Annotated in this window: 189 protein-coding genes and 4 tRNA genes; 109 read left to right on the top strand and 84 right to left on the bottom strand. The window is 31.6% G+C overall.

The annotated features are described in order from the left end of the window. Positions 1-247: 247 nt before the first annotated feature. Entirely contained in the window at positions 248-2,272 is a 2,025-nt protein-coding gene (locus tag EV195_RS13710) for a ComEC/Rec2 family competence protein (protein ID WP_132795532.1), read from the top strand. Between the two features lie 4 nt (positions 2,273-2,276). Here the strand turns inward: EV195_RS13710 and EV195_RS13705 are convergent, their stop codons facing one another. The 4 genes from EV195_RS13705 to EV195_RS13690 all read right to left on the bottom strand — a co-directional run bounded on the left by EV195_RS13705 (position 2,277) and on the right by EV195_RS13690 (position 8,457). Beyond that, complete coding sequence (locus EV195_RS13705) at positions 2,277-2,792, bottom strand: thioredoxin family protein (protein ID WP_132795531.1); 516 nt, start codon at positions 2,790-2,792, stop codon at positions 2,277-2,279. Positions 2,793-2,885: 93 nt separating this feature from the next. Further along, positions 2,886-4,658, bottom strand: a complete 1,773-nt coding sequence (locus EV195_RS13700) for a peptide MFS transporter (RefSeq protein ID WP_132795530.1) — start codon at positions 4,656-4,658, stop codon at positions 2,886-2,888. A 25-nt stretch (positions 4,659-4,683) separates the two neighbouring features. Then, entirely contained in the window at positions 4,684-6,252 is a 1,569-nt protein-coding gene (locus EV195_RS13695; protein ID WP_132795529.1) for a peptide MFS transporter, read from the bottom strand. A 27-nt stretch (positions 6,253-6,279) separates the two neighbouring features. Beyond that, complete coding sequence (locus EV195_RS13690) at positions 6,280-8,457, bottom strand: S9 family peptidase (protein ID WP_132795528.1); 2,178 nt, start codon at positions 8,455-8,457, stop codon at positions 6,280-6,282. A gap of 148 nt (positions 8,458-8,605) precedes the next feature. Between EV195_RS13690 and EV195_RS13685 the strand changes: the two genes are divergently transcribed. From EV195_RS13685 to EV195_RS13670, 4 genes are all read left to right on the top strand, one after another. Beyond that, positions 8,606-10,339, top strand: coding sequence for a hydroxymethylglutaryl-CoA reductase, degradative (locus tag EV195_RS13685; RefSeq protein WP_132795527.1), 1,734 nt, complete (start codon positions 8,606-8,608; stop codon positions 10,337-10,339). A 94-nt stretch (positions 10,340-10,433) separates the two neighbouring features. Continuing rightward, complete coding sequence (locus EV195_RS13680; protein WP_317128229.1) at positions 10,434-10,670, top strand: GIY-YIG nuclease family protein; 237 nt, start codon at positions 10,434-10,436, stop codon at positions 10,668-10,670. Positions 10,671-10,816: 146 nt separating this feature from the next. Further along, complete coding sequence (locus EV195_RS13675) at positions 10,817-11,746, top strand: GYDIA family GHMP kinase (RefSeq protein WP_132795526.1); 930 nt, start codon at positions 10,817-10,819, stop codon at positions 11,744-11,746. Next, a complete protein-coding gene (locus tag EV195_RS13670) occupies positions 11,743-12,957 on the top strand; it encodes a BaiN/RdsA family NAD(P)/FAD-dependent oxidoreductase (protein ID WP_132795525.1) in 1,215 nt (404 codons plus the stop codon). The genes EV195_RS13675 and EV195_RS13670 overlap by 4 nt, the downstream gene beginning before the upstream one ends. Positions 12,958-13,121: 164 nt before the next feature. Here the strand turns inward: EV195_RS13670 and EV195_RS13665 are convergent, their stop codons facing one another. The 4 genes from EV195_RS13665 to EV195_RS13650 form a co-directional block, all read right to left on the bottom strand. After that, positions 13,122-13,415, bottom strand: a complete 294-nt coding sequence (locus EV195_RS13665; RefSeq protein ID WP_132795524.1) for a hypothetical protein — start codon at positions 13,413-13,415, stop codon at positions 13,122-13,124. 19 nt (positions 13,416-13,434) lie between these two features. Next, positions 13,435-14,052, bottom strand: a complete 618-nt coding sequence (locus tag EV195_RS13660) for a hypothetical protein (RefSeq protein ID WP_132795523.1) — start codon at positions 14,050-14,052, stop codon at positions 13,435-13,437. Between the two features lie 77 nt (positions 14,053-14,129). Further along, entirely contained in the window at positions 14,130-14,366 is a 237-nt protein-coding gene (locus tag EV195_RS13655; RefSeq protein ID WP_132795522.1) for a hypothetical protein, read from the bottom strand. A gap of 60 nt (positions 14,367-14,426) precedes the next feature. Next, positions 14,427-14,798: a MotA/TolQ/ExbB proton channel family protein gene (locus EV195_RS13650; RefSeq protein WP_132795521.1), complete on the bottom strand. Its 372-nt coding sequence runs from the start codon at positions 14,796-14,798 to the stop codon at positions 14,427-14,429. Positions 14,799-15,146: 348 nt separating this feature from the next. Between EV195_RS13650 and EV195_RS13645 the strand changes: the two genes are divergently transcribed. The 6 genes from EV195_RS13645 to EV195_RS13620 are packed head-to-tail and all read left to right on the top strand — an operon-like array spanning position 15,147 to position 20,288. After that, on the top strand, positions 15,147-16,067 hold the full coding sequence (locus EV195_RS13645) for a sensor histidine kinase (RefSeq protein ID WP_243693127.1): 921 nt from the start codon (positions 15,147-15,149) through the stop codon (positions 16,065-16,067). Beyond that, entirely contained in the window at positions 16,048-16,758 is a 711-nt protein-coding gene (locus EV195_RS13640; protein WP_132795519.1) for a LytR/AlgR family response regulator transcription factor, read from the top strand. The genes EV195_RS13645 and EV195_RS13640 overlap by 20 nt, the downstream gene beginning before the upstream one ends. A 33-nt stretch (positions 16,759-16,791) precedes the next feature. Further along, positions 16,792-17,871, top strand: coding sequence for a diphosphomevalonate/mevalonate 3,5-bisphosphate decarboxylase family protein (locus tag EV195_RS13635; protein ID WP_132795518.1), 1,080 nt, complete (start codon positions 16,792-16,794; stop codon positions 17,869-17,871). Between the two features lie 19 nt (positions 17,872-17,890). Next, on the top strand, positions 17,891-18,388 hold the full coding sequence (locus EV195_RS13630) for a toxin-antitoxin system YwqK family antitoxin (protein WP_132795517.1): 498 nt from the start codon (positions 17,891-17,893) through the stop codon (positions 18,386-18,388). 49 nt (positions 18,389-18,437) lie between these two features. Continuing rightward, complete coding sequence (locus EV195_RS13625) at positions 18,438-19,364, top strand: mevalonate kinase family protein (RefSeq protein WP_132795516.1); 927 nt, start codon at positions 18,438-18,440, stop codon at positions 19,362-19,364. A 3-nt stretch (positions 19,365-19,367) separates the two neighbouring features. Next, positions 19,368-20,288, top strand: a complete 921-nt coding sequence (locus tag EV195_RS13620) for a geranylgeranylglycerol-phosphate geranylgeranyltransferase (RefSeq protein WP_132795515.1) — start codon at positions 19,368-19,370, stop codon at positions 20,286-20,288. Between the two features lie 56 nt (positions 20,289-20,344). Here EV195_RS13620 and EV195_RS16750 read toward each other — a convergent pair whose 3' ends face one another. From EV195_RS16750 to EV195_RS13605, 4 genes are read right to left on the bottom strand one after another with little or no spacing between them, the layout of a single operon-like run. Next, on the bottom strand, positions 20,345-20,509 hold the full coding sequence (locus EV195_RS16750) for a hypothetical protein (RefSeq protein ID WP_165915742.1): 165 nt from the start codon (positions 20,507-20,509) through the stop codon (positions 20,345-20,347). Between the two features lie 14 nt (positions 20,510-20,523). Further along, on the bottom strand, positions 20,524-22,779 hold the full coding sequence (locus EV195_RS13615; RefSeq protein WP_132795514.1) for a T9SS type A sorting domain-containing protein: 2,256 nt from the start codon (positions 22,777-22,779) through the stop codon (positions 20,524-20,526). A 37-nt stretch (positions 22,780-22,816) separates the two neighbouring features. Continuing rightward, positions 22,817-24,121: a hypothetical protein gene (locus tag EV195_RS13610; RefSeq protein WP_132795513.1), complete on the bottom strand. Its 1,305-nt coding sequence runs from the start codon at positions 24,119-24,121 to the stop codon at positions 22,817-22,819. A gap of 38 nt (positions 24,122-24,159) precedes the next feature. Further along, on the bottom strand, positions 24,160-24,414 hold the full coding sequence (locus EV195_RS13605; protein WP_132795512.1) for a hypothetical protein: 255 nt from the start codon (positions 24,412-24,414) through the stop codon (positions 24,160-24,162). Between the two features lie 231 nt (positions 24,415-24,645). Between EV195_RS13605 and EV195_RS13600 the strand changes: the two genes are divergently transcribed. The 8 genes from EV195_RS13600 (at position 24,646) to rodA (ending at position 33,420) form a co-directional block, all read left to right on the top strand. Continuing rightward, positions 24,646-25,479: a pseudouridine synthase gene (locus EV195_RS13600; RefSeq protein WP_132795511.1), complete on the top strand. Its 834-nt coding sequence runs from the start codon at positions 24,646-24,648 to the stop codon at positions 25,477-25,479. A 2-nt stretch (positions 25,480-25,481) separates the two neighbouring features. Then, the gene (locus EV195_RS13595) at positions 25,482-25,934 is read left to right on the top strand and encodes a GAF domain-containing protein (RefSeq protein ID WP_132795510.1); all 453 of its coding nucleotides are present in this window, start codon (positions 25,482-25,484) and stop codon (positions 25,932-25,934) included. Positions 25,935-26,289: 355 nt separating this feature from the next. Then, positions 26,290-27,816, top strand: a complete 1,527-nt coding sequence (purH, locus tag EV195_RS13590) for a bifunctional phosphoribosylaminoimidazolecarboxamide formyltransferase/IMP cyclohydrolase (protein ID WP_132795509.1) — start codon at positions 26,290-26,292, stop codon at positions 27,814-27,816. A 79-nt stretch (positions 27,817-27,895) separates the two neighbouring features. Next, a complete protein-coding gene (locus EV195_RS13585; RefSeq protein WP_132795508.1) occupies positions 27,896-28,924 on the top strand; it encodes a rod shape-determining protein in 1,029 nt (342 codons plus the stop codon). Positions 28,925-28,937: 13 nt separating this feature from the next. Beyond that, positions 28,938-29,780: a rod shape-determining protein MreC gene (gene mreC / locus EV195_RS13580; RefSeq protein ID WP_132795507.1), complete on the top strand. Its 843-nt coding sequence runs from the start codon at positions 28,938-28,940 to the stop codon at positions 29,778-29,780. Beyond that, positions 29,773-30,276 (top strand): hypothetical protein, encoded by a 504-nt coding sequence (locus tag EV195_RS13575; RefSeq protein ID WP_132795506.1) that lies wholly within the window; start codon positions 29,773-29,775, stop codon positions 30,274-30,276. Before mreC ends, EV195_RS13575 begins: the two co-directional genes overlap by 8 nt. A gap of 5 nt (positions 30,277-30,281) precedes the next feature. Then, on the top strand, positions 30,282-32,162 hold the full coding sequence (gene mrdA, locus EV195_RS13570; protein WP_132795505.1) for a penicillin-binding protein 2: 1,881 nt from the start codon (positions 30,282-30,284) through the stop codon (positions 32,160-32,162). Then, on the top strand, positions 32,143-33,420 hold the full coding sequence (gene rodA, locus EV195_RS13565; RefSeq protein WP_132795504.1) for a rod shape-determining protein RodA: 1,278 nt from the start codon (positions 32,143-32,145) through the stop codon (positions 33,418-33,420). The genes mrdA and rodA overlap by 20 nt, the downstream gene beginning before the upstream one ends. A 212-nt stretch (positions 33,421-33,632) precedes the next feature. Here the strand turns inward: rodA and rpsT are convergent, their stop codons facing one another. From rpsT to proS, 4 genes are all read right to left on the bottom strand, one after another. Next, a complete protein-coding gene (rpsT, locus tag EV195_RS13560) occupies positions 33,633-33,884 on the bottom strand; it encodes a 30S ribosomal protein S20 (RefSeq protein WP_132795503.1) in 252 nt (83 codons plus the stop codon). Between the two features lie 34 nt (positions 33,885-33,918). Continuing rightward, positions 33,919-33,990 (bottom strand) — tRNA-Glu (locus EV195_RS13555). A 116-nt stretch (positions 33,991-34,106) separates the two neighbouring features. After that, positions 34,107-34,178 (bottom strand) — tRNA-Glu (locus tag EV195_RS13550). A gap of 72 nt (positions 34,179-34,250) precedes the next feature. Then, positions 34,251-35,729, bottom strand: coding sequence for a proline--tRNA ligase (gene proS, locus EV195_RS13545; RefSeq protein ID WP_132795502.1), 1,479 nt, complete (start codon positions 35,727-35,729; stop codon positions 34,251-34,253). Between the two features lie 139 nt (positions 35,730-35,868). On the opposite strand from proS, the gene EV195_RS13540 reads away from it, so the two are divergent. The 5 genes from EV195_RS13540 (at position 35,869) to porT (ending at position 40,826) form a co-directional block, all read left to right on the top strand. Then, the gene (locus tag EV195_RS13540) at positions 35,869-36,987 is read left to right on the top strand and encodes a hypothetical protein (protein ID WP_132795501.1); all 1,119 of its coding nucleotides are present in this window, start codon (positions 35,869-35,871) and stop codon (positions 36,985-36,987) included. A gap of 45 nt (positions 36,988-37,032) precedes the next feature. Continuing rightward, positions 37,033-38,394: an OmpP1/FadL family transporter gene (locus EV195_RS13535; protein WP_132795500.1), complete on the top strand. Its 1,362-nt coding sequence runs from the start codon at positions 37,033-37,035 to the stop codon at positions 38,392-38,394. Positions 38,395-38,511: 117 nt separating this feature from the next. Beyond that, positions 38,512-39,405 (top strand): NifU family protein, encoded by an 894-nt coding sequence (locus EV195_RS13530; protein WP_132795499.1) that lies wholly within the window; start codon positions 38,512-38,514, stop codon positions 39,403-39,405. Beyond that, positions 39,398-40,126 carry a bifunctional demethylmenaquinone methyltransferase/2-methoxy-6-polyprenyl-1,4-benzoquinol methylase UbiE gene (ubiE, locus tag EV195_RS13525; RefSeq protein ID WP_132795498.1) on the top strand — a complete coding sequence of 243 codons (729 nt, stop codon included), beginning with the start codon at positions 39,398-39,400 and terminating at the stop codon, positions 40,124-40,126. The genes EV195_RS13530 and ubiE overlap by 8 nt, the downstream gene beginning before the upstream one ends. 1 nt (position 40,127) lies before the next feature. Next, positions 40,128-40,826 carry a type IX secretion/gliding motility protein PorT/SprT gene (gene porT / locus EV195_RS13520; protein ID WP_132795497.1) on the top strand — a complete coding sequence of 233 codons (699 nt, stop codon included), beginning with the start codon at positions 40,128-40,130 and terminating at the stop codon, positions 40,824-40,826. A gap of 478 nt (positions 40,827-41,304) precedes the next feature. Here porT and EV195_RS13515 read toward each other — a convergent pair whose 3' ends face one another. The 3 genes from EV195_RS13515 to EV195_RS13505 are packed head-to-tail and all read right to left on the bottom strand — an operon-like array spanning position 41,305 to position 42,954. Next, entirely contained in the window at positions 41,305-42,123 is an 819-nt protein-coding gene (locus EV195_RS13515) for a mechanosensitive ion channel family protein (RefSeq protein WP_132795496.1), read from the bottom strand. 38 nt (positions 42,124-42,161) lie between these two features. Further along, the gene (locus EV195_RS13510) at positions 42,162-42,380 is read right to left on the bottom strand and encodes a hypothetical protein (RefSeq protein WP_132795495.1); all 219 of its coding nucleotides are present in this window, start codon (positions 42,378-42,380) and stop codon (positions 42,162-42,164) included. 1 nt (position 42,381) lies between these two features. After that, entirely contained in the window at positions 42,382-42,954 is a 573-nt protein-coding gene (locus EV195_RS13505) for an RNA polymerase sigma factor (protein ID WP_132795494.1), read from the bottom strand. Positions 42,955-43,165: 211 nt separating this feature from the next. Here EV195_RS13505 and EV195_RS13500 point away from each other — a divergent pair, with 211 nt between their 5' ends. Both EV195_RS13500 and rpe read left to right on the top strand, forming a co-directional pair. Next, a complete protein-coding gene (locus EV195_RS13500) occupies positions 43,166-44,029 on the top strand; it encodes a sigma-70 family RNA polymerase sigma factor (protein WP_132795493.1) in 864 nt (287 codons plus the stop codon). Between the two features lie 92 nt (positions 44,030-44,121). Beyond that, positions 44,122-44,781, top strand: a complete 660-nt coding sequence (gene rpe / locus EV195_RS13495) for a ribulose-phosphate 3-epimerase (RefSeq protein WP_132795492.1) — start codon at positions 44,122-44,124, stop codon at positions 44,779-44,781. On the opposite strand, the gene EV195_RS13490 is transcribed toward rpe, so the two are convergent. From EV195_RS13490 to mraZ, 17 genes are all read right to left on the bottom strand, one after another. Then, positions 44,744-45,562, bottom strand: coding sequence for a zinc-dependent peptidase (locus tag EV195_RS13490; RefSeq protein ID WP_132795491.1), 819 nt, complete (start codon positions 45,560-45,562; stop codon positions 44,744-44,746). The two genes, rpe and EV195_RS13490, sit on opposite strands and share 38 nt — an antisense overlap. Positions 45,563-45,576: 14 nt before the next feature. After that, positions 45,577-48,048 carry an O-antigen ligase family protein gene (locus EV195_RS13485; RefSeq protein ID WP_132795490.1) on the bottom strand — a complete coding sequence of 824 codons (2,472 nt, stop codon included), beginning with the start codon at positions 48,046-48,048 and terminating at the stop codon, positions 45,577-45,579. A gap of 13 nt (positions 48,049-48,061) precedes the next feature. After that, positions 48,062-48,135: transfer RNA gene (locus tag EV195_RS13480), tRNA-Arg, on the bottom strand. 9 nt (positions 48,136-48,144) lie between these two features. Continuing rightward, a complete protein-coding gene (locus EV195_RS13475) occupies positions 48,145-48,591 on the bottom strand; it encodes a GatB/YqeY domain-containing protein (protein WP_132795489.1) in 447 nt (148 codons plus the stop codon). An 82-nt stretch (positions 48,592-48,673) separates the two neighbouring features. After that, positions 48,674-50,581, bottom strand: a complete 1,908-nt coding sequence (gene ftsZ, locus EV195_RS13470) for a cell division protein FtsZ (protein ID WP_132795488.1) — start codon at positions 50,579-50,581, stop codon at positions 48,674-48,676. A 46-nt stretch (positions 50,582-50,627) separates the two neighbouring features. Then, positions 50,628-51,974, bottom strand: a complete 1,347-nt coding sequence (gene ftsA / locus EV195_RS13465; protein ID WP_132795487.1) for a cell division protein FtsA — start codon at positions 51,972-51,974, stop codon at positions 50,628-50,630. Then, positions 51,961-52,704: a cell division protein FtsQ/DivIB gene (locus tag EV195_RS13460; protein WP_243693126.1), complete on the bottom strand. Its 744-nt coding sequence runs from the start codon at positions 52,702-52,704 to the stop codon at positions 51,961-51,963. Before EV195_RS13460 ends, ftsA begins: the two co-directional genes overlap by 14 nt. Further along, positions 52,697-54,049 (bottom strand): UDP-N-acetylmuramate--L-alanine ligase, encoded by a 1,353-nt coding sequence (murC, locus tag EV195_RS13455; RefSeq protein ID WP_132795485.1) that lies wholly within the window; start codon positions 54,047-54,049, stop codon positions 52,697-52,699. The genes EV195_RS13460 and murC overlap by 8 nt, the downstream gene beginning before the upstream one ends. Next, positions 54,046-55,140 (bottom strand): undecaprenyldiphospho-muramoylpentapeptide beta-N-acetylglucosaminyltransferase, encoded by a 1,095-nt coding sequence (gene murG / locus EV195_RS13450; RefSeq protein WP_132795484.1) that lies wholly within the window; start codon positions 55,138-55,140, stop codon positions 54,046-54,048. The genes murC and murG overlap by 4 nt, the downstream gene beginning before the upstream one ends. 10 nt (positions 55,141-55,150) lie before the next feature. Beyond that, positions 55,151-56,338, bottom strand: a complete 1,188-nt coding sequence (locus tag EV195_RS13445) for an FtsW/RodA/SpoVE family cell cycle protein (protein ID WP_132795483.1) — start codon at positions 56,336-56,338, stop codon at positions 55,151-55,153. A gap of 8 nt (positions 56,339-56,346) precedes the next feature. Further along, on the bottom strand, positions 56,347-57,681 hold the full coding sequence (murD, locus tag EV195_RS13440) for a UDP-N-acetylmuramoyl-L-alanine--D-glutamate ligase (protein ID WP_132795482.1): 1,335 nt from the start codon (positions 57,679-57,681) through the stop codon (positions 56,347-56,349). Then, positions 57,681-58,907, bottom strand: a complete 1,227-nt coding sequence (gene mraY, locus EV195_RS13435) for a phospho-N-acetylmuramoyl-pentapeptide-transferase (protein ID WP_132795481.1) — start codon at positions 58,905-58,907, stop codon at positions 57,681-57,683. Before mraY ends, murD begins: the two co-directional genes overlap by 1 nt. A 13-nt stretch (positions 58,908-58,920) precedes the next feature. Next, positions 58,921-60,372, bottom strand: a complete 1,452-nt coding sequence (locus EV195_RS13430; protein WP_132795480.1) for a UDP-N-acetylmuramoyl-L-alanyl-D-glutamate--2,6-diaminopimelate ligase — start codon at positions 60,370-60,372, stop codon at positions 58,921-58,923. Beyond that, on the bottom strand, positions 60,373-62,334 hold the full coding sequence (locus EV195_RS13425; protein ID WP_132795479.1) for a penicillin-binding protein: 1,962 nt from the start codon (positions 62,332-62,334) through the stop codon (positions 60,373-60,375). A 57-nt stretch (positions 62,335-62,391) separates the two neighbouring features. After that, on the bottom strand, positions 62,392-62,718 hold the full coding sequence (locus EV195_RS13420; protein WP_132795478.1) for an FtsL-like putative cell division protein: 327 nt from the start codon (positions 62,716-62,718) through the stop codon (positions 62,392-62,394). A gap of 1 nt (position 62,719) precedes the next feature. Further along, positions 62,720-63,619 carry a 16S rRNA (cytosine(1402)-N(4))-methyltransferase RsmH gene (gene rsmH / locus EV195_RS13415; RefSeq protein WP_132795477.1) on the bottom strand — a complete coding sequence of 300 codons (900 nt, stop codon included), beginning with the start codon at positions 63,617-63,619 and terminating at the stop codon, positions 62,720-62,722. Further along, entirely contained in the window at positions 63,612-64,073 is a 462-nt protein-coding gene (mraZ, locus tag EV195_RS13410) for a division/cell wall cluster transcriptional repressor MraZ (protein WP_132795476.1), read from the bottom strand. Before mraZ ends, rsmH begins: the two co-directional genes overlap by 8 nt. Before the next feature lie 197 nt (positions 64,074-64,270). Here mraZ and EV195_RS13405 point away from each other — a divergent pair, with 197 nt between their 5' ends. The 15 genes from EV195_RS13405 (at position 64,271) to EV195_RS13335 (ending at position 75,358) form a co-directional block, all read left to right on the top strand. Beyond that, positions 64,271-65,035, top strand: a complete 765-nt coding sequence (locus tag EV195_RS13405; RefSeq protein WP_132795475.1) for an alpha/beta fold hydrolase — start codon at positions 64,271-64,273, stop codon at positions 65,033-65,035. Between the two features lie 33 nt (positions 65,036-65,068). Next, on the top strand, positions 65,069-65,680 hold the full coding sequence (yihA, locus tag EV195_RS13400; protein ID WP_132795474.1) for a ribosome biogenesis GTP-binding protein YihA/YsxC: 612 nt from the start codon (positions 65,069-65,071) through the stop codon (positions 65,678-65,680). 6 nt (positions 65,681-65,686) lie between these two features. Next, complete coding sequence (locus EV195_RS13395) at positions 65,687-66,376, top strand: RluA family pseudouridine synthase (protein ID WP_132795473.1); 690 nt, start codon at positions 65,687-65,689, stop codon at positions 66,374-66,376. Between the two features lie 33 nt (positions 66,377-66,409). Further along, a complete protein-coding gene (locus tag EV195_RS13390; RefSeq protein ID WP_132795472.1) occupies positions 66,410-67,438 on the top strand; it encodes an alkane 1-monooxygenase in 1,029 nt (342 codons plus the stop codon). A 3-nt stretch (positions 67,439-67,441) separates the two neighbouring features. Continuing rightward, positions 67,442-68,815, top strand: a complete 1,374-nt coding sequence (locus tag EV195_RS13385; RefSeq protein ID WP_132795471.1) for an aldehyde dehydrogenase — start codon at positions 67,442-67,444, stop codon at positions 68,813-68,815. Between the two features lie 3 nt (positions 68,816-68,818). Then, complete coding sequence (locus tag EV195_RS13380) at positions 68,819-69,550, top strand: nitroreductase family protein (protein ID WP_132795470.1); 732 nt, start codon at positions 68,819-68,821, stop codon at positions 69,548-69,550. Positions 69,551-70,244: 694 nt separating this feature from the next. Continuing rightward, positions 70,245-70,652 carry an AlbA family DNA-binding domain-containing protein gene (locus EV195_RS13375; RefSeq protein ID WP_132795469.1) on the top strand — a complete coding sequence of 136 codons (408 nt, stop codon included), beginning with the start codon at positions 70,245-70,247 and terminating at the stop codon, positions 70,650-70,652. 180 nt (positions 70,653-70,832) lie between these two features. Continuing rightward, positions 70,833-71,216 carry a hypothetical protein gene (locus EV195_RS13370; RefSeq protein ID WP_132795468.1) on the top strand — a complete coding sequence of 128 codons (384 nt, stop codon included), beginning with the start codon at positions 70,833-70,835 and terminating at the stop codon, positions 71,214-71,216. A gap of 323 nt (positions 71,217-71,539) precedes the next feature. After that, complete coding sequence (locus EV195_RS13365; protein WP_132795467.1) at positions 71,540-71,860, top strand: hypothetical protein; 321 nt, start codon at positions 71,540-71,542, stop codon at positions 71,858-71,860. A 142-nt stretch (positions 71,861-72,002) separates the two neighbouring features. Then, positions 72,003-72,524: a hypothetical protein gene (locus EV195_RS13360; RefSeq protein WP_224740713.1), complete on the top strand. Its 522-nt coding sequence runs from the start codon at positions 72,003-72,005 to the stop codon at positions 72,522-72,524. Between the two features lie 160 nt (positions 72,525-72,684). Continuing rightward, entirely contained in the window at positions 72,685-73,308 is a 624-nt protein-coding gene (locus EV195_RS13355; protein WP_132795466.1) for a hypothetical protein, read from the top strand. After that, positions 73,305-74,027, top strand: coding sequence for an SMI1/KNR4 family protein (locus tag EV195_RS13350; protein ID WP_132795465.1), 723 nt, complete (start codon positions 73,305-73,307; stop codon positions 74,025-74,027). The genes EV195_RS13355 and EV195_RS13350 overlap by 4 nt, the downstream gene beginning before the upstream one ends. Positions 74,028-74,033: 6 nt before the next feature. Continuing rightward, positions 74,034-74,450: a lysozyme inhibitor LprI family protein gene (locus EV195_RS13345; RefSeq protein ID WP_132795464.1), complete on the top strand. Its 417-nt coding sequence runs from the start codon at positions 74,034-74,036 to the stop codon at positions 74,448-74,450. Then, complete coding sequence (locus EV195_RS13340) at positions 74,440-74,991, top strand: leucine-rich repeat domain-containing protein (RefSeq protein ID WP_132795463.1); 552 nt, start codon at positions 74,440-74,442, stop codon at positions 74,989-74,991. The genes EV195_RS13345 and EV195_RS13340 overlap by 11 nt, the downstream gene beginning before the upstream one ends. 55 nt (positions 74,992-75,046) lie before the next feature. After that, positions 75,047-75,358 carry a hypothetical protein gene (locus tag EV195_RS13335; protein WP_132795462.1) on the top strand — a complete coding sequence of 104 codons (312 nt, stop codon included), beginning with the start codon at positions 75,047-75,049 and terminating at the stop codon, positions 75,356-75,358. A gap of 34 nt (positions 75,359-75,392) precedes the next feature. On the opposite strand, the gene EV195_RS13330 is transcribed toward EV195_RS13335, so the two are convergent. Continuing rightward, positions 75,393-76,022 carry a 2OG-Fe(II) oxygenase gene (locus EV195_RS13330; RefSeq protein WP_243693125.1) on the bottom strand — a complete coding sequence of 210 codons (630 nt, stop codon included), beginning with the start codon at positions 76,020-76,022 and terminating at the stop codon, positions 75,393-75,395. Between the two features lie 283 nt (positions 76,023-76,305). On the opposite strand from EV195_RS13330, the gene EV195_RS13325 reads away from it, so the two are divergent. The 5 genes from EV195_RS13325 to EV195_RS13305 all read left to right on the top strand — a co-directional run bounded on the left by EV195_RS13325 (position 76,306) and on the right by EV195_RS13305 (position 79,313). Next, a complete protein-coding gene (locus EV195_RS13325; RefSeq protein ID WP_165915741.1) occupies positions 76,306-76,890 on the top strand; it encodes a DUF4303 domain-containing protein in 585 nt (194 codons plus the stop codon). 182 nt (positions 76,891-77,072) lie between these two features. Further along, on the top strand, positions 77,073-77,828 hold the full coding sequence (locus EV195_RS13320) for a proteophosphoglycan 5 (protein WP_132795460.1): 756 nt from the start codon (positions 77,073-77,075) through the stop codon (positions 77,826-77,828). A gap of 30 nt (positions 77,829-77,858) precedes the next feature. Then, positions 77,859-78,569 (top strand): class I SAM-dependent methyltransferase, encoded by a 711-nt coding sequence (locus EV195_RS13315; protein ID WP_132795459.1) that lies wholly within the window; start codon positions 77,859-77,861, stop codon positions 78,567-78,569. A 115-nt stretch (positions 78,570-78,684) separates the two neighbouring features. Beyond that, complete coding sequence (locus EV195_RS13310) at positions 78,685-78,894, top strand: YgaP family membrane protein (RefSeq protein WP_132795458.1); 210 nt, start codon at positions 78,685-78,687, stop codon at positions 78,892-78,894. Beyond that, positions 78,894-79,313 (top strand): hypothetical protein, encoded by a 420-nt coding sequence (locus EV195_RS13305; protein ID WP_132795457.1) that lies wholly within the window; start codon positions 78,894-78,896, stop codon positions 79,311-79,313. Before EV195_RS13310 ends, EV195_RS13305 begins: the two co-directional genes overlap by 1 nt. Positions 79,314-79,316: 3 nt before the next feature. Here EV195_RS13305 and EV195_RS13300 read toward each other — a convergent pair whose 3' ends face one another. Then, the gene (locus EV195_RS13300) at positions 79,317-81,698 is read right to left on the bottom strand and encodes a penicillin acylase family protein (protein WP_132795456.1); all 2,382 of its coding nucleotides are present in this window, start codon (positions 81,696-81,698) and stop codon (positions 79,317-79,319) included. 67 nt (positions 81,699-81,765) lie between these two features. Between EV195_RS13300 and EV195_RS13295 the strand changes: the two genes are divergently transcribed. From EV195_RS13295 to EV195_RS13280, 4 genes are all read left to right on the top strand, one after another. Then, positions 81,766-82,914: a DegT/DnrJ/EryC1/StrS family aminotransferase gene (locus EV195_RS13295; protein ID WP_132795455.1), complete on the top strand. Its 1,149-nt coding sequence runs from the start codon at positions 81,766-81,768 to the stop codon at positions 82,912-82,914. A gap of 1 nt (position 82,915) precedes the next feature. Beyond that, positions 82,916-83,332: a hypothetical protein gene (locus EV195_RS13290; protein ID WP_132795454.1), complete on the top strand. Its 417-nt coding sequence runs from the start codon at positions 82,916-82,918 to the stop codon at positions 83,330-83,332. 2 nt (positions 83,333-83,334) lie between these two features. After that, positions 83,335-84,342, top strand: a complete 1,008-nt coding sequence (galE, locus tag EV195_RS13285; protein ID WP_132795453.1) for a UDP-glucose 4-epimerase GalE — start codon at positions 83,335-83,337, stop codon at positions 84,340-84,342. Between the two features lie 120 nt (positions 84,343-84,462). Then, positions 84,463-87,300 carry a M16 family metallopeptidase gene (locus EV195_RS13280; RefSeq protein ID WP_132795452.1) on the top strand — a complete coding sequence of 946 codons (2,838 nt, stop codon included), beginning with the start codon at positions 84,463-84,465 and terminating at the stop codon, positions 87,298-87,300. Positions 87,301-87,362: 62 nt separating this feature from the next. On the opposite strand, the gene fabD is transcribed toward EV195_RS13280, so the two are convergent. After that, complete coding sequence (gene fabD, locus EV195_RS13275) at positions 87,363-88,247, bottom strand: ACP S-malonyltransferase (protein WP_132795451.1); 885 nt, start codon at positions 88,245-88,247, stop codon at positions 87,363-87,365. Between the two features lie 66 nt (positions 88,248-88,313). Here fabD and EV195_RS13270 point away from each other — a divergent pair, with 66 nt between their 5' ends. The 5 genes from EV195_RS13270 to EV195_RS13250 are packed head-to-tail and all read left to right on the top strand — an operon-like array spanning position 88,314 to position 92,654. After that, entirely contained in the window at positions 88,314-89,021 is a 708-nt protein-coding gene (locus EV195_RS13270; RefSeq protein WP_132795450.1) for a queuosine precursor transporter, read from the top strand. A gap of 2 nt (positions 89,022-89,023) precedes the next feature. Then, a complete protein-coding gene (locus tag EV195_RS13265; RefSeq protein WP_132795449.1) occupies positions 89,024-90,283 on the top strand; it encodes a mechanosensitive ion channel family protein in 1,260 nt (419 codons plus the stop codon). A 2-nt stretch (positions 90,284-90,285) separates the two neighbouring features. Next, complete coding sequence (locus EV195_RS13260; protein ID WP_132795448.1) at positions 90,286-91,359, top strand: ABC transporter permease; 1,074 nt, start codon at positions 90,286-90,288, stop codon at positions 91,357-91,359. A gap of 34 nt (positions 91,360-91,393) precedes the next feature. Beyond that, positions 91,394-91,840: an acyl-CoA thioesterase gene (locus EV195_RS13255; protein ID WP_132795447.1), complete on the top strand. Its 447-nt coding sequence runs from the start codon at positions 91,394-91,396 to the stop codon at positions 91,838-91,840. Continuing rightward, a complete protein-coding gene (locus EV195_RS13250; protein ID WP_132795446.1) occupies positions 91,833-92,654 on the top strand; it encodes a DNA/RNA non-specific endonuclease in 822 nt (273 codons plus the stop codon). Before EV195_RS13255 ends, EV195_RS13250 begins: the two co-directional genes overlap by 8 nt. Before the next feature lie 69 nt (positions 92,655-92,723). Here EV195_RS13250 and EV195_RS13245 read toward each other — a convergent pair whose 3' ends face one another. Genes EV195_RS13245 through pabB form a run of 4 tightly spaced genes read right to left on the bottom strand, consistent with a single transcriptional unit; the run spans position 92,724 to position 98,173 of the window. After that, entirely contained in the window at positions 92,724-94,691 is a 1,968-nt protein-coding gene (locus EV195_RS13245; RefSeq protein ID WP_132795445.1) for a protein-disulfide reductase DsbD family protein, read from the bottom strand. A gap of 24 nt (positions 94,692-94,715) precedes the next feature. After that, positions 94,716-96,026: a tRNA lysidine(34) synthetase TilS gene (tilS, locus tag EV195_RS13240; protein WP_132795444.1), complete on the bottom strand. Its 1,311-nt coding sequence runs from the start codon at positions 96,024-96,026 to the stop codon at positions 94,716-94,718. A gap of 2 nt (positions 96,027-96,028) precedes the next feature. Next, positions 96,029-96,856, bottom strand: coding sequence for an alpha/beta hydrolase (locus EV195_RS13235; RefSeq protein ID WP_132795443.1), 828 nt, complete (start codon positions 96,854-96,856; stop codon positions 96,029-96,031). Between the two features lie 12 nt (positions 96,857-96,868). Continuing rightward, positions 96,869-98,173 carry an aminodeoxychorismate synthase component I gene (gene pabB / locus EV195_RS13230; protein WP_132795442.1) on the bottom strand — a complete coding sequence of 435 codons (1,305 nt, stop codon included), beginning with the start codon at positions 98,171-98,173 and terminating at the stop codon, positions 96,869-96,871. 299 nt (positions 98,174-98,472) lie between these two features. On the opposite strand from pabB, the gene EV195_RS13225 reads away from it, so the two are divergent. From EV195_RS13225 to EV195_RS13190, 8 genes are read left to right on the top strand one after another with little or no spacing between them, the layout of a single operon-like run. After that, complete coding sequence (locus tag EV195_RS13225; RefSeq protein WP_132795441.1) at positions 98,473-100,281, top strand: hypothetical protein; 1,809 nt, start codon at positions 98,473-98,475, stop codon at positions 100,279-100,281. A 23-nt stretch (positions 100,282-100,304) separates the two neighbouring features. Then, positions 100,305-102,038, top strand: a complete 1,734-nt coding sequence (locus EV195_RS13220; RefSeq protein ID WP_132795440.1) for a hypothetical protein — start codon at positions 100,305-100,307, stop codon at positions 102,036-102,038. 11 nt (positions 102,039-102,049) lie between these two features. Next, on the top strand, positions 102,050-102,742 hold the full coding sequence (locus EV195_RS13215) for a hypothetical protein (protein WP_132795439.1): 693 nt from the start codon (positions 102,050-102,052) through the stop codon (positions 102,740-102,742). 4 nt (positions 102,743-102,746) lie between these two features. After that, entirely contained in the window at positions 102,747-104,720 is a 1,974-nt protein-coding gene (locus EV195_RS13210; RefSeq protein WP_132795438.1) for a hypothetical protein, read from the top strand. 34 nt (positions 104,721-104,754) lie between these two features. After that, on the top strand, positions 104,755-106,680 hold the full coding sequence (locus EV195_RS13205; protein WP_132795437.1) for a hypothetical protein: 1,926 nt from the start codon (positions 104,755-104,757) through the stop codon (positions 106,678-106,680). A gap of 19 nt (positions 106,681-106,699) precedes the next feature. After that, entirely contained in the window at positions 106,700-108,154 is a 1,455-nt protein-coding gene (locus EV195_RS13200; RefSeq protein WP_132795436.1) for a M12 family metallopeptidase, read from the top strand. 22 nt (positions 108,155-108,176) lie between these two features. Continuing rightward, positions 108,177-110,528, top strand: a complete 2,352-nt coding sequence (locus tag EV195_RS13195; protein WP_132795435.1) for a DUF7452 domain-containing protein — start codon at positions 108,177-108,179, stop codon at positions 110,526-110,528. Between the two features lie 34 nt (positions 110,529-110,562). Beyond that, positions 110,563-111,978 (top strand): hypothetical protein, encoded by a 1,416-nt coding sequence (locus EV195_RS13190; protein WP_132795434.1) that lies wholly within the window; start codon positions 110,563-110,565, stop codon positions 111,976-111,978. On the opposite strand, the gene EV195_RS13185 is transcribed toward EV195_RS13190, so the two are convergent. Further along, positions 111,975-113,510: a YifB family Mg chelatase-like AAA ATPase gene (locus EV195_RS13185; RefSeq protein ID WP_132795433.1), complete on the bottom strand. Its 1,536-nt coding sequence runs from the start codon at positions 113,508-113,510 to the stop codon at positions 111,975-111,977. The two genes, EV195_RS13190 and EV195_RS13185, sit on opposite strands and share 4 nt — an antisense overlap. Before the next feature lie 391 nt (positions 113,511-113,901). Here EV195_RS13185 and EV195_RS13180 point away from each other — a divergent pair, with 391 nt between their 5' ends. The 5 genes from EV195_RS13180 (at position 113,902) to EV195_RS13160 (ending at position 116,953) form a co-directional block, all read left to right on the top strand. Next, on the top strand, positions 113,902-114,462 hold the full coding sequence (locus EV195_RS13180) for a helix-turn-helix domain-containing protein (protein WP_207899791.1): 561 nt from the start codon (positions 113,902-113,904) through the stop codon (positions 114,460-114,462). Positions 114,463-114,564: 102 nt separating this feature from the next. Further along, positions 114,565-114,789 carry a hypothetical protein gene (locus EV195_RS13175; protein ID WP_132795431.1) on the top strand — a complete coding sequence of 75 codons (225 nt, stop codon included), beginning with the start codon at positions 114,565-114,567 and terminating at the stop codon, positions 114,787-114,789. A gap of 82 nt (positions 114,790-114,871) precedes the next feature. Beyond that, positions 114,872-115,762: an SPFH domain-containing protein gene (locus tag EV195_RS13170; protein WP_207899790.1), complete on the top strand. Its 891-nt coding sequence runs from the start codon at positions 114,872-114,874 to the stop codon at positions 115,760-115,762. 43 nt (positions 115,763-115,805) lie between these two features. Further along, positions 115,806-116,018 (top strand): hypothetical protein, encoded by a 213-nt coding sequence (locus tag EV195_RS13165; protein WP_132795430.1) that lies wholly within the window; start codon positions 115,806-115,808, stop codon positions 116,016-116,018. Positions 116,019-116,059: 41 nt separating this feature from the next. Then, positions 116,060-116,953: a universal stress protein gene (locus EV195_RS13160; RefSeq protein WP_132795429.1), complete on the top strand. Its 894-nt coding sequence runs from the start codon at positions 116,060-116,062 to the stop codon at positions 116,951-116,953. Positions 116,954-117,063: 110 nt separating this feature from the next. Here EV195_RS13160 and EV195_RS13155 read toward each other — a convergent pair. Then, positions 117,064-117,145: transfer RNA gene (locus EV195_RS13155), tRNA-Leu, on the bottom strand. 151 nt (positions 117,146-117,296) lie between these two features. Here EV195_RS13155 and EV195_RS13150 point away from each other — a divergent pair. Continuing rightward, a complete protein-coding gene (locus tag EV195_RS13150; RefSeq protein ID WP_132795428.1) occupies positions 117,297-118,685 on the top strand; it encodes a dipeptidase in 1,389 nt (462 codons plus the stop codon). A gap of 35 nt (positions 118,686-118,720) precedes the next feature. On the opposite strand, the gene EV195_RS13145 is transcribed toward EV195_RS13150, so the two are convergent. Both EV195_RS13145 and EV195_RS13140 read right to left on the bottom strand, forming a co-directional pair. Continuing rightward, entirely contained in the window at positions 118,721-119,377 is a 657-nt protein-coding gene (locus EV195_RS13145) for a DUF2490 domain-containing protein (protein ID WP_132795427.1), read from the bottom strand. A gap of 3 nt (positions 119,378-119,380) precedes the next feature. Beyond that, positions 119,381-119,950, bottom strand: a complete 570-nt coding sequence (locus tag EV195_RS13140; RefSeq protein ID WP_132795426.1) for a hypothetical protein — start codon at positions 119,948-119,950, stop codon at positions 119,381-119,383. A 99-nt stretch (positions 119,951-120,049) separates the two neighbouring features. Between EV195_RS13140 and EV195_RS13135 the strand changes: the two genes are divergently transcribed. The 10 genes from EV195_RS13135 (at position 120,050) to rimM (ending at position 133,395) form a co-directional block, all read left to right on the top strand. Further along, the gene (locus EV195_RS13135; RefSeq protein ID WP_132795425.1) at positions 120,050-121,969 is read left to right on the top strand and encodes a DUF3857 domain-containing protein; all 1,920 of its coding nucleotides are present in this window, start codon (positions 120,050-120,052) and stop codon (positions 121,967-121,969) included. 10 nt (positions 121,970-121,979) lie between these two features. Continuing rightward, complete coding sequence (locus EV195_RS13130; RefSeq protein WP_132795424.1) at positions 121,980-123,920, top strand: DUF3857 domain-containing protein; 1,941 nt, start codon at positions 121,980-121,982, stop codon at positions 123,918-123,920. 9 nt (positions 123,921-123,929) lie between these two features. After that, a complete protein-coding gene (locus EV195_RS13125; RefSeq protein WP_132795423.1) occupies positions 123,930-125,876 on the top strand; it encodes a DUF3857 domain-containing protein in 1,947 nt (648 codons plus the stop codon). A 14-nt stretch (positions 125,877-125,890) separates the two neighbouring features. Beyond that, a complete protein-coding gene (locus EV195_RS13120; RefSeq protein WP_132795422.1) occupies positions 125,891-127,819 on the top strand; it encodes a DUF3857 domain-containing protein in 1,929 nt (642 codons plus the stop codon). 121 nt (positions 127,820-127,940) lie between these two features. Next, positions 127,941-128,312: a BlaI/MecI/CopY family transcriptional regulator gene (locus EV195_RS13115; RefSeq protein WP_132795421.1), complete on the top strand. Its 372-nt coding sequence runs from the start codon at positions 127,941-127,943 to the stop codon at positions 128,310-128,312. Beyond that, positions 128,309-130,696 (top strand): M56 family metallopeptidase, encoded by a 2,388-nt coding sequence (locus EV195_RS13110; RefSeq protein ID WP_132795420.1) that lies wholly within the window; start codon positions 128,309-128,311, stop codon positions 130,694-130,696. Before EV195_RS13115 ends, EV195_RS13110 begins: the two co-directional genes overlap by 4 nt. A 94-nt stretch (positions 130,697-130,790) precedes the next feature. Further along, positions 130,791-131,891: a DUF4407 domain-containing protein gene (locus tag EV195_RS13105; RefSeq protein WP_132795419.1), complete on the top strand. Its 1,101-nt coding sequence runs from the start codon at positions 130,791-130,793 to the stop codon at positions 131,889-131,891. An 81-nt stretch (positions 131,892-131,972) separates the two neighbouring features. Continuing rightward, the gene (locus EV195_RS13100; protein ID WP_132795418.1) at positions 131,973-132,164 is read left to right on the top strand and encodes a cold-shock protein; all 192 of its coding nucleotides are present in this window, start codon (positions 131,973-131,975) and stop codon (positions 132,162-132,164) included. A 188-nt stretch (positions 132,165-132,352) separates the two neighbouring features. Continuing rightward, complete coding sequence (locus EV195_RS13095; RefSeq protein WP_132795417.1) at positions 132,353-132,853, top strand: 30S ribosomal protein S16; 501 nt, start codon at positions 132,353-132,355, stop codon at positions 132,851-132,853. 14 nt (positions 132,854-132,867) lie between these two features. Further along, complete coding sequence (gene rimM, locus EV195_RS13090) at positions 132,868-133,395, top strand: ribosome maturation factor RimM (protein ID WP_132795416.1); 528 nt, start codon at positions 132,868-132,870, stop codon at positions 133,393-133,395. On the opposite strand, the gene EV195_RS13085 is transcribed toward rimM, so the two are convergent. Genes EV195_RS13085 through EV195_RS13070 form a run of 4 tightly spaced genes read right to left on the bottom strand, consistent with a single transcriptional unit; the run spans position 133,392 to position 135,160 of the window. Beyond that, positions 133,392-133,829: a c-type cytochrome gene (locus tag EV195_RS13085; RefSeq protein ID WP_132795415.1), complete on the bottom strand. Its 438-nt coding sequence runs from the start codon at positions 133,827-133,829 to the stop codon at positions 133,392-133,394. The two genes, rimM and EV195_RS13085, sit on opposite strands and share 4 nt — an antisense overlap. Then, positions 133,830-134,252: a c-type cytochrome gene (locus tag EV195_RS13080; RefSeq protein WP_132795414.1), complete on the bottom strand. Its 423-nt coding sequence runs from the start codon at positions 134,250-134,252 to the stop codon at positions 133,830-133,832. It lies immediately after the preceding gene. Between the two features lie 14 nt (positions 134,253-134,266). Then, positions 134,267-134,653 (bottom strand): SMU1112c/YaeR family gloxylase I-like metalloprotein, encoded by a 387-nt coding sequence (gloA2, locus tag EV195_RS13075; protein ID WP_132795413.1) that lies wholly within the window; start codon positions 134,651-134,653, stop codon positions 134,267-134,269. A 3-nt stretch (positions 134,654-134,656) separates the two neighbouring features. Then, positions 134,657-135,160 carry a GNAT family N-acetyltransferase gene (locus EV195_RS13070; RefSeq protein WP_132795412.1) on the bottom strand — a complete coding sequence of 168 codons (504 nt, stop codon included), beginning with the start codon at positions 135,158-135,160 and terminating at the stop codon, positions 134,657-134,659. Positions 135,161-135,384: 224 nt separating this feature from the next. On the opposite strand from EV195_RS13070, the gene EV195_RS13065 reads away from it, so the two are divergent. The 3 genes from EV195_RS13065 to EV195_RS13055 all read left to right on the top strand — a co-directional run bounded on the left by EV195_RS13065 (position 135,385) and on the right by EV195_RS13055 (position 137,714). After that, the gene (locus tag EV195_RS13065) at positions 135,385-135,810 is read left to right on the top strand and encodes a nuclear transport factor 2 family protein (RefSeq protein WP_132795411.1); all 426 of its coding nucleotides are present in this window, start codon (positions 135,385-135,387) and stop codon (positions 135,808-135,810) included. Between the two features lie 87 nt (positions 135,811-135,897). After that, complete coding sequence (locus tag EV195_RS13060) at positions 135,898-136,476, top strand: PhnA domain-containing protein (protein WP_132795410.1); 579 nt, start codon at positions 135,898-135,900, stop codon at positions 136,474-136,476. A gap of 65 nt (positions 136,477-136,541) precedes the next feature. Further along, positions 136,542-137,714, top strand: coding sequence for a hypothetical protein (locus EV195_RS13055; RefSeq protein ID WP_132795409.1), 1,173 nt, complete (start codon positions 136,542-136,544; stop codon positions 137,712-137,714). Positions 137,715-137,888: 174 nt separating this feature from the next. Here the strand turns inward: EV195_RS13055 and EV195_RS13050 are convergent, their stop codons facing one another. Next, a complete protein-coding gene (locus EV195_RS13050; RefSeq protein WP_132795408.1) occupies positions 137,889-138,938 on the bottom strand; it encodes a nucleoid-associated protein in 1,050 nt (349 codons plus the stop codon). 59 nt (positions 138,939-138,997) lie between these two features. Here EV195_RS13050 and EV195_RS13045 point away from each other — a divergent pair, with 59 nt between their 5' ends. Beyond that, positions 138,998-139,525: a hypothetical protein gene (locus tag EV195_RS13045; protein WP_132795407.1), complete on the top strand. Its 528-nt coding sequence runs from the start codon at positions 138,998-139,000 to the stop codon at positions 139,523-139,525. Positions 139,526-139,666: 141 nt separating this feature from the next. On the opposite strand, the gene EV195_RS13040 is transcribed toward EV195_RS13045, so the two are convergent. Further along, a complete protein-coding gene (locus EV195_RS13040) occupies positions 139,667-140,272 on the bottom strand; it encodes a ribonuclease HII (protein ID WP_132795406.1) in 606 nt (201 codons plus the stop codon). A 70-nt stretch (positions 140,273-140,342) separates the two neighbouring features. On the opposite strand from EV195_RS13040, the gene EV195_RS13035 reads away from it, so the two are divergent. After that, positions 140,343-142,304: a putative porin gene (locus EV195_RS13035; RefSeq protein WP_132795405.1), complete on the top strand. Its 1,962-nt coding sequence runs from the start codon at positions 140,343-140,345 to the stop codon at positions 142,302-142,304. Between the two features lies 1 nt (position 142,305). Beyond that, entirely contained in the window at positions 142,306-142,551 is a 246-nt protein-coding gene (locus tag EV195_RS13030) for a hypothetical protein (protein ID WP_132795404.1), read from the top strand. Here the strand turns inward: EV195_RS13030 and nhaC are convergent, their stop codons facing one another. Then, on the bottom strand, positions 142,552-144,036 hold the full coding sequence (gene nhaC, locus EV195_RS13025; RefSeq protein ID WP_132795403.1) for a Na+/H+ antiporter NhaC: 1,485 nt from the start codon (positions 144,034-144,036) through the stop codon (positions 142,552-142,554). A 23-nt stretch (positions 144,037-144,059) separates the two neighbouring features. Between nhaC and EV195_RS13020 the strand changes: the two genes are divergently transcribed. After that, positions 144,060-145,148 (top strand): metal-dependent hydrolase, encoded by a 1,089-nt coding sequence (locus EV195_RS13020; protein ID WP_243693124.1) that lies wholly within the window; start codon positions 144,060-144,062, stop codon positions 145,146-145,148. A 150-nt stretch (positions 145,149-145,298) separates the two neighbouring features. Here EV195_RS13020 and EV195_RS13015 read toward each other — a convergent pair whose 3' ends face one another. After that, the gene (locus tag EV195_RS13015; protein WP_132795402.1) at positions 145,299-146,516 is read right to left on the bottom strand and encodes an aminotransferase class I/II-fold pyridoxal phosphate-dependent enzyme; all 1,218 of its coding nucleotides are present in this window, start codon (positions 146,514-146,516) and stop codon (positions 145,299-145,301) included. A gap of 158 nt (positions 146,517-146,674) precedes the next feature. Here EV195_RS13015 and EV195_RS13010 point away from each other — a divergent pair, with 158 nt between their 5' ends. After that, positions 146,675-147,133: an Lrp/AsnC family transcriptional regulator gene (locus tag EV195_RS13010; protein WP_132795401.1), complete on the top strand. Its 459-nt coding sequence runs from the start codon at positions 146,675-146,677 to the stop codon at positions 147,131-147,133. A 53-nt stretch (positions 147,134-147,186) separates the two neighbouring features. Here the strand turns inward: EV195_RS13010 and EV195_RS13005 are convergent, their stop codons facing one another. The 4 genes from EV195_RS13005 to EV195_RS12990 form a co-directional block, all read right to left on the bottom strand. Continuing rightward, entirely contained in the window at positions 147,187-149,514 is a 2,328-nt protein-coding gene (locus EV195_RS13005; protein WP_132795400.1) for a sodium-translocating pyrophosphatase, read from the bottom strand. A gap of 111 nt (positions 149,515-149,625) precedes the next feature. Beyond that, positions 149,626-150,153: an inorganic diphosphatase gene (locus EV195_RS13000; RefSeq protein WP_132795399.1), complete on the bottom strand. Its 528-nt coding sequence runs from the start codon at positions 150,151-150,153 to the stop codon at positions 149,626-149,628. A gap of 95 nt (positions 150,154-150,248) precedes the next feature. Next, positions 150,249-152,786, bottom strand: coding sequence for a DUF5686 family protein (locus tag EV195_RS12995; protein WP_132795398.1), 2,538 nt, complete (start codon positions 152,784-152,786; stop codon positions 150,249-150,251). An 81-nt stretch (positions 152,787-152,867) separates the two neighbouring features. Next, entirely contained in the window at positions 152,868-153,848 is a 981-nt protein-coding gene (locus tag EV195_RS12990; RefSeq protein ID WP_132795397.1) for a pyruvate dehydrogenase complex E1 component subunit beta, read from the bottom strand. Positions 153,849-154,040: 192 nt separating this feature from the next. Between EV195_RS12990 and EV195_RS12985 the strand changes: the two genes are divergently transcribed. The 10 genes from EV195_RS12985 to gldA all read left to right on the top strand — a co-directional run bounded on the left by EV195_RS12985 (position 154,041) and on the right by gldA (position 162,078). Continuing rightward, entirely contained in the window at positions 154,041-154,781 is a 741-nt protein-coding gene (locus tag EV195_RS12985) for an electron transfer flavoprotein subunit beta/FixA family protein (RefSeq protein ID WP_132795396.1), read from the top strand. A 70-nt stretch (positions 154,782-154,851) separates the two neighbouring features. Next, complete coding sequence (locus EV195_RS12980; RefSeq protein ID WP_132795395.1) at positions 154,852-155,805, top strand: electron transfer flavoprotein subunit alpha/FixB family protein; 954 nt, start codon at positions 154,852-154,854, stop codon at positions 155,803-155,805. A gap of 146 nt (positions 155,806-155,951) precedes the next feature. Next, positions 155,952-156,557: a bifunctional nuclease family protein gene (locus EV195_RS12975; RefSeq protein WP_132795394.1), complete on the top strand. Its 606-nt coding sequence runs from the start codon at positions 155,952-155,954 to the stop codon at positions 156,555-156,557. Between the two features lie 14 nt (positions 156,558-156,571). Next, positions 156,572-158,314, top strand: coding sequence for a nucleoside transporter C-terminal domain-containing protein (locus tag EV195_RS12970; RefSeq protein WP_132795393.1), 1,743 nt, complete (start codon positions 156,572-156,574; stop codon positions 158,312-158,314). 32 nt (positions 158,315-158,346) lie between these two features. Further along, positions 158,347-158,706: a hypothetical protein gene (locus EV195_RS12965; protein WP_132795392.1), complete on the top strand. Its 360-nt coding sequence runs from the start codon at positions 158,347-158,349 to the stop codon at positions 158,704-158,706. A 320-nt stretch (positions 158,707-159,026) separates the two neighbouring features. Continuing rightward, positions 159,027-159,218, top strand: coding sequence for a hypothetical protein (locus tag EV195_RS12960; protein ID WP_132795391.1), 192 nt, complete (start codon positions 159,027-159,029; stop codon positions 159,216-159,218). A 312-nt stretch (positions 159,219-159,530) separates the two neighbouring features. Beyond that, on the top strand, positions 159,531-160,355 hold the full coding sequence (locus EV195_RS12955) for a thymidylate synthase (RefSeq protein WP_132795390.1): 825 nt from the start codon (positions 159,531-159,533) through the stop codon (positions 160,353-160,355). 83 nt (positions 160,356-160,438) lie between these two features. Continuing rightward, positions 160,439-160,621, top strand: coding sequence for a hypothetical protein (locus tag EV195_RS12950; protein ID WP_132795389.1), 183 nt, complete (start codon positions 160,439-160,441; stop codon positions 160,619-160,621). A 16-nt stretch (positions 160,622-160,637) separates the two neighbouring features. After that, a complete protein-coding gene (locus tag EV195_RS12945; protein WP_132795388.1) occupies positions 160,638-161,126 on the top strand; it encodes a dihydrofolate reductase in 489 nt (162 codons plus the stop codon). A gap of 52 nt (positions 161,127-161,178) precedes the next feature. Then, entirely contained in the window at positions 161,179-162,078 is a 900-nt protein-coding gene (gene gldA / locus EV195_RS12940) for a gliding motility-associated ABC transporter ATP-binding subunit GldA (protein ID WP_132795387.1), read from the top strand. A 392-nt stretch (positions 162,079-162,470) separates the two neighbouring features. On the opposite strand, the gene dnaE is transcribed toward gldA, so the two are convergent. Next, positions 162,471-166,805 carry a DNA polymerase III subunit alpha gene (gene dnaE, locus EV195_RS12935; RefSeq protein WP_132795386.1) on the bottom strand — a complete coding sequence of 1,445 codons (4,335 nt, stop codon included), beginning with the start codon at positions 166,803-166,805 and terminating at the stop codon, positions 162,471-162,473. 128 nt (positions 166,806-166,933) lie between these two features. On the opposite strand from dnaE, the gene EV195_RS12930 reads away from it, so the two are divergent. After that, a complete protein-coding gene (locus EV195_RS12930) occupies positions 166,934-167,938 on the top strand; it encodes a TlpA family protein disulfide reductase (RefSeq protein WP_132795385.1) in 1,005 nt (334 codons plus the stop codon). Positions 167,939-167,991: 53 nt separating this feature from the next. Here the strand turns inward: EV195_RS12930 and EV195_RS12925 are convergent, their stop codons facing one another. The 6 genes from EV195_RS12925 to EV195_RS12900 form a co-directional block, all read right to left on the bottom strand. Beyond that, on the bottom strand, positions 167,992-168,840 hold the full coding sequence (locus EV195_RS12925) for a 5-oxoprolinase subunit C family protein (protein WP_132795384.1): 849 nt from the start codon (positions 168,838-168,840) through the stop codon (positions 167,992-167,994). Continuing rightward, complete coding sequence (gene pxpB, locus EV195_RS12920; protein ID WP_132795383.1) at positions 168,833-169,561, bottom strand: 5-oxoprolinase subunit PxpB; 729 nt, start codon at positions 169,559-169,561, stop codon at positions 168,833-168,835. The genes EV195_RS12925 and pxpB overlap by 8 nt, the downstream gene beginning before the upstream one ends. Continuing rightward, positions 169,554-170,282: a 5-oxoprolinase subunit PxpA gene (pxpA, locus tag EV195_RS12915; protein ID WP_132795382.1), complete on the bottom strand. Its 729-nt coding sequence runs from the start codon at positions 170,280-170,282 to the stop codon at positions 169,554-169,556. The genes pxpB and pxpA overlap by 8 nt, the downstream gene beginning before the upstream one ends. Continuing rightward, positions 170,272-171,504 carry an Nramp family divalent metal transporter gene (locus EV195_RS12910; RefSeq protein ID WP_132795381.1) on the bottom strand — a complete coding sequence of 411 codons (1,233 nt, stop codon included), beginning with the start codon at positions 171,502-171,504 and terminating at the stop codon, positions 170,272-170,274. The genes pxpA and EV195_RS12910 overlap by 11 nt, the downstream gene beginning before the upstream one ends. 113 nt (positions 171,505-171,617) lie before the next feature. After that, positions 171,618-172,745 (bottom strand): DUF2891 domain-containing protein, encoded by a 1,128-nt coding sequence (locus tag EV195_RS12905; protein ID WP_132795380.1) that lies wholly within the window; start codon positions 172,743-172,745, stop codon positions 171,618-171,620. A gap of 204 nt (positions 172,746-172,949) precedes the next feature. Next, a complete protein-coding gene (locus EV195_RS12900) occupies positions 172,950-174,317 on the bottom strand; it encodes a hypothetical protein (RefSeq protein ID WP_132795379.1) in 1,368 nt (455 codons plus the stop codon). A 323-nt stretch (positions 174,318-174,640) separates the two neighbouring features. On the opposite strand from EV195_RS12900, the gene EV195_RS12895 reads away from it, so the two are divergent. Then, positions 174,641-177,043 (top strand): T9SS type B sorting domain-containing protein, encoded by a 2,403-nt coding sequence (locus EV195_RS12895; RefSeq protein WP_132795378.1) that lies wholly within the window; start codon positions 174,641-174,643, stop codon positions 177,041-177,043. Positions 177,044-177,095: 52 nt separating this feature from the next. Here EV195_RS12895 and ahcY read toward each other — a convergent pair whose 3' ends face one another. Further along, positions 177,096-178,412 (bottom strand): adenosylhomocysteinase, encoded by a 1,317-nt coding sequence (ahcY, locus tag EV195_RS12890; RefSeq protein ID WP_132795377.1) that lies wholly within the window; start codon positions 178,410-178,412, stop codon positions 177,096-177,098. A gap of 62 nt (positions 178,413-178,474) precedes the next feature. Here ahcY and EV195_RS12885 point away from each other — a divergent pair, with 62 nt between their 5' ends. Beyond that, positions 178,475-179,101: a 4'-phosphopantetheinyl transferase family protein gene (locus EV195_RS12885; RefSeq protein ID WP_132795376.1), complete on the top strand. Its 627-nt coding sequence runs from the start codon at positions 178,475-178,477 to the stop codon at positions 179,099-179,101. A 105-nt stretch (positions 179,102-179,206) separates the two neighbouring features. Further along, on the top strand, positions 179,207-180,196 hold the full coding sequence (locus EV195_RS12880; RefSeq protein ID WP_132795375.1) for a hypothetical protein: 990 nt from the start codon (positions 179,207-179,209) through the stop codon (positions 180,194-180,196). Positions 180,197-180,434: 238 nt separating this feature from the next. Here EV195_RS12880 and EV195_RS12875 read toward each other — a convergent pair whose 3' ends face one another. Both EV195_RS12875 and EV195_RS12870 read right to left on the bottom strand, forming a co-directional pair. Continuing rightward, a complete protein-coding gene (locus EV195_RS12875; RefSeq protein ID WP_132795374.1) occupies positions 180,435-183,134 on the bottom strand; it encodes a porin family protein in 2,700 nt (899 codons plus the stop codon). 95 nt (positions 183,135-183,229) lie between these two features. Continuing rightward, the gene (locus EV195_RS12870; protein WP_132795373.1) at positions 183,230-184,015 is read right to left on the bottom strand and encodes a GLPGLI family protein; all 786 of its coding nucleotides are present in this window, start codon (positions 184,013-184,015) and stop codon (positions 183,230-183,232) included. Positions 184,016-184,861: 846 nt separating this feature from the next. Here EV195_RS12870 and EV195_RS12865 point away from each other — a divergent pair. The 5 genes from EV195_RS12865 (at position 184,862) to EV195_RS12845 (ending at position 189,448) form a co-directional block, all read left to right on the top strand. Further along, positions 184,862-185,122: a thiamine-binding protein gene (locus EV195_RS12865; RefSeq protein WP_132795372.1), complete on the top strand. Its 261-nt coding sequence runs from the start codon at positions 184,862-184,864 to the stop codon at positions 185,120-185,122. After that, positions 185,106-185,735 carry a nicotinamide riboside transporter PnuC gene (gene pnuC / locus EV195_RS12860; RefSeq protein WP_132795371.1) on the top strand — a complete coding sequence of 210 codons (630 nt, stop codon included), beginning with the start codon at positions 185,106-185,108 and terminating at the stop codon, positions 185,733-185,735. The genes EV195_RS12865 and pnuC overlap by 17 nt, the downstream gene beginning before the upstream one ends. After that, a complete protein-coding gene (locus tag EV195_RS12855) occupies positions 185,699-186,352 on the top strand; it encodes an AAA family ATPase (protein WP_132795370.1) in 654 nt (217 codons plus the stop codon). The genes pnuC and EV195_RS12855 overlap by 37 nt, the downstream gene beginning before the upstream one ends. A gap of 3 nt (positions 186,353-186,355) precedes the next feature. Then, complete coding sequence (gene arfB / locus EV195_RS12850; protein WP_132795369.1) at positions 186,356-186,760, top strand: alternative ribosome rescue aminoacyl-tRNA hydrolase ArfB; 405 nt, start codon at positions 186,356-186,358, stop codon at positions 186,758-186,760. Positions 186,761-187,078: 318 nt separating this feature from the next. Then, on the top strand, positions 187,079-189,448 hold the full coding sequence (locus tag EV195_RS12845) for a TonB-dependent receptor (protein WP_394851313.1): 2,370 nt from the start codon (positions 187,079-187,081) through the stop codon (positions 189,446-189,448). A 381-nt stretch (positions 189,449-189,829) separates the two neighbouring features. On the opposite strand, the gene EV195_RS12840 is transcribed toward EV195_RS12845, so the two are convergent. Genes EV195_RS12840 through ruvB form a run of 3 tightly spaced genes read right to left on the bottom strand, consistent with a single transcriptional unit; the run spans position 189,830 to position 193,989 of the window. Continuing rightward, complete coding sequence (locus EV195_RS12840) at positions 189,830-191,227, bottom strand: MBL fold metallo-hydrolase (protein ID WP_132795368.1); 1,398 nt, start codon at positions 191,225-191,227, stop codon at positions 189,830-189,832. A gap of 11 nt (positions 191,228-191,238) precedes the next feature. After that, positions 191,239-192,966: a SulP family inorganic anion transporter gene (locus EV195_RS12835; protein ID WP_132795367.1), complete on the bottom strand. Its 1,728-nt coding sequence runs from the start codon at positions 192,964-192,966 to the stop codon at positions 191,239-191,241. Next, positions 192,967-193,989 carry a Holliday junction branch migration DNA helicase RuvB gene (gene ruvB / locus EV195_RS12830; protein WP_132795366.1) on the bottom strand — a complete coding sequence of 341 codons (1,023 nt, stop codon included), beginning with the start codon at positions 193,987-193,989 and terminating at the stop codon, positions 192,967-192,969. Positions 193,990-194,137: 148 nt separating this feature from the next. On the opposite strand from ruvB, the gene EV195_RS12825 reads away from it, so the two are divergent. Next, positions 194,138-196,831 carry a GEVED domain-containing protein gene (locus EV195_RS12825; protein ID WP_132795365.1) on the top strand — a complete coding sequence of 898 codons (2,694 nt, stop codon included), beginning with the start codon at positions 194,138-194,140 and terminating at the stop codon, positions 196,829-196,831. Positions 196,832-196,872: 41 nt separating this feature from the next. On the opposite strand, the gene EV195_RS12820 is transcribed toward EV195_RS12825, so the two are convergent. The 9 genes from EV195_RS12820 to EV195_RS12780 form a co-directional block, all read right to left on the bottom strand. After that, positions 196,873-197,226, bottom strand: a complete 354-nt coding sequence (locus EV195_RS12820) for a hypothetical protein (protein WP_132795364.1) — start codon at positions 197,224-197,226, stop codon at positions 196,873-196,875. A gap of 84 nt (positions 197,227-197,310) precedes the next feature. Continuing rightward, positions 197,311-199,089, bottom strand: a complete 1,779-nt coding sequence (locus EV195_RS12815) for a cytochrome c oxidase subunit I (protein WP_132795363.1) — start codon at positions 199,087-199,089, stop codon at positions 197,311-197,313. Positions 199,090-199,128: 39 nt separating this feature from the next. After that, a complete protein-coding gene (locus EV195_RS12810; protein ID WP_132795362.1) occupies positions 199,129-200,142 on the bottom strand; it encodes a cytochrome c oxidase subunit II in 1,014 nt (337 codons plus the stop codon). A gap of 30 nt (positions 200,143-200,172) precedes the next feature. Next, a complete protein-coding gene (locus EV195_RS12805; protein ID WP_243693123.1) occupies positions 200,173-201,831 on the bottom strand; it encodes a quinol:cytochrome C oxidoreductase in 1,659 nt (552 codons plus the stop codon). 52 nt (positions 201,832-201,883) lie between these two features. Next, a complete protein-coding gene (locus EV195_RS12800) occupies positions 201,884-202,429 on the bottom strand; it encodes a c-type cytochrome (RefSeq protein ID WP_207899789.1) in 546 nt (181 codons plus the stop codon). A 9-nt stretch (positions 202,430-202,438) separates the two neighbouring features. Further along, on the bottom strand, positions 202,439-202,966 hold the full coding sequence (locus EV195_RS12795) for a DUF3341 domain-containing protein (protein ID WP_132795360.1): 528 nt from the start codon (positions 202,964-202,966) through the stop codon (positions 202,439-202,441). Continuing rightward, positions 202,956-204,356: an NrfD/PsrC family molybdoenzyme membrane anchor subunit gene (gene nrfD, locus EV195_RS12790; RefSeq protein ID WP_132795359.1), complete on the bottom strand. Its 1,401-nt coding sequence runs from the start codon at positions 204,354-204,356 to the stop codon at positions 202,956-202,958. Before nrfD ends, EV195_RS12795 begins: the two co-directional genes overlap by 11 nt. Before the next feature lie 23 nt (positions 204,357-204,379). Further along, positions 204,380-207,541 carry a TAT-variant-translocated molybdopterin oxidoreductase gene (locus EV195_RS12785; RefSeq protein WP_132795358.1) on the bottom strand — a complete coding sequence of 1,054 codons (3,162 nt, stop codon included), beginning with the start codon at positions 207,539-207,541 and terminating at the stop codon, positions 204,380-204,382. Positions 207,542-207,573: 32 nt separating this feature from the next. Then, the gene (locus tag EV195_RS12780; protein ID WP_132795357.1) at positions 207,574-208,872 is read right to left on the bottom strand and encodes a c-type cytochrome; all 1,299 of its coding nucleotides are present in this window, start codon (positions 208,870-208,872) and stop codon (positions 207,574-207,576) included. A 215-nt stretch (positions 208,873-209,087) separates the two neighbouring features. On the opposite strand from EV195_RS12780, the gene EV195_RS12775 reads away from it, so the two are divergent. Together EV195_RS12775 and EV195_RS12770 are read left to right on the top strand one after the other, a co-directional pair. Then, positions 209,088-209,453 carry an SPOR domain-containing protein gene (locus EV195_RS12775; RefSeq protein WP_132795356.1) on the top strand — a complete coding sequence of 122 codons (366 nt, stop codon included), beginning with the start codon at positions 209,088-209,090 and terminating at the stop codon, positions 209,451-209,453. 117 nt (positions 209,454-209,570) lie between these two features. Then, the gene (locus EV195_RS12770; protein ID WP_132795355.1) at positions 209,571-209,963 is read left to right on the top strand and encodes a hypothetical protein; all 393 of its coding nucleotides are present in this window, start codon (positions 209,571-209,573) and stop codon (positions 209,961-209,963) included. Between the two features lie 35 nt (positions 209,964-209,998). Here the strand turns inward: EV195_RS12770 and infB are convergent, their stop codons facing one another. The 3 genes from infB to rimP all read right to left on the bottom strand — a co-directional run bounded on the left by infB (position 209,999) and on the right by rimP (position 214,651). Further along, positions 209,999-212,833, bottom strand: coding sequence for a translation initiation factor IF-2 (infB, locus tag EV195_RS12765; protein ID WP_132795354.1), 2,835 nt, complete (start codon positions 212,831-212,833; stop codon positions 209,999-210,001). Between the two features lie 89 nt (positions 212,834-212,922). Further along, positions 212,923-214,179 (bottom strand): transcription termination factor NusA, encoded by a 1,257-nt coding sequence (gene nusA, locus EV195_RS12760; protein ID WP_132795353.1) that lies wholly within the window; start codon positions 214,177-214,179, stop codon positions 212,923-212,925. A 10-nt stretch (positions 214,180-214,189) separates the two neighbouring features. Beyond that, on the bottom strand, positions 214,190-214,651 hold the full coding sequence (gene rimP / locus EV195_RS12755) for a ribosome assembly cofactor RimP (protein WP_132795352.1): 462 nt from the start codon (positions 214,649-214,651) through the stop codon (positions 214,190-214,192). Positions 214,652-215,077 lie beyond the last annotated feature (426 nt).

Below are 215,077 nucleotides of genomic sequence, written 5' to 3'. Positions count from 1 at the left end.
GATCTTTCCATATCTGAAAGGTATTAATTTTTCATATAACTGAAAGTGCTGCAATAAAATTGCAGGGTTTTGAACCCTAAATTGAGACCAATAATATAAAAAAGAACGATTGATTAGTCTAATCGTTCTTTTTTGTTTTAACTACTTAACCTAATAAAAATTACTAATACTTCATCTTCCCTTTGGGTAACAAATAACTCACTTCAGAACACTTCTATGTAATAATTGCTAAAAAATTGAAGTGGAAATGGTAAAAGAATTAAGCTATTTGCCTTCTCATATATTAATTTGTGTAATCATTGGTATAGGTTTACAGTTTAATTTTAAAATATGGGATTATGGCTTTTATCAACTTTACATTCCAATAACTATTCTTTTATTAGTAATCATCATAATTCATCTACTAAAAAGGAAAAAACTCTTTATTTTCTTTACTTCTCTACTCTATATACTTCTAGGCATATCAACCACATATATATCATCAAAACAAAACTATAACAATTACTATAAGAGCCATATAAAATCAACATCAAGTTTGGTATTGAAAATAGACGAAAAATTAAAGCCTAACAATTACAACCATCGCTTTATTGGAAAAGTTATAACCGTTGATGATAAAAAAGTAAAAGGTAATTTGATAATTAATATCAGTAAAGATTCAAAAAGTAAAGAGCCAAATATTGGTGATTTGATTTATACTAAATCCATACCAACAGAGATAAGTAAACCCAAAAACCCTTACAGTTTTAACTATAAAAATTATCTGAAAACTAAAAGTATTGAAGAGCAATTATATTTAAACTCCGTTGACTATTATATCATAAAAAACGAGCATCCTAGTTTTATAAATGGTCTAGCAATATTTAAAAACACGTTACAAAAGAAATTAAAAAATAAGTTTTCTAAAGATGTATATGGAATTATTAGCTCATTACTTTTAGGAGAACGAAAGGAAGTTTCAAAAGAGCTTATAAAAAATTATGCAGATGCTGGTGCAATACATATCCTTGCCATATCTGGGCTTCATATTGGGATATTAGTTTTTATCCTAAGTACACTTTTATCTCCCTTATTATATTTTAAACATGGAAAGTTTATAAAGTTATTTATTCTCATCTCCTTGTTGTGGTTATTTGCTGTATTTACAGGATTATCTGCTTCAGTTGTTCGAGCAGCAACAATGTTTTCTTTTATGGTAATAGGAGACTCAATCAAACAAAAGCAACCTATTGAACATTCGCTTATTAGTTCTATGCTGGTGTTATTATTGGTTAATCCTTTATTTCTATTTGATGTCGGATTTCAATTAAGTTATATTGCAGTATATAGCATCGTAAAACTTCAACCTCTAATAGTAAATGTTTGGAAACCAAAGTATCTAATTCTTAAAAAAATATGGCAACTCACAACGGTATCATTTGCCGCACAAATTGGTGTTTTACCGCTAAGCTTATATTATTTCAATCAATTTCCTAGTTTATTCATTATTTCAAATCTTATTATAATTCCATGTTTGGGATTCATACTTCTATCTGGAATTATAATCATAATCTTAATATTAATTGAATGTACACCAGAGCTTATAATTCAGAGTTACGAATACGGTATACAACTCATGAATTTTGTAATTAAATGGTTAGCAGTACAAGAAGATTTTATCTTTAAAAATATTAGTCTGTCTTTAATTGAAATGTTGTGTTGGTATGTCCTCATGGTTCTATTCTTTGGATTTATAATCAACAAATCAACCAAAAAATTTATTGCTTTCCTAACACTAGTTATAACACTCCAAGCTTTATTAATAACATCTAAATATGAAAGAAACACTAAAAAAGAACTTATTGTGTTTCACAAAAACAAAACATCTATACTTGGCATAAGAAAATCAAATACACTTAAAATTTATTCTAACTTATCTTTAAATGAACTTGAAAAAGAACAATCTATCTCTAACTACATTTTATACGAAAAAGTATCCCTAAAGGTAGCTTCAAAAAAAGCTAGAATTTTATCATTTACTGATGAAACTATTTTAAGTATTGATAGTTTGGGCGTATACCCAAAAGATTTTCAAAAAAAGGCGATAGTACATCTTAAACACTCTCCTAAAGTTAATTTGAATCGACTAATAGACAGCTTACAACCTAAACTGATTATCGCTGATGGATCTAATTACAAAAGCTATATAAATCGTTGGCAAAAAACCTGTGAGAAACAAAAAACGCCATTTCACTCAACTCAGCAAAATGGCGCTTATATTTTAAAATATTAAGTTCTTATAATGAACTTTTAAAATTCTTTTCAAAATCTTTCCAAGGTGTATTTTTATAAGCTTCACCACTAAAATAAGCCAATATTTTTTCGAATTTTTCTTTTACTAAATAGCCAGGAACTGTTTGAATTAATTGTTCCTCAGCAGTAAAAAAAGCAGTTGAAGGGTAACTTAATTTTCCATTCAAAATTGCTACTGCTAATTCGTGATATTTACTTCTACCTTTTTGTACAAACTTAAAAGTTCTCCCTTTAAAAGTAATATCTTCTTTTCCTTCTCCGTCCATCTTAACTGCATAATAATTATCATTAATATACTTAACGATTACTTCATTTTTATAAGTGGTAGCATCCATCCTTTTACACCATCCACACCAGTCTGTATATAAATCAATCATAATAGGCTTCGGATTCTTTTTATTTAATTCTAAAGCCTCCTCAAATGATAACCAATTAACTTCTTGTGCTTGCACTGAAATTGTAGAAAGAACAACAACAGCTAATAATACTAATTTTCTCATAATACATCTGTCTCAATAAGTATTCCAAATTTACAAAAAAACCTATCAAATTTTACTTTGATAGGTTGTAATATATTCTTAAAGTTGAAGTTGTTACTTTACTCCGTGCATTAATTTCTTAATAACTGGATACAACACTGCTGATAAAACAGCAAGCCCTAATGAAATAAATGTCAACAACCAGAAAAAACTACTTAAACCTTTTTCTTGCGCTATTGCCTCTGAAGACTCTGCAAATACACCTGCTAACTTCATTCCTATAGCAACCGCTAAATAATATACTCCAAACATAAATGCAATCATTCTTCCTGGAACCAATTTAGACACATAAGATAACGCTACTGGAGAAATACAAAGTTCACCCATAGTATGGAAAAGATATACTAAAACCAACCAAATCATACTCACAGAAGCTGTTTTTGCACCAACTGGTATTGTTGAAGAACCTATAGCAACACAAGCCATTCCTAATCCTAATAACCCCATTCCTATCGCCCATTTCATATTGGCATTAGGGTTATATTTACTCTCCCACCATTTAGAAAATAAGGGTGCCAAGGTAATAATGAATAATGAATTTAATATTCCAAACCAAGAAGCATCAACTTCTGCAACATCTTGACTAAACTTATCTACTAATCTATACATAGCAATAAACCATACAATTACAAAACTGAGTGCTAATACTATATTAGACCAAGAATATCTTTTAAAAGTCTTTTTAAATAATAAATATAATACCCAGGTAATAATTACTAGAGGTATAATAGTAATTAAAGCATCAATAATTTTAAATATCATAGCAGAATTTCCTTCTAGTATTCTATTAGTATAATCTTTAGCAAAGATTGTTAATGAACTTGGCGATTGTTCAAATACAGCCCAAAAGAAAATTGTCACAAAACAGAAAAACGTAACCGCTAACATTCTATCCCTAGTAATTCTCTCATATCTCGGTATTCTCATAACTAAGAGAGCTATAAAAATAATAAACGCTAAAATTATTGCGCATGTAGCACCAGATAAACCAAATACTTCAAATGGAAAAATATCATACTTCCCCTCAGAAATTTTTGAAATAGGATCATTAAATATCCATAAAAGACCTAGTAAAGAAGATAATCCAATTAATGCTTTTTCTAAACCAGTAAATGGATTTCTCTTATCTTTATCTTCGTTATTCTTTTTTGCTGTATCTAAAACTTCATCTAAAACGTCAACGTTTTTATTTTTAGCCTCAACTCCTATATTTCCAAAAATATCTTGAATTAACCAGAACTGTAACAATCCGAATAGCATAAATATTCCAGCTACTCCAAATCCCCAAGACCATCCTATTTTTTCTCCCAAGTATCCACATAATAAAATACCTAAAAAAGCTCCTGCATTTACCCCCATATAAAATATAGTATAAGCACCATCTTTCTTCTCAGGTTTTCCATTATACATTTCAGATATTATTGAGGTCATGTTAGGTTTAAAAAAACCACTACCAAATACTAATAAAGCTAAACCTGCATATATAAAAAAAGGAGTCTCAACAGCCATACAACCATGTCCTAGCGTCATTAATAGTGCTCCGACAACTACTGCTTTTCTAATTCCTATGACATTATCAGCAAAATAACCTCCTAAAAGAGTAGATAAATAAACTAAAGAAGTGTAAGTTCCAAAAATTGCATAAGCCCATTCTCTTGGCCATCCCCAACCTTCGTCCATTATGGAAGCTGTGAAAAACATCACAAGTAATGCTCTCATACCATAATATGAAAAACGCTCCCACATTTCTGTAAAGAAAAGAACAAACAACCCAGCAGGATGTCCTATAACTTTATCTTTGAATAAATTCTCTATATCTGTATTCATTTAATAAATTATTTGATGATTATTCTTAATGTATTCCTTTCATAAGTTTTTTTAACAAAGGCACTAAGCCCAACAAGACAACAGCACAACCAAGTACTACATATACTCCCCATTGAAGATAAACATCTACATAAGGACTTATTTGTTCTGCCATTGATGCGTTCTCTTTTAACTCTCCAACACTTATTAACTTACCTATTTCTGTAGCCATTTTATTACCTACTGAATAGGATAAAAACCAAGCCCCCATTGTAAAACCAACTATATGTGAAGGTGATAATTTAGTAATCATAGACAAGCCTACTGGAGATAAGCAAAGCTCTCCTAATGTATGGAATAAATACATGAAGATAATCGCCCATATTATAATTTTTTCTCCAGATGCCATTGCTGATTTTGCTCCTAAAACGATTATTAGAAATCCTAAAGCCAAAAGAACAAGAGAATAAACAAACTTTAAAGGTGTACTAGGCTCTGCTTTAAGTTTATTTAACTTCATCCATAACCAAGCAAAAACAGGAGCGAATATTATAATGAATAGAGCGTTTAAAGCCTGAAATTGCGAAGCAGGTATTTCTGATCCTCCTATTGTCCTATCAACAAACCTATCAGTAATTAATGTAAGTGTACCTCCTGCTTGCTCAAACAATGCCCAAAACATTGCGTGAAATATAAAAAGGATAAGTACAACCAGTAATCTTGAGCCATTTTCGTACTTTGAACTTAAATAAATCAAATAACCTAAAACCGCAACAGTAATTCCAGTTAAACCAACTTTAAAAACATTATCATAACTAAATAAGATAGCCCAAAGCGGAACTGCAATAAAACTAAGTGTAATTATTACTTTATTTAAGCTTAGTCCAGCAAATACACTCTGAGTATCATATTTTACATCAGGAACTAATCCTTTTTCTCCAAAATACTTTAAGTTTCTCCAAAAAACATATAGCCCTAAAAACATTCCGATTCCTGCTAATCCAAATCCCCAGTGCCAACCCACCGATTCACCTAAGTATCCACACGTCAAAGCTGAAAGAAATGCTCCTACATTTATTCCCATATAAAAAATATTGTATGCTGGATCTTTTCTTGGGTCATCTTGTTCATAAAATTTACCTAAAAAACTAGAAATATTTGGTTTAAAATAACCCGTTCCCACAACAATAAAAGAAAGGGCTACAAAAAAGAAAAATTCATTAGTCTCTGCTATTAATCCTTGAGCAGCTAATACAATGTGCCCTAAACTAATTAATACTCCTCCTAACAAAATTGATTTTCTAAAACCTAAAAATTTATCCGCCATCATACCTCCAATAATTGGACCTAAATATATAGACGCGGTATAAGTACCATAAATTGCTAAAGACTTTACATCTGCTTCTCCACTTGTTATCTGTTGAAACACAACTTTTACCATATATAAAGTTAGTAAAGCTCTCATTCCATAGTAGGAAAAACGCTCCCACATTTCGGCAAAAAAGCATACAAAAAGTGCTCTTGGGTGCATCTTGCTATTTGCTTTAATAACTAGTGGTATCCATATTAAACAGAAAACCCATCCAAAAATTATCAGTCCTAAAGAAAAATCCATTCGAAGTATTTTAGTAGTTGTTTGTTATTAGTTTTTAAGATTCTCTAGCACGAAGTTGGTTAGCTTCGTAAATAAATGCAATCTTGTATTCTTTCCTTTGTATATTCCGTGTGCTCTATCAGGATAAATGAACAAATCGAACTGCTTGTTGTTTTCAACTAAAGCATTTACCATTCTCATAGTATTTTGCACATGAACATTATCATCTCCCGAACCATGAACTAAAAGATACTTTCCTTTTAATTTATCCGCATGTGTAATTGGAGAATTTTCATCATATCCAGATGCATTTTCTTGTGGTGTTGTCATATAACGTTCAGTATATACTGTATCGTAAAAACGCCATGAAGTTACAGGTGCCACAGCAATTGCCATAGAGAATACATCATTCCCTTTTAAAATACAATTAGTACTCATAAAACCTCCGTAAGACCAACCCCAAATTCCAATTTTATTAGCATCAATATAAGGCTCTGTAGAGAAAAATTTAGCAGCAGCTATTTGATCCTCTACCTCATATTTACCCAATTCTTTTTGTGTAACTTTCTTAAAATCTCTTCCTTTTAAACCAGTACCTCTTCCATCAACACATGCAACGACAATTCCTTTCTGTGCTAACATTTGATGCCAATAATCATTGCTCGAATTCCAACGATTTGCTACTTGCTGAGAACCCGGACCTGAGTATTGGAACATCAATAATGGATATTTTTTGTTTGGATCAAAATCAGCAGGCTTTATAACCCACATGTTTAAATCATTACCATTAATTTTATACGTAAAGAATTCCTTCTTACTCATTTTATAACCTCCAACTTTTACTTGAAGTTCAAGATTATCTTTTAACGTCTTAATTTTAGTTCCTTGTCCGTCATATAAGGTATATGTTGGAACTTGTGTAGCAGAAGAATGTGTATTGATAAAATACTTCATGTTTTTACTAAATGAAGCATTACTATGTCCAGTTTTTGGTGTTAATAATTTCTTGTTAGAACCATCAATTCCAATAGTATAAACTCCTCTATTAATAGAACCATTTTCAACAGACTGATAAAACACCTTATTCGTAGTCTTATCTAATCCATAATATTTTGTTACTTCCCAGTTACCTTTTGTTATTTGGCTTTTTAAAGCTCCTGTTTTATCGTAATGATAAATATGATTGAAACCATCTTTTTCACTAGTCCAAATAAAACTATTATCATCTAAAAATGTTAAGTTATCCTGAACATCTACATAAGCAGAATCTTTTTCATTCAAAACTACTTTAGCGGCATTCGTCTTAGCGTCATAGAAATATAAATTCAAATCGTTTTGATGACGATTTAACGTAGTAACTGATAAAACCGTTGGCTCTTTCGTCCATTGAATTCTTGGAATGTATTCATAGTTTGAAAGATCAATTTTTTTCACGCTCTTATCTGATACTGTAAAAAGATTCAACGTAACTTTTGCATTCTTTTCTCCTGCTTTAGGGTATTTGAATGTATTCATTGAAGGATATAATTCATTTCCAGTTACATTCATTGAAAACTGAGCTACTTCACTTTCATTAAAACGTAAGAACGCAACATAATTACTATCTGCACTCCAATCAAAAGCTTTTACAAAAGCAAATTCCTCTTCATAAACCCAATCTGTAGTACCATTGATAATTGAGTTAAACTTACCGTCAGTAGTTACTTTAACTTCTCTATTTTCTTCTAAATTTCTTACATAAAGGTTATTTTCTTTAGCATATGCTACCTTCTTGCTATCTGGTGAAAAAGTAGGCTCCTGAATATCTTTACCTAATAAGGTTAATTCTTTGGTTTTAACATCATATACATAAAAAGTTCCTTTTGAAGAATGACGGTATACTTTTTTAAAGTCTGTTCCTAACAATAATTTTGTTTCATCATTGTTAAAAGAGTATGACGTAAAATAATCTAAGTTATATAGGTCTTTACTATCTACAATAGTTGCTACTTTTGACTGCGTTGCATAACTGTATTTATCAACAGAAGTACTTCTTGAAACTTGATCAAAATTTAAAACCGAATAGAAATCTCCATTCATCGGGTTTAAAGCATTCATACGATCGGCAGAGAATGTGCCTGTCCAAATTTCCTCTAAAGTTATTTCCTTTTTTACTTGTGAAGTGACTGTAATACAATTTCCTATAAACAGTACTGTTAAAATTGCTAATAAGCGTAATTTTCCCATCAAAAAAATGATTTATTTGATAATTTGATAAAACGACTGCCAAGTTTACGAAAAAATAATAAACTTTACAGTAATTTAACAGAAAAGTACGATATCTGGACCTCTTTTATTTGAAAGATTTATCTTTGTTTTCTCTAAAACAAGATGAATGTCGAAGATTATTTCTGGTTTTTCAAAACTAAGTAAAGAAGAGAAAATTGATTGGTTAGCTGAAAACTATTTTAACAGTCAACCTGAAATCATTCAAACTATAAAACAATATTGGAATGTAGATGAAAAATTACAACAACTTCATGATGATTTTATAGAAAATACTATCTCTAATTTTTACATGCCTTATGGTATTGCTCCGAACTTTCTTATCAATGGAAGAGAATATGTGGTTCCTATGGTAGTTGAAGAAAGCTCTGTTGTGGCAGCCGCTTCAAAAGTTGCTAAATATTGGAGTACTAGAGGTGGATTTAAAACCGAAGTAATTTCTACCACAAAAATTGGTCAAGTTCATTTTATCTATGCTGGGGCTAAAGCTGACCTTGAAGATTACTTTCAAAAAAACATAACTGAATTGCATGCTGCTACTGCATCCATAACTAAAAACATGGAAAAACGAGGCGGTGGAATTTTAGATATTCAACTAGTTGACAAAACTGAGAAATTAGCAGACTACTATCAACTTCATGTTACGTTTGAAACTAAAGATAGCATGGGGGCAAACTTTATCAATTCATGTTTAGAAGCAATCGCTAAGAAGTTTCAGAATGATGAGATTGAAATAATCATGAGTATACTTTCTAATTATGTTCCTGAATGTTTGGTTCGTGCTGAAGTAAGTTGTCCTATTGAAAAATTAGGAGGAGAAAATCCAGAAAAGTTTGCTTACAAGTTTGAGCAAGCTGTAAAAATTGCTGAGATAGAACCCTACAGAGCTGTAACACACAACAAAGGAATTATGAATGGAATTGATGCTGTTGTGTTAGCTACTGGAAATGATTTTAGAGCTATTGAATCTGGTGCACACGCCTATGCAGCCAGAAATGGAGAGTATACAAGTTTAACGCATTGTGAAGTAAAAGATGGCATTTTCAAATTCTGGATTGAAATTCCTTTAGCCTTAGGAACTGTTGGTGGTTTAACTGCTTTACATCCTATGGCAAAGCTTTCTTTAGACATGATGCAAAAACCTTCTGCCAGAACTTTAATGCAAATTATCGCCGCAGCTGGTTTAGCTCAAAATTTTGCTGCTTTACGTGCATTAACCACAAAAGGTATTCAGCATGGACATATGAAGATGCATTTAATGAACATTTTAAATCAGCATCATGCTACTCCAACAGAAAAAGATGAAGTAATCGCCTATTTTGAAAACAGAACTGTTTCGCATAGTGCTGTTGTAGAAAAATTGAATTCATTAAGAAAACCAACTGTGAATTGGGTTGATTATTCAAACGAAGAGGAAGTTAGAAATAAGCTACAATTGTTAACTAACGATTCTAAGCCTTCTTTTGGAAACATGAATGCTCAACAAATGATTGAACATTTAAGTGAAATCACTAAAATTCCGAACGGAAATTGGAAAATTGATGTTTTTGTAGATGAGGAAAAAGCAGCGAGAAGAAAACCTTTTTTAAAAACGGATAATGAAATACAAATTGGCTTTAAAGCTTCTTTCTTATCTGAAAATCCTGTTCCGTTACAATTTAGTTCAATACATGAAGCTATTGAAGATTTAATTAAACAAATCAGGTTATTTAAGGAAGTTTTTGAAAAGAACCCATCGAGAATAGTAACTCATCCTTTCTTTGGCGATTTAGATTATAACCTTTGGAAAAAATTCCAAGTAAAACATTTTACACATCATTTTAAACAGTTTGGATTGGCATAGGAGTATTGTGCTACAGGTGGCTGAGCGAAGTCGAAGCCCATTGTTAAATATCAAAAACAAAATGACTTAAACTTTGCCTATCTTACCATAAAAAATGAAAAAGATGAAAAGTGGATTTGTTTATATTTTGGAGTGCTGTGATGGAAGCTATTATACTGGTAGTACGATTAACATCGATAAAAGATTAATCGAACACCAACAGGGTAAAGGGGCTATTTATACTAAAAAAAGATTACCCGTTGAATTAGTATATCTTGAAAGCTTTGATTGCATTGAAAAAGCTTTTATAAAGAAAAACAAATTCAGGGTTGGAGTAGAAAGAAGAAATTAGCTCTAATTGAGAAAAATTACAATCTTCTATCTAAATTAGCTGAATGTAAAAATAAGTCTCATTATAAAAACAAATGATTTAATTTTACTTTAACTGGCTTCGACTTCGCTCAGCCTCCATAAAAAGAAATTTAACTAATTATAAAATTGAACAAATTCTACTCAAACGGAAAATTATTACTTACTGGTGAATATGTTGTTTTAGATGGGGCAACTTCTTTAGCTGTTCCTACAAAATACGGGCAAGATTTAGTTATCCAACCTATTGAAGAACCTGTTTTAGTTTGGGGAAGCTTTACCAATGAAGGGAATTGTTGGTTTGAAGCTCAATTCGGCTTACCGAAACTTCGCTTGACCTCAGCTTCTTTTAATTCTGATAATGAAGGAAGTTCAGAAACTATTGCGGAAACATTACAAACAATTTTACAAGAAGCCAGAAAACTAAATCCGAATTTCTTACAAATCGAAAAAGGCTTTATAGTAAAAACAAATTTGACATTTCCACAAGACTGGGGACTAGGAAGTTCTTCTACATTAATTAACAACATTGCTACATGGGCAAATGTAAATCCGTTTGACTTATTGTGGAATGCTTTTTCAGGGAGTGGTTATGATATTGCTTGTGCTAAATATAATTCTCCTATTTTCTATACATTAAAAGATAGTAAACCTATTATTTCAGAAGTTAACTTCTCTCCTACTTTTATAGACAATTTGTTTTTTGTGTATTTAAATCAGAAACAAAATAGTAGAGAAGGCATTAAGCGATACAGAGAAAAGAAACAACATATTGAAAAAGAGATTCAAAGAATTTCAGATCTTTCTAAAGAAATGGTTTTGGCAACTTCTTTATCTGACTTCGAGAATATTGTAGAGGAACACGAAAATATTATTGCTTCTATTGTTGAGTTGCCGAAAGTAAAAGAGCAATTATTTTCCGATTATTTTGGACAAGTTAAGAGTTTAGGAGCTTGGGGTGGTGATTTTGTATTAGCAACTGGAAATCAAGATTCACTTACCTATTTTAAACAAAAAGGATACACAACTGTCATTCCTTATAAAAACATGATTTTATGAGTAAAGTTGTAATTATTGGAGGTGGTGCCGCAGGTTTTTTCACAGCGATTAATGCGAAGGAATTAAATCCTGAATTGGACATTACAATTCTTGAAAAAGGAAAAGATGTTTTACAAAAAGTAAAAATATCTGGAGGTGGGCGTTGTAACGTTACTCATGCTTGCTTTGAACCTAAAGAATTGACAAAGTTTTATCCTAGAGGCCAAAAAGAATTACTAGGACCGTTTCATCAATTTATGACGGGTGATACTTTTGAATGGTTTGAAAACAAGGGTGTTCCTTTAAAAATCGAAGCAGATAATAGAGTTTTTCCAGAGGCAAATACATCACAAGCCATTATTGATTGTTTCCAAAAAGAAATTAAGCGTCTTAGCATTAAAGTACTTACAGGAAAAGGTGTTACTACTTTTTATTCTGAAAATGAAAAATGGGTTATCAAAACTAAAGACGAGGAGTTTATTGCTGATAAATTAGTAATTGCGGCTGGAAGCAGTAAAAAGATTTGGGATATTTCAAAAGAATTGAATCATACTATTATTCCAACAGTTCCTTCTTTATTCACATTTAATATAAAAGATGATCGAATTAAAGATTTAGGTGGTGTTTCTGTACCCAATGCAACAGTAAAAATTAACGGCACAAAATTAGAAAATAATGGTCCATTATTAATTACACACTGGGGAATGAGTGGGCCTGCTGTTTTAAAGCTTTCAGCCTTTGGAGCACGGATTTTAGCTGATAAAAACTACAAATACTCAGTTAGTGTTAATTGGTTATCTAAATCAGAAGAAGAAATTACCGAGACTCTTTTAGACTTAAAGAAAGTAAATGCTCGTAAGCAAATTGGATTAAAATCTCCTTTCGCCGAAATACCTCGTCGTTTGTGGGAACGTCTAATTATTGGTAGTTCAATTAGTTTACAACAAAACTGGGCAGATATTAGTAAAAATCAGCTTATAGCTTTAGCGCAACAACTTACTGGTGCTACTTTTAATGCAGATGGAAAATCGACTTTTAAGGAAGAGTTTGTTACTGCAGGAGGTATAGATTTAAAAGAAATTAATTTTAAACGTTTTGAAAGTAAGCTTCATAAGAATTTATTTTATGTTGGTGAAATCCTAAATATTGATGCCGTAACGGGTGGGTTTAACTTTCAGAACGCTTGGACAGGTGGCTGGATTTGCGCTAACGCAATTGCAGAGAAAGAGTAAAGAGTAAAGAGTAAAGAGTAAAGAGTAAAGAGTAAAGAGTAAAGAGTAAAGAGTAAAGAGTAAAGAGTAAAGAGTAAAGAAAATTACTAATTTTTATAATCTTCTTTACTCTTTTTAAATAACGTCTAATTGTAGACTTTAGATTGAATACTGAATACTAAAAATTACTCCTCTTCGTCAGATTCGTAACCGTTAAAAACCATAGTATAGCCGTATTCTTTAGCTTCATCATAGAACTCACGGTTTTCTTTGTCTAAATCTTTCTCATCGTCGATTTCAAAAAATTCATCATCTACGGCTTCTACTTTCCATCCTTCTTCTTCAGTGTAATATTTTGCTAACTGAATGGCTCCTTCAGCGTCTGCATAATCGATATAAACACTTACAAAAGCTCCAACAACTTTATTGTAATATTCTGACCCTTTCTTTGGTTTTGCTTGTAAATTAATTAAATACATAATAATTAAGTTTTATTCATTAATAACTCATTACTGTTCCATAATACAGTAATTGATAAGTTTTGACATCTAACAACAAATAGTTCATAGACATCATTATTCCGTAATTTGATTTATCATAAAACAACTGCTCGAAATACGAAATTTTATTTCCATCATGATCATAATATTCTCCATTGGTTTTAAAATGATCTTCATAAAAATTTTCTAACTGTGATAATCTATGCACATTTACCTGTGCTGATATGGTGTACAAACTATCAATTTTTACTTTTAACTGATTGCCTCTTTTAGTTAAGTTTCCGTTATTTTTAAACAGTATTTTTTTATAGAAATCTTCATCTAGCAAATTGTATAAGACACGTTCAGAATTCACTTCTTCTTGTGTATTCACTATAAACTTTGATAAATTATTAGACAATCTATTCAGCTCTGCGATTCGTACTCTTGTTTTCTGAAACATTAAAGGTTTTTCATCTGCCTGCCTTTCAAAAAAAGCTGTTCTTCCCTCTATAATATCATCACTAACACGAATTGATCTTTCTAATGATTTATGAGCATAGTAGGTAGAAAAATTATGCTGTGCGAAACTATTTAAACAAATAAAGACAGCAAATAAAATTGATTTTTTAAACATTCATTTTATAATTATTTTACAAAATACAATAATTTAACGATTTAAAAATTAGAGCAAATTTAAAACCCTATGAAAAATTAATCTGCCAATTCTCCTCTATGAGGTTTTAAGGCATCTCTAAATATTTTCATTTTTGATTCATCAACAATAATAAATGCAATTGTAAACATTTCATTTAATTGATTATGGGCTACTTCATGATAATTTAAACTTTGTATTTGAGCAAACTCTTTTAAATGTATGCAATGATGTTTAGCTGTCTCTAAAGCATCCGGACCTTTGAAATCCCAAATCAATTTAATCTTACGTTCCATAACGCAAAAATACCCAATTCATTTCTGAACTGGGTAGTGTTTTTATTGTTTTGATTGACTTTATTTTTTCTTTACTGCTAAACCTATTATAAACAATCTACCTACTAAAAAAACGAACATCCCAAATGATGGAGATAAGAGTCCTATTTTTAAGCCTCCGGCCAACATAGGTGTTGCTATGTTTTTACTTGTATCGGTCATCGCATCGAAAGCATTAATTAAACCTAGCATCATTCCTAAAAAACCCCAAACTAAGGCAAATAAACTTACATGGCTTAATAGTTCTTTTAACTTTCCTGATTCATCTCCTTTTTTCAAAGCAATTACACCAATACCAATACAAGTTAATAACATCAAAAATATTGGATACATAAATGTAGGACCTCCTTCGTTCATTATTCTGAAAATCCCAGCTAAAAATAAAAAGTTCATAGTATTATGTTTTTAAAATTAATATGCTTCAAAAGTAGGATTGACATTTGCTGCTTTTATTTCATTTCGATGGATAACAAATCTAACAATAAACTTTACATGATTAATGAGACTTTTGACAAATACGTTGAAAACCCTCCTATTCCTGAATTTCATCGCAAGTATTGTTTTTATTAACTCAAAAAATCTAATATTGCAATGATGGAGCACTTGAAAATATATGGCAAACTGTTAATGCAACTCATAATACATTTAGTATTTTGGATTGGCATTTACTTTTTCTTTACCTATTATCTAGGTTATGGAAGCTCGAACACAACTTATATAAATAATTTTACATTCTACTTAATGCCCGTAACCATTTCTTTAGGTTACTTTTTCTTTTATCTACTGATTCCAAAATATTTATTTGTCAAAAAGCATTTTCTTTTTGCTTTATATTCTATTTATACTTTTATTATTTCTTTCTTTTTTATAGTGTTATCTATATTTTACGGAATGGTTTTTTCAGATCATTTGGCTATTGAAGATAAAACACCGCTAACCAAAACGGTTCCTTATATTATTTTCGGAGTCTATTTTGTTGTCCTCATTGTTATTGTTTTAGGTTTTTTAATCAATAATTATAAAGCTACACTTAAGAGTGAGGATTTGAGGAATAAATTTCTTGAGGCACAACTTCAACTAAAAGAACAAGAACTGAAGTATTTAAAGATGCAAATCCATCCACATTTTTTATTTAATACGCTCAATACTTTATATGGATTTGCTTTGAAAAAATCTGAGAAAACACCTGATGTAATCTTAAAACTTTCTGGTTTGTTGGATTATATTTTATATCAAGTTAATAAGCCTACCGTTTTATTAGACGATGAAATTGAACATATAAAAAATTATATTTCTTTAGAAAAAATTCGTTTCCAAGAGAACTTGAATATTCAGTTCAATCAAAATAATAGTAATAAAAGTATTTTAGTTCCTCCGATGCTATTGTTACCATTTGTTGAAAACGCCTTTAAACATGGCGCAAGAGTAAATGGAATTTTATCTATTGCAATTACTATTCAAACGAAAGATAATTACTTGTTATTTAGTTGTGAAAATTCAAGAAAACCTAATGAATCTAAAAAAAGTGGTATTGGGCTAACGAATATTCATGAACGATTAAAAATGCTTTTTGAACATAATTTTACCTTAAAAATATCTGAAGAGAAAGAACATTTTAAAACATTTCTAAAAATCCCTATCAATGATGAACAACCTGTATAATTGCGTTATTGTTGACGATGAACCTATTGCTAGGGAAATCATTGAAAGCTTTGTACATAAAACTCCAAACTTAGTGTTATTAGGTAGTTTTCAAAATGCTGTTGAAGCACTGAATTTTTCGAAAAAAGAAGATGTAGATCTATATTTTTTAGACATTAACATGCCTGAAATAAATGGGTTAAGTTTGGCTAAAATCATTGATAAAAATACGCATATAATTTTTACTACTGCTTACAGAGATTATGCCATAGACGGTTTTAATTTAAATGTGGTAGATTATCTTTTAAAACCCATAGCTTTTGATCGATTTTTACAAGCAATAGAAAAAATACCAAAGAAAACTCAACATAAAATCGTTGTTGAAAATTCAGAATTTAAAAACGATTTTCTCTTTGTTCGATCTGAAAGAAAAATGATAAAAATTTCTTTCAATGATATTCTTTATATCGAAAGTTTAAGTGATTATATCAAAATTCATCTTGATGATCAAATCATTGTAACACGCGAAACAATTAGTAACATCAATACAAAATTACCTCAGCATCTTTTTTTAAGAATCCATAGATCCTATATTGTTTCTATTCTTAAGATTCATTCATATACAAATGAATTTATTGAAGTTTCTAATACTGCTTTACCTATCAGTAGAAGTTATAAAGAAACAGTATTACAAAAATTAGCGGAAATGTAACCTAAGCTATATCTTTACAAAAAATTTGGAATCTTGAACACTACAGACTTTACTTTTAAAGGCACTACAGAAACTATTGAAAAAGCTTCTTTTACTTGGCAAACACCTAGTAACATTGCCTTAGTAAAATATTGGGGTAAAAGCGAACCTCAACTACCTAAAAATGCATCAATTAGTTTTACACTAAATAATTGTCATACTACCACCAAAATAGAGTTTAGCAGAATTAAAAAAAGCAACGAACCTAAATTCGAATTGTATTTTGAAGGTAAAAAGAAGGACGATTTTAAACCAAAAATTGCAAAGTTTTTTGATAGAATAAAAGAGTACTGCTCGTACATTTTCGAATTTGAAATGATCATAAGCTCTGAAAATTCTTTTCCTCATAGTAGTGGAATAGCTTCTTCAGCAAGTGGTATGAGTGCAATAGCAATGTGTTTATTAAGCTTAGAAAAAGCATTAAACCCAAACATGACAGATGAATACCTTAATCAGAAAGCTTCTTTTTTAGCTAGACTTGGTTCTGGTAGTGCTAGTAGAAGTATAGAAGGCCCCTTAGTGGTTTGGGGAGCTCATCCAGAAATAGAAGGAAGTTCAGATTTATTTGGTGTTAAGTTTCCTTATCATGTGCATAAAATATTTCAAAACTATCAAGACACTATTTTATTAGTTGATAAAGGAGAAAAACAAGTTTCTAGTACAGTTGGGCATAACCTTATGCATAATCATCCGTATGCTGAGAACAGATTTAAACAAGCTAATGAAAACCTTAGTAAACTCTCAAAAATCTTACAAACTGGAGACATTAAAGAGTTTATTAATTTAGTTGAAAGCGAAGCATTAACACTACATGCAATGATGCTAACTAGTAACCCATATTTCATTTTAATGAAACCTAATACATTAAATATTATCAATGAAATTTGGAAGTACCGAAGAGACAACAACAGTAATGTTTGTTTTACTCTTGACGCTGGAGCTAACGTACACATGTTGTATCCTGAACATGAGAAAGAAGAGATTAAAAAACTAATAGACAGCACGTTAAAAAACTATTGTCAAAAAAATCATTATATTTGTGATAGTACCAGTTTAGGTGCAAAAAATATATAACCTAATACTCCCCTACATTATGAAAAAAGTTACACAAATTTTAGCCTTTTTCTTTATAATGTTTGTTGCTACTTCAGGTTTTGCTCAAAAAACTATTTGGTTTGATGAAAACTGGCAAGAAACTACCAAAGAAAAAAGCTCGTATTACAGACCTCAACCAAAAAAGGTTAAAAGTGGGTATTGGATAGTTGATTATTTTAAAAATGGTCAAGTTCAAATGGAAGGTTACAGCACTGTTAACGAACCTAATAAAGAACAATTTGATGGTTTAGTTACGTATTATCATCAAAACGGAAAGCCATCACACAAAGCAAACTACAAAAACGGTAAGCTTGAAGGAGTTCGAAAAGTTTTTTATGAAACTGGTGAATTGAAAGAGCAAGGACGTTATAAAGATGGTAAACGCCAAGGAATTTGGAAAATCTTTTACAAAAACGGAAAAATTAAAACCAAAGGAAAATACAAAGAAAATGAAAAGGTTGGTGTTTGGAAAACCTTTTATAAAAATGAGTATTAAGAAATTAAGTAAAATATACTTATCTTTGTATTACAAACTTGAAAAATAGATGAGAGGACCTCTTTTTTATGCTAAAATTCTACTTTTTGGCGAGTATGGAATCATTAAAGATTCTAAAGGTTTAGCTATTCCTTTTAATTCTTACAAAGGAGCTTTAAAAACAGCTCAAAATTTAACAGGAGAAGCTAAAAAGTCTAACGAAAATCTAAAATCATTTTACAACTATCTTACAAATTTAGATTCTAGTTTAGTTTCATTTAATTTAGAAAGTTTTCAAGAAGATATTTCTTCTGGAATGTATTTTGATTCTTCTATTCCGCAAGGTTATGGTGTAGGAAGTTCTGGTGCTTTAGTAGCTTCTATCTATGATAAATATGCTAACGATAAAATCACCGTGCTAGAAAACCTAACTAGAGATAAGCTTGTTAAGTTAAAAGAAATTTTTTCCGTAATGGAATCTTTCTTTCATGGTAAAAGTTCAGGTTTAGATCCACTCAATTCATATTTAAGCATTCCTATTTTAATAAACTCTAAAGAAAATATAGAGGCGACAGGAATACCTTCTCAAAAAGAAGGAAAAGGTGCTGTTTTCTTATTAGATTCTGAACAAGTTGGTGAAACTGAACCGATGGTTTCCATTTTCATGAACAAAATGAAGAATGAAGGTTTCCGCAAAATGCTAAGCGAAGAGTTTGTTACCTATACAGATGCTTGTATCGAAGATTTCCTTAAAGGAAATGTTACTTCTTTATTTGGAAACGTTAAAAAACTTTCAAAAGTAGTTTTAGCTAATTTTAAACCTATGATTCCTAATGCTTTTCATAAAGTTTGGGAAAAAGGAATTCAAACCAACGATTACTACTTAAAACTTTGTGGTTCTGGCGGTGGAGGATACATTTTAGGATTTACAGAAGATTTTGAAAAAGCAAAACAAAGCTTAAAGAACTACAAATTAGAAATTGTGTACCGATTTTAATCTATGAGTTTTTTTTCCTCAAACAACAAACTAGCTTTAAAATTTCTTAGCTTATTTTCTGTAGTTAGAGGTTACAATATATTAGTTTTAATAGCTGCTCAATATTTGGCAGCTATATTTGTTTTCTCAGATCAAAGAACACTTTTCCCAATACTTTTTGATTGGCATTTAATGTATTTAGTACTTGCAACTGTTAGTGTTGTTGCTGCTGGATATATTATCAATAATTTTTACGATGTAAAGGCTGACAGAATTAACAGACCTTTAAAAACGGGGTTAGATGCTCAAATTAAACAAGAAACTAAACTTTCTCTTTATTTTTTATTAAATTTTATCGGGTTTGCATTTGGCTGGTTAGTGTCGTGGAGGGCCGCTTTTTTCTTTGCTTTGTATATTTTTAGTATTTGGTTTTATTCTCATAAACTAAAAAAATATCCCCTAATAGGTTTAATTTCCGCAACCACTTTAACAATTCTACCTTTTTTTGTGGTGTTTGTACATTTCAAAAATTTCTCAACCATTATTTTTATACATGCCATTTTTTTATTCTTAGTGATAATGGTACGAGAATTAATTAAGGATTTGGAGAATATTAAAGGCGCCTTAGTAAATAACTACAAAACATTTCCTGTTGCTTATGGCGAAAAAAGAACTAAGCAACTTATCGCTTTACTAATTTCACTTGCTTTTATACCTACCGTCATACTTTTTAGCTATCCAGATATAGCACACATGAAATATTACTTTTATTTCGCCTCTGCTATTCTTGTTTTTATGGCTTTTTTTATTTTCAAAGCTGTTGGTAAAAAACAATATCAATTATTACACAACGTGCTCAAAATACTATTATTAATAGGCGTATTTAGTTTATTATTGATTGACAAATCAATACTTCTAGATAAAATAGTAGATGTGTTGGATTAAAAAATCCCGAGTTATGCAACTCAGGATTTTACTATCAAAAAACTTTAAAAATAACATTAAAAACCATCACCTGGAGCTTCAGGAGAAGCAGCTTGCGCTCTCTTAGGATTCAATAACATATAAGTTCCTAAAGCAGTTAATGCGCTATATTTACCATAATTGCCTAACCTTTTTAAAGCTTCTTTTCGAGTGATATTTGTTTCTTTCTTTTGATTATTCATTTCTTTGTAAATTGTTATAGAACTATCTTTTTTGTAACTCTTTTATTATTCATCACCAAATTAACTATATAAACACCATGAGTCTTATTTGAAAAACTTACTGTGTTATTTACAGGGTTAATTTTTTCATGACTTACTAGCTTTCCTTCAATATTATAAATAAAAACTTCTCCTTTTTCATCCAATCCATTTATTAATAAGTGATTTGAATCTGTTTTGATGATTTTTACTCCTTCTTCATTTAGATTATTATCATCAGATAAAGTTTTTGATACCGTATGTAAGAAAAAACGATTACTTCCCTCCTCTTCCGACACTAACATTGTTTTATAAACTGACTCAGGTTTTGACACATCAACAAATACATTTTTCAATGTGTCTTCCAATAACAATACTGTTCCTTCTGTTAAATTAGCACTTAGAGCACTAATTGTAATTTCTTCTCCTACCTGTACTTTTAAACCAATAGCAATTTTCCCTCCGTATAGTTCACTTTCTGGTAAACATTGAATGGTTAAAGGTGTTCTCATAGTATCACTTTCGATAGATGAATAAACAGAGAATGATTCTTCCTTAGCATTGAAAAGACCAGCATCATAACCTACATCCAATCCTTTAGTTGAATTTTCTAAATACTTAATGATTGTCTTTTTTCTTTTCTCTCCACCTTCTACAATTAAAGAAATTTCAACTGCAGTATTTTGTGTTCTACTAGAAATAGCTTCAGGAAGATGTACTAAGGAACTACTTTTAAATGCTACTTGTTCAACAGGATTAGCAACTTTCACAAAGAAGCCTTCAATTGGTTCAATATAATTATCTCTTGTAGCCTTATTTACTACATCATAAGAATTTGTATTTGGATTCCAGAAATACAACGCAGCATAAGCAGGATCTAACTTAGACTCATTCATTTCTAAAAAACTACTTCCATCTGAACTATTATTCGCTGGTATAGGAGCGAGATAAGGATTACCGATTAAGTTCCAGCCATTTTCCGAACCATTCATAACAGTTATATTATAATCTTTCACCAAAAACTCTGAATCAATATTACTTTGGAATTTTCTTAAATACATGCTTGAATTAGAGGTCATTTTTGTTGCAAAACCAACTCCAGGTTGTAATATATCTTGAGATGTTGAACTTAAGTAACGCCAACCACCGTTTATGGAACTTGAATTATCATAAACTGCTAAACCTTTATTGGTTCCTGTACCTGTCGCCAAGGTAGAATTAGAAATCACACTTTGAGCAACAATATCATCACCAGGCAATGCTACTAAGTACCAGTTATCAGGATGTAAATCATATCCTTTATAGGTATTTTTATTCAAAATATACGTTCCTGTCCCAGTTGCTTTTGTCGTAATTAATGAGCCAGAAGAATTAAAATTGATAGCACCTGTATTTACGTACTTATCTGTTATGGTTAATTTCCCGTTTAAGGTTATATATCCACTACTGATAATTTTTTCTACCTCTACAACATCATCTTTATTAATTGTGATATTAGAAGCACTAGGAATTTCTACTACTTCTCCTGATGAGGGAACATGACCCAAACTCCAGTTTGCTGCATCGTTCCAATTTCCAGTTACATTGTCGTCAAAACGATTTAAAGTATCGTCAAAATTTGTACAACTCTCACGGAAAGTAACTATATCATCAATATTGATCCAATTAGCTTTACTGTAAATTACATCATCAACCTCAACACAATATAAATTTGGGTTATTTGTAATATAAAAACTGCTAACATTTATATTGTTTCCGTTCTTAATAGTAAGGCTCTCTAGATTATTATTCACAGCACCTAAGCTTGTTAACATAGTGTTTTGGGATAAATCTAAATTAGAAATATTATTATTACTAATCTGTAAAAGTTTCAATGTAACATTATTAGAGACATCAATAGAATTCAGATTATTATTGTTAATATGCACATACTCTAAACTTGTGTTATTAGTTAGATTTATTCCTGAAAGACTATTTTCTATCGCATAGAGATACTTCAAAAGAGTATTATTACTAATATCTACAGAAGTTAAATTATTACCCTCAAAATTAAGGTTTTCTAATTTTGTGTTTTTTGTTACATCAATACTTGTTAACTGATTATACCAAACACCTAAGCTCTTTAATTCCAAACAATTTGTTACATCAATACTAGTCAACTCATTAGAAAAAGCGTCAACGACTTTTAATTTTATATTACTAGACAAATCCAAACCTGTTAACTCATTATGATAAATGTGTAATTCTAACAATTCAGTGTTGCTACTTAAATCAATACTAGAAATATTATTATAATTTAAGAAATTTCAAAGAAGTATTATTACTTAAATCAACTGACGCTAATTTGTTTTGAGTAGCATCCAATATCTCTAATGACGAAAATGCTTCTATCCCAGTTAAATCAGTTATATTTTTCCCTGAAACATTTAATGAATATAGCGTAGCAATTTGTTCTGTTTCCACTTTACCGTCTAACAAAGAATCTAGACCTAAATTTATTAAAGCCTGTTCAAAATTAGAGTCTGGTATTTGAGTGTATACTATTGTACAATCCTCTTTAAACTGCGCTGTATTATCTTTAAAATTTGTCCATTTCAACAAACTATAATTAGCATCATCAACCTGTATACAGGTTAAATCAGGATTCTTTTTTACCGAAAAAGTTATAAAATTAGTATTGTTTCCATTCTTTAAATTTAAACTAGTTAATGCATTTTCGTCTGCAACAAAATATTTTAATGAAGTTGCCATACTTAAATCAATAACCTCTAATTTATTACTATTAGCATAAAAAGATTCAAGCGCTACACTACTACTTAAATCTAAAGCAGAAATATTATTTGCTGAAATTGACAAATATATTAAAGCTGAATTATTACTAAGATTAACATTCGTTAATTCATTATTGTATGCAACAAGATTAATCAAATTAGTATTATTACTTAAATCTAAACTTGTAATTTTATTATTAAAAATTGATAAATACTCAATACTTGTAAAATCCTCAATACCAGATAAATCAATTATATTTTTACCAACAACATTAAGTGATTTTAAAGAGGTGATGTTAGAAGTAACCACATAATTATCAAGTACATCATCATACCCTAAATCAATTAAAGCTTGTTCAAAATTATCATCAGGCACATACGTCTTAGGAGAACAATCAGTATTATAAGTTGCCGTATTATCTTTAACCCATGTATATGGTCTATTATTAGTAATATAATCCACTTTAATACAAGTTAAATCAGGATTATTAGTTACTGCAAAATGTGTAATTATTCCATTATTTCCATTCTTAATATTTACCTCCGTAAACTGATTGTTTTCTATCCAAACTGCAATCAATTTATTGTTTAATGACAAGTCCATTGATTTTAACTGATTCCATTGCGCATAAAAATATTGTAGTTGTATATTCTTTGAAAGATCAAGACTTGTAAGTTGATTATGCCCCAATTTTAAACTGTAAATTTTTGTATTCTTAGACAAGTCAATATCTGTTATTTGATTATTATCTAAGAAAAGCACCTCCAAATTCACATTGCTTGTAACATCCACGTTAGTAAACTGATTTTCGTAAGCATCCAATCGCTTTAAAGCTGTATTCGACGATAAATTAATCGTAGTTAATACATTATTATGTAAAAAAGTTGCTGTAAAGAAGTAAAACTTTCTATACCTGTTAAATCTTGTATTCCTTTATTTGATATTTGTAAACTAGTAACGTTAGTTATATTACTTGTCAACACATAATCATCAAGCACATTGTCGTACCCTAGGTCAATTAAGGCTTGTTCAAAATTATCATCTGGCACATACGTGTTTTGCGCCCAAAAACTAATGCTTAAAAAGCAACTAAGAATAAGTAATTTGTTTCTCATTATTAAAAATTTTGGCAAAAGTATTCTTCGATTACCACAACCATTTCACCCATTTTGGGTGATTTTATACTTTTTAAAAAAATATTTTACTTATTGAAATATTTAAAACACAAATAAATAGCTCATTTCTCAAAACGAGAAAAAATATTTTGAAAACCATAAAAATTAAACACTTTAACTAATTGCGTAAGAAATAATTAATGTAATTTTGCAAATTCAAAATTTTATAAAATGAATAAAAATAACTCGTCGAGAGGACGACAAGCTGGCGGTAACAGCAATCCTCGCAATAAAAAATCGTTTCAACCTAGAAAGAGCAAACCTTCTAACACTTCTAATAATACAAAAAAAGAAGAATCAGGAACTAGATTAAACAAATTTATAGCTAACGCTGGTATTTGTTCTCGAAGAGAAGCAGACACTTACATCGAACACGGAAGTGTAACTGTAAACGGAAAACTTGTTACTGAAATGGGATATAAGGTTCAGTCTGATGATGAAGTTCGTTTTGATGGTTCTTTAATCTCTTTAGAACAAAAAAAGTACATTCTTCTTAACAAGCCTAAGAATTACATTACTACAATGGAAGATGATAGAGGAAGAAAAACTGTAATGGAGTTAATAGGTAATGCGACCAAAGAACGTATCTATCCGGTTGGAAGATTAGACAGAAACACTACTGGGTTATTGCTTTTCACTAATGATGGTGAAATGGCTAAGAAACTAACTCACCCTAAACATAATGTTAGAAAATTGTACCACGCTTCTTTAGACAAAAAATTATCATTAACAGATTTAGAAAAACTAAGAGGAGATGTTGTAATTGAAGGAAAAAGAGTATTCATCGATGCTGTTTCTTATGTTGAAGGTGAAAAGAAAACTGAAGTAGGTATTGAAATTCATTCTGGTAGAAATAGAATTGTTAGAAAAATATTTGATCATTTCGGTTACCATGTAACTAAATTAGACCGTGTGGTATTTGCCGGCTTAACAAAAAAGAATTTACCGAGAGGAAGATATAGAGAATTAACTCAACTAGAAATTAATAATTTAAAAATGCTTTAAAATTGGTTATAGAAAATTTAACATCTAAAATTGATTTAATCATAGCTTCTCAAAATTCTAGAGAAGAAAAATTACAAGAGATTTGTAATTATTTAAAATCAGAGGTACCTTATTATGATTGGGTAGGTTTTTATTTTAAAAATGGTGATAAAGAGGAATTAAAATTAGCTCAATATGCCGGAGAAGAAACCGAACACACAATTATTCCTTTTGGAAAAGGTATTTGTGGTCAAGTAGCTGTTAGTAATGAGAACTTTGTTGTTCAAGATGTTTCTGAACAGGATAATTATATTTCATGTGGTTGGAAAGTAAAATCTGAAATTGTAATCCCTATTTTTATGAATGGCGAAAACATAGGTCAGATAGATATTGATTCTCATACGTTGAACCCTTTTTCAGAGGAGGATGAACGACTTTTAGAATACATATGTAAAGAAATAACAGTTTTTTTGTAAAAATTTTCGTAAATACTTGTATATTAAGTTTTTTTCCATATTTTCGTAAAAGTTATTAACAATTTTTACTAATCATTAAATCCCCTAACGATGAGTAAGCACATCCCTAATTATGAAGGTTTGGGCTCGAATGGCCAGACTGAAAAGTTGACTTTACTGGAAAAATTAGCTCTATGGGTTCGTGATTTCCTAGAAAACGCAGAATAAAAAGTCAATAAAAAAATTTAAAATCGGAAAAACTTAAAGTTATCAACAAGTTTTTCCGATTTTTTTTGTCATTAAAACCTCCTGTAAACGTCGAATAAATTCATACTTTTAGTATTTTTGCACGCTCAATAACAACACAACACACACAATGAGCAACACTAAAAAAATTCAATCTGCACTTATTTCAGTTTTTCATAAAGATGGTTTAGAGCCAATTGTAAGAAAATTAAACGACTTAAATGTTACTATTTATTCTACAGGAGGAACTGAAAAATTCATTCAAGATTTAGGAATTAACGTAATACCTGTTGAATCAGTTACAGATTATCCATCTATTTTAGGTGGACGTGTAAAAACATTACACCCTAAAGTGTTTGGAGGAATTTTAAATCGTCAAGATAACGAAGGAGATATTGCTCAATTAGAAGAATTTAATATTCCTCAAATCGACTTAGTTATAGTTGATTTATATCCTTTTGAAAAAACAGTAGCTTCAGGTGCTTCTGAACAAGATATCATCGAGAAAATTGACATCGGAGGAATTTCATTAATAAGAGCTGCAGCTAAAAACTTTAAAGACACCTGTATTGTTTCTTCTATGGAACAATATGAAGGATTCTTAGAGTTGATTTCAGAATATAATGGTGAAACAACTATTGCTGACAGAAAAAAATTAGCTGCTATGGCTTTCAATATTTCATCACATTACGACACAGCAATTTTCAACTACTTCAACGAAGAAGAGATAGTTTATAAAGCTAGTGAAACCACTTCTAAAACACTTAGATATGGAGAAAATCCTCATCAAAAAGGATATTTCTTTGGTGATTTAGATGCTATGTTTGATAAACTTCATGGAAAAGAATTAAGTTACAACAATCTTTTGGATGTTGACGCCGCGGTTAATTTAATTAATGAATTCAAAGGAGAAGCTCCAACATTTGCTATTTTAAAACACAACAACGCATGTGGTTTTGCTCAAAGAGATACAGTTTATCAAGCTTATGTAGATGCTTTAGCTGGTGACCCAGTTTCTGCGTTCGGAGGAATTTTAATTACTAACACCACAATTGACAAAGCTACAGCTGAAGAAATTCATAAATTATTCTGTGAAGTTGTTATTGCTCCGTCTTATAATGATGATGCTTTAGAAATCCTTAAAGGAAAAAAGAACAGAATTTTATTGGTTCAAAAAGAAGTAAACTTACCTGAACAAACTGTTAGAACTGCTTTAAACGGTGTTTTAGTTCAAGACAAAGACAATAAAACTGATAGTATTTCAGATTTATCATATCCAACAACAACTAAACCAACCGAAGAACAAATAGAAGATTTACTTTTTGCTTCTAAAATTTGTAAGCATACAAAATCAAATACAATTGTTTTAGCTAAAAATAAGCAGTTATGTGCTAGTGGAACAGGACAAACAAGTCGTGTTGATGCTTTAAGACAAGCTATTGAAAAAGCTAAAAATTTTAATTTTGATTTAAACGGAGCTGTAATGGCAAGTGATGCATTTTTTCCTTTTCCTGATTGTGTTGAAATAGCTGACAATGCTGGAATTAAAAGCGTTATACAACCAGGAGGTTCTATAAAAGACGAATTAAGTATTGATTATTGTAACAATAATAATATTTCAATGGCGTTTACTGGAACAAGACACTTTAAACATTAATGTTTAAGGGAGGCTTTCTTTAATTTTTTTTGTTAGATTTGTGAGAATACATTGTTGAATCACACTTTAAATATTTTTTATGGGTTTTTTTGATTTCTTGACGGAGGAAATCGCAATCGATTTAGGAACTGCGAACACTTTGATTATACATGATGGTAAAGTTGTAATCGATAGCCCTTCCATAGTAGCCAGAGATAGAACTACTGGAAAAATAATTGCTACGGGGAAGGAAGCTCGCAAAATGCAAGGTAAAACTCACGAAAATATTAAAACTATACGTCCATTAAAAGACGGTGTAATTGCTGATTTCCAAGCATCAGAAGAAATGATAAAAGAATTTGTAAAGCAAATTCCTTCTATCAGAAAAAAAATCTTCCCTCCTTCTTTAAGAATGGTAATTTGTATTCCTTCTGGAATTACTGAAGTAGAAAAACGTGCCGTAATTGATTCTGCTCGCCATATGAATGCCAAAGACATCTATCTTATTTATGAACCAATGGCTGCTGCTATTGGTGTGGGTGTTGACATTATGGAACCAAAAGGAAATATGATTATTGATATAGGTGGTGGTACAACAGAAATTGCAGTTATTGCGTTGGCTGGTATTGTATGTGATCAATCTGTAAAAGTTGCTGGAGATTTATTCACTAGTGACATTATGTATTACATGAGAACTCAGCACAACCTTTATGTTGGTGAAACTACTGCTGAAAAAATGAAAATTCAAATTGGTGCAGCTACAGAAGATTTAGAAGATGCTCCAGAAGATATGATGGTTCAAGGTAGAGACTTGTTAAGTGGAAAACCTAAGCAAGTTCAAGTTTCTTATCGTGAAATGGCTAAAGCGTTAGACAAATCTATCTTAAGAATTGAAGATGCTGTAATGGAAACATTATCTAAAACTCCACCTGAATTAGCTGCTGATATCTACAATACTGGAATTTATTTAGCAGGTGGTGGTTCTATGCTTAGAGGTTTAGATAAAAGACTTTCTCGTAAAACTGATTTACCAGTTTATGTAGCTGAAGATCCTTTAAGAGCTGTAGTTAGAGGAACTGGTATTGCTTTAAAAAACTTGGACAGATTCAAGAGTGTTTTGGTTAAATAATTAATTCTACTTTATGCAGCAGTTAATTTATTTTATTCAGAGGTATAGGTACGTCTTGTATTTTTTATTGCTGCAATTACTTTCGTTACTACTCATAATTAACAATCATAGTTATCATAAAAGTAAGTTTATAAGCTCTGCTAACAGTATTTCTGGTGGTGTTTTTGAAAAAAGAAAATCAATAACAGATTACTTAAACTTAAAAACTGAAAACAAACTACTTATTCAAGAAAACTTACTATTAAAAAATAAAATTACTTTTCTTCAGTCTAAGATAGACACTGCCAAGACCTATACACAAATAGATTCTATTGAATATCAACAGCAATATAAATATATAGATGGTATTATTACTAAAAATGAATACCACAAAGCTTATAACTACTTAACAATTAATAGAGGTAAAAAAAACGGTATTACATCAGAAATGGCTGTTATAAATCACCTGGGTGTGATTGGAGTTACAGATGCTGTTAGTAACTCTTATGCCAGAGTACGATCTATTTTAAATAGGAGTAATGAATTAAGTGTTCGATTAAAAAATAAAGATATTAACGGAAATTATTACTACGGATCTTTAAGTTGGGATACCAAAGATTATCAAATAGTTCAACTTAATGATATTCCTAGACAAGCAACAATTTCAATTGGAGACACCATAGTAACCAGTGGACGATCTGCTATTTTTCCTGAAGGCATTTTAGTCGGCTCAGTAAAAAGCACAGAACTTCGTCAAAAATCAAATACTATAGAGGTTCAGTTATTTAATGACATGACTAGTTTAAGGAATATTTATGTGATTAATAATTTTCACAAACAAGAAATTAAAGAATTAGAACAGTTAACAAATGAGTAGAAATTCCTTTTATTTACTATTTGTGTTTATTGGACTAATACTTCTACAAGCATTAGTGCTAAATAACATTTTACTGTTTGATAGAATAAACCCATACATCTACATTGCTTTTATTTTCATATATCCTTTTAAAAAAAATAGATTCTCCATTCTAAGCATTGCCTTTTTACTTGGATTATGTATTGATATGTTTTCCGATTCAGGAGGAGTCCATGCTTTTGCTACAACGTTTATAGCGTATTCAAGACCTTATTTTTTTAGAACCATTTTTCAAAAGACTGAATTAGATTACGAGTTTTTCAGTTTAAAACAAGAATCTTTTGGTAAGGTTTTTAACTTTATTGTCATTTTAACTTTCTTACATCATTTTTTATTGTTTAGTTTACTTAACTTTAGTTTTCATAACTTTTTTTATGTGATATCTAACACAATTCTATCTGGAATATTTACGTTGTTTATTTATTTCTTAGGTAGTTTTATTTTAAGTAGAAAGTAATAAACGTGAAAAGAAGCTCGCTTTTAATTATATTAATCTTATTGATAGGAATTATTTACATTGGTAGATTATTCCATTTACAAGTTATTGAAGGAAAAACTGTAAACCCAATTAATAGTGCAACTGTAAAAATAGAATATGATTATCCACAACGAGGATATATATATGATAGAAACGGTAAACTATTAGTCGCTAATCAGCTTTCTTATGATGTGATGGTTATTCCTAAAGAAGCAAAGAATATTGACACACTTCATTTATGTGAATTATTAAAAATATCTAAAGAAGAATATATCCGTAGATTTGAAAAAGCTGAAAATTATGCTAGATGGCTTCCGTCAGTATTTTTAAAGCAAGTTGCTAAAGAAGATTTCGCTTACTTACAGGAACAACTTCATAAGTTTAAAGGATTTTACATTCAAAGACGTATCATTAGAGACTACCCTATCAATTCAGCTGCAAACATTTTAGGTTTTCTTGGTGAAGTAAATGAATTACAAGCCAAAGAAAGTGATTATTATGAAAACGGAGAATTAATTGGTAAATGGGGAGTAGAAAAGTATTATGAAGATGAGCTTAGAGGTGTAAAAGGGAAAAAATACTTTAACAGAGATAATCTCAATAGAATTACAGGATCTTATAAAAATGGAGAAAATGATACTTTGGCTGTATCAGGAAAAGATTTAACACTAACAATTGACAGTGAATTGCAACAATACGGAGAACTGTTAATGTCTGGTAAGAGAGGAGGAATTGTAGTTATTGAACCATCTACTGGTGAAATTTTAACGCTTGTTACGGCACCTTCTTACAATCCAAACATGATGGTAGGAAGAAAAAGATCTGCCTTTTCACAAAAATTATTTTCAGACACAATAAATAATCCAACTTTCGATAGAGGTTTACAAGGGGTTTATTCTCCTGGTTCTCCTTTTAAAATATTGAACGGACTTGTAGGTTTACAAGAAAATGTAATAGATGAAAGAACGGCAGTTTATTGTTATGGAGGATATCGTTATGGGAAAAGGAAAAATGAATTTATGCGTTGTCACTGCGGAATTTATGGAAGACCTATACGGTTAAAGAAAGCCATTGCAAAATCTTGTAACAGTTATTTTGCTGAAGTATACAGAAAAATCATTAATAAATCTGGTGATACAAAATCGGGATTTGATAACTGGAGTAGTCAAATTAAGAGTTTCGGATTGGGCAACTATTTAGGGTATGACTTACCAGTAGGTAATAAAGGACTTGTTCCCGATGCTCAATTTTACGACAATAGATACTCTTTTGGGTGGAGAGCCACCACTAACATTTCAAATGCAATTGGTCAAGGTGAAATTGAAACAACCCCAATACAATTAGCTAACGCTACAGCTGCAATTGCCAATAAAGGTTTTTATTACACTCCTCATATTGTTAAAGGAATAGACAATAAACCTATTGACAATTCTAAATTTGTTACTAAAAGATTAACTTCAATAAATACTGAACATTTCCCTACTGTTATTGAGGCTATGCATGAAGTTTTTAAAACTGGAACAGGAAGGTTTAGTCAAGTTAAAGGAATAGAAATCTGTGGAAAAACAGGAACCGTTGAAAATTTCACTAGGATAAACGGAGAGAAGGTACAACTTCCCGATCATTCAATTTTAATAGCCTTTGCTCCTAAAGATAATCCTAAAATTGCGATGGCTGTATTTGTTGAAAATGGTGGATTTGGTTCCACTATCGCTGCACCGATAACCAGTTTAATGATTGAAAAATATTTAAATGGTGAGGTAAAAAGAAAGAATATTGAAGAGAGAATGATTAATTTAAGTTTAAAAGAAACGTACGATAAACAATTAGTAAAACTAGACTCACTTGAGACAATTAAAGAATAACATATTTGAAAACCTAGATTGGATTACAATTTTACTATACATCTTATTAGTAAGTTTTGGATGGATGAATATTTATGCTGCATCTTCTACCGATACTGATAAAGAAATTTTAAATTTCTCCACTCGATATGGTAAACAAATGATATTTATCTGTTTGACTATCCCATTAATAATTTTCACACTTTTTTTAAACTCAAAATTCTACGAACAGTTTTCTAGTTTGTTATATATTTTTTCTTTGGTACTCTTAGCTGGTGTATTAGTTTTTGGTAAAAAAATAAACGGTGCAACTTCATGGTATAATTTCGGAGGTATCGGACTTCAACCTTCCGAATTTTCAAAAGCTTTTACAGCACTCGCTTTAGCAAAATTAATGAGTGATCGTCAATACAATTTAAAACTGATTAAGAATCAGATAAAAGCATTTATTGTAATATTTCTACCTGCCTTTTTTATTGCTTTACAACCTGACATGGGTTCTGTTTTAATCTATTTTTCTTTCTTTTTTGTTTTGAATAGGGAGGGTTTAACACTTAAGTATTTTATTCTTGGTGTTTCTACAATAGTGCTATTCTTACTTACAATAAATTATGGCACTAGAATAATTTTAATTTCAACAATCTCAATACTAACAATAGTACTTTTCTATATTTCTTATAAGAATAAACAGTTTATACGTTTTAACTGGCCTGTAATTGTAATAGGTTATATAATAACTTCTCTTTTTATAACTGCTGTTGGATATACCTATACAAATATCTTAGAGCAGCATCAAAAAGATCGATTTGACATACTTTTAGGTAAAATTGACGATAATAGTGGAATTGGTTATAATTCCTATCAAGCAGAGTTAACTATAAAGTCAGGTGGTTTTTGGGGAAAAGGTTTTCTTAATGGAGATAGAACACAAGGAAATTTTGTACCTGAACAGGATACGGATTATATTTTTAGTACTGTAGGAGAAGAATGGGGCTTTTTCGGAAGCTCTCTTGTAATCCTTTTGTTTATGATACTATTGTTTAGAATTATCTTTTTAGCAGAACAACAAACGAATAAATTTTCCAGAATATACGGATATGGAGTAGTCTCCATATTATTCTTTCATGTAATAGTAAATGTTGGTATGGTTATAGGACTTTTACCAACCATAGGTATACCATTACCTTTCTTTAGCTACGGAGGTTCTTCTTTATGGGGCTTTACGTTGCTATTATTTATTTTCATACGATTAGATGCTCATAAGAAGTATGATTATTAAATAAAAAACAATAAATTTCTCTGAGACTGGCTATCTGAACATTTTATTGAAACACATATTCAAACTTTTTACTATTTGTATACGAAGCAAGCCTAGGGATATTTACTCTCTAAAGAATAAACAATACTGAATATATTAAACAAAAAAGCACTTCGATTTAACATCGAAGCGCTTTATTAACTAACCTTAAAACTCTTTTGTATCTTACTTTATTATAAAGCAGCTACATGCTTAGCTAACTTAGATTTTAAATTAGCAGCTTTATTTTTATGAATGATATTGTTCTTTGCTAACTTATCTAACATAGAAACAACTTTAGGTAACATACCTACAGCTTCATTCTTATCTGAAGTATCTCTTAATTTTCTAACAGCATTACGAGTAGTTTTATGCTGATATTTATTTCTTAAGCGTTTTGCTTCGTTACTTCTTATTCTTTTAATTGCTGACTTATGATTTGCCATTTTACTAAATTCTTAAATGTTTATAAAAACTTTGTACTCCGTACGGGAATCGAACCCGTGTTACCAGGATGAAAACCTGGCGTCCTAACCCCTAGACGAACGGAGCATTAACCAACCTTTTTCTGATTGCGGGTGCAAATATAAAATTATTTTTTAATATTCGCAATATTTTTTATCTTTTAAATTGAGATAAAAAAGCTTCGAATTAAATTCGAAGCTTTGTACTCCGTACGGGAATCGAACCCGTGTTACCAGGATGAAAACCTGGCGTCCTAACCCCTAGACGAACGGAGCATAACAATCTTTTAGTTTGCGGGTGCAAATATATAATAGTTTTTAAAAACTTTAAAATTTTTTTTCACTTTTTTAATATGCTTTTGCAAAAAGTACTCTTTTACTCGATTTTGCACCTGTAAGAACACAGATTCCTTCCTCCTCTATCGCATCATTTGGAATACATCTAATGGTAGCTTTTGTCAATTCCTTAATCTTCTCTTCAGTCTCTTCTGTACCATCCCAGTGAGCCGATACAAATCCTCCTTTATTCTCTATCACTTCTTTAAACTCCTCAAAAGAATTCACTTCTGTAACATGATTATCTCGATATGAAAGTGCTTTAGAATAAAGGTTTTCTTGAATTTTATTTAAAAGATCAATAATATATGTTACCACATCAGCTTGAGAAACTGTTTCTTTTTCAAATGTATCTCTCCTAGCTACCTCTACTGTTCCGTTCTCTAAATCTCTATTACCTAAAGCAACTCTTACAGGAACACCTTTCAATTCGTATTCAGCAAACTTTGCTCCTGGACGCATTGTATCTCTATCATCAAATTTAACTGAAACCCCTCTGCTCTTTAAATCTTGAATAATAGGTGATAATCTATCAGAAATTGCATTCAACTGCTCTTCTCCTTTATATATAGGTACAATTACAACTTGTATTGGTGCTAATTTAGGCGGCAATACTAATCCAGCATCATCAGAATGTGTCATTATTAAACCTCCTATCAATCGTGTAGACACTCCCCAGGAAGTTGCCCATACAAACTCTTGCTTTCCTTCTTTAGACGTATACTTAACATCAAAAGCTTTAGCAAAGTTTTGACCTAAAAAATGAGATGTTCCAGCTTGTAACGCTTTTCCATCTTGCATAAGAGCTTCAATAGTATAGGTGTCGTCCGCTCCTGCAAAACGTTCACTTTCAGACTTAGCTCCTCTAACAACTGGCATAGCCATAAACTGCTCAGCAAATGTAGCATACACTTCTTGCATTTGTTTTGCTTCTGCTACAGCTTCTTCTTTAGTAGCATGAGCTGTATGGCCTTCTTGCCATAAAAACTCCGCTGTTCTCAAAAACAAACGTGTTCTCATCTCCCATCTAACAACATTTGCCCACTGATTTATTAATAAAGGTAAATCTCTATGTGATTGTATCCATCCTCTATACGTATTCCAAATAATAGCTTCTGAAGTAGGACGAACCACTAATTCTTCTTCAAGCTTTGCAGTAGGATCAACTCTTAACTTTCCTTCATTCTCTGGATCATTTTGCAACCTGTAATGCGTAACAACTGCACATTCTTTTGCAAATCCTTCTGCATTTTTCTCCTCTGCTTCAAACAAACTTTTAGGCACGAAAAGCGGAAAATAAGCATTTTGATGCCCTGTCTCCTTAAACATTCTATCTAATTCAGCTTGAATTTTCTCCCATATAGCAAAACCATAGGGCTTTATTACCATACAACCTCTTACAGCAGAATTTTCAGCTAAATCAGCTTTAACAACCAATTCGTTGTACCATTTTGAATAATCTTCAGATCTTTTAGTTAAATGTTTACTCATATCCATCAGTTTGGCATAAAAATTGCAGTTTATTATGCGTAAATTATGTGTGCAAAACTACAATAAAGTTACGTATTTTTACAATAGTTTTTTGTACATTAATTTGACTACTATTTAACTAATTAAAATAAGATAAGATATGAAACCACATTACACCAAAACCAAACTTCCACTTTACTTCTTATCATTACTAGTGGTAACTACTTTAGTTTCTTGTGCAACTACTCAATCTGTTGCTGGTAGTGATGATGGTATATATGTAAACGAAACGGAAACTCCTCAAAAAAGAGTTGTTGTTCAAAACACGGATAGAGACTACAAAAACTACAATGAGAATTATTTCACTAAAGAACTAGAACGATTAGATGGATTAAACGGTACAGATATTCTAACAGACATAGAAAGCTATCAGTCTGAAGATTATGAATTTGAAGATGAAGTTGAAGAAGAAGATCCAGATTTACAAATTAATTATAACAGCGAAAACGCTCCTTGGGGATATGACTCTGATTCAGATGTTGTAATAAATGTGAATACGTTTCCTCGCTATAGATTAGGATGGAATTGGAATACCTATTGGGGAGATCCTTATTGGGATGGACCTTTCGGATGGAATAGATGGGGCTGGAACTGGGGTTATAGTCCTTACTGGCATCCATATCACAACGCTGGTTGGGGTTGGGGCTGGAATAACTGGGGTTGGAATAATGGATTTTATTGTCCTCCAAATGGTTATTACGGATTAGCGTATAGAAATCGTAATGGATTCTACAATAATAGATACCTTAGAAATGGCATATATAGTAGAAATACGCTAGCATCTAATAGAAGAACTCACTACAGAAATTCTTCAAGATCAATCTCTAGAAGATCAGATAATGTTTACAGAAGAACTAATAGTCAAATTTCTAGAAACAGCAGATATAACAACGTCAGAAATTCTAACGGAACAAGAATTAATAGAAAAACAAAAATTAGAAGATATCGAACTGGAGGAGTAAGACCATCAAGAGGAAATACTGGAGGTTATAAACCAAATAGATCGGGAAGTTCTAATACTAGAACTGGTGGTTACAAGCCTTCAAGAACTCGAAGAAATAACTCTGCAAGCACTGGCGGATATAAGTCAAGTAGAGTTGGAAGTAGCTCTAGCAGCTATAGCTCTTCAAGAAATTATTCTTCAGGAAGTAGCAGAAGTAGTTCTAGAAGTAACTCTTCAGGTAGAAGCTCATCAAGAGGCGGTTCAAGAAGAAGATAAAACCCTACTTTTAAACTTAGTATACAAAAGAAATTAGCATAAAACATGAAACGATTTTTATTATTCGTAGCGTTAGCTACTACGATACTTACGTCCTATTCTCAAGCATTAGATTATAATGACTTAGGAGTTCTTTTTTCAAAAGATAACACTATAGGTACCGCTAGATTTAATGCAATGTCTGGTGCGTTTGGAGCCTTAGGTAGCGATATATCTTCAACAGATATAAACCCTGCAGGTGCTGCTGTTGCAGTAAAAAGCAAATTCTCTATAACATTAGCAAATAAAAATGCTAATCTAGATGTTAACTATTACGGTAACACAAATAGCTTACAAGATGAGTATTTCAATATCTCTCAAGCTGGTGGTATATTTGTTTTTGATATAGATCATAGTAATTCTAACTGGAACAGGTTTGCTATTTCTTTTAATTATAAGATGAAAGCAGACTTTGATAATCTTTACACCGGAAGTGGAAATAGTAATTTTTTATTCTATGACGAGCATATAAATGACACTTCTGACCCTGTAAATGTCTTTGATCGTTCATTAGAACAACGTTTTTCTAACGAGACTAGAGGTTTAAACAGTTCTTTTAATATAGGTTTATCTGCTGTACACGATAATAAACTATACGTTGGTGCCTCTTTAAAGTTTCATAATATTGAATTCAGAGAAAGATCATTTCTTTCTGAAATGAATGACGATATCAATGGAAATATTTTAGAAGTAGAAGATTTTAACGAACGTTTTATTGAAGGAAATGGTTTTTCTTTCAACCTAGGTTTTATTTATAAAGTAAATCAATTTATTCGATTGGGAGCTTCTTATGAATCGCCTACTTGGTATCAAGAAACAATTGAAGAAAGAGCTGGAAGCTTAACCATGTTTGAAATTCCAAACTTAAGCATTGATGGTGTAGAGGAACGTTTTTTTGAAGGACCTTATTCGTTGCGTTTTACAACTCCTAGTAGATTAACTGCTAGTGGAGCTCTTATATTTGGAAAACAAGGTTTGATTAGTTTAGATTATACCTACAAAGATTTTCAGAACTTCAATTACAGAGAAGTAGATCAAGTTTTACAAGATGCTAATCAATTCTTTAGCACTGACTTTAGAGCTGTACAAAAATTAAGTATCGGTACTGAATGGAGATTTGACAGAGTAAGTTTACGCGGTGGTTATTCTTATGAAAAAGATCCTAATTTGGTAGTTGGAGGGAATACTAATAAAGACAATATAAAAGCTTTTTCTGCTGGTTTAGGTTACAACTTTGGAAATACTCAAATAGACTTATCTTACCAACACTCTGAAAATAAACAATTTTATACTCTATACAATACAGGAGATATTGATATTGATAATAATATCTCAAGAATTGCTGCAACGATAACTTTTAGTTTGTAAAAATTAATTGGGGATTTTTTTACAAAACCTCTTAGGTGTAATGATAACTTACAATACCTAAGAGGTCTTTTTTATTTAATCACTTTTTTACTGTAATTTTGCTATTCATTTTTACTTATGGAAAATATAAAAATTCAAATACAAGAAACTAACAATAACTCAATTATAAAATTTGTTAGTAATACAATATTAATCAATGGTGGTAGTTTTGAATTCAATAATATAGACGAAGCAAAATTATCTCCTCTAGCACAACAATTATTCTATTTACCTTTTGTTAAAAAGGTATTTGTTACTGCTAATTTTATTGCCGTGCAACGTTTCGATATTGTAGAATGGGAAGATGTTCAAGAAGAAGTAAGAGGACAAATAGAAGCCTATTTAAATAGTGGTAATAAGGTTATCAAAGAGCAAGAAGAGAAAAAGAGTGCTATTGAAGTGTATGCCGAAGTTACTCCTAATCCTGCCGTGATGAAGTTTGGAACTAACAAAGCTTTAACACAAACAGATGTAGAATTAAAAAATATAGAGGAAGCAAGTAAATCTTCTCCATTAGCACAAGCCTTATTTAGCTTTCCTTTTGTTAAAGAAGTATTTATTTCTGAGAACTATATTTCTATTTCAAAATATGATATTGTTGAATGGAGTGAAATATATCAAGAAATCAGAACATTCATAAGACAATATTTACAAGAAGGAAAAACTATCATTTCTAATTTACCAGAAGAAAAAAAGAAAGAAGAAATTAAGGTAAACACCGAAAACTTAGATGAAACTTCTACTAAAATAATAGAAATTTTAGACGAGTACATAAAACCAGCTGTGGCTTCTGATGGTGGAAACATTGCTTTTCGTTCTTATGATTCTGACACAAAAAGAGTAAGTGTTATTTTACAAGGAGCCTGTAGCGGTTGTCCTTCTTCTACAATCACCTTAAAAAACGGTATCGAAACGATGCTAAAAGAAATGTTACCTAATCAAATTAATGAAGTAATCGCTATAAATGGATAAACAAATAAAACCGTACAAAGATTCTGAATTAGGAAAGAAAGAGCAAGTTGCTCAGATGTTTGATAACATTTCTGAAAATTATGATGGTTTAAATCGAGTAATATCGTTAGGTATTGATGTAAGCTGGAGAAAAAAAGTAGTTAAGTTAGTTTCCGAAGTAAATCCTAAGAAAATTTTAGATATTGCTACAGGGACTGGAGATTTAGCTTTAATGATGGCTCAATTAAATCCTGACAAAATTGTTGGATTAGATATTTCACCTGGAATGTTAGAAGTAGGAAAGCAGAAAGTAAACAAAGCTAACTTATCTGATAAAATAGAAATGGTTGTTGGCGATAGTGAAAATATTCCTTTTGAAGACAATACTTTTGATGCTATTACTGTTTCTTTTGGTGTTCGTAATTTTGAAAATTTAGATAAAGGCTTAACAGAAATATACAGAGTATTAAGACCTGGAGGAAAGTTTGTTGTTTTAGAAACTTCAAATCCTACAAAGTTTCCCTTTAAACAAGGTTACAAATTTTATACTAATTTCATTCTTCCTGTAATTGGTAAGTTATTTTCTAAAGATAAAGTTGCATATTCTTATTTATCTGAAAGTGCAAATTCTTTTCCTTTTGGTGAAGCTTTCAACAATATTTTAACAAAAAATGGGTTTAAGAATGCAAATAGCTTACCCGTAACTTTCGGAGTAGCGTCAATTTATACATCAACAAAGTAGTATGCAAAAAAAGTTTTTTATTTCTGTTTGTTTAATGTTTATATCATGGAACGTACTTTCTCAACGTGAGAGAGTTGAAAACCTTCCAAGCTTTGATAAACGTAGAATACATTATGGTTTTTATTTAGGTCTTAATACAAATGGATTTAAAGTAGCTTATAAACCTAGCGCATTTAACAACCCACAAATAGAAGTAACCTCTGAAGTTGGTTTTAATGTTGGTTTAATAGCTGACTTAAAGTTACACAACAATATTAATCTTCGATTTGAGCCAGGTCTTATATCTAATACTAAAGTTTTACGTTTTACTCATATAACAACTCCTGGACAAGATACTAGAGAAGTAGGAAATACTTATTTACACTTACCTTTTATCTTTAAATTTAGTACAAATAGATTAAATAACGTTAGACCTTATGTTTTAGGAGGTGCTTCATTCGATTATAATTTTTCTAGTAACGAGAGAAATCAAAATGATAATTTTGGAGGCCAGTTTAGACAAACTGCTAGTAATTTAATGTATGAAGTAGGTATTGGTATCGATTTGTACTTACCTTACTTTAAATTCTCCCCATCTATAAGAGGAATATTTGCAATAACTAATGAGGTAAAATATGATGAAAGATCTCCTAGTCAATGGACAGATCCAATTGATTTTATGGGAACTCGAGGAATTTTCCTTCATTTATCTTTCGAATAATATAATAATTAACATACACACAATTAAAGAGCCGCAATATTGCGGCTCTTCTTGTTATTAACGTGTATAGTATTATTGATATCACCCAAATCAAAAAACCCCATACATTATATGTAAGACACAATAGTTTATAACTTGGTGACACTAAAATTCTTTTTAACAAAAAAGCCGCAATAAATAGCGGCTTTTAAGTTAATGATATGTGTGGAAATTGTCGTCCCCCCAGAATACAATATCACACACTATACTCTTAAGACACAATATTTTTTTTGAGGTCACAAAAAATTAATTTTTTTTCTAAAAAAAAAAAGAGCTAGTAAAACTAGCCCTTTATGAGTTGCCCACTACGCAACCCTGTAGATAGAAGTCCCCCGAAATCTACCAAATAAATTATTATCGTAAATACCTTATTAAGGTATTTTTACTGAATACGTTATAATATAAACTTCACAAATATATATATTTTTTATTACAAAAATTACTTTTTAATAATTATTGTACTGTCCACCACTTCTTTAATTGGTAACACAACTTCCCCTTCCAAAGTTTTAATAGTAAAACATATATTATCGATAGCTATTACCTCTCCTTCTATATCTCCAATTTTCACAATAGAACCAATAGCTACATTTCTCCTAGAATAATAACCGAATAATAGTCTTGATACAGCATCTCTTGCTCCTAAACCAAACGCAATAGTAAAAGCTAAAAGAATAGATCCAATTAATAATGTAAGATTACTCTTAATAACAGAAGTATCAACACCTGCTTGATCCAAAGCTGTTATAGATAAGAAAACTACAATCAGATAAAAAGCAATATTACCAACTAAATTGCCTCCATTAATCTCAAGTGATTTAAACATTCCTTGAATCGCTTTCTTTACCATAGTACCTAAATAAGCTCCAGCAACAAAAATTCCTAAAGCAGTAATTAGCTTTGGTAAATAAGCAAAGAAACTCCTCAATCCGTCAGAAACAACTGTAAGTCCAAAAATACCTGCGCCAGCCATTACAAATACTAAAATTAAGAACCATTTAAGAACATTTAATATAACTTCAGTTAGTACTATATTGATTGTAGCATCTCCAAATATCTTAGTTTCACTCAATTTATCTGACCATTGATCTAAGTTTGTTTTTGATAAGACTTTTCGTAGAACATATAAAAATACCTTCATAAAAATCCAAACAAAAATTACGTAACCAACAAAACCAGCTACTTTAGGTAAAGACTGCACTACATCCTCAAAAATATCTTGAAAAGGTTTTAGTATATCGATCTGTAAAAAATTCATAATTAGTATATTTAGTTAGCTTTATATGTTAATATATATTATTTATCGTTTTTATTATCCTTCTTTTTATTCGAAACTTTATCATCATCAGCACCTCCCCCACCTAATAAATCTCCTATTGCACTAGGGTACTTAACTACAAATAAATCTGCCATGTCTATGGATAACTTAATCATAGCAACATCATCAAGTACTTTCTTCTTAAGTACCTTAGGAAGTTCCTCGTTATGTAATATTTTCTTAAACGGATTATCCATATTATAAACTATTATAAGCTTTAACCACTTTTTCTTTCGCTCTCTTTACACGCATTTTTACTGCGCTCTCACCAATCTCAAGGACTTCTTGAATTTCCTTAATACTCATATCATCCTGATACTTCATTAGGAGAATCATTTTCTCTTCAGGGTCGATAATCTCTAAAGCCTTAGCCAATTTATCTGATTTTAACTCAAATAAAGACGCATCATTAATTTCATCTGAATCAACATCTTCATCTTTGATAACATCAGTTACCACTGTAACTTTCTCATTCTTTTTAGCCGTATTTCTTTGTACATAATTCACACAAAAATTGTAGGTAAAAGAATATAACCAAGTAGAAAACTTAGACTTTCCTTTAAAAGTTCTAAGTTTTACGAACAACCTCACGAAAACATCATGTGCTAAATCTTGTGCTTCCTCTTTGTTTTTAGAGAAACCATAACACTTATTGTATACAACTACTGCATACCTATCGTATAAAATAGCAAATAAATGAGTATCATTCTTCTCCACTATTTTCCGAACGAGTTCTTCATCGGTAATATAATCTACTTTATTAGTATCCAAAAGTGCTCTTTCTTATATCAAAGTTTAGTTCTATTGTATTGAGACACAAAATGTAAGTGTAAGTCACAGTTCTATTTGATGCTTTTTATAAAATTAACACTTTTTAACATTTACCAAAGTTTTTTTCAAAAAAATAAAATGTTTTGTAACATTTACTTTAAATATACCGTATAAGGTAATGTAGAGTATGTAATTAAATAATTAAAAGTATATGAGACAACTTAAAATTACGAAACAGGTAACCAACAGAGAAACTGCCTCACTTGATAAATATTTACAAGAAATTGGAAAAGTAGATTTGATTACTGCCGATGAAGAAGTAGAGTTAGCGCAGCGTATTAAAGCTGGTGACCAAAGAGCTTTGGAAAAATTAACTAAGGCTAACTTACGTTTCGTAGTATCGGTTGCTAAGCAATACCAAAATCAAGGATTAACTTTACCTGACTTAATTAATGAAGGTAACCTTGGACTTATTAAAGCTGCTAAACGTTTTGATGAAACACGTGGATTTAAATTTATTTCTTATGCAGTATGGTGGATTCGTCAATCTATTTTACAAGCTTTAGCTGAACAGTCTCGTATTGTACGTTTACCGTTAAATAAAATTGGTTCTATTAACAAAATCAATAAAATGTATGCCTTTTTAGAGCAAGAAAATGAGCGCCCTCCAAGCGCTGAAGAAATTGCTAAAAAGTTAGACATGACTGTAAGTGATGTTAAAGAATCAATGAAAAATTCTGGTCGCCATGTATCTATGGATGCACCATTAATTGAAGGAGAAGATTCTAATTTATATGATGTATTAAATTCTGGGGAATCTCCAAATCCAGATAGAACTTTATTACACGAATCTTTAAGAATTGAAATTAACAGAGCTTTAGAAACATTAACTCCTCGTGAAGCTGATGTTGTAAGATTGTATTTCGGTTTAGGAGAGCATCAACCAATGACATTAGAAGAAATTGGTGAAACTTTTGATTTAACAAGAGAAAGAGTTCGTCAGATTAAAGAAAAAGCGATTCGTAGATTAAAACACACTTCTAGAAGTAAAATTTTAATGACTTATTTAGGTTAATAAGCTTTTAATAATATCATTAAAAACTCTCAATACTTTTTATTGAGAGTTTTTTTTATGTTGTATTTTTACCGCATAAACACAACACACATATAATGAATAAACTTATTGCTCCTTCAGTTTTAGCAGCTGATTTTGGAAACCTACAGCGAGATGTAGAAATGGTAAACAATAGTGATGCTGACTGGTTTCATATTGATATTATGGACGGAGTTTTTGTTCCTAACATTTCTTTTGGAATGCCAGTTTTAAAAGCTATTTCATCTCATGCTAAAAAAACTATAGATGTTCACTTAATGATTGTTGATCCGGACAGATACATAAAAACGTTTGCAGATTTAGGTGCTGACATTCTTACTGTACACTATGAAGCGTGTACTCATTTACACAGAACTGTTCAAGCTATAAAAGCTGTAGGCATGAAAGCTGGAGTTGCATTAAATCCACATACACCTATTTCCGTTTTAGAGGACATTATAAGCGACTTGGATTTAGTATGTATAATGAGTGTAAATCCAGGGTTTGGCGGACAATCATTTATTGAAAATACCTATAAAAAAGTTACCCAACTTAAACACTTAATTAACGACACTAATTCAAAAACTTTAATTGAAATCGACGGAGGTGTTACTAGCAAAAATGCTAAACAACTAACCGAGGCTGGAGCAGATGTTTTAGTTGCAGGTAGTTTTGTTTTTAAGAGCGAAAATCCAACTAAGACAATTGCTGATTTAAAATCGCTTTGTAATTAAGCATTCTTTCTATTTTAAAGTATAACTCAGGAAATTTTTGTTTTAGCTCTACTGGTGTTTCAAAAAAATGCTCCATAATAACTGAAAGAAATTCTAAGGCATTTGTATTAGCGTAGTCTCTGAAGTAATTAGATTCTATAATTGCAGATGAATTTACAGGGTTTTTCATAAATTTAATTATCTCAAGAAAAACCCTGTAAAATATTTTAGCACTTTTATCTTTAGACTTTTTTCCATGAAAGGTTAACGCGTGAGTAAACTCATGTATTCCTAAATTTAGATTGTCATTGGTTATTATTTCTCCTAAGAGAAAATCTTCCCATGAAAACACTACTAGCTTTAATCCAGGATTAAACTCCCCTTTATGATATTGTTGTGTGATTGCCGAATAATAAGAAGATGGATAAACAATTATTTTATTAAATGTTGAAGAAGTAAACTTCCTCATACCAAAAGTGAGCTTAACATATGAAGAAGCGATTAGCACTTTTGCTTCTGGTGTAAGTTTAAACCCATCTCTTTCAATAAAATCATAATTCCTTATAAATTTCACTAAACGATGCTCGAAATAACTCTGATACTTAGGCGTGAGCTTTCTGTAAAATGAAACATCTTGTAAAAAATCTTTCTTGTGCTTTGGTAATTTCTTTTTAATAAAGTACAGATGTACAAAAATGGGCTTGTTAAAAACAGAAACATACAAAGACTCTAGAGTATTAATAACAAAAGTAAGTCCGCTAACACTATAAACAACTAACTTAAAATAGAAATAAGACTTCATTTTATAACTTAGTCTTAGTACTTTAAAATTGTAGGGCTCAACTCTTTTGCCATGGGAAAACCTTTATCATAGCTAGCTCTAAAATCAACACCAGCAGCTTTTTTATTATTCAATCTTAAATAACATAACCCTCTATTATACTCTGGTTTACCATTAGTAATTTTACCTGAGCTAATAATTATGTTTAGTTTTTCAATAGCCTCTTTATATCTTTTTAATTTAATATCAGTTAAAGCTAAACTCAGACGAATCTCTTCATTATCGGTATCTAACTCTAAACCTATATTATAAAGATTGTAAGCTTCTGGATATTTTTTGTTGTTAAATAAATTACTTGCTTTATTCAATATATTTTGTAATCTTATACGTTCTTGTATGAGACTATCCGAGCTGGCTAGGACTTCTTTTCCTGAATTATTATTTATTATTTTTAATTCTTTAATTCTTTTACTTTCAGGTAGTGCTAATTTTGCCGAATCAATTAATTCATTAGCTCTTTTTAAATCTTTTGGGTATTTTAAATAGAAATTAATTTTATCAATCCAAGCATTTTCATTTTCTGGCAAATAACTTTGATGACGAGAAATTACATCAAATAAAGCTACTGTGTCATTTTGCGATTTGTAATAATTTTTTAAAATCCTATATTGGTTTATTAAACCTGGCCTTTTATCAAAAACCTTTTTAGCATAATAAATTGAACTATCTTGGTTTTTAAATAATTCATTAGATCTAAATATTAACGATTTAAAAGCATAATGTTCAAGTGAATAAGGCGACTCTTTTATTGCTAAATCTAAATGACCCATGGTTTGCACATATTTCCCTTCGCTGTACGCCAAAACAGCTTTAGCATAATCAATAGGTTGCCCCATAAAATTAAGCTTAGGAAATGATGGATATAGCGCATTCATTTGGTCATAACTCACTTTATATTTATCCTTTAAGATATTCTTCCCTCTGATATTATTTCGAACTATCGCTTGATATTTACCCGAAGTAAAAATTAAATAATTTCCGTATACTAAAACTAGAGTTAATCCTGCTAAACCTATTTTTATATAATGATGTAATTTTACTGTTTTGGATGTTCTTTTAGGAATCGAAATACTTAGCGCTATTAACAAAAAACCCATTATTTGAACTGGGGTTCGCTCAGAAGGGAAATTCATTAGTGAATCAAGACTATAAGCCAAAAATGCAGCAATACAAACCAAAGCTATAATTCTATTATCATAATTCTCATCAGTAAAGAAACTAGACAACAAAACATAATATACAACACCAAAAAGCCCGATGAAAATTAAAAAACCAAAAATTCCAAACTCAGATAATACCTGTAAGAAATCATTATGTGCTCTCCTTGGATAAAATTGATTTTCTCCTTTTCTTGCCCATACTAGCTTCTCTTTATCAATTACTTTCCAATTTCCAATTCCTACTCCAACTATTGGACTTGTCATAAAACCATCTAAAGCAGCCTCCCAAAACTTATCTCTACCACTATCACTAGCTAACGATCTTATGTTTATATCTTCTTTGTATAAATCTTTTTTAAATTTGGTAAAAACCAGATTTTCAAAGCTATTAAGTTTTCCTTTATGAATTTTATTTATTGATAGTGAGCTTATAAAAGCCAATACGAAAATTATAAGTAAAGGAGTTAAAAAAGTCTTAGACATTTGTAAAAGACTTTCTTTTTTGCTTAAAAATAATTTACCAAATATTAATATTGAAAATAGTATTGGAAGACTATAAATAGCTGTTCTAGCACCAATAATAAGAATACTAAATACTGAAAAATAAATTACCACTAAACTAAAAATAGTATGTATGTTTTTTTTAGATGTAAATAAAATATAAAAAGTAAATGTCGTTTTAATTATTAAACTTGCTGCTAAAATATTCCTGTTTCCGTAAGTGGGATTTAAACCAATAAATAAATCTTCACTTCTTGGTTCGTTGCCGTTTAAAATTGCAAAATGATAAATAACTTGTAGCGATTCTATTGCTAAAAAAAACATTAACGTATATACGATGAATGGAAATAACTCTATTAATTTATCTTTTAGGATAAAATAAAAATTATAAAAGGCTATTAAAGTATTTATTAGAATACAGGTAAATACTATACTTTCTGAAACAGAAATTGATTTAATAAATGATAAAAGAGCGAAGAAAATAAACACTAAAGCCCCTATAAAAAAGCATTTAGCTATTGTGTTGTTAAAACTTATATCTATTGAATTCTCATACAAAAACAAATAACAAATAACAACAAAATTTAGTATTGATATATAATACCATTGAGTAATTGCTACATCTAATGTATTCATATGAGGCACAAAGCCAACAGCTAAGTAAAGTAAAAGCAATATTTTATCTAATAGTAAAAACCGTTCATTTTTTACACCTTTTTTTAAATTTGGTTTAGGTGTTTTAGGTATTGGTTTTTTTGAATTTTTATGAAATGTCTTTTTTCCCATGTTGCATTTATTGTGACCCAGAGAGGACTCGAACCTCTAACCGTCAGAGCCGAAATCTGATATTCTATCCAATTGAACTACTGGGCCAGTACTGTTTTATACTAATTCTTGTTTGACAATAGTCGAAATAGTTTTTCCATCTGCTTGCCCTGCCAGTTTCTTAGATACAATTCCCATAACTTTTCCCATATCCTTCATTCCTTCTGCGTTAATATCTTTAATGACATCTCTAACTACACTGATAATTTCATCTTCGCTTAATGCTGCAGGTAAAAATTGTTCTAAAACTTTAGCCTCAGCTAATTCTGGATCAGCTAAATCTTGTCTGTTTTGCTCTAAATATACTTGAGCGCTGTCTTTTCTTTGCTTTACTTGCTTTTGAATTATTTTTAATTCTTGTTCTGGAGTTAACTCTCCAGCGCCCACTTCTGTTTTAGCTAGTAAAAAAGCAGATTTCAATGCTCTTAATGCAGCTAACCCAATAGTATCTTTAGCTTTCATAGCTTCTTTCATCTTCTCTGTAATATCTTTCTGTACACTCATTTCTTATTTCTTTATGTTTCAAATATAATACATATAAAAAAATCCTGATTTCTCAGGATTTAGATTTTTAATTCTTAGAATACTAATCTACATTATCATGTAAAAAAGAATTATTAGACTTTAGAGGAAACTCATCAGAATTTGTTTCTAAAGGAGTCTTTGATTCGCTTATTTTAGTATTTACATCTAGATCAACACCTAAACGCTTATACGCAGGTTGGCGCTCAATATCATCTATATTTTTATTTACTTGATCTGAAAACTTATAATTAAAGCCTTTCATTTTTTCTCTTCGTTCTTTCGCTCTCTTTTGTAACTCAGTAATCGTTAAGCTTAAAGGAGAAGCTTCTTCTCCATTGAAGTTTTCATCTCCATCATCATTAGGAACTTTTGTTCTCACTTCGAACTTAAGAGCCTCTTCTTCCTCTTGCTTACTTTCTACAGATGGCGTTGAACTCTTACCAATGGTTGGCTGAATATCAAAATCTTCCAAAACATATCTTTTTTCATATGCTGGCTTTACTTCTTCAGCAAATACCTGAATATTCTTGATTGCTTCTGTAGTTTTGATTAATTGATTTTCATTAACCTCTGTAGGTTTAATTTCTTCATAAGAATTCAACGGAAGATCAAACAAAAGATTCTGTTGAATAGCAGGAATCTCCTCTACCTCTTCTTTTAATTCTTGCTTCTTAGTTACATTCGTAATTACAAATTCCGTCTCTGGTACAGCTACAAAATGGTTATAAGTAACTTCTTCATAAGTCACTTCAATATTTTTAATAGCTTCAGTCGTTTTAATTAAATCAGATTTAGGCAGCACCACATCTTTCTCTTCAGTTACATCTAATACATGTACAACTTTTTCTTCTGGTCTATTGATTGAAATAGACTCTTCTAATGTTGGAGATTTAACTACAGTCTTTTTATCAAACTCATACGTTGCCTTTTGATCATCTTCTAATGTGTGAACAATTTTCTTTGTTTCAACATTATTTATAGTTTGTTGTTGATCTTGCGCAAATCCTGTTGCAACAACAGTAACAGATATTCCTTCTTCTAGAGCCTCGTCTTCACCAATACCCATAATGATATTTGCATCATAGCCAGCTTCAGTTTGAATGTAATCGTTAATCTCTCCGATTTCATCAAGAGTTACCTCATTTGATCCAGAAACAATTAGCAATAATACATTCTTAGCTCCTGTAATTTTATTATCATTTAACAACGGAGAGTCTAATGCTTTGATAATTGCATTTTTAGCACGATTATCCCCAGATTCTCTTGCAGAACCCATAATAGCAGTTCCACTATTAGCTAATACTGTTTTAGCATCGTGTAAGTCGATATTTTGTTTATAGTGATGCGTTATTACTTCTGCAATACCTTTGGCCGCTGTTGCTAATACCTCATCAGCTTTAGAAAATCCAGACTTAAATCCTAAATTCCCATATACTTCACGCAGTTTATTATTATTGATAACAATTAAAGAGTCTACATTTTTACGCAGTTCATCAATTCCTTGTTGCGCTTGTTTTGAACGCATTCTTCCTTCAAACTGAAATGGCATTGTAACAATTCCCACAGTTAGAATGTCCATATCTTTAGCAATTTTTGCAATAATAGGCGCAGCTCCAGTTCCTGTTCCACCTCCCATTCCGGCAGTAATAAATACCATTTTTGTATGTGCATTTAACATTTGCTGTATTTCTTGAATACTTTCAGCAGCTGCTTGTGCACCTACATCTGGATTAGCTCCAGCTCCTAAACCAGAAGTTAAGTGTGCTCCTAATTGAATTTTATTAGGAATTGGACTGTTTTCTAATGCTTGTGAATCGGTGTTACAAATTACGAAATCAACTCCGTGAATTTGTTTGCTATACATGTAATTTACTGCATTGCTACCTCCACCTCCAACACCAATTACTTTAATTGTATTTGATTGTGTTTTTGGCATATCAAACGAAATGTTATCAAATTCTGCGCTCATAATAACTCTTCTTTTTGTTTAAACTCTTTATCTCTTAATTAATTTTTTATTCTGCGTTATCAAGAAATTCTTTAAATCGTTCTGTAAACTTGTCTAAAAACGACTTTCCTCTCTTAATAGTTTGTTGCTTTTGTTTTTCTTCAACTACTTCATCAACTTCTTCATTAGAAAATTGATTAGCATTAACTTCTGGTTCTTGAACGGTTATAGGTTCCTCTTCTTCCAACGGAGATTGTTTTTCTAAACCTTCCATTAGTAATCCAACTGCAGTAGCATAGGAAGGACTAGATAACACTTCGTCACTATCACCTGCAAGGTGTTCATTAGGATATCCAATACGAGTATCCATTCCTGTTATATACTCAACTAACTGTCGTAAATGTTTTAACTGAGAACCACCACCAGTCAAAACAATTCCAGCTATTAACTTTCCTTTTTGTGTTTCGTGACCGTAATTTTTTATTTCTAAATACACATGCTCTATAATCTCTTGTACTCTTGCATGAATTATTTTAGAAAGATTTTTTAAGGTTATTTCTTTTGGTTCTCTTCCTCGTAATCCTGGAATAGAAACAATTTCAGTTTCTTTATTTTCACCAGGCCAAGCAGAACCAAATTTTATTTTTAGAAGCTCAGCTTGCTTTTCAATAATTGAACAACCTTCTTTAATATCTTCAGTAATTACATTTCCTCCAAAAGGAATTACCGCAGTATGACGTATGATTCCATCTTTAAAAATTGCTAAATCAGTTGTTCCACCTCCTATATCTATTAGCGCTACTCCAGCTTCTTTTTCTTCCTGACTTAAAACAGCAGAAGAAGATGCCAAAGGTTCTAAAGTAATATCTGCTAAATTTAAACCTGCACTCTTCACACATCTACCAATATTTCGAATAGAAGAAACCTGACCAACTACCACATGGAAATTAGCTTCTAACCTTCCTCCATACATTCCAATTGGCTCCTTTATATCTGGTTGGCTATCTACTTTAAATTCTTGTGGTAACACATGAATAATTTCTTCACCAGGCAACATTACCAATTTGTGTACTTGATTTACCAAGTTTTCGATATCTGTATGCTCAATAACCTCATCTGCATTCACTCTTGTGATATAATCACTATGATGTAAACTTCTAATATGCTGACCAGCAATACCTACTACAACTTCATTAATTCTTTGTCCAGAAACACTTTCGGCTTCATCTACAGCTTGCTGAATGGATTGAATTGTTTGTGTAATGTTATTAACAACACCACGTTTTACTCCCAAGCTTTTAGCTTTTCCAATACCAAGTACTTCAATCTTACCATATTCATTCTTGCGACCAATCATGGCAACAATCTTGGTAGTTCCAATATCTAAACCAACTGCAATTTTATTGTTTTCCATCTTGATTTTGTTTTGTACACACCACTTGGTTGTGATATTTTACATTTATTATTTTATACTGGTTAATCGATTTATCTTTTAACGATTTATTGTAAAAAGCTTTTAACTTTTTAAATTTTAAATTAACATCTTCATACTTTCCAAAGTGAATTTTATAATCTCCACTTCGAACATCTAAAACATACTCGTTCACCTTCGATTTTCTTATACCAGTTATTTCTTTTTTAAGAAAATCGTCTTGAGAAATAAAAACAATTAACCCTGTTATTTCGTTAATAGCTGAGGATATATTTTCTCCTAATACCAATGGTACTCTAGCAGAAAAGTTTTCAGACAAAGGAATTTTAAATCCTTCATCGTCTATATAATACATTTCCTCACCAGAAATGATTCTGGCAATAGGTTCTTTTTGTGAAATATGAGTTTTTATTAATCCCCCTGGTGTTATAAATACCTTAGCCTCATCAACATAAGGATTTGCCAACACTTGTTCCTCTAGATGGTGTAAATCTATGATTCTTTTTGGTTGGTTTTTAACCGTAACCTGACTTTGTATTAACAATTTATTAACCGCCTCATGCGTTAAAAACGAATTGTCTCCTTCTTCAAATTTAATTTCTATAGAATGTACTTTCCTATTTAAATTTCTTTTCTTGGTAAACCCGTATAAAAACGACAAAACCAGCAATAAGCAAACAAATGTTGGATATATAACTATTTTTCTATTCATCACTTTTCACACGATTTAATAGTTCTTCCTTAACCTCTTCTAATAACAAACCTATATCACCTGCTCCTAGCATTAACACAATTGTTGCATCTGAATTTGCAACAAAATCTTTCATTTCTTGTTTCGACAATACATATTTATATTGATTATCTATTTTTTCCAACAACCACTTTGACGTTACACCTTCAATTGGCAATTCTCTTGCAGGATAAACATCTAATAAAACAACCTCATCAAACTTTGACAACTCAGCTGCAAATTCATCTATAAAATCTCTTGTTCTTGAAAATAAATGTGGTTGAAATACTGCCAATACTTTTTGATTAGGATACATTTCTCTAACTGCTGAATGCACCACCTTAATTTCTGTTGGATGATGTGCATAATCATCAATAAGCACTAAACCTTCTTGTTTTAACTTATATGAAAAACGTCTTTGTACTCCTGCAAAAGTCTTAAGCTGTTTTTTAATAATCCCTAATGAAACTCCATACAAATGAGCCATTGCTAGCGCTGCTAAAGCATTCATTATATTATGTCTTCCTGGTAAACCAAACTCAATATCATTAATTTGGCCATTAGGAGTTACAACATCAAAAAGGTACGTTCCGTCTCCAACTCGTAAGTTACAAGCCATGTAATCAGCTTCCTCATCAATCGCATAAGTGATTCCTTCTAGATTAAGACCTTTAGCAACCACCAATTTATCTGTCACTTTATTTGAAAACTCTTGAAAAGAAGCTACTAAAGAATCATGCGCTCCATAGATATCTAGATGATCAGCATCCATAGAAGTAACACAAGCTATATTAGGAGATAATTGCAAAAACGAACGATCATATTCATCAGCCTCAACAACCGAAATTTCATCTTTCCCTAGGATTAGATTAGAATTATAATTTTCTGAAATTCCACCTAAAAAAGCAGTAGCATTTACTGGCTGCATTATATGTCCTAAAATTGAGGAAGTAGTTGTTTTTCCATGTGTTCCAGCTACCGCTAAGCAAAAAGTATTTTCGGTAATTTTACCTAACACTTCTGCTCTTTTATAAACATGAAACTCATTATCTAAAAAGTATTGTAACTCGCTATGTCCTTTTGGTATCGCTGGAGTATAAACTACTAATGTTGACTCTTTTTCAAAAAAGTCCTTAGAAATTAACGCTAAATTATCTTCAAAATGAATACTCATCCCCATCCTTACCAGCTCATCAGTAATAGGCGAAGGAGTTTTATCATAACCTGCTACATTTTTCTTATTACTAGAAAAATATCTGGCTAAGGCACTCATACCAATACCTCCTATACCAATAAAATACACGTTATGTATGTTGTTTAAATTCACTTTTTGATTAATTTCTCTATTTCGTTTACAATATCAGATGTTGCATTTGGCAATGCTAACTCTTTAATATTTTCACTTAAACTTTCTTGTTTTCCTTTATCTTTCAATAACGTTTCAAAAACTACAGGAAACGTATTTAATTCGTTTTCTTTTAACATCAACGCTCCATGCTTATCAACAATTGCTTTTGCATTTTTGGTTTGATGATCTTCCGCAACATTTGGCGACGGAATAAATATTGTTGGCTTACCTACTATGCATAATTCAGAAACTGAACTAGCTCCTGATCTTGAAATAACAAAATCAGCAGCAGCATACGCCAAATCCATTCGGTTTAAGAACTGGAAAACCTGTATATTATTTTCTTTATCGTACTCTTTAAATTCTTCATAATACAACTTACCACATTGCCATATAAGTTGAACATCTTGTTTTTTAAAGAATCCTAATTCCAATTCAATTAATTGATTTATTCTTCTAGCACCTAAACTCCCTCCAATAACCAATACAGTTTTTTTCTTCTTGTCTAACTTAAAAAAAGCTTGTGCTTCTTCTCTTTTAGAGTGAACTAATAATAAATCTTGACGAACCGGATTCCCTGTTTTTATAATTTTATCCTTCGGAAAAAACCTTTCTAAATTATCATAAGCCACACAAATCTTAGTTGCTTTTTTACTTAGTAATTTATTGGTTATTCCTGGAAAGGAATTTTGTTCTTGTACTAAGGTTGGTATTCTTTTTCTATTCGCTATCATTAACGTTGGACCACTAGCAAATCCACCTGTTCCTATTACTACATCAGGCTTAAACTTATTAATGATTCCAATAGCTTTCCACAAACTACTGATGAGTTTTAAAGGAAATAATAAATTTTTAAGCGTCAGTTTTCTTTGAATACCCGAAATCCATAATCCCTTTATTTCATAACCAGCCTGTGGTACTTTTTCCATCTCCATTTTATCTTTAGCACCAACAAACAAAATTCTAGCTTCAGGATATCGAAGTTTAATCTCATTAGCAATAGCTATTGCAGGATAAATATGACCTCCTGTTCCACCACCACTTATAACAACACTTAACGATTTTTCCATTTGATTGTATTTATATGGTTTCATGTAAAATATCCAACGGATTATCATCTAAAATAGATTCTTCAGTTTCATTCTTAGATGCACTAACACTTAATATCATACCCAAAGCAAAACATGTCATCCAAATAGAAGTACCTCCACTACTAATTAATGGTAATGTTTGTCCAGTTACAGGGAATAAATTAACAGCAACAGCCATGTTAATAATAGCCTGAAAAACAATTGGCAATCCTACTCCAATAACCAACAAAGTCGCAAAAATAGTTGTCGCCTTTTTAGCTGAAATTACTATTCTGAACAACAATAAAAAATAAATAAACAACACAAATAAAGCTCCAACTAAACCATACTCTTCAACTATAATTGCATAAATAAAATCCGAAGAAGATTGTGGTAAAAAGTTTTTCTGAACACTTTTCCCCGGACCTTTTCCAGTTACACCTCCAGTTGCTATTGCTATTTTTGCTTTCTCTACTTGATAGTTTTCAGCACTTTCTCCAGAGAAAAAGCCCGAAATTCTACTTTCCCAAGTTTGAATTCTGTTAGGCATTAAATCTGGAAAAGCTTTTGCTACTAGAATAAACAATCCTAAAGCTACGATACCTATACCTAAAATATTTGCTATATACTTCATTGGGTATCCTCCAATAAATGACAACAATACAATCATGAAAAATATGATTGCAGTGGTTGAAAAGTTAGCAGGAAGAATAAGCATTAGTATAATTCCAACAGGCAACCATAACTGAATTAAACTCTCTCTAAAAACTATTTGCTTTTCTTTATTCTTCGCTAAGTATCTTGCTACATAAACCAACAACACTAAACCTGCCAATGTTGATGTTTGAAAACCTACTCCCACAAAAGGAATACGAATCCATCTACTTGCATTAGCTCCTCCAATAGTATTTCCTTGCGCTATAGTTACGATTAATAACAATATTACTATTGGCAACATTAACACGGAACCTCCACTGAAATATCGATAAGGAATTTTATGAACACCATATAAAATTCCGAATCCCATAATTAATAACGCTATATGCTTTACTAAATGACCTGTTGTTGAACCATTTCCAACAACATATACCAAATTAGTACTTGCGCTATAAACTGGCATGAAAGACAATATTGCCAACATGGCTACAATTGCCCATATTGCCCTATCTCCTTTTATATGTTTAAAAATTGTTTTCAATCTTAAGCCTATAAACCTCTTACTGCTTCTTTAAATTGACGACCTCTATCTTCGTAATTTTCAAATAAATCGAAACTTGCACATGCTGGCGAAAGCAACACTACATCGTTCTTAACAGCTAATTTGTGAGATACTTTTACAGCTTCTTCAGCACCAGCTGTTTCTACAATAATATCTACAACGTTTTGAAAAGTATCGATGATTTTTTGATTGTCTAATCCTAAACAAACAATCGCTTTTACCTTCTCTCTTACCAATGGTAACAAATCATTATAATCGTTTCCTTTATCTACACCACCAACAATCCACACTGTTGGGTTATCCATACATTCTAAAGCATAAAATGTTGCATTTACATTAGTTGCTTTACTATCGTTGATATAAGACACTCCTTCTACCTTCAACACCTTTTCTAAACGATGCTCCGCTCCTTCAAAGCTTGACATACTTTCGGTAATAGCTGAATTTCTTACTTGCAATAATTTAGAAGCAAGCATTGAAGCCATTGCATTCTTTGTATTGTGCTTTCCTTTAATTGTTAAATAGGATGTGTTCATTATATACTCTTCTTCGTTTAATCTAATTATTATGTTATTGTCTTTTAAAAAAGCTCCATATTCTAATTCTTTATTCATTGAAAATGGAACCAACGTTGACGCAACAGGATGATTTTGTAACCAATCTGTGATTACTTTATCATCTGCATCGTATATTAAAAAATCATCTTTTGTTTGATTTTTTGCTATTCTAAATTTTGAAGCGATGTACTTACTAAAATCGTAATCATATCTATCAAGATGATCAGGAGTTATGTTCGTAATCATTGCTATGTGAGAATTAAAATCCTCGACACCATCGAGCTGAAAACTACTTAGCTCTAAAACATAATTTTCAAAACTTTTTTCAGCTACTTGTTTAGCAAAGCTATCTCCAATATTTCCTCCTATTCCAACATCTAAACCTCCATTTTTCAATAAATGATAGGTTAATAATGTGGTAGTTGTTTTACCATTCGAACCTGTAATTCCAACAATAGTTGCATCGGTATATTTTCCTGCAAACTCAATTTCAGATATTACTGGAATATCCTTGTGTTTTAAATCTTGAATCAACTTAACTTTATCAGGTATACCTGGACTTTTCATTACCAAATCTGCCTCAAAAATTTTATCCTGAGAATGTTGTTTCTCTTCAAAATCTATAGCATGATGTAAAAGAACTTTTTTATACTTTTCACTAATTTCACTTAGATCAGAAACAAATACATGATACCCTTGTTTCTTCCCTAAAACAGCAGTTCCAACACCGCTTTCTCCTCCACCTAGTACTACTAACTTTTTCATTATCTCAACTTCAGCGTAACAATTGTAAATACCGCAAGTAAAATTCCAACAATCCAAAAACGAGTTACTATTTTACTTTCGTGATAGTTTAATTTTTGATAATGGTGATGTAAAGGAGCCATTTTAAAAATCCTTCTTCCTTCACCAAATTTCTTCTTGGTATACTTAAAATATCCTACCTGTAAAATCACAGATAAATTTTCAATCACAAATATTCCAGCTAGCAAAGGCAGTAGTAATTCCTTTCTTGTTGCAATTGCTATTACAGCGATAATTCCTCCAATAGTTAAACTACCCGTATCTCCCATAAAAACTTGAGCTGGATAGGTATTATACCATAAGAAACCTATTAAAGCTCCTGCAAATGCAAGTACAAACACTGTCATTTCTCCAGAATTTGGGATATACATTACATCTAGATAATCTGCAAATACAATATTTCCAGAAACCCATGCAAACAAAGCCAATACAATAACTATAATGGCGGATGAACCTGCTGCCAACCCATCTATTCCATCGGTTAAATTTGCTCCGTTTGAAACTCCTGTTACAATAAAAATTACAATAGGAATAAAAATTAACCAGGCATATTTTTGATATCCATCTCCTAGAAAACTCAATGCTTTAGCATAATCTAATTCGTTATTCTTAAAGAAAGGAACTGTTGTTTTAGTAGACTTATGCGCTTCTCCAAATACTTTCTTCTTACCATTTTCTTGAACAATCTGTTGATCGACTGGTAATTGTTCTTTAATTGTTACAGACGGACTGAAATACAACATTGCACCAACTATTACACCTAATCCAACTTGACCAATAACTTTAAAGATTCCTTTTAATCCTGCTTTATCCTTTTTGAATACTTTTATATAATCATCGGTAAAACCAATTAATCCCATCCAAACTGTAGTAATCAGAAGAATTATCACATATATATTTTCAAGCTTTGCTAATAAAAGCGCCGGAATTAAGGTTGCAAAAATTATGATTACACCTCCCATTGTAGGTGTTCCAGCTTTTTGCATCTGTCCTTCTAAACCAAGATCACGAATAGTTTCACCAACTTGTAGTCTACTTAAATAATTAATAACTCGTTTTCCGAAGATTGTTGACAATAACAGCGACAATATAAAAGCCGCAGAAGAGCGAAACGTAATAAACTGAAACACACTTGCCCCAGTTAAATTGAATTCACTCTCTAAATACTCAAATAAATAATACAACATCCTCTAAAACTTATTAATTAAAACACATTTTTATTTCCTCTAAATCATCAAAGTGACGTCTTTCTCCATTCACTTCTTGATAATTTTCATGTCCCTTTCCAGCGATTAAAATTATATCACCAGGCGACGCTAATTTGTACGCTGTTTTTATCGCCTGTTTTCTATCTACAATTGATATCGTTTTCTTATAATTCTCTGGAGAAACACCTTTCTCCATTTCATTTATTATAGCCTGCGGATCTTCAGTTCTTGGATTATCTGAAGTAAAAATTGCTTGATTACTCAACTGAGAAGCAATGTGAGCCATTTTAGGTCTTTTTGTTTTATCTCTATCTCCTCCACAACCTACAACGGTAATTACATTTTCATTTCCAGTTCTTATATCGTTAATAGTTTCTAAAACATTCTTTAAAGCATCTGGTGTATGTGCGTAATCTACAATAGCCGTAACATTTGTCTCAGAAACGATATACTGAAATCTCCCACTAACACTATTCAACTCACTAATACCTTTAAGCACTTCTAGCTTTTCAACCTCCATTAAATCGGCTACTCCATATATTGCTAAAAGATTGTAAGCATTAAAAGTGCCTATCAACTTGCTCCAAACTTCTGTCCCATTTATTGTTATCAACGAACCAGAAAAACTTTTCTCTAAAATCTTTGCCTTAAAATCACCTAAAGTTTTTAGTGCGTAGGTATATTTCTTTGTCTTTGTATTCTGGATCATTACAGGTCCGTTCTTATCATCAATATTTGTCAGTGCAAACGCATCTTTAGGCAATTGATCGAAAAAACGTTTTTTAACATCTCTATATTCCGCGAAAGAAGCATGATAATCTAAATGATCGTGTGATAAATTTGTAAAAACACCACCTGCAAAATTTAATCCTAACGTTCTATTTTGATGAATTCCATGAGAACTCACCTCCATAAAACAATACTCAACTCCTTCAGCTACCATTTTTGCTAAATACTTATTTATTGTAAGCGAATCAGGGGTGGTATGGGTTGCTTTAAACTCGCGTTTATTCACCATAATTTTAACAGTAGACAGCAACCCAACTCTTCTCCCTAAGTTCATAAACAACTCATACAACAATGTTGTAACCGTTGTTTTTCCATTGGTACCTGTAACACCAACTAGTTTTATTTTTTTAGAAGGATTATCATAATAATTTGAAGACATTATCGCTAATGCTTCACTTGAATCTAAAACCTCTACATAAGTAATACCTGTTCTTCTCTTTTCAGGAACAGTCTCACAAACTATCGCAAGAACACCTTTATCAAGAGCTTTCTCTATGAAATCATGCCCGTCAACCTGAACCCCTTTTAATGCCACAAAAACATCATTCGTAGAAACTTCTCTACTATCGAAGTGCATTTTATTCACGTCTATGTTTGTATCACCAAAAACCGCGTTTACTGGCACTCTATACAATATGTCTCTTAAAACCTTCACTTACGATAATTTTAAATAAACAGTTGTTCCTTTTTTTACTTTTTCACCTCTTTCTACAGATTGCTCCGTTACTTTTCCAGATCCTGAAAAACGAACTTTCAACCCCATATTTTCTAGTAAAGAAATCGCATCCATAGCACTCATCCCTACAACTGTAGGCATGATGGTTTTATACTTACTTAATACTTCATAGTATTTGTTATAATCTTTATTAACCGCCTTACTTACTACCGAATCGGTAACCATTTGAACACTCGACGGATTAGAGGTGTAAATTTTATGTGCAATTTCCTTAAACACTGGCGCAGCTACTTTAGCTCCGTAATATCCTTTTAACACACTTGGCTCGTGAATTACCACAATGCAAGAATATTTAGGCTTCTTAACTGGAAAAAAACCTGCAAAAGAAGCTACATACTTTTGATTTGAATAATAACCTCCTTCATACTCACCATCTTTATTCTTGGTTCTAGGAATCCATTTTTTTGCGGTTCCTGTTTTTCCTGCCATAGAAAAGTTAGGAGAGTAAATTTCTTTTGCAGTTCCTTTTTTAACTACATTCTCCATTATTTGCACTACTTTATCAATAGTAGTTTGCGAAGCAATTCTTTCACTCATTACTTCTTTATCAAACTTTTTAACTGTTTTACCAGCAACTCTAAGTTCTTTAACAAAACGTGGCTTAATCAATTCCCCATCATTAGCTACGGCATTATAAAACATTAAGGTTTGTAACGGTGTTAGAGACACACCATACCCCCAAGCCATCCACTCAAGACTTATAGAACTCCAACTTTTATCTTTTGTAGAAGGGATGTATGGTTTTCCTTCTCCAACTATATTTACACCGGTTTGCTTATCTAAACCAAACTGCTTTATTCTTTTTAAAAACTTTTCTGGATTATTGTCATAGTGTTTCTGAATTGCTTTCACAATTCCCACGTTAGAAGAAACTTCAAAAACTCTTGCTAGGGAAATTTTACCGTAACCATCTTTATCACTATCCTCAACTTTTCTGTTATTAATAAAAATCTTTCCTTTTTCAGTATCAACAATGGTAGAAGTATCTACTACTTTATCTTCCAACCCTGCCATTAAACTAGCTAACTTAAATGTTGAGCCAGGTTCATGACTTTCCCAAACAGCATAATTTCTCTTTTCATAATATCTTCCGTTAGAAGTTCTTCCTAAGTTTGATATGGCTTTAATTTCTCCTGTTGCAGTTTCCATCACTACCGCACAACCATGGTCTGCTTCATAATATTCCATTTGCTTTAACAAGGCATGATGTGTAATATCTTGTATATTTACATCTATGGTTGTAATAACATCTTTACCATCTTCTGGCTCTTGCTCATTCAAATCATTTATAGGCTTCCATTGTCCTTTTGCTATTTTTTGCTTTAATCGCCAACCATTTTTCCCTAACATAAACTCAGAGAAAGCACCTTCAATTCCCGCTCCTCCTCTGTGATCGTTGTACCCGATAGTTCTTTCAGCTATTTTACCTATTGGATGCTCTCTTACCGTTCTTTGCTCAGCAATAAAACCTCCTCTAAAAACTCCCAAGTTGAAAATTGGAAAGCTTTTCATCTTCATATAGTCATTATAACCTAAGTTTCGCGCTATTAACAAATACCTGTTTTTAGTCTTTTTTGCATCTCGCAATTTTCTCTCATAATAACTTGGTGTTCTTCCAAGCATTTTTGAAAGCTCTTTAGTTAAACCTGCTATATTATCTTCAAAAACTCTATCATTTACAGACATTACATCCATACGAATGGTGTAATTAGATATTGATGTAGCTAGCAAATTACCATCAGCTGCATATACATTACCTTTATTTGCAAATACTGTATCATTTTTATAATTTACTTCTTGCGCAAGCTTTTTATACTTATCTCCTTTGATATACTGAAGTTCAAAAACTTTAACACCAATTACAACCAGAAAAAGCGACATAAAAGCCGCTACTAAATAAAATTTGTTTAATATGTTTTTTCTAATGGTTGACAATACCTACTCTTTTATTATTACTTTAATTTTTTGAGGCGGATCTTCTGCCGGACTCAATCCACTTGCTTTTACTTTTTTTCGAATAGCACTTTCCAATTTCATTCTCATTAAAATCGTACTGGTATCAACATATTCGGCTCTTAACTCTCTTTTTACCTTATTGAGTTCTGCGATTTTCACCACTTTTTCATCCGCTGAATGAGAGCTCCAAATCATCACCAACAATAAAATCACCACAAAAAAGATTACTCTCCAATTTTTTGCAGCCGATTCATCAGTAAGAAAACTACCTCTTAAAACATCATATATTCCACCAGCGTTTTGTTTCATTTTACTTTAATGTTGCTATTCTTAACTTTGCGCTTCTTGCTCTATTATTAACCTTTATTTCTTCTTGTGTTGGAACAATCAACTTTCCTACTTTCTTTAGAGGCTCGTTAGTATTTCCATAAAAATCTTTCTCTGGTTCACCTTGAAACTTCCCCATCTGTATAAATCGTTTCACCAATCTATCTTCTAAAGAATGATACGAGATTACACTTAACCTACCGTTTTCATTTAACAATGTTGGAATTTGAGTCAAAAATTCTTTCAACACCTCCAACTCTTCATTTACCTCAATTCGAATTGCCTGATAAATCTGAGCTAGTATTTTATGTTCTTTCGCCTGAGGCAAGAATCTCTTCAAAGCCGCTTTCAACTCAAAACTAGTGTTGATACTTTTCTCTGCTCTTGAACTAACTATTTGCTTTGCAATCGCCCTAGCATTTCTTAATTCCCCATACAAAAACAACACATCCGCCAGCTTCTCCTCTTCATATTCATTTACTACAACTTTTGCAGAAAGCCCTGATGCTTGATTCATTCTCATATCTAGCTCTCCATCAAACCTTGTAGAAAAACCTCTTGTTGCTTCATCAAATTGATATGAAGAAACCCCTAAATCAGCCAACACTCCATCTACTTTTTTAATCCCGTAAAAACGTAAAAACCTAGTTATGTACCTAAAATTCTCACCAATCAACACAAAACGATCATCTTCAATTACATTCTGCAACGCATCAGCGTCTTGATCAAAAGCAAACAACTTTCCTTTTTCTCCAAGTCTTTTCAAGATTTCTTTTGAATGACCTCCTCCTCCGAAGGTTACATCCACATAAACTCCATCTTCTTTAATATTAAGAGCATCTACACTCTCTTTAAGCAAAACTGACTCATGATAATTACTCATCGATCTCAAAATTTCCCATTACCTCTTCAGCCAATTCAGCAAAATCTGAAGCTGTATCTTCTATTACACTTTCATACTTTTCTTTATCCCAGATCTCAATTATGTTTACCGCACTCGACAACACCACTTCTTTCTCAATACCTGCAAACACCGATAAATCTTTTGGAATTAATATTCTTCCTGCCGAATCCATTTCCACCATCTTTACACCCGCAGTAAATCTTCTAATAAAATCATTGTTCTTTTTAACAAAACGGTTTAGCTTGTTAATTTTTGACATCATCTGATTCCATTCTTGCATAGGATACAATTCTAAACACGGCTGAAAAACAGATCGTTTGATTACAAAACCTTCTTCCAAAACAGGACTTAATTGTTTCTTCAATGCAGAAGCAACCATTAGCCTACCTTTGGCGTCAGCTTTACACTCATATGTTCCGATTATATTTACCACTCGTAAGTCTAGAATTATTCAAAAATATAAAATATTTACCACTTTTTACCACTTTTTACCACATTGTTGATAAGTTTCCTTTTTTTAGAGAAAATACTGTGGTTCTGATGGTTATTTATCGGACGAAAGCATATTTGAAAAGAAATTGATAGGTATAAAAAAAAGAATTACTTTTGCTCTGAGCCAAATCTTAGCTAATGACAGATTTTTTAAAGACAGAAGGTAAGTATACATATGCTGAAGCGGGAGAAGGAAAAGCTATTATTGTTCTTCATGGATTAATGGGAGCATTAAGTAATTTTGACGCAACTTTTAAGCATTTTTCTAAGAGAGGATACAAAGTTTTAATTCCAGAATTACCTTTGTACACCTTACCAATACTTAAAACTAATGTTAAGAATCTTGCTAAATTTTTACATGACTTTATAGAGTATAAAAATTTAAAAGATGTTGTTTTATTAGGAAACTCACTTGGAGGACATATCGCATTATATTATATAAAACATTATCCTCAAGATGTCTCGGCACTTGTACTAACCGGTAGTTCTGGTTTATATGAAAATTCGATGGGTAATAATTACCCAAGAAGAGGCGATAAAGAATTTGTAAGAAATAAAACACAAGAAGTTTTTTACGATAAGTCGATTGCTACTGAAGAATTAGTTGATCAAGTTTATGATGTAATTAATGATAGAAACACCTTGGTAAAAACATTAGCAATTGCAAAAAGTGCAGTTCGTCATAACATGGCAAATGATTTACCAAACATGAAGCAACCAACTTGTATTATTTGGGGAAAGAACGATACCGTTACACCACCAGAAGTTGCTGAAGATTTTCATAAACTACTTCCAGATAGCGATTTATATTGGATTGATAAATGTGGTCATGCTGCAATGATGGAACACCCAGAAGAATTCAATGAAGTTCTAGAAGATTGGTTCAAAAAGCGCAACTTATAACCACGCATTTATTTTTAGATAAACAATTAATATATGAAGATTAAATCTGCAGAATTTGTCATGAGCAATAGTAATGTTACTAACGCTCCAAAAGACCACATTCCTGAATATGCTTTCATAGGTAGGTCCAACGTAGGTAAATCTTCTTTGATTAACATGTTAATGGACCGAAAGAAGTTAGCTAAAACTTCTGGAACTCCTGGTAAAACGCAATTAATCAATCACTTTAAAGTAAACGACGAATGGTTTTTAGTTGATTTACCTGGTTATGGTTATGCTAAAGTTTCTAAAAAGAAAAGAACCATTTTCCAATATTTTATTGAAAATTATTTCAAAGAAAGAGAACAATTAGTGTGCGCCTTTGTTTTAGTAGATTCTAGACATGATCCACAAAAAATTGATTTGGATTTTATGCGTTTTCTAGGTGAAAACCAAATTCCTTTTGCTATTATCTTTACTAAAGCAGATAAACTACCAAGTTCTAAGTTGAACAAACAAATTCTTTCTTACAAAAGAAAGCTTCTTGAACACTGGGAAAGCTTACCTGTTAACTTTTTAACTTCTTCTTCTTCTAAGCTAGGCAGAGATGAAGTATTAGATTTCATTGACAGTGTAAATAAAGATGTTGCAGATGATTTTAAATAAATCGCTATGCATTCTAACAAAAACAACTTACTAGTTCTTCACGAAGACAATCACATTATCATTATTAATAAAAGACCTGGAGATATTGTTCAAGGTGATAAAACGGGCGACAAACCTTTAAGTGATGTTGTTAAAGAATATCTTAAAGAAAAACATAACAAACCCGGCAATGTATATCTTGGAACTGTACATCGTTTAGACCGTCCTACATCAGGTATTGTTATTTTTGCCAAAACCTCTAAAGCTCTAGAGCGGTTAAACAAAATGCTCCGTGATAAGAACATACAGAAGACTTATTTCGCAGTTGTAAAAGAACATCTTTCAAAAAAGGAAAACACCTTAATTCACTTCTTAAGAAAGAACCCAAAAAACAACAAATCTACTGCGTTTACTAAAGAAGTTGAAGGCAGTAAAAAAGCAGTTCTACATTATAAAGTAATTAAAGAATTAGACAATTACTCGCTATTAGAAATAGATTTAGAAACTGGTCGTCACCATCAAATTCGTTCTCAACTTTCGACAATTGGGCATCCTATAAAAGGCGATTTGAAATACGGATTTTCTAGAAGCAACAAAAACGGTAGCATTCATTTACACGCCAGAAAAATAGCTTTTATACACCCAGTTAGTAAAGAAGCTATAGAAATAACTGCACCCCTACCAAAAAGCGATTCAATTTGGGAAGCATGTAACTAAATTCGTATATTTAGTTTTTTAACCCTTTTATTGATGAAAGCCTTAAAATACTTACTCGTTTTCACCATTCCGTTAACGGTTTATGTTTCATTTACTTCTACTGGATGGATTACCTTTCTCCCACTAATTTACGTCTTTGGAATTGTTCCTTTATCGGATATGTTTTTAAAAGTAAACGCCGAAAACTTCGATAAAGAACAAGAAGAAATCGAAAAAAACAACAAACTCTATAGCTACATTTTATACCTAACCTTACCCGTGCAAGTCGGTTTCTTAATATGGTTTTTATTTGTAATTAATGAAACCGCCTCGACAATTGATTTAATTGGAAGAATTTCTGCCATGGGAATTATGTGTGGTGTTATTGGTATTAATGTTGGACATGAATTGGGCCATCGAAATAACAGGTTTGAAGAATTGCTTGGTGAAATTTTATTAATGACTTCATTAGAAACGCATTTCTTGCCTTATCATAATGCAGGACATCACTTTAACGTTGCTACTCTAGAAGATGCAGCTACTGCTAGAAAAAATGAACCGTTGTATATATTCTGGATTCGATCTCAGTTTATGAGCTACATCCAAGCGTGGAAACTTGAAAACAAACGAATGACAACTTCTGAAAGGTCTTGGTTTCATCATCAAAACAGAATGTTAATCTACACGATTTGCCACGCGTTATTAGTCGGTGCCATATTTTTCTTTTTCGGTGTGATTACAACTTTGTATTTCTTAGCTGCCGCTATTTTTGGTATTTTACTTTTAGAAACTGTTAATTATATTGAACACTACGGATTGCTTCGTGATAAAAATAAATTCGGCAGGTACGAACGTGTAAAACACACACATTCTTGGAACTCGAACCATGTTATCGGAAAATTAGTGCTGTTTAATTTATCACGACATTCAGACCATCATTATAACGGTAGCAAACATTATCAAATATTGAAATCGCTACCTGAAAGTCCACAAATGCCAACGGGTTACCCAGGAATGATGTTATTATCATTGATTCCACCTATTTGGTTTAAAGTAATGAATAAAAAACTTCAAGAAATTTAATTGATGACCATTCCGCAAATTATTGAGCAACAAAAACAGTTTTTTGCTACTCAACGAACTAAAGATATTTCCTTCAGAAAAAAAAGTTTACGTAAACTTTTAAAAGAAGTTAGCCGAAGAGAAAAAGACATCTTGCAAGCATTACACGACGATTTTAAGAAATCGGAATATGAAGGTGTAATGACAGAAACGAGCATTGTAGTTTCTGAAATAAAAAAAATGATAAAAAACGTAGGTTCTTGGTCACAACCAAAACGTGTGATGCCTTCGTTATTGAACTTTCCATCATCTGCAAAAATTTACCCAGAACCCTACGGAACTACCTTAATTATTGCTCCGTGGAATTATCCGTATCAATTAGCATTTTCTCCATTAGCAGGAGCTATTGCAGCAGGAAACACCGTTGTTTTAAAACCATCTGAGCTTACGCCAAATACCAGTACTATTTGTAAAGAAATTATCGAAGCTGTTTTTGAAACTGGTCATGTAGCAGTTGTTGAAGGTGGAATTCCAGAATCTCAGGAGTTATTAGCACAGCGTTGGGATTATATTTTCTTTACAGGAAGTGTTCCTGTGGGGAGAATTGTAGCCAAAGCTGCAGCTGAATATATTACACCCGTTACGCTAGAATTAGGAGGTAAAAGTCCGTGTATTGTTGATGACACCGCCAATATAAAATTAGCCGCAAAACGAATTGTTTGGGGAAAATGCATCAATGGAGGTCAGACTTGTATTGCGCCTGATTATTTACTGATTCACAAAAAAAGTAAAGACAAATTTGTAGCTGCTTTTAAAGAAGAAATCAACAAAGCATACGGTGAAAATCCAGCTGAATCTCAAGATTTCCCGAGAATTGTAAACGAACGAAACTTTGATCGCTTGGCAAAAATGCTAACAAATGAATCGTTTTTACTTGGTGGAGATACCAACAGAGAAGATCGATACATCGCTCCTACTTTATTGGATGAACCAAGCTTAGATAGCGAAGTAATGAAAAGCGAAATATTCGGTCCGATTTTACCCTTATTATCTTATGAAACTACAGACGATTTAGAAGCTGTGATTTCTAAATACGATAAACCATTAGCTTTTTATGTATTTACTGGTAAAAACTCTTTTGCTAAACAACTAATTCAAAAATATTCGTTTGGTGGCGGAACCATTAATGACACCACAGTACATTTTGCCAATGACAATTTACCATTTGGTGGTGTTGGTGAAAGTGGTATTGGTGGATATCATGGTAAAAAAACATTTGATACTTTTTCTCATAAAAAAGGAGTCGTGAAGCGTGGAACTTGGTTAGACATTCCTACCAGATATGCGCCATATAAAGGCAAATTAAAACAGTTAAAAACCTTACTTAAATTCGGATAACACATGAGCGAAAAAACCGTTTCGGAAGCAATTAACTACAGAAGATCTGTGAGAGTGTACGATAGCGAGCAACCTATAGACACCGCAATTGTAAAAAAATGTATTGAACAAGCTACGCTTGCTCCTAATAGTAGCAATATGCAATTGTGGGAGTTTTACCACATTACTTCTAGAGAGGTTATTGATAAAATAGTTCCGTTGTGTTTCGATCAAAATGCTGCCAAAACCGCTCAGCAATTAGTAGTGGTTACCGTGCGTAAAGATTTATGGCCGAAAAGAGCGAAAGCAAATTTAGACTATCTGAATAAAGTCTTTCCTCCGAAACCAAAAGCCGAACAATCTAACAGAGAAAAATTTGCTAAAAAATACTACCAAAAATTAATACCAACGGTGTATAAAGATTTCTTCGGACTTTTTGGAATGTTGAAATACGTAATTACGTTGGTAATGGGAATCTTTAAACCTATTTACAGAGAAGTGCGTAGTAAAGACATGCGTGTGGTTGCTCATAAAAGCACCGCATTAGCCGCACAAACGTTTATGTTAAGCATGGCAGCAGAAGGATACGACACTTGCCCTATGGAAGGCTCGGACACTTGGCGTGTTAAAAAAGTTTTAGGGTTACCGTATGGCGCGGAAATAAACATGATAATTTCTTGCGGTATTAGAAAACCCGAAGGTGTATACGGACAACGTTTTAGAGTTCCTTTTGAGGAAGTGTATAAGGTGGTGTAAACTTCCTGTTATCCGGTGTAAATTATAATAATAGCGAGAACAATAGTATAGATATAAGCCGTTAGCAAACACTGTCGAAAATGATGTGAAGCTTTCTTTTTGATTAATAAAAGTCAGTTTTAAAATTTTGTTTTTTAATAGTAATTCCAGTTCTATCCTTTTTTTAGAGAACTAAACGTTTTATGTATTGGCTTTTTTGCCAACTTCTCTCCTATTTGATTGTCGGTTCTTAGTTTCTGTTTGATACGCTTTTGTTTGATTCCGATAACTCCGCTTATTTTTTAACTTCTAGTAAGAACCTTTTTGGGTTTTTAGCCAATTATCGCTTAACGTTCTGTCCCGTTCTTTTTCTAAAAAAAGGCTTTATACAAAACTCAAATCACGCAAACTAAATGCAATTAAGGCTTGTAATTATTTCTAATCTATTGCTGAAAATTGCTCCTTTTTGTAAACGCTAGTATTTGCATTCTGTCTCGTTTGCTTTTAGTATAAAATTTTCTAACCGCTTTAAACTTTGGCTAGTGTTCTCCTACATTAGCTAACATGGTGTATAAAAAATAGCTGCATTATCTATAAATCAAAAATTATAACTAATTTTAAATCATGAAAAATCAATGAAAAATCAATGAAAAATTGCTGCTAAAATTATCGCAACTTTTCATACACAAATACGTTACCTACCATTTGAGAAAAAATGAAATGCACATTTGAATTAAACAGTCGAGGATTTATAAAACAGCGAGAAAGCTTTGATTTGGAATTCAAACAAACATTTCACTTTGGAGATTCACTAGCTGAATATATGCGTTCAATAGTTGGAATGGCTAATAATAAAGGCGGAGAAATTATTTTTGGAATTAAGGACAAACCACGTGAATTAAAAGGACTTCAAAATGAAAAATTTGAAGACTGTGACCCAAATAAAATAAATCAATTTATAAGTCAATACTTTTCTCACGAAGTTATGTGGAATATGGAAACTCACGAAATTCACGGATTAAAGTTTGGGAGACTTTGGGTTGAGGAAGCACCTCAAAAACCAATTGTATGCTCTAAAACTTATAAAAATATTTTGAGAGAGGCTGCTATATATTATAGATAACGAGGAGAAACCAAAGAAATTTGCTATCCTGAACTTGCACAAATACTTTTAAATGAACGAGAAAAGGAAAAAAGATTATGGTTAAGTCACGTTGAAAAAATTGGACAAGTTGGACCTCAAAATATACATTTAATTGACACTTTCAATGGAGAAATACATACAGGAAAAGGAAAAATTCTGTTGGACAAATCTATTGCGGATAAACTAAAATTTATAAAAGAAGGAGAGTTTTCCGAAACCCAAGGCGCACCGACATTAAAATTAGTTGGAGAAGTTACAGGAATTGTAGATACATCAACCGCACCAAAATCTGATGTTCTTTATCCATATAGATTTGGAGACTTGAAGGAAAAATTCAATATAAATAACTTCCAATTTCAAGCCGTATTATGGAAATTAGAGGTTAAAGGAAATCCTAGATATCACACAGAAATTTCAACAAGCAAAACGAGTTCAACACATAAATATTCGAAAGAATTTTCAAGTAGATTAAAAGCAATAATTGAGAGATATCCGAATTGGGTAAAAGATACAACAGATGAATATAAAAAAAACGGTAGGTAACACCGTGTATAATTAATGGCTAGTTCAAGCCTACTTACGAAAATCCTCGCGGATTTTCTATCCGGTTTTTATTTGCTAAATTAGGTGCTTAAACACGCCACTAATCATACACAAACACGTTGTAGTGCATTTAGGAAATGAAATTGAATTCAAAAAATATAGGTAGAATTTTAATCTTTAAATATTTAGGAATAACTGTTCTAATTTTACTTGTTCTTATAATTATATTCACTTCATTATCAATAGAATTAAAGAAATACATAAATCAGAATTTAGTTAATTCATATTTAAAGGAATCAACATATTTCAATATTCAAATAGTTTTGAATCTAATAATCGTCTTTTTCATTTCGGGAGATATTGGAAAATCTATTTTGGAAAAAAATAAGGATTCATTTTGGACAACCTTTTTTGGCTTTTTGAAAATGTGGGTTGGGTTTTTAATGATTACAATGTTTGCCGAAATGATTCCAAGAATAATCGAATATGGAATTGATTTTGAATCTGTCGGACTTGGAGTTTTAATATGGATTGTTATGGGAGGTCCAATCTTTTTAATTATCGGATCTATACAAGGCGGAATAACAAGTTGGTTTGTTGGTAAAGAAATGGAATATAAAAAAACGCACTACAACAATGTATAACCGCAATTACGGCGGATTCGACTACGTCCGAATCCACACGGAATTGCAAACGACAGTTCTTAACCGAAAATTAAAACCTTTAAACCCGTAACTGACGGTTATACGAGACCGTTGTGCAACATATGACCAAAACCGAAAGTTAATGACAAACCGAATTTTAACAGCTCTTACAATTAGAATAGCTGGAATATATTTATTCACGAAAATTTTTGACCATTTTGGTTCTTACTTTTTTTCAGTTTACGGAACTGCTACTATGGCTCGATTTGACGAATTGTTGAGTGAACCGATTGACAAATTCTTTTTTACTGGAACATTTCTGACAATAGCGAATATTGTCGTTTCAATATTTCTATTCGTGAAAGCGGAATGGATTGCTAAAAAACTAATAAAAGCGGACAATGAAATAAAAACGGAACTGAACGCTGAATCTCTGACAAAAGTGATTTTATTGACAGTCGGAATTATTTGGTTAGCGAAATTGATTTATCTAATTCCTGATCTAGTTGAATACTGTTCTAAATTTATTTCGAGCATGAATGGAAATGAAGAAATTGAATTACCTGATTTTGCGATAGCGAATTATATTCTAAAAACGATTTTGACACTAATAATAATATTCCGAATTGAAAAAATATCGAATTGGATTATAAAGAAAATATAAAAATACGTTGCACAACAATGTGTATAATTCATTGCTAGTTATAGCCTACTTACGAAAGTCCTCGCGGACTTTCTATCTGTGATTTATTTGCTAACTTTAGTGCTTAAACACGCAACGAAATCATACACTAGACCGTTTCTCTCAACTAAAATCTGAAAACGTGAAAAAAAATATACTTTTATTCCTAATTATTATTTTGTTTGAAAGCTGTAAGTCTATAGCTTGGATCGGATATGACAAGCCAGAAGAAAGTGATTATATCGAGATAGAAGCAGCTCCAATTAAAATTGGAATGCAAAACTTGAAAACAGAAGAACAGAAACAAGCTATTAAAGAAGCAACCAAAGAAGTTTTTCTAATTTTTAAAAGCCCTGAATTCAAACAAGCCGTTGAATCAAAAGAATGGCTAATTAGTTGTAAAGTAAAAAACGGAAATAAAGATGTTCTGAACGGAAAAGAAGTTTTTAAAATACTAGATAATGGTTACGTTAATTTTTCAATCAACCCAAGAAAACCATGGAATGCAATAGCGCAAGCTCAAAAATCAGAAACTGATCATACTAAAAATAGAGTTGCTATTAAGCCAAAAAGAATAAATAAATGGTTTTCAAACGATAAAAAAATAAAATCTGAGTTGATTAACACTATCGCTCACGAAATTACACATACTGTATCATTCAAGTTTTTAGATGCTGGACATGGAACATTGGAGTGTCCAGACGCAAAACTTGTAAGCTATGGAATAGGAAATTTAGTTGCAAAAATGTGGAGAGAAAAACAATGAAAGAAGAAATATCATTCCATTTAATTGACTTACTAGAAAAAAGAATAAGCGTTGCTGAATTTCGTGATATCTTTTTCGAGAAATATAATACGTTTGAGACTGTTTTTTTAAGCGCTACTGAAGACCCAATTAATCATGACATTTTTTACAGACTTATAGAAATAGATTACGATACTCAAACTAATGAAGTTTTAGGGCTTGTAAAAAAATATCTAAACCATAATAAAACTGAAAGAGTATTAACCGATGAAAAAATAGCGCTAGTTGAAGAGAAGTTAGGTTATACACTTCCAAAATCTTACACAGATTTTATGAAGAACTCTAATGAAGATTTTTTTGAAAATCATTCTGTAATTCCCATTAAAGAGACTGTTCCTGCTAATTTAAAATACTATTTAGGTGAAGGTTTCTGGGAAATAAATGATTTCTATAAAATTTCGCTTGATGAAAATGATACCAAAGGTATTCTTTATGGAAAATCTATTGCAAAAGAATGGGGTTTACCAAACAAAATTATTCCTATAGAAGGAGACGGTCATACTTGGATAGCTTTTGATTACAGAAATACTACCAATGAACCTGAAATAGTGTTTATTGAATCCGAAAAACACTTATCTTTAAAACTAGCAAACAACTTTACTGAATTGTTAGACATGCTCCTTCCGTACAACTCTGTTTACGACGAAGATGGTAATATTATCTATAAAAGCACTAGTTAAAACATCATGAAAAAACGCTTTCTCTTCGCACTCCTTACACTAAGCATTTATAGCTACGGACAAAATTCAAAACATCCGATAGATGTGAAATACTATACTTGTATTGAGAATGCTGTTCCAACAACTCTTGGTAGTATTAATTGTACCAAAGAAGCCAAAGAAGCTTGGGAGTTAGAAATAACATCACTTTTAGAAAAGCTTAAAAAAGAAAGCAAACAACTTAACGTAGCTTTACTAGAAGAATCGCAAACGCAATGGCTTGCTTTTCATAAAGCCAATGTAAAATTCTACTATTCTTTTTATCAAATTCAGTATCAAGGAGGAACCATGGCGCGTTCTGCAGCTCTTACTTATGAAATGAGGCATTTAAGAGAACATGCTATATACTTAAAAGAACTTTACGAGGAAATTAATGAAAAGTAAAAAGGACATTCATATTTGCGGAGAAGTTTTTAAACGTAAAAGAACACATTTTTCTTTCGAAACATTGTACAAGCAAATTGAGAACATGTCTGAACTAAAAAAGCTTCAAGAATTTCCAAGCTTGCAAACTGTCTCTTTAAACGGCACAAACATTAATGATTCTGGATTACAATATGTAAGTCAATGTGCAACGATTACCAACTTAAACTTAACGTTTACCAATATTACCGATAAAGGTATTCCTCATTTAGTAAATCTAAAAAAGTTGCAATGGCTTCGCTTAAAAGAAACCAACATCAGTGAAAAAAGTGTTCCATATTTCAATCAAATAACAGGTTTGACTTCATTACAAATCCATGAAACTGAAATTTCAGGTAAAGATATGGCAATTTTAAACTTACCAAACTTAGAAGAACTTTTGGTAGATTGTGAGGATGATTTGGATTATGAAACGTTATTACATCTATCAAAAAAATTACCACAGTGTGAAATTATTTGTAAAGGAAAAGGTGTTTTTCGGAATGGAAATTTTGAATTTTAATTTGAGTATTTTTTCTAACTTAAAAAAAGAACAAATAATACAAAAACACTAAAACATGGCGACTAACTACAATATTGAAATTGTTGGAATTCAACAAGAAGCTCCTCGTGTATATTCTATTACTATTTCTACCTATACTGATATTGGATACAGATTAGATATTAATTATGGAGGTTATCAACCACTCGGAGCGGTAACCTATGAAGGAAAACTTTATCAAGGTATTGAATTAACAGTTGTTACTGATCCTACTGCCGACAAACCAAACACAGAACAAGATTCTTTTATCGTACCGCAAGATGATGCTAATACAATTGGTATTTATGTAAAGTGTGGAAATCAAATTGCAACTATTAATTTTCATTAATAACCAAAACTTTACAAGCTATTTACGATATATATTAACCTAATAACTGACCAAGTTCTGCAGGTTGTTGTAATAGCCAACCCGTTAAACTATAACGTGGTTTGTTAGATTCTAAAACCGCGTGAGGAACATCAGCACTTTTAAACATTACACATCGTGCTTCGATTGGTTCAACTAAAAAAGAAGTTCCGTCTTTAAAAAAAATCTCTAACTCTCCTCCATCTCCTTGTTGCCAATTTTTATTGAGATAAATAACAACACTAATTGTTCGGTTATTTCTTTTTTTAAATTGATCTAAATGTTTTTCATAATGACCTCCTTTAGGATAATGAGCCAAATGAAATTCGTACCCAGTTAATCCAAGATAACAGTACCTGTTGTATATGTAAATCGTATCATCAATTAAACTCCAAATTTCGTTTAATTGTACATCTCTTTTTCTATCTAACCAATAGGTAAAATCTCCACGAATATCTCGGCGAATTATATTATCATTTAAAGCTCCAATTCCGGCCTTTGTAAAGGCATCAAGATGAGACTTAAAAAAAGATTGAATTACGTTTAGTTTATGTCCATCTATAAAATTATCTACGATAACATAATCATTTGAAGAGAGCTCATCCATCCAAGAAAGCCAATCTTCTAGTCTATGACATTTTTCCAATTTTTACTAAAAAGCAGACAAATATAACTTATTTATCAATCCAAATTTAAAAATAAAGCTATCTGCAAAATTCTCCTAGCAATGTTTTACGTTAATCTCGTTTCTACTAATTTTTAAACTAATTCACTCTAAACTTTTTAAGTAACTTTATAATGTAAATTACTACATTATAAAGTTAGAGATAGAAATATATTTATATTATTTATTATTCTGAATTTGTAAGGGAATACCTACAAAGAATAAAAATTAATCAACTTTACTAATTTGAATTATAAAGATGACTTTGAATCAACTAAAACAAGATTTTGAAAATTTACTTTACAAAGCTTTAAAAGACTATATAAAAATTAAACTGGATGAGATTCCGAATGAAAATATATATGCTTTTGTTGCCTATTGTGACGATGGTTGTATGAGTATTTCTGGTGCAATTGCTACTATTGAAAGTTATAACGAAACAATAAAATTGCGACCAATTTATGAGAATGATTTAATTACTCCTGAAATTTGCCCTCCTGAATGGAAATATATCTATGAACATAATCATGTTTTTGATAAACTAAATAAATTTCTTAGCACCATTTATGATGAATTTTATGAGGGTGAATTTGAAGAAGATTATATGGATGAGTTAGACGAAGATGAGCTAAATGAACTTATTTCATCTTTTTTTATTGATACTATTATAAAGGTATTTATAAAACTCAGAAATGATAACGTTTTTAAATTTAAACATTTTAAAAGTGATGTATTATTAGGTGCTTTATTCTCAGACCCTGATGAAGGAAGTCGAAAAATTATGTTAGGAGTATCAAAAAAACTAAATTCACCTACTTGGCATAGCAAATTATCGAACTATTGGAATTAAACAAGAACAAATGAAATCGATATTAATCAAAATTTTAGATATTAAAAAGTATTATCCAGAAACTGAAAAGTTGTACTTCTAAAATTCTTTAATATCTAATCTTTTATCTATCAAAAATTAAAAAGAAGATATGGTATGAATCATAAAATAAGCTTATTTTTATTATGTAAATAAAAGTAAAGATGAAACGAAGAAATTTTCTAAATCTTAGTATTTCAGCATTATTAGGAAGTCTTTTCTTTTCTGAAAAAGCATTTGGAAATACCCCCGAAAAAACATCAAACAGTATCCCCTTAAAAAACATTTATCAACAAGGATTAATAACATTAAGCATTCCAAGTCCGAAAGAGCTTCGTGGAGGCTGGGCAGCCATGGCTGCAATTTGTGCTGCTCAAGGATGGGAAAATGATATTTATGCAACATCAGATCAATGGTTTTATCACGATGGTGGAGGAAACTGGGTTTGCCTTCGCTTTAAAGAAAAGAACAAAGCTATTTTAATTGGTCATGATCATGAGTATTCTGAAACATATTATGGTGAAGCTGCAAAGTACTTTAAAGAAGAACAAACAAACATCTTAGCCGACGCTCCTGAGTGGTGGAGTTTTGATATGAGTCCAGAACCTTTTGGAGAGTGGATTGGTTTTGTATACGGTTGGGATGGTGAAAAATGGCAAAGAGCAAGTTATAATAAACCTGATGGTTTTGAAGATATTGGCTTGTTAAATGCTTGCAGTGTTAATGGTTTTGAAACACTGGGAGAGTATTCAATAGGTGCACCAGGAAATAATGGTGTTGCTCCAAGCAATGAAAAATTAAAGAAGTTAGTTGAAGCCGATGGTAATATCGCTCCAGAAATTTTAGAAAGTGTTGTGCCTGGTTGGGACATTGATGCTGGAATTGAAGCTGCCAAAAGATTTCTCGAGGCTGATGTTTAGAGTTAGTACAGTTAAAAAATCCCATTATATATGAGAAAAATTATTTCAATTGTGATGCTTATAATTATTGTTGGATGTAAAAACAATAATCATAAAGATGCTATAAATCACGAAAGCTCTGACCATAAAAAGATTCACAAATCTGACAACTCAAATCATAATTCAGCAAATGAATATATGCGAGAATCCTCATTTCAAGAATTAATTAAAAGATTTGAATCTCCCGAAAGAGATGCTTATCAAAAACCTGAAAAAGTTCTCGAATATTTAGGCAACATAGAAGGTTTAACTATTATGGATATTGGTGCTGGAACTGGCTATTTCTCCGTAAAACTTGCTGAAAAAAACGCTAAAGTTATTGCTGCAGATGTTGATGAGGATTTTCAAGAATTCATTAAAAATCGTATTAAAGAAAATAACCTTACAACTATTGAAACTAGAAAAATTCCTTACGATTCTCCTAATTTAAAAGATGCTGAAGCAGATATTGTATTAATTGTAAATACGTATCATCATATCGAAAACCGTACTGAGTATTTTCAAAAAGTAAAAAAAGGCACCAACGCTGATGGAAAATTGGTTGTTATCGATTTTTTTAAAGTTGAAACTCCTGTTGGACCTCCTGTAAATCATAAATTATCTATAGATGAAGTTGTAAAAGAATTACAAAAAGCTGGATATACTAATTTCACTATAAATGTAGATTTACTTCCTTATCAATACATTATTGAAGCCAGATAAAGAAAAACTCATTTAAAATGTTTATTTTCAAAGTGTAATGACTTTTATCAGTGTTTACTATTTACAAAAAATGAATCTTTGTATAATAACAACATCTCAACTAAAACTAAACACAATGAAAAAAAACATGGGTTCTGCAGATAGAATTATTAGAACAATAATCGCTGCTTTAATAGCTGTTCTTTATTTTACAGGAACTATTTCTGGTACTTTAGGAATTGTATTACTTGTATTTGCTGTAATATTTTTGCTAACAAGTTTTATCAGTTTTTGTCCGTTATATGCTCCGTTAGGCATTAATACTTGTAAAGTGAAAGACAAATAATGTTCTACCAAGAAATAGAAAATTTAAAAGCAGATTTAGAAAAACACATTATTAAAATTTCTAATCCTTTTGATCACATTCGAAAGGATTTGTTTTTCGTGACACTTTCAATTAATGGGAATTCATGGAAACTCTTGATTGAAGATGAATATGATGATTTTTCTGAAACCAATACATTAATGAATTGGTTTTTGGTGTTATATAATTTAGAATCTTATGAGGAAGCTAAAGATATTATGGAGTGGGCAAATGAAATTAATGTCAATCCGAAAGATTTTCTTGACTATTATCGTGATTTAGGAACTGCTTATAAAGAAATTGAGCATCAACTTGGTAAAATTGATGCTCAAATTTCTTCTTATGATTATACCTTACGAACTGGCGTTGCAAAAGCATTAGCTAATGAAACTTCTTCTTAAAATTTATTCAGGAAGTAAAACCAGTTTGTTTTCCGACTTTTCGATTTCTTCTTGATTTAATTTCATCTTTACAAACTCTCCGTTCACATATTTTGTCGCCTGATTTTTGTAATACGGACTAAATACATTTCCAGATTGTCCAGTTGGAAGAACTGCCACACTATTTTCAATATCCGAAAAATCAATTACTCTTCTTGTCGATGGGCCCGATTTTACTTTATAATAACCCGTACTATCTAAATCAAAAATTTGATTATTTAAAACCTCGTTGCCTCCAACTGTTTTAAACGGACCAACATTAAAAAGCTTACGTAAAAGTCCTCCCGCTTTTCCTATAGCATGTTCATGCTCAACAGACAAAACCCTATCCCAAGTCCAATTATCAACATTATCTCCTAACTGATTTTGCAAAAATGAAACTGCATTTTTAAAAGTTGTATTTATAATATCGCTTCTGGTTTCAACAGTTTTAGTAGTAACATCATCCCACCAAACCGATTCTTGACGTTTTACTTGTGTTGCCAATATCTTTTTTGCGGTTTGCGTATTCAAGAAAACAGCAAAACCTTTTCCCATTTCATCTTTAAAAGTTGACTTGTAAAATTCGTATAACAAACGATTGTAAATAGTGGCTGCAACACTATTCTTTTTATAAGTTCCATCCCAAGCAGAAATAATTTCAAATGCTTCTTTCTCAGAAGATGATAAATTATTTACGTCTAAACCGTTCAACATATCTTTAATAATTGTTGAGGCTGTTGAAGAAGTAACATCAAAAATCATTTTCTTCATTTCTTCTCTTGAAAATTTATCTTGACTTTTTAAAATATCTACAATTCTTTTAGCTCTGTCTTGTGGTTGATAATATCCAGGATATAATTCGCCTCGAACAGTATCAATTTGTTGATTTGCTGAATACACAAAATTCCAATCAGGATTAATAGCTTGCGGATTCTCTTCAAATTCTAAAAACTCAGTAATCTCATCCTTTCCAGAAGCTCCATCTAAATAAACTTGCCTACATAAACTATCACGAACCTGATATAATTTAGCGGATGAAAACCAAGCCACATTTCCTTTAGCATCTCCATACATAATATTCAACCCAGGTGCATGAACATTTGCTGGTGCTCTTTTAAAACTTTCGATTGAGCTTGCATGCGATAAATCATAAGACACATCTAACAATAATTGATTTGGAAGTTTTGTATAAATCCATTGCATGGCAATTGGCTTATCATAATTTACCTGATCGATAATATCGTTCATAATAGGTCCATGTCTACTTACTTTTATTTGATATGTTGTGTCTTGCCCTCCTTTTACTTTTATCGTTTTATCGAACAACTTATATTTTTCAAAACCATTTTCAGTTTTGTATTCTAAAGAATTATCTGGGTTATTTTCTTCAATGTAAAAATCGATATCATCATTAGCTAACATGGTTAATCCGTAGGCATATTCTCTATTATGACCTAACAAAGGAAAAGGAGTTAACGCAAGATTAAATCCGTACATTTCGTATGTTGGAGTTTTTATATGCGATTGATACCAAACAGAAGGTTGTGAAAAACCAATATGAGGATCATTAGCTAAAATTACTTTTCCGTTTTTAGTTTTCTCTGGCGCTAATACCCAAGAATTACTTCCCATAAAAGACGAAACTGGTAATTTATCATAAATTATATTCATTGCTTCAGACATGGCTGCTTGAATCTCAGGGTTCTTCTGTGTTTTATTAATCGTTAAATTTTTAGAAAAAGAACCAATTAATTCTTGAAGATGAGCTTCACCATACTTTTCTTTTACCTCCGTTAAAATAGGTTCTGTTTTATGTGCGGCTGCAAAACTAAAAGCCATATACCCAAAAACATTATAAATATCCTTAAGGGTATATTTTTCCTTTTCTACCCCAACCAAATAAAACTCTAACGGTGTAGCGCCTTTATCTATAAATTGATTAACCCCGTCTAAATACGCCATTGTTAATTTATAAGCCTCAGTAGTTTTATCAATTTTTGCTATACCATTAACAGCTGCCTCCTCAATTCCTAAACCCGAAAAAAGTTTATCTACTCTTACTAAATCTTTTCCAAAAATTTCAGCTAATCTTCCAGCAGCTAATCTTCTGATTAATTCCATCTGCCATAACCTATCTTGTGCATGAACATATCCAAAAGCTCTTAATGCATCTTCGTTATTTTGAGCATTTATATGAGGTACGCCATTGTCATCATAAAACACAGTTACTTTATCTTTTAATCCTGAAATTTTAATTTCTCCATTATAATCTGGAGATAAAGATTTTCCTATAAACCAATACGCAATCAGCAATAAAAAGGATAATCCAATAAAAAAAAAGAAAAGTTTTTTTAGTAGTTTCATTCGTAAATATGTTTTATCAAATATAAAGGTTTTAAATTTGTACTTTTGAGTAAACAAACAGCAGGAAATGAAAAAAATTCATATGGTTGACTTACAAAGTCAATATCAAAAAATTAAGGAAACTGTAGATGCATCAATTCAAGAAGTACTTGAATCATCAGCATATATTAACGGACCTTATGTAAAAGAATTTCAAGCAGATTTAGAGAAGTATTTAGATGTAAAACATGTGATTCCGTGTGCAAATGGAACTGATGCTTTACAAATTGCAATGATGGGACTTGGTTTACAACCAGGCGACGAAGTTATTACTGCAGATTTTACTTTTGCGGCCACTGTTGAAGTAATTGGTTTGTTAAACTTAACTCCTGTTTTGGTTGATGTAGAGCCAGATACTTTTAACATCGATATAAAAGCATTAAAAGAAGCAATAACTCCAAAAACAAAAGCAATTGTTCCTGTACATTTATTCGGGCAAGTGGCTAATATGGAAGCTATTCTTGAAATTGCTAAAGAGCATAACTTATTTGTTATCGAAGATAATGCACAAGCCATTGGTGCGAATTATACTTTTAAAGATGGTTCAAAGAAGAAAGCTGGAACTATCGGAGATGTTGGAACCACTTCTTTCTTCCCTTCTAAAAACTTAGGATGTTATGGAGATGGTGGTGCTATTTTTACAAATGATGATGATTTAGCGCATATAATTAGAGGAATTGTAAATCACGGAATGTATAAACGTTATTATCATGATGTTGTTGGTGTAAACTCTAGATTAGATAGTATTCAGGCAGCTGTATTAAAAGCAAAACTTCCTTTCTTAGATGAATACTGTAATGCGCGTCGTAATGCAGCAAGATTCTATAACAATGCTTTTGCAAATAATTCAAATATTATAACACCAACTAGTGCTAGTTGTGGGCAAATTTGTGATGCTTGCGATTGTCATGTTTTTCATCAGTATACATTGCAAATAACAAATGGAAAGCGTGATGAATTACATCAACATTTATTAGATAATGGAATTGCCAATGCTATCTATTATCCAGTGCCATTACACAAGCAAAAAGCCTATGCTAATGACCGTTATAATGAAGCTGATTTTAAAGTGACTAATGAATTGGTAGAAACTGTTATTTCATTGCCAATGCATACAGAGTTAGATGAAGAGCAATTAACACTCATCACTAATACAATTAATGACTTTTTAAGTTAAAATGAATCAAAAAATTAGAACTGGTCAAATTATTCACATAACACAAATTATTGGGTTTTGTGTATTTAATTACATTTTAGGAGATTTTAAAAATCTTGATAAATTTAAAATTGACAGTTCTAATTTTATGTTTGCAGTATTTCCAATTGTAGCATACTTTTTTGGGATATATATCGCTAAGAAAAAACTAGAAACAGTTACAAGAGAACAACCGACTTCAGAGAAGTTATCTACTTATATTAGTTCTTTTATTATGCGATGGGCTCCATTAGAAGCCTCTGGGTTCTTAATACTTCTTCTAAAACCAGAATTAATAAATTTAAATATTGGCGTTTTGTTGTTATTAATATTTATTAGACCAACAAAAGAGAATGTTAAAACAACGCTGAGCATTAAAGAATCTGATTTCAATAATTAACTATGAAAAAAATATTGGTTACCGGTGGTTTAGGTTTTATTGGTTCTCATACTGTAGTTGAATTACAAGACGAAGGTTATGAAGTTGTTATTATTGATAATCTTTCAAATTCAAAAATTGAAGTTTTAGAAAATATTGCTGAAATTACGGAAAAAAAACCTGCTTTTTTTCAGCTAGATTTACGCGTAAAAGAAAATGTAAAAGCTTTTTTTGAGAAAAATCAAATTGATGGTATTATTCATTTTGCTGCTTTCAAAGCTGTTGGAGAAAGTGTTCAAAAACCTTTGGAATATTACGAAAACAATATTGGTAGTTTAGTCTACATTCTCCAAGAAATGATAGATCGAAAAATTGACAACTTTATCTTTAGCTCTTCTTGTACTGTTTATGGCCAAGCTGACGAACTCCCTATTACGGAGAACGCACCGATAAAACCAGCAGAATCTCCTTACGGAAACACCAAACAAATTGGAGAAGAAATCATTAAGGATACTTGTAAAGCAAATGGATTGAATGCTATTTCATTAAGATATTTTAATCCAATAGGAGCACATGATACAGCTAAAATCGGAGAATTACCATTAGGAGTTCCTCAAAATTTAATTCCGTATGTAGTACAAACTGCCGCCGGTATTAGAGAACAATTATCTGTTTTTGGGGATGATTATGATACTCCAGATGGAACAGCTATTAGAGATTACATTCATGTTGTAGATTTAGCTAAAGCTCATATTGCAGCGTTACAAAGGTTAATCAAAAAGGAAAATAAAACGAATTTTGAATTCTATAATGTTGGAACTGGGAAAGGGAGCTCGGTTCTAGAAATTGTTGATGCTTTTGAAAAAACAACCCAACATAGATTGAATTATAAAATTGCAGCACGTCGTGAAGGTGACATTACTGCAGCTTATGCAGATACCCGTTTAGCCAACACTGAACTAAAATGGAAAGCCGAAAAAACTATCGAACAGGCTTTGCAATCTGCTTGGGAATGGCAATTAAAACAATAGCGTACAATTTATTCCACACATTTTATCAATAATTGACTTGCTCTCAATAATTTTTAACAAAAATTAGGAAAATCTTCTTTCCTAGTTTTAGTAATTTCATGCCTTAAATTTAAATCACCAATGACTAAAAATATCTTATGGGTATTTCTTTCAGTTTTTGTACTGAGTTGTACCTCTTCAAGTAAAGAAGCTAAATCGGTAGCTTTAAAAATCGATTATGAAAAAATTACATTAGACAACGGACTTGACGTTATTTTTCACGTAGACAAATCAGATCCAGTAGTTGCTGTAGAATTAATGGTACACGTTGGTTCTGCTAGAGAAATAGAAGGACGAACTGGTTTTGCGCATTTATTTGAACATTTATTATTCTTAGAATCTGAAAACTTAGGAAAAGGCGGATTGGATAAAATGAGTGCTCGAATTGGTGGATCTGGGGCAAATGGTTCTACTTCTAGAGATAGAACTAACTATTTACAAACAGTTCCTAGCGATGCTTTAGAAAAAATGATTTGGGCAGAAGCTGATAAACTAGGATGGTTTATCAACACAGTAACAGATCCTGTATTAGCCAAGGAAAAACAAGTTGTAAAAAATGAAAAAAGACAAAGTGTAGATAACAGACCTTATGGTCATAGACAATATGTTATCGGAAAAAACTTATATCCAAAAGATCATCCTTACAATTGGCAAGTAATCGGTTCTTTAGAGGATTTACAAAATGCTACTTTAGAAGATGTAAAAAACTTCTTTAAAAAATGGTATGTTCCAAATAACGCTACATTAGTTTTATCTGGAGATATTGACATTGCTAAAGCTAAAGAATGGGTTCATAAATATTTTGATGAAATCCCAAAAGGTGAAGAAATTACTCCTGTTCAAAAACGTCCTGGGGTTGTTACTGAAACAAAACATTTATACTACGAAGATAATTTTGCAAGATTACCTGAGTTAACGCTAACTTGGCCTGCTGTAGAGCAATACCACAAAGATTCGTATGCTTTAGATATTTTATCTCAATACTTAACCGTTGGAAAAAAAGCGCCTTTAAACAAAGTATTAGTTGATGATTTAAAATTGACTTCTGGAACTACAATGTTTAACTTCACTTCAGAGATTGCTGGTCAAATTCAATTAATCGTACGTGCTTTCAACAACACAAAACTTGATGATGTTAAAAGCGGAATTGATAAAGCTTTTGCTGAATTTGAACAAAATGGTATTCCTCAAAAAGATTTAGATCGTATTAAAGCTGGCTTAGAAACAGACTTCTACAGCAGTTTATCAAGTGTTCTTGGTAAAGGTTCTCGTTTAGCTTCCTATAACACATATACTGGTGATCCAGGTTATGTTACAAAAGAATTAAATCAAACATTAGCAGTAACTACTGAAGATGTAATGAATGTGTATAACAAATACATCAAAGGAAAGAATTTTATTGCTACTAGTTTTGTACCAAAAGGTGATCAACAATTAGCTCTTTCGAATTCTACAGAAGCTGAAGTTGTTGAAGAAAAAATAGTCATCGGAGCCGAAGAAACTTTTGATGCATCTGTTGCTGCTAAATATGAAAAAACTCCATCTTCTTTTGATCGTTCTATCGAGCCTACTTACGGAAAATCTCCAGAAATAAAAACGCCAGATGTGTGGCAAGATAAATTAGAAAATGGTTTGAAAATTTATGGTATTCAAAATAGTGAAGTTCCTTTAGTTGAATTTAATTTTGTTATTGAAGGCGGACAACTTTTAGAAGATATAAACAAATTAGGAGTTGCTAATTTAACCGCTGGTCTTCTTGAAAAAGGAACTAAAAATAAAACTGTTAGTGAACTAGAAGATGCATTAGCTCAATTAGGAGCTTCTGTTAATGTGTTCGCTACAAAAGAAAACATACGTATTTCAGGAACTACCTTAACTAGAAATTACAATGCTACATTGGCTTTGGTTAAAGAAATGCTATTAGAGCCAAGATGGGATGAATCAGAATTTGAATTGTTGAAAAAAAGAGCCATTACAAATTTAAGACAAGAAGAAGCTAGCCCTCGATCAATTGCTGCAAATCAGTACAATGCTTTATTGTATGGAAAAGACAATATTCGGTCTAAAAATATTTTAGGAACTATTGCTTCTGTAGAGGCTATCACAATTGATGATGTTAAGAACTATTATGCTAATTATATCTCTCCATCAATCACAACAATGCATGTCGTTGGAGACATTGATAAAGAAAGTATTGTAACTTCTTTAAAAGATATTAATGAGAATTGGAAAGCAAAAGAAGTAACAATCCCTAGCTTCCCTACTCCTGAACCTCCAAGTAAATCTACTGTGTATTTTTATGATGTACCAAATGCTAAACAATCTCAGTTACGATTTGGAACTCCTGCATTAGCATTTAATGATAAAGATTATTATCCTGCTACTGTTATGAACTACATTTTAGGTGGTGGTGGTTTTGCTTCTCAGTTAACCCAGGAACTTAGAGAAGGAAAGGGTTATACTTACGGAATTCGTTCTGGTTTCTCTGGATCTAAAGAAAAAGGTGCATTTACTATTGCTAGTGGTGTAAGAAGTAATGTTACTTTAGAAGCTTCACAATTGGTAAAACAAATCTTAGAAGATTATGCTGAAAACTATACCGAAAAAGATTTAGAAACTACCAAAGGATTTTTGATAAAATCGAATGCACGTGCGTTTGAAACTATGAATGCAAAACTAGGGATGTTAGAAAATATCAGTTCTTATAATTTATCTCCAGATTATGTAAAAGATAGAGAAAAAATTGTTTCTGAAATGACAATTCCTCGTATTCAAGAGTTAGCTAACAAATATATTGATCCTAATAAAATGATTTGGTTAGTGGTTGGAGATGCAGAAACTCAACTAAACAGGATGAAAGAATTAGGCTTTGGAGAACCTGTTTTATTAAACGAACTTCAAGAGAAAGTAAAACAATAAAAACAATAAACGCCCTAAGTATTTAGGGCATTTTTATTTTATATATCTATTTGATTTGCTACTTATTCAAAACTAGCTCCACTAGCAGCTACATTTCTATCAATCTTTCTCATTAAACCTTGCAATACTTTACCTGGCCCAACCTCTATAAATTCAGTACCGCCATCAGCAACCATTTGTTGTACAGACTGTGTCCATTTCACTGCTCCTGTTAATTGCGATACTAAATTCTCTTTTATTTCCGCAGGATCAGTTACTCCTTTAGCCACTACATTTTGATAAACCGGACAAATTGGTGTATTAAAAGTTGTTTCTTCAATAGCCTTGGCTAATTCCTCACGCGCAGGTTCCATTAAAGGAGAGTGAAAAGCTCCTCCTACTGGTAAAACCAATGCTCTTTTAGCTCCTTTTTCCTTTAAAATATCACATGCTTTGTTAATAGCTTCAACTTCTCCAGATATTACAATCTGCCCAGGGCAATTATAATTTGCAGCAACTACAACACCGTCTACAGAATCACAAACTTCTTCTACTACTTCATCTTCTAAACCTAATACTGCGGCCATCGTTGATTCTTGCATCTCACACGCTTTTTGCATTGCTCTTGCTCTTGTAGACACTAACTTTAAACCGTCTTCAAAAGACAAAGCATTGCTAGCCACCAACGCCGAGAACTCACCTAAAGAATGTCCTGCCACCATGTCTGGTTTAAAATCTTCACCTAAAACTTTAGCTAAGATTACAGAGTGTAAAAATATAGCAGGCTGTGTTACTTTTGTTTGTTTTAATTCTTCAGCAGTACCTTCAAACATTACATCAGTTATACTAAAACCTAAAATTGAATTTGCTTGTTCAAACAGCTCTTGTGCTAAAGGTGATTTTTCATATAAATCTAGACCCATACCTGTAAATTGGGCACCTTGTCCAGGAAAAACATATGCTTTCATAAGTTTCTTTAATCATTTGTTTAATTATGCAAACATAATCAATTTTAATTTTGCTATTTTCGTTTTATGACCGAGAAAAACAAACTACTTGCGCAAAATATATATTTGATACTTGCTGCTTTATTTATAGCTTCTCTTGTTGCTTCTAACCTTATTTTTCAAAAATTCTTTTATTGGTATCCTTTTCATTTAGAAGTATTTGATGTGAAATTGTTTGAAGTTTCTGTTGGACTTTTACCTTATCCAATTACTTTTTTAATCACCGATATTTTATCTGAAATTTACGGTAAACGAAAGGCTAATCAAGTTGTGATCGCAGGTATTTTTGCTTCATTATTTTCTTTAGGAATTATTTTTGTTGGAAAACATGCTCCAGCTACTTCTTGGTCTCCCGTAAATGATGACACCTTTAATTTAGTATTTGGTGCGGCTCCATTAGCAGTTTTAGCATCTATGCTTGCCTACTTATTTGCTCAATTTGTGGATATTAGAGTATATCATTTTTGGAAAAAATATACTAACGGTAAACACCTATGGCTACGTAACAACTTCTCTACTTTTTCTTCTCAAATAATTGACACCTTAACTGTTTTAGTTCTTTTATGTTCATTTGGAATTGTTTCTTGGAGTCAGTTGTTAGGATTGCTGATTAGTGGTGTTGTTTTTAAAGTTTTTATAGCACTTTTAGATACTCCATTCCTATACATTACTGTATACTGGTTTAGAAAAAAATTTAATTTAAAAGAAGGCGAAGAGATTAAAAACTTAATATGATAATGGAATCAAGGAAATTATTCTACAGTTTATTTGCTGATAATTTAGGAGTTGATGAAGGAATAGCAATGTACTTAAATGTTATCTGTAATATTTTGGTTATTCCCTTTCTTGGGTATATAATTTACAGATTGGTTAAACTCTTTGGTAGTAAAATAATACAGAAATTAGCCTCTAAAACAAAAACTCAGTTTGATGATATCCTGATAAAAAACAGAACTTTTTTAAACTTATCTAGAGTCATAATATTTATAATTACTTACTCTTTTTTAGACTATATCTTTATTGATTTTAGTCAAGTTTTAAATTATGCTCAAAAGATTACGAATGTTTGTATTTTAATCAGTTTTATCTTACTTATTAAAAGTATTCTTTCGAGTATTAAAGATTATTTAAGAACATTAACTGTTTTTAAAGACAAACCTCTAGAGAGCTACGTTCAAATTTTCATGGTATTCTTGTGGTTAATTGGAGTTATCATCAGTGTTTCTATACTTTCCGACAGACCTTTGGCCAGATTTTTAACTACATTAGGTGCTTTTTCAGCTGTATTACTCTTAATTTTCAAAGATGCTATTTTAGGCTTTGTAGCTAGTATTCAAATTTCTGTATATGATACTGTAAGACTTCAGGATTGGATCACCATGGAAAAATATGGTGCCGATGGAAATATTATAGAAATAAATCTCACCTCTGTTATCGTTCAAAACTTTGATAATACCATAACTAGTATTCCTACATATTCTCTAATTTCTGATTCATTTAAGAACTGGAGAGCCATGAATAATTCAGGTGGAAGAAGGATTAAGCGTGCTGTCTCAATAAAAATGAGTAGTATTAAATTTGTTTCTGAGGATGATATTGAAAAATTCAGTAAAATTGAACTTATTAGTTCCTATCTTAAAGAAAAAAGTGAAGAAATAAAAAATTATAATTCTCAAAAGAATATAAATAAAGATGTACTTATTAATGGTAGAAACCTTACCAACTTTGGCATCTTTAGAAAATACATTGATTTATATTTAGAACAAAACCCTAAAATCAACAAGGAGCTAACTCTAATGACAAGACAATTAACTCCAACATCAAAAGGAATACCTTTAGAGATATATGCATTTAGTAATATGAAAGAATGGGTAATTTATGAGCGTATAATTGCTGATATTTTTGATCATATTTGTGCTTCCGTTTCTTATTTCGATTTAGAGATTTTTGAATCTCCAACTGGAAATGATCTTACGAAACTTAAAAATTTGATGTGAAAATGAAATCATCAAATTCACTTTGGCATTTAACATTTCAAAAATTTAAAAAAAATAAAACCGGACTTATAAGTCTAGGCTATATTATTTTATGTGGGCTTACGGCTCTATTTTGTTATGTATTAGCACCAGACAACTCGAACTCGGCTAATCAAATGCATATCGAAATTCATTCTAAAAAGCCAGGTTTTTCTACTCAAATGCTCTTTATCCCTATACAAAAAACTACTAAATCTTCTTGGTTAACTACTTTTTTATATGGAAAAAACACTGATGGTAATGAAATACCAATTAATTCATACACTATCAATCAAAAGAACATTGAAATAGTTAAAACAGATGGAACCATTAAAGAGTTTGATTTAAAGCTATTTAATAATGAACCTCAGAATTATATTTATCAAAAAACTTTTTACTTAGGAACAGATAAATTTGGAAGAGATTTATTAAGTCGAGTTATTATTGGTAGTAGAATCTCATTTTCTATTGGTTTTATAGCAGTTCTGATTTCTTTAATTATTGGAATTCCTGTTGGTGCTATCGCTGGTTATTTTGGTGGTAAAATTGATAATTTTATAATGTGGATTATTAACATAACATGGTCTATTCCTACGTTATTATTAGTAATTGCCATTACACTGACCTTAGGTAAAGGATACTGGCAAGTTTTTATCGCAGTTGGATTAACAATGTGGGTAGAAGTTGCTCGTATTGTTAGAGGTCAAGTAATCACTGTAAAACAACAACAATATGTTGAAGCAGCTAAAGCTTTAGGCTATTCGACTACTCGAATTATTTTTAAACATATCTTACCTAATATTTTAGCTCCTATAATTGTTATTTCTGCAGCTAACTTTGCGGCGGCAATTTTAATTGAAAGCGGACTAAGTTTTCTTGGAATTGGGGCGCAACCTCCTACTCCATCTTGGGGAGCAATTATTAAAAACCATTACAATTATATCATCTTAGGAAAACCATTTTTGGCATTGGTTCCTGGATTTGCAATAATGAGCTTAGTGATGGCTTTTATGTTGCTTGGAAATTCACTTAGAGATGCGTTGGATGTAAAAGCTTAAGTTTGTAATTTCGCTACTTCAATAAAAATAACTCATGAATTTCACAGTACAATTTACCACTAGATGGGCAGACTTTGATGCAAATATACATATGCGTCATACAGCTTATAATGATTATGCCGCAGAAGCGCGTTTGCGTTTTTTCAATAAATTTGGAATTACTATTCATGATTTCACAAAAGAAAAAGTAGGCCCAATTTTATTTGAAGAGAATACAAAATTTTTTAAAGAAATACATTTAGGAGAAGATATTTCTGTTAACCTAAAAATTACAGGATTATCAGCAAAAGGAGAGCGTTGGAAAATTCAGCATGAAGTTTTTAATAGCCAAGGAAAACTATCTGCTGTAATTAATGTGTATGGTGCTTGGTTAGACTTAGTAAAACGAAAGTTAACTGTTCCACCAGAAAAGTTTCAACAAATCTTTAATGATGCTGAAAAAACAACAGATTTTAAAGAAATACCATTAAAAAGTGAATAAAAAAAGAATCATAGCTGCGCTACTATTAAGCGCAGTTTTAGTTTACAACTATTATTTAGAAAATGCTGAAAACGACTCTAAAACTAAAGAAGATAATAGAGATCCAAAAGTAGAGAAAAGTAAAAACAAGGAATCTTTTAATTTCTTACCTAGTTCAACTACAAATCAAATAGTAGAACACAAATATTACACTTTATCATATAGTGAAAAGCATGAACAAGCAGAATGGGTTGCCTATTCTTTAGATAAATCTGATATTGCTTATACTAACTTTAAGAGGCCTTTTTTTGTTGAAGACCCAAAAGTAAAGACAAAGTCAGCAGATTGGAGAAACTACCGACAATCTGGTTATGATAAAGGTCATTTATGCCCTGCTGGAGATAGAAAGTTTTCAAAAGAAGCGTTTGAAGAAACTTTTTTAACCTCTAACATCTCACCTCAAAAACACGATTTTAATTCTGGAATTTGGAACAATTTAGAACAAAAGGTAAGATATTGGGCTAAAAAATATAATCATTTATATGTCGTTACGGGAGGAATATTAACAGGCAACAATTACAAAACTATAGGAAAAGAAAATGTAAGTGTTCCTAAGTATTTTTATAAGATATTGTTGGATTATACCAAACCAGAAATTAAAGCTATTGCTTTTTTACTTCCTCACGAAGAAAGCACTAAACCTTTATATGAGTTTGTAGTTTCAATTGATGAAATAGAACAAAAGACTGGCATTGATTTTTTTAATGAGTTACCAGATGATTTAGAAGAGAAATTAGAATCATCAAAAGACTATAAGAACTGGTCTTTTAGATAGCAAAATAAAAGTATAAAAAAAGATCACTAATTTTTAGTGATCTTTTTTTAAGTAACTTATTTGTATTTGTTATTCTTTATAACGCTTTACACCTTCTTTTAACCAGTTGTAATACGTTAATTTATCTGTATACTGTTGAGGAGTATTTAATACTTCTAATTCAGGACTTAACTGAACATAATAAGGTTGTGAAGCATTTTTGAAGTTTACAGTTTGTAAAGTTGCCCACTTCTCTCCATAAGTTCTAATCTTTTTAATTTTACCACTTGGCTTAACAAAATCAAATTGTTGATCTGCTGGTAGTGGGTTTTCGTTATCATCCACATATAAAGAAATTAAAACATAGTCATTCTTTAATGTGTTATAGATTCTTGTGTCACTCCATACATTCTCTTCCATCTTTCTACAGTTTACACAAGCCCATCCTGTAAAATCAACTAAAACTGGCTTACCAACTTCTTTTGCATACGCCATTCCTTCATCAAAGTCTTTGAAACAATTTAAAGCTAAAGGACACTTATTATTGTCTTGGTCGTAAATACTGTAGAATTGAGGTGGTGCAAAACCACTTAAGATAGATTGACTCCACATTGGTTTTTTAGTAACTCCAGGCCCTAAATAAACAGCAAATCCTAATACTGCTAATCCTAATATAATTCTTAATCCAGAAATTCTTTTCACTTTAGGTCCACCTGGGAATTTGATAACTCCAAATAAGAATAAAGCTGCTAAAATTGTAATGAAAATCCAAATACCTATAAAGATTTCTCTTTTAAGAATATCCCAGTTACCAACTAAGTCTGCATTTGATAAGAATTTAAATGCTAATGCTAATTCGATAAATCCTAATAATACAGTTACTGCTTTCATCCAGAAACCAGACTTTGGCAATGATTTTAATAAATTAGGGAATAATGCGAAAAACGCAAATGGTAATGCTAAAGCTACACCAAAACCTCCCATACCAGCAGTTAATTGCATTGGATCTCCATCAGCTGTTAACGATCCTGCTAATAATGAACCTAAAATTGGTCCAGTACACGAGAATGATACAATTGCTAATGTAATAGCCATGAAGAAAATACCAAAGATCCCTCCAATTCCAGAAGCATTATCTGCTTTGTTACTCCATGAACTTGGTAATGTAATTGTGTAGAAACCAAAGAAAGAACCAGCAAAGAATACTAATACTATAAAGAAGAAAATGTTTAACCACATATTCGTAGAAATAGTATTTAATATTTCTGGGTCTATACTATCAGCAAAGTGAAAAGGTAAACTTAATGCTACATAAATAGCAGCAATAAAGAAACCATATAATAAAGAGTTCGTTATTCCTTTAGATCTTTTTTCTGATTGTTTGTTAAAAAACGATACTGTTAAAGGTATTAAAGGGAAAACACAAGGAGTTAAGAAAGCGATTAAACCTCCTAAAAACCCTAACACAAAGATATTTAATAAGTTTCCTTTATTTTCTTTGTTTTCTGTTTTAGACTCTAATAACTCTGGATTCTTTAAATCTAATTTTAAAGAATTAGTAATTTCTTGACTTTTTACATCAACTGTTGCAACCGTTTTTACTACTTCTCCTCCATTTAAAGAGAATGTAAAATCATTGTCATAAGGTAAACAGAACTCCTTACATACCTGTGCCTCTATATTAAGAGAGACTTGAGTAATAGTTGGATCGTCTAACTTTATACGTTGTGTTAAAGTAGCTTCTTCTACAAAGAACGTCTCATCCATCCCCCAGATTTCACTATACTCGGTTTTGGTTTCACTTTCGGCAGCTTTTCCTACAACTGTAAAACCAGTTTCTCCTTGAGATGGTTTGATAGACATTGGTAAAGAAGCGTCTTTTGGATTATACTGAGAGTATAAGTGCCAATCTTCTTCTATGTAAATGTTAAAAATTAAATCATATTCAGTGTCAGAAATTTTCTTCACTGAAGTCTCTACTTCTACAGGCTCATCTTGAGCGAAGGCAGTAAAAGTAAATCCAAAAAATAATAAAAGTAAGGTAATAACTCTTTTCATTGTTTGTACTGTATTGGGGTTATTTTATATACTAATTTGCAAAATGTTTTTCGAAGATTCATCGATAGAAAATCTTCTATCTTGTCTTGTTCCTACTATCCACATAATTTCGTTTTCGGCATTGCAAAGTAACCATGTTTGTTCTTTCATAAACTTCGAAAATTTCTCGTCTTTAAAGAACTTACTCACTTTTTTTTTGCCACTCATTCCTGTTGGATAGAAGAAGTCTCCCTCCTCCCATTTTCTTAAAATTATTGGGAAAGTTACTAAATTTTTGTTAACTAAAACATAATTTTTAGATAGTGTATGTTTTTTATCTGTATTTTTAATGGATAATTTAATCGGATCTGTAATTTCTTCAACATCTTTTTCGATGAAAAATTTTGAAGCATTAACAGTATTACTTTTTAACTCTTTCAACAGTAAAGAGTCTCTGTCTTTGAGTAATACGTGTGATTTTGAATACACAACTTTTCCAGATTGAGCATTTAATAACTCAGAAATATTATTCCATTCTGTAAAATTATAATCCTTAAAAATCTCGAATATATACGCTTCTTTGTTAGGCAATTTTAACATTTTTTCAATGTTAAATTTTATAATATCACCTTCTTTCGACTGTATTTCTGTTAAAATTTCTTCAACTTTTTGATCAACAATAGTTCTAGTTTGTTTTAGATAATCTATTGTTTTAGAAAAATTCTCAAGTAACGCAGGATTAATTTCTTTTAATGCTGGAATTACATTGTGACGAATTTTATTTCTAGTATATTTTGTTTCGGAATTAGATGCATCTTCTCTCCATTTTAACTGGTTAGATTTTGCATACTCTAAAATTGTTACCTTAGAAAATGGTAATAAAGGTCTAATGATATTTCCGTTTTGCGAAGGAATTCCAGTTAAACCATCTAAGCCTGTTCCTCTTGTTAAATTAATTAAACAAGTTTCTAAATTATCATCAGCGTGATGAGCAGTTGCGATATAATCAATATTATTTTCTATTGCAATTTCTGAAAACCATTTGTAGCGAAGTTCTCTTGCTGCAATTTGAATAGACAATTTATTATTTTCTGCATATTTGAGCGTATCAAACTCTTGGATAAAGGTTTTGCACTGAAACTCTTCTCCTAGCTGAGCTACTAATTGAGCATCTAAGTCGCTCTCTTCATCTCGTAATTTAAAATTACAATGCACTAGTGCAATTTTATAATGTAATGTATGTAATAAATATGCCAAAGCAACACTATCTACTCCTCCCGAAATAGCAACTAAAATTTTCTTTTGTTCTAAAAAAGGAAAATTAAGAAAAACGTGTTCTTTGAATTGATTTAACATTTTTATTGGCTGTTTTCGTTTAACCAAGAAACAATATCTTTAATAACTTCCGATTTACATAAATCATTATGCAATTCGTGATATCCTCCTTGGTATAAATTCAACGTTACATTATCTGAGTTATTAGCTGCAAACTCTTTTGAACCTTCACAACTAATCAACTTATCATCGGTTCCATGTAAAAGTAAAATAGGTTTCTGTAATAGTCTTGCATTTTCGATAGCCCACGCTCCTCTTTCGATGAATGACAAGGAAAAGTTCGGGCTAACTCTATTATGTACCAACGAATCGTTTTCATATTTTTTCACCTCTTCTGGGTCTCTAGAAATAAATGAAGTGTTTATCTCATTATCTAGCGTAATAGATGAAGCTATCTTCTGAATAATCTTACCAAAAAAAAGTTTCCATGCCGGCGGTTCAAATGCTAATTTCAAAAAAGCACTGGTAGCAATTACTCCTTTAATATCATTATCTCTAGAAAGCATATAATTTAATACTGCATTTCCTCCCATAGAATGTCCATACAAAAATAGCTGAGTGTCTCCAAAGATTTCTCTAGTCTTCTTTATAAACTGTTCTATACTATCTAATACAGACTCATAACCAGGATTGTGTCCTCTTTTACCAGTAGTTTTACCGTGACCAAAATGATCAAAAGCTACAACACCATATCCATTATCAACTAAATTTTCAGCAACTTCTGTAAATCTGCCTGAATGTTCTCCTAATCCATGAAGAATTAACACTACTGCTTTTACATTATCTGTTTTCCAGTATTGACCAAAAAAAGATGTTTTATAAAAATTAAATTCTACTGTTTTATGAGTCATTCTTTATCTATTTTAAGAGTTTGTAAGTACAAATTTCATTGCCTTTGCTTTTAACAAGCATTCTTCGTATTCTTTTTCTGGAGTTGATTTTGCCGTAATAGCTCCTCCTACGGAATAAGAAATATACTTTTTTTCTTCGTTATACAAAATACTTCTGATCACTACGTTAAAATCAAAATCACCATCTGGTGTAAAATAACCCACACTTCCTGAATATAAACCTCGCTTTGTTTCCTCTAAATCTTCTATAATTATCATCGCAGAAATCTTAGGTGCTCCTGTCATACTTCCCATTGGAAAAGTATCTCGAATAACATCAACAGGATGGATATCTTCTTTTATTTCTGAAACAACTGTAGATATTAACTGATGAACTTGCTTAAAAGAATATACTTTGCAAAGCTCTTCAACTTTCACAGATCCTTTTTTAGCAGTTCTTGATAAATCATTTCTCACTAAATCAACAATCATAATGTTTTCCGATCGCTCTTTTTCATCTCTCGCTAAATCAAAAGCTGCTTTTTCATCTTCAATGGCATCTACAAAGCGTTTTGCTGTACCTTTAATAGGCTGAGAGATTATTTTATTTCCTTCTTTTCTTATATATCTCTCTGGTGATGCCGATAATAAAAACAGCTCATCATTTTTAAAATATGTTGCAAAAGGAGGTTGAGAAATTTTGTTAAGTTGATTGTAGGTATCTAAAGGATTAATTGTCGCGTTTTCTACATAAAACTCCTGACAAAAATTTGCTTCATAAATATCTCCCCTTTTTATATGGTCGATAACTTTTGTAACTTTTGCATGGTACTCATCTTTATGAATTCTAAGTTTAACTTTCAAGTTATTGTCATGCTTTGACATTTCTTGAAAAGTTTCTCCATTTATAATTTGTTCAAAATCATCTTCAATTTCGTCATCCACCATTCTTAAATACGAAAAGATAATCTCATTGTTTTTAATAAAAATTATTTTTTGTGGTTGAAAAAAATACAAATCAGGAAATTGTAATCCATCAAAATTCTTAGAGCTTAAAGCTTCAGTATCATTTTTTAAATCGTAAGATAAATAACCAAATAAATAATCTTTTGTATACGACTGGTATTCTTTCAATTGTTCAAACGCCTGATAATAATCTGTTTTAATAGATGTAAATTCTTCTACAGCTAAAATGGCATCATAACTAGAATACTGCAGTTTGTAGTTATTGCTATCTAAAAAAACAACAGTATCATATTGTTGTCCCCAAGCCAATAATTGCTTCTTGAAGATTTCTATATTGTCTATAAAAAAAGTTTGTTCTGTTCGTAAAGACATCAGGCAAAAATAATACTATTTCTGATGTTCGTAAACTAAACAAAATAATATTAACTGTGTTGGTATAGTAGTTTTTCTTAAAAACTTTACACATAACTCTTTTCACTATTTATCAAGTATTTATATCGCTAAGTATTTTAAAAAAAGTTTTTTTCCTGTTAAACAAAAAGATGTTTTTCCTGTTAAATCTAAAGTGAATTATTGGGCTAAAAAAACTCTAAATCACTTTTTAAGAATCGAGAAATACGCCCCAAATTATTATTTATCAGCGATTTAGATTTGTAAAAACTTTTATTATCATGAAAAATCTAAAACTAACAAACTACTGGATATTCATCTTGCTACTATTACCAATAGGGCTGATGTGTCAAGTAAATTACGACGAAGGCAGGTTAATGATTAACGGCATTCAATTACTACAAGACAGTAACCAACCCGACACTTATTATTACATACCTGATTACCCTAGATTAGCAACAAAAGAGGACGGGGATTTTGAACTAATGTGTACCAAATACATTGGACAAGAAGGAAATGCTAGCGGTGGACTTTTCCATACACTAATTCAGTTTGATCTTCCTGAGGAAGTCTTAAACGAATTAGAAAAAGAACTGAAAGAGAAAAAAGGAGGCGCTAAAATTGCTGGACCAGTTCCTATGAAACAAGCTTTAAAAGATGGTGAAGATGGAATTGCTAGCTTTAAAATTGTTTCTTCTATACTTAATAATGTTGATGGTAAAAATCCTTTTACGCAAAATGTAATTACTTCAGGACATGCACCACTGTATAAAAATTCAAAAGCTGCAATTGCTGCAAAACTAAATCAAGAAGGAGCCACCTTATTATGGGAGTCTTTACAAGGAAAAACATCCGATATTTCTGTAGTTGTTAGCGGATATTATGAAGCAAAAGTAAAAGGTTACAATGCCGTTGTATCTGCAGATATGTCAACTGTTTACGAACATTATAGCAAGGTGTATAGTAATCAAAAAGAATACACTAAAAGGCAGATGCGCAAAATCACAGATGAAATGGTACAACAGCAAAAATTAAATATCGATGTTTTTGACAGGTCTAGTGGTTTAGGTATTAAAACAGATGATATGAGCAGTATTCTTTCGTTAATTACTGACAAATTGATTGAGTTAATGTTTGATGCTGAAATGGGTTGGGCTAAACAACCAGAAAAAGAAACTGCTGTAGAGCAAGGCCAGCTTTTAGGAAGACGTAAAAGAGGTTTCTTTAGTAAAGTTTTTGGTGGTGCAAGAGATGAAAAATATGTAACCGATAATCAGTTTGTACTAAAAAACAGATCTGATATTAAAGTAAACAAGTTCTACTTAAACTTAAGTAAATCTACTACAATTAAAGTTCCAGTGTATTCTTCGGGAAACATAAGCGGTTTGTATGAAGTATTTAAAGAAGATCCTTCTAGTAAAGACAAGTATTTTAGAGTAGTAAACTTAGATGATGTTGATTTTACAAAACGTGAAATCATATTTCAATTAGATGGAGAGTATGTAGATACTTTCAATGAAATTTTAAACTCTGTAACCGTAAGCTTTAAAAAGCATTATGGAGAAGACCACAGTGATGTAACTAAAGATGTTATAATCAATCGTACAGATTTAGAAGCTGGAAAGGATTATAAAAATATTTTCTATCCAAGATTAGGTATTAAAGAATCAGACTGGTTAGATTATGAATATCAAGTTAGCTGGAACTTAAAAGGAAACAATAAAACAATACGACTACCAAAATCAGAAGATAAATGGTTAAAAGCTAATGATGCTTCAATTGCCTTAACACCGCCATTTAAAAAACGTACAGTTCAAATTGATGCGGATAGAACTTTCTTCAAAGATGCCGAAGTGCAAGCTTGCTCTGTTAGATTTTTCACCATACTAAATGGACAACCTAACCCACAGGGAACAGTAGTTTTACGTAAAAACGATACTGAAAACACTAGCAAAATCAACTTATATCATGATGCTAATGAACCAGTTGCTTACCAAGTAAACTGGTATAAAAAAAGTGGCCCAACAACAGAATCATTAAAATCATTAGATAGCGATTATCTGTTCTTATTACCACCTTCAGAAGAATAAACGAGTAGCATAACATATTTATCATGAAAAATTTAAAACACTACATAACATTAGTTGTGCTTATTGGTTATTGCCTAATTTCAAATGGGCAATCTATACTAATCGACCAAGGAGTTAATGCGGATGGTTTATGGTGTTTTCCAATTCACAAGAAGGAAAATAGCTACAGATATTTACCACAAAGAGCTAGGTTATCATTACAAAACGATAGTATTCCTGAATTTTCATTCTTAAGATATATTACTGAAAAACCTTCGGAAAACAATTCAAAGACGATAACAGAAGCTGGAGGCGGAGGAATCTTAAACTTCTTAGTTTTATATGATACTCCACAAGAATTGATATCAAATGCAGAGCGTTTCTTGAAAAAGAAATTTGAAAATGATGAAATCATTATTGAAGGACCTATAATTTTTGACAGTGGGAAATACACATTGGTTTCTTCAATTTTAAATCCAGCAGGCGAATCTAAAAAATCAATTCTTGGTTCAGGAAGTGCTCCAATCATAGAAAATAGCAAAATTCCATTGTCTTTTAATGTAGACCCGCTAAAGTCTAAACTATTACTAGAAAGTTTAAAAATGTCTACACCCGATGTATCGTTAATTTTTGAACTTGGTTTTTCAGGTTTGACAGAAAACTATGAAGCAGAATTAGAAATTGATTGGTCTGAAGTAAAGAAAAGTCATGCTTTTGATGCTGGTGGAAGTATTTATTTTGTTGGCGCTGATGTAGGACTAGGATTCGACAAACTGCGAAAAGACAATGCTATAAAATTCACAAGTGTAGGTAAGGACGAATCTATGGAAAGTCTTGTCCAAACAGTTTACACAAAACTATTAGAATTAATGTTTAAACCTACTCCGTTAGAACAAGTTCCTGAAGAACATAGAGGCGGATTAGAAGATGCTATTGGTTCATTAATTGGGTCTAATGGTGCCATGGGAAGCAGAAATACTACCGGATTTGGCTTAAATGTTGGCTACCAATATAAAGAGCATCGTACTACAGGGAAAAGCAACATGGTTTTTAAAGGTAGAAGTTTAGTAAACCGAAATCACTACATCACTTTTAATGCTGGGAATCTTTATAAAAAGTATGGTGACAATAAAGACATTTTTAAAGATGTACCTCTTTGGGATCCTGCCTTCCAACAACGTGATGTATATGTAGGAATTGACGGAACTATAGAAAATGAGTTTGATAAAATGCTTAACAGCGTTACTGTAAAACTCAATAAAAAACATCAATCTGGAGATGCTACTTTAAAAGAAGTACTACTTACTAAAAACACGTACAAAGAAAGTAATGGTAAAATCGCCATGTCTTATTTAAATCATGGTGATGCAGATCAAAATGAATGGTTGAATTATGAATATCAAACCGTATGGAAATTTATAGGTGGAGGAACATATTCTGAAGACTGGAAAACTGCAACTGCCTCAATGATCAACCTCTACACACCATTTCAGCGAAGAAAAATTGAAATTTCTGGTGATGTTGAAACTCTTAAAGAAAAAAATGTAAGAGCCGTAGCGGTAAAAATTAATTATGACTTTTTTGGAGAGCCTAAATCTAAAAATCTAACCATTTATCCAAAAAAAGAGTTGAATGATAAGTTTTTTGAAATCACACTTCCAAAAGGCTCTGATAAAGTGGAATATACAATCACTTGGTATGTAAAAAATGCAGCTCCAATTCAAAAGAATGGAATAGACGAATACGGCCTGTTATTTATCGATGAATTTCCTGAATAAGTTAAAGAATTATGAAAACTAATTTTAAACATATCACGCTAACTATTCTTATGATTCTTGGAAGTGTAAGCTATGCACAAACTTTAGATGCTACAAAACAAACAACTATTGTTCTTTCAGATAATTCAAAGATTGTTGTTTATAAAAAAGCTACAAGTTTTGATGAGAATTCAGATGAGTATTACAGTTTACCATCTCATCTAAAGTTTTCCAAAAACCAATTGAAAGAACCAGAGTTTTCGCTTGTTACCTACGATAATGCCAAAGGAAATCAAGGAGGTATACTTCATTTTCTTATTTCTTGGGGACTGACATTATCTCAAAGAGAAGAAGTTCAAAAAGAGCTGGAAAAAATAGTAGGAGAACAAGCTAGGTTTATGGGATATATCATTCCAGAAATTGATACTAATCAACCTTATTTAACAATATCTGGAAAATCTGAATTAGTTGAAATATTAAACAATTCAGCAACTTCAATTGGACGAGTAACAACATTTCCAAATGCAAAATCTGCTTCATCATTTAAACTTAGTAATGAGGATGCTCAAACTATAGAAACACTTATAAAAAGTAACAGTAAGAATTTAAAAACACTTTTCCTAACAATGAATTTCATCATCCGATTTAAAGGAAAAAATGGATATGGACTTTCCCAAGAGTCTTATCAAATACACGAGAATTTACACACACTATTAAATCAATAAAATCATGAAAACAAAAATTAAACATGTATTACGAGGGGTAATTTTACTGTACCTGCTTACAAATTTCACATCGTCCGATGCTCAAATTGTTGACGATACAAACAAACTAAGTCTTACACTTAGTGATGGAACTCAAGTTATGCTTTATGGAGAAGCATCTAGTTTATCTGATAGAAAATCTAAAAACTATTATTATCTACCTGTTTCTTTACGATTAGGAGCAAAACCTGATACAACACCTGAATTTCTTTTCTTAAAATATATCACTGAAGAGAAAGAAGAAGATGGTGGAATTGGTGGTGCTTTACTACACATGCTGATGGAATGGGGATTAACTCCTTCACAACAAAAAGAAGTAGAAAAGATCTTGGCCAACGGAGAACAAGGTGCCTTGAAAAAAAGCAAATTAAAAGGAGCTTTAGATGTAAAACCTGATGGTGACAAATCGTTACGCATTATTTCTGCAACATTATCAGACGACAAGTTAGCGCCATCTGTTGTGCAATCATTAAGCGCACCTGTTTTACCTGGAGCAAAAGTAGCTGTAGCTTCTAACCTTAGTGCTAATGGTGCTCAATTATTAGCAGCAACATTTGAAAAAACGAGATCTATTACAGACTTATCTATAGAGATGGGATTCAAATACACTACCAGAATTCCAGCAGCTAAAGGTAGAGTTATTGTTCGTTGGAGTGAAGTGCAAAAGCATATGGAAAGAGATTATGCGCAATACAAAGAAGTGCACGGTAAAAAAAGTAGAGGCGGACTTTTTGGTGGTGTTGCAGATGCTTTATTTGGAAAGAAAACCGAAGTTAAAAGCAGATCGTATGATGAGGTAAGAAGTGTTATTGATCAAATGATTGAAAATGAATATATCAAAGTAGATTTTGACGAAAACATTTCTGATGATAGAGTAACAAAAATTAGAGAAGCATTCTTCGATTTCTTTTTACAAAAAATGACTGAGTCTGGAGATTCTGATGTGTTAGCTCCTCCAACTGAAAAGGAAAAAGCAGCAATGCCGAACATTAAGTATGGTAAAAAATATACGTATAACAGACGTTTCTTTGAAAGTAGCTTCAAAAAGAAAACTGAAACATACTACTTAAATTATCGATTAGCAGTTGAAAAGCCTTTTACACTTACAGCAAACTTAGCTAGCTGGTACGATGGGGTTAAAAACAACAAAAAATGTGTGGGTACTGTTTTAATGAACGACAAGTTCTTTACGCATAGAGATATCAACATGATACTTGACTTACAAGCTAAAGAAATGTTTGACAAGGAAATCAATTATGTAACTGTTAACGTTCGTAAAAAACGTAGCTCAGGAAACGACTTCAATGACTCTAGAACTATAGACTCTGAATTTTTAAAGAAAAATGGTTTAAAAGCTACCATTAGTTATGCAAGAGGTGATGATAAAAACTCTGAAGTATATGAATATAAAACTCAATGGAGTATTAGAGGTGGAAATGTTTTTCCAAAAGATCCACAATGGATTAAAGGTGATTGGCAAGGAGTTACGCTTGAGCCACCAATTGTTCCAAGAACTATTGAGTTTGAAGCAGACTTAGATGAATTAAGCTCTTTAGGTGTTGTACGTGCTACTTTATTATTAAGATACTACAGGTTTGGAGAAGAAGTAGAAACAAATGTTCCGTTAACTGTCTCAAAAGGTGAGCCTCTTATTGAACAAATGATTTTTACAGATAGAAATACACAAGGGTATGCTTATCAATTAGTACTTACACACAAAGAAAAAGGAAAAATGGCATTAGGCTGGGATGATAAAATAAATGATGATTATATCTATGCTACAATTCCTCAAGAATTAAGAGATGATGACCCAGATTATTTAGAGAAAATTATTGAAGCTGGTAAGATAATTCTTAAACCTGGCGCTGATGGAAAGGTAAGCAAGGAAGCTACCATCTTAGATAAGTTTAAAGATGTTATTGGTGTGGTAAAGAACTAGAAATCGACTATTTCTAACCAAAAATTTTAAAAAGATGAAAAATATATATAAAACTTTAAGCGTGCTTTTTGTAGTATTTGGATACCTAAACACAATACAAGCACAGCAACAAATATTACTAGACAAACCAGTAAGAGCTGGAGAACTGATTTTATTTCCTGACTTAAATAACAGAAGTAATTATTACTATTTACCTGATAAGCCTCAGTTAGCATCTCATCCAACAGGTGATCCTATTTTTTCTTTTCTACGTTATGTGAAAAATGAAGAAACAGCTGCAGATTCAAATGAAGGAATCTCTGAAAGTACTGTTGGTGGAGGGATTGTTCATGCCTTGGTAGAATTAAAAGTTCCGGATAAAATGATTAAAGATGCTGAAAGAGCCTTAAGCAGAGTGGATAGTAACGGAAAAATTATTGGCCCTGTAGTTTTTAAATCAGGTACCGTTTCATTAATCTCTTCAGTAGCAAAACCTAATGGTGAATTTGAGGCAAAAGTATGTGGATTAGGAAATGCTCCAATTCTTGAAAATCAACGTTCTGCAGTTTCTGTACATATTAACAAATTAGGATCTAAAATTCTTTGGGAAACATTCAATACTCCTACTCCTGATTTTAGTACGCACTTTGAAATGGAAGTTGAAGGATATCAATCTCCAAAACGTGTAACTATTGAGGCAAATTTTGATAGAATTTATAAACACCAAACTTTTGAAGCTGCTATAGCTGCACCAGTTCTTTCTGCTGAAATTAAAGCAAGTTTTGATGATCTGTTTGATTCAGGAGCTATTAAGTTAACTCAAATTGGAGATGATGAAGAACTTAACAAACTAAAAGAAGCTGCTTACACACAACTTATGAACTTAATGTTTGACAAAGTTGGTGGTACAGGTGTTCCTCAATTAAACCAGTTGATTCCAAACAATCAAAAAAGCATGTTGGATAGAGCTACAGAGCAATTACAAAATGCTCGTAAAGAAGCTAGAGAAGAAAACAGACGAATTGATGCTTTAGAGCAATCAAGAGCTGAACGTAATCGTGCTGTTCAAAGAAGAGCACAATCAAGAGCTGATAGTGTTAGAACTGCTGGTGGGCATGAACCAATCACTCGTAATCAAGACACAACAGACAATGGAGACGACACTGATAGAGAAACTCCTCAAAGAGAGCCTATTCCAAGTTTATCAGTAGCGGTTTCGTATCAAATGAAGCAAGTTAGAAGACGCGGAGTTTATAAAATCGATTTAAACAAGTATACGCAAACTACTAAAACATTGCCTTTTGATTATAACCTTGGTGATGTAAAAAGTAAGTGTCCTTCTTGCTTTAGAGAAATCAATGCCGATGATGCTTTAATGAAGCAACGTCAAATTAATGCTACTCTTGGTGGAATGAATACTGATGATTTTAAACATGTAAACTTTGTGAACGTAATTATGCGTAAAAAACATGGTAACAATCAAGAAACAGTTGATGAAATCAAAATCGATAAGTCTGAATTCAACAAACAAGGAAACTTCTTTAAAATGTTATACGGATGGAAAGGCGATGATGACAGAGATAAGTGGTTAGCCTATGATTATAAAACGTTGTGGAGTTTTAAAGGAAATCATAAAATAGAATCTGATTGGGAAACTACTAAGTTTGGTAGTATTGCTTTAGAGCCACCATTAGTTAAAAAACCAATTTACATTGAGATTGATGAAGATTTTACGCTTGAAAAAAATATTAAAGCTGTAGAAATTAAGGTGTACAGTAAACTGGGAGATAAAAACGAGGTAAGTAGTACAAATTTACGCGTAAATAAATCTGAATTAACCAAAACAATAGAAATTCTATTGCCAAGAAATTCTGAAGACTACGAATATGAAATCACCTATTTCATTAGAGGGGAAAGTCCTAAAAAATCTGGTTTACAAAAATCAGATTATGGAAGAATCGATATAGACAGATTTATGTAGTACTTAAAAATTAAAAATCATGAAATCAAATAAATATATTAGAATACTAACAGCAATGCTATTCGGTTTCTTCTTACAGGTTACCGTAGCGCAAGAAGGATATCCTGACAACACTTCAGGAACAACCAGAGAAATCAATACCACCTTACCTTTTACCAATGTTCAAACTACTATTAAGGTAAAAGAGATCGACAATAAATATATTTTTGAAGGTGACATTTTAATTCCACGTTCAGGCGGACGTGGTGGTGCAGTAACCACCTCTACAAGTGCACGATGGCCTAATTCTAAAATGCCTTATGTTATAGCTAGTGGACATCCAAAAAGAGCTGATATTCTTTGGGCGATTAATCATATAAGTACTAGTACTAATGTTTGTATCGTTCCAAGAACTACAGAGTCAGATTATGTAGAATTTATATACACCCCTGGTATTTGTGGGTTATCTTTTATAGGAAAAACAGGAGGAAGACAAGTAATTGAAATTGGAGATCGCTGTGGAAGTAAAACAAAAGGAAGCACAACTCATGAAATTATGCACGCCTTAGGTTTTTATCACGAACAAAGTAGAGACGATAGAGATACTTATATAACTGTTAACGGTTCAAATATAACTTCTGGAAATGCGCATAACTTCAGAAAATACAATCAAAGTTGGTACCATTATTTTTGGCCTGAAGGTAGAAATATGGGAAATTATGACTATGGTTCAATAATGCATTATGGCCCAACTGCTTTTGGTAAACCAAAACCTGGAGGAGGAAGAATGACTACTATTGTACCTAAAAGAAGTGGTGTTACTATCGGTCAAAGAAATAGTATGAGTGCTACCGATATTGCAAGTATCAATGGTATTTACCCAACCGCATGTAGTACTTCATCTTCTACTAGTACTACAGCTTCAAGTGATGATCCTGGAACTAGTGATAGCAACTCAAGTACATCTAGCACAAGTGGTAGTTTAGATATTTCGTATCCTATACAATTAGTTCCACAAACAAGCGGAATGTCGTGCTGGGCTGCTTCTGCTGCAATGATTGTAGGATGGAGAGAGCAAATCAGTATTGACCCTCAAGACATTGCTCGAGGTGTAAACGGATGGGAAAGTTACTACAATAATGGATTACCACCAGATAATACTGAAATGTTTAGTGTTTGGGGGTTACAATATGATTATCCTCAAAGTTATACTGTAGAAGGTTTTGCCTCTTTATTACAAGGAGGGCCATTATGGGTTGCTACTAATTTACAAAACGGGGCTCATGTGGTAGTTGTTGCTGGAATCAGAGGAGATGGAACTCCAGACGGAACAATTTTGAAGGTGTATGACCCATTGGAACAAGGCATGACTAATTTTAGATCATCGAATAGAGGTTCTGTGTACGAAATGACTTACCAAGAGTTTGTGAACAGGCAAGAAACACTTGCTTTTAGAGAACTTAGTGAGCCAAGTGCTTTTTATGTTGCTTATTAAACATACTTTAAACTAAATCATTATGAAAACATCTTATGATAAGAAATTATTGTTTCACTTTAGCTTTTTAATTATCTGCTTTTTAAATGTTACAATAATTGAAGCACAAACTGTATTTAAACATACGGTCACCAAAACAAACACTAGTAATCATATTTCATCAATTAATCATATTAGTTCCAACGGAAAAAACGATAAAATTTTAATTGTAACTCATGATTACGGAAAATCGGGCCCTTACCAAACCAAAGCCGTTGGTGTTTGGTATAACGGAAAAAAGTGGACTGTCTTCAATCAAGATAAAACACCAATAGCTGTAAATAGCAAGTTTAATGTACTCGTAGCAGATAAATCTAGCAATGCTTTTACCGTTAAAGCACAGCTAAATGCAAAGTCGGTAGTTGTAAATCATCCGAAATTAAACAAAAATCCTAATGCTACTTTTTTAGTAACTCAAAACTGGGGGAATCGTGGTCCGTATAATACAAGTCCAATTGGAGTTTATTATTCGACTTCAAAAGGGCAATGGAATATTTACAACACCGATGGAAAACCAATGCTTAATGGAGCAAAGTTTAATGTTTTAATTAACTCCAAAGTTTTCAAACATCAAGTAGTGAAAACTAATAAAAAGGGGCACATTACTTACATGAACAATTCTATGACCAATGGTAAGGAAAAATCGTTAGTCTTTGCAACGTTTAATGCTAGAACATCTATTAAAAACTTCAATAATCCAATCGGAGTTTGGTATAATGCAAATAAATGGACCGTTTATAATGAGAATAGAAGTCAGCTTAAAGGAAATGAAGCGTATAATGTATTGTCATTGCCTGGTACAACTAAAAATGTTCCGATTGTGCTTAAAAATCCTGTGCTGGTAACTACCGACAAGAATCCTACTAAAATAGACACTAAAGGATTAAAAAACATAGGTTTGGTTAAGTACATACCAATTAGAACTTCTGGAACTAGTTCTTCTACTAATACAGAAAGACAAGGACCAGATATTACCAAGTATGAAGATGTTGCTACTCTTTTAGAAGGAAACTCTTACGTGTCATTTATTGAAAAACTGAATGTCTTCCGTAAAATCTATAAGGATAAAAACAGTAAATCAAATGTATACTATTATTTTCCATCTGAATACACGTTAAAATGGAATAAAGAAACGAATGAGTACGCCTTCAATATCTATTATATGTCGGCAGAAGGAACAAAAGGTAGTGTTTTAGTAAATGCAGAACTAACACCTCAAGTAAGTAGCGAAGACATTAAACTAGCTGAAAATTTGTTAGCTGTAAAACTTAAAAAGCCAGTAAAATTAATGCCTATGGATTTAAGAGATGTTCCTAAGGTAGATTTTGGAGCTACGCTAACTAACTTTAATGTAAAACCTGAAAGTATCAATGCTAGTATTCCTTCGGATTATCATAAGCCAATTATTTTGGATTGGAGAATGGATAGTAATGTAGATGATTTTGTTGGTGCTATGCTTAATAATATTGGAGTAAATATTGGTTTAGAATTTAGACCTTATGGTGACGAAACTACTGTTATTAATGTGCCTGTAAACTTAGAGGTAAATTCTCCTTTAACTTTTGGAAAGATTGAATTTTCTGAAGCAGATGAATTAATTAATGGTTGGGTTAACATTATTGATTATCCTATTGTTCCAAAAAATATAGTAGTACTGAGAAAACAAGGTAGCAGAAATTACTTTGAAACTATTGATCTTGAAAGTGAAGAAGTAGAGACTGGTGAAACATTACAAATTTCGGATGACGCCAAGAATCAATTAACCAATAAAAACAACATCGTTAAGTTTTGGTTGGATTATGCCTTGAATAGAGACTGTAACACTTGTAATCAAAACGTAAAAAAGAAAATCATTTCTGGTACCTCAGGTAGTGAAATCACTAAAGTGGAAATTCAAATACTAAATGCACTAACATTTTCAAATGCTCATTCCATGAAGTTATTAATCAAGTCTATTCAAGCGGACCCTAATGGTATCAATGAAATTACTTTTCCTGCTTTTAGTATTACGGAAGATGATCAGGCTTTTGAAGGTGTACAGCTTTTTGTTCCTGAAGGCAAAGAACTTTCGTACAGTTATCAATTAATAACAATTATGAAAGATGGTGAAGTGAAAACAAGTAATTGGGAAACTAGCAACTCTACTTTGCTAGTCATTGGAGAAAATCAAATCAAAAAATTATACAATCATAAAGAAAAATCTGAATTAGAAAAATTGAAAGATTCATTACTTTCTAATCATAAAGATGATCTTATTGAAAAAGGTAAGGATTTGTTAGATGATATTTTAGGAAAAAAAGACAAAGAAGAAACACCTAAAAAGGATGATGAATAACTGCTTCATTAACTAATTTAAAGTATAAACAATCATGAGGATCGGTAAGTTTTTAGTAAACATTATTTTTGTTTTCATCGCTAACGCTAGTATTCTAATTGCTCAAGTAGATTTTAGCTCTAAGCAATTAATAAATGGCGTAGCAATTTTTCGTGATACCGCCGATCCTCTCTTGTTTTATTATGAACCAGGAGATTTAACCCTAAACACCACCAAAAATGGTGCTCCAGATTTTAGATTTATCGATTTAAGATATACCGGGACTAAATGTTCGGACGATGTTGGTGAAAAAAACTTCATGAGTATGGTTCAATTTGGTGTTGTAATGAAAGAAATAGCACCAGATGCTTTACAAGCAATTAAATCGAAATTAAAAAAGTATGGTAGGTATTCGCTCAAACCACTACCTATTTCTCATATTGATACGCGTTTAATTTTACCTGTTGAAAATAATACTCAAAAGAGACATCAGCCAATTAATAATGACGGTGTTTTAGAAGCTAACAATAAAGATGGTTTTAGCAGTTCTAAAGCATTTTGGACAAAAAGAACGTACACCATAAAATTAAACAAATATGAATCTCAACTTCTAAATACACAACTAAAAGAAAAATTACTGGGAATCAATTTAAACTATGTGTACCACGCTAATGTATGGATGCCAAATGAAGATATTTCAGGATCAAAAGAGCTGAAAGAACAGTTTGAAAAAGACAGTATTGTAGATGAGTCAAGTAACATTCAAAACAGAATTATCAAAAGCAATACGTTAACCATCAGTATCGACACTAATAAATATCCTGATTTAATTAAACAAATCGACATCAATGAGGAGATACCTCCTACCTATGCAGCCATTGAAGTTAGATGTCATGATTTCAAAGAAAATCTACGTCCAGAGTTGTACTTAAAAACCGTTGAAATAGAAGCAACAAGTGTTAATAATGGGAAAAAAGTAACCATAAAAACAAACTTCAAAAGCAAGTATACCGACTTATATAGTCAGTACATTTATTTTCCTTATGCGGTTGACATGAATGCTCCTATGCGATTCCGAGTTACAGAAATAAACACCAGCGGAGAACGAACTATTTCCGATTGGATTGATAAGCCTGAATGTTCTTCTATTATTGATGTTACCTCATCTAAAAAAGAGCAAAAAATCACTAACGAGATTATTGATATTGAAATCGATTCTTCGCTTTTTGAAGATGAGATAGTTACAAAAGTAGCATTCAATTTAAGCTATACCTTGCAAGGAATACAAAAAACTGAAACAATTACTTTTAAGAAAAATGACAATCTTCATTTACAATCAATTCGATATGCAGTTGATAAAAACACCTTAAAATTTTATACAATTACCAAACATCTTTCAGGAGAAGACACACCAGTAACAGAAAATAAAAAGGAGCTAAATGAAAACTATATATACATAAATAACTTTTAACCTAACCAACCTTCTCTGTCTAAACTTCTATATTGTATGGCCTCAGCTATATGCGCAGAATTAACCTCAGAAGAACCTTCTAAATCTGCAATTGTTCGACTTACTTTTAAAATTCGATCATAGGCACGTGCTGATAAGTTTAGTTTTTCCATGGCATTCTTTAACAACCGTTTACTTTCTTCGGTTAAAACACAAAACGTTCTAATCTGCTTAACTGTCATTTGTGCATTGTAATGAATTTCATCAAATTGCTCATATCTTTTTGATTGAATAGCTCTAGCTTTTATAACTCGTTTTCGAATCTCTGTACTGCTCTCTCCTTTCCTTTCTTCTGATAATTTTTCAAAAGGAACAGGTGTTACTTCAATATGAATATCTATTCTGTCTAGTAACGGTCCTGAAATTTTCCCCATATAACGTTGCATCTCAGCTGGAGAAGATAGTAACGGATTATTTTCATCATTAAAATATCCTGACGGACTGGGATTCATACTTGCTACTAACATAAAACTACTTGGATATGTAATTGTAAATTTAGCTCTAGAAATTGTAACTTCTCTATCTTCTAAAGGTTGTCGCATTACCTCTAAAACAGACCTTCTAAATTCTGGCAATTCATCTAAAAACAACACTCCATTATGTGCTAATGAAATTTCTCCAGGCTGTGGATATTGCCCCCCTCCTACCAAAGCTACATCTGATGTAGTATGATGTGGAGAGCGAAAAGGACGTTGATATAAAATTCCTGAGTCTTTTACTTTTCCTATTACAGAATGAATTTTTGTAGTTTCTAAAGCTTCATCTAAAGTCATTGGAGGTAAAATCGAAGGTAATCGTTTTGCCAACATTGTTTTTCCGGCTCCAGGCGGACCAATTAAAATAATATTATGACCTCCTGCGGCAGCAATTTCCATACATCTTTTAATAGATTCTTGACCTTTTACATCAGAAAAATCGAAATCTAAATTGTTTTGGAAACTATTAAAAATAGCTTCAGAATTAATTTTCTCTGGTTCCAAAGATTGCTCTCCATTAAAATGTTCAATTACTTCTTTTATGTTGCTCACACCATACACAGTGAGCCCTTCAACTATAGCTGCTTCTTTGGCGTTCTCCTTAGGAAGAATTAAATAGGTAAACCCTTCTTCTTTTGCTTTTATTGCAATTGGTAATGCACCTTTAATAGGCTGTAAATTTCCATCTAATGAAAGCTCACCCATAATCACATATTCATGCAATGTATCCGATTGAATCTGATTGGAAGCACCCAAAATTCCCATGGCTATAGTTAAATCATACGCAGCACCTTCTTTACGAATATCAGCAGGCGCCATGTTAATAATGATTTTTTTTCCTGGTAATTTGTAATTGACATTAGTTAGCGCTGCTGAAATTCTATAGGAACTTTCTCGTACAGCATTATCAGGTAAACCAACTAAATGGTAACCAATTCCTTTATCAATATTAACTTCAACTGTAATGGTAATAGCATCGACACCGAAAACGGCCGATCCGTGAACTTTAACTAGCATATTTTTCTTTTTAGCAATTTGAAGCTAAATAAAGCCTTTTTTATGAAAGTAACAAAAAGACACTTAGAATTTTACTGCTAAAAAATATTATTAGTATTGATTTTTAGTACCTTTACATATACTTATTTCCAAAAACACACTTCAACCTAAGTTAAAAAATTACTTAACTGGTTTTTAGACCTTAAATTATTAATACTGAAACTATCAGTTGAAATGTAAATACACTCAACTATTACCATAATTATACTTTTGGTTTTCTTAAAAGATGTTTTTACTCGTAAACAAATAAGTTGTATTCTCTTTGTAATAAAAAATTTAACAGATAACATTCTTACCTGAATTAACTTCGGTTAGCAAAAGAGTAATTATCAAAAAACTAATTTCGACAGCAATGATAATCTATATAAAATACATGGTAAGCCATCGTTGCAAAATGATGGTCAAAGAAGAGTTAAAAAAACTAGGAATTAACCATTTAAAAGTCAACTTGGGAGTTATTGAAATATTAGAAGATATTACAGCCAATCAACATGAACAACTGAAAATCAACTTACATAAATCAGGGCTTGAATTACTAGACAACAAAAGAGCTATTCTGGTAGAGAGTATAAAAAATATAATTATTGAAATGATCCACTACAGCGATATTTTACCTAAAGTAAATTACTCAGACTTTATTAGTGAAAAAATGGAGTATGATTACACCTATCTATCCAATGTATTCTCTGAAGTAAAAGGCATTACAATTCAACAATATATTATTTTTAATAAAATTGAAAGAGTAAAAGAATTGTTATTATATGATGAATTGACTTTAACAGAAATATCTTATCGTCTTCATTACAGTAGTGTTGCTCATTTATCAAACCAGTTTAAAAAGGTCACTGGGCTAACTCCTACTTTTTATAAAGGAATAGCTAATAAGCGTAGAAAAAACCTTGAGGATGTGTGAATTATGCAACCTATTCCATATTTAATGTAATAATAGAAACTAATAGTATTACCATCTTTGTAGTGTCGTGAAAATGAATTCACAACGTAAACCAAAGAGAAAATGGAAAATTCTAACAAAAAGACAGAAGAGTCTTTCAAAATTACTGGTAACTGGGAAAACCAATCGAAAGAACTCAAATCTAAATTTTCACAGCTTACTGATGCCGACCTGAAATTTGAAACGGGTAAAGAAAATGATTTACTCAAAAGAGTAGAAACTCGTCTGAACAAAAAACGTGAAGAGGTAATCAATATTATCAAAAAAGGTCAACCAAGAGTGGGGTAATCTAGGTTTTTAATATCGATTCTCTAATGGATAAGTTCACATTAGAACTTGTCCATTTTTTATAAACTTAAAATATCTAATTATGAATCTAATTTACCTCTATATCACAATGTTTACAGCAATTATACTGATATCTGGTATCAGAATAGTAAGACCCACTCATAAGGGGCTTATAGAACGTTTAGGGAAATACAAAAAACTTGCAGAGCCCGGTTTCCACTGGATAATTCCAATTGTTGATCGATTATTTCTTGTGAATATTACCGAACAAATGGTAGATGCCGAACCTCAAGAAATAATTACTAATGACAATTTAAATGCCACTGTAGATGCTCAGGTTTACTTTCGGGTAAAATCTGATGAGGATAGTGTAAAAGGATCTACCTACGATGTAAATAACTATCAGTACCAGATTGTGAACCTTGCACGTACTACATTACGTAATATCATTGGAACACTCACCTTGAAGTCTGCTAATAGTGAAAGAGGGAAAATAAATATGGAATTGCATGAAACACTTCATAAAGAAACAAAAGACTGGGGAATTCAAATCATTAGAACAGAATTGAAGCAAATAGATCCTCCATCGGATGTACAAGAGACTATGAACAAAGTAGTAAAAGCTGAAAATGAAAAAATTGCTGCTATTGACTCAGCCACTGCTGCTGAAACAGTTGCAGATGGGATTAAACGTGCCAAAATCAAAGAAGCAGAAGGTTACAAACGTTCGAAAATATTACATGCCGAAGGCGAAGCTGAAGCCATAAAACTAGTAAACGGAGCAGCTGATAAATACTTTATCGGAAATGCGCAACTACTAAGGAAAATAGAAGCTATGGAAGCCGCATTAAAAAATAATGCTAAAATTATTGTCCCAGATGGTTCAGATCTAGTGAACGTAATGAGTGAAATGGCAGGTATTGTTCCGATAAAAAAGAATCAAAGTAATGCTCTTATTAATAAAAGCAGTTAATAACAATAAAGACTGACAGTTTCTTAAATATTTATTTCAAACAATGAAAACGATCCAAAAAACAAAAGAATTGACTGATTGTATTCTTTTAGTAACAATGGAAATAAAAGACAAATTTCCTGAATTATACCAGCTTTTGGATGAAACACCCTTTCTTAGTTCTGTTCAAGATAAAGGTATTGAAGCAATCAGTTTAGAAGAATACCTCAATACAATTCGATATCAATTGAAAGATTACAAAAACAATCTCCAATAGTGTTACTTAGTAGAACTTTTTAGAACTTAAAACACAGACACATGAAGAATATAATAGTAGCTACAGACTTTACTGAACATGCTAAACATGCAGTAAATGCTGCTGCTTCAATTGCCAAACAAACTGAAGCTAAACTGATTCTTTTACATGTAATCAACAGACCTTTAAATTCTGGTGATGATTCCTATGAAAATTATCATAACATGCCTGGTGGACGTACTACTGTAAGAAATATTCAGAATAAATTGAACGAAATTGTAAACTTACATAACCTAAAAAATGTTAAGACTATTTACGAATTGCGAAATAATGTATATAATACTATTCTTGACTATGCTGATGAATATAAAGCTGAACTAATTGTAATGGGTGCTTACGGAACCACAAGATCTGCAGGAACATTCATTGGCTCAAACACATCAAAAGTTATGAGTCAAGCAAAAATACCAGTATTAATTGTTCAAGAAAAATTTAGTGAATTTAATATAGAAAACATGGTTTTGGCTTCAGAGTTTTATGGTGAAGTATATAAAGTATTTCCAAAAATGAAGCAAATAATAGATCTTTTCGACACTAAGCTACACCTTTTAAAAGTAAACACTCCAAACCGATTTCAAAGAACTCATGACAGCCTAAAATTAATGAAAGAATTTAGCTCTAGGTTTGATTTAAATAATTACACCTTGAATATTTACAACGATTTGAATATAGAAAATGGTATAATAAACTTCACCAGATTAATTCATGCGGACTTAATTGCTATAACACCAGATGGTCTTTGGAGATTAGTAGATATATTTAAAAAGAGTACAACGGATAAGCTAATGAAAATCTCTGTTAAAGCAATTCTAAGTATGAAAACACGACAACCAGTTATAACACCTACTGAAATATTTTATGAGAAGGGTTATAAACATTATATCGAGGAAGACTAAGCCATAATATTTTTAAATCAATTAATTACGAGTAAACAATTTCTTCTGATTATATAAAATGAGGAAAATAAAAAAGCATCTTAGAAATCTAAGATGCTTTTTAGCTTTTGTACGGGTGAAGGGAGTCGAACCCCCACGCCTCGCGGCACTAGATCCTAAGTCTAGCGTGTCTACCAATTCCACCACACCCGCGTTAAAAAAAAAATTGGTTTGCAAATATACACAAAGTATTCAAAATACAAACTTAAATATACTATTTGTCTTATTTTTTTATACTTCTACTAGATTTGGTTTTAATACTTCCTTAAAAATGAATTAACTTAGCATTAAATAATTATTTATAATGCAAACCATTCAAGAATATATAGCTACTCATAAAAACCGTTTTATTGAAGAACTTATTGATTTATTGAAAATCCCTTCTGTTAGTGCAGACACTGCCTATTCTCAAGATGTTTTAAATACTGCAGATGCCATTATGGAATCGTTAAAAAAAGCAGGTTGTGATAAAGTAGAGCTATGTGAAACTCCGGGGTATCCTATTGTATACGGAGAAAAGATTATCGACAAAAGTCTTCCTACTGTTTTAGTATATGGGCATTACGATGTACAACCAGCAGACCCAATCGATTTATGGGATTCTCCTCCTTTTAGTCCTGTAATCAAAAAAACAGCTATCCACCCAGAAGGTGCAATTTTTGCTCGTGGAGCATGTGATGATAAAGGACAAATGTATATGCATGTAAAAGCATTAGAGTATATGACTTCTCAAGGTAACCTTCCTTGCAATGTTAAATTCATGATTGAAGGTGAAGAAGAAGTTGGTTCTGAAAGTTTAGCTTGGTTTGTACCTAGAAATACTGAAAAATTAGCTAATGATGTTATCTTAATTTCAGATACTGGAATGATTGCTAACGACATTCCTTCTATTACAACCGGGTTAAGAGGTTTGAGTTATGTTGAAGTAGAAGTTACGGGGCCAAATAGAGATTTACATTCTGGTTTGTATGGTGGTGCTGTTGCTAATCCTATTAATATTCTATCAAAAATGATTGCTTCATTACATGATGAAAATAATCATATTACCATTCCTGGATTTTACGATAAAGTTGAGGAATTGTCTCGTGAAGAAAGAGATGAAATGGCCAAAGCTCCGTTCTCGTTAGAAGAATATAAAAAGGCGTTGGATATTGATGCTGTTTATGGTGAAAAAGACTATACTACAAACGAACGTAATTCAATACGACCTACATTAGACGTTAATGGAATATGGGGCGGATATACTGGAGAAGGTGCTAAAACTGTAATTGCCTCTAAAGCCTATGCAAAAATATCGATGCGTTTAGTTCCAAATCAAAATTGGGAAGAAATTACTGAGTTATTCAAGTCTCATTTTGAAAGTATTGCTCCTGCTGGTGTTAAAGTAAAAGTTACGCCACACCATGGTGGACAAGGTTATGTTACACCAATTGATAATATTGGATACCAAGCTGCAAGTAAAGCATATCAAGAAACTTTTGGTGTTACACCTATTCCACAAAGAAGTGGCGGAAGTATTCCGATTGTTGCCTTATTTGAGCAAGAATTAAAAAGCAAAACTATATTAATGGGGTTCGGATTAAATTCTGATGCTATTCATTCTCCTAACGAGCATTTTGGTGTTTGGAATTACTTAAAAGGAATTGAAACCATTCCTTATTTCTATAAATATTTTACTGAGTTAAGTAAATAAAAAAACACAAAAGCACCATTTTATTGGTGCTTTTTTTATATCGATATATACCAAGTGGTTCGAAACCACAAACTGTTCTTTTTTTGAGATTCTAAAACACCTCCTAAACGGTAATCCAAACCAAATTCAATTTTATCCTTTTTACTCAATTGATATCCTAAGTATGGAGAAATTCTAGCTTCTAAATCTTTTTCATTAAACTGATATAAATATTCGTTCGATATTTTTACATACCATTCTTTTACATCAACTTTTTCTCCATTCAAAGGTTTTTCAAAAGTAGCTCTATATCTAGTTCTGTATTGAGGTGAAACTTTATTTTGAAAAAATTGCTCAAATCCTAAACGGTGAGCAATTTTTAAATTATCGAGATTTTGAACAATATTATAATGTTGTAATAATCGGTGAATTACCTCTTCTTCTCTAAATCGTATAATGTAACCAATGTTAAACGATTCATAAACATCTGTCTTAATAGAAAAGATGGAAGAAACATCCATTAAATTATGTGTAAACTGAAACGACTCTTGATAAATTTGTTCTCTTACTTCTACACTTGAAACCCACTTTAAGTTATTGGAAATCTTTTTTGAGAGGTTAACTTTTGGCAACCATCCAAAACTAATTTCAGATTGAGCCGTTGCATAAAACGAAGACGATACCAAAAACAGTGTAATTAAAAACCTATTCATTAATTAAAATTGTAGATTGTCAAAGTTATCAGCACTAAATTTTAGCTCTTTTAAAATCTTCTCTCCTTTTGAATCGAATAACATTTCAAACAATTCGTAAGTAGTTTCTTTTTTTCCTTTTAATACAATTTCAAAACTGGGTTTAATTGAACATTGAGCAGTAATACAATTCATCAATGCTTCTTTTTGTCCTTTATATTGCAGTTGAACTTTTCTTATTTTAAACTTTTTGAAACGATCTTTTAAAATAGAGATTATATTTTTTTGAAGTTCTTTATCTAACTTCGAGAAATTAATTTTTATCTCAACATCAATAACCGCTCCTTTTGTATCAAATTCAATACTGTGTTTTCTTCCCTTATAAGTTGTTTTTGCTTCAATTGTTTTTCCATCCTGACTTTCCTCTACATACCATTTAACTTTCTTTTTAAAATTTACGCTCTCAATAAACTCAATAGCTTGTTTCGGAACCTCTCCCTGCTCTACCCTGTATTCTCTTTCAAATTTATACTGACCAGCAACTGATTGAATTAAAAAACATATAAAAACTGTGATAAAATACTCTCTCTTCATCTTTTAATAAAACTTATACAAATCTAAATGAAACTCTTAAATATAATTTGAAAAGTCTTTTTTTATTTTTTTTTATAAATTTGCCTGAAAATTAATGCTATGATAACAAAAATTGCTGGGTTACCCTTATTATTATTTTTTATTAATATATCTATTTCCTTTGCTCAGGACATGAGTTTAATGTCGTTAACATTATCTCCTGAACTGACTAAAGATGCAAATGCAGTTATTCGAGAAAGTTATACTGAAATTACAGTTGAAGCTGTTGATGAAATGATTGTTAAGGAAAGAAGAGTAACAACCGTTCTGAATAAACTAGGAAATAAACATGTTGACGCTTACGCTTCTTATGACAATGACACAAAAATCACTGATTTATCGGCAACAGTTTACAATTCTTTAGGAAAAGAAATAAAAAAATATTCTAAAAGTAAATTTACTGATGTAAGTGCTGTAGATGGTGGAACTTTGTATTCAGATTCAAGAGTAAAATATATAGATCACACTCCTACTGAATATCCTTACACTGTTGTTTTCGAAAAAGAATATAAAACATCATCAACTGGCTTTATCCCAAAATGGTATCCGCTAGACTCTTATTATGTTTCAGTTCAAAAAAGTGAGTATAAAATAATCAACCTAGAAAATATTGAAACACGAATCAAAGAAAATAACTTTGATGGATACTCAATTAAGAGGGTAAATGAAGATAAAATTCATTATGTAGCAGAAAATTTACCTGCAATTGAGTATGAAGACAGTAGTATAAGCATATCTGAAATATTACCAAACTTAATTGTAGCACTTAACCAATTCACGTTAAAAGGTATTAAAGGTAGTGCTAAAAACTGGGAAGAATTTGGAAAGTGGAGATTTGAAAATTTAAAAAACGGAAATGATATTTTATCTGAATCTGTTAAATATGCTATTCAACAAAAAGTAAAAGGTGCTAAAAGTAATATCGAAAAAGCTAAAATTGTTTATGACTTCATGCAAAACAGAACACGTTATATCAGTGTACAAGAAGGTATTGGAGGTTGGAAACCTATACCAGCTGATGAAGTACATAAAATGGGATATGGTGATTGTAAAGGATTAACCAATTATACAAAAGCTTTGTTAGATGCAGTAGATGTAAAATCTCATTACTCAGTAGTTTGGGCAGGTTCCGAAAAGAAAAACATGATTGAAGGATTTTCTTCTATGCAAGGAAATCATGTTATTTTAAATATTCCAAATGACGGTAATGATATTTGGTTAGAATGCACAAGTCAAACTATGCCTTTCGGATTTTTGGGTGATTTTACTGATGATAGAGATGTTTTAGTTATTACTCCAGAAGGTGGTCTAATTAAAAGAACTCCATCTTATAAAAATGAAACCAATTTACAAACTTGTAAAGCAAGCATACAACTTAACGAAAAAGGTTCTTTAGAAGCAGATGTTGAAATAACCTCTAAAGGAGTTCAATACGATGATAAATATGGAATTGAAAGCTTAGCGAAAGATGATTTAGAAAAATACTACAAGTCAAAATTATGGTCGTACATAAATAATCTAGAAATTAAATCTTCTTCCTTAGAAAACGACAAAGACAATATTGTATTTAAAGAAAAACTACATGTAAACGTTGCTGATTATGCTAGTATAACTGCAAACGAACTTATAGTAAGAGTAAATGTTTTTAATAAAAACACATTTGTACCCAAACGCTACAGAACTCGAAATCATCCATTGCAAATTAACAGAGGTTATAAAGATGTAGATGAATTTACTTTTACAATTCCTAATGGCTATAAAATTACCTCACTTCCTTCAAAAGTAGAAATTTCAACAAAGTTTGGAAACTATACTATGGAAGTAAAAAAAGTTGACGAAAAAACTATTTCTTATCATAAAACATTATTTATAAAAGAAGGAATTTACCCCAAAGAAGATTATAAATTATACAGACAATTTAGAAAACGTATTGCAAAACAAGAGAGTGTTAGAATTGCTTTACAAAAAGTATTAAATTAAAATAAAAACTATGAAAAAAATCATCCTTGCCCTTACATTATTAATTTCTATTACTGGTTTTTCACAGGAAATTAAATTTGGTAAAGTATCAAAAGAAGAACTTGAAGAAAAATTCTATCCAGGAGATTCTACTGCCAACGCAGCTTACTTATTTAAAGAAAGAAAAACTTATTATGAATACAATAAAAGTTTAGGATTTCATGTTGTAAACTATTACCATTACCGTTTAAAAATATATAACAAAGAAGGTTTAGATCGAGCTACATTTAACATTTTATATGCTAAACCTGAATCTGGTAGCGGTGAAAAAGTAACAAACATAAAAGGTTACACATTCAATCTTAATGATAATGGAGAAATAACTGAGACCAAATTAAATAGTAACAGCATATTTCAAGAAAAAATAAATAAGTACAGAAGTTCAAAAAAGATTACTATGCCAGATGTAAAAGAGGGATGTATTATAGATATTAAATACAAATTATCTTCTCCTTACTATTATTACATCGATGATGTTTCATTTCAAACAAATATTCCTACTAAAAAATTACACATTGAAGTAGAAACACCTGAGTGGTTTGTTTTCAATAAAATAAGTAAAGGTTTTTATTCTGTAATACCAAAGTCATCTAAAAAAACAAGAGACATTAATTACAACATAGATGTTTACGATGCAGAAAACATCCCTGCTTTAAGAGATAATGAACCTTATATCTCAAATATTAATAATTATTACGGAGGTATAAAATATGAGCTTTCTTATACTCAGATTCCTAATTCCACAATAAAAACTTATGCTGACACTTGGGAAAATGTAAGTAAACAGATTTATAAATCTTCAAGTTTCGGGAGTGAACTAGAAAAAAGTAATTATTACAAAGACGATTTGCAAGTAATATTATCAACAGCAAAAGGTGATGCTCAAAAAGCTGTAGCTATATTCGAATTTGTAAAAAATAAAATAAAGTGGAATCAGTACAACAGTAAATACACTGATAAGGGTGTAAAAAAAGCTTACGAAGAAGGCACTGGTAATGTGGCTGAAATAAATTTAATCCTTACAGCTATGTTACGAGAAGCTGGTTTAGGTGCTAATCCTGTATTAGTTAGTACTAGAAATAACGGAGTTCCACTTTTTCCTACGTTGGACGGATTTAACTACGTTATTAGTTTTGTTGAATTTACTGATGGAAGCACAATGTTATTGGATGCTACAGAGAAATATGCTATTCCAAATGTTTTACCTGTAAGAGCTCTAAACTGGAGCGGAAGGAAAGTTACTAAAGAAGGGTATTCTACTTGGGTGAACTTAAATGCAACAGAGCACTCTTCTGAAACAAATATGTTAAAGGTTAAAATTGAAGAAGAAGGTTCGATTTCTGGATTACTAATGACTAAAGAAGAGATGTTGAATGCGATGTTAGGAAGAAAGAGATATAATCATTTTGACAAAGATGAAGTTATTTCAAAACTAGAAGAAACTCATAATATAGAAATTGAAAACTTTAGAATTAGTAATAAAGAGGATTGTTATAAATCCTACAATATGATGATAAAGTTTAGTTCAGATGATCTTGTTGAAAGTATTAATGGAAAACTACTTATAAATCCTTTATTATTTTTAACAGAGAAAACAAATCCTTTTAAATCTGACGACAGAACCTTCCCAGTTGACTTTGCCTCAGCTTGGAAAGAAACTAATAATATTTCTATCGAAATCCCTGAAGGCTATACGCCAGAAGCTTTACCAGAGCAATTTGCTATTGGTTTGCCAGATAATTTAGGTGTCTTCAAATTTAAAGTATCTCAAACAGGAAAAATAATTGAGGTTAATTCTATTATTCAAATTAATAGCCCAATTATTGCGCCTACTTATTACAGCAGTTTAAAAGAATTTTATTCAAAGGTAGTCGCTAAACAGACTGAAAAAATTGTACTAGTAAAAGGATAAATAAAGTTTATGAAAAAAATTAAATTAATACTACTTATTATTATAAGTAGTATTAGTGTTTACGCACAAAAGAACAGTAAAACTCCAAAGTTAGGACAAACCACTAATGAAGAACTTTCTATGAAGTTTTACGAAAAAGATTCAACGGCTAGAGCTTTAGTTTTAGAAGAGAAAGGGTATATCTGGGTTGATAGAAAAAATAAATATGACTTTCGAACAGATATATATAAAAGAGTAAAAATCTTTGATAAATCCGAAATAGATTTAGCTACAATTAAAGTGAATCTTTTTGGTGAAGAAAAAATAAAGTTTATTAAAGCCATTACTTATAATATTGAAGATGGAAGAACTACAGAAATTCATCTTCTTGAAAATAAAATATATAAAAAGAAACTATCTGAAAAGTGGCAACAGGTATCCTTCACTTTACCAAATATAAAAGAAGGAAGTGTAATCGAATATTCCTACAGTTTATTTTCTCCTTATTTTAAATTAGATGATTGGAATCTTCAAGCAAATATTCCTAAATTAAAAAGTGATATTGTAGCTGAAATTCCAGGTAATTATAAATACAATTTAAGACTGCAGGCTTATAAAACTTTAGATCGTGAAAGGTCATATGTTAAGCGTAGTTGTATTCTATACCCAGGAATTGGTGAAGGAGACTGTGTAGTTTACGAGTATGGAATGGATGATATTAGGGCTTTTATAAAAGAAGACTTCATGTTATCTCCTAAAAATTATCTAGCTAAAATTATTTTTGAACCTGTTTCCTTTACAAATCTAAAGGGTGTAAAAAAGACTTACACGCAAACTTGGGAAGATGCTGACAAAACGTTACGAACAAACTTCTTTGATGGACAAACTTCAAAAGCATCTTTTTTCAAAAAGAATTTACCTTCAGAAATATTAAATATTATTGACGATAAAGAAAGAGCTACTAGCATATATAATTTTCTTCAAGAAAGATTAGTTTGGAACAACAATTATTGGTCTCAAAATAAAATTAGGGTAAAGCAAGTTTATCAAGAAAAATCTGGTGGTGTTGATGGTATTAATCTAACATTGTATAATGCGCTTAAAGCTGCTAATATAGAAAGTTATTTAGTTGCACTTTCAACTAGGGAAAACGGTACTATTACAAAACTCTTTCCTTCTGTTACAGACTTTAATTATGTCTTAGTCAACGTAATTATTAACAATGAAAGTTATTTACTCGATGCAACCGAAAAAAACTTAACTTTTGGAGAAATACCTTACAGGTGTCTTAATGGTGAAGGTAGAGTTTTAGACTTTGAAAAAGAAAGCTATTGGGAAGAGATAATTCCAAAATTCAAAACATCTTTACGAAATCGAATAAAAATTCAATTCAATGAAAGCAATGAAGCTTTTGCAGATATAACAAGAGAAACTAAAGGATATTACGCCTTTAATGAAAGACGTAAACTTAACAGTAAATCTGAAGAGAAATATCTAGAAGATTTCGAAACAAAGAACCCTGATTTAGAAGTAGAAAAATTTGAAGTCATTTCTAAAAAAGACCAAACAGTAAAAACGTCTTATACTGTAACCTTACCAGAAATAACTACTTTACAGAAAACGATACGTTTTTCTCCTTTTATTTTAGATAAATACAAAGAAAATCCATTCAAATATAATCAACGACATTATCCAATAGACCTAGGTTATGAGTGGAGTGATTCATATACAATTTTTGTTTCAGCTCCAGACGGATATCAATTATTAAAGATTCCTCTTAGCAAAAATTTTAAAATCCCATACAACGGAGGTGAAATAATCTATAAAGTTCAACGGTCAGGAGAGAATTTAAAAATTTTGATGGACATAAAACTAAATAGAAACAAGTATAATAATACGGAATATCATAATCTGAAAAAATTCTTTCAAGAAATAATAAACTTGCAAGATTCTTTTATCGAATACAGTAAAGAATAAGAATAATTTTTAGCATGAAAAAAAGATTTTCAATACTATATACTCTTATAAGTAGTATTTTTATTCATAGTCAAAGCAATACTGAAATACCCGAATTAGGTAATATATACAAGCAGGAAATTTTCATGACACAATATGAAAAAGATTCCACGGCTGATGCGCTAATTCTTGAAGAGATTTGCAAAGTGTATCCCAGTAAGTATAAAAAATATAACTATACTAAAGAATACTACGTAAAAATTAAATTTTTTAGTAATACAGATCTAAGTAAAGCTAGAATTGAGATACCGTATTTTAAAAATAGTAAACTTGAAAACATAGCAGGGATAACCTATAATTTAGACGAAAATGGAAATACCATCAAAACAAAACTTGGAGAAGAGTATATAAAAAATACAAACTTTAATAATGTTGTAAAAGGTAAATCCTTCGCTATGCCTAAAGTAAAAGAAGGCTCTATCATTGAATATAAATACACAATATCTGTAAATAACTATGGAATATACGATTGGTATTTTCAAACTGATATTCCCAAATTAAAAACGAATTACTCAGCTTATTTCTCTTCAGATGACTTTAAGGTAAGAACTATTGGATATTTAACACCAAAAAATATAAGCAAGACTGAGTGTAAAAAAAATACTATGTGTTCTTTAATATATGAGATGGATAATGTTCCTGCTTTTAAAGAAGAAGCTTTTTTAACGAATAAAAACAATTACATTTCTCGTTTAACTTTTGAAAGATCATACATATTTGATCCTTATGTAAAAAAAGGAGAAAATAGAGAATGGAATACAATAGATAAAGCAATTAGAAATAGATATGATGATGAACTTGATAAAACTAGGTTTTATAAAAGAGAATTACCTGATAGTATTTTAAATGAACCTAATGAATTAACTAGAGCAAAAAAAGTTTTCTATTTTATACAAAACCACTTTACACTTGACAATAATACCGATCAATACTTTTACGAAGCTTACAAGAATAAAAAAGGAACAATACAGCAAATTAACCTTTCGTTGTATAATGCTTTAAAAGCTGCTAACATTAATAATCCTAATTTGGTATTGCTATCAACTAGAGCAAATGGGTTTGCTACAAAATTACATGCAACTGTTATAGATTTTAACTACAGAGTTGTATTAGTAAGTATAGATGGAAAAAAATATTTCCTAGATGCGTCACATAAGCATTTACCATTTGGTTTAATTCCTTTTTTCTGTTTAAATGGCGATGGAAGAGTTTTCAACCAAACAAAACCTAGCTACTGGGAACCAATAACTTCTAACAGCATTCCTTCAAATCAAAAAACAATAATTAGAGCAAAATTAAACATAGAAGATAATATTTTAGAAGGTAAACTAAAAGTTGTTTCCAATGGTTATTATGCCTACAGTAAACGAAAACAATTAGCTCTTCCAAAAAACAGTGAATTATTAATAAATAGCATTGAAGAAAAACATCCTTACGTAGAAATTAATAAATCTGATTTCAAAAACCAAAAAGATGTTGAATCTCCTTTATTAGAGACGTATTCTGTTTCTTTTGAAGATGTAATTTCAAGAGGGAAGTATATAAAGATTAGTAATCTAATGATAGGATCTTCCTCACTTGAGAACCCCTTTAAAATGAAAGAGCGCATGTATCCCGTTGACTTTGGTTATGCAAAAGAAGAAAATTTTAGAATATCCATTTCTTTACCTAAGAATATCGAAATAACTTCTATACCAAAACCAGAAGGCATACAATTGCCAAACGATGATGCTTCTTACATTTTTAAAGCGGATATTAAAAATCATATCTTAACGATTAACTTTCAATATAACATCAACAAAAAAGTCTTTTTAAGTAATCAGTACGAATCTCTTAAAGCATTCTATGACAAAATGGTTAAAGTTCAAAACTCTTTAATTGAGTTTAAAGTCAAAGACATGTAAAACTCTTTAGAAAAGGCATTATTACAAACTTCTTCTACGTTTGTAGAAAAACTTTTGTTCTAAGCTTGTAGAATTTAATTTTTATTTCTACATTTGTAGAGTTAATTCTAAATTCGTAGAAATGCAATTGAGCAAAACAGAAGAACAGTTAATGCAATTATTATGGAAACTAAAAAAAGGATTCATGAAAGATATCCTTGCTGAATTTCCAGAACCAAAACCTGCAACCACAACTGTAGCAACGCTGTTAAAGAGAATGCATGAAAAAGGTTTTATAGATTATAAATTATTTGGAAAGTCAAGAGAATATTATCCTCTCGTAAAAAAAACAGATTATTTCTCTAAGCATGTTAACGGTTTGATAAAGAATTTCTTTAATGATTCTGCAAGCCAGTTTGCTTCCTTCTTTACAAAGGAAACAGATTTATCGGTTTCTGAATTAGAAGAACTTCGTAAGATTATAGACAATCAAATTAAAGAACAAAAGAAATGATTGCTTATTTAATTAAATCGTCAATTTGCCTACTACTCTTGCTTGTTTTTTACAAGCTTCTGTTAGAAAAAGAAAAAATGCATCAATTCAATCGTGCATATCTTTTGGGAAGCGTATTATTTTCATTTTTGGTACCATTATATGTAATTAACATCTACGTGCCTGTTGAAACGCTAGATTTTCCGCTTGACTTTAACGGAGAGTTATTAAACAGGGAAATACTTCAACAGAAAAAAGAAATTAGCTATTGGACAATTGCTGGAATCTTGTCTCTAGTTATTTCAACAGTATTCTTTGTTCGTTTCATCGTAAACCTATCTAAAATCATATTAAAGATAAGGCAGAACACAAAAATCAAAATTGATAATGCTACGCTTGTTTTAGTTGAAGATTTAATTAGTCCGCATACATTTTGGAATTACATTTTTATCAATAAAGAAGAATATAAAAACGAAAAGTTAGAAGAAGAATTACTTACACATGAATTAACACATGTCACACAACGACATACAATAGATGTATTATTAATTGAATTATTGAAAATAATATTTTGGTTCAATCCTTTATTCTACTTCTTAAAAAAACTTATTCAACTAAACCACGAGTTTATTGCAGATAACAAGGTGATTCACCTTCATAAAAATATTTCTGAGTATCAACATTTGTTATTAAACAAAGCTGCTTGGAACAACGATTATTACCTGGCCAGTAATTTGAATTATTCATTAACAAAAAAACGATTAGTTATGATGAGCACACGAACATCAAAAGTCAATAATTGGCTGAAAAAACTAGCAGTAATACCACTGCTAACAGGAAGTATTTATGTTTTCGCAGAAAGAGTAGAAAGCTATGAAATGAAAAACAATTCACTTTTAGATTCAGATATTTCAAATCTAGAATTCCCTAAAAGTGAAGAAACAAACATTTCTCCTTTGGAAGATATCAAGAGAAAATTATCAGACAAAGACGCTTTAAAATCTAGCATTGAAAACAAAGATAACTCGAAGCATACATTTCTTGCTTCAATTGAAAAAATAGATAATAATACTATCTTAAAATGCTACAATTGCGAACGTTGGGCAAAACTAAAAGTTCCTATGAATAAGGAATTTACAATCACAGATTGGGGTTTCACTAACAAATCAAATGTAGATCAAGGAGCTTACGCATTTACGATTAAAATCACAAATAATGAAGTTTACTTCAAAGGATTGAAAAATACCGCATGGAAAACATTAGGTTTTACATTACACCCGAATAAAAAGCAATATATCAATCAGAATGGGATGATTGCTAACAAAAAAGAGAAAACCACTCAAAAAGCTACAAAACGAAATCTAAAATCTGAAGCAAACCACATAAAGGAAACTTCTATTCAAGCAACAAATAGTGAAATTTCTTATAGCTCAGAACAGCGTAAAAAAGGCACAACTCAAAAAGTATATACTACCGAGCTCAGTCAAAAAAATATCGATCCTCTTAAGGTTGAGATACAAAAGTCAGCTAAAAGTTCTAATCAAGAAATAAATAAGCTAGACATCGATCAATCAGAAAAGATTTCAGATTATAAAAAACTAAAGAAGAAATATGATAAGCTGAGGCAACTAAAACCTCATTATATTGAAAGCGAGCCTGAGCGTAAAAATGAATTAGATCAGTTATACTCAGACTTAGGATCGAAATATTTCCGACTTACAAGAGAAAATAGACGTAAAATTAATCGTGCGGTTCGCCCATATGCACCTTATGTTAAAATTAAGAAGGTAAATGATTTTTATTACAGATTGCCGAGTGAGTTAACAGAAGAGGATAAACTATACATTCCACCACCACCACCCGCTCCAGATGCTTCTGAAGAAGAAAAACAAAAAGTTAAGGAAGCATATCGTAAATGGTTAAACCAAACAAGAAAATACTCGAAAGATAAAAAAGCCCGACCTGTCAAAATTGAAGTAAAGGACAAATCAAAAAAAGGAATGGTTAAAATAAATAACCAAGATTTGTACTATATTACAAACACTAAAGGAACAAAGTATTATAATCGTTGGGGACAGGAAGTTAACAAGAATGGTGAAATTATTAATCCAGAGAAAAAATTCCCTGTTGTAAAAAAAGGAGACAAAACTAATATTCCACCCCCACCTCCACCACCAAAACAAAAAGTTTTAAAACAAACTCCTAGTAAAGGTACGGTTAAAGTGGATGATAAAACTATTTACTATATCACAAACAAGGAAGGAACAAGGTATTATAATCGTTGGGGACAACAAGTGAATAAAAAAGGAGAAATTATAAATCCGGAAAAAAAATTCCCTGTTGTAAAAAAGACTGATGAAACTAATATTCCACCTCCGCCTCCACCACCAGTAAAAAGACAGTAAACAAATTAAAATGAATATGTTAAAAGCCTCATAAAAGAGGCTTTTTTTGTAACATAAAATCGAAACTATCGTTCTTATAGTATAAGCTTATACTATGATCAAACAATTTTTTCTGATTTGTTCTGGTGTTGATCAAGATTTAATAAAAGATTGTTCCAACGGAGAGCAAAATAAATACGCCGGAATTGGTGCCACCGTATTTTTCACCGCTTTAATGGCTGCCATAGCTGGGAGTTATGCTTTATATACAGTTTTCGACAATGTTTACACCGCTATATTTTTCGGTCTTATTTGGGGTTTACTAATTTTTAACCTCGATCGTTTTATTGTTTCTACCATAAAAAAAAGAGAAAAGAAGAGTCAGGAATTTATACAAGTTTTACCTCGTTTACTATTGGCAATGATTATTGCAGTAGTTATATCCAAACCTTTGGAACTAAAAATATTCGAAAAAGAAATTAATCAAGTTTTGTTAACAAAGAAAAATCAAATGACACTTGATAACAAAACCCAAATTGCTCAACAATTCACTCCCGAAATACAAAATTTACAATCAGAAATAAACGGGTTAAAAGAAGAGATTACTCAAAAGGAAACTGAAACCAATAATTTATACGAAACCTACATAGCCGAAGCCGAAGGAAGAGAAGGCACTAAAAAAATAGGAAAAGGCCCTGTTTATAAAGAAAAAAGACAAAAACACGATGCCTCTTTGAAAGAGTTATCCGAATTAAAACAACTAAACTCAGAAAAGATAACAACAAAGGAAAATGCTATAGCTGCACTTATTCAACAACAAAAAGACACCGAAACAAATACGCAACCCATTATATCAAATTTTGATGGACTAATGGCGAGAATAGAAGCTTTAAACCAACTACCTTGGTTACCTTCATTTTTTATTTTCTTATTGTTTTTAGCTATAGAAACTGCTCCTATTTTTACCAAACTTATAAGTCATAAAGGAGAATATGATTATAAACAGGAAAATCAAGAATCTCAAGTGAAATCATGGATTCAACAACAAGTAGATCAACGCAATAAAATTGCTTCTACTGATATCGATTTGAATACAAAAATTTATGAAGATTTAAAATCTGAAGAAGAACTGTATGCCTACAAACAGAAAATAGCAACCGATTTAATGAAGCTTCAAGCTGACACTTTTTTTCAAAATCAAAAAAATATATTATAAACTGAAATAAAATTCAAAAAAACAGGCTTTTACAAAAAATTATGCAGTACCTTGTGCCTTTTAATATTTAATACATTTATAATGAAACAAGGAACGGTAAAGTTCTTTAATGAATCTAAAGGCTTTGGATTCATCACAGAATCAAATTCAGGTACAGAATACTTTGTACACATCTCAGGTTTAGTTGACGAAGTTAAACAAGGTGACGAAGTAGAATTTGAACTTAAAGACGGTAAAAAAGGATTAAACGCTGTAAGTGTTAGAGTAATTTAATATATAACAACATTTAATTTTTTTAAAAGCATCTGATTTACAGGTGCTTTTTCTTTTAAATTAATACTTCAAAAAGCTTTTTTATTAAAAAGATTTAATACATTTGCACACTCAAAATTCCGACCTAGTTTCGGAAATTTAATTTAATAATTAATAATCAAGGTCGTGTACCTTAAAATTTAACAAGTATGCCTGTAAAAATTCGTTTACAAAGACACGGTAAAAAAGGAAAACCATTTTATTGGGTAGTAGCTGCCGATTCAAGAGCTAAAAGAGACGGTCGTTTCTTAGAGAAAATCGGAACTTACCAACCAACAACAAACCCAGCAACTATCAATTTAGATGTTGATGCTGCTGTAAAGTGGTTACAAAATGGTGCTCAACCTACTGACACTGCAAAAGCAATTTTATCTTATAAAGGTGCTTTATTAAAGAATCACTTAGCGGGTGGTGTTAGAAAAGGTGCTTTAACTGAAGAGCAAGCTGAAGCAAAGTTCAACGCTTGGTTAGAGGAAAAAGCTGCTAAAGTTGCTGGTAAAACAGATAGTTTAGCAAAAGCTCAAGAAGATGCTAAAGCTAAGGCTTTAGAAGCTGAAAAAGCGGCTAACGAAGCTCGTATTGCTGCAAAAGCTCCTGTAGTAGATAGCGAAGACGCTGCTACTGAAGAAGGTGGAGATAGCGAAGAGTAAAAAAGACAACGATAATGCAAACAAAGGATTGTTTTTATCTTGGCAAAATCGTTAAAAAACACAGTTTTAAAGGCGAAGTAGTTATCAAATTAGATACTGATGAGCCTGATCTGTACGGAAATTTGGAATCAGTATTTGTCGAACTCGGCAATAATCTGGTTCCTTTTTTTATTGAAAAATCTTCATTAAGCAAAGGCACAATGCTTCGTGTAAAATTTGAAGGTGTAGATTCTGAACAAGACGCTGAGGCCATTTTACGATCAGGTATTTACTTACCACTTACATTCCTTCCTAAACTTACAGGAAACAAATTCTATTTTCACGAAGTTATAGGTTTTATAATTAAAGACACTTCTTTTGGTAATGTTGGTATTATTACAAATATTAACGATACTGCTGCTCAACCTTTATTTGAAATTGACAGAGACGGAATTGAAGTTTTTATTCCGATGATAGATGATTTCATTAAAAAAGTTGATAGAGAAAATAAAACTATTGAAGTTGAAACTCCTGAAGGATTAATTGATTTATACATCAATTAGTAACCATCAACATAATTTAAAATATCCATAATATCACTTTCTGAAAGCTTAGGATTATTATGTTCTGATTTATTGGATTGCCATTCTGCATTCAAAGTAATTACATCAACATCTTTCTGATTAATTAAAACCTGCTCATCCTTAATATACTGAATCAACCATTTTATTTCCCATCGTTCTTTTAACCCTCTTCTAAAGCCATCTCTAAAAGCTAGTTTGTGACAACTATTACAACCTTCATTCATCCATAAATCTTTTCCTCTTTCCATAGACAACAACAACAAAGGGTCAACTTGCTCTTCTATTTCACCTTTCAGAGTATGTTTTGCTGGATTATAATCAGTTGCTGTTTGTATTCTTACCATCCATGAAATCATGAATAATAAAACTACAGATATAATACTTCCAAATATGGTATTTGCAGAAATTTTCATTTATTTATAACTATCCAAATAGTTCAAAATATCAGTTAGTTCTTGGTTTGTCAAATGTTTCTTATCATGTTCTCCATTTGACCAATTATACAATTCTTTTAAAGCTAATACTATTGAATCTTTACCTTTAATTAAAGATGATTCATCTCTTATAAACTGAAACAACCATTCTCTTGAAACCCTACTTGTAACTCCACGAATAAATCCATCTCTTTTATCTGGTTTATGGCAACGATAGCAACCTTCATCCAAAAATATAGCTCTACCTCTTTCTACTGACTGTTTCATAACTCTAGCTTTTACAACTTTATCAGTAACATCAGGATATTCTTGCTTCGTTTGTATTCTTACCATCCATAAAATCATACATAATAATATAATAGTTATAATACTTCCAAATATGGTATTTGCAGAAATTTTCATTGGATTATGCTTACTTATATTTCATATAACTCAATTGGTAAATTATCAGGATCATTAAAAAAGAAAAAACGTTTTCCTGTAAATTCATCTACTCGTATTTCCTGACAGCTAACTTCATTGGATTCTAAATACACTTTCCACTCTTCCAGGTTCTTAACAGCAAATGCGATATGTCGTAATCCAGTTGCTTCTGGAAAAGATGCTCTTTTGGGCGGGTTTGGAAACGAAAACAATTCTATTACGTAAGTTCCATTTAAGCATAAGTCTAGCTTATAAGAAGCTCTCTCTTCTCTAAAAACTTCCTGTTGAATCTCAAAACCTAAAACCTTGGTGTAGAAACGTTTCGAAACTTCATAATTTGAGCAAATAATGGCTACATGATGTAGTTTTTCAATTTTCATAATTTAAAACGTAAACTCATAAACACAATCTTCTTTACCTTCAAAAATACTTTTCATCCCTACAAAAACAAACCCTAGGTTTTCAAGTAAGCGTTGCGACTTTTCATTATTAGGAATAGTAAAAGCATACACTTTTTTTTGTTGAAACTTTTCTTTTATATAATCCATCATTAATAACGTAGCTTCACTAGCAAACCCCTTACCTCTACTCTTAGGTAGTAATGCATACCCTACATCTATAAAATCCAAGTTTTCTCTTTGTAAAGCAGATGACATTCCTATTGGTTCATCCGCGTCTTTAGAAATAATAGTAAAAAAGCCTAAACCATTTAAAAGTGCGTTCTTTAGTAAAATATCTTCTAGGTAAGCTCTTGTTTCCTCTACAGACCTCAATCCCTTATCATTTATATAAGTAATCCAGTCTGGATCATTAAACAATTTGAAGTAAAAAGGAGCTTCTTCAACTGCAGCCTCTCGTATTATTAATCTATCACTTTCTAATAACATTATGCTAGTTTTTAAGTCAATAATACGAATTTCAAAAGGCAAATTTAGCTTGAGCCAAAATTAAACCATAATAAAATGTTAAATTTTTGTTATTTTTTCCGTTATTGCAGGTAAGTTATAAAATATCGTCTGATAGATAGGTATTTATAAGAGAACCTGAAACTCCAATAACGTTTTCAGGAAATGTTGAAAAAAATCAACAACATCAAACTTTAAAATATACAATGAGAAAATTAATTGTACTCCTAGTTGTAGTAATTTGTTCTTGTACAACGTCTAATGAAAAACAAGACAAAAAGGAAATTCTAGCACTTTTAAAACATCAAGAATCAGATTGGTCTAGACATGATCTTGATTGCTTCATGCTAGGGTACTGGAAATCAGACTCTTTAAAGTTTCAGGGAAGAAATGGCATTACCTATGGATGGAAAAAAACCATAGAAAATTACAAAAAAAGTTATCCTGATGAAGAACATACTGGAAAATTAAAGTTTAAGATAAGATCCATCACTAGAATAGAAAACAATAGTTATTATGTTATGGGTGAATATCATTTAACTCGTGAAATGGGTAATGCGGATGGAATCTTCATGATTATTTTCAAAAAAATAAAAGGAGAGTGGAAAATTATAGCTGATACTTCCTGCTAAATTAACGCTAAACAATGGCTTTGCTAGTATTTTTGAATTTTCAACTTTCAAACTTTTACCCTACTTTCGCGCCATTAAATATAATACATGAGTTTACTCCAAGAATTACAAGATAGAAGTGGAAATCAATGTGAATTGTGTACTTCAAAAAATAGTCTAAGTATTTATGAAGTTCCTCCTATTTCTACCGGAGGTGTAGATGGAAGCTTATTAGCTTGTGAAAACTGCCAACATCAAATCGAGAATCCAGATACTACGGATTCTAATCATTGGCGTTGTTTAAACGATAGTATGTGGAATGAATTTCGTGCTGTAAAAGTTGTCGCATGGAGACTATTACATCGCTTAAAAAAAGAAGGCTGGCCACAAGATTTATTAGACATGATGTATTTAGAGCCAGAAGAGTTAACTTTTGCTCAAGCAACAGGAGAGCATTTAGATGACAGTGAAAAAGTTATTCATAGAGATAGCAATGGTGCTATTTTACAAGCAGGAGATAATGTGGTTCTAATTAAAGATTTAAAAGTAAAAGGCTCTAGTATGGTGTGTAAACAAGGTACTGCTGTTAGAAGAATTTCTTTAGACCCAGAAAATGCTGAATATATTGAAGGAAAAGTAGACGGACAGAATATTGTTATAGTAACAAAATATGTGAAAAAGTTATAATCAAACTTGCCTTATTCATCTGTTAATTATACATTTGCAGCCGTTAAATTATTAATTTTAAGTTTATGAAAAAGATACTTATAGCTATTGCTATGGTTAGTTCTGTTATTACTAATGCACAAGATGAAAATATTAAAATAGGCCTTAGCAACCCCGCAAATGGTATTAAAATGAATATGAACTTTCCTAGTTATAATGGAGGTTGGGCACGAGGTTTTAGTATAGCCAATGAATTAGGAGATAATTTTATAAGTTTTGGTGCCTTTGGTTCTTCACAAAATGGTGTTGCTTCATTTAATTATGGATATATAGGTAAAGCGTATAATGAGACTTATATGGTTTTTAAACCTAACGGTTATGTTGGTATTGGTACAACAGCTCCTAATTCTATCTTAGATATAAAATCTGAAACAGATAAAGTAGCATTAAGATTATCTATGCCTACAAATGAAGACGCAGCTTCCTATGAGATTAAGTGGGATAACACAAACAACAACGTTATACACAGAGTCCAATATTCAAATAATTACTACAATGTTATTGATATCAATAGAGTTAACAGAAATATTAGCTTTACTGGAGGTAATGTAGGTATTGGAACTTCTAATCCAAGTCATAACATGGACATAAGCAACAATAGTACTTTACGAAATGTTGGAGTAGAACTTGATGCTTCACACTATACAGGCACAGGTACTTCTCATTCTTATATTCAGTTTAGAACACCAAACTATAAAACAGACAATGTATTAACAGATGGTGCTGCTGAAATTGGTCTTTCTAATGCTAACGGTAATTTATATATTACAAGAAAAACCAATGTAGGTTCAAATTCGCACGGAATAGTTTTAGACAAAAATGCTAATGTAGGTATTGGAACAACCAATATTCCTTCAGGGTTTAAACTAGCTGTTACTGGTAAAATGATTACCGAAGAAGTTACCGTTAAATTACAATCTACTTGGCCAGATTATGTATTTACAAGTGCATATAAATTACCAACTTTACAAGAAGTTGAAAAACACATACAAGAAAAAGGGCACTTAGCTAATATTCCATCAGCAGAAGAAGTTTCTGAAAACGGAATCGAATTAGGTGAAATGAATAAAAAGCTTTTAGAAAAAGTAGAGGAGTTAACTTTATATACTATTCAACAAGAAAAAGCTATTGAAAAGCAAGGTAAAGAAATTGATGAGCTAAAAGCTTTAGTAAAAAAGTTAATTGACGCTAAAAAATAAGCACTTTCTTAAGTAAGGATAAAACTTATAAACGTCATTGCGAATAAAATGAAGCAATCTACTAATCGAAAGTGAGATTGCTTCGTCGTTAATTCCTCGCAATGACGTTTTATTTTGGATTAAAAAAGATTCCTAATTTCTTCAGGAATTCCAATTTATAAACTTCAAACAAAACTATTTCTCTGCGTTATAATACACTTTATAGAACTTCATCTTCTTATCCTCGTCATAACCTCTTTCTAGATATTCCGAAGCGGCATCAGGAGCATCAATATCAATTTTAATTTGAATATTAGTATCCAGTTTAATTTCTGTTTTTAATTTCCCCTTTTCCTTCTTTAAAACAATATCAGATACTTCAAAGTTATTTCTAACTAATACATCATTTAACTTTTCAAAATGTTTCTTGTAATCTTCAAACATATCTTTATGCTTCTCATCTTCGAAAATCTCATCTTTGAATGTATGATAATCTACACTCTCGTGCTCTTTGAAATAGTCAACCGTATTTGCTAAAAAGTTTCCTTGTTCATGCTTACCAAATTCTGGCTTGATAATTTCCTCAGAAAAATCTCTACACAACTCTAAGTAATGTTGCGTGTGCAAGTTCCTATCATCTGCATATTTAACGTTTAAGAAATTTTTAATCCAATATTGTGCATCATAGTTATTATTATCTACAGATAAAACAACTGTTCCTTCTGCATCCGAAGAATTTAAGATTAAACATCCTTTATCTAATCTTTTAGTAGAAATACCTTTTTGCACAACCACATCAAAACTATCATCATCTAAATAGGTTTGGAAAAAATCTACTTTATTTTCTATTTTAAAAATTCCTACAGCCTCAGTTAATACATCTTTATATTCAATTCCTTCGAAAAGAACTACTAAAACATCTCCAGTTTTAATTTGGGCTGAGTTAGATTGTTCATATAAATGATTTACAATATTCTTAGAATTTTCAATAAAGGTTTCTTCATCTTCAAAAATCTGAGAAGTGTAATTATTAATTTCGTTCAGACGAATATCGGCATGATGATTAAAACGATAACTCTGAGTAACTCCTCCAAATGGTTTTAATAAAAAAGGAACTAACAACTCATAGCTCTCTTCATCAAAACGGACTAAACTCTCAGAAAAAGAATTGCTTCCGCTATTGTATTTATTTGCTACTTTGTGAATTATACATTTTGAAATTTCTACACGAGTTCTTTTGATCATCTTTCTAAAAATTAGGCAACAAAAATACGTATTTTAGTGTCGTATAAAATAGTTGATTTATGAAATTATTAGGTATAGGATCAAGAATTAATCATCCTGAATATGGATTTGGTGTTGTTACTAATGTTGACAATAAACATTACTGGGTTACCTTTCAAGAAAATGGCTTGGAAACTATTACTTTAAATGATGAGTTTGAAACCATTGAAGCTGTAGAAAATGAAGTAGATACAGTAAGTTTTTATGAAGTAGAATCTTCGTTACGTAAAATTTTAAAACAATGGAGCGATGTTTCTGAGGTTGTTCCTATTTCAGATAAATTTAAAGGAGGAAAATTAATTATAGAACCTTCTGATTCTAACTTAGCTTCTAAAGAAATTCCTATAGATACATTCTTTCATAAAATTGTTATGGTTAGAGATCGTATTCGAGTAATGGAGCAAAAAATTAATGCTAGTAAAACGTTAGATGATCAAGACAAAATAGATTTACAACAGTACATCACTAGAATTTATGGAAGTTTAACCACTTTTAATATATTATTTAAGTTGAAATCGGATCACTTTGTTGGAGTAAAATCAAAATAAAAAAATGCGGCAACTTATCACCAGTAAATGATTATGCTTGCCGCACATGTTATAATAGGGATTATTATAAAGGTTCATCGTCCGAGCGACAAATGTAAGTAAACCCCTAAATATCAAGCTATAAAAAATGTTATAGAAAAGTTAATATTTAAAATTAATTGTTAATTGATCCGGTAACAGTTTAAAAGATTTTCTATGATATTTAGTCGGTCCGTGCACTTTAATACCTTCTCTATGCTCTTTTGTTGGATATCCTTTGTTTTTTTTCCAATTATACATTGGAAACTCTTCGTGAATTTTCTCCATGAATTCATCTCTATATGTTTTGGCCAACACAGAAGCTGCGGCAATACTTAGAAACTTTGCATCACCCTTAACAATAGTTTCATGAGGAATTTCTTTATACGGCTTAAATTTGTTTCCATCAACAATAATAAACTCAGGAACAGTATTTAATCCAGCTATTGACCGATGCATTCCTTCGATAGACGCTTGCAAAACATTTAACGTATCTACTTCTTCATTATGTATAAAAGAAACGGCATATGAAAGTGCGTGCTCCTCAATAAAAAATCGAAGCTCATTTCTTTTTTTTTCAGATAATTGTTTGGAATCATTTAAAAAAGGATGCTCAAAATCTTCAGGTAAAATTACTGCTGCGGCTACTACTGGTCCCGACAAACAACCTCTTCCCGCTTCGTCAGTTCCTGCCTCTAAAGTAAATCCGCTGTAGTTTAATTGTAGCATAACACAAATTAACAGTTTTCGTAGATAAGATTCACATTTATTTTCGTTTTATTATTTTACATTTGCCTTTATGAAACAATTTTTCATACTAACATTTTTTTTAACTTGTTTAAGTGTTCAAGCTCAGTTTAGAACAGTTAACGGAGGTTTTGCTAGAGGAGGAAACAGAGGTGTTGACTCTTTGGCTAATGATGAAATTAGTGTAAAGTTATTGGGTAAAACCAAATTTACCGATTATAAAGTCATCAATATAAAGAGAGACACCTCATATATAGATACTACACTGACAATTCAGAAAGAATATCAACACAATTTTAGAAGAAAAGATAACTTTGAGTTATTGGCTTTTCATAATCAAGGACAGACTTTTAACTCCTTAGGATATAATTTTAGAGATCTTTCTCAATTTCCAGATATAGGTTTTTCCGCTAAACAGTTTAACTACCTTAACATTAGCGATATTGATTATTACAGAGTTCCAACTCCTACTACTCAAATAATGTATAAAACGGGACAGGAACAAGGACAAGTATTAGATGCTATTTTTACGTTTAATTTATCCAAAAGACTAAACCTAAGTTTTGCTTACAGAGGATTAAGATCATTAGGACAATATAGACGTTCCTTGTCTAGCTCGGGTAACTTTAGAGCTACAGCTACATACAGCACTCCGAAAGATCAATATAACTTAAAAACACATTTAACAACCCAAGATTTTACGAATGAAGAAAGTGGTGGGTTAACTCCTGAATCTTTACAAAATTTTATTAATGATGATCCAAATTTTACTGATAGAGGAAGATTAGATGTAAATTTAGATAATGCTGAAAGTTTATTAGATGGAACTCGTTTTTATTTAGACCATAATTTTAAATTATTTGATAGTAAAGATAGCACCAATACTAAAAATTTTAGTAATCTAAAAGTTGGACATCAACTACATTATGAAAAGAAATTTTTCACGTTTGAACAAGGAGCAATAACACCTAGTATTTTTGGAGAAGCTAGTAAAGCAAATGGTGAACTAAGAGAATCTAGCGATTATAGATTGATAAACAATCAAGGATATTTAGAGTTCAATTCTAAATATGTTCTGGGTAGATTTCGAGTAAAAGCTAACTACACCACTGTAAATTATGGTTATGACACTATTTACAACAGTAATGTTAACAATATTAATATAACTAAAAAACGTTTAATTGGCGACGCTATTGGTTTAGGAGCAGATTGGAATGGTAGGATTGGAAACTTTAAAGTAAACGCTAATGCCATGGTTACTCCTGGAAGTGGCCATTTAGCTGGCAATCATTTAAATGGGGAAGCAATTTATGAAAAGGATAGTGTTTTTAAAGTAAAAGCCTCTTTACTATTGTTATCAAAAGCTCCTAATTTTAATCAACAGTTCTTTCAAAGTGTTTATAACAAATACAACTGGGAAAATGATTTCACTAATATAGACACTAGAAATATTGGTTTTTCTTTTAATTCTAAATGGGGAAATGCAAGTGTAGACTTTACTAATATTGAAGATTATGTTTACTTTGATACAGACAGCCTTCCTAAGCAATATAATGGCTCAATTACCTATTTAAAAGTAAAAGCCAATAAAGAGTTTAAATTCTTCAAAAAGTTTGCTTTAGATAATACAATAATGTATCAAAATGTTTCTAGTGGTAGTGATGTATTTAGAGTTCCAGAATTTGTGACTAGGAATACCTTATACTATTCAGATCATTGGTTTAAGGGCAATCCTTTACAAGTTCAAATTGGAGCTACGTTTAAATACTTTACCAATTACAGAGCAAATGCCTACAACCCATTATTAGGAGAATTTATACTTCAAAACGATACAGAGATTGGATTCCCAACTTTAGATGTATTTTTTAATGCCAAAGTAAGAAGAACACGAATCTTCTTCAAAATAGATAACATTAGCTCAAATTTTTTAGAAAAAAATTATTTCTCAGCTCCAAATTATCCTTACAGAGATATGTCTATTCGCTTTGGAGTAGTTTGGAATTGGTTTATTTAACATGAAAGAATCCTTAAAAAAATCGTGGCTACTATTTTTAATAGCTAGTTTATCTTTAGGATTAGCTCCTTTTAAAGAACCTCATATTTGGGGTAAACTAAAATGGATAGCTGGAGGAAATGCTTTTAGCGGAAATGAAGCGATGAAACCAATGGATTTGTTTGACACCTTTTTACACGGAATGCCGTGGATATTATTGCTAACATCGACGGCATTACATATTTTTTCTAGGGTATCTAAAAAATAATTACTTCGTTGTTAACTGTCTAATTTTAATTCTAAAAGCTGCAAAGATTAACGTCATAAAAGGACTTAACCAATTAAACATTGCATAGAAAGCATAATCAATAACAGGAACTCCTAATACTCCCGAATGATACGCTCCACATGTATTCCAAGGAATTAACACTGAAGTCACCGTTCCAGAATCTTCTAGGGTTCTACTTAAATTCTCAGGAGCCAGCCCTTTATCTTCAAAGGCTTTCGCATACATTTTTCCTGGAACTACTAACGCTAAATACTGATCTGAAGCAGTAACATTTAATCCTATACAAGTACACACTGTACTCGCAAATAATCCAAAAACGCTATCAAATAAATTTAACATAAAGCTACTTATTTTTGCTAAAGCTCCAATAGCATCCATTATCCCACCAAAAACCATTGCGCATAAAATTAACCATATGGTTCCTAGCATCTTTTTCATTCCTCCAGCAGTAAACAAACCTTTCAATACTTCATTTTCAGTTGCCACAGAAGTGTCTACTGTAATTGCTGTCATAACTCCTTTGTAAGCAGAATTAAAATCCAATTTTTCAACTCCAGCAACTTGCGCTACCACTTGAGGCTGAAAAATAAGTGCAAAAATTCCACCTAAAATTGTTCCTGCTAATAGTGCAATTAATGGTGGAGTTTTCTTAATAATTAACACAACTACAACAATTGGCACCAAAAACAACCAAGGAGAAATATTAAATGCTTTATCAATATCAGCTAGCATTTGACTTGTATTTGCCTCTCCTGTAGCAGATTGAGTAAACCCTAATATTAAAAAGAAAATAAACGTTATCACAAATGTTGGAATTGTTGTGTAAGCCATATACTTAATATGAGTAAACAAATCCGTTCCGGCCATAGCTGGAGCTAAATTAGTAGTATCAGACATTGGCGACATTTTATCACCAAAATAGGCTCCTGACAGAACAGCTCCGGCTGTCATACCTAATGAAATATCCAACGCTCCTCCTATTCCTATCAATGCAATACCTACGGTAGCAGCGGTTGTCCAAGAACTTCCGGTTGCAACTGAAATTACTGCACAAATAATTAAACACGCTACTAAGAAAATAGTAGGATTTAGCACCTGTAATCCGTAATAAATCATTGAAGGAATAATTCCGCTTATTAACCAAGTTCCTGCCAAAGCTCCAACCATCAACAGAATCAAAATAGCACTTGCTGTAGATTTAACACTCTCAGCAACTTCGTCCATCATTAGTTGAAAACTTACTTTATTTCTAAAACCAACTATAGCAGCTACCACTCCTCCAATTAATAAAACAAATTGATTACTTCCACTTAAAGCATCGTCTCCAAAAACATATACATTATACGCCAACATTGCAATTAACGCAATCACAGGAATTAATGCTTCCCATATAGATAGATTTTTGTTTTGTTGAATTTTTTGATCTTGAATTTGAATCTCTGTATCGTTGTTAGTCTCTTGCATTTATTGATTTATTTTGGATTGTAATGTTACGATTTTGTAAAGACTTACGCAAGTTAAAACCAATTGCTACATTTGCAGGGATTATGGATTCATTAACTCAAATTGTACTAGGAGCTGCTTGTGGTGAAATTGCTCTTGGTAAAAAAATTGGAAATAAAGCCTTGTTATTTGGCGCTATTGGAGGTACAATTCCTGACTTGGATGTTTTTATGGGACGTGTTTTCTATTCTAACACCATAGATCAATTGCTATTTCATAGAGGCTTTATGCATTCTATACCTTTCGCAATTATAGGTAGTTTCATATTTGGGTATCTTTTTTACCTCCTGTACAATATCGGGAAAAGAAAAAACACCACTACCCAGAAAGATTGGATTTGGTTATTTTTCTTATCCATTTTCACTCATCCAATTCTCGATTGTTTTACTCCGTATGGAACTCAATTATTTCTACCATTTTCAGATTATAGAGTTGCTTTTAATAACATTGCTGTTGCTGATCCTTTATATACACTACCTTTTTTAATTAGTTTAATTGTTTTGATGTTTTATAAAAGAGGAACTACTAAACGTAATTGGTGGTTAAAAGCTGGTCTTTATATAAGTTCATTTTATATGCTACTAACAGTCTTCAATAAACTTTATGTAGATAATGTTTTTAAAAAATCGTTTAAGAAAGCAGGAATTGAATATTCACGCTTTAGTGTTCAACCTTCGATTTTGAATAATATTTTGTGGTATGGAGTTGCTGAAACTGAAGATGATTATAAAGTTGCTTACTATTCTTTATTAGATAGCAGTTCAACTATTAATGATATTGTCTCAGTTCCAAAAAACCACAATCTTTTGGATATGTCTCATAACGATTTAAAAAAGCTAGCTTGGTTTAGTAATAGCTATTACAACTTAGCCTCCTTATCTGATGGAGAGTTTAGATACAATGATTTACGTTATCCTTTATTAAAAAACGAAGGTAATAGTAGCTCTGTTTTTGGTTTTAGGCTTTATAAAAACGGAAAACGCTGGGAATATAAAAATGATGCTGAACGTTTCAAAGACACTTCTCCTTCAGATTTAATTAATGCTATTTGGGAACGAATGAAAGGGAAATAAAAGGTCTAAGAAAAAACTTAGACCTAAATATCGTTAAATAAAAAAATGTCATTCCGAATTTATTTCGGAACCTCAATATTATAAATTTTATTAGTTCTGATGAGAACCTGAAATAAGCTCAGGTTGACATAAAGACTGTTGTTTATTTTCTTAAACTAAGCTTTCTTCCTTTAAAACTCCAACTTCTTTCATACAGGCTTTCATCATTTCATAAGTTCGTTCGATATCATTGTCTAAACCAATTGAAAAACGAATCAAGCCATCCGTTAATCCCATTTCTGCTTGTTCATCCTCTGGAATTTCAGAAGAAGTAGATGATCCCGGAGCTGAAAATAATGTTTTATAAAAACCTAAGCTTACTGCTAAATATCCTAAATTTTTATTTTGCATTAACTCCATCAATTCATTGGCTTTATCTAAAGAACCTACATCAATCGTTAACATGCCTCCATAACCGTATTCTTCATTCATCATTGAAGCAAATAATTCATGTGATGGATGAGAAGACAACCCAGGGTATACTGTTTTTAAACCATCTTCTTCAAACTTGGATGCCAAATACATAGCGTTTTTACTATGCTGCTTCATACGAATATGCAATGTTCTTAAATTCTTTAAAATAGATGCTGAGCGTAAACTATCCATTGTAGAACCTAATAACATGGATGCTCCATCATTTACATTTCGTAAATCATTAATAAATTCTTGAGTACCACAAACTACACCTCCAACCGTATCTGAAGAACCATTGATAAACTTAGTTAAACTGTGTACAACAACATCTGCTCCTAATTGAGCTGGAGCAATCGATAATGGTGAAAATGTATTGTCTACCACCAATTTTAAATTGTGCTTTTTTGCCAATGCTGCTAATCCACTAATATCTGCAACTTCTAATAAAGGGTTACTTACAGATTCACAATACAATACTTTTGTTTTCTCAGTAATTGCATTTTCTACAACATCTAATTTTGTAATATCTACAAAAGTTGTATCAATATTTAATTTTGGAGTGAAGTTTTTCAAAAAAGCATAGGTTCCTCCATAGATAGTTCTACTTGAAACAATATGATCACCTGCTCCACATAATTGTAACAATACAGGAGTAATTGCTCCCATTCCTGAAGCAGCTACATTGGCTGTCTCTGTTCCTTCCATTTCTGCTAATGCTTCTCCTAAGTATAAATTGGAAGGAGAAGTATGACGAGAGTACAAATAACATCCATCTGCATTTCCTTCAAATGTATCGAACATTGTTTTTGCAGATAAAAAAGTATAGGTTGATGAATCAGATATTGATGGGTTTACACCACCAAACTCACCAAAATATTGTAAATCTTGAATTTTATTAGCTGGTTTGAATTTCATTAGAATTTAGTTTTTGTTTACTCAAAACAACATAAAAGATTAAATAATTTCAATATTATACATGAAATACAGTTTTTAATTCTTTAATTAACATTATTAATAGTTTTATATTCATTTTTATTCAAAATAAACATAACTTTATAGAAATATTTTCAAAAATGAAACTTGACATTACGGATAAAAAATTGATTAATCTTTTACAAGAAGACAGTAAACGTACCAATAAGCAATTGTCACTCTTATTAAACTTATCTGTAACAGCAGTATTTGAACGGATAAAAAAACTCGAACGCGAGAAAGTAATTACTAATTATATCGCCCTAGTTGATCCTAAGAAAGTTGCCAAATCCTTTATTGTTTTCTGCCAGGTAAAGTTAATTCAACATTCACGTGAATACTTATCAGTATTTGAAAGTGAAATTCTAAAACTAGATGAAGTTTCTGAATGTTTTCATATTAGTGGAGATTACGATTATGTTCTTAAAATTTATGTAAAAGACATGGAAGAATACCGCGAATTTATGGTAAACAAACTCACTACTATAAAGTACATTGGTAGTACGCAAAGTTCCTTTATGATTGGAGAAGTAAAAAATACAGCAAAAATTAGCATATAAAAAAGCCATTGCTTTCACAATGGCTTTATGCTTATCATTTAGAGTTTCTATTTCTATTCGTGTTTTTCTATTTCTTTTTTTACTTCTTCATCGGTTCCTTTCACTTCTTTAACTTCCGTTTTCGTTTCACCGTTTTCAGTAGTTTTAACTGTAATTTTAGCCTCTACTTGATCACCGCCAGCATCTTTCATCTCTACTCTGATTTCTTTAGCATTCTTATGCGTATTCGCCGAGTGACCCCCTAAAATTGGTGCAATTACTAAACCTACTAAGCAAGTCAATTTAATTAAGATATTCATCGATGGTCCAGAAGTATCTTTAAATGGATCACCAACTGTATCTCCAGTAACTGCAGCTTTATGAGCATCAGAACCTTTAAAAGTCATTTCTCCATTGATTTCAACTCCTGCTTCAAAAGATTTTTTAGCATTATCCCAAGCACCACCAGCATTATTCTGGAAAATAGCCCACATAACTCCACTTACACAAACACCAGCCATATAACCACCTAATGGTTCAGCTCCAAACAAAAGTCCGATGATAATTGGTGTAATAATGGTGATTAAACCAGGTAAAATCATCTCTTTCAATGCCGCTTTTGTAGAAATATCAACACACTTTGCATAATCTGGTGTTCCAGTTCCTTCCATAATTCCCGGAATTTCTCTAAACTGTCTACGAACTTCTTGTACCATTTCCATAGCAGCTTTACCCACAGATTCCATTGCTAATGCAGAGAAGATTACAGGAATCATTCCTCCTACAAACAACATTGCTAATACATTTGCCTTGAAAATATTAATTCCGTCGATACCAGTAAATGTAACATATGCAGCAAATAAAGCCAAAGCTGTTAAAGCCGCAGAAGCAATTGCAAATCCTTTTCCTACAGCCGCAGTAGTATTTCCTACAGAATCTAAAATATCTGTTCTTTCACGCACATGATCCTCTAACTCACTCATTTCTGCAACTCCACCTGCGTTATCCGCAATCGGTCCGAAGGCATCGATAGCTAATTGCATTGCTGTAGTTGCCATCATTGCTGACGCTGCCAAAGCAACTCCATAAAATCCAGCTAAAGCATACGATCCATAAATGGCTGCTGCGAATAAAATAACAGATAAGAATGTAGACTTCATCCCTACTGCCAACCCAGCAATAATATTTGTTGCTGCTCCAGTAGAACTATTTTTTACAATATTTAAAACTGGTTTTTTACCAAGACTTGTATAGTAAGCAGTTACAGCAGAAATTAACGCTCCTACTGCTAATCCAATCATACATGAATAAAACACATGACGAGAAGGTACTTCTTTTAATCCTTCTCCAAAATAATTCATTTGTAATGTTTCTGGTAGCATCCAACGAATCAAAAACCAGCTTGCTACTAATGTAATAATTATAGATGCCCAGTTACCAAAGTCTAATGCTTTTTGTACTTCAGCTTCTTTTGCTGAATTATCTTTGATTTTTACTAAAAATGTTCCTATGATAGAAGCAACAATTCCAACTCCTGCAATTACCAGTGGTAATAAAATAGGTCCCATTCCATTAAAAGCATCTGTAAATGGAGTTACAGAAGACATATCTCTAATTAAATAATTTCCTAATACCATTGCAGCTAAAACTGTAGCCACATAACTTCCGAATAAATCAGCTCCCATTCCTGCTACATCTCCTACATTATCACCAACATTATCAGCAATTGTAGCTGGGTTTCTCGGATCATCTTCAGGAATACCTGCTTCAACCTTTCCTACTAAATCAGCTCCAACATCAGCTGCTTTTGTATAAATCCCTCCTCCTACTCTAGCAAACAAAGCAATACTTTCAGCTCCTAATGAGAATCCAGCTAAAGCTTCTAAAGCAACAGTCATTTCATCATAAAAACTTCCTTCTCCTGTAACAAACATTGCAACGAATAATAAGAAGAAAAGACTTAATCCTAAAACTGCTAAACCAGCTACTCCAAGTCCCATTACTGTTCCTCCGCCAAAAGAAACCTGTAAGGCCTTTGGTAAACTTGTCTTAGCTGCCTCAGTTGTACGAGCGTTTGCATCTGTTGCTATTCTCATACCTATATTACCAGCTAACGCAGAAAAGATTGCTCCAATAATAAAAGCAATTACAATGATCCAATGTGTTGTTTCCACAAGTTGAGATATAACGAATAGTGCTACCGATGCTATTATTGAAAATATTAAAAGGAGCCTATATTCTGCATTTAAAAATGCTAACGCTCCTTCTTTAATACTTTTTGAAATTGATTTCATTTTTTCATCTCCTGCATCTTGTTTTTTTACCCAAGACATTTTAATGAACATAAAAATCAACCCTAAAACAGCCAATATTATTGGCAAAAACACCATGTTTGATTCCATAATTTATAATTATTTGATTAGTTTGTTGCCCTAAATATAACAAAATCATCTTCTAAACAAAAAAAGCTCATTACATATGTAATGAGCTTGAATATTTTATAATCAGGAATCTTAAATTTTGTAGTCTCCTTTTACTTTGTGATCGCTTTCTTGGTAACGAGCGATACACTTATCTAAAATGTCGTATGCTTCATCTGCATCTCCCCATCCTCCTACGTCAACTTTTTTCTTTTCTAAATCCTTATAAACTTGAAAAAAGTGCGTAATTTCCTCTTTACGGTGTGGGTTTAAATCTGATAAATCATTGTATTTGTTCCATATTGGATCTGAAACTGGTACACAAACAATTTTTTCGTCTGGTCCTTTTTCATCTGCCATGTGGAAAACTCCGATAGGCTTTACCTCCATAACACACATTGGAAACGTTGGTTCAGCACCTAATACTAAAACATCTAATGGATCTCCATCTAACGCTAACGTTTCAGGAATAAAACCATAATCACCTGGGTACATCATTGAAGAAAACAACATTCTATCAAAACGAATTTTCTTTAAATCAAAATCGTACTCATACTTGTTTCTACTTCCTTTAGGTATCTCTATTAATACATCAACAGTTTGTTTCTCTTTAGCCGTCATATCTTTTAATTCGTTTCAAAAATCGGTTTGCAAAATTACGGATAAATTAGAGTTTATCCATGAACTTTATGGGTTATTTTTTGGTTAAATAACGATTATAATCCTGGTTTAATTCCAATTCTTATTGCAAACTTAGGAGTTGGAACCGCAATACTATTTGCTGGTGCATTATAATCGCTTCTCCAAATAGCATCTACTCTTAAAAAACGAAGGTTTCCGTAACCAATATTTTCAAATCCGAAACCATATTCATAATACACTTTATTAGGGGCATTGTATTGAATATTCTGAATTCCTGCTGTATTTACAACACCATCATTTAAAGCTCTGTTCGCATCTGAAACCGTTCCGTATGCAGCTCTAAACGTTAACAAACTTCGTAAGTTTAGTTTTCTAACTAATGGAATTCTATTTAAAATAAAACCGTTAAAATGATGCTCTAAATGCGTTGATACATACGTATCTGTTACAAAATCATAGAAGTTTAACAATGAAAATGTATTAGGAACCAAAGAAAAAGATTGGTTTGCTGGTATAACATTCATCAAAGAAACTGGAACTTCTCCAAAAGTTTTTCCACCTTCAACTGTAGTGTCTAACAACCCAAACTTACCTAATAAAATAGGTTGATTGTATTTAATTTGAATTTTATCATAGTCGTGCGTTCCATTTAATACTCCTTTGTAACCATGACGATAATTTACAACTATGGTTGGGAATACATTTCTTCCATAACGCTGTTCAACCCCTAAACCATATACAAATCTTCCTGGAGTAAACGATATGTACATATCTGAAGCAACATCAGTAACAGAAGAAACAAAATTTGCATCTCCTGGATTCTCTCTATAACTAACTGAAAAATTCTCTGGACTTGCCGATCTTATTGTTGAATGAGATAAATTAAATCCTATTCTAAGATTATTATGTATAGAATAATCGAAGTTTGTAGCATATTTTTCTACACTAGACAAGAAGAAATTATTCCCTCTTGAAAATAAAGCAGTAGACCCAAAAGTATTTCCTAGTAATTGAGTGGTGTTAAACAAAGAACTACCTAATTGCTCGACATCTTTCTGATATGCTGCACTTACAGCAATTCTTGGTTGATAAGAAAGTAAATATTTTCCTTCCAAACCATATTTAAACTCTTTGTCTTTAAAACCGTATGCTACATGACCTGCTAATCTAAAACGATCATCTTTAGTTTTAAATGTTCTAAAACCTATTCTTGTTCTTAATCCTTCAACTTCATTATTAGCCAACGCTGTCCAAAAAGGACCTAGTTGAAGGTTTAACGGACCTATATTGATATAACCACTTGAAATAGTATTGATAAAACCAGTGATTTTTTTAATTCTCTTTTTACTCTTAACTGAAGTAATTAGTTTATAAGTATCATTATTATCTTCTTTTTGCTCATTTTTCCAATATTCATCAGACTTGTAATATTGATCTGGGCGAATCTTTTGCGGTTGAAAATCATAGAAAGTATCTGGCAAAGGCTTATCTAACAAATAATCTTCATAATTAATTGTCTTCTTTATTGTTAAGCCTTTATTAGCGTCGTTCTTATCTAAAAATGTAAAATCTCCTTCATAAACATTTTTAGTAGGAATGTAAATACTATCATTTCTAACATCAAATTCCTTTTGAAACGTTAATCCTCTTACAAAATTCAGGTTGGCACCTTTTACCACTTGCATTCTAAGTTTTTTAATGGTAAAATCTTTATCTGCTACCCAAAAATTTCCTTTGAACGCTAAATCTTGATCACGGATTGGAAAGAAGTAGATATTATACAGCTTCTTGTCGTTATTTACAACACTATCATATAAAACATAGTCATATGTTGCAAAACCATCTGTAGATAAAGGACTCACAAACGATTTACGTAAAAGCGTAATATTATTTCTAAACACATCAATGTTTTGAAACGTCATTGCCATTCTATCAAAAACAAAACCTTGTGCTCCTAACCCTTCAGCTTTTTCAGCTATTATATCTTCTCTTTCTTTATCGGACTTATTGTTCCCATAAATTTTTGATACTTGTTCGCTAAGATATATTGGAATATAATAATTAATTCCATCACTATCATATTGAATCTCTTTGATAGCTTGTTTGTATTGATCTTTAAAAATACTTTGTATGAATGCAGTATCTAAATTATTAAGACCAATTTCAATAGTTTTATGTCTTTTGTACTGATAGTGATCAACTAAATCAACACCATTTTTTCTTTTTCTTTTCCAGATTTCTTTTAAAATGCGGTATGCAGGATTCTCCTTTTTCTTCAACCTATTTTTAGGCTTTGTAACCACAATAACCTCTTCTAAAACATCGGTACCTTCTTTTAGAACAATGTTTAGATATTTGGTTTTTCTAGTAACTTTAATTGTTTGTGTTTGAAAACCTACAAATGAAATTTCTAAAGTTCCTCGATTCTTTTTGGTTCTGAATGCAAACCTTCCTTCATCATCTGTGGTAGTTCCTTCAGTAGTTCCTTTAATATAAATATTTACAAAAGGTAAAGGATTATCATACTCGTCAACCACCGTCCCTCTTAATGTCAATTGCGCATTTAATAGTAAACTCGTAAAAAGGAGTAGCGCTGTTATTTTTAATTTCATAGGTTTTTTTACTTCAAAAATCCTTTTAGTTTAGAACTAAAAGGATTTTCAACAATTATCATCTCTCTAATTATCAATACCTTACTTGATATACATTACCTCTTTTACTGCATTTACTACATCTTGAGCATTAGGTAACCACTTTTCTAATAAAACTGGTGAGTAAGGCGCAGGAGTATCTGCTGTTGTGATTCTTTTTATCGGAGCATCTAAATAATCAAATGCTTCGTCTTGAACTCTAAAAGTAATTTCAGAAGCTACACTACCAAATGGCCATGCTTCCTCTAAAACAACTAATCTATTTGTCTTTTTAACCGATTCTAAAATCGTTTTATGATCCATTGGACGAACAGTTCTTAAATCGATAACTTCAATAGAAATTCCTTCTTTTGCTAATTCGTCTGCAGCTTTGTATGCTTCTTTAATAATTTTCCCAAAAGAAACCACTGTTACATCAGTTCCTTCTCTCTTGATATCAGCAACACCAATTGGTAAAACGTATTCTCCTTCAGGAATCTCCATTTTATCACCATACATTTGCTCAGATTCCATAAAAATAACTGGATCATCATCTCTAATTGCTGCCTTTAATAATCCTTTAGCATCATATGGGTTAGAAGGAACAATAACTTTTAATCCTGGACAGTTAGCAAACCAGCTTTCAAAAGCTTGTGAGTGTGTTGCTGCTAATTGACCCGCTGAAGCTGTTGGACCTCTAAAAACGATTGGACAATTGAATTGCCCACCACTCATTTGGCGAATTTTAGCTGCATTGTTAATGATTTGATCTATTCCAACTAACGAGAAATTAAATGTCATATACTCTACAATTGGTCTATTTCCGTTCATTGCAGATCCTACAGCAATTCCTCCAAAACCTAACTCTGCAATCGGAGTATCAATAACGCGTTTTGGACCAAACTCATCTAACATTCCTTTACTTGCCTTGTACGCACCATTGTACTCAGCAACCTCTTCTCCCATTAGATAAATACTTTCATCACGACGCATCTCTTCACTCATTGCTTCGCAAATAGCTTCTCTAAATTGTACTGTTTTCATATGTATTTTATTCTAGTAGTTGTTTATTCAATTTGCAAAAGTAAAAAAATTACTAGTAACGGAATTAACAGAATGTTAAAATCATCTATTTTAAGTGTATTTTTTATTATAAATTTATTATGCATGCATAATAAATGAAAAAAATTGTTTAAATTCGTGGCTCGAAATTAAGTGTTTTTAAAACAAACCTATATGAAAATATTAGTATGTATCAGTCATGTACCTGATACCACTTCAAAAATCAATTTTACTGAAAACGACACTAAGTTTGATACAAACGGTGTTCAATTTGTAATAAATCCATACGATGAATTTAGTTTAACTCGTGCAATGTGGTTTAAAGAAAAGCAAGGTGCCTCGGTAACTGTAGTTAATGTAGGAGGAACTGAAACAGAACCAACTTTGAGAAAAGCACTTGCAATTGGTGCAGACGATGCGATTAGAGTAAACGCAGAACCTACTGATGGTTTTTTAGTAGCAAAAGAATTAGCTGAAGTTGTTAAAAACGGTGGTTACGATTTAGTTTTAGCTGGTAAAGAATCTGCTGATTATAACGGTCAAATGGTACCTGGTATGTTAGCTTCTTTATTAGAGTATGATTTCGTTAATGGTTGTGTAGGAATTGAAGTTGAAGGCAGCAATGTTACATTGAAGAGAGAGATTGATGGAGGAGAAGAAAAAGTAACGTCTACGTTACCAATGGTAGTTGCTGGTCAGAAAGGTATTGTTGAAGAAAAAGACTTGAGAATTCCTAACATGAGAGGAATCATGATGGCTCGTAAAAAGCCTTTAAGTGTTGTTGAAGCTTCTGGAGTAAGTGCTTCTACTTCGACAAAAACATTTGAAAAACCAGCACCAAAAGGTGATGTTAAATTAGTTGATAATGTTGATGATTTAATCAACTTATTACACAACGAAGCAAAAGCAATTTAAATTTAAAATCAAAATATTTTAGTGGATGCGCATAAAAACCATCCACTAAAATTCTAAAAAAATTAAAAGTATGTCTGTATTAGTTTTTGCCGATTCATCGGAAGGAAAATTTAAAAAAACAGCTTTTGAAGTTGTTTCATACGGAAAAAAAGTAGCAGAACAATTAGGTACTAATGTTGTTGCTTTGACTATAAACAGTGGAGATGCATCTGAATTATATAATTACGGTGCTGAAAAAGTTGTTGAAGTAAAAAATGATTTAAAATCATTTAACGCAAAAGGATATGCAGCAATCATCAAACAAGCTAGTGAAGCGCAAGGTGCCGACACTGTAATCATAGATTCAAGTGTAAACGGATTAACTGTTGCTCCTTTAGTAGCTGTTAGCTTAGAAGCTGGTTATGCTTCTAACGTTGTTGATTTACCAAGTAGCACTAGTCCTTTTGTTGTAAAACGTAAAGCTTTCTCAAACAAAGGATTTAATAATACTGAAATTACTACTACCAAAAGAGTAATTGGAGTAGCTAAGAATTCTTACGGTGCTCATGAAAATGCTGTTTCTGGTTCTACTGAAAACTTTGATGCTTCATTACCAGAGTTAGGTGTATCATCAGTTGAAATTAACAAAGCAAGTGGAAAAGTAACAATTGCAGATGCAGATGTTGTTGTTTCTGCTGGTCGCGGATTAAAAGGCCCTGAAAACTGGGGAATGGTAGAAGAATTAGCTGAAGTTTTAGGTGCAGCTACTGCATGTTCTAAACCAGTTTCTGATTTAGGTTGGAGACCACACAGTGAGCATGTTGGACAAACTGGAAAACCAGTAGCTTCAAACTTGTATATTGCAATTGGTATTTCAGGAGCTATTCAACATTTAGCAGGAGTAAACGCTTCTAAAGTAAAAGTAGTGATTAACAACGACCCTGAAGCTCCTTTCTTTAAAGCTGCTGATTATGGTATTGTTGGTGATGCTTTTGAAGTAGTACCTCAACTTATTGAAAAATTAAAAGCTTTTAAACAGGCTTAATAAGTCAAATATATTTAGAAACCTCAAAAGATTGTATTCTTTTGAGGTTTTTTATTCTAAAGACTTTCCATACCATATTTTTTATTAAATTGTGGCACGCTAAAGCAGTCTAATTGAGACCGCTTTTTTTGTAGGAAGATAGATACATGAGCTTAGTAAGATTAACTATTAAAGGAATTTCATATAGTCAAACTCAGAGCGGTGCTTATGCACTTGTTCTTAGTGAAATGGAAGGAACTCGTACTTTACCGATAATTATTGGCGCTTTTGAAGCACAATCTATAGCAATTGCTTTAGAAAAAGAAATACGTCCTCCAAGACCTTTGACACATGATTTATTCAAAACTTTCGCTGAACAATTCCAAATTCAACTCAAAGAAATAATAATTCACAAATTAGTGGATGGTGTTTTCTTTTCTAGTTTAATTTGTGAAAGAGATGGAATAGAAGAATCAATCGACGCAAGAACATCAGATGCTATTGCTTTAGCTGTTCGTTTTCAAACACCTATTTTTACATACGAAAACATATTAGATAAAGCTGGGATTTATTTAAAAGCTGAAGAAAAGTTTAACGAAGATGATGAGGAATTAGAAAAAATAGAGTTGATTCCTGACATAGAATTAAATGAAACTGATGATTTTTCTGATTTTTCTTTAAGCGAACTAGAAACAAAACTACACGAAGCTGTTAATAATGAAGATTATGAATTGGCAGCTAAAATTAGAGATGAAATAGACAAACGCTCTTAAACCTGCGTAACAACATGAAAAAATTCTTTTCGATACTACTTATATTTTTTTCAATAGTAGTGAATGCTCAATCTATTGAAAAAAACTGGAATTTCTCTTCTATTGAAAACTTCAACAAAGAAGATGTGCTAACAATAAATAAAGGTGATTATTTCAAACTTGAAGAAGGCAAGTTTTCATACTTTCTTGAAAGTAAAGATAGTTTATACGCTTACGGAAATTACATCTCTCAAAATAACTTATTAATTTTTAAGTATACAAAACCTAATGATACTGTTAGATACTATAATGTTGTTGAGTTAACTGCTGACAAATTAACGATATCAGAAGGAGACATTACATATAACTTTATTGACAATTCAACTGCTACTCCTGTTGAAACTGAACAAGAAATCGTTAAAAAAGACGAAATCATAGCAAGCCAAGGATTTACTTTTCAAAGTTTTTACAGAGGAGTACTTGGAATGGTTGTTTTACTAATTATTGCCTTTTTGTTTAGTTCAAACCGTAAAAATATTGACTGGAAAACCGTAGGATTAGGTTTAGCAATTCAATTGTTAATAGCAATTGGTGTTTTAAAAATTCCTTTTGTTCAAGCTATATTCGATTTTATTGGAAAAGGGTTCGTTATGATTCTTGAATTCACACAGGCTGGTAGTGAGTTTTTATTTAGCGGCTTAGTATCAGATATGAATTCATTTGGTTTTATTTTTGCGTTCCAAATACTCCCAACTATTATTTTCTTCTCTGCCCTAACGTCATTATTATTTTACTTGGGTGTTATTCAAAAGGTGGTAAAAATAATGGCTTGGTCATTATCTAAAGTTTTAAAAATTTCTGGAGCTGAAAGTCTATCAGTAGCAGGAAATATTTTCTTAGGACAAACTGAAGCTCCTTTATTAATTAAAGCGTATCTAGAAAAAATGAATCGCTCTGAGATGCTTTTGGTAATGATTGGCGGAATGGCTACAGTTGCTGGTGCTGTTTTGGCTGCTTATATAGGTTTCTTAGGTGGCGATGACGAAACGTTAAAACTTCTTTATGCAAAACACTTATTAGCAGCTTCTGTAATGGCTGCACCTGGTGCAATTGTCATTTCAAAAATTTTATATCCACAAACAGAAGAAGTAAATACCGATGTAAATGTTTCCTCTGAGAAAATTGGTTCAAATATTTTAGACGCTATTGCCAATGGAACTACTGAAGGATTACAATTGGCGATGAATGTAGGTGCTATGTTATTAGTATTTGTTGCTTTTATAGCAATGATTAATGGAATACTGGGTGGTATTGGTGGTTTTGATGGAATCGAATATTTTAATTGGCATTTCACTTCTATTAATGAACACATAGCGCAGGGAACAGTATACGATAAATTATCTCTACAATTTATTTTAGGATATATTTTTGCTCCTTTAATGTGGCTGATTGGTGTTGCTGGAGAAGACACTGCTTTAATGGGACAATTATTAGGAATTAAGCTTGCTGCAAGTGAGTTTGTTGGATACATTCAATTAGCGGAACTTAAAAATGTTGCTAGTGCTACACACTTAACATATAATAAATCCGTTATTATGGCAACCTACATGTTATGTGGGTTTGCAAATTTTGCCTCAATTGGTATTCAAATCGGAGGAATTGGTTCTTTAGCTCCAGGCCAAAGAAAAACCTTATCTGAATTTGGAATGAAAGCTCTAATTGGTGGAACAATTGCATCATTAATGTCGGCTACAATTGCCGGTATGATTATAGGATAAGAACATATTTAAACACAAAAACCCCCAATATTGTGGAATCACTAATCACTATAACTTTGATTGGATTTATCGTCGTCTTCATATATGACGTAGTAGGATCCTTATTGTCTAGATTTTTAGGTTTTGAATATGTCTGGTGGGCTTTTGGTTCTTTTGTAATCTACGGGACATTTGGTGTATACATTCACAATAACATCGGATTTACAGCTGCTTTAACTGCTACCTTTTTATTAGGCGCTTTCGATGCAACTGCAGGTATCGTTGTTGCTGATAAATTAAAAGCAATCATTAGAGAAGAAGACAAAGAAGTAGTTAAAATTAGCTTCTCTTTAATTTTTCAAATGGGAATGATCGCTTTAGCTATGGGATTGATCGCAATACTTTTGTTTTAATAGTCATCTGATTTATTAACACTTATCTTTTTTTATTGGTTTTTTTTAATATATTTATACCACCTCGAAAAAAACCTTATAAAATGAAAAAATGTATTTCACTTATAAACACGTCCGTGTTTAACAGCATTTCCCACTCCTACAAAAACAAAAAAACAATTTTTCATTTGCAACTCAATAAACTATGATACTTTTTGTTTAGAAACATGAAGAGTTTATTGCAATGCTTTCAGGTAAAGTATAACTTCCATTGTAACTTATTTAATTAACCTCTGTAAGTGTATTTATTAACTACACTTACTAAATAAACCAAAACAATCATGAAGAATTTAAAAAACTTAGAAGGTGTAAAGATTTTATCTAAAAATGAATTAAGTAAAATCGAAGGAGCGGCTTTTTACAACAGACCTTACTGTGGTGGCCCAAGACAATGCTGTATTAGAACTCAACAAGGCTTTGAGTTTTGTGATTATGGATACTGCATGGGTAATGGTCAATGCATCTGGGCTTAAACTATAGAATTAATCAACCAAAATAAATCTTTAACATGAAAAATTTAAAAAACCTTAACGGATTTAAAGTGCTTAGTAAAAAAGAGCAAAGTGAAATTAACGGAGCTATTTCAAGACCATATTGTAAAGGAAATAATATGTGCTGTATTCGTATAAATGCAACGTTTGAATTTTGTGACTACGGTTATTGCCAAGGATTTGGTCAATGTATCTGGGCTTAGTTTACAGTTAATAACTTACTGAAAACAATTTTAAAAGCATCAACTTTTTTTGTTGATGCTTTTTTATTTTTACCCAAAATTAAGACGATACATGAAGCAGTATTTAGATTTAGTGAAACACGTTTTAGAAAACGGAAATGAAAAAGGTGATAGAACTGGCACAGGGACAAAAAGTGTTTTTGGATATCAAATGCGTTTTGATTTAAGCGAAGGATTTCCAATGGTAACAACCAAAAAGTTACACTTAAAATCGATAATTTACGAACTACTTTGGTTTATAAAAGGTGATACTAACGTAAAATATCTACAAGAAAATGGCGTACGTATTTGGAACGAGTGGGCAGATGAAAATGGTGATTTAGGCCCTGTTTATGGACATCAATGGAGAAATTGGAATAATGATGAAATCGATCAGCTAAAAGATGTGATTGAAACGTTAAAAAGTAATCCTAATAGTAGAAGAATGTTAGTATCTGCATGGAATCCAAGCGTATTACCAGATACCTCAAAATCGTTTTCTGATAATGTTGCTGAAGGTAAAGCAGCTTTACCTCCATGTCATGCTTTCTTTCAGTTTTACGTAGCTGATGGAAAACTTTCTTGCCAATTATATCAACGAAGTGCTGATATCTTTTTAGGAGTACCGTTCAATATTGCAAGTTATGCTTTATTTACCATGATGGTTGCTCAAGTTTGTGGATATGAACCAGGTGAATTTATCCACACCTTTGGCGATGCTCACATCTATAATAATCATATGGAGCAATTGGAATTACAGTTATCTAGAGATCCTAGACCTTTGCCTACTATGAAAATTAATCCAGCCATTAAAAATATTGAAGACTTTACTTTTGATGATTTTGAATTGTTAAACTACAATCCGCATCCACACATTAAAGGTGTTGTAGCAGTGTAATTTTTTAACGTTCTTTTATCAAATTTAGACTTTCAGATTTTCAAATTCTAACTAATTTAGTAATCAAACAACTATATTATAATATGCTAGCTGAAATTGACACAATTAAAGAAGAGATATACGATATCGTAGCTGAAATAGATGATGAAAACGTATTACAAGCTATTAAAACGATTATCACCAATATTCATTCTAAAACTATAGACCAAGTTACAGACAAAAGAGATTTAACAGGGTATATAAAAGAATGGGTTAAAAATATGTAACCCTCCTCCTACTTATATGATTACAATTATTGCCGCAATCGGTAAAAACTACGAACTAGGAAAAAACAACGATTTAATTTGGCATTTGCCTGCAGATTTAAAACGTTTTAAAAAGGTTACTTCTGGTCATCATATTCTAATGGGTAGAAATACTTTTGAAAGTATTGGCAAACCGCTACCAAATAGAACTACCGTAATTATTACTCGTAACAACACTTATTTTAAAGACGGATGTTTAATTGCCAGTAGTATTGAAGAAGCTATTGAGCTTGCTAAAAATGATGATGAAATTTTTATTATTGGAGGCGCACAAATTTATAAACAAGCCATAGAAAACAACCTAGTTCAAAGATTAGACATTACTATTGTTCATGAGAACTTTGATGCCGATGTGTTTTTTCCAGTAATAGATAAAGCTATATGGAAAGAAGTAGCTAGGGAAGATTTTAAAGCTGACGAAAAAAATAAATACGATTTTAGTTTCGTTACATACGAAAGAAGATAAATAGAGTTTAACCTAAAAAAGATTCCTGCCTTTGCAGAAATGATAATACTAAATGTCTATTCAACTTACATCTGTTACCAAAACATACGGAAATCAAAAAGCGGTTAACAATATTTCTTTTTCTGCTAAGAAAGGAGAAATAGTTGGTTTTCTTGGCCCTAATGGAGCTGGAAAATCTACCACTATGAAAATCCTAACAGGTTATATTCAACCTACTGAAGGTTCTGTTTCTGTTAACGATATTGATGTAATTTCTAATAGTATTGAATCTAGAAAGAGTATTGGATATCTTCCAGAACACAATCCTTTATATCTAGAAATGTATGTTAAAGAATATTTGTTGTTTCATGCCGATATTCATAAGATACAAAAAGAAAGTATTTCAGAAGTCATTAATAAAGTTGGTTTAGACAAAGAAGCACATAAAAAAATCAATCAACTTTCAAAAGGATACCGTCAACGTGTGGGTTTAGCTGCGGCTATTTTACACAATCCGGAGGTTTTAATTTTAGATGAACCAACTACAGGATTAGACCCAAATCAGTTAGTAGAAATCCGTTCTTTAATTAAAGAATTAGGAAAGAATAAAACAGTATTACTTTCTACCCATATTATGCAAGAGGTAGAAGCTATTTGTGATCGTGTAATAATTATTAACAACGGTGAAATTGTTATTGATAAAAAACTTTCAGAGTTAAAAGACAGCAATCAACAGGTTATTAAAGTTGGTTTCGATTATAAAATTGAAGAGCAATTTTTACAACGTTTGGCAAATATCTCAGCAATTAAAAATAACTACGACAATTCTTGGATATTAACCTTCGAAACTGAAGAAGATATGCGTCCGAAACTTTTCGACTTTGCTCAAGAACACGGCTTAAAAATCTTAGAGCTCAACTCGGAAAACAAAAATTTAGAGACGTTGTTCAGAGAGTTGACTTCTACTAAGTAATTCTGTTAGTAGAGAGATTGATTCACTACATTTCATTTCATTCGCAATGACAACAAACTACACTCAATGTCTGTTCAAGTGAAATTGATTGAAACAGAGTGAAAAACAATTTTGTATCGAGAACGAGTTTAGAACTCACAAGCACTTCTCGATACAAAGTTTAATCGCTTATCGCTTTTAAACTTCACTCGAAGTGACATGCTCCTTATAATCGAGAGATTGCTTCTCTTCATTGAATTTCGTTCGCAATGACAACAACAATAACGTCATTACGAGGCTTGTGCCAAATTTAGTTTGGTAACAAAACGAAGTAATCTTTCATTTTGAAGTTGAGATTGCTTCATTTCATTCGCAATGACATAAGCTCCCAACTTCGGACTTTGATCAACGACCTAATTCAACTTATAATTAATATGCTGTTTGTCTAATTCGGCTAAAAACTCGTTGGTGATTTTTATTTTAGTAGTTCTACTAGGCACATCTAACTCTAACTTTTCTTCTACATCATAAATTACAAAACGTAAACCATGCGAACCAGAATTCGTAACAAACAAATGCTGTAGGTTTTTAATAGTATCTTCTTTTACTTCTGCTAATGGCATTTTAATGGTAATTTTTTTACACATTTTCTCCATGATATCGTGCAGTAAACTAAAGTCGGTAAATCCAACTCTCGGATCTCCTTTTACACCCTCTTTATTCGTCCAACCTGGTTTTATAGTCGCTTTGATATACAAGAAAGAATTAGGCACCAAGAAATGTTTGAACTTTAAATACTCTTCACCAAAAATTCTAAACTCAAAACTATCGTTATAATCTTCAATGATAAAAGACGCCCAACCTTTTCCTGCTTTTGAAACTCTATGCTGTACATCAGTTACAATACCACCAAAGGCAAGTCCTAAACCTTCATATTTTTGTAAATCTTTAAAATGACTTACAGAGGCATTACAAAACTTTAATTCATTTTTAAAATCATCTAACGGATGTGCGGAAATATACATCCCAACCATTTCTTTTTCCTTCGCTAACAACTCCATAGTTCCCCATGTGTTGCATTCAGGAATTGTTGGCTCTGGCAAATCTACATCACTAGCTTCACCAAATAATGATACCTGAGAAGAATTTAAATTCTCTTGATATTTATTTCCAAAACGTAACGCTCTTTCTAAAAATGTCTGTCCTTTTTCATCTTGAACATAATATTGTGCTCTGTGTGTATCGGTAAACGAATCGAAACCACCCGCTAACACCAAACCTTCAAACGCTTTTTTATTGGCAACACGTAAATCCACTCGTTTTGCTACATCAAAAATAGAAGAATACGGTCCGTTTTCTTTACGCTCTTCAATAATAGCTCTAACTGCCGCTCCTCCTACTCCTTTGATAGCTGCCATTCCAAAACGAACGGCTCCATCTTTGTTTACAGAAAACTTAGAATACGATTCATTTACATCTGGTCCTAATACTTCTAATCCCATACGTTTACACTCTTCCATAAAGAAGGATACTGATTTAATATCATTCATATTATTAGAAAGTACCGCGGCCATATATTCCGCAGGATAATGTGCTTTTAAATAGGCTGTCTGATATGCAATCCAAGCATAACACGTAGAGTGCGATTTGTTAAAGGCATAGGATGCAAAAGCTTCCCAGTCTTTCCATATTTTCTCTAACGCTTTTTCGTCATGACCATTAGCTTTGGCTTGCTCTACAAACTTTGGCTTCATTTTAGCAAGAACCGCCGCTTGCTTTTTACCCATTGCCTTACGTAATACATCGGCCTCACCTTTGGTAAAATCTGCTAACTTTTGCGACAGCAACATTACTTGCTCCTGATAGACCGTAATACCATAAGTTTCTGCCAAGTATTCTTCCATCGCAGGAAGATCATATTGAATTTCTTCGTCACCGTGCTTTCTTCGAATGAAGGAAGGAATGTATTCTAAAGGTCCTGGACGATACAGTGCGTTCATGGCAATTAAATCGGCAAACACTGTAGGCTTTAATTCTCGCATGTACTTTTGCATCCCAGGAGATTCATATTGGAAAATACCAACGGTTTCTCCTCTTTGGAACAATGCATACGTTTCTTCATCATCAATTGGAAAATTCTCTGGATCGAGCTCTACACCATGACGTGCTTTTACAATCTTGACTGTATCTTTAATAAGGGTTAGTGTTTTTAACCCCAAGAAATCCATTTTTAATAATCCTGCACTTTCTACTACCGAGTTATCGAACTGGGTAACATACATATCAGAATCTTTCGCAACCGAAACAGGAACGAAATTTGTAATATCATCTGGTGTAATAATTACACCACAGGCATGAATTCCAGTATTACGAACAGAACCTTCTAATACTACTGCTTGGTTAATTGTGTTGGCTTCTAAACCATCTCCTAAGGCAATAGATTTTAATTCTTCAACATTTTCTTTTTCTTCTGAACGTAAACCTGCGACTTTTCCTTTACTTTTTTCATCATCGCTAAAAATATTCTTGAGCTTAATGCCTGGAACTAACTTTGCAATTCGGTCTGCTTCAAATAAAGGCAAATCTAGTACTCTGGCAGTATCACGTAGAGAAGATTTAGCCGCCATGGTACCGTAAGTAATAATTTGTGCTACCTGATTAGCTCCATACTTTTTAATTACATAGTCCATTACTCTACCTCTACCTTCATCATCAAAATCGATATCAATATCGGGCATGGATACACGCTCAGGATTTAAGAAACGCTCAAAAAGTAAATCGTATTTAATCGGGTCTATATTGGTAATCCACAAACAGTAGGCAACAACCGAACCTGCGGCAGAACCACGACCTGGCCCAACTGAAACATCCATGTTTCTGGCTTCGCGGATAAAATCTTCTACAATTAAAAAGTATCCAGGATATCCCGTTTTTTCAATTACTTCTAACTCAAAATCTAAACGATCTCGTATACTATCGGTAATTTCTCCATACCGTTTTTTAGCACCTTCATAGGTTAGGTGTCGTAAATAGTTATTCTCTCCTCTCTTTCCACCATCTTCATTATCTTTTTCATCTTGAAATTCCTCTGGAATATCAAAAGCAGGTAATAATACATCTCTGGCTAAAGTAAACGCTTCAACTTTATCAACTATTTCCTGAATATTACTAATTGCTTCCGGTAAGTCAGCAAATAGTTTTTTCATTTCTTCAGAAGACTTAAAATAGTATTCCTCATTAGGTAAACCATAACGATATCCTCTACCCTTACCTATTGGAGTTGCTTGTTTTTCTCCATCTTTAACACATAATAAAATATCATGCGCATTGGCATCTTCTTTTTCTAAATAAAAGGTATTGTTGGTTGCAACAATTTTAATATTATGCTTTTTAGAAAACTCAAGCAACGTTTTATTGACAACATTTTCATCCTCTTGTCCATGACGCATCAACTCGATATACAAGTCATCACCAAATTCTTCTTTCCACCACAACAATGCTTCCTCAGCTTGTTTTTCACCTATATTTAAAATCTTGTTAGGAACTTCTCCATATAAGTTTCCTGTTAATACAATGATGTCTTCTTTATATTGCTTAACAATTTCTTTATCGATTCTTGGAACGTAATAAAATCCATCCACAAAAGCTTTAGAAGACATTTTAGCCAAATTATGATAACCTCTTTTATTTTTCGCTAGTAAAACAACTTGGTAACCATTGTCCTTTTTGGTTTTATCCGTATGATTTTCACAGATAAAAAACTCACAACCTACGATTGGTTTTAATGGATTTTCAGCAGAATTATTATAATTTGCTACAACCGATGTAAAATGAAAGGCTGCCATCATATTTCCAGTATCGGTTAAGGCAACCGCACTCATATTATCTTTCGCCGCTGCATTTACCAATTCTTGTATTTGAATGGTAGATTGTAAAACGGAAAACTGTGAATGGTTATGTAAATGTGCAAATTGTACTTCTGCTAGTTTTGCTAAACCTTCAGAAGTTGATCGTGTAGTAACCTCTTCGGATTCAGCTGCTAAACGCTTTCTAATCTTATCACTCTCTGCCTTCAGGTTTAAATGCTTCAATCCAATAAGTTGGATTGGCATCGGATTTTGTTCTGAATACTTAGCGTAATAATCTTTAGGAACATCCAATTTTTCAATTGGATAGTGTTTTAAACGAAGTAATTCTAAAAAACAACGAGTTGTAGCCTCTACATCGGCTGTCGCATTGTGTGCTTCGTTAAATCCTACTCCAAATAAATGCTCGTGTAATTCTGTTAGCGTTGGTAATTTAAACTTACCTCCTCTACCTCCCGGAATTTGACACATGGCTGCTGTTTCCTCGGTACAAGTATCTAAAACAGGTAAACTTTCTAAATTATTTTCAATACCTAATCGGTAGAATTCACATGCCATAATGTTGACATCAAATCCTACATTTTGACCTACTACAAACTTTGCTTTTGACAAAGCTTCTTTAAACAATTCTAATCCTTCTTGTAAAAGAATACCTTGTTCGTTTGCTAAATCTGTAGAAATTCCATGAACTCTTTCTGCATCAAAAGGAATATTAAAACCATCTGCTTTAATTAAGAAATCATTGTGCTCAATTAAATTTCCCATTTCATCATGCAACTGCCATGCTATTTGAATAGCTCTTGGCCAGTTATCGGTATCGGTAATGGGTGCATTCCAGCTTTTTGGTAAACCCGTAGTTTCTGTATCAAAAATTAAATACATTCAGCAAAAAAGTTCTTGTGATTTTTAAAGGAGTAAAGTTACGATTTATTCGCAACATGATAAATCATTTCATTTTTTACGATTCTTAATATTTTCCCTTATTTTTACTCAACCTAATTTTATATATAATGAAGAATGTAATGTATGTATTCTTAACAATGTTAGTACTAACATCGTGTAAGAAAAATGATTTTGTAAATTTCTCAGGAAAAATCACGAATAAAAATTCTGACTCTGTTGTAATTGCTAACGGTCAAAAAGGATACAAAAAAGTTATTAAGCTAGATGAAAATGGAGCTTTCAAAGATACATTGAAAGTAGATAATGGATTTTTCTCTTTATTCGATGGAAAAAAATATACAACAGTATATTTTAGAAATGGAGACGAAATTGTAATGAATGCTGATGGAAGTGATTTTAATAACACTGTAGTTTTCACTGGTAAAGGTGCCTCGGAAAGTAATTTTATGGTAAAAACTGCTGCTAACCAAATGGAGTTTAACAAAGGTGTTATGGCTATGATTGAATTACCTAAAGCGGAGTTTGACGAAAAATTAAATAGTTATGTATCGAATTTTACAACTCGTTTAGGTGAAAAAACTCTTGATACTGCTTTTGTTTCAATGCAAAAAAACAACATCAAGGCTTTAGAAAACCAAGTTAAAGCAATGCATGATGAAAAAATGTATATTAAAACTGAATTAGCAAAAGGTAAAGTTGCTCCGAAATTTGTGAACTATGAAAAGCCAGATAGAGAAACAGTTTCTTTAGAAGATTTAAAAGGTAAATATGTATACATTGATGTTTGGGCTACTTGGTGTAATCCTTGCTTAGCGGAAATACCTGCTTTGCAAAAATTAGAGGAAAAATATCACGACAAAAACATTCAGTTTGTAAGTATTTCTATTGATAAAAGAGATGATTATTTTACATGGACTGACATGGTTGAAGAGAAAAATTTAGGTGGAATTCAATTGTATGCGAATGAGGATAAAAGCTTTTCTCAGGCTTACAGAATTAGTTCTATTCCACGTTTTATTCTAATTGACCCTGATGGAAACATTGTAAGTCCTGATGCACCAAGACCTTCTGACCCTAAACTAGTTGAATTATTTAATTCATTAGAAATATAAGTTCTAAACTATTTTAAAACACTAAAAACACCTCTTTCCAGGTGTTTTTTTGTTTAAATCAAATTTATAATTACTTTCTCTCCAGTTGTTTTCTGTGCTAAACGATTTATTGCACTTTCTGTTAATTGCAAAACTCTAGGATATCCTCCAGTAACTTGGCAATCTCTCATTAATACAATTAATTCACCTGATGGTGTTAATTGCACTGTTCCTGGAAGCACTCCTGATGATAATATAGAAGGTAATTGATTTTCAATTTTTTCGGTTAGCATATACCCCATTCTACTATTCTTAGGAGATATGGTGAATTGTGTATTTAGAAGTTTTTTTTGTTGTTCATCTGTTAGTAAATCAAACTCTGGTCCTTGATAACATTCTATTACTGAACTAATAAAATATTCTAAGTCAACTTTAAATCGTGAGTAATTATTACTTGAAGTTCTTTTATTCGAATTGAATACCTCAATTATATCTCCTTTTTTAATATTTGATTTTGTTGTGATTCCTTCATAAAAACTTCTACTCCCAAATATCGTTTCAGAATTAATTCCACCTTGAATAGCCAGATATGTTCTTAATCCATAAACTCTTTTTCCTAAAGTAAAAACCGCTCCTCTGTTAACTGCAACTCTTTTATTTAGAGCTATAGTATTTCCGTTTATTTCAGGTGAGAAATTCGCTCCAGTAATACAGATTTCACAAGCTTGTAAAAACTCAAACTTTACATTTCCATAGGTAATTTCTAGCGTAGCCGCATTTTTTTCATTATTTAAAATAGCATTTGCCAATTGATGAGATTGCTTATCCATCGCTCCTGAAGTTGGTATACCAAAATGTGCGTGTCCTACTCTACCCAAATCTTGAATTGACGTTAAAATTCCAGGAGAAATAATCTTAATCATGAATACTCTTTTTAACTATTTCATACTGTTTTAATGAAATATCAATTTCTAACTGTTCGTATGTTTCTCTACTAATAGGTTTAAACTGTACTTTATCTCCTGATTTTACAAAACATGGAACCTTATTTTCTACATTAAAAAAGTTCACAGGAGTTCTTCCAATAATATGCCAACCTCCAGCGCTTTCCTGAGGATAGATTCCCGTTTGTTTTCCCCCTATTGCAACAGAACCTTTTGGCACATTTAAAATCGGAGTTGCTTTTCTATTGATTTCTAAATCGTCATCTAAGCCACCTAAATACAGAAAGCCTGGTAGAAATCCAATGAAGTAAACTGTATAGTCAACAGCAGTATGTTTTTTGATAACTTCTTCAACAGTTAATTTCAACTCTCTTGATAAACTCTCAATATCGAAACCAAACTCGACATCATAACAAACTGGAATTTCCCAACGCACTGCTGAAACTTGATGATTGTTATCGGTTAGTTTGTAGAGTTCTTCTAACTCCTGAACCTCATCATAGAAGTTAAAACTAACTTTATACTTTAGTAACAATGAATTGTAACCTATTATAAAATCTACAAGTTGTTCTTTTTTTTGATGAAATATGATATCCTTGAAGTTATTGATATTTCTTATAATTTCAGGGGCGATTGTATTCTCCCAAGTAATTAAAATAGCACTATCTCCAAAAGGTTTGTATTGAACATCGTTAGTCATACTTTGGAAGCTGCTTTCTTATAAACTGGAGTAATTCAACTGCATTCTCATGATCTCCATGAACACAAAACGTATCTGCTTTTATATGTACTAAATTTCCTTGAATAGAAATTAATTCTTCATTTTCTAGCATTCCCTTTAACTGTTTCCAAGCTGATTCCTTCTCAGTAATGATTGCGTTCGAAAGTGTTCTTGAAACTAATGATAAATCATCATTATAATTTCTATCTATAAAAGCTTCTAATTTAACTTGAACGCCTTTCTCTTTTGCCAAACTTGCAATAACAGAATTATAAGGAGCGTATAAATAAACAGCATACTCTAATCGCATTAATTCATCAACAATAATTTCTGCATAACTTTTCTCTTTAGCAGCAATATTATACAACGCTCCATGTGGCTTCACATGATGAAGTTTTAAATTATTTTTCTCAGTTATGGTTTTTACTAAATCAATTTGATTTCGAATACTAAGTTTTAAATCTGCAATCGGAATATCCATCACTTTTCTTCCAAAATTTTCGCGATCCGGAAACGATGGATGTGCTCCAATTTTAACTTTATACTCTTTGGCTAAGTCAATTACCTCTTCAATAACTTCCTTGCTTCCCGCATGTGCAGCACAAGCAATATTGCAAGAATCTAGATAAGGTATTAAATAGCGTTCGTTATTTAATCCTTCTCCAACATCACAATTAATATCTATTTGTTTAGTAAACATTTAAAACTTTTAGAATACTTTTTAATCCAAGAAAAATTGTAAACACAAGTAAACACAATCCAATAAAGTTTTGCAATTTGGTATTCTTATACTTTCCTAAAACGGACTCTTTATTCATTACCCAAAGTAAAATTCCAGCTATTAATGGCAACAACAATCCATTAGCAACCTGTGCTACTTTTATAATTTGGATAGGTTTGATTCCTAAAGAAGAAAACAAAATTCCAAGGATTAGAATGAAAATCCAAACTCTTCTAAACTTTGAAGATTGTAAACCACCAGTCCAACCCAAACAACCTTTCGCAACGTAAGCCGCAGCCAATGGCGCTGTAATAGCAGAAGTGATTCCCGCAGCAAACAAGCCAATCGCTAAAAAATATTTTGCAAACGCTCCATATAATGGTTCCAATCCTTTAGCCAAGTCTGATACATTAGAAATAGTTTCTGAGTTTATACTTGCCGCTGCTATTATGATTGACATTGAAACTAGTCCTCCCAGTGCAATTGAAACTATAGTATCTTTTCTAACACTAGAAATATCTTCTGGTTTATTCCACTTTTCTTTTACTAATGAAGCATGTAAAAATAAATTATACGGCACAACAGTAGTTCCAATGAGTGCTATTACCGTAAGTATTCCATCTTCTGGAAGTGTTGGAATAAACAAACCTTTAAGAATTGCTGCAAGATTTGGTTTTGTAATTACAGCAGTAATTAAAAACGATAAGCTCATTATAATTACCAATGACACTAAAACTCTTTCTAGAAATTTGTAGTTACCTACGTACAATAATGCAAATGCAATGATACCTACTAACACACTTAAAATATTTACGTGTAAAGGCCCAACCGTAAAATATTGATTCCCAAAAACAGTTTCCAAACCTAAAACGCCTCCACTAATATTTCCAGCTTCATATAATGAATTACCAATTACAATTGCAACAAGGATTAGCACAACAAGAACATTTCTGAATATCGGATTTTTAATTTCCTCTCGAATGACTTCTGATAATCCTTTTTGAGAAATAATTCCTAAACGAGCTGCCATTTCTTGTAAGAAGATTGTAGCAACTATAGAAATAAGCATTGCCCAGAGTAAACCGAATCCGAAATTTACACCCGCCAATGTACAAACGGTAACGGTTCCCGGACCGATAAAAGCTGCTGCAACTAAAGTTCCAGGACCAATGTTTTTAAGACTGAAGTTTATAAGCTTCATAGTTTATGAGATATTTTTTGGTAAATGTAATTGACGTTAGTAACGTTATCTGATGTAAATAGCATCAAAGACACAGAGAATCAAAGACTTTTAATTTTATATTCAACATTGTTTTATTTACTTGAAGAACTTAATGCATAAATAGCAAAACTTCCTAACCAATGTCCTCCTTCGTAACTGTCACCAACTAAATTCGGTAATGAGTATTCTATATGCTGATTAGCAATTCTCTTTAAATGATTTAACTCTGGAGATCCTTCAATAATTTTATTCAATGCCCAAGCTCTTGAAAAATTTACTCCATCTAAATGGACTAATTTTCCATCTGTTCTATCAGAAACTTCTCCCACTGGAAATTGAAAGTTCACATCTTTCAATTGTGGTAGAAATTTATCAAACCAATCATCGAATAACTCTTTAGATAACACTCGTTTCATAATCGCCGCTTCCTGTAAACACGGTGAGAGAAAATCAAACCCACTTGGCTCCCAAGACAAAGGACAGTTCTGATCTTTTAGATAAAATGCTTTTGCTCTCGTTTCGATTAACAACTTTAGTTCAGTATTACTAACAGTGTTTGCATAATCCCAAGCAAAAGTTAATCCGAATGCAGTATTGGTGTGTTCTCCTACTCTAATTGGATATTTTAGTTTTGGTAAAAACTCAAAGTATTTTCCTACAATCAAATCTGTAAGCGGTTGTAAGTTTTTTTCTATGACTCTTGCTGTTTCATCATCCCAAGTATGTAATTCTTCGGCTAATTTTAATAACCATGCCCAACCATACGTTCGTTCGTAACTCTTATTATATTTTCCGTAAAAGTATTTTACTTCTTTTTCTATGTTCTCTTTGGTAATATTTTGAAGCAACTGTGCTTTAATGGTTTCTGCATTATCCAAATTTGGAAACTGTTTTAATAGTGCTACCAAACTCCAATGTCCGTGTACAGAAGAATGCCAATCGAAACAACCATAAAATGCAGGATGCAATTCTTTAGGCGATTTTAAATCCTCTCCACTTCCAATAGTTTGATTTAACTTATTCGGATACTCAACATTGATACAATGAATAGGTAAACTTGCTAATTTATTGGCTTGTTCAAGAGTTAAGGATAAACTTTCGACTTCTATTACTTCTGTTGAAGCAATCGTATTGCTTTTTAATTCTTTTGACTCGGTTTTTTCTGCTTGTCCACAAGAAATAAGAACTATTGAAACTAGGAATATAAAAAAAGATTTCATCTGTTTAAGATTTTTTTGATTATTGAATGTTCAAAAAAATTGAATACATTCAGGAACTCCCATAAATTTTAATCATTAAATATTATATAATTTAAAATGAAGAAAATTTATGCTCGTTTCATCTACATATAAATTGGTTGTTATAAATGTAATGAAATCTAATGGGTTTAAACAAAAAAGCTCGCTATTAGCGAGCTTTTTTGTTTATTTCTTACTTAACATTTCTTCTATTTTGCTAAGTCTATCTTTTAGTTCTTGATTCTCTTTCTCTAATTTTTCAAGTTTTGAATCTTGCTTTTTTAAGGCCTTAATTTCTTTTTGCTGTTGAATTGTATATAAGGTTAACTCTTCTATTTTTTCCAACAATTTTTTGTTCATTTCTCCTAATTCAATTCCATTTTTCTCTACTTCCTCCGCAGAAGGAATATTAGCTAAATGACCATTTTTAGAAATTTGTTGTTCAACTTCTTCTAAAGTTGGTAATTTATAAGTATTAGTAAAAACGTAGTCTGGCCAAGTTGATTGTAATTTAACCGTTACTTCTTCAGAAATCATTTTACCAGCCACAGCTAATTTAAAATTAGAAGGAACTGTAGTTGTACCGATACCTAGTTTTCCATCAGAAGTTAAAAGCATTTTTTGACTCCAACTAGAACGCGCATCGTTTACTTGATAAAATTTAAGATCTCCACCATTTACTTGTATGTGCCAATTTTTATCAGGGACATCAGTTTCATCAAGTAATATAGCTGGATTTGACATTTTAGATCTTAATTCACTTCTAGAAGTAATTACTCCTGCAACATCTAATTTTGAATCTGGAGTAGTTGTTCCAATTCCAACATTTCCTCCTGTTTTAATAACCATCCATTCTTTTGAGAGTCCATCTGTAGGAGTATGTCCTCTGAATACAAAACCTCCATCTGTATTACCATTAGTTGCATTAACATCCTCCATTTGAAAGATAATTCCATCTTTATACTGCCCAAAGTAATCTGGGTCTCCGAAAAGTTTAAACCCTTCTCCTATCTGAGAATATATACTTCCATTTACGTGTAGTCTTCCTTTAGAAGTAGTTGTACCAACACTTAAATTACCATTAGAAAAATAATTGAGTCCATTTCCCTCAATTTTCAACAACTTTGAGGATTTTACATCACTCATATTATCTAGTAAAGTTCTCCAGTTATTATAATCTCCTTGAACACCGTTTTCTGCTGTGTGTAGTGCATATTTACTTATCCTAAAGTACATCTTTTGAGAAACAGCACCGAAGTAGATATTATTCTCCCAATGACTTGCACGTCCATTAATTGCAAGTAAAGTACCATAAGCATTATTATCTGGCGAAGATCCTCCAGGTCTATATGTATTATAATCATCAAATAATTTTATACTCATTGGAGATATTTGAGTTCTTGGCATTTTTGAGAAATCAAAATACTCATTAGGAAAATTATACTCTTTTGCTGTTACCTTTCCTGAGGTAGTGTTATCTCCTGTATTTGTCCATTGAGCATTTATTACTGTTATAGAACATAGTAATACAAATGTTAAAATTGTCTTTTTCATTAATAATAAAGTTTTAAAATGTAATTGTATATAGCTAGATGAAGTTCCCGTTTTTTTACATAGCAAATTTTCCGCAAATATATAAAAATCAATAAAAAAGACCCGCTAAAAGCGAGTCTTTATTTTTAATCTAATAAGCTTTGAATCTTAATATTTGTAGTGTTCAGGTCTATATGAACTTTCAACAATAACTACGAAATATTTATCTTAATCATTAATTAACTTAGCTAATTGGAGACCAGTTTTATTTGCTTTATTTAAAGCGATCTATTTTGGAAACAAGAGACTAAATTATTACTTTCGTGAAAAAATAATTTGCTATTATGGAAACTGAAAAAGGAATTCTTAGGAGAATATCTTTAGCTAAAATTTATTTTATTTTATTTTTCTCTTTATTTTTCAATAGTACTTTTGCTCAAACACCTTTATTCTCGGGAACACCTGTTAGTGATAATGGCTTTTCAAACAATATAGGGAGCGCAAACACTAGTAGAAATGTAGCTATAGATATGAATGGAAATATATTTGTAGTATATGCTACCCTCTCAGAAATTAGATTAAGTAAAAGCACTAATGGAGGTCAGAGTTTTTTACCAAGTATACTAGTAAGTGCGGCAAATAATGCAGAACCTGAGCTGGCTATAAATGATCAAGGAACTGTTTTTGTTGCTTGGATTGATAATGGTCAAATAAATCTCTTTTCTAGTATTGATGGAGGAAATTCCTTTGATACTTCTCAAGTAATTGGAAATACTTTTAGCTCAAGTGTTCATATGTCTACACGTCAGAACAATGTGTATTTGACTGATCAATCTGGAACAACTCTTTATTACAATAGTAACAATGGTATTGGCGCATTCAATACTACTTCTACTGGACGTGTTATGGTATATGCTGATGTGTTAACAGACCAAAATGGCAACGTTTACTTACCTATGGATGATCCTAATTTAGTTTTGTTTGAAAGTGTAAATCAGGGAGCTTCACTAACAAATATTAATTTAAATCCTCCGGGGCTAGTATTTTTTTCTAGTTATGCTCTTAGTGATGGGCCATGTGGAACTTTTATTTTTGTAGGTGGCGGAAATATTAGTCCCTCAGAAACTTTAGGCTATAAAATTGATGTAGAAACAGGAAATACAACAGAAATTACTTTAGGTAATAACACTATAACTTCAGAGGGTAGAACTTTATATGCCGATAATAAAGGAACTTTAATTGATGGTTATAGAGAAGATAACGGAGACTTAATGCTTAATGTTAGTACAGATCAAGGAGCTACTTTTAATACACCTATTTTGGTGGCTAATGGTAGTAGTCATAACATTGCAAGAAGTCCTACTACCGACAATATTGTTGTTGTTTATGAACAAAACGGACAAATCTTCTTAACCGTTTATGATGATTTATTAAAAAACATTGAATTAATAGAACCTAACCCTCAACTAGAATTGTGTGCTGGAGACTCTTTTGATGTATCTTTTACTTTATCAGGAATATTCAATTCCAATACAACTTGGACTGCCGTTTTAAGTGACGAAAACGGAAGTTTTACCAATTCTATTAATCTCGGAACCATTACTACAAATAATGATGGAATCATAAATTGTATTCTTCCTAACACATTAATCAATAGTTCAGAATATCGACTTTTAATAGAATCTTTAGACAATTGCATTCAAAGCAACCCAATACATCTCACAGTAGGAGCTCCATCAATTATAGGCCCTAGAACAGCATGTATGAATCAAAATATTCAATTATCTAGCTTAAGTACTCCAAACGAAACAACTCCTTGGACCTCCTCAAACACGTCTGTCCTTAGTATTGATAATACTGGAAATATTACCACAATTACTCCTGGTACCGCAGAAATAACTTATACTACCAAAAACGGTTGTTCTTCAAATATCACTTTTGAAGTTTTTGAAAATCCAGAAATTAATGAAATAGTTACGCTAAGAAACTGTGATTCAAACGACAATGGTATTGCTCCTTTTAATCTAACAGATGCAAATCAACATATAGTTGATAATTCAAGTAATTTTAATATAAGCTATTTTGAATCTCTTGAAAAAGCCAAAGAAAACCTTGATGAAATTCAAAATTTCACTTCCTATGAAAATGAAATTCCCAATACAGATACTGTATGGGCAAGAGTAGAAAATAATAATGGATGTGCAGCATATACCGAAATAAATCTAATTGTAAGTAGTTCTATTAAATATACTACTGAAATTATCGATAATTCAGATAACAACTCCATCCAAATTATCATAGAAAATTCTGATGAATACAATTTTGAATTTAGTTTGTTAGATTCAGAAAATAATGTTCTAGTATCTTTTCAAGATAATCCTTTATTTGAAAATCTAAATATTGGAATATATACTATATCGATAAGAGATAAATTTGGATGTAATCTTGAAACTCAAGAAGTTTCTTTATTAAGTATTCCTACTTTTTTCACTCCTAACAATGATGGAAAAAATGACGTATGGTCTATAGAAGGGTTAAGCCCTACATTTTATACAAGTGGTAACATTTATATATATAATAGGTTTGGAAATACAATTGCTATCCTACCTCCAGAAAAACCTTTTTGGGATGGAACTTATAATGGAGATATTGCTCCCTCAAACGATTATTGGTTTTTTATAAATCTAGTAGATGTTTTTGGGAAAAACAGAGAAATTAAAGGACATTTTAGTCTATTAAGAAAATAAAAAATCCTGCAACTAAGTTGCAGGATTTTTAGTTATCTAAAAGGTTAAATTTTTAGTATCTATAATGTTCTGGCTTGAATGGCCCATCAACAGTTACACCAATATAATCAGCTTGGTCTTTACGTAATTCTGTTAATTCAACACCAATCTTAGCTAAATGTAATTTTGCTACTTTTTCATCTAAGTGTTTTGGTAACATATATACATCATTCTTATACGCATCAGCATTATTCCATAACTCGATTTGCGCTAACGTTTGGTTTGTAAATGAGTTAGACATTACAAAACTTGGGTGACCAGTTGCACATCCTAAGTTTACTAAACGTCCTTCTGCTAAAACGATGATATCGTTTCCTTTTACATTGTATTTATCAACCTGAGGTTTGATTTCAATTTTAGAAGCTCCATACGTTCCGTTTAACCAAGCCATATCGATTTCATTATCGAAGTGACCAATGTTACAAACGATTGTTTTGTCCTTCATTGCTTCGAAGTGCTCTGCACGAACGATATCTTTGTTACCTGTAGTAGTAATAACAATATCAGCTTTACCTACAACAGTTTCTAATTTCTTTACTTCAAAACCGTCCATTGCAGCTTGTAACGCACATATTGGATCAATTTCAGTTACAGTTACGATAGATCCCGCTCCACGGAAAGAAGCTGCAGTTCCTTTTCCAACATCTCCATATCCACAAACAACAACTCTTTTACCAGCTAACATAACATCTGTAGCACGACGAATTGCATCTACAGCAGATTCTTTACATCCGTATTTGTTATCAAATTTAGATTTAGTAACAGAATCGTTTACGTTGATTGCTGGCATTGGTAACGTACCATTCTTTACTCTTTCGTATAAACGGTGAACCCCTGTTGTAGTTTCTTCAGATAAACCTTTAATTCCTGGCGCTAACTCAGGGTATTTATCTAAAACCATATTTGTTAAATCTCCACCATCATCTAAAATCATGTTTAATGGCTTGCGATCTTCTCCAAAAAATAATGTTTGCTCAATACACCAATCGAATTCCTCTTCATTCATTCCTTTCCAAGCATATACTGGAGTTCCAGCAGCAGCAATTGCAGCAGCAGCTTGATCTTGTGTAGAAAAAATATTACAAGAACTCCAAGTAACTTCTGCTCCTAAAGCTTGTAACGTTTCAATTAAAACCGCAGTTTGAATCGTCATGTGTAAACATCCTGCAATTCTTGCTCCTTTTAAAGGTTGCTCCTCTTTGTATTCTTCACGTAAACTCATTAAACCTGGCATTTCAGCTTCTGCCAATTCTATCTCTTTTCTTCCCCAATCTGCTAAAGAAATATCTTTAACTTTGTAAGGAACATACGCAGCGGTTTTTGTGCTCATATTTTTGTATATTTATTTTATTCTGATTTGAGTTGCAAAATTACAAAATAACTTTCGAAATCATGCCTCTATATAAAACAATCAATATTAACAAGCATTCTAAAGTTTTGATTTGGAAGATTGAAGAGTCTTTTGAAGAACTTTCCCAAGGAATTGAGTTGACTACACAAAGTACTGATCGTGTGTCTCAAATGAAGTCAGAAATACATCAAAGAGGTTTTTTAAGTGTACGTCATTTGTTAAAAGAAGTTGGTTATTCTGATAGTGATTTGTTTTATGATGAGTTTGGTAAACCACATTTAAAAGATGGCACAAACTTATCCATTACACATTCGTTTATTTTTTCAGCATTAATCATTTCAAAAGATACTAAAGTAGGTATAGACATTGAAAAGCGTCGTGATAAAATTGTGAAAATTGCTCATAAATTTACCCCAATTGAAGAATACAAATCGATTGCTAATCATGATGCCTTAGTGAGTAAATTAACCATTGTTTGGGGAGCAAAAGAAAGTTTATATAAGATTTATGGAAAGAAAAAACTGCTTTTCTTAGATCATATTTATATTGAGGATTTCTCTTTTGATACCGATACTACCTCTGGAAAAATATTGTACGAAGGAACAACTACCGAATATAATGTTCACTTTGAAGAAATAGAGGATTTTACGTGTGTGTATGCTCTCTAAATCGAGAAGAGAGAAGAGAGAAGAGAGAAGAGAGAAAACAAAAGATAAAGGTTTTTGGTATGAGTTTTGATTTGTTGTCCTTCAAAACTTAAAAACTAAATTACTATGAAATTACAATACTTATTATTAGTTAGTATAACAATTTTATTCTTCAACTGTAAAACAGACAAATTAGAACCATTTGTTTCAGAAAACCATTTAGAAAGTTTTCAAACTGAAAAGCCACAGTTTTTTGATTTAGATACTTTAGAGTATAAAACAATTATTGGAAAACACGGTACAAAAATTATTTACTATAGAGAACTTTTTGATACTATTTACAAAGACCCTATTCAATTAGAATTAATTGAATTATACGATTTTAAAGAAATTCTTTATCGAAATATACCTACAATAACAACGAAAGATGAATTATTAGAAACATCGGGAGTCTTAAAAATTAAATTTACTTCTAACGGAAAAGAACTTGAAATTCGAGAAGGCCAAAAACTATTGGTTTACCCTCCTTCTGGTAAACTTAAAAACAATGATATTTTCTTATCGGATAAAGATTCTATAACAAATATCAAATGGAATATAACTAATCAAAATTTTGCATATTTTGAATTATACTTAAGCGGCGGAATTAGTACAAGAATTATAATTCCTTCAGACTCCCTTGAAACTTTTACTAACCGAGAAAAAAAGTGGAGAGAGAAAATAGCGAGAAATGAAAAAATACGATATGAATTAATTAGTGAAAGTAATTCATTTATTCTAACAAATATAAAAGACAGATGGATTAACATTGATAAATTAGTTAACCCCGAGAAACAAATTTCATTTAGAATTAAGGAAAATATAAACTTTTCAGGTTTTAATATTTATATCATTTACAAAAATCTAAATTCATTTATTAGCTATTCAGTTACGAATGATCTTTTATTCTTTCCAGAAGTCCCAATAGTTGGAAAAGTTAAACTAATCGCCATTGGTGAAAATTTAGAAGGAACATTCTATGATGAAATAAGTTTAAATTCTATTGCAAATAATTCAGAGGTTATTTTGAACATGAAAAAAACCTCAAAAGGAAACCTGAAAAAACTATTTGAATAATAGTCTTTATTTTTGTCGGAAATACTAATCAATGAAAATATCAGTAGAGTTAACGCTTACTCCGCTTCAAGATAATTTTGAAGACTATTTATTTTTTTTAAAAAAACTATAAAACCGCTATATAACCATCGGAAGTTGTTATATTACAGTTACTCCACAATAAATTTTTCGATACACTAAACTAATAAAAAACTTACATAACTTTTTCATATATACCGTAAAGTAGTGAGGTGAAATCTTAATTAATTTTAAAAAACTTAAATTTATAATCTAGTTTCAAAAGCACATATCTCGGCAATAAATTATAATTAAGAGTAGAGAAAAAATTATCTGTTATAGTAATTTCTTCATAGCTCTTATTGTTGAAAATATTTTTCCCTACTAGACCTAAATTAATTTTATCTTTAAATAGACTATATTTTATATCAAAATCTAAAAAGAAAGTATTACTGTTAGAAATGTTACTACTTAAGTAATAATGTAAAGAATTGATGCCTACATCAATCCTTTTAATAGGACTAAAATAAATATTAAAAAAACTATTATATGTCTTATATGAATTCCTAATAAACGTTTTAACATCAGTATTTGTAATACTTGTACCAATATGATAATTGAATACATTGCTTTTAAAAGCAGAACGTAACTCTATATTGTATTTATAACTTTCAGTATTTATGTCTCTTACTAATGAATTATTTAAAATATTTTGATAGTTACTTTCAGAATACTCTACCCCTAAACGTAAGTTACTGGAAATTAACCGAAAATAATACTCTATATGATTGTAAAAATCTATATTCACCCTATCTTTAAACAAAACTTTATTTGTTTGATAATAATTTTGATTTATAATTGTATTTGTAGAAAAGTAATCATGCTGTTTTACGATTGATAAATTAGACAAAGTTGTAAACTTATCATAAGGATTTCCAAACTCATATGTTAAAGAAGCTCTGGAAGCATTAAGTAAATTAAAAGAACCAGTGCCATTAGAAAAATTTCGAAAACTTGTATTAATAGAATTCGAATAAATATCTGCAATTTCCGTTTTTTGAGTACTGAAAAGAAAAGAAAAATTTAAGATGTTTCTTTTATTTATATTCCAATTAAAATCAATCTTGGGATTGACAAAAATAAAATTATTTACATTTTCCTCTTCATTTATTAATCTAAACAAACTGTTTAATAGATATATATTGATATTTGTATCAACCTCAAATGTATCATATTTTAAAGTGTAACTATTTTCTAGGTAAAGTTCGTTTAAAACTAAATTCAAATTATTATTAAATCCTTCTGGCTTTATTGATAAATTATTTTTTAAAAGCTCTAGTTCAGTTTGAAGTTTATCTATTTTATATTTATTTCCAAGATTAAATTTGAAATAATGGTTGTTTGATTTTCTAACAAGAAAATTAGCGTTAAAATGATACAGAACAGTTTCGATATTACTAAATTGCTTAAGACTATCTATGCCCTGAGTATTTGAAAAAATATTATCATATATCTGCCTATTAATATTATAAACCTGAGATACTTTTTCTGTGTGATAATTTAACTTTAGAACTAATGCTGTTTTTTTATTAATTTTATTTGTGTATTGAACATCTAAATCAAAAAGTTTATCTTCATTGTTCAAATCCTCATCTATATTATTTGAGTCATTAAATAATATAGATGAAGCATTTTCTAAAAAACCTTTTTTAAATGCACTTCTAATTGTTACATTTTCTTTGAAAGGACTAAGTTTACTTGTAAATTCTAGTTTTCCTAAAAAACTTCTTTTATTACTAACAATCTTACTATCCTCTCTATTAGAAAAATTAATTAATTCAGTATTTACTTCATTAAGTATATTTTTTGAGAAAAAATTTTCATCAGTATTAACAAATAATACTGTTTTTAGTTTTGTTTCTTCAGAAAAATTGAAAATTGAACTGCTAGAAATAAGTTCAGAATCATTAAAATTTGTTCTTTCACCAGAAAAAAAAGTTATAGGTTTTTTTATCTCAAGTAATCGTTTTTGGTTATCTTCATCATCAAGATAACCTTCAAACTCTGTAGAACTCATAAGTTCCGCTACATCTCCAATAGTTTCAAAACCAGTGTTATTAAAATTTGCTAAAAGATAATGTTTATTTTTTTTTGCAAAATTCATAAGATTGCCTGTAAGATTGTAAAAACTATTTTCGCTAGCAACGCTGGTATTACTTTCTATATTACCAAACCATAATCTTTTATACTCATCATTAAGTTTAAGATTTAACGCTACTTTATTAGTTTTTTCTATATCTTTTAGTAAAGTATTATTTGTATAATTTTTTAAGACTTCTATTTTTTCAATAGGTTTTACAGGCATAGTCTTTGTTAATAGCTTATATCCTTTATCAAACAAATCTTCATAATCAATCAAGACTTTTTCAATTTCTTGTTTACCGTACTTTATTTTCCCATCTTTATCTACAAAAACGCCAGGTATTTTTCGTAGTAAATCCTCTACATTTTCTTCGTTACCTTGTATAAATTTACTAGCAGTATATATAATTGTGTCTTTTTTAATTTTTATAGGACTAGAGTCCACTATAACTTCATTGAGTTGAAGACTCTCTGAAGTTAAAATAAAATTATGTATATTTATTTGATTCTGCTTTATCTCATCTAAAAGAAGAATATTTTTTTTATAACCTAAAGCAATTACTTCTAAAAAAAAATCATTTTCAGAGCTTGAGTATTCAATCTTATAATTACCATTTTTATCTATTGCTTTATATGCCTTTATAATATTTGTGTCAATCTCTTTTAGTAAGATTACACCATGCCCTACTATATTTGTCTCAATGTCTTTAACATTTCCTTTGATAATAGTTTGGGATGAATTTGTTAAGTAAAAAAAAACAAAAAAAATAATACTAATTTTATATTTAATTGAACTCAAGTTGGGTAAAAAAAACAATTTATAATAAAATTTAATTTTCAATATAATATTAAATGAAAGTTCTGCTTATTGGTATCATTATATTATATTATATTTTATTGTTTTAGAAAAATTTCTAACATACTTCCATCATAAAGTCTCTCACACCCGTCTGGTATCACAATAGTACTTCCTTTAGGTAATCTACTAGCTTCTTTTTTTAAGACATCTATATGTAAACTATCAGCTAGTCTCAAAAATTTACTTATTGGAATAGCTTTAGATTTAGTTTTTTTTAGGTCGAAATCTATAGTGCACTTTTTTGCTTTTTGTGTTTTAACATTAATAGCTTTCATATACCAAGTTTTATCAACATCATAGATCTCCAAAATCAAACCTGGTAGACCTTTAAATTTTTTTGGTCCAAATGAAGTAGGTATTTCTGTTGTAAACCATGCTATAAAAGTTCTTCCTCTAAATTCTATAGATGCATTTTGACAGTTAAAATTACCTATTTTCCTTTGCTCTCCAAGTAATGTCCAATTCCACTCAAAATCATCTTCTTTTACTATCATAGTTTCTTTCCAAGTAATATTGGAAAAATAAGTTTCTTTTTCATCACTATAAACAAAACTTGTTTCTTCATTCTCAGATGAAATAAGCTCTTCATTAACCCCAACTGAATTAGGATCATACTCCCCACTTAAGAATGGTTTAGCCTTTTTCCAATGTAGGAATTTTGTATATGCTACCTTATCATTAAACTTTGTAATAGATATTGTTTGAAAAAATAAACTAATCTTCGACTCTTCTTTATACATAACTTCTCCACATATTTTTTGAGAAAAAGAGGAAACAAAAAATAATAAACAAACTAATACTAATAAAGTGTTTTTTTTCATAATATTTCAAGAGGTTATATTTACTAGAGACTATCTAGAATCTTGAGAAATCAATTTTATTTTTATCTAAATATTTGAAAATCTTTTTAAAAAATTATCAACGAAGGATTTCTATTGATTCAGACAGTCTCGTTAGTTAATTTTTGCTATTTAAACTTTAGCTTATTTTTAATTCCCTATAGGCTAGGATACTCGCTAGGCTCTGCGTATCTTAAGATTATCGTTTGCCCATTAATTCTTGTTTCATGTCTGCAAAGTTCATAATACCTTCTACCTTCACTATCCATTCTAATTCTACAGTGTAAATAGAAAAAAGTATTTCCTTCTTTTTTTACTAAAACAGTCTTTTCTTCAACTTTTTCTTCGATATTCTTAAAGTCTGTTTTTTTTCTAAGTCATTAGCAAACAAACTAAAAGAAACCATTAACATCCCTGTTAATATCATTTTCTTCATAATTATTACATTTATATTGGAAAAATTCCAATGTATTAAAATAACTTGCGATTTTTTTAATGTCACTCACAACTCTATGACAATCTTTGCAAAGAGTATTTTAATATGTACCAACTATATTAACTAGATTAGATATACTCTAAAATAATATAACTAGCCACAAAATTATTTCATCCAAAAAGTAATTGTAAGAATAATCATAACATTTTTCTTATTTCAAGAATATAAAAAAATAATCATAACATTTTCTTTTTTATGATTTTTTGTATAATAACTATATACTTTTAAACTTATTTATTGGTGTATTAGACTCTTTTGATAAATTAAAACACGATTTCTATCTTTTTTTGACTGTAAGGTTCTTTGTAACTTTGCTCCTATAAAAATACACAATGAAAATATCAGTAGATTTAACACTTACTCCGCTTCAAGATAATTTTGAAGAACCCATTATTAATTTTATTAAGAAACTTAGAGCTTCTGGTTTAACAGTTCTTGAGAATCCTTTGAGTACTCAAGTGTATGGAGATTACGATACAGTAATGCAATTAGTAACTTCGGAAGTAAAAGAAGCTTTCGAAGCCTTCGATAATGGTTTATTGCAAATGAAAATTGTAAAAACGGATAGAAGCGACTATGAACCAAATTTTTGATTTTCTATTTAGTCAATACGCAAACTCTAGTCCGCTTGATGTAACTTTAGAGATTGTAGCTGTCATTTTCGGTTTCCTTTCGGTTTGGTACTCTAAACAAAATAAAATTTGGGTTTTCCCTACCGGTATGATTAGTACTGCTATTTTCGTTTATCTTTTATTGAAATGGGGATTGCTTGGTGACATGATGATTAACGGTTACTATTTCATCATGAGTGTTTATGGTTGGTATATTTGGACTCAAACTAAGGACGGTGAAGTGTTACATCCTATTTCAAGAACTACAATAAAAGAGAAAAAAATAAGTGTAGCTATTTTTATAGCCACGTTAATTTTTGTGTATGTTGTTTACGTTACTTTCGACAAATGGACACATTGGACTGCGTATGTAGACACCGTTACAACTGCTGTTTTCTTCGTAGGAATGTGGTTAATGGCCAGAAGAAAAATAGAGAATTGGATTTACTGGATTATTGGTGATATTATTTCTGTTCCTTTATACTTTTATAAAGGTTTCACTTTTACTAGTTTTCAATATTTAATATTTACCTTTATAGCAATAGCAGGATATTTAGCATGGAAGAAAAGCTTAGACAATCTGAAATTAACGTAGTAAAAGTAGTTTTATTCGGGCCCGAAAGCACAGGGAAAACAACACTTTCTCGACAACTTGCCAGACATTACAATACCGTTTGGGCACCTGAATATGCACGAGAATATTTACAGGATAAATGGAATAACGAGCGTAAAACTTGTGAGGAAAGTGATTTAATTCCGATTGCTATCGGGCAAATGGATTTAGAGAACTCGTTGGCTAAAAAAGCTGATAAGTTATTAATTTGTGATACTGATTTATTAGAAACAAAAGTTTATTCTGAAGAATACTATGGAGGCTTTGTAGATCCTTTGTTAGATAAATTTGCAATTCAAAATACCTACGATGTTTATTTCTTGACCTATATTGACACGCCTTGGGAAGAAGATGATTTACGAGACAGACCCGAACAACGCGAAGAAATGTTTAATGCGTTTAAAAACTCATTAGAAAAATACAATCGCCCGTATATATTATTGAAAGGTGATAAAGAAACGCGATTAAAAAAAGCAACTCAAGTTATTGATGCTTTAATTGCAAAAAAAGAAAATTTATATTCTTACTCGGATTCTCTTGTCGATTTAGATTTACATTTTTTACATCAAAACATCGATCCAAATTCTTTTATACAGTAACTCTTGGATAAAACAATCATACATAACGAACTGCAATTTAAAGCTACAAGAAGTTCTGGTCCGGGTGGCCAGAATGTTAATAAAGTTGCTTCAAAAATTGAATTGTATTTTAATATAGAAAATTCAGAAGGACTTACTTCAGAAGAAAAAGAACTCATCAGTAAAAAGCTAGAGAAACGTATTTCCAAAGATGGAATCTTAATACTTACTTGTCAGGAAAATCGTTCACAACATAAAAACAAAGAAATTGTAACCGAACAACTATTTGAATTACTAAAAGCTAGTTTAATCAAACCTAAAAAAAGAAAGCCAACAAAGCCTACTAAAACTTCGCTTGTTAAAAAAGCGCAAAACAAGCAAAACCAATCGTTAAAGAAACAATTGCGACAAAAACCATCAATAGATTAAACTTAATTGTTGTTTCTTATTTCAAAAAACCACCTTACATTTGTACCGTTCTCAATAAAGGGGTGCCTTTTTTGAATTACGAATTACATAATTGCGAATTATATTTTTAAAAGTAGTTTGTAATTAATGATTTAAAATTCATAATTAAATTCAGGCTGAGATCATACCCATTGAACCTAGAACAGGTAATGCTGTTTAGGGATTACGAACAATTTTACTACAATTCAAACATCAGTAATTGCTACTAAAATTGTTTTTCAATTAATTATTCAAACAACAAAAAGGATAATTACCTCTTTTTATTCTTACAATTTCGAAATGGAAGGAAAGTTAAGCTGTAAAAAGGTGAAGTTCTTAGTATCTTTTTTACTATTATTTTGTGGTCTGACTATGCAAGCTCAAACGTTTACATTGTCTGGTAAAGTGGTTAATAAAAATAACGAGCCGTTAGAAGGTGCAACTGTTGTAATAACAGATTTAAACAAAGGAACATCTTCTAACTATGAAGGAAAATTTAAACTATCGGTTCCTAGTGGAAATTATGTAATTAAAGTTTCTTACATAGGTTTTAGAACAGGATATTTCAACCAAGTGGTACAGAAAGACGAAGACATTATTATTGAATTAGTTTCTGAAGATGATGTGTTGGACGAAGTTCTTGTATCGTCAATTCGTGTGAAAGCGGATGCTCCTGTTACACACTCTAATCTATCTAAAAAAGAAATTGCAAAGCGTAATTTAGGTCAGGATATTCCTGTATTATTAAACTATTTACCATCAGTAATTTCTTCATCAGATGCTGGTGCTGGAGTAGGATATACGTATATGAGAGTTCGTGGTTCTGATGCTACGAGAATTAATGTTACTATTAACGGAATTCCGTATAACGATCCTGAAAGTCAAGGTACATTTTGGGTAAATTTAGGAGATTTTGCTTCTTCTACACAAAGTTTACAATTACAACGTGGTGTGGGAACATCAACCAATGGTTCTGGAGCTTTCGGAGCGAGTTTAAATATTTTAACGGATGCTATTTCTGAGGAAGCAGGTGGAGAAATTTCTAATGCTTTTGGTTCATTTGGAACACGTAAGCATACTGTAAAATTTACTACTGGAAGAGTAAATGATCATTTTGAATTCTCTGGTCGTTTATCTAATATTTATTCTGATGGTTATGTTGATAGAGCTTTCACCGATTTAAAATCGTATTTTTTACAAGGAAGTTATTCTGACGATAACACCTTAATTAAGGCTATTGTTTTCGGTGGTTCAGAGCAAACATACCAAGCTTGGTTTGGTTTAACTGCTCAAGAATTAGCAGAAAATCGCCGTCAAAACCCGTATACATACGACAATGAAACGGATAACTACTGGCAAAATCATTATCAATTGCACTGGAATGAAAAATTTAGCGATCAATTATCTACCAATATTGGTGTAAACTACACGCGTGGAAAAGGATATTTTGAGCAATACAAACCTGGAGAATCTGCTGCTGACTTTAATAACTTAATTGTTGATGGAAGTGATGTAATAGTGCGTCGTTGGTTAGATAATCATTTCTATGTTTTTAACGCTTCTGCAACATATACCATTGATGGATTAGAAATAATAGCTGGTGGGTCTTATAGTAATTATACAAATGATCATTACGGTGAAGTAATTTGGGGAAGTGACTTAGCTCCGAATGTAAATATTAGAGATCGTTACTATTTTAGTGATGCTAAGAAGCATGATTTAAGTTCTTTCATTAAAACTAATATTAGACTTAATGACAAGTTAAATGCTTATGTTGATTTACAAGGAAGGTTTGTAAACTATCAAACTGGAGGATTAAATTCTGATAGGGTTCCTTTAGATATTGATAAGGATTTTAATTTCTTCAATCCAAAAGCTGGATTAACATATCAATTAAATGAAACTAACAGTTTCTATTTGTCGTATGCAAGAGCAAATAGAGAGCCGAACAGAAACGATTTTGAAGGAGGAAACACGCAACATGAAACATTAGACGATTTTGAATTAGGATGGCGTTTAGCTACCGATAATGTAAAAATAAACACAAACTTATTTTACATGGACTACACGAATCAGTTAGTATTATCTGGTGCCATAAATAATGTTGGTGAACCGCTTAGAGAAACTAGTGGAAATAGTTTCCGTTTCGGTTTAGAGGTAGATGCTGATATTACGTTAACAGAAAAATTATCTGTAAAACCGAATTTAGGATTAAGTACAAATCAGAATAGAGATTTTAAAGCTCCAATTGATGGTGTTATAGAAAACTTAGGAAATACAAATATTTCTTTTTCTCCAAACGTTATTATTGGAAACTCTTTAGTTTATGCTCCTACAAATAATTTTCAAATTGCCTTTTTATCAAAATATGTTGGAGAGCAATTTATGGGGAATTTAGGTGGTCGTATTTCTGACAATGAAAAATTAGAAGGTTATTTTACAAGTGATTTGAATATCGTTTACGAATTAAAAACGAATAAAATATTTGACTCAATTGTATTTACTGGTTTAGTAAATAATATTTTTAATAAAGAATATGTAGATAGAGGTTATTATTATTTCTATGATGATACTTGGACAACTCCTGGAGTTACAACTACTGTAGATGGCGCTGGATATTATCCACAAGCAACTATTAACTTTTTAGCTGGAGTTACATTAAAATTTTAAACTAAAAAACTATTCATAAAAAAACCGAGATAATTATCTCGGTTTTTTTAATTTATTATTATAAGAAAGAAGTCAAAACACTTACTATAAAAAATATTGGATAGCCGAATATAGATATTTTGTACTTATAATCTTTATCCTCATTATTTTTCACACTTAACACTGTAAGAATAACACCTGCTATAAATAATATTAGTGCTAGAACAGAAAGTAATAACATTCGAATATAAAATCTTTCTGAATCATGAATTAATGGTATAAATTTTATAGCTAAATACATCGTGACTGCATTCAGTAATAAAACGTAAACTAGAAGTCTAAATGACCAACTTCTATAATTTGTTTCCTTTTTCATTCTCTTTTTTATTAAATACTCTGAGCTTACAGTGAACAAGTAGGAGTTGTTGTTTTAATAGTTGTATTTCTGATAGCACTAAAACCTCCTGCAACATCAATTACGTTATCAAAACCATTCATTTTTAAAATAGAAGCCGCTATAACCGAGCGATATCCTCCCGCACAATGTATAAAGAATGTAGTGTCTTTAGGAAATTCATTTAAATGCTCTTCTAAATAATCAAGAGGTGTATTAGCTACATTTTCAATATGCTCATTCTCATACTCTCCTGGCTTTCTAACATCAAAAACGGTAGCGCCATGCTTAATGTTTTCTTCTAAAACATCAGCAGAAATAGAGGTAATTTTATCTATACTTTTATTAGAGTTTTTCCAAGATTCAAATCCTCCTTCTAAATAACCGATTACATTGTCGAAACCAACTCTAGCCAATCTTGTTATTGTTTCTTCTTCTTTTCCTTCTGGAGTAACTAAAACAATCGGCTGATTAATATCTTTAATTAATGCCCCAACCCAAGGTGCAAATGTCCCGTTTAAACCGATAAACATTGAATTCGGTATGAATCCTTTTATAAAGTCTGTTTGATGACGAACATCTAAAATTAAAGCATCATATTTTTCTATCTTTTCAATAAATTGCTTCACAGATAACGACTTGGTTCCTTTTTCCAAAATAGTATCTATAGATTCATAACCTTCCTTATTCAACTTAACGTTTAAAGGGAAATAATCTGGAGGAGGTAATAAACCGTCAGTAACTTCTTTAATAAACTCTTCTCGAGTCATATTTTCACGCAAAGCGTAGTTAGTCTTTTTCTGATTTCCAATGGTACTAACCGTTTCATCACTCAACTGCTTACCACAAGCTGATCCTGCGCCGTGTGCCGGATACACCATTACATCATCATTTAAAACCATAATCTTATTTCTCAAGCTATCGAATAAATAGCCTGCTAAGTCTTCCATAGTAATGCTTCCTTTCTGTGCTAAATCTGGTCTTCCAACATCACCGATAAATAAGGTATCTCCACTAAATATAGCATAATCCTTACCAGATTCATCTTTCAATAAATACACGGTACTTTCCATAGTATGCCCAGGAGTATGTAAGGCTACAATTTCCAAATCACCCACAAAAAACGATTCATTATCTTTTGCTATATGTGCATCGAAATTTGTTTTTGCAGTTGGCCCGTAAACAATTTTGGCTCCTGTTTTTTCCGCTAGTGTAATATGGCCACTTACGAAATCAGCATGAAAATGCGTTTCAAATATGTATTTGATTTTCGCATTGTCTTTAGTTGCTTTATCTAAATACGGTTGTACTTCTCTTAATGGATCTATTATAGCAGCTTCTCCTTTACTCTCAATATAGTAAGCTCCTTGTGATAAACATTTCGTATAAATTTGCTCTATCTTCATTGTTCTATGTTTTATTTATACGCTTGGTGTATATACTGTGCGTATTTTTTTTGATTTTGATTATCTCCTGTTTTATAAAATAATACCGCCCAATTAGCACGCATAAAAAAGTGTTCGATGCTAACAATATCTAGTACTCCTGCTTTAAATAATGCGTCTCTAACAGGACCTTTAATTCCTGCAAAATAAAATAGTATTCCTTTCCTTTTATAAAATAGAATTTGTTGTTTTAACATCTCTACTCCTGTACTGTCTACTCTATTAATACTTTCTCCATCCAAAACAATCAACTTAAGTTTATCTCCTTTCTCATTAACCATAGCTTCAAGTTGATCTCTGAAATAATTTGCATTCGCATAAAATAATTGCGCATCAAAACGAAACACTAAGACATCTTCTTCTATAATAACTTCTTTAAACCTATTTTTATTACGATAGAAATCAGCATCAGGTACTTTTCCTAACTCAACAACGTGAGGCCTAGATGTTCTAAAAATTAAGACCACCAAAGATACACCTACTCCGATTAAAATTCCTAATTCAACTCCAAAGAGTAGTGTAGCACAAAACGTAACTACTAACAACCAAAAATCAAGGTTATTGGCTTTCCATAAAAACTTTGCTTCCTTCACATTTACCAATCTAAAGACAGCCACTATAATTATTGCTGCAAGAACAGTTTTAGGCAAATAATAGAATACCGGTGTTAAAAATAATAGTGTTAAAATTACTAATCCTGCTGATATAAAGGCTGCTACTCCTGTTCTAGCTCCAGCATCAAAATTAATAGCTGATCTAGAAAAACTAGAAGCAGAAGGATATGCATTAAAAAATGATCCAAAAATATTACTTAAACCCAAACCTATCAACTCTTGATTTGAATCAACCTTATATTCATCTTGCTGAGATTCTAAATATTTACCTATAGATATGGTTTCCAAATAACCTACCATTACCAATGTAAATGCCATTGGTAGTAATTCTCTAATTAATCCAAAATTAAATTCGGGGATTGCAAAACCTGGTAATCCAGACGGAATGTCTTTAACTATATCAACTTCAGAAAAGTAATCTCTAAATAAAAACATTGATAAGATTCCTAAAAAAACAACAATTAAAGCATTTGGAATCTTTTTATTAATTCTTCGTAAAACAATAATAATCGTACTAGTTACCAAACCTATGATAGTTGTTTTAACATCTATCTCTGTTACTCTAGAAAACATATCGTCTAAGAGAATGTGTATTTGATCACTTTGTAAAAAATCAACTCCAAAAAAATTCTTAAACTGATTTAATCCAATAATTATAGCTAGTGCAGAAGTAAAACCCGTAATAACAGGTTTTGATAAAAAGTTAACAATAAAACCTAATCTAAAAATTCCCATTAAAAACTGAATAGCACCGACCAAAAATGCAAGAAAAATAGCAATAGCAATATAACTTTCCGATCCCATCAATGCAATTGTTGATATACTAGATGCTACTATTAATGAATCGGTAGCTACTGGTCCAATTGCAACATGTCTTGAAGATCCAAAGATTGCATATATTATTTGGGGAATTAAAGCAGAGTACAAACCGTATATGGGAGGTAAACCAGCAATTAAAGCATATGCGATTCCTTGAGGAATTAATACCGTAGCAACTGTAATTCCTGCAACTATATCTCCTTGTAATTGGTCTTTTTTATAATTAGGCAACCAATTTAATATCGGTATGACTTTTTGTAACTTCACCTAAAATAATTCTCCTTGACTAGTTCCTTTAATCTTTCCTAAATGTTTATATGCTAAATCTGTGACTTCTCTTCCTCTGGGAGTTCGCATAATGAATCCTTCTTGAATTAAAAAAGGTTCGTAAACTTCTTCTATAGTTTCTGCGTTTTCTCCTACAGCTGTTGCTAAAGTTGTAATCCCCACAGGTCCTCCTTTGAACTTGTCAATAATAGTAGTTAAGATCTTATTATCCATCTCATCCAAACCATGCGCATCTACATTTAATGCTTTTAAAGCATATTGAGCGATTCTAAGAGTTATGTTTCCATCTCCTTTAATCTGAGCAAAGTCTCTGACTCTACGTAATAATGCATTGGCAATACGAGGTGTTCCCCTACTTCTACCAGCAATTTCGATAGCAGCCTCCATAGAAATGGGAACGCCTAAAATCATAGCACTTCTTTCTATAATAGTTGTAAGTAATTCTGTTGAATAGTAATGTAATCGGCTACTAATTCCAAAACGAGCTCTCATAGGAGCTGTTAATAAACCAGAGCGAGTGGTAGCTCCTACTAAGGTAAATGGTTCAAGATTTATTTGAACAGTTCTCGCGTTAGGTCCAGACTCAATCATAATATCGATTTTATAGTCTTCCATTGCTGAATATAGATACTCCTCAACTATTGGACTTAAACGATGGATTTCATCTATGAATAAAACATCTCTCTCATCTAGGTTTGTAAGTAACCCTGCTAAATCCCCAGGCTTATCTAAAACTGGTCCTGAGGTCACTTTAATTCCAACACCTAATTCATTAGCTAAAATATTTGCTAATGTTGTTTTCCCTAAACCTGGAGGCCCATGAAACAATGTATGATCTAAAGCTTCTCCTCTTTGGTTTGCAGCCTCTACAAATATTTTTAAATTCTCAATTGCTTGTTCTTGACCTGTAAAATCATCAAAAGACAAGGGACGTAGTTTTTTTTCTACATCCATTTCTTCTCTAGAATAATTTGTGTTTTCAGGGTTCAAATGCTCATTCATAAATGCAAATATACTTTAAAACGAATTGTGTATCTGTAATAAATGTTACTTTAAATATTTCTAAAACAGCGTTTATAAAAATTAAATCATTGCCCCCAATTCATTACGAATAACCTATATTTGTCTTACAATTATTCTTAATAACGAAATGAATTATACAATTAAAAAACTATTTTACTTTTTTGCGTTTTCCATAGCTATAACAGTTTATGGGCAAAATGACACCTCTAATAAAACCCAAAAATCAATTTGGAAAGGAACTTTAGATTATAGATTTGTTCCTAGTATTAAAGAACAAATTAAGAATAAGACTTTTATTCCTGCTTCTTTAAATAAAGAAAATTTTTATGGAAAGGATAAGCGAACAAAAGGGAACAATGTAGTTCCTGGAAAAGGTTTACCTAAAGGCCTAGATCCATTATTAAGCTCTCAAAAAAGCTCTATTGGTAAGCGTATTAAATCTACTAGTTTAACTTTCGAAACTACAAATAGTGCTGCTACACCATCAGATCCTACTGGTGCTGTTGGACGTGACTATTATATTGCTTCTTGGAATACTGCTTTTCGTATCTTTAATAAAGATGGTAGCCCAGCTACTCCTGCAGCTAGTTTAACAACTTTATTCCCTGGAACACCAAATGGAGATCCAATTGTATTATATGATTCGCAAGCAGACCGTTATATTGTAACTGAATTTGAAAACAATCCTAATGGATTTCATGTTGCTATTTCACAAACAAACGATCCTGTTAATGGTGGATGGCACGTATACAGTGCCAATGGGTTTCAAACGGGAACATTTCCAGATTATACTAAATTCTCTATTTGGTCTGACGGTTATTATGTAACTGCTAATATCAGTGCAACTGATACAAATGGAAATACTAGAAATGGTCAGGTTTGGGCTTTAGAAAGAGATAAAATGTTAGTAGGTGATATTTCAGCTAGTATTCAAGCTTTTTCTCTTACTGGTATAGAAACAAACGGTTTTTATAGTCCTCAAGCATTTAACGTAACCGATGGGAATTTACCTGCAAGAGGAAATGCTACTATTGTTTACATGCAAGATGATGCGTGGTCAAATGTCAATTCAGATCATTTAAAATTATGGACTATAAATGTTGATTGGAGTAACTCTTCAAATTCAACTATTTCTGCTCCAATTCAAATTTCTACTTCTCCTTTTACTTCTGTATTTGATGGTGGTGGATTTTCAAATCTTCCGCAACCAACTGGTCCTAATATTGACGCAATGCAAGCCACTATTATGAATCAAGCTCAATTTAGAAAGTTTGCGACACATAATTCAGTAGTTTTTAATTTTGTTGTTAATACTGATCCTACAAATAAATTAGCAGGTATAAGATGGTATGAATTAAGACAAGCGGGCGATGGACAACCTTGGTCAATTTATCAAGAAGGCACTTACGTAGCCCCTGAAGGAAGGCATGCTTTTGGTGCTAGTATGGCTATGGATGGTGAAGGTAATATCGGAATGGGATACTCTTCTGTTAGTGCTACTCAAAGCATTTCACTTAGATACTCAGGAAGATTTAAAGACGATCCTTTAAATACAATGACTGCTTTAGAAGAGTTAATCGTTCAGAGTAATTCAGATAATCCAAATACTAGATATGCTGATTATTCTCATTTAACTGTTGATCCTTCAAACGATGCCGATTTTTGGTTTGTTAGCGAATATTTTAATAATGGTGCCAGAAGTAATATGGTTGGTGTATTTCAGTTAACTGCTCCACCTAATAATGATGTTGGGATAACGAGTTTTATAAATCCTTCTAGTGGCGTTTTATCTGACTCTGAAGACATAACTGTTACTATTAGAAATTTTGGAACTGAAGATCAAACCAATTTTCCTGTTAGTTATACCATTAATGGAGGTACCGTTGTAACAGAAACATTTACTAGTATATTAGGACAAGGTCAAACAGTTGAATTTACCTTTACTGCTAAAGCTAACTTATCAATTTCAAACCAAGTATATTCAATTGAAGCTTATACTGGATTGTCTGGCGATGAGAATGTATCAAACAATAGTACTTCTATAGAAGTTATTAATGCTTTAGATTCATGTACTCCAACAGCTCTTGAAGGATGTGGTTTAGATGGTATTAAGAGATTTGTTTTAGGTACAATTGATATAGATGACGGAAATGATGGTTGTAATTCTACTGGATCAATTAGGGGTTATGTTGATAGAAGAAACCTATCGACTGACTTAGACAGATCGCTTTCTACTCCTTATACTCTTAGAGCAAGACATAATTGGACAGATAATCCTACAGGAGAAAGTTTATCTGCTTGGATTGACTTTAATGATAATGGAACTTTTGAGGTAAGTGAACAACTAATTAATGGAGTCTCTTTTACTCAAGCGGGTAGATTGGATAACTTCGATTTAAATATTCCTTCAACAGCACCTCTTGGGAATCATATTTTAAGAGTAAAAGCCATTGATGCTACTGCTGGTGGTGATATTAACGATCCTTGCTCAGACTTTGATTATGGTGAAGTACATGATTATTCCGTAAAAATTATTGACTCAACTTTAAGTACTAATGATTATATATTAGAAAATTCTGAGATAAAGCTTTTCACACAGGCTAATAATCACTTTAAAATTGAACTAAAAACAGATTATCAAGAAATGATTAATTTTAGAGTATTTGATATTTTAGGAAAACAAATTGTATTTAATAATATTTCAAAAAAAGGAGATAGATATGAATATGCACTTGACATGTCATATGCAGCGCCAGGAGTTTACGTTGTAAAAATGGGAAGCTTTACAAAGTATAAATCGGTAAAATTAGTAGTTAAGTAAGAATTACTATATAGCCTGAATCGAAAAAAAAAGAGATGAACTTATTCATCTCTTTTTTTTATATCTATAACTTTTACTGGTCTAGCTCTTTCACATCTATTCATCATTCTTGAAGCACTAAACTTAAACCATATCTTCTGTTCATTTGGATAGTTGTCAGGATTGATTTCAAGCGGATCCAAAAGCTCTTTTGAGTTTTCTAGTTTAATTATTAAGGCACATCCAGAATTATTCTTAGAATTAGTAATAATAGCTTTTTCATAACCATTATCAATGAAATACTCAGAAGTATCAGTTGTATCATTATTATTATCTGTAACTTTTTTACTTGAATTACAGCTCAACAGAAAAACAAAAAGAAAAGAAAATAATGTGAAGTTTTTTAAATGATTCATTATAAATTAATTTAATAAGTAGTTAAGATAAACAAAAAAGCCTTTCACAAATATGAAAGGCTAAATTATATAGTGTAAAACCAATTAAGATGGTTCTTCTCCGTCTTTTAGTGGTGTAGTTTGTAAAACAAAATCCTGTCCATGAATATAATTACCATTGTCATCTGTTTTACTGTAATCATACGCCCATCTGTGAACTTCTGGAATTTTTCCTGGCCAGTTTCCGTGAATATGTTCAACTGGAGTTGTCCACTCTAATGTATTCGAATTCCATGGGTTTTGACTAGCTTTTGGACCTCTATACATTGAGATAAAGAAGTTTGCTAAGAAAATTAATTGAGCTAATCCTCCAATAATAGCCATAACCGTCATGAATACATTAATGTCTGCTAAATCATCAAACATTGGGAAATAAGTGTTTGTATAATAACGGCGAGGTAAACCTGCTAATCCGATAAAGTGCATTGGGAAAAACACTCCGTATGCAGATATAATAGTTAACCAGAAATGCCAGTATCCCATAACTTTATTCATCATTCTTCCATACATTTTTGGGTACCAGTGATAAACACCAGCAAACATACCAAACAATGCAGATACTCCCATTACTAAGTGGAAGTGAGCCACTACGAAATATGTATCATGAATATTAATATCTAATGCAGAATCTCCTAATACTAATCCTGTTAAACCTCCAGTAACGAATGTTGATACTAATCCTATAGAGAATAACATTGCTGGATTTAATTGTAAATTACCTTTCCATAATGTAGTAACATAGTTAAATGCTTTTACAGCTGATGGAATTGCAATTAAAACCGTAGTGAATGTAAATACAGATCCTAAGAATGGATTCATTCCAGAAACGAACATATGGTGACCCCATACAATTGTTGATAAGAATGCAATACCCAAAATAGAACCAATCATTGCACGGTAACCGAAGATAGGCTTTCTTGAATTTGTTGATATTACTTCCGAAGAAATACCTAATGCAGGTAATAAAATAATATATACCTCAGGGTGACCTAAGAACCAGAATAAGTGTTCAAATAATACTGGTGATCCTCCTTGATAATGCAATACCTCTCCAGAGATAAATATATCTGATAAATAGAACGACGTTCCAAAGCTTCTATCAAAAATTAATAATAATGCCGCAGACAATAAAACTGGGAAAGAAATAACTCCAATAATAGCTGTTACAAAAAACGCCCACATAGTTAAAGGTAATCTTGTCATTTTCATACCTTTTGTACGTAAGTTTAAAACTGTAACAATATAGTTTAATGATCCTATTAAAGATGATGCAATAAAAATTGCCATTGAAACTAACCATAACGTCATCCCCATACCTGAACCAGGTATCGCTTGAGGTAATGCAGATAATGGAGGATATATAGTCCATCCAGCTGATGCAGGTCCTGCTTCAACAAATAATGAAACAACCATCACAACAGAAGATATAAAGAATAACCAGTATGATATCATGTTTAAGAAACCTGACGCCATATCTCTTGCTCCAATTTGTAATGGAATTAATAAGTTAGAAAAAGTACCACTTAAACCTGCAGTAAGTACAAAGAATACCATGATAGTACCGTGAATAGTAACTAATGCTAAGTACGTGTCTGGATTCATGATTCCATCAGTTTGTTGATGACTACCTAAAAAAGCCTCAATAATAGAAAATGATTTTTCAGGCCAAGCAATCTGCAAACGGAATAACATTGACATGAATACACCAATAATTCCCATGAACATTCCTGTAATCAAAAACTGCTTAGAAATCATTTTATGATCAGTACTAAAAATGTACTTTGTTACAAATGTTTCTTTATGATGGTGATGTTCTGCTGACATAATTTAATTTATATATCTTATTAAATTTATTTTAAAATCTTACTTAATTACTTGAGCTAACGTTTTTTGCTCTCCTAACCACTTTTTGTAATCCTCTTCTTCTACAACTGTAATTTTCATTTGCATATTGTAGTGAGATGCTCCACAAATCTTATTACATAATAATAAGTAATCAAACACATAAGGGTCTTCTCCTTTAGCCAGACGAATTTTGTTGATTCCCTTTGCTTTAGCAATTACCTCAGGATTCTGACGCATTTCCTCAGTAGTAAACTTAGGGGTGAATGAAAATTGAGTTACCATACCTGGTACACAGTTCATTTGCGCTCTAAAGTGAGGCATATAAGCCGAGTGTAATACATCTTGTGAACGGAACTTGAATAAAACTTTTTTACCTTTAGGTAAATATAATTCCGTTACTTGTTTATCATCTTGTGCTTTTGGGTCAGACATATCAACTCCCATTGTATTTTGTTTGTTGATATTGATAAAGTTTACATTCCCTAAACCTAATTCATTATCAGCACCAGCGTAACGAGCATCCCATCTAAATTGTTGAGAGTACACTTCAATTACGATAGGGTTTTCATCGTCTCCAACATACATAATGTTATTCCACTGCCATAAACCATATCCGATTAATAAAACGATTGTAATCGCAGGAATTACTGTCCAAATTAATTCTAATTTGTGGCTATCAGCAAAAAATAACGCCTTTTTATCTTTATTACCTCTATACTTGTAAGTAAAGAAGAAGATTAAAAACTGCATGATAAACTGTACAATACCAATTAAAATAAATGTGATATTAAAAAGTGTATCGTCATGTTCTCCTTCTAAAGAAGCACTTTCTGGTAACATGATAACATTCATTGCTAATAAACAATAAATCATCATTGCATACAAGAAGACCATAAATCCTAAAGCAATTTTACCTTGCTTATTGTTGTCATCATCTGTTGCAATTACGTTACGTAAATTCATTACGCGTGTTATCTGCCAAAAACTTACTCCTAGTGCTACTGCAATGAAAATATAAAATAGAGCTAGCATATCTATATACTTATTTTTTTATTCTTAATATTAATGATGAGCGTTATTATCCTCTCCTCTGTGTTCAATGATATAATAGTGGTGTGTTTCACTTTCATGTAAGAAAGGATTTCCTTTAGCTACTGGGTTAGCTTTTGAGAAAGCTGTAAAAGTAGCGAAGATAAATAATCCTAAGAAGAATAAAAACGCACTAATTTCACCAATTCCGAATCCCCATTGTCCTCCAACAGTTCCCGGCATAATCATTACAAATAAATCTACATAGTGACCTACTAAGATAAATAATCCACCAATTACTAAAATCCAAGGCACCGTTTTAAAGTCACTATTGATTAATAATAATATTGGAAAGATAAAGTTTAACGCAAGCATTCCAATGAAAGGAACAATATATTCTTTAAAACGTAATGCATAGTAAACTGTTTCTTCTGGCATATCTGCATACCAAATTAACATGAACTGAGCGAACCATAAGTATGTCCAGAATACAGAGAATCCAAACATAAATTTAGCTAAATCATGAATATGACTATCGTTTACCATTGGTAAGTGCCCTTTAGCTCTTAAGTATAATGTTACTAAACAAATTACTGTTAATGCAGACACTAAGAAAGTAGCTAAAACATACCATCCGAATAATGTAGAGAACCAGTGAGGATCAATACCCATAATCCAATCCCAAGACATCATACTTTCAGTAATCATAAACAATACAACGAATCCAACAGATAAGTTATAGAGATTCTTGTGTAATTTTAAATCTCCATTATCTTGTTCGATTGACTTCTTTCTAATGATAAAACGGAATCCATTCCAAACTAATAGATAAAAGATACTTCTCATTACCCAACCTGGAACATTCATAAACCACTTTTTACCATCTACAATTGGATCGTAATTTTCGTGACCTAACTCAAAAGTACCTTCAGCCATCCATGGAAATAAATGGTTGTAATGCATCACAGTTAAAATGATAAATAACAACATTGCTACACTTACATAGTGAATATTAGCTGTAATGGCTTCCATAACTCTAAATAAAGCTACAGACCAACCTGCTTGAGCAACTCTTTGTGCAGCATAGAAAGCAAAAACTAATAAGGTAATTCCTAAGAAGAATAATAACGATACATACACAGCAGACCAAGGTCTGTTTTGCATTTGGTGAAATGCGTGTTCAGCGTGATGATCGCCATGATGTCCAGCATCAGTGTGAGCTCCTTCTCCATGAGTTGGATTCGCATGTGCTTTTTCAGTAACATGACCATTTAAGCTATCTGTTAAACGAGTATCTTCTGTATGATCTGGAGTTTCATGAGTTCCTTCAGCATGAGCTACATGAGTAGAATCACTATGATTAACTGTGTCAACAATTGAATCCTTTTTTACTTCTGTTTCATGATGAACAGAATCCTTAACTGTTTCAGTTGAATGAGTCTCCTCTTTGTGCTCAGTAGCAGTATGAGTATCTTTAGACTCTTCTTTGTGTTCAGTTGAGTGTTCTTCTTCTGTTTTATGACCAGCATCTGCATGATGTGTATCACCTCCGTGAGAGGCTCCATGACCACCATGATGTGATGCTTCTTGAGCTGCTAAAATCTCCTTTGCTTCTTCTAATGAACCAGGAGTATTCATAAAACTGATAACAGTTCCTAATAACCCCACAGCCATTAAAATAATAGCAAGCATTTTTAATTTTCCTGAAAACTGGTACATATCTTAACTATCTATTATAGACTTATTATTTTAATTCGCTTCTTAATTTTTCTACATACTGTACAACTTGCCAACGCTCTTTGTAAGTAAGTTGTGAAGAATGAGAACCCATCATATTCTTACCATACATTAAAACATGGTAAATACTTCCTTCAGTGATGTCTCTATCTTTGTAGTTAGGAATTCCTAAGAACTTCTCTCTCTCCATTAAAATTCCGTTACCATCACCTTTTTTACCATGACAAACAGCACAGTAAATTCCGTACATCTGTTTTCCATTTTCTAAGTTCTCTTCAGTCTTAGCTAATGGACTTTTTAATTCAGCCTTGGCTTTTTCATATCCTGCGTTTGTATCAGGAATATCATAAGCAACTACTCCATTTCTACTAACAGTTCCAGCTACAGGTGGTCTGTTTACTGGTACATCTCCAGCTGAAGAAGTTCCATTAGCATCGTATGGTACAGACACATACATGTCTGGCATATATTGTACTTGTGGTTTACGCTTATTGTTACAAGAAGCAAATACTGTAACAATAACTAAAGCAATAACTATTTTTATACTCTTCATATCTGTCTATTAGTGCTTATCTACTACTTTAATTTCTACCGCTCCTGTTGTTTCTAACAAAGCTTTTAAATCTTCTTCGTTATCATGAACTGGGATTTCCATTAAGAAATGATCATCTGTAGTTCTTGGATCTGGATTTTCAGCTTCTTTAAATGGCCAAATTCTACTTCTCATGTAAAAGGTGATTACCATTAAGTGCGCTGCAAAGAATACCGTTAATTCGAATAAAATTGGAACGAAAGCAGGCATGTTTTCATACCATGTAAAACTTGGCTTTCCACCAATATCTTGTGGCCAATCTGCAATCATTGTATACCAAGTTAACCAAATAGCTATCGACGTTCCTGTAATTCCATATAAGAATGCAGTAATCGCTAAACGAGTAGGAGCTAAACCTAATGCCTTATCTAGTCCATGAACTGGGAAAGGAGTATATACTTCTTCTATATGATGATGTTCTCCTTTTACTTTCTTAACGGCATCCATTAAGATATCATCATCATTGTATAATGCGTGAATTACTTTATTAGTGCTCATTGTTCTCGTCTCTTAATTTTTTATAATTCTCTCCTGAAGATTTTAAAATCGTCTTAATCTCTGCTGTTGGAATTACTGGGAATGTTCTAGCGTACAATAAAAATAATACAAAGAAGAATCCAATAGTTCCGATGAAGATACCTACATCAACAAACGTTGGCTCAAATCTCCACCAAGTAGAAGGTAATTGACCTTTACTTAATACAATTGCGATGATATCAAAACGCTCAAACCACATCCCGATGTTAATAGCAATCGATACTAAGAAAGAAACCACAAAACTTCTTCTGAATTTCTTAATCCATAAGATTTGAGGAATAATAATATTGAAAATCATTAATGACCAGAATGCCCATCCGTAAGCACCAGCTTCAGCACCAAATGATAAATATGTATAGTTTTCATAAGGAGATCCTGTATACCATGCGATAAAGAATTCAGTAGCATATGCAACAGCTACAATACCTCCAGTTAAAATGATAACGATATTCATATACTCGATATGTAAACGAGTAATATATGCTTCCATGTTAGTTACCTTACGCATAATTCCTAATAAAGTTTGTACCATTGCGAATCCTGAGAAGATTGCTCCAGCAACGAAGTAAGGTGGGAAAATTGTTGAGTGCCATCCTGGGTTTACCGAAGTAGCAAAGTCAAACGATACGATTGTGTGTACAGAAAGTACTAAAGGAGTAGCTAAACCAGCTAGAACTAAAGATACTTCCTCGAAACGTTGCCAATCTTTAGCTCTACCAGACCATCCAAAAGATAATAAAGCATATATCTTCTTTTGGAAAGGCTTCACTGCTCTATCACGGATTGTAGCGAAATCAGGTAATAAACCAGTCCACCAGAAAACTAGTGATACCGATAAATACGTTGAAATTGCGAATACGTCCCATAATAATGGCGAGTTAAAGTTAACCCATAACGATCCGAATTGGTTTGGAATTGGTAATACCCAGTATCCGTTCCATGGACGACCCATGTGAATAATTGGGAATAAACCTGCTTGGAATACCGCAAAGATTGTCATTGCCTCCGCAGAACGGTTAATTGCCATTCTCCACTTTTGACGGAATAATAATAGTACTGCTGAGATTAATGTACCTGCGTGACCGATACCTACCCACCATACGAAGTTGGTAATATCCCATGCCCAACCGATGTTTTTACTTAATCCCCAAACACCAATACCAGTTCCTACAGTGTAGAAGATACATCCAAATCCCCATAACATTGCTGCTAAAGAAATGTAGAATGCAACATACCAGTGTTTGTTAGCTTTTCCTTCTATTGGTCTTGCTATATCTTCTGTAATATCATGGTAACTCTTATCACCAAGTATTAAAGGTTCTCTATAAGACGATTCGTAATGACCCGACATAATCTATATTCTTATAATTTTAATTAAGCTTCGTTTGTATTTCTTACTTTCACTTGATACACTACGTTTGGTTTTGTACCAATGTAATCTAACACGTAGAAAGCTCTTCTATCTTCTTTTAACTTCGCAACAGTATCTTTCTCGTTATTAACATCTCCAAATACCATAGCTCCAGTAGAACAAGCTTGTGAACAAGCTGTACTAAACTCATCAGCTTTAACAGCTCTTCCTTCTTTCTTAGCTTTTAAGATGGTAGCTTGAGTCATTTGGATACACATAGAACATTTCTCCATAACTCCACGAGAACGAACAACTACGTCTGGGTTTAATACCATCTTACCGTATTCGTTATTCATGTTGAAATCGAATTCTTTGTTATCTGCATAGTTAAACCAGTTGAAACGACGTACACGGTATGGACAGTTGTTTGCACAATAACGAGTACCTACACAACGGTTATAAGCCATTTGGTTTTGACCTTGACGACCGTGAGAAGTTGCAGCAACCGGACAAACTGTTTCACATGGTGCGTGATTACAGTGCTGACACATCATTGGTTGGAAAGTAACCTCTGGATTCTCTGCTGGGTTTTCTAAAGCATCGAATAAATCTCCTTTGCTTAATTCTAAAACCTTTTCAGTATATCTTCTTTCGATATCCTTATTAGGAATGTTTGGATTCTGAGCCTTAAACTCATCCATAGTCATCGCTACTCCTTCAGCATATTGCTTATCTTCTACAGTAGAAGAATAGTAACGATCAATACGTAACCAGTGCATATCTCTACCTACACGAACTTCGTCTTTACCTACAACTGGAACATTGTTTTCAGCATGACATGCAACCACACAAGCTCCACATCCTGTACATGAAGTTAAATCGATAGATAAGTTAAAGTGATGACCTAAGCTTCTATCATGATCATCCCATAAATCTACTTTCTTATCAGTAGCTTCAGTCTCTTGGTGATCGTAAGACACCATGAAAGGTTGATTCCATGTGTGCTTTGGATCTAAAGACTTATCATTTACTTCTTTTAAAGTAGCTTCTCTTAAAATATCATGACGACCAGCTAATGTACTTTGCACCTGAATGCAAGCAAACTTATGAGTTCCACCTACTTTCTCAACAGATACATTATACTGAACGTTTTTATTATCTACATATAAAGGATATGCATTAACACCAACTTGCATTTCCTTTTTAAGTCCTTGTGTTCTTCCATATCCTAAAGCTAATCCTAAAGAACCTTTAGCTTGCCCAGGTTGAATAATTACAGGAACTGTAACTTCTACTCCATTTACAGTAACTTTTGCATAGTTACCATCAATAGCTCCATTATCTTTAACTGGGTTTGTAAATCCTAACTCCTTAGCATCTGCCATAGACATTGTTAAGTAGTTATCCCATGAAGCACGTGTAATTGGATCTGGTAACTCTTGTAACCATGGGTTATTTGCTTGTTTACCATCTCCTAACGCTGTAGAAGTATATAATGTTAACTCAAATTGAGTTGATTTTACTTTTGCTAACTCGTTAGCTGCTGCATTTACATTTACAGTACCTGAAACATTCTCTTCATTTGAAGTCTCTTCAGTAGACTCTGTTGTTTCTACAACAGGAGCCATAAAGAAACCATCATGTAAAGCTTGATTCCAAGAAGCACCGTTTAATACATTAGTACTCCAAAATTCTTTTAATGTATCGTAATAGTTCTTTTCAGCACCAGACCACTTTAATAACACGTCTTGAAATTGACGAGAATTAAATAATGGTGCAATTGTAGGTTGTACTAAACTATATTTTCCAGCAGTTGCCATTACATCTCCCCAACTCTCTAAATTATGAGGCGCAGGTAATGTAAATTGAGTCGCGTTTGCTGTAGCATCATCTTGAGTAGAAATAGCTACTGACAAATCTAATTTCTTAATTGCTTCTCCAAAACCAGTTAATGAGTAAGCTGGGTTTACATTGTAAGTAACTAAACCTTTAGCTTTTCCTGATTGAATATCTGAAACTAATTCTGCAACTTTAGCATCACTTCCTTGACGAGTTAAATTAACAGCTTCAGTATCGATTACTTCACTGTTTAATGCTTTATTGATTGCTAAAGCAACCATCTGAGCATTCTTATCATTGATTCCTGTTACAACAACTCCTTTGCTTCCTGCCTTTTTTAAATCTTGAGCTAGCTTATTGATTTGAGCATCAATCGGAGTATTCTCTGTTGTAATATTCTGACCAGTAATTGCATTAAATAATTTGATTAATGCATTTACTTGAATCGAAGGTTTAGCAACAATACGTTTATCAGCATTAGCTCCTGATAAAGACATGTTACTTTCTATTTGAACATGGTAAGACATCTTACCTGTATCTGCTCTTCTTCCTTCCGCATAAGACTTCTCGTAACCACCTTGCCAATCTCCTAAGAAATCTGCTCCAATAGAAGCAATTACTTCAGCCTTACTAAAATCATAATTTGGTAATGCACGCATACCATACATTGCTTCAAAAGCATCTGCCGTTCCACTTTCAGAAACCGCATCGTAAGTAACGTGCTTTACATTTGGATATTTAGCAACAAAATCAGCCACTACTTTTTCAGTAGATGGACTCGCTAGAGTTCCAGTCATTAAGTATACTAAAGCATTAGCATTTTTAAGACTTTCTAATTTCGCTACAATTTCTTTATCTGCGTCTGCCCAAGTAATTTGAGCTTCACCTTTTCTTGGTTCTTTTACACGTAAGTCGCTATCGTATAATGATAACACAGAAGCTTGTGTACGAGCATTAGTTACTCCTCCTGCTTCTTTGTTTGGCATTACTTGAATTGGACGACCTTCTCTAGTTTTCACTAAAACATTTGCAAAATCAAATCCGTCTGCAATTGTAGTTGCATACCAATCTGCTACACCTACCACTATATCGTTAGGTTGAACTACATAAGGGATTGATTTTCTTACAGGTCCTTCACATGCTGCTAATGAAGCCGCAGCTGTTGAAAAACCTACATATTTTAAGAAATCTCTACGTGAAGTAGATGAACCTTCAAGAGTTTCTTTATCTCCTAAAAACTCGTCTGTAGGTATTTCCTGTACAAACTCTGTATTACGTAGCGTTTCAACAACAGAACTATCATTTAGTTCTTCAACACTTTGCCAGTATTTTTTGTTTGAAGCCATTTATATAACGTGTTTTTCTACTTTCTTAATTATTAATAGTGGCATTTACCACACTCTTTACCACCTAACTGAGCAATTGTTACTTGCTCTACTCCATACTTCTTAGCTAAGTCTGCATGAATCTTAGCATAGTACTCGTTACCTTTCAAGTCAACATTAGTTTCCTTGTGACAGTCAATACACCACCCCATAGTTAATGGAGAATATTGATATAACTCTTCCATTTCTTCAACTGGTCCGTGACATTTTTGACATTTCACACCTGCAACAGTTACGTGTTGAGAGTGATTGAAGTATGCGAAATCTGGTAAATTATGAATTCTAACCCATTCGATTGGCTTAGTATTTCCTGTGTACTCTAATTTATCTTTATCCCAACCTACATGCTCGTAGATTTTTGCGATTTCTTTATCTAATTCAGTTTTTCCAACTACACGACCACCTTCTTCTAAAACAACTTGAGTTCCCTCAGCTACTTCAGAAATATTTTTGTGACAGTTCATACAAACATTTAACGATGGAATACCTGAATGCTTAGAATGCTTAGCAGCAGAGTGACAATATTGACATTCAATCTTGTTATCTCCTGCGTGAATTTTATGTGAGAATAAAATTGGCTGTACTGGTTGATATCCTTGATCTACACCAACTTTGAACAATGTTCCGAATAAAACATATGCTGTGATTAATGCACCGAAGATTACGAATAACACATGTAAGAATGTATTTTTCTTAATACCTTCCCATAATTCAGCAGCTTGCCCTAACAATCCTGGAGTTTTAGGCGCACCTTTTAACTCACTAACCGTTTTTAATAAGTTACCAATGATTAAGAAAGCAACTATAATTGCAGCAGCTAAAATCCAGATTAACCATTTTGGCGCTTGATTAATAGGTTGAGTGGTAGTTGTACCTTCCGGACCTTTAGGACCACCTCCAATATTACCTACAGTTGTATAATACAAAATATCATCAATATTCTGATCTGTTAACTGAGGAAATGCAGTCATATTAGACTGATTATACTCTTCGTAAATAGCAATTGCATCAGCATCTCCTGAAGCTCTTAACTCAGCATTATTACGAATCCATTTTTTTAGCCATTCATTTTCTCTTCTTTGTTCTACACCTCCTAATGCAGGGCCTGTAGATTTTTTATCTAACTTATGACAAGAAGCACAGTTAGCGTTAAATAATTTTCTTCCCGCTTTTTGACGTTCTGCATCAACATCTTGGGCATTTACCGAAAAACTTACTAGAAATACGAATAAGAAAGTAAGGCTACTAAGAAGGGTTCGACTAAGTTTACTGTGATGATTCACACTTTTCATACTTTAAAAATATAATTTTTGTATCTAATATGTATGTCGTTTTTACAATTGGATATCTTTTTAAACCATTTGTATAAACTCGGACAAAATTACTACTTCTCTGCAAAATAGGAAATGTTAAGAGAATCCTAATTTGTAATTTATATTAATTCTAAATAACAAGCCTTAGCAATCTATTAACTCACAAGTCGTTACTTTTGTATAAAACACAAAATATGAAGAAAACTTGTAAGAATTTAGTTTTATTAGCCTTCTTTTTACTAGGTTTTGTAAATGTTAATTCTCAATCTAATTACACAGATAATCAAAGTATTAACTCGCTACTGAAAAAGAAAAGGAATTACAATAAGAAAAACAAAACCATTTATAAAATTCAGTTATATAACGGAACTGAAAGAAGAGCTAGAAACATCAAACAAAATTACATGATGAAATTCCCTGGCGTTCCAAAACTAGAATATGAAGCTCCAGAATGGAAAGTTCAGGTAGGTGGTTACACAACAAAACTAGAAGCTGATAGAGCTTTGAATAAAATCAAAGAAAAGTTTTCAGGTGCTATTGTTATTCCTTACACTAAATAATTATTGATAACATATTCTCAAATTATAAACAAACTCTTTCATATCCTTTGGAAGAGTTTTTTTTATTAAAAACTAATTTTATATTTGAACAAAACCTCATAAGTATTATCTCCCAAAATGACGTATAAGCAAGTCACATCAATAGTCATTTATTTCTTTTTTGCAGTTGCTATTAAAGCTGTTATGGGAGTTGTTATAGCTGAATACAAAACAGGTACAGTTTGCCCTAAACTATTTAATTTTCCTTTGTGTTATATAATATTAGTATTCTTCCTAATAGCTTTAACAACCCACATTATAAACAAAGGAATAACCTTGTACTACATATTCTTGGGAATCGTATTATTAATTACGTTAATAGCATCTATACTTCACATTTCTGGAAAGTTTGTTTGCCCTCAAACAGTTTTAAAAGGGATTCCGAAATGTTATTATGCTTTAGGGTTAGTCACAGGATTGTTATTACTAAAGTATCTCCAATTTAAAGACATAGAAAAAGGCCTTGTGTAAACAAGACCTTTTTAAATATTTAGTAAAGAAAGTTTTTATTTAAGCTTCTTTTTAACAGCAACTTCAATATACACTTCGATCACATCATTCTCTCTAATATCATTGTAGTTTTTAATTTGCAATCCACAATCATATCCTTTGGTAACTTCTTTAACATCGTCTTTAAAACGTTTTAATGAAGCTAATTGTCCATCATGAACAACAATTCCATCTCTAATAATTCTAACATTTGCATCTCTAGTAATTTTACCACTCATTACCATACATCCTGCAATGTTTCCAATCTTAGAAATCTTATATACTTCTCTAATTTCTACATTTCCTATAACCTCTTCTTTCATTTCAGGAGATAACATTCCTTCCATGGCATCTTTAAGATCATTAATAGCATCGTAAATGATCGAGTATGTTCTGATATCAACCTCTTCTCTATCTGCTATAGTTCTAGCATTAGATTGCGGACGAACATTAAATCCAATAATAATTGCATCAGAGGCAGAAGCTAACAACACATCAGATTCAGTAATTGCTCCAACCCCTTTATGTAAAATATTAACTTGAATTTCTTCAGTTGATAATTTTTGGAATGAGTCTGTTAATGCTTCTACTGAACCATCCACATCTCCTTTTAAGATTAAGTTTAATTCTTTAAAATCTCCAAGAGCAATACGACGACCAATCTCATCTAAAGTTAATGTTTTCTGAGTTCTAACAGATTGTTCACGTTGTAATTGAGAACGTTTAGCTGCAATTTGTTTTGCTTCACGCTCATCATCAAATACGTTAAACTTATCACCTGCCTGTGGAGCGCCATCTAAACCTAATATTGATACAGGAGTTGATGGGCCAGCAACTTTAACTTTTTTACCTCTTTCATCAAACATAGCTCTTACTTTTCCACTATGTTTACCAGCTAATAGATAGTCACCAATTCGTAAAGAACCCGCTTGAACTAAAATTGTAGATACATATCCTCTACCTTTATCTAACTGTGCTTCAACAACTGTACCTACAGCATTTTTATTAGGATTAGCTTTTAAATCTAATACTTCAGCTTCAAGTAATACTTTTTCTAATAACTCACCAACACCTTGACCAGTTTTAGCAGAAATTTCTTGTGACTGTATACTTCCACCCCAATCTTCTACTAATAAATTCATCGCAGAAAGTTGCGTTTTAATATTATCAGGATTCGCATTAGGTTTATCTACTTTGTTAATTGCAAAAACAATAGGAACACCAGCAGCCTGAGCATGTGAAATTGCTTCTTTAGTTTGAGGCATTACATCATCATCGGCAGCAATTACAATAATAACTAAGTCAGTAACTTGAGCACCACGAGCACGCATTGCCGTAAAGGCTTCGTGACCAGGTGTATCTAAGAATGCTATTTTTTGTCCATTTTCTAATGTTACACTATATGCACCGATATGCTGAGTGATTCCACCACTTTCTCCAGCGATTACATTTGCTTTACGAACGTAATCTAACAAAGATGTTTTACCGTGATCTACGTGACCCATTACAGTAATGATCGGAGCTCTAGGTAATAAATCCTCAGGCTTATCGTCAACCTCTTCAATTGCTTCTTCAACTTCTGCACCTACAAATTCAACTTTATAATTAAATTCTTCAGCAACTATTTGTAGAGTTTCAGCATCTAAACGTTGATTCATTGTTACCATCATCCCTAACATCATACATGCAGAAATAATATCTGTAACAGGTTTATCCATCATGGTTGCAACCTCACTTACAGTAACAAATTCAGTTACCTTAAGTATATTTTCTTGAGCAGCTTGCATTTCTGCCTCCGCTTGTTGTCTGTGCTGATCTCTTTTCTCTCTTCTGTATTTTGCTCCTTTACCTTTAGCAGATTTTCCTTGAAGTTTCTCAAGTGTTTCTCTAACTTGTTTTTGGATTTCTGCTTCTGTTAGTTCCTCCTTCTGAACCTCAGGTCTTCTTCCTCTTCTATTTCCTTGATTTCCTCTTCTATTGTTGTTCCCTTGAGTTCTATTTCCTTGAGGCTGTCCTCCTCGGTTATTACCCTGTTGGTTTTGATTTCCATCAGTACCAGGCTTAGTTATTCTCTTACGCTTCTTTTTATCAGCATCATTTCCACCTTTATTAGCTTCAGGTTTCTTCTTTTTAGGTCTTTCAAACTGTTTCAAGTCAATCTTTTGACCTGTCATTTTAGGACCATCAAGTTTTTGATACTTGGTTTTTATTTTCTCAGCGTTTTCAGGAGTAACCTCTTTTTTAACCTCTGGTTCTTTTTTTATTTCAGTTTTCGGCTGAACTTTAGCAGGAGCTGGTTGCTCTTTTTTCACAACCTCAACTTGCTTTTTTTCTTCTTGTTTAGCAACTACAGGCGCCACTTTTGGTTGCTCTTCTTTTTTAGGTTCAACAACCTCTTCTTTCTTTACCTCAGGCTTTTTTGGTTCTTCTTTTGGTTTTTCAACCTCTTTAACCTCTTCCTTTGGTTCTTCTTTAGCTTCAGGTGCTTTACCAGTTTCGATATCTATTTTACCTACAGTTTTTAACTTAGGTGCTTCAGCCTTCGCTTTAAGAACTTCCTGTTTTTTCGCCTCTTCTTCAACACGTTTAGCTTCTTGTTCAGCTTCGATTCTTTTGCGTATTTCTTCTTTTTCCTTACGCTTTTCTTCGCTTACTTCTTTAGATGCTACACGTTTAGATTTATCCGTTTGGAATCCATCTAGTAACACTTGGTATTCAGTATCAGAAATCTTAGTTGTTGGACGCGCCTCGATTTCGTGACCATTTTTTGCCAAATGTTCTACCGCTCTATCTAAAGAGATATTTAATTCTCTTAAAACTCTGTTTAGTCTTAATTTTTTAGCTTCAGCCATAAATAGTTTAATCCTTTTTATTTCATAAGTAAGGCTTAATTTTTCTTACTTACTTTTTCGGTTATAAAGGTACCGAAAACCTTATGTTATTAATCTTCGAATTCTTCTCTTAAAATTCTCTGAACATCTAAAATAGTTTCTTCTTCTAAATCAGTTCTTTTTACTAACTCCGAAACATCTTTATCCAAAACGCTCTTCGCTGTATCTAAACCAATTTTTCTGAATTCTTCTATTACCCATGCTTCTATTTCATCAGAGAATTCTGTTAACTCTACATCTTCTTCTTCAATTCCTTCACGTTGTACATCTATGTCGTAACCGGTAAGTTGACTTGCTAGACGTATATTCACACCAGATCTACCAATAGCTTTTGACACTTCTTCTGGTTTTAAAAGTACGTTTACTCTTCCTTTTTTACCGTCTTTTTCTTCGTCGTACTTTTCAATAGTCACTGAAGTTACTTTTGCAGGACTTAATGCCCTTGCAATATACAACTGTTCGTTCTTAGTATAGTTAATTACATCAATATTTTCATTTCCTAGTTCACGAACTATTCCATGAATACGAGATCCTTTAACCCCAACACAAGCTCCAACTGGATCAATTCTATCATCGTAAGAATCAACCGCTATTTTTGCTTTATCTCCAGGGATTCTTGCTACACCTTCAATAGTAATTAATCCGTCAAAAACTTCTGGAATTTCTTGTTCGAATAACTTTACTAAAAACTCTGGTGCTGTTCTAGATAAAATTATAGATGGTTTATTACCTCTTAATTCTACCTTTTTTATAACTCCACGAACTGAATCTCCTTTTCTAAAAAAGTCAGAACGGATTTGTTCAGTTTTTGGTAACACGATTTCATTACCTTCATCATCTAATAATATAACAGCATTGTGGCGAATATGGTGTACTTCCGCACTATATATTTCTCCTTCTAAATCTTTAAATTGTTTGAAGACATTAGTACTATCATGCTCATGTATTTTAGAAATTAAGTTTTGACGTAATGCTAAAATAGCTCTTCTTCCTAAATCAATTAATTTAACCTCTTCAGATACATCTTCTCCAATTTCAAAATCCGGCTCAATTTTTCTTGCTTCAGATAGCTCAATCTCTTCATTATCGTCTTCTGACATTCCATCAGCTACAACAACCCTATTTCTCCAAATCTCTAAATCTCCTTTATCAGGGTTAATAATGATATCAAAATTATCATCAGAACCGTACTTTCTTTTTAATGCAGAACGAAATACTTCCTCTAAGATAGACATTAACATTACTCTATCTATGCTCTTATTGTCTTTAAAATCTGAAAACGACTCAATTAATTCAATATTTTCCATTCCTGTACTATTAAAATATAATCTTCACTTTTGCTTCTTTTATACTATCAAACGGTATTTGTTGTTGTTTTTCCACCGTTTGCTTTCCTTTACCTAATGGTTTTGGCTCTCTTGTTTTCCAAGTTAGCACGATATCATCTTTATTAATTTCAACCAACTGACCTTCGTATTCAGCATCATTGGTTTTAACCTTTAATATTCGGTTTAAATTTTTATTATACTGTCTTTTCTCTTTTAATGAATCTGAAATATCTGGAGTAGTTACTTCAAGAGAAAAATCTTCTTCTTCTCTATCTAGATTATGCTCTATATTTCTACTAATCCTAACACACTCACTTAAAGGAACACCTGCATCTCCATCTACAATAACTTTGATTTTACTATTCGCAAGAAATTGTAAATCAATAAGAAATAAAGATGGATTTTCATCCAACGCTTCTTGTAATAATTCTTTTACTTTATCTTGATTCATTTTAGGTATAAAAAGAGGGGACAACCGTCCCCTTCATACATCTTGTTTGAGAAATTCCGTGCAAATATAACAACAAAATCTGTATAAAACAAGTCTTATTCCCTTAGGAAAATGATATTCAAGCTAATAAAAACAGGAAAATTGCTAATTTTTAAAACATCAGTCCTATTTATTTGAATACAATAAAACCAATTCGACACAATAAATAGGCAAAACTCAAAAAAGCTTTCTTATAAACAAACTAGCGTTTAAAGGACTTCTACGATTATTAAATCATATCAATAAAAAAAGAATTTTAAACGGCACATAGACACAATTACACTCCTACCAGAACTAAATCACTCTGTACTGAAAGTACAGAGGTTTTATTATACTGGGGACTAAAAGTCCCCTTTTTCATTCTAATATAAAATTAGAATTATCCGA

This window comes from Tenacibaculum skagerrakense, from assembly GCF_004345825.1.
GTDB classification, from domain to species: domain Bacteria; phylum Bacteroidota; class Bacteroidia; order Flavobacteriales; family Flavobacteriaceae; genus Polaribacter; species Polaribacter skagerrakensis.
The sequence above is the reverse complement of the archived record's forward strand: the minus strand, read 5'-3'. Positions and strand labels throughout refer to the sequence as shown.

Excerpts from the sequence above, each read along its gene's own strand:
- EV195_RS13255 (WP_132795447.1), top strand. The coding sequence starts at position 91,394 with ATGAATTTCACAGTACAATTTACCACTAGATGGGCAGACTTTGATGCA.
- EV195_RS13030 (WP_132795404.1), top strand. The coding sequence starts at position 142,306 with ATGAAAGAATCCTTAAAAAAATCGTGGCTACTATTTTTAATAGCTAGT.
- EV195_RS16750 (WP_165915742.1), bottom strand. The coding sequence starts at position 20,509 with ATGAATAATCAAAAGAAAGAAACAAATATCACTCGAAAAGAAGCTTTA.
- EV195_RS13225 (WP_132795441.1), top strand. The coding sequence starts at position 98,473 with ATGAAAAATCTAAAACTAACAAACTACTGGATATTCATCTTGCTACTA.
- purH (WP_132795509.1), top strand. The coding sequence starts at position 26,290 with ATGAGCAACACTAAAAAAATTCAATCTGCACTTATTTCAGTTTTTCAT.
- EV195_RS12995 (WP_132795398.1), bottom strand. The coding sequence starts at position 152,786 with ATGAAATTAAAAATAACAGCGCTACTCCTTTTTACGAGTTTACTATTA.
- dnaE (WP_132795386.1), bottom strand. The coding sequence starts at position 166,805 with ATGTATTTAATTTTTGATACAGAAACTACGGGTTTACCAAAAAGCTGG.
- EV195_RS13160 (WP_132795429.1), top strand. The coding sequence starts at position 116,060 with ATGAAGAATATAATAGTAGCTACAGACTTTACTGAACATGCTAAACAT.
- EV195_RS13215 (WP_132795439.1), top strand. The coding sequence starts at position 102,050 with ATGAAAACTAATTTTAAACATATCACGCTAACTATTCTTATGATTCTT.
- EV195_RS13235 (WP_132795443.1), bottom strand. The coding sequence starts at position 96,856 with ATGACTCATAAAACAGTAGAATTTAATTTTTATAAAACATCTTTTTTT.
- EV195_RS13475 (WP_132795489.1), bottom strand. The coding sequence starts at position 48,591 with ATGAGTGTACAGAAAGATATTACAGAGAAGATGAAAGAAGCTATGAAA.
- EV195_RS13375 (WP_132795469.1), top strand. The coding sequence starts at position 70,245 with ATGAAATGCACATTTGAATTAAACAGTCGAGGATTTATAAAACAGCGA.
- EV195_RS12770 (WP_132795355.1), top strand. The coding sequence starts at position 209,571 with ATGACGTATAAGCAAGTCACATCAATAGTCATTTATTTCTTTTTTGCA.
- EV195_RS12815 (WP_132795363.1), bottom strand. The coding sequence starts at position 199,089 with ATGTCAGCAGAACATCACCATCATAAAGAAACATTTGTAACAAAGTAC.
- EV195_RS12895 (WP_132795378.1), top strand. The coding sequence starts at position 174,641 with ATGGAAACTGAAAAAGGAATTCTTAGGAGAATATCTTTAGCTAAAATT.
- EV195_RS13270 (WP_132795450.1), top strand. The coding sequence starts at position 88,314 with ATGACCGAGAAAAACAAACTACTTGCGCAAAATATATATTTGATACTT.
- porT (WP_132795497.1), top strand. The coding sequence starts at position 40,128 with ATGCAAAAAAAGTTTTTTATTTCTGTTTGTTTAATGTTTATATCATGG.
- EV195_RS13620 (WP_132795515.1), top strand. The coding sequence starts at position 19,368 with ATGAGTTTTTTTTCCTCAAACAACAAACTAGCTTTAAAATTTCTTAGC.
- EV195_RS13220 (WP_132795440.1), top strand. The coding sequence starts at position 100,305 with ATGAAAAATTTAAAACACTACATAACATTAGTTGTGCTTATTGGTTAT.
- EV195_RS13005 (WP_132795400.1), bottom strand. The coding sequence starts at position 149,514 with ATGGAATCAAACATGGTGTTTTTGCCAATAATATTGGCTGTTTTAGGG.
- mraY (WP_132795481.1), bottom strand. The coding sequence starts at position 58,907 with ATGTTGTATTATTTATTTGAGTATTTAGAGAGTGAATTCAATTTAACT.
- EV195_RS13420 (WP_132795478.1), bottom strand. The coding sequence starts at position 62,718 with ATGAAACAAAACGCTGGTGGAATATATGATGTTTTAAGAGGTAGTTTT.
- EV195_RS13385 (WP_132795471.1), top strand. The coding sequence starts at position 67,442 with ATGACCATTCCGCAAATTATTGAGCAACAAAAACAGTTTTTTGCTACT.
- EV195_RS13380 (WP_132795470.1), top strand. The coding sequence starts at position 68,819 with ATGAGCGAAAAAACCGTTTCGGAAGCAATTAACTACAGAAGATCTGTG.
- EV195_RS13310 (WP_132795458.1), top strand. The coding sequence starts at position 78,685 with ATGAAAAAAAACATGGGTTCTGCAGATAGAATTATTAGAACAATAATC.
- EV195_RS12795 (WP_132795360.1), bottom strand. The coding sequence starts at position 202,966 with ATGAGCACTAATAAAGTAATTCACGCATTATACAATGATGATGATATC.
- EV195_RS13490 (WP_132795491.1), bottom strand. The coding sequence starts at position 45,562 with ATGAAGTCTTATTTCTATTTTAAGTTAGTTGTTTATAGTGTTAGCGGA.
- rpsT (WP_132795503.1), bottom strand. The coding sequence starts at position 33,884 with ATGGCAAATCATAAGTCAGCAATTAAAAGAATAAGAAGTAACGAAGCA.
- EV195_RS13095 (WP_132795417.1), top strand. The coding sequence starts at position 132,353 with ATGCCTGTAAAAATTCGTTTACAAAGACACGGTAAAAAAGGAAAACCA.
- EV195_RS12865 (WP_132795372.1), top strand. The coding sequence starts at position 184,862 with ATGAAAATATCAGTAGATTTAACACTTACTCCGCTTCAAGATAATTTT.
- EV195_RS13115 (WP_132795421.1), top strand. The coding sequence starts at position 127,941 with ATGCAATTGAGCAAAACAGAAGAACAGTTAATGCAATTATTATGGAAA.
- EV195_RS13290 (WP_132795454.1), top strand. The coding sequence starts at position 82,916 with ATGAATCAAAAAATTAGAACTGGTCAAATTATTCACATAACACAAATT.
- EV195_RS13150 (WP_132795428.1), top strand. The coding sequence starts at position 117,297 with ATGCAAACCATTCAAGAATATATAGCTACTCATAAAAACCGTTTTATT.
- EV195_RS13210 (WP_132795438.1), top strand. The coding sequence starts at position 102,747 with ATGAAAACAAAAATTAAACATGTATTACGAGGGGTAATTTTACTGTAC.
- EV195_RS13190 (WP_132795434.1), top strand. The coding sequence starts at position 110,563 with ATGAGGATCGGTAAGTTTTTAGTAAACATTATTTTTGTTTTCATCGCT.
- EV195_RS13395 (WP_132795473.1), top strand. The coding sequence starts at position 65,687 with ATGCATTCTAACAAAAACAACTTACTAGTTCTTCACGAAGACAATCAC.
- nrfD (WP_132795359.1), bottom strand. The coding sequence starts at position 204,356 with ATGTCGGGTCATTACGAATCGTCTTATAGAGAACCTTTAATACTTGGT.
- EV195_RS13195 (WP_132795435.1), top strand. The coding sequence starts at position 108,177 with ATGAAAACATCTTATGATAAGAAATTATTGTTTCACTTTAGCTTTTTA.
- EV195_RS13700 (WP_132795530.1), bottom strand. The coding sequence starts at position 4,658 with ATGAATACAGATATAGAGAATTTATTCAAAGATAAAGTTATAGGACAT.
- EV195_RS13085 (WP_132795415.1), bottom strand. The coding sequence starts at position 133,829 with ATGAAAATTTCTGCAAATACCATATTTGGAAGTATTATATCTGTAGTT.
- EV195_RS13000 (WP_132795399.1), bottom strand. The coding sequence starts at position 150,153 with ATGACGGCTAAAGAGAAACAAACTGTTGATGTATTAATAGAGATACCT.
- EV195_RS13180 (WP_207899791.1), top strand. The coding sequence starts at position 113,902 with ATGATAATCTATATAAAATACATGGTAAGCCATCGTTGCAAAATGATG.
- EV195_RS13050 (WP_132795408.1), bottom strand. The coding sequence starts at position 138,938 with ATGATCAAAAGAACTCGTGTAGAAATTTCAAAATGTATAATTCACAAA.
- EV195_RS13680 (WP_317128229.1), top strand. The coding sequence starts at position 10,434 with ATGAAAAAGATGAAAAGTGGATTTGTTTATATTTTGGAGTGCTGTGAT.
- EV195_RS13070 (WP_132795412.1), bottom strand. The coding sequence starts at position 135,160 with ATGTTATTAGAAAGTGATAGATTAATAATACGAGAGGCTGCAGTTGAA.
- EV195_RS13340 (WP_132795463.1), top strand. The coding sequence starts at position 74,440 with ATGAAAAGTAAAAAGGACATTCATATTTGCGGAGAAGTTTTTAAACGT.
- EV195_RS13065 (WP_132795411.1), top strand. The coding sequence starts at position 135,385 with ATGAGAAAATTAATTGTACTCCTAGTTGTAGTAATTTGTTCTTGTACA.
- EV195_RS13650 (WP_132795521.1), bottom strand. The coding sequence starts at position 14,798 with ATGAACTTTTTATTTTTAGCTGGGATTTTCAGAATAATGAACGAAGGA.
- EV195_RS12900 (WP_132795379.1), bottom strand. The coding sequence starts at position 174,317 with ATGAAAAAGACAATTTTAACATTTGTATTACTATGTTCTATAACAGTA.
- EV195_RS13660 (WP_132795523.1), bottom strand. The coding sequence starts at position 14,052 with ATGTTTAAAAAATCAATTTTATTTGCTGTCTTTATTTGTTTAAATAGT.
- EV195_RS13530 (WP_132795499.1), top strand. The coding sequence starts at position 38,512 with ATGGAAAATATAAAAATTCAAATACAAGAAACTAACAATAACTCAATT.
- mreC (WP_132795507.1), top strand. The coding sequence starts at position 28,938 with ATGCAGCAGTTAATTTATTTTATTCAGAGGTATAGGTACGTCTTGTAT.
- EV195_RS13500 (WP_132795493.1), top strand. The coding sequence starts at position 43,166 with ATGAGACAACTTAAAATTACGAAACAGGTAACCAACAGAGAAACTGCC.
- EV195_RS13140 (WP_132795426.1), bottom strand. The coding sequence starts at position 119,950 with ATGAAGAGAGAGTATTTTATCACAGTTTTTATATGTTTTTTAATTCAA.
- EV195_RS13630 (WP_132795517.1), top strand. The coding sequence starts at position 17,891 with ATGAAAAAAGTTACACAAATTTTAGCCTTTTTCTTTATAATGTTTGTT.
- EV195_RS13510 (WP_132795495.1), bottom strand. The coding sequence starts at position 42,380 with ATGGATAATCCGTTTAAGAAAATATTACATAACGAGGAACTTCCTAAG.
- EV195_RS13020 (WP_243693124.1), top strand. The coding sequence starts at position 144,060 with ATGTTACGATTTTGTAAAGACTTACGCAAGTTAAAACCAATTGCTACA.
- EV195_RS13120 (WP_132795422.1), top strand. The coding sequence starts at position 125,891 with ATGAAAAAAAGATTTTCAATACTATATACTCTTATAAGTAGTATTTTT.
- gldA (WP_132795387.1), top strand. The coding sequence starts at position 161,179 with ATGTCTATTCAACTTACATCTGTTACCAAAACATACGGAAATCAAAAA.
- EV195_RS12930 (WP_132795385.1), top strand. The coding sequence starts at position 166,934 with ATGAAGAATGTAATGTATGTATTCTTAACAATGTTAGTACTAACATCG.
- EV195_RS13165 (WP_132795430.1), top strand. The coding sequence starts at position 115,806 with ATGAAAACGATCCAAAAAACAAAAGAATTGACTGATTGTATTCTTTTA.
- EV195_RS13265 (WP_132795449.1), top strand. The coding sequence starts at position 89,024 with ATGGAATCAAGGAAATTATTCTACAGTTTATTTGCTGATAATTTAGGA.
- EV195_RS12885 (WP_132795376.1), top strand. The coding sequence starts at position 178,475 with ATGCCTCTATATAAAACAATCAATATTAACAAGCATTCTAAAGTTTTG.
- EV195_RS12950 (WP_132795389.1), top strand. The coding sequence starts at position 160,439 with ATGCTAGCTGAAATTGACACAATTAAAGAAGAGATATACGATATCGTA.
- ruvB (WP_132795366.1), bottom strand. The coding sequence starts at position 193,989 with ATGAATGAGCATTTGAACCCTGAAAACACAAATTATTCTAGAGAAGAA.
- EV195_RS13175 (WP_132795431.1), top strand. The coding sequence starts at position 114,565 with ATGGAAAATTCTAACAAAAAGACAGAAGAGTCTTTCAAAATTACTGGT.
- EV195_RS13460 (WP_243693126.1), bottom strand. The coding sequence starts at position 52,704 with ATGAATAGAAAAATAGTTATATATCCAACATTTGTTTGCTTATTGCTG.
- EV195_RS12845 (WP_394851313.1), top strand. The coding sequence starts at position 187,079 with ATGGAAGGAAAGTTAAGCTGTAAAAAGGTGAAGTTCTTAGTATCTTTT.
- EV195_RS12925 (WP_132795384.1), bottom strand. The coding sequence starts at position 168,840 with ATGATTAAGATTATTTCTCCTGGAATTTTAACGTCAATTCAAGATTTG.
- EV195_RS12805 (WP_243693123.1), bottom strand. The coding sequence starts at position 201,831 with ATGCTTGCTATTATTTTAATGGCTGTGGGGTTATTAGGAACTGTTATC.
- EV195_RS13665 (WP_132795524.1), bottom strand. The coding sequence starts at position 13,415 with ATGTATTTAATTAATTTACAAGCAAAACCAAAGAAAGGGTCAGAATAT.
- EV195_RS13200 (WP_132795436.1), top strand. The coding sequence starts at position 106,700 with ATGAAATCAAATAAATATATTAGAATACTAACAGCAATGCTATTCGGT.
- EV195_RS13110 (WP_132795420.1), top strand. The coding sequence starts at position 128,309 with ATGATTGCTTATTTAATTAAATCGTCAATTTGCCTACTACTCTTGCTT.
- nusA (WP_132795353.1), bottom strand. The coding sequence starts at position 214,179 with ATGGAAAATATTGAATTAATTGAGTCGTTTTCAGATTTTAAAGACAAT.
- EV195_RS13055 (WP_132795409.1), top strand. The coding sequence starts at position 136,542 with ATGAAAAAGATACTTATAGCTATTGCTATGGTTAGTTCTGTTATTACT.
- gloA2 (WP_132795413.1), bottom strand. The coding sequence starts at position 134,653 with ATGAAAATTGAAAAACTACATCATGTAGCCATTATTTGCTCAAATTAT.
- EV195_RS13655 (WP_132795522.1), bottom strand. The coding sequence starts at position 14,366 with ATGGAACGTAAGATTAAATTGATTTGGGATTTCAAAGGTCCGGATGCT.
- infB (WP_132795354.1), bottom strand. The coding sequence starts at position 212,833 with ATGGCTGAAGCTAAAAAATTAAGACTAAACAGAGTTTTAAGAGAATTA.
- EV195_RS12990 (WP_132795397.1), bottom strand. The coding sequence starts at position 153,848 with ATGAAAACAGTACAATTTAGAGAAGCTATTTGCGAAGCAATGAGTGAA.
- ftsA (WP_132795487.1), bottom strand. The coding sequence starts at position 51,974 with ATGGAAAACAATAAAATTGCAGTTGGTTTAGATATTGGAACTACCAAG.
- proS (WP_132795502.1), bottom strand. The coding sequence starts at position 35,729 with ATGAGTAAACATTTAACTAAAAGATCTGAAGATTATTCAAAATGGTAC.
- EV195_RS13685 (WP_132795527.1), top strand. The coding sequence starts at position 8,606 with ATGTCGAAGATTATTTCTGGTTTTTCAAAACTAAGTAAAGAAGAGAAA.
- EV195_RS13260 (WP_132795448.1), top strand. The coding sequence starts at position 90,286 with ATGAAATCATCAAATTCACTTTGGCATTTAACATTTCAAAAATTTAAA.
- EV195_RS13695 (WP_132795529.1), bottom strand. The coding sequence starts at position 6,252 with ATGGATTTTTCTTTAGGACTGATAATTTTTGGATGGGTTTTCTGTTTA.
- murG (WP_132795484.1), bottom strand. The coding sequence starts at position 55,140 with ATGGAAAAATCGTTAAGTGTTGTTATAAGTGGTGGTGGAACAGGAGGT.
- EV195_RS12785 (WP_132795358.1), bottom strand. The coding sequence starts at position 207,541 with ATGGCTTCAAACAAAAAATACTGGCAAAGTGTTGAAGAACTAAATGAT.
- EV195_RS12810 (WP_132795362.1), bottom strand. The coding sequence starts at position 200,142 with ATGCTAGCTCTATTTTATATTTTCATTGCAGTAGCACTAGGAGTAAGT.
- pxpB (WP_132795383.1), bottom strand. The coding sequence starts at position 169,561 with ATGACTAACGATGTTCAATACAAACCTTTTGGAGATAGTGCTATTTTA.
- ubiE (WP_132795498.1), top strand. The coding sequence starts at position 39,398 with ATGGATAAACAAATAAAACCGTACAAAGATTCTGAATTAGGAAAGAAA.
- EV195_RS13710 (WP_132795532.1), top strand. The coding sequence starts at position 248 with ATGGTAAAAGAATTAAGCTATTTGCCTTCTCATATATTAATTTGTGTA.
- EV195_RS13305 (WP_132795457.1), top strand. The coding sequence starts at position 78,894 with ATGTTCTACCAAGAAATAGAAAATTTAAAAGCAGATTTAGAAAAACAC.
- EV195_RS13245 (WP_132795445.1), bottom strand. The coding sequence starts at position 94,691 with ATGAAAAGAGTTATTACCTTACTTTTATTATTTTTTGGATTTACTTTT.
- EV195_RS13315 (WP_132795459.1), top strand. The coding sequence starts at position 77,859 with ATGAGAAAAATTATTTCAATTGTGATGCTTATAATTATTGTTGGATGT.
- EV195_RS13640 (WP_132795519.1), top strand. The coding sequence starts at position 16,048 with ATGATGAACAACCTGTATAATTGCGTTATTGTTGACGATGAACCTATT.
- EV195_RS13425 (WP_132795479.1), bottom strand. The coding sequence starts at position 62,334 with ATGTCGCTTTTTCTGGTTGTAATTGGTGTTAAAGTTTTTGAACTTCAG.
- EV195_RS12820 (WP_132795364.1), bottom strand. The coding sequence starts at position 197,226 with ATGAATCATTTAAAAAACTTCACATTATTTTCTTTTCTTTTTGTTTTT.
- EV195_RS13335 (WP_132795462.1), top strand. The coding sequence starts at position 75,047 with ATGGCGACTAACTACAATATTGAAATTGTTGGAATTCAACAAGAAGCT.
- EV195_RS13350 (WP_132795465.1), top strand. The coding sequence starts at position 73,305 with ATGAAAGAAGAAATATCATTCCATTTAATTGACTTACTAGAAAAAAGA.
- EV195_RS12880 (WP_132795375.1), top strand. The coding sequence starts at position 179,207 with ATGAAATTACAATACTTATTATTAGTTAGTATAACAATTTTATTCTTC.
- EV195_RS13575 (WP_132795506.1), top strand. The coding sequence starts at position 29,773 with ATGAGTAGAAATTCCTTTTATTTACTATTTGTGTTTATTGGACTAATA.
- EV195_RS13670 (WP_132795525.1), top strand. The coding sequence starts at position 11,743 with ATGAGTAAAGTTGTAATTATTGGAGGTGGTGCCGCAGGTTTTTTCACA.
- EV195_RS12955 (WP_132795390.1), top strand. The coding sequence starts at position 159,531 with ATGAAGCAGTATTTAGATTTAGTGAAACACGTTTTAGAAAACGGAAAT.
- EV195_RS13485 (WP_132795490.1), bottom strand. The coding sequence starts at position 48,048 with ATGGGAAAAAAGACATTTCATAAAAATTCAAAAAAACCAATACCTAAA.
- yihA (WP_132795474.1), top strand. The coding sequence starts at position 65,069 with ATGAAGATTAAATCTGCAGAATTTGTCATGAGCAATAGTAATGTTACT.
- EV195_RS13300 (WP_132795456.1), bottom strand. The coding sequence starts at position 81,698 with ATGAAACTACTAAAAAAACTTTTCTTTTTTTTTATTGGATTATCCTTT.
- EV195_RS12975 (WP_132795394.1), top strand. The coding sequence starts at position 155,952 with ATGAGCTTAGTAAGATTAACTATTAAAGGAATTTCATATAGTCAAACT.
- murD (WP_132795482.1), bottom strand. The coding sequence starts at position 57,681 with ATGAAAAAGTTAGTAGTACTAGGTGGAGGAGAAAGCGGTGTTGGAACT.
- EV195_RS13035 (WP_132795405.1), top strand. The coding sequence starts at position 140,343 with ATGAAACAATTTTTCATACTAACATTTTTTTTAACTTGTTTAAGTGTT.
- EV195_RS13515 (WP_132795496.1), bottom strand. The coding sequence starts at position 42,123 with ATGAATTTTTTACAGATCGATATACTAAAACCTTTTCAAGATATTTTT.
- EV195_RS12970 (WP_132795393.1), top strand. The coding sequence starts at position 156,572 with ATGAAAAAATTCTTTTCGATACTACTTATATTTTTTTCAATAGTAGTG.
- EV195_RS12840 (WP_132795368.1), bottom strand. The coding sequence starts at position 191,227 with ATGAAGATAGAGCAAATTTATACGAAATGTTTATCACAAGGAGCTTAC.
- EV195_RS13705 (WP_132795531.1), bottom strand. The coding sequence starts at position 2,792 with ATGAGAAAATTAGTATTATTAGCTGTTGTTGTTCTTTCTACAATTTCA.
- pxpA (WP_132795382.1), bottom strand. The coding sequence starts at position 170,282 with ATGTTTACTAAACAAATAGATATTAATTGTGATGTTGGAGAAGGATTA.
- EV195_RS13605 (WP_132795512.1), bottom strand. The coding sequence starts at position 24,414 with ATGAGAAACAAATTACTTATTCTTAGTTGCTTTTTAAGCATTAGTTTT.
- EV195_RS13100 (WP_132795418.1), top strand. The coding sequence starts at position 131,973 with ATGAAACAAGGAACGGTAAAGTTCTTTAATGAATCTAAAGGCTTTGGA.
- ftsZ (WP_132795488.1), bottom strand. The coding sequence starts at position 50,581 with ATGAGCGCAGAATTTGATAACATTTCGTTTGATATGCCAAAAACACAA.
- EV195_RS12780 (WP_132795357.1), bottom strand. The coding sequence starts at position 208,872 with ATGAAAAGTGTGAATCATCACAGTAAACTTAGTCGAACCCTTCTTAGT.
- EV195_RS13080 (WP_132795414.1), bottom strand. The coding sequence starts at position 134,252 with ATGAAAATTTCTGCAAATACCATATTTGGAAGTATTATAACTATTATA.
- galE (WP_132795453.1), top strand. The coding sequence starts at position 83,335 with ATGAAAAAAATATTGGTTACCGGTGGTTTAGGTTTTATTGGTTCTCAT.
- pabB (WP_132795442.1), bottom strand. The coding sequence starts at position 98,173 with ATGTCTTTACGAACAGAACAAACTTTTTTTATAGACAATATAGAAATC.
- EV195_RS13405 (WP_132795475.1), top strand. The coding sequence starts at position 64,271 with ATGACAGATTTTTTAAAGACAGAAGGTAAGTATACATATGCTGAAGCG.
- EV195_RS13170 (WP_207899790.1), top strand. The coding sequence starts at position 114,872 with ATGAATCTAATTTACCTCTATATCACAATGTTTACAGCAATTATACTG.
- EV195_RS13045 (WP_132795407.1), top strand. The coding sequence starts at position 138,998 with ATGAAATTATTAGGTATAGGATCAAGAATTAATCATCCTGAATATGGA.
- EV195_RS13185 (WP_132795433.1), bottom strand. The coding sequence starts at position 113,510 with ATGCTAGTTAAAGTTCACGGATCGGCCGTTTTCGGTGTCGATGCTATT.
- EV195_RS13040 (WP_132795406.1), bottom strand. The coding sequence starts at position 140,272 with ATGCTACAATTAAACTACAGCGGATTTACTTTAGAGGCAGGAACTGAC.
- EV195_RS13105 (WP_132795419.1), top strand. The coding sequence starts at position 130,791 with ATGATCAAACAATTTTTTCTGATTTGTTCTGGTGTTGATCAAGATTTA.
- EV195_RS13125 (WP_132795423.1), top strand. The coding sequence starts at position 123,930 with ATGAAAAAAATTAAATTAATACTACTTATTATTATAAGTAGTATTAGT.
- EV195_RS13540 (WP_132795501.1), top strand. The coding sequence starts at position 35,869 with ATGAAACCACATTACACCAAAACCAAACTTCCACTTTACTTCTTATCA.
- EV195_RS13205 (WP_132795437.1), top strand. The coding sequence starts at position 104,755 with ATGAAAAATATATATAAAACTTTAAGCGTGCTTTTTGTAGTATTTGGA.
- EV195_RS13390 (WP_132795472.1), top strand. The coding sequence starts at position 66,410 with ATGAAAGCCTTAAAATACTTACTCGTTTTCACCATTCCGTTAACGGTT.
- EV195_RS13130 (WP_132795424.1), top strand. The coding sequence starts at position 121,980 with ATGAAAAAAATCATCCTTGCCCTTACATTATTAATTTCTATTACTGGT.
- tilS (WP_132795444.1), bottom strand. The coding sequence starts at position 96,026 with ATGTTAAATCAATTCAAAGAACACGTTTTTCTTAATTTTCCTTTTTTA.
- EV195_RS12980 (WP_132795395.1), top strand. The coding sequence starts at position 154,852 with ATGTCTGTATTAGTTTTTGCCGATTCATCGGAAGGAAAATTTAAAAAA.
- EV195_RS12985 (WP_132795396.1), top strand. The coding sequence starts at position 154,041 with ATGAAAATATTAGTATGTATCAGTCATGTACCTGATACCACTTCAAAA.
- EV195_RS12870 (WP_132795373.1), bottom strand. The coding sequence starts at position 184,015 with ATGAAAAAAAACACTTTATTAGTATTAGTTTGTTTATTATTTTTTGTT.
- EV195_RS12945 (WP_132795388.1), top strand. The coding sequence starts at position 160,638 with ATGATTACAATTATTGCCGCAATCGGTAAAAACTACGAACTAGGAAAA.
- rsmH (WP_132795477.1), bottom strand. The coding sequence starts at position 63,619 with ATGAGTAATTATCATGAGTCAGTTTTGCTTAAAGAGAGTGTAGATGCT.
- EV195_RS13625 (WP_132795516.1), top strand. The coding sequence starts at position 18,438 with ATGAGAGGACCTCTTTTTTATGCTAAAATTCTACTTTTTGGCGAGTAT.
- EV195_RS13015 (WP_132795402.1), bottom strand. The coding sequence starts at position 146,516 with ATGAAATTCAAACCAGCTAATAAAATTCAAGATTTACAATATTTTGGT.
- EV195_RS12800 (WP_207899789.1), bottom strand. The coding sequence starts at position 202,429 with ATGAAGAGTATAAAAATAGTTATTGCTTTAGTTATTGTTACAGTATTT.
- EV195_RS13135 (WP_132795425.1), top strand. The coding sequence starts at position 120,050 with ATGATAACAAAAATTGCTGGGTTACCCTTATTATTATTTTTTATTAAT.
- EV195_RS13345 (WP_132795464.1), top strand. The coding sequence starts at position 74,034 with ATGAAAAAACGCTTTCTCTTCGCACTCCTTACACTAAGCATTTATAGC.
- EV195_RS13645 (WP_243693127.1), top strand. The coding sequence starts at position 15,147 with ATGCCCGTAACCATTTCTTTAGGTTACTTTTTCTTTTATCTACTGATT.
- EV195_RS13585 (WP_132795508.1), top strand. The coding sequence starts at position 27,896 with ATGGGTTTTTTTGATTTCTTGACGGAGGAAATCGCAATCGATTTAGGA.
- EV195_RS12855 (WP_132795370.1), top strand. The coding sequence starts at position 185,699 with ATGGAAGAAAAGCTTAGACAATCTGAAATTAACGTAGTAAAAGTAGTT.
- ahcY (WP_132795377.1), bottom strand. The coding sequence starts at position 178,412 with ATGAGCACAAAAACCGCTGCGTATGTTCCTTACAAAGTTAAAGATATT.
- EV195_RS13060 (WP_132795410.1), top strand. The coding sequence starts at position 135,898 with ATGAGTTTACTCCAAGAATTACAAGATAGAAGTGGAAATCAATGTGAA.
- EV195_RS13600 (WP_132795511.1), top strand. The coding sequence starts at position 24,646 with ATGAATAAAAATAACTCGTCGAGAGGACGACAAGCTGGCGGTAACAGC.
- EV195_RS13360 (WP_224740713.1), top strand. The coding sequence starts at position 72,003 with ATGACAAACCGAATTTTAACAGCTCTTACAATTAGAATAGCTGGAATA.
- EV195_RS13010 (WP_132795401.1), top strand. The coding sequence starts at position 146,675 with ATGAAACTTGACATTACGGATAAAAAATTGATTAATCTTTTACAAGAA.
- EV195_RS12905 (WP_132795380.1), bottom strand. The coding sequence starts at position 172,745 with ATGAAATCTTTTTTTATATTCCTAGTTTCAATAGTTCTTATTTCTTGT.
- EV195_RS13295 (WP_132795455.1), top strand. The coding sequence starts at position 81,766 with ATGAAAAAAATTCATATGGTTGACTTACAAAGTCAATATCAAAAAATT.
- EV195_RS13535 (WP_132795500.1), top strand. The coding sequence starts at position 37,033 with ATGAAACGATTTTTATTATTCGTAGCGTTAGCTACTACGATACTTACG.
- EV195_RS12960 (WP_132795391.1), top strand. The coding sequence starts at position 159,027 with ATGAAGAATTTAAAAAACTTAGAAGGTGTAAAGATTTTATCTAAAAAT.
- EV195_RS13320 (WP_132795460.1), top strand. The coding sequence starts at position 77,073 with ATGAAACGAAGAAATTTTCTAAATCTTAGTATTTCAGCATTATTAGGA.
- EV195_RS13280 (WP_132795452.1), top strand. The coding sequence starts at position 84,463 with ATGACTAAAAATATCTTATGGGTATTTCTTTCAGTTTTTGTACTGAGT.
- fabD (WP_132795451.1), bottom strand. The coding sequence starts at position 88,247 with ATGAAAGCATATGTTTTTCCTGGACAAGGTGCCCAATTTACAGGTATG.
- EV195_RS12825 (WP_132795365.1), top strand. The coding sequence starts at position 194,138 with ATGAATTATACAATTAAAAAACTATTTTACTTTTTTGCGTTTTCCATA.
- EV195_RS12775 (WP_132795356.1), top strand. The coding sequence starts at position 209,088 with ATGAAGAAAACTTGTAAGAATTTAGTTTTATTAGCCTTCTTTTTACTA.
- EV195_RS12910 (WP_132795381.1), bottom strand. The coding sequence starts at position 171,504 with ATGAAGCTTATAAACTTCAGTCTTAAAAACATTGGTCCTGGAACTTTA.
- rimP (WP_132795352.1), bottom strand. The coding sequence starts at position 214,651 with ATGAATCAAGATAAAGTAAAAGAATTATTACAAGAAGCGTTGGATGAA.
- EV195_RS13690 (WP_132795528.1), bottom strand. The coding sequence starts at position 8,457 with ATGGGAAAATTACGCTTATTAGCAATTTTAACAGTACTGTTTATAGGA.
- nhaC (WP_132795403.1), bottom strand. The coding sequence starts at position 144,036 with ATGCAAGAGACTAACAACGATACAGAGATTCAAATTCAAGATCAAAAA.
- pnuC (WP_132795371.1), top strand. The coding sequence starts at position 185,106 with ATGAACCAAATTTTTGATTTTCTATTTAGTCAATACGCAAACTCTAGT.
- rimM (WP_132795416.1), top strand. The coding sequence starts at position 132,868 with ATGCAAACAAAGGATTGTTTTTATCTTGGCAAAATCGTTAAAAAACAC.
- EV195_RS13145 (WP_132795427.1), bottom strand. The coding sequence starts at position 119,377 with ATGAATAGGTTTTTAATTACACTGTTTTTGGTATCGTCTTCGTTTTAT.